Source organism: Chryseolinea sp. T2 (assembly GCF_037203685.1).
GTDB lineage: Bacteria > Bacteroidota > Bacteroidia > Cytophagales > Cyclobacteriaceae > Chryseolinea.
In genome coordinates this window covers 115,344-346,029 of sequence record NZ_JBBCAU010000006.1, presented here as the reverse complement: position 1 = coordinate 346,029, position 230,686 = coordinate 115,344, and the positions used below count along the sequence as shown (strand labels likewise).

The 230,686-nt window shown below is 47.4% G+C and carries 197 protein-coding genes and 1 other RNA gene (1 of these 198 running past the window's edge); 100 read left to right on the top strand and 98 right to left on the bottom strand.

Translation table 11 applies throughout. The features are described 5' to 3' along the window. The 3 genes from WBG78_RS20405 to WBG78_RS20395 form a co-directional block, all read right to left on the bottom strand. Positions 1-347, bottom strand: partial view of a M20/M25/M40 family metallo-hydrolase gene (locus WBG78_RS20405; protein WP_337328331.1) — the 5' portion only. 1,249 nt of this gene lie to the left of the window's left edge; 347 of the gene's 1,596 nt are visible here — the first part of the coding sequence; the start codon lies at positions 345-347; its stop codon lies beyond the left edge, outside the window. Positions 348-639: 292 nt separating this feature from the next. Continuing rightward, positions 640-1,395 (bottom strand): DUF4197 domain-containing protein, encoded by a 756-nt coding sequence (locus tag WBG78_RS20400; RefSeq protein ID WP_337328330.1) that lies wholly within the window; start codon positions 1,393-1,395, stop codon positions 640-642. Between the two features lie 113 nt (positions 1,396-1,508). Beyond that, positions 1,509-2,771 (bottom strand): lactate 2-monooxygenase, encoded by a 1,263-nt coding sequence (locus WBG78_RS20395; RefSeq protein ID WP_337328329.1) that lies wholly within the window; start codon positions 2,769-2,771, stop codon positions 1,509-1,511. 212 nt (positions 2,772-2,983) lie between these two features. Here WBG78_RS20395 and WBG78_RS20390 point away from each other — a divergent pair, with 212 nt between their 5' ends. From WBG78_RS20390 to WBG78_RS20340, 11 genes are all read left to right on the top strand, one after another. Beyond that, positions 2,984-4,228, top strand: a complete 1,245-nt coding sequence (locus WBG78_RS20390; RefSeq protein WP_337328328.1) for a competence/damage-inducible protein A — start codon at positions 2,984-2,986, stop codon at positions 4,226-4,228. 93 nt (positions 4,229-4,321) lie between these two features. Next, entirely contained in the window at positions 4,322-4,858 is a 537-nt protein-coding gene (locus WBG78_RS20385) for a hypothetical protein (protein WP_337328327.1), read from the top strand. A gap of 120 nt (positions 4,859-4,978) precedes the next feature. Continuing rightward, entirely contained in the window at positions 4,979-5,620 is a 642-nt protein-coding gene (locus WBG78_RS20380) for a hypothetical protein (protein WP_337328326.1), read from the top strand. Positions 5,621-5,680: 60 nt separating this feature from the next. Next, on the top strand, positions 5,681-6,142 hold the full coding sequence (locus WBG78_RS20375) for an MlaD family protein (protein ID WP_337328325.1): 462 nt from the start codon (positions 5,681-5,683) through the stop codon (positions 6,140-6,142). A gap of 15 nt (positions 6,143-6,157) precedes the next feature. Next, positions 6,158-6,793 (top strand): alpha/beta fold hydrolase, encoded by a 636-nt coding sequence (locus WBG78_RS20370; RefSeq protein ID WP_337328324.1) that lies wholly within the window; start codon positions 6,158-6,160, stop codon positions 6,791-6,793. A 191-nt stretch (positions 6,794-6,984) separates the two neighbouring features. After that, entirely contained in the window at positions 6,985-7,551 is a 567-nt protein-coding gene (locus tag WBG78_RS20365; protein ID WP_337328323.1) for an LA_2272 family surface repeat-containing protein, read from the top strand. Positions 7,552-7,701: 150 nt separating this feature from the next. After that, positions 7,702-8,214, top strand: coding sequence for a hypothetical protein (locus WBG78_RS20360; protein ID WP_337328322.1), 513 nt, complete (start codon positions 7,702-7,704; stop codon positions 8,212-8,214). 14 nt (positions 8,215-8,228) lie between these two features. Continuing rightward, the gene (locus WBG78_RS20355) at positions 8,229-8,585 is read left to right on the top strand and encodes a hypothetical protein (RefSeq protein ID WP_337328321.1); all 357 of its coding nucleotides are present in this window, start codon (positions 8,229-8,231) and stop codon (positions 8,583-8,585) included. Between the two features lie 140 nt (positions 8,586-8,725). Next, entirely contained in the window at positions 8,726-9,211 is a 486-nt protein-coding gene (locus WBG78_RS20350) for a GyrI-like domain-containing protein (RefSeq protein ID WP_337328320.1), read from the top strand. 153 nt (positions 9,212-9,364) lie between these two features. After that, positions 9,365-9,895 (top strand): DUF6933 domain-containing protein, encoded by a 531-nt coding sequence (locus WBG78_RS20345; protein ID WP_337328319.1) that lies wholly within the window; start codon positions 9,365-9,367, stop codon positions 9,893-9,895. A gap of 583 nt (positions 9,896-10,478) precedes the next feature. Then, positions 10,479-11,405, top strand: coding sequence for a hypothetical protein (locus WBG78_RS20340; RefSeq protein WP_337328318.1), 927 nt, complete (start codon positions 10,479-10,481; stop codon positions 11,403-11,405). Here the strand turns inward: WBG78_RS20340 and WBG78_RS20335 are convergent. Further along, the gene (locus WBG78_RS20335; protein WP_337328317.1) at positions 11,398-11,844 is read right to left on the bottom strand and encodes a hypothetical protein; all 447 of its coding nucleotides are present in this window, start codon (positions 11,842-11,844) and stop codon (positions 11,398-11,400) included. The two genes, WBG78_RS20340 and WBG78_RS20335, sit on opposite strands and share 8 nt — an antisense overlap. Positions 11,845-12,078: 234 nt before the next feature. On the opposite strand from WBG78_RS20335, the gene WBG78_RS20330 reads away from it, so the two are divergent. The 5 genes from WBG78_RS20330 to WBG78_RS20310 all read left to right on the top strand — a co-directional run bounded on the left by WBG78_RS20330 (position 12,079) and on the right by WBG78_RS20310 (position 17,301). Then, positions 12,079-12,819, top strand: coding sequence for an ABC transporter permease (locus WBG78_RS20330; RefSeq protein ID WP_337328316.1), 741 nt, complete (start codon positions 12,079-12,081; stop codon positions 12,817-12,819). Beyond that, a complete protein-coding gene (locus WBG78_RS20325; RefSeq protein WP_337328315.1) occupies positions 12,797-13,615 on the top strand; it encodes an ABC transporter permease in 819 nt (272 codons plus the stop codon). Before WBG78_RS20330 ends, WBG78_RS20325 begins: the two co-directional genes overlap by 23 nt. A 69-nt stretch (positions 13,616-13,684) precedes the next feature. Beyond that, positions 13,685-14,197 carry a hypothetical protein gene (locus WBG78_RS20320; protein WP_337328314.1) on the top strand — a complete coding sequence of 171 codons (513 nt, stop codon included), beginning with the start codon at positions 13,685-13,687 and terminating at the stop codon, positions 14,195-14,197. A gap of 128 nt (positions 14,198-14,325) precedes the next feature. Beyond that, positions 14,326-16,722 (top strand): ABC transporter permease, encoded by a 2,397-nt coding sequence (locus WBG78_RS20315; RefSeq protein WP_337328313.1) that lies wholly within the window; start codon positions 14,326-14,328, stop codon positions 16,720-16,722. A 189-nt stretch (positions 16,723-16,911) separates the two neighbouring features. Further along, a complete protein-coding gene (locus tag WBG78_RS20310) occupies positions 16,912-17,301 on the top strand; it encodes a tautomerase family protein (protein WP_337328312.1) in 390 nt (129 codons plus the stop codon). 72 nt (positions 17,302-17,373) lie between these two features. Here the strand turns inward: WBG78_RS20310 and WBG78_RS20305 are convergent, their stop codons facing one another. Continuing rightward, positions 17,374-18,417: a hypothetical protein gene (locus WBG78_RS20305; RefSeq protein ID WP_337328311.1), complete on the bottom strand. Its 1,044-nt coding sequence runs from the start codon at positions 18,415-18,417 to the stop codon at positions 17,374-17,376. A gap of 2 nt (positions 18,418-18,419) precedes the next feature. Then, entirely contained in the window at positions 18,420-18,668 is a 249-nt protein-coding gene (locus WBG78_RS20300) for a hypothetical protein (protein WP_337328310.1), read from the bottom strand. A 151-nt stretch (positions 18,669-18,819) separates the two neighbouring features. Here WBG78_RS20300 and WBG78_RS20295 point away from each other — a divergent pair, with 151 nt between their 5' ends. After that, positions 18,820-20,034, top strand: a complete 1,215-nt coding sequence (locus WBG78_RS20295; RefSeq protein WP_337328309.1) for an FG-GAP repeat domain-containing protein — start codon at positions 18,820-18,822, stop codon at positions 20,032-20,034. A gap of 35 nt (positions 20,035-20,069) precedes the next feature. On the opposite strand, the gene WBG78_RS20290 is transcribed toward WBG78_RS20295, so the two are convergent. From WBG78_RS20290 to WBG78_RS20280, 3 genes are all read right to left on the bottom strand, one after another. Continuing rightward, positions 20,070-20,837 (bottom strand): hypothetical protein, encoded by a 768-nt coding sequence (locus WBG78_RS20290; protein WP_337328308.1) that lies wholly within the window; start codon positions 20,835-20,837, stop codon positions 20,070-20,072. A gap of 213 nt (positions 20,838-21,050) precedes the next feature. Next, on the bottom strand, positions 21,051-21,368 hold the full coding sequence (locus tag WBG78_RS20285; RefSeq protein ID WP_337328307.1) for a hypothetical protein: 318 nt from the start codon (positions 21,366-21,368) through the stop codon (positions 21,051-21,053). A 780-nt stretch (positions 21,369-22,148) separates the two neighbouring features. Continuing rightward, positions 22,149-23,120: an AraC family transcriptional regulator gene (locus tag WBG78_RS20280; protein ID WP_337328306.1), complete on the bottom strand. Its 972-nt coding sequence runs from the start codon at positions 23,118-23,120 to the stop codon at positions 22,149-22,151. Between the two features lie 83 nt (positions 23,121-23,203). Here WBG78_RS20280 and WBG78_RS20275 point away from each other — a divergent pair, with 83 nt between their 5' ends. Beyond that, positions 23,204-23,902, top strand: coding sequence for a hypothetical protein (locus WBG78_RS20275; protein WP_337328305.1), 699 nt, complete (start codon positions 23,204-23,206; stop codon positions 23,900-23,902). A 90-nt stretch (positions 23,903-23,992) separates the two neighbouring features. On the opposite strand, the gene WBG78_RS20270 is transcribed toward WBG78_RS20275, so the two are convergent. Further along, positions 23,993-25,720, bottom strand: a complete 1,728-nt coding sequence (locus tag WBG78_RS20270; protein ID WP_337328304.1) for a tetratricopeptide repeat protein — start codon at positions 25,718-25,720, stop codon at positions 23,993-23,995. A 520-nt stretch (positions 25,721-26,240) separates the two neighbouring features. On the opposite strand from WBG78_RS20270, the gene WBG78_RS20265 reads away from it, so the two are divergent. The 3 genes from WBG78_RS20265 to WBG78_RS20255 all read left to right on the top strand — a co-directional run bounded on the left by WBG78_RS20265 (position 26,241) and on the right by WBG78_RS20255 (position 33,345). After that, on the top strand, positions 26,241-27,707 hold the full coding sequence (locus WBG78_RS20265) for a Gfo/Idh/MocA family protein (protein WP_337328303.1): 1,467 nt from the start codon (positions 26,241-26,243) through the stop codon (positions 27,705-27,707). Positions 27,708-27,807: 100 nt separating this feature from the next. Next, positions 27,808-30,396: a tetratricopeptide repeat protein gene (locus WBG78_RS20260; protein ID WP_337328302.1), complete on the top strand. Its 2,589-nt coding sequence runs from the start codon at positions 27,808-27,810 to the stop codon at positions 30,394-30,396. Positions 30,397-30,954: 558 nt separating this feature from the next. Continuing rightward, positions 30,955-33,345: an ABC transporter permease gene (locus WBG78_RS20255; RefSeq protein WP_337328301.1), complete on the top strand. Its 2,391-nt coding sequence runs from the start codon at positions 30,955-30,957 to the stop codon at positions 33,343-33,345. A 57-nt stretch (positions 33,346-33,402) separates the two neighbouring features. On the opposite strand, the gene WBG78_RS20250 is transcribed toward WBG78_RS20255, so the two are convergent. Next, a complete protein-coding gene (locus WBG78_RS20250; protein WP_337328300.1) occupies positions 33,403-33,972 on the bottom strand; it encodes a DinB family protein in 570 nt (189 codons plus the stop codon). 64 nt (positions 33,973-34,036) lie between these two features. Here WBG78_RS20250 and WBG78_RS20245 point away from each other — a divergent pair, with 64 nt between their 5' ends. After that, a complete protein-coding gene (locus WBG78_RS20245) occupies positions 34,037-36,148 on the top strand; it encodes a S9 family peptidase (RefSeq protein WP_337328299.1) in 2,112 nt (703 codons plus the stop codon). Positions 36,149-36,178: 30 nt separating this feature from the next. Here WBG78_RS20245 and WBG78_RS20240 read toward each other — a convergent pair whose 3' ends face one another. Continuing rightward, complete coding sequence (locus WBG78_RS20240; RefSeq protein WP_337328298.1) at positions 36,179-36,493, bottom strand: hypothetical protein; 315 nt, start codon at positions 36,491-36,493, stop codon at positions 36,179-36,181. Between the two features lie 137 nt (positions 36,494-36,630). Between WBG78_RS20240 and WBG78_RS20235 the strand changes: the two genes are divergently transcribed. After that, positions 36,631-37,302 (top strand): L-2-amino-thiazoline-4-carboxylic acid hydrolase, encoded by a 672-nt coding sequence (locus WBG78_RS20235; RefSeq protein ID WP_337328297.1) that lies wholly within the window; start codon positions 36,631-36,633, stop codon positions 37,300-37,302. A gap of 25 nt (positions 37,303-37,327) precedes the next feature. Here the strand turns inward: WBG78_RS20235 and WBG78_RS20230 are convergent, their stop codons facing one another. Beyond that, positions 37,328-39,958, bottom strand: coding sequence for an ABC transporter permease (locus tag WBG78_RS20230; RefSeq protein WP_337328296.1), 2,631 nt, complete (start codon positions 39,956-39,958; stop codon positions 37,328-37,330). A gap of 25 nt (positions 39,959-39,983) precedes the next feature. Between WBG78_RS20230 and WBG78_RS20225 the strand changes: the two genes are divergently transcribed. Then, complete coding sequence (locus WBG78_RS20225; RefSeq protein WP_337328295.1) at positions 39,984-40,424, top strand: VOC family protein; 441 nt, start codon at positions 39,984-39,986, stop codon at positions 40,422-40,424. 123 nt (positions 40,425-40,547) lie between these two features. Here WBG78_RS20225 and WBG78_RS20220 read toward each other — a convergent pair whose 3' ends face one another. Beyond that, positions 40,548-42,116 (bottom strand): carboxypeptidase-like regulatory domain-containing protein, encoded by a 1,569-nt coding sequence (locus WBG78_RS20220; RefSeq protein WP_337328294.1) that lies wholly within the window; start codon positions 42,114-42,116, stop codon positions 40,548-40,550. A 142-nt stretch (positions 42,117-42,258) separates the two neighbouring features. Here WBG78_RS20220 and WBG78_RS20215 point away from each other — a divergent pair, with 142 nt between their 5' ends. The 8 genes from WBG78_RS20215 to WBG78_RS20180 all read left to right on the top strand — a co-directional run bounded on the left by WBG78_RS20215 (position 42,259) and on the right by WBG78_RS20180 (position 47,478). Then, positions 42,259-42,636 carry a DUF1801 domain-containing protein gene (locus WBG78_RS20215; RefSeq protein ID WP_337328293.1) on the top strand — a complete coding sequence of 126 codons (378 nt, stop codon included), beginning with the start codon at positions 42,259-42,261 and terminating at the stop codon, positions 42,634-42,636. A 162-nt stretch (positions 42,637-42,798) separates the two neighbouring features. Further along, positions 42,799-43,551 (top strand): dienelactone hydrolase family protein, encoded by a 753-nt coding sequence (locus tag WBG78_RS20210; RefSeq protein WP_337328292.1) that lies wholly within the window; start codon positions 42,799-42,801, stop codon positions 43,549-43,551. 4 nt (positions 43,552-43,555) lie between these two features. After that, positions 43,556-43,972, top strand: coding sequence for a GNAT family N-acetyltransferase (locus WBG78_RS20205; protein WP_337328291.1), 417 nt, complete (start codon positions 43,556-43,558; stop codon positions 43,970-43,972). Positions 43,973-44,079: 107 nt separating this feature from the next. Then, positions 44,080-44,553 carry a hypothetical protein gene (locus tag WBG78_RS20200; RefSeq protein WP_337328290.1) on the top strand — a complete coding sequence of 158 codons (474 nt, stop codon included), beginning with the start codon at positions 44,080-44,082 and terminating at the stop codon, positions 44,551-44,553. 92 nt (positions 44,554-44,645) lie between these two features. Then, on the top strand, positions 44,646-45,560 hold the full coding sequence (locus tag WBG78_RS20195; protein ID WP_337328289.1) for a polysaccharide deacetylase family protein: 915 nt from the start codon (positions 44,646-44,648) through the stop codon (positions 45,558-45,560). A gap of 87 nt (positions 45,561-45,647) precedes the next feature. Next, on the top strand, positions 45,648-45,950 hold the full coding sequence (locus WBG78_RS20190) for a DUF1330 domain-containing protein (protein WP_337328288.1): 303 nt from the start codon (positions 45,648-45,650) through the stop codon (positions 45,948-45,950). Between the two features lie 51 nt (positions 45,951-46,001). Continuing rightward, positions 46,002-46,748: a cytochrome b/b6 domain-containing protein gene (locus tag WBG78_RS20185; RefSeq protein ID WP_337328287.1), complete on the top strand. Its 747-nt coding sequence runs from the start codon at positions 46,002-46,004 to the stop codon at positions 46,746-46,748. A 1-nt stretch (position 46,749) separates the two neighbouring features. Then, positions 46,750-47,478 carry a molybdopterin-dependent oxidoreductase gene (locus WBG78_RS20180; protein WP_337328286.1) on the top strand — a complete coding sequence of 243 codons (729 nt, stop codon included), beginning with the start codon at positions 46,750-46,752 and terminating at the stop codon, positions 47,476-47,478. Between the two features lie 4 nt (positions 47,479-47,482). On the opposite strand, the gene WBG78_RS20175 is transcribed toward WBG78_RS20180, so the two are convergent. Beyond that, positions 47,483-47,785 (bottom strand): putative quinol monooxygenase, encoded by a 303-nt coding sequence (locus WBG78_RS20175; RefSeq protein ID WP_337328285.1) that lies wholly within the window; start codon positions 47,783-47,785, stop codon positions 47,483-47,485. 127 nt (positions 47,786-47,912) lie between these two features. Here WBG78_RS20175 and WBG78_RS20170 point away from each other — a divergent pair, with 127 nt between their 5' ends. Beyond that, complete coding sequence (locus WBG78_RS20170) at positions 47,913-48,272, top strand: VOC family protein (RefSeq protein ID WP_337328284.1); 360 nt, start codon at positions 47,913-47,915, stop codon at positions 48,270-48,272. Between the two features lie 28 nt (positions 48,273-48,300). On the opposite strand, the gene WBG78_RS20165 is transcribed toward WBG78_RS20170, so the two are convergent. Further along, on the bottom strand, positions 48,301-48,504 hold the full coding sequence (locus tag WBG78_RS20165) for a hypothetical protein (RefSeq protein WP_337328283.1): 204 nt from the start codon (positions 48,502-48,504) through the stop codon (positions 48,301-48,303). A 160-nt stretch (positions 48,505-48,664) separates the two neighbouring features. Between WBG78_RS20165 and WBG78_RS20160 the strand changes: the two genes are divergently transcribed. The 11 genes from WBG78_RS20160 (at position 48,665) to WBG78_RS20110 (ending at position 62,476) form a co-directional block, all read left to right on the top strand. Next, positions 48,665-49,363: a hypothetical protein gene (locus WBG78_RS20160; protein WP_337328282.1), complete on the top strand. Its 699-nt coding sequence runs from the start codon at positions 48,665-48,667 to the stop codon at positions 49,361-49,363. A 254-nt stretch (positions 49,364-49,617) separates the two neighbouring features. Next, positions 49,618-50,403 carry an energy transducer TonB gene (locus WBG78_RS20155; RefSeq protein ID WP_337328281.1) on the top strand — a complete coding sequence of 262 codons (786 nt, stop codon included), beginning with the start codon at positions 49,618-49,620 and terminating at the stop codon, positions 50,401-50,403. Positions 50,404-50,649: 246 nt separating this feature from the next. Further along, positions 50,650-51,000, top strand: a complete 351-nt coding sequence (locus WBG78_RS20150; protein ID WP_337328280.1) for a hypothetical protein — start codon at positions 50,650-50,652, stop codon at positions 50,998-51,000. 70 nt (positions 51,001-51,070) lie between these two features. Then, the gene (locus tag WBG78_RS20145) at positions 51,071-51,748 is read left to right on the top strand and encodes a peptidylprolyl isomerase (protein ID WP_337328279.1); all 678 of its coding nucleotides are present in this window, start codon (positions 51,071-51,073) and stop codon (positions 51,746-51,748) included. A 545-nt stretch (positions 51,749-52,293) separates the two neighbouring features. Next, on the top strand, positions 52,294-52,791 hold the full coding sequence (locus tag WBG78_RS20140) for an SET domain-containing protein-lysine N-methyltransferase (protein ID WP_337328278.1): 498 nt from the start codon (positions 52,294-52,296) through the stop codon (positions 52,789-52,791). A 14-nt stretch (positions 52,792-52,805) separates the two neighbouring features. Then, on the top strand, positions 52,806-53,981 hold the full coding sequence (locus WBG78_RS20135; RefSeq protein ID WP_337328277.1) for a hypothetical protein: 1,176 nt from the start codon (positions 52,806-52,808) through the stop codon (positions 53,979-53,981). 6 nt (positions 53,982-53,987) lie between these two features. Then, complete coding sequence (locus WBG78_RS20130; RefSeq protein WP_337328276.1) at positions 53,988-55,409, top strand: SET domain-containing protein-lysine N-methyltransferase; 1,422 nt, start codon at positions 53,988-53,990, stop codon at positions 55,407-55,409. Positions 55,410-55,802: 393 nt separating this feature from the next. After that, positions 55,803-57,836 (top strand): beta strand repeat-containing protein, encoded by a 2,034-nt coding sequence (locus WBG78_RS20125; protein WP_337328275.1) that lies wholly within the window; start codon positions 55,803-55,805, stop codon positions 57,834-57,836. After that, complete coding sequence (locus WBG78_RS20120) at positions 57,833-58,999, top strand: gliding motility-associated C-terminal domain-containing protein (RefSeq protein ID WP_337328274.1); 1,167 nt, start codon at positions 57,833-57,835, stop codon at positions 58,997-58,999. The genes WBG78_RS20125 and WBG78_RS20120 overlap by 4 nt, the downstream gene beginning before the upstream one ends. Further along, complete coding sequence (locus tag WBG78_RS20115) at positions 58,996-60,036, top strand: PorP/SprF family type IX secretion system membrane protein (protein WP_337328273.1); 1,041 nt, start codon at positions 58,996-58,998, stop codon at positions 60,034-60,036. Before WBG78_RS20120 ends, WBG78_RS20115 begins: the two co-directional genes overlap by 4 nt. Before the next feature lie 7 nt (positions 60,037-60,043). Beyond that, positions 60,044-62,476 carry an OmpA family protein gene (locus WBG78_RS20110; RefSeq protein WP_337328272.1) on the top strand — a complete coding sequence of 811 codons (2,433 nt, stop codon included), beginning with the start codon at positions 60,044-60,046 and terminating at the stop codon, positions 62,474-62,476. 26 nt (positions 62,477-62,502) lie between these two features. On the opposite strand, the gene WBG78_RS20105 is transcribed toward WBG78_RS20110, so the two are convergent. Continuing rightward, positions 62,503-65,472, bottom strand: coding sequence for a CHAT domain-containing tetratricopeptide repeat protein (locus WBG78_RS20105; RefSeq protein ID WP_337328271.1), 2,970 nt, complete (start codon positions 65,470-65,472; stop codon positions 62,503-62,505). A gap of 335 nt (positions 65,473-65,807) precedes the next feature. Between WBG78_RS20105 and WBG78_RS20100 the strand changes: the two genes are divergently transcribed. Together WBG78_RS20100 and WBG78_RS20095 are read left to right on the top strand one after the other, a co-directional pair. Continuing rightward, complete coding sequence (locus tag WBG78_RS20100) at positions 65,808-68,096, top strand: PSD1 and planctomycete cytochrome C domain-containing protein (protein ID WP_337328476.1); 2,289 nt, start codon at positions 65,808-65,810, stop codon at positions 68,094-68,096. A 224-nt stretch (positions 68,097-68,320) separates the two neighbouring features. Continuing rightward, the gene (locus WBG78_RS20095; RefSeq protein ID WP_337328270.1) at positions 68,321-69,754 is read left to right on the top strand and encodes a DUF1501 domain-containing protein; all 1,434 of its coding nucleotides are present in this window, start codon (positions 68,321-68,323) and stop codon (positions 69,752-69,754) included. Here the strand turns inward: WBG78_RS20095 and WBG78_RS20090 are convergent. The 7 genes from WBG78_RS20090 to WBG78_RS20060 form a co-directional block, all read right to left on the bottom strand. Beyond that, entirely contained in the window at positions 69,751-72,006 is a 2,256-nt protein-coding gene (locus WBG78_RS20090) for an ABC transporter permease (protein WP_337328269.1), read from the bottom strand. The genes WBG78_RS20095 and WBG78_RS20090 overlap by 4 nt on opposite strands. 204 nt (positions 72,007-72,210) lie before the next feature. Next, positions 72,211-73,404 (bottom strand): N-acetylglucosamine-6-phosphate deacetylase, encoded by a 1,194-nt coding sequence (nagA, locus tag WBG78_RS20085; RefSeq protein WP_337328268.1) that lies wholly within the window; start codon positions 73,402-73,404, stop codon positions 72,211-72,213. 13 nt (positions 73,405-73,417) lie between these two features. Next, positions 73,418-74,755 (bottom strand): sugar MFS transporter, encoded by a 1,338-nt coding sequence (locus WBG78_RS20080; RefSeq protein ID WP_337328267.1) that lies wholly within the window; start codon positions 74,753-74,755, stop codon positions 73,418-73,420. Further along, a complete protein-coding gene (locus tag WBG78_RS20075) occupies positions 74,752-75,495 on the bottom strand; it encodes a glucosamine-6-phosphate deaminase (RefSeq protein WP_337328266.1) in 744 nt (247 codons plus the stop codon). Before WBG78_RS20075 ends, WBG78_RS20080 begins: the two co-directional genes overlap by 4 nt. 23 nt (positions 75,496-75,518) lie before the next feature. Then, entirely contained in the window at positions 75,519-76,910 is a 1,392-nt protein-coding gene (locus tag WBG78_RS20070; protein WP_337328265.1) for a Gfo/Idh/MocA family protein, read from the bottom strand. Positions 76,911-77,009: 99 nt separating this feature from the next. After that, the gene (locus WBG78_RS20065; RefSeq protein ID WP_337328264.1) at positions 77,010-78,359 is read right to left on the bottom strand and encodes an alpha/beta hydrolase family protein; all 1,350 of its coding nucleotides are present in this window, start codon (positions 78,357-78,359) and stop codon (positions 77,010-77,012) included. 53 nt (positions 78,360-78,412) lie between these two features. Then, positions 78,413-80,308, bottom strand: coding sequence for an alpha/beta hydrolase (locus WBG78_RS20060; RefSeq protein WP_337328263.1), 1,896 nt, complete (start codon positions 80,306-80,308; stop codon positions 78,413-78,415). Between the two features lie 302 nt (positions 80,309-80,610). Between WBG78_RS20060 and WBG78_RS20055 the strand changes: the two genes are divergently transcribed. After that, entirely contained in the window at positions 80,611-81,192 is a 582-nt protein-coding gene (locus WBG78_RS20055) for a dihydrofolate reductase family protein (RefSeq protein ID WP_337328262.1), read from the top strand. Here the strand turns inward: WBG78_RS20055 and WBG78_RS20050 are convergent. Together WBG78_RS20050 and WBG78_RS20045 are read right to left on the bottom strand one after the other, a co-directional pair. After that, complete coding sequence (locus WBG78_RS20050) at positions 81,176-81,658, bottom strand: DUF6644 family protein (RefSeq protein ID WP_337328261.1); 483 nt, start codon at positions 81,656-81,658, stop codon at positions 81,176-81,178. The genes WBG78_RS20055 and WBG78_RS20050 overlap by 17 nt on opposite strands. Position 81,659: 1 nt before the next feature. After that, positions 81,660-82,031 carry a DUF6152 family protein gene (locus WBG78_RS20045; RefSeq protein ID WP_337328260.1) on the bottom strand — a complete coding sequence of 124 codons (372 nt, stop codon included), beginning with the start codon at positions 82,029-82,031 and terminating at the stop codon, positions 81,660-81,662. Between the two features lie 21 nt (positions 82,032-82,052). Here WBG78_RS20045 and WBG78_RS20040 point away from each other — a divergent pair, with 21 nt between their 5' ends. From WBG78_RS20040 to WBG78_RS20025, 4 genes are all read left to right on the top strand, one after another. Further along, a complete protein-coding gene (locus WBG78_RS20040) occupies positions 82,053-82,385 on the top strand; it encodes a hypothetical protein (RefSeq protein ID WP_337328259.1) in 333 nt (110 codons plus the stop codon). 302 nt (positions 82,386-82,687) lie between these two features. Further along, positions 82,688-83,086: a nuclear transport factor 2 family protein gene (locus WBG78_RS20035; RefSeq protein ID WP_337328258.1), complete on the top strand. Its 399-nt coding sequence runs from the start codon at positions 82,688-82,690 to the stop codon at positions 83,084-83,086. 53 nt (positions 83,087-83,139) lie between these two features. After that, on the top strand, positions 83,140-84,207 hold the full coding sequence (locus tag WBG78_RS20030) for a nickel-binding protein (protein ID WP_337328257.1): 1,068 nt from the start codon (positions 83,140-83,142) through the stop codon (positions 84,205-84,207). 208 nt (positions 84,208-84,415) lie between these two features. Next, positions 84,416-85,825 carry an FAD-binding oxidoreductase gene (locus WBG78_RS20025; protein WP_337328256.1) on the top strand — a complete coding sequence of 470 codons (1,410 nt, stop codon included), beginning with the start codon at positions 84,416-84,418 and terminating at the stop codon, positions 85,823-85,825. Between the two features lie 23 nt (positions 85,826-85,848). Here WBG78_RS20025 and WBG78_RS20020 read toward each other — a convergent pair whose 3' ends face one another. Beyond that, positions 85,849-85,992, bottom strand: a complete 144-nt coding sequence (locus tag WBG78_RS20020; RefSeq protein WP_337328255.1) for a hypothetical protein — start codon at positions 85,990-85,992, stop codon at positions 85,849-85,851. A gap of 148 nt (positions 85,993-86,140) precedes the next feature. On the opposite strand from WBG78_RS20020, the gene WBG78_RS20015 reads away from it, so the two are divergent. Both WBG78_RS20015 and WBG78_RS20010 read left to right on the top strand, forming a co-directional pair. Beyond that, a complete protein-coding gene (locus WBG78_RS20015; protein WP_337328254.1) occupies positions 86,141-86,590 on the top strand; it encodes a hypothetical protein in 450 nt (149 codons plus the stop codon). 11 nt (positions 86,591-86,601) lie between these two features. Beyond that, complete coding sequence (locus WBG78_RS20010) at positions 86,602-87,555, top strand: glycosylase (protein WP_337328253.1); 954 nt, start codon at positions 86,602-86,604, stop codon at positions 87,553-87,555. A gap of 263 nt (positions 87,556-87,818) precedes the next feature. Here WBG78_RS20010 and WBG78_RS20005 read toward each other — a convergent pair whose 3' ends face one another. The 25 genes from WBG78_RS20005 to WBG78_RS19885 all read right to left on the bottom strand — a co-directional run bounded on the left by WBG78_RS20005 (position 87,819) and on the right by WBG78_RS19885 (position 110,265). Next, positions 87,819-88,253, bottom strand: a complete 435-nt coding sequence (locus tag WBG78_RS20005) for a CBS domain-containing protein (RefSeq protein WP_337328252.1) — start codon at positions 88,251-88,253, stop codon at positions 87,819-87,821. A 667-nt stretch (positions 88,254-88,920) separates the two neighbouring features. After that, positions 88,921-90,294: an NADH-quinone oxidoreductase subunit N gene (locus WBG78_RS20000; protein ID WP_337328251.1), complete on the bottom strand. Its 1,374-nt coding sequence runs from the start codon at positions 90,292-90,294 to the stop codon at positions 88,921-88,923. Between the two features lie 3 nt (positions 90,295-90,297). Beyond that, positions 90,298-91,767 (bottom strand): complex I subunit 4 family protein, encoded by a 1,470-nt coding sequence (locus tag WBG78_RS19995; RefSeq protein ID WP_337328250.1) that lies wholly within the window; start codon positions 91,765-91,767, stop codon positions 90,298-90,300. 145 nt (positions 91,768-91,912) lie between these two features. Beyond that, on the bottom strand, positions 91,913-93,817 hold the full coding sequence (gene nuoL, locus WBG78_RS19990) for an NADH-quinone oxidoreductase subunit L (RefSeq protein ID WP_337328249.1): 1,905 nt from the start codon (positions 93,815-93,817) through the stop codon (positions 91,913-91,915). Continuing rightward, complete coding sequence (gene nuoK / locus WBG78_RS19985) at positions 93,811-94,122, bottom strand: NADH-quinone oxidoreductase subunit NuoK (RefSeq protein WP_337328248.1); 312 nt, start codon at positions 94,120-94,122, stop codon at positions 93,811-93,813. Before nuoK ends, nuoL begins: the two co-directional genes overlap by 7 nt. A gap of 30 nt (positions 94,123-94,152) precedes the next feature. Then, positions 94,153-94,656, bottom strand: a complete 504-nt coding sequence (locus WBG78_RS19980) for an NADH-quinone oxidoreductase subunit J family protein (RefSeq protein ID WP_337328247.1) — start codon at positions 94,654-94,656, stop codon at positions 94,153-94,155. A gap of 12 nt (positions 94,657-94,668) precedes the next feature. Beyond that, complete coding sequence (locus tag WBG78_RS19975; RefSeq protein WP_337328246.1) at positions 94,669-95,232, bottom strand: NuoI/complex I 23 kDa subunit family protein; 564 nt, start codon at positions 95,230-95,232, stop codon at positions 94,669-94,671. Between the two features lie 45 nt (positions 95,233-95,277). Beyond that, the gene (gene nuoH, locus WBG78_RS19970; protein ID WP_337328245.1) at positions 95,278-96,321 is read right to left on the bottom strand and encodes an NADH-quinone oxidoreductase subunit NuoH; all 1,044 of its coding nucleotides are present in this window, start codon (positions 96,319-96,321) and stop codon (positions 95,278-95,280) included. Then, positions 96,318-97,322, bottom strand: coding sequence for a 2Fe-2S iron-sulfur cluster-binding protein (locus WBG78_RS19965; RefSeq protein ID WP_337328244.1), 1,005 nt, complete (start codon positions 97,320-97,322; stop codon positions 96,318-96,320). The genes nuoH and WBG78_RS19965 overlap by 4 nt, the downstream gene beginning before the upstream one ends. Before the next feature lie 27 nt (positions 97,323-97,349). Next, a complete protein-coding gene (nuoF, locus tag WBG78_RS19960; protein WP_337328243.1) occupies positions 97,350-98,705 on the bottom strand; it encodes an NADH-quinone oxidoreductase subunit NuoF in 1,356 nt (451 codons plus the stop codon). A gap of 31 nt (positions 98,706-98,736) precedes the next feature. After that, positions 98,737-99,270: an NADH-quinone oxidoreductase subunit NuoE gene (gene nuoE / locus WBG78_RS19955; RefSeq protein WP_337328242.1), complete on the bottom strand. Its 534-nt coding sequence runs from the start codon at positions 99,268-99,270 to the stop codon at positions 98,737-98,739. 118 nt (positions 99,271-99,388) lie between these two features. Further along, positions 99,389-100,597: an NADH dehydrogenase (quinone) subunit D gene (gene nuoD, locus WBG78_RS19950; RefSeq protein ID WP_337328241.1), complete on the bottom strand. Its 1,209-nt coding sequence runs from the start codon at positions 100,595-100,597 to the stop codon at positions 99,389-99,391. A gap of 9 nt (positions 100,598-100,606) precedes the next feature. After that, the gene (locus tag WBG78_RS19945; RefSeq protein WP_337328240.1) at positions 100,607-101,107 is read right to left on the bottom strand and encodes an NADH-quinone oxidoreductase subunit C; all 501 of its coding nucleotides are present in this window, start codon (positions 101,105-101,107) and stop codon (positions 100,607-100,609) included. Between the two features lie 48 nt (positions 101,108-101,155). Then, positions 101,156-101,716, bottom strand: a complete 561-nt coding sequence (locus WBG78_RS19940) for an NADH-quinone oxidoreductase subunit B (RefSeq protein WP_337328239.1) — start codon at positions 101,714-101,716, stop codon at positions 101,156-101,158. A 15-nt stretch (positions 101,717-101,731) separates the two neighbouring features. Further along, a complete protein-coding gene (locus WBG78_RS19935) occupies positions 101,732-102,103 on the bottom strand; it encodes an NADH-quinone oxidoreductase subunit A (RefSeq protein WP_337328238.1) in 372 nt (123 codons plus the stop codon). A 123-nt stretch (positions 102,104-102,226) separates the two neighbouring features. Further along, on the bottom strand, positions 102,227-102,625 hold the full coding sequence (locus WBG78_RS19930; protein ID WP_337328237.1) for an ExbD/TolR family protein: 399 nt from the start codon (positions 102,623-102,625) through the stop codon (positions 102,227-102,229). Next, positions 102,622-103,299 carry a MotA/TolQ/ExbB proton channel family protein gene (locus WBG78_RS19925; RefSeq protein WP_337328236.1) on the bottom strand — a complete coding sequence of 226 codons (678 nt, stop codon included), beginning with the start codon at positions 103,297-103,299 and terminating at the stop codon, positions 102,622-102,624. The genes WBG78_RS19930 and WBG78_RS19925 overlap by 4 nt, the downstream gene beginning before the upstream one ends. A gap of 224 nt (positions 103,300-103,523) precedes the next feature. Next, the gene (locus WBG78_RS19920; protein WP_337328235.1) at positions 103,524-105,173 is read right to left on the bottom strand and encodes a tetratricopeptide repeat protein; all 1,650 of its coding nucleotides are present in this window, start codon (positions 105,171-105,173) and stop codon (positions 103,524-103,526) included. Positions 105,174-105,357: 184 nt separating this feature from the next. Then, positions 105,358-106,302 (bottom strand): PstS family phosphate ABC transporter substrate-binding protein, encoded by a 945-nt coding sequence (locus WBG78_RS19915; RefSeq protein ID WP_337328234.1) that lies wholly within the window; start codon positions 106,300-106,302, stop codon positions 105,358-105,360. Further along, positions 106,299-106,472, bottom strand: a complete 174-nt coding sequence (locus WBG78_RS19910) for a hypothetical protein (protein WP_337328233.1) — start codon at positions 106,470-106,472, stop codon at positions 106,299-106,301. The genes WBG78_RS19915 and WBG78_RS19910 overlap by 4 nt, the downstream gene beginning before the upstream one ends. A gap of 95 nt (positions 106,473-106,567) precedes the next feature. After that, positions 106,568-107,365: an energy transducer TonB gene (locus WBG78_RS19905; protein WP_337328232.1), complete on the bottom strand. Its 798-nt coding sequence runs from the start codon at positions 107,363-107,365 to the stop codon at positions 106,568-106,570. After that, a complete protein-coding gene (locus tag WBG78_RS19900; protein WP_337328231.1) occupies positions 107,362-107,874 on the bottom strand; it encodes an ExbD/TolR family protein in 513 nt (170 codons plus the stop codon). Before WBG78_RS19900 ends, WBG78_RS19905 begins: the two co-directional genes overlap by 4 nt. A gap of 33 nt (positions 107,875-107,907) precedes the next feature. Then, positions 107,908-108,534 carry an ExbD/TolR family protein gene (locus tag WBG78_RS19895; protein WP_337328230.1) on the bottom strand — a complete coding sequence of 209 codons (627 nt, stop codon included), beginning with the start codon at positions 108,532-108,534 and terminating at the stop codon, positions 107,908-107,910. A 53-nt stretch (positions 108,535-108,587) separates the two neighbouring features. Beyond that, a complete protein-coding gene (locus WBG78_RS19890) occupies positions 108,588-109,430 on the bottom strand; it encodes a MotA/TolQ/ExbB proton channel family protein (RefSeq protein ID WP_337328229.1) in 843 nt (280 codons plus the stop codon). 382 nt (positions 109,431-109,812) lie between these two features. Next, on the bottom strand, positions 109,813-110,265 hold the full coding sequence (locus tag WBG78_RS19885; protein ID WP_337328228.1) for a hypothetical protein: 453 nt from the start codon (positions 110,263-110,265) through the stop codon (positions 109,813-109,815). Between the two features lie 227 nt (positions 110,266-110,492). On the opposite strand from WBG78_RS19885, the gene WBG78_RS19880 reads away from it, so the two are divergent. From WBG78_RS19880 to WBG78_RS19820, 13 genes are all read left to right on the top strand, one after another. Then, on the top strand, positions 110,493-110,843 hold the full coding sequence (locus WBG78_RS19880; RefSeq protein ID WP_337328227.1) for a hypothetical protein: 351 nt from the start codon (positions 110,493-110,495) through the stop codon (positions 110,841-110,843). A gap of 180 nt (positions 110,844-111,023) precedes the next feature. Next, on the top strand, positions 111,024-114,023 hold the full coding sequence (gene secDF / locus WBG78_RS19875; RefSeq protein WP_337328226.1) for a protein translocase subunit SecDF: 3,000 nt from the start codon (positions 111,024-111,026) through the stop codon (positions 114,021-114,023). A 161-nt stretch (positions 114,024-114,184) separates the two neighbouring features. Further along, a complete protein-coding gene (locus WBG78_RS19870) occupies positions 114,185-115,648 on the top strand; it encodes an amino acid permease (protein ID WP_337328225.1) in 1,464 nt (487 codons plus the stop codon). A 56-nt stretch (positions 115,649-115,704) separates the two neighbouring features. Further along, positions 115,705-117,792, top strand: coding sequence for a sodium-translocating pyrophosphatase (locus WBG78_RS19865; protein WP_337328224.1), 2,088 nt, complete (start codon positions 115,705-115,707; stop codon positions 117,790-117,792). A 179-nt stretch (positions 117,793-117,971) separates the two neighbouring features. Then, positions 117,972-119,219 carry an L-fucose:H+ symporter permease gene (fucP, locus tag WBG78_RS19860; protein ID WP_337328223.1) on the top strand — a complete coding sequence of 416 codons (1,248 nt, stop codon included), beginning with the start codon at positions 117,972-117,974 and terminating at the stop codon, positions 119,217-119,219. 270 nt (positions 119,220-119,489) lie between these two features. Then, complete coding sequence (locus tag WBG78_RS19855; RefSeq protein WP_337328222.1) at positions 119,490-122,978, top strand: ThuA domain-containing protein; 3,489 nt, start codon at positions 119,490-119,492, stop codon at positions 122,976-122,978. 87 nt (positions 122,979-123,065) lie between these two features. Further along, positions 123,066-123,404, top strand: coding sequence for a hypothetical protein (locus WBG78_RS19850; RefSeq protein ID WP_337328221.1), 339 nt, complete (start codon positions 123,066-123,068; stop codon positions 123,402-123,404). After that, the gene (locus WBG78_RS19845) at positions 123,370-124,929 is read left to right on the top strand and encodes a DUF885 domain-containing protein (RefSeq protein WP_337328475.1); all 1,560 of its coding nucleotides are present in this window, start codon (positions 123,370-123,372) and stop codon (positions 124,927-124,929) included. The genes WBG78_RS19850 and WBG78_RS19845 overlap by 35 nt, the downstream gene beginning before the upstream one ends. Before the next feature lie 116 nt (positions 124,930-125,045). Then, complete coding sequence (locus WBG78_RS19840; RefSeq protein WP_337328220.1) at positions 125,046-126,005, top strand: glycoside hydrolase family 43 protein; 960 nt, start codon at positions 125,046-125,048, stop codon at positions 126,003-126,005. 74 nt (positions 126,006-126,079) lie between these two features. Further along, a complete protein-coding gene (locus tag WBG78_RS19835) occupies positions 126,080-126,922 on the top strand; it encodes a sugar phosphate isomerase/epimerase family protein (protein WP_337328219.1) in 843 nt (280 codons plus the stop codon). A 599-nt stretch (positions 126,923-127,521) separates the two neighbouring features. Continuing rightward, on the top strand, positions 127,522-128,394 hold the full coding sequence (locus WBG78_RS19830; protein WP_337328218.1) for an inositol oxygenase family protein: 873 nt from the start codon (positions 127,522-127,524) through the stop codon (positions 128,392-128,394). Between the two features lie 15 nt (positions 128,395-128,409). Then, the gene (locus WBG78_RS19825; RefSeq protein WP_337328217.1) at positions 128,410-130,044 is read left to right on the top strand and encodes a sodium/sugar symporter; all 1,635 of its coding nucleotides are present in this window, start codon (positions 128,410-128,412) and stop codon (positions 130,042-130,044) included. Positions 130,045-130,103: 59 nt separating this feature from the next. After that, positions 130,104-132,560 carry a T9SS type A sorting domain-containing protein gene (locus WBG78_RS19820; RefSeq protein ID WP_337328216.1) on the top strand — a complete coding sequence of 819 codons (2,457 nt, stop codon included), beginning with the start codon at positions 130,104-130,106 and terminating at the stop codon, positions 132,558-132,560. Positions 132,561-132,584: 24 nt separating this feature from the next. Here the strand turns inward: WBG78_RS19820 and WBG78_RS19815 are convergent, their stop codons facing one another. Both WBG78_RS19815 and WBG78_RS19810 read right to left on the bottom strand, forming a co-directional pair. Continuing rightward, positions 132,585-133,505 (bottom strand): RraA family protein, encoded by a 921-nt coding sequence (locus WBG78_RS19815; protein ID WP_337328215.1) that lies wholly within the window; start codon positions 133,503-133,505, stop codon positions 132,585-132,587. A gap of 76 nt (positions 133,506-133,581) precedes the next feature. Beyond that, positions 133,582-134,892 (bottom strand): DUF6786 family protein, encoded by a 1,311-nt coding sequence (locus WBG78_RS19810; RefSeq protein ID WP_337328214.1) that lies wholly within the window; start codon positions 134,890-134,892, stop codon positions 133,582-133,584. Positions 134,893-135,054: 162 nt separating this feature from the next. Between WBG78_RS19810 and WBG78_RS19805 the strand changes: the two genes are divergently transcribed. The 4 genes from WBG78_RS19805 (at position 135,055) to WBG78_RS19790 (ending at position 142,814) form a co-directional block, all read left to right on the top strand. After that, on the top strand, positions 135,055-135,384 hold the full coding sequence (locus WBG78_RS19805; protein WP_337328213.1) for an MmcQ/YjbR family DNA-binding protein: 330 nt from the start codon (positions 135,055-135,057) through the stop codon (positions 135,382-135,384). 75 nt (positions 135,385-135,459) lie between these two features. Next, on the top strand, positions 135,460-136,038 hold the full coding sequence (locus WBG78_RS19800) for a gluconate 2-dehydrogenase subunit 3 family protein (protein ID WP_337328212.1): 579 nt from the start codon (positions 135,460-135,462) through the stop codon (positions 136,036-136,038). Next, positions 136,035-137,741, top strand: a complete 1,707-nt coding sequence (locus tag WBG78_RS19795; protein WP_337328211.1) for a GMC family oxidoreductase — start codon at positions 136,035-136,037, stop codon at positions 137,739-137,741. Before WBG78_RS19800 ends, WBG78_RS19795 begins: the two co-directional genes overlap by 4 nt. Before the next feature lie 309 nt (positions 137,742-138,050). Then, positions 138,051-142,814 (top strand): hypothetical protein, encoded by a 4,764-nt coding sequence (locus WBG78_RS19790; protein WP_337328210.1) that lies wholly within the window; start codon positions 138,051-138,053, stop codon positions 142,812-142,814. Positions 142,815-142,886: 72 nt separating this feature from the next. On the opposite strand, the gene WBG78_RS19785 is transcribed toward WBG78_RS19790, so the two are convergent. Continuing rightward, complete coding sequence (locus tag WBG78_RS19785; RefSeq protein ID WP_337328209.1) at positions 142,887-143,963, bottom strand: polysaccharide deacetylase family protein; 1,077 nt, start codon at positions 143,961-143,963, stop codon at positions 142,887-142,889. A gap of 104 nt (positions 143,964-144,067) precedes the next feature. On the opposite strand from WBG78_RS19785, the gene WBG78_RS19780 reads away from it, so the two are divergent. Then, complete coding sequence (locus WBG78_RS19780) at positions 144,068-145,252, top strand: carboxypeptidase-like regulatory domain-containing protein (protein WP_337328208.1); 1,185 nt, start codon at positions 144,068-144,070, stop codon at positions 145,250-145,252. A gap of 4 nt (positions 145,253-145,256) precedes the next feature. Here the strand turns inward: WBG78_RS19780 and WBG78_RS19775 are convergent, their stop codons facing one another. The 12 genes from WBG78_RS19775 to yihA all read right to left on the bottom strand — a co-directional run bounded on the left by WBG78_RS19775 (position 145,257) and on the right by yihA (position 156,191). Then, complete coding sequence (locus WBG78_RS19775) at positions 145,257-146,336, bottom strand: beta-ketoacyl synthase chain length factor (RefSeq protein ID WP_337328207.1); 1,080 nt, start codon at positions 146,334-146,336, stop codon at positions 145,257-145,259. Between the two features lies 1 nt (position 146,337). Further along, the gene (locus WBG78_RS19770; RefSeq protein WP_337328206.1) at positions 146,338-147,549 is read right to left on the bottom strand and encodes a beta-ketoacyl-[acyl-carrier-protein] synthase family protein; all 1,212 of its coding nucleotides are present in this window, start codon (positions 147,547-147,549) and stop codon (positions 146,338-146,340) included. Further along, entirely contained in the window at positions 147,546-147,818 is a 273-nt protein-coding gene (locus tag WBG78_RS19765; RefSeq protein WP_337328205.1) for a phosphopantetheine-binding protein, read from the bottom strand. Before WBG78_RS19765 ends, WBG78_RS19770 begins: the two co-directional genes overlap by 4 nt. 15 nt (positions 147,819-147,833) lie before the next feature. Beyond that, complete coding sequence (locus WBG78_RS19760) at positions 147,834-149,105, bottom strand: ABC transporter permease (RefSeq protein ID WP_337328204.1); 1,272 nt, start codon at positions 149,103-149,105, stop codon at positions 147,834-147,836. Next, on the bottom strand, positions 149,102-149,845 hold the full coding sequence (locus WBG78_RS19755) for an ABC transporter ATP-binding protein (RefSeq protein ID WP_337328203.1): 744 nt from the start codon (positions 149,843-149,845) through the stop codon (positions 149,102-149,104). Before WBG78_RS19755 ends, WBG78_RS19760 begins: the two co-directional genes overlap by 4 nt. After that, the gene (locus WBG78_RS19750) at positions 149,842-150,849 is read right to left on the bottom strand and encodes a BtrH N-terminal domain-containing protein (protein WP_337328202.1); all 1,008 of its coding nucleotides are present in this window, start codon (positions 150,847-150,849) and stop codon (positions 149,842-149,844) included. Before WBG78_RS19750 ends, WBG78_RS19755 begins: the two co-directional genes overlap by 4 nt. 99 nt (positions 150,850-150,948) lie before the next feature. After that, positions 150,949-151,362, bottom strand: a complete 414-nt coding sequence (locus tag WBG78_RS19745; RefSeq protein WP_337328201.1) for a hypothetical protein — start codon at positions 151,360-151,362, stop codon at positions 150,949-150,951. 47 nt (positions 151,363-151,409) lie between these two features. After that, on the bottom strand, positions 151,410-152,549 hold the full coding sequence (locus tag WBG78_RS19740; RefSeq protein ID WP_337328200.1) for a beta-ketoacyl-ACP synthase III: 1,140 nt from the start codon (positions 152,547-152,549) through the stop codon (positions 151,410-151,412). Positions 152,550-152,716: 167 nt separating this feature from the next. After that, positions 152,717-153,634: a dialkylrecorsinol condensing enzyme DarA gene (locus tag WBG78_RS19735; protein ID WP_337328199.1), complete on the bottom strand. Its 918-nt coding sequence runs from the start codon at positions 153,632-153,634 to the stop codon at positions 152,717-152,719. Positions 153,635-153,717: 83 nt separating this feature from the next. After that, entirely contained in the window at positions 153,718-154,962 is a 1,245-nt protein-coding gene (locus tag WBG78_RS19730; RefSeq protein ID WP_337328198.1) for an aspartate kinase, read from the bottom strand. Between the two features lie 17 nt (positions 154,963-154,979). Beyond that, entirely contained in the window at positions 154,980-155,519 is a 540-nt protein-coding gene (locus WBG78_RS19725; RefSeq protein ID WP_337328197.1) for a DUF5606 family protein, read from the bottom strand. Between the two features lie 51 nt (positions 155,520-155,570). Beyond that, positions 155,571-156,191: a ribosome biogenesis GTP-binding protein YihA/YsxC gene (gene yihA, locus WBG78_RS19720; RefSeq protein ID WP_337328196.1), complete on the bottom strand. Its 621-nt coding sequence runs from the start codon at positions 156,189-156,191 to the stop codon at positions 155,571-155,573. 261 nt (positions 156,192-156,452) lie between these two features. Here yihA and WBG78_RS19715 point away from each other — a divergent pair, with 261 nt between their 5' ends. The 4 genes from WBG78_RS19715 to WBG78_RS19700 all read left to right on the top strand — a co-directional run bounded on the left by WBG78_RS19715 (position 156,453) and on the right by WBG78_RS19700 (position 160,913). Then, positions 156,453-158,480, top strand: coding sequence for an OmpA family protein (locus tag WBG78_RS19715; RefSeq protein WP_337328195.1), 2,028 nt, complete (start codon positions 156,453-156,455; stop codon positions 158,478-158,480). 68 nt (positions 158,481-158,548) lie between these two features. Next, positions 158,549-159,271 (top strand): bifunctional demethylmenaquinone methyltransferase/2-methoxy-6-polyprenyl-1,4-benzoquinol methylase UbiE, encoded by a 723-nt coding sequence (gene ubiE, locus WBG78_RS19710; RefSeq protein WP_337328194.1) that lies wholly within the window; start codon positions 158,549-158,551, stop codon positions 159,269-159,271. Next, positions 159,220-159,966, top strand: coding sequence for a type IX secretion/gliding motility protein PorT/SprT (gene porT, locus WBG78_RS19705; protein WP_337328193.1), 747 nt, complete (start codon positions 159,220-159,222; stop codon positions 159,964-159,966). The genes ubiE and porT overlap by 52 nt, the downstream gene beginning before the upstream one ends. Positions 159,967-160,157: 191 nt before the next feature. Beyond that, on the top strand, positions 160,158-160,913 hold the full coding sequence (locus WBG78_RS19700) for an SDR family NAD(P)-dependent oxidoreductase (protein WP_337328192.1): 756 nt from the start codon (positions 160,158-160,160) through the stop codon (positions 160,911-160,913). Between the two features lie 63 nt (positions 160,914-160,976). Here the strand turns inward: WBG78_RS19700 and WBG78_RS19695 are convergent, their stop codons facing one another. Continuing rightward, entirely contained in the window at positions 160,977-162,599 is a 1,623-nt protein-coding gene (locus WBG78_RS19695; protein ID WP_337328191.1) for an arylsulfatase, read from the bottom strand. Positions 162,600-162,808: 209 nt separating this feature from the next. Between WBG78_RS19695 and WBG78_RS19690 the strand changes: the two genes are divergently transcribed. From WBG78_RS19690 to WBG78_RS19675, 4 genes are all read left to right on the top strand, one after another. Next, positions 162,809-163,507, top strand: coding sequence for a thioredoxin domain-containing protein (locus WBG78_RS19690; RefSeq protein ID WP_337328190.1), 699 nt, complete (start codon positions 162,809-162,811; stop codon positions 163,505-163,507). An 84-nt stretch (positions 163,508-163,591) separates the two neighbouring features. After that, on the top strand, positions 163,592-164,206 hold the full coding sequence (locus WBG78_RS19685) for an IMPACT family protein (RefSeq protein ID WP_337328189.1): 615 nt from the start codon (positions 163,592-163,594) through the stop codon (positions 164,204-164,206). A 152-nt stretch (positions 164,207-164,358) separates the two neighbouring features. After that, the gene (locus WBG78_RS19680) at positions 164,359-165,291 is read left to right on the top strand and encodes a sugar phosphate isomerase/epimerase family protein (RefSeq protein ID WP_337328188.1); all 933 of its coding nucleotides are present in this window, start codon (positions 164,359-164,361) and stop codon (positions 165,289-165,291) included. Positions 165,292-165,395: 104 nt separating this feature from the next. Continuing rightward, positions 165,396-167,726, top strand: a complete 2,331-nt coding sequence (locus WBG78_RS19675) for a glycoside hydrolase family 3 protein (RefSeq protein WP_337328187.1) — start codon at positions 165,396-165,398, stop codon at positions 167,724-167,726. Between the two features lie 184 nt (positions 167,727-167,910). On the opposite strand, the gene WBG78_RS19670 is transcribed toward WBG78_RS19675, so the two are convergent. The 11 genes from WBG78_RS19670 to cdd all read right to left on the bottom strand — a co-directional run bounded on the left by WBG78_RS19670 (position 167,911) and on the right by cdd (position 183,354). After that, complete coding sequence (locus WBG78_RS19670; protein WP_337328186.1) at positions 167,911-170,298, bottom strand: ABC transporter permease; 2,388 nt, start codon at positions 170,296-170,298, stop codon at positions 167,911-167,913. 609 nt (positions 170,299-170,907) lie between these two features. Continuing rightward, positions 170,908-171,327, bottom strand: coding sequence for a hypothetical protein (locus WBG78_RS19665; protein WP_337328185.1), 420 nt, complete (start codon positions 171,325-171,327; stop codon positions 170,908-170,910). Between the two features lie 15 nt (positions 171,328-171,342). Beyond that, complete coding sequence (locus WBG78_RS19660) at positions 171,343-172,242, bottom strand: hypothetical protein (RefSeq protein ID WP_337328184.1); 900 nt, start codon at positions 172,240-172,242, stop codon at positions 171,343-171,345. Positions 172,243-172,313: 71 nt separating this feature from the next. Continuing rightward, positions 172,314-175,397, bottom strand: coding sequence for an ATP-binding cassette domain-containing protein (locus WBG78_RS19655; protein ID WP_337328183.1), 3,084 nt, complete (start codon positions 175,395-175,397; stop codon positions 172,314-172,316). 115 nt (positions 175,398-175,512) lie between these two features. After that, entirely contained in the window at positions 175,513-175,875 is a 363-nt protein-coding gene (locus tag WBG78_RS19650; RefSeq protein ID WP_337328182.1) for a DUF1987 domain-containing protein, read from the bottom strand. 39 nt (positions 175,876-175,914) lie between these two features. Next, positions 175,915-176,463: a SiaB family protein kinase gene (locus WBG78_RS19645; RefSeq protein ID WP_337328181.1), complete on the bottom strand. Its 549-nt coding sequence runs from the start codon at positions 176,461-176,463 to the stop codon at positions 175,915-175,917. Between the two features lie 84 nt (positions 176,464-176,547). Next, complete coding sequence (locus tag WBG78_RS19640; protein ID WP_337328180.1) at positions 176,548-180,015, bottom strand: PAS domain S-box protein; 3,468 nt, start codon at positions 180,013-180,015, stop codon at positions 176,548-176,550. 17 nt (positions 180,016-180,032) lie between these two features. Then, positions 180,033-180,797, bottom strand: coding sequence for a GAF domain-containing protein (locus WBG78_RS19635; protein ID WP_337328179.1), 765 nt, complete (start codon positions 180,795-180,797; stop codon positions 180,033-180,035). Next, positions 180,794-181,387: a chemotaxis protein CheB gene (locus WBG78_RS19630; protein WP_337328178.1), complete on the bottom strand. Its 594-nt coding sequence runs from the start codon at positions 181,385-181,387 to the stop codon at positions 180,794-180,796. The genes WBG78_RS19635 and WBG78_RS19630 overlap by 4 nt, the downstream gene beginning before the upstream one ends. 18 nt (positions 181,388-181,405) lie before the next feature. Further along, complete coding sequence (locus WBG78_RS19625; protein WP_337328177.1) at positions 181,406-182,227, bottom strand: CheR family methyltransferase; 822 nt, start codon at positions 182,225-182,227, stop codon at positions 181,406-181,408. Between the two features lie 623 nt (positions 182,228-182,850). Continuing rightward, complete coding sequence (gene cdd / locus WBG78_RS19620; RefSeq protein WP_443092792.1) at positions 182,851-183,354, bottom strand: cytidine deaminase; 504 nt, start codon at positions 183,352-183,354, stop codon at positions 182,851-182,853. A gap of 93 nt (positions 183,355-183,447) precedes the next feature. Here cdd and WBG78_RS19615 point away from each other — a divergent pair, with 93 nt between their 5' ends. Beyond that, positions 183,448-184,776, top strand: coding sequence for a saccharopine dehydrogenase C-terminal domain-containing protein (locus WBG78_RS19615; RefSeq protein WP_337328175.1), 1,329 nt, complete (start codon positions 183,448-183,450; stop codon positions 184,774-184,776). Between the two features lie 106 nt (positions 184,777-184,882). Here the strand turns inward: WBG78_RS19615 and WBG78_RS19610 are convergent, their stop codons facing one another. The 8 genes from WBG78_RS19610 to aroQ form a co-directional block, all read right to left on the bottom strand. Further along, positions 184,883-185,956, bottom strand: a complete 1,074-nt coding sequence (locus WBG78_RS19610) for a 1-acyl-sn-glycerol-3-phosphate acyltransferase (RefSeq protein WP_337328174.1) — start codon at positions 185,954-185,956, stop codon at positions 184,883-184,885. A 1-nt stretch (position 185,957) separates the two neighbouring features. Continuing rightward, the gene (locus tag WBG78_RS19605; RefSeq protein ID WP_337328173.1) at positions 185,958-186,863 is read right to left on the bottom strand and encodes a bile acid:sodium symporter family protein; all 906 of its coding nucleotides are present in this window, start codon (positions 186,861-186,863) and stop codon (positions 185,958-185,960) included. A 33-nt stretch (positions 186,864-186,896) separates the two neighbouring features. Continuing rightward, complete coding sequence (gene rnhA / locus WBG78_RS19600) at positions 186,897-187,349, bottom strand: ribonuclease HI (protein ID WP_337328172.1); 453 nt, start codon at positions 187,347-187,349, stop codon at positions 186,897-186,899. Continuing rightward, positions 187,346-187,918: a MarC family protein gene (locus WBG78_RS19595; RefSeq protein ID WP_337328171.1), complete on the bottom strand. Its 573-nt coding sequence runs from the start codon at positions 187,916-187,918 to the stop codon at positions 187,346-187,348. Before WBG78_RS19595 ends, rnhA begins: the two co-directional genes overlap by 4 nt. An 88-nt stretch (positions 187,919-188,006) precedes the next feature. After that, positions 188,007-189,353, bottom strand: a complete 1,347-nt coding sequence (locus WBG78_RS19590) for a hypothetical protein (protein WP_337328170.1) — start codon at positions 189,351-189,353, stop codon at positions 188,007-188,009. 170 nt (positions 189,354-189,523) lie between these two features. After that, the gene (locus tag WBG78_RS19585; RefSeq protein ID WP_337328169.1) at positions 189,524-190,063 is read right to left on the bottom strand and encodes a hypothetical protein; all 540 of its coding nucleotides are present in this window, start codon (positions 190,061-190,063) and stop codon (positions 189,524-189,526) included. A gap of 244 nt (positions 190,064-190,307) precedes the next feature. Further along, positions 190,308-191,453 (bottom strand): aminotransferase class V-fold PLP-dependent enzyme, encoded by a 1,146-nt coding sequence (locus tag WBG78_RS19580; protein ID WP_337328168.1) that lies wholly within the window; start codon positions 191,451-191,453, stop codon positions 190,308-190,310. Between the two features lie 774 nt (positions 191,454-192,227). Beyond that, the gene (aroQ, locus tag WBG78_RS19575; protein ID WP_337328167.1) at positions 192,228-192,644 is read right to left on the bottom strand and encodes a type II 3-dehydroquinate dehydratase; all 417 of its coding nucleotides are present in this window, start codon (positions 192,642-192,644) and stop codon (positions 192,228-192,230) included. 152 nt (positions 192,645-192,796) lie between these two features. On the opposite strand from aroQ, the gene xerD reads away from it, so the two are divergent. From xerD to WBG78_RS19560, 3 genes are read left to right on the top strand one after another with little or no spacing between them, the layout of a single operon-like run. Further along, complete coding sequence (gene xerD, locus WBG78_RS19570) at positions 192,797-193,705, top strand: site-specific tyrosine recombinase XerD (protein ID WP_337328166.1); 909 nt, start codon at positions 192,797-192,799, stop codon at positions 193,703-193,705. A gap of 30 nt (positions 193,706-193,735) precedes the next feature. Next, complete coding sequence (locus tag WBG78_RS19565) at positions 193,736-194,302, top strand: DUF4136 domain-containing protein (protein ID WP_337328165.1); 567 nt, start codon at positions 193,736-193,738, stop codon at positions 194,300-194,302. Between the two features lie 2 nt (positions 194,303-194,304). Beyond that, positions 194,305-195,339 carry a quinone-dependent dihydroorotate dehydrogenase gene (locus tag WBG78_RS19560; RefSeq protein ID WP_337328164.1) on the top strand — a complete coding sequence of 345 codons (1,035 nt, stop codon included), beginning with the start codon at positions 194,305-194,307 and terminating at the stop codon, positions 195,337-195,339. Positions 195,340-195,354: 15 nt separating this feature from the next. Here the strand turns inward: WBG78_RS19560 and WBG78_RS19555 are convergent, their stop codons facing one another. The 4 genes from WBG78_RS19555 to WBG78_RS19540 form a co-directional block, all read right to left on the bottom strand. Then, positions 195,355-195,810: a lipocalin family protein gene (locus WBG78_RS19555; protein WP_337328163.1), complete on the bottom strand. Its 456-nt coding sequence runs from the start codon at positions 195,808-195,810 to the stop codon at positions 195,355-195,357. A 129-nt stretch (positions 195,811-195,939) separates the two neighbouring features. Continuing rightward, positions 195,940-196,659, bottom strand: coding sequence for a porin family protein (locus WBG78_RS19550; protein ID WP_337328162.1), 720 nt, complete (start codon positions 196,657-196,659; stop codon positions 195,940-195,942). A gap of 26 nt (positions 196,660-196,685) precedes the next feature. After that, positions 196,686-197,135 (bottom strand): hypothetical protein, encoded by a 450-nt coding sequence (locus WBG78_RS19545; RefSeq protein ID WP_337328161.1) that lies wholly within the window; start codon positions 197,133-197,135, stop codon positions 196,686-196,688. An 11-nt stretch (positions 197,136-197,146) separates the two neighbouring features. Then, positions 197,147-199,795: a T9SS type A sorting domain-containing protein gene (locus tag WBG78_RS19540; protein WP_337328160.1), complete on the bottom strand. Its 2,649-nt coding sequence runs from the start codon at positions 199,793-199,795 to the stop codon at positions 197,147-197,149. Between the two features lie 378 nt (positions 199,796-200,173). Here WBG78_RS19540 and WBG78_RS19535 point away from each other — a divergent pair, with 378 nt between their 5' ends. From WBG78_RS19535 to WBG78_RS19505, 7 genes are all read left to right on the top strand, one after another. Beyond that, positions 200,174-202,654, top strand: a complete 2,481-nt coding sequence (locus tag WBG78_RS19535; protein ID WP_337328159.1) for an FtsK/SpoIIIE family DNA translocase — start codon at positions 200,174-200,176, stop codon at positions 202,652-202,654. A gap of 32 nt (positions 202,655-202,686) precedes the next feature. Continuing rightward, positions 202,687-203,328 (top strand): LolA family protein, encoded by a 642-nt coding sequence (locus WBG78_RS19530; RefSeq protein WP_337328158.1) that lies wholly within the window; start codon positions 202,687-202,689, stop codon positions 203,326-203,328. Between the two features lie 29 nt (positions 203,329-203,357). Further along, positions 203,358-204,170, top strand: coding sequence for an orotidine-5'-phosphate decarboxylase (pyrF, locus tag WBG78_RS19525; protein ID WP_337328157.1), 813 nt, complete (start codon positions 203,358-203,360; stop codon positions 204,168-204,170). Positions 204,171-204,467: 297 nt separating this feature from the next. After that, the gene (locus WBG78_RS19520; protein ID WP_337328156.1) at positions 204,468-205,757 is read left to right on the top strand and encodes a DUF2851 family protein; all 1,290 of its coding nucleotides are present in this window, start codon (positions 204,468-204,470) and stop codon (positions 205,755-205,757) included. Beyond that, entirely contained in the window at positions 205,754-207,046 is a 1,293-nt protein-coding gene (locus WBG78_RS19515; RefSeq protein WP_337328155.1) for a hypothetical protein, read from the top strand. The genes WBG78_RS19520 and WBG78_RS19515 overlap by 4 nt, the downstream gene beginning before the upstream one ends. Positions 207,047-207,088: 42 nt before the next feature. Next, a complete protein-coding gene (locus WBG78_RS19510; protein WP_337328154.1) occupies positions 207,089-207,727 on the top strand; it encodes a NeuD/PglB/VioB family sugar acetyltransferase in 639 nt (212 codons plus the stop codon). A 9-nt stretch (positions 207,728-207,736) separates the two neighbouring features. Then, positions 207,737-208,600, top strand: coding sequence for a nucleoside phosphorylase (locus WBG78_RS19505; protein ID WP_337328153.1), 864 nt, complete (start codon positions 207,737-207,739; stop codon positions 208,598-208,600). A gap of 100 nt (positions 208,601-208,700) precedes the next feature. Here WBG78_RS19505 and WBG78_RS19500 read toward each other — a convergent pair whose 3' ends face one another. After that, on the bottom strand, positions 208,701-208,964 hold the full coding sequence (locus WBG78_RS19500) for a hypothetical protein (RefSeq protein WP_337328152.1): 264 nt from the start codon (positions 208,962-208,964) through the stop codon (positions 208,701-208,703). A 283-nt stretch (positions 208,965-209,247) separates the two neighbouring features. Here WBG78_RS19500 and WBG78_RS19495 point away from each other — a divergent pair, with 283 nt between their 5' ends. The 6 genes from WBG78_RS19495 (at position 209,248) to WBG78_RS19470 (ending at position 216,742) form a co-directional block, all read left to right on the top strand. Then, positions 209,248-210,486, top strand: a complete 1,239-nt coding sequence (locus WBG78_RS19495; RefSeq protein WP_337328151.1) for a M16 family metallopeptidase — start codon at positions 209,248-209,250, stop codon at positions 210,484-210,486. 209 nt (positions 210,487-210,695) lie between these two features. Next, a complete protein-coding gene (locus tag WBG78_RS19490) occupies positions 210,696-211,346 on the top strand; it encodes an O-methyltransferase (protein ID WP_337328150.1) in 651 nt (216 codons plus the stop codon). A 3-nt stretch (positions 211,347-211,349) separates the two neighbouring features. Further along, the gene (locus WBG78_RS19485) at positions 211,350-213,503 is read left to right on the top strand and encodes a LysM peptidoglycan-binding domain-containing protein (protein WP_337328149.1); all 2,154 of its coding nucleotides are present in this window, start codon (positions 211,350-211,352) and stop codon (positions 213,501-213,503) included. A 138-nt stretch (positions 213,504-213,641) separates the two neighbouring features. Next, positions 213,642-214,055, top strand: coding sequence for a response regulator (locus WBG78_RS19480; RefSeq protein ID WP_337328148.1), 414 nt, complete (start codon positions 213,642-213,644; stop codon positions 214,053-214,055). 68 nt (positions 214,056-214,123) lie between these two features. After that, complete coding sequence (locus WBG78_RS19475) at positions 214,124-215,041, top strand: DUF3078 domain-containing protein (protein ID WP_337328147.1); 918 nt, start codon at positions 214,124-214,126, stop codon at positions 215,039-215,041. Positions 215,042-215,212: 171 nt separating this feature from the next. Continuing rightward, positions 215,213-216,742, top strand: coding sequence for a helicase HerA-like domain-containing protein (locus WBG78_RS19470; protein WP_337328146.1), 1,530 nt, complete (start codon positions 215,213-215,215; stop codon positions 216,740-216,742). A gap of 425 nt (positions 216,743-217,167) precedes the next feature. Here the strand turns inward: WBG78_RS19470 and WBG78_RS19465 are convergent, their stop codons facing one another. Next, positions 217,168-217,692, bottom strand: a complete 525-nt coding sequence (locus WBG78_RS19465) for a hypothetical protein (protein WP_337328145.1) — start codon at positions 217,690-217,692, stop codon at positions 217,168-217,170. Between the two features lie 140 nt (positions 217,693-217,832). Beyond that, a complete protein-coding gene (gene dnaX, locus WBG78_RS19460) occupies positions 217,833-218,942 on the bottom strand; it encodes a DNA polymerase III subunit gamma/tau (RefSeq protein ID WP_337328144.1) in 1,110 nt (369 codons plus the stop codon). A gap of 365 nt (positions 218,943-219,307) precedes the next feature. Here dnaX and cls point away from each other — a divergent pair, with 365 nt between their 5' ends. After that, a complete protein-coding gene (gene cls, locus WBG78_RS19455) occupies positions 219,308-220,759 on the top strand; it encodes a cardiolipin synthase (RefSeq protein WP_337328143.1) in 1,452 nt (483 codons plus the stop codon). Between the two features lie 133 nt (positions 220,760-220,892). After that, positions 220,893-221,286: a transfer-messenger RNA gene (ssrA, locus tag WBG78_RS19450) on the top strand. Between the two features lie 534 nt (positions 221,287-221,820). Here ssrA and WBG78_RS19445 read toward each other — a convergent pair. Beyond that, complete coding sequence (locus WBG78_RS19445) at positions 221,821-222,459, bottom strand: response regulator transcription factor (protein ID WP_337328142.1); 639 nt, start codon at positions 222,457-222,459, stop codon at positions 221,821-221,823. Between the two features lie 205 nt (positions 222,460-222,664). Here WBG78_RS19445 and WBG78_RS19440 point away from each other — a divergent pair, with 205 nt between their 5' ends. Both WBG78_RS19440 and WBG78_RS19435 read left to right on the top strand, forming a co-directional pair. Further along, positions 222,665-224,113, top strand: a complete 1,449-nt coding sequence (locus WBG78_RS19440; protein WP_337328141.1) for a PKD domain-containing protein — start codon at positions 222,665-222,667, stop codon at positions 224,111-224,113. 102 nt (positions 224,114-224,215) lie between these two features. Continuing rightward, positions 224,216-226,180, top strand: coding sequence for a tetratricopeptide repeat-containing sensor histidine kinase (locus tag WBG78_RS19435; RefSeq protein WP_337328140.1), 1,965 nt, complete (start codon positions 224,216-224,218; stop codon positions 226,178-226,180). 106 nt (positions 226,181-226,286) lie between these two features. On the opposite strand, the gene WBG78_RS19430 is transcribed toward WBG78_RS19435, so the two are convergent. From WBG78_RS19430 to WBG78_RS19420, 3 genes are read right to left on the bottom strand one after another with little or no spacing between them, the layout of a single operon-like run. Next, positions 226,287-227,081: a LytR/AlgR family response regulator transcription factor gene (locus WBG78_RS19430; protein ID WP_337328139.1), complete on the bottom strand. Its 795-nt coding sequence runs from the start codon at positions 227,079-227,081 to the stop codon at positions 226,287-226,289. Beyond that, positions 227,078-228,148, bottom strand: a complete 1,071-nt coding sequence (locus WBG78_RS19425) for a sensor histidine kinase (RefSeq protein WP_337328138.1) — start codon at positions 228,146-228,148, stop codon at positions 227,078-227,080. The genes WBG78_RS19430 and WBG78_RS19425 overlap by 4 nt, the downstream gene beginning before the upstream one ends. A gap of 6 nt (positions 228,149-228,154) precedes the next feature. Next, complete coding sequence (locus WBG78_RS19420) at positions 228,155-230,572, bottom strand: outer membrane beta-barrel protein (protein ID WP_337328137.1); 2,418 nt, start codon at positions 230,570-230,572, stop codon at positions 228,155-228,157. Positions 230,573-230,686 lie beyond the last annotated feature (114 nt).

The window sequence follows — 230,686 nt, the reverse complement described above, 5'->3', positions numbered from 1 at the left end:
GATAACATGTCGATGTGAGTAGTGCCGCGTTCCCATCCGCGCCATTCGCCCCACTTTTCATTTCGAGCAGGAATGTTCCAGCTCGTATATTTTTGAACAGCCCAGTCGTTGGCTTCCTTCATTTTTGGAGATCCGACGAGGCGTGGGCCGATGCCGTCCATCAGCTCATGGCCAAGTGTTTGGAGTTGAGAGTTTTCGGTTGCCTCTTTGATGATAGCAGCGACAATAGGGTCGACAGGAGCCTTCGGAGCGGGCTCCTCCATTGGCCGCTGAGCCCACGATGTGCCCACAGCCACAATAACCGCACAGACGGCCAAAGCGCCGGGGCGGAGAAAACGATAATTCATAGTACAAAATTCAGGTTAATGAAGGGCCAAGGTAGAAATTGTGGGTGGGGGGAGGGTTACCGGCCAAGGAAGAATTAAGAATTAAGAATTAAGAGTTAAGAATTGCAGGGCCGATCCCGGGGGGATCGGCGGTCATTGCGATCGAAGAGGATGCATCAATTTGCGTGTCGGATATTATGCGCATTCCTTATTGAATTCGTCGTCGACACGCCGTGCTTCTCATCTTCCGTTGCTACAGATCGAAGATCCCTCCGGGATCTGAATGCAATCCCTGCGAGATCTGAATAGCGTTCTATTTCTGCGCAGCAAACACCTTCTTCAAAAGATCCGTAGTGCGGGCGAGTGGGTTCTCGCGGATGTTCTTTTCTTCTTTGGCAATCATAACAAACAATCCTTCGATCGCTTTGTCAGTGGCGTAGTCGTCGAGGTTTGGGTTCACATCTTCTGTGAGCGGAATCTTATTGTAGGTATTCACGATGTCAGAGTAATAGCGCGTGGCATCTACTTTCTGAAGTGAACTGTTGATCACGGGCTTGAACTTTGCTTTCAGTAGTCCTGACGTTGTACGCTTGAGATATTGTGTGGCAGCGTCATCATTCCCTTTCAGAATACTCCATGCATCCTGAATGGTCATCTGCCGGATCGCCTCGATGAAGATAGGCTTCGCCTCTTTTGCTGCATCTTCGGCACCGCGGTTAAGGGTCATTACAAATTTATCAACCTGATTTCCTAATCCTATCTGGCGCAGTTTGTCTTCAACCTTCTGAACTTCGGGAGGGAAAGGGATCTTGATCTCGGGATTCTTAAAGTATCCATCCACTGCCGAAGCGAGATCGGAACCAGTTGAAATGCCTTTGATGAGTGCTTCCTTTAGTCCATCTGCAACTTCTGCAGTTGACAATGGGGTTTCTGTACCCATTGACTTATTGATGTCTCCTAAGGTCTGATTGATCTGTGCGCTTGTGCACGCTTGCCATACGGGGATGGCTGCAACTGTAAGTGTGGCTACGAAAAAAGTGTGAAATCCGATTTTAGCAATGCTCTTCATATTCTAGTCTCCAATTCTATTTCTCTTCAAATCCATTCTCTCAATTCCAAAGCAACTACTGCAGAACAATTTGTTGTTCGTCGTCTGTTTGCTGTAACAAATCTCAAACCAGATTAGCGGGCGAGCATGTCGCGATTGATTTCTGCGATGCTTTTGCATCCTGACAGCGCCATCGTGAGTTCGAATTCGGCTATTAGATTTCGAATAACATCTTCGACACCCTTCTGGCCACCGATAGCAAGTCCGTAAACATATGGTCGTCCGATGCAAACGGCTTTTGCACCTGCGGCGAGGGCCTTAAAGATATCGGAACCGCTTCGGATTCCGCTGTCGATTAACACGGGAATTCGGCCGTTCACCGCCTCTGCAATGGGGGGCAACGCGTCGAGGGTGGCAATGGACCCGTCTACCTGGCGGCCGCCGTGATTGGAGACGATTATGCCATCCATTCCGTAGTCGATGGCTTTGCGTGCATCATCGGGATGGAGGACGCCTTTGAGCAAGATCTTTAGCCTGGTTATTGATCGCAGATAAGTTAGATCGTCCCAGTTGATGGCGGGATTTGAATAGGTGGCGATGAACTTCCGAACGGCTTTTAACGGTAGGCCTGAACGCAGTTTTGAAAGGAAGCCACTGCCCGGAAAATGATTGACCACGCTAATCAGCGCCTGCAGCGAAGCGAGGTTAACATTTTGCGATTCGGGAATATCAGTTTCGGGATCCTTGAGACTTTCAATGAAGGTCGGGTCCGACGTATACTGTGCGATTCCTTTGCCTTCAAGAAAGGGAAGATATCCAAGGTTAATATCACGCGGACGCCAACCGAGCAGCGTCGTATCCAGCGTAACGGCGATGGCTGAACAGCCACTGGCCTCGGCACGTTTTACAAAGCTTGTCACCAACTCGCGCGACTTGCTCCAATAGAGTTGAAACCATCTGACGGCATCGCCCATTTCACGTGCGCAGACTTCCATGGGAACGGAGGCCTGGTTCGAAAACATCATAGGTACCTGTAACGCTTTGGCTGCACGCGCAACGGCAAGGTCGCATTCGGGATGAACCAATTCCAGTACGCCGATGGGCGCGAGAAAAAGGGGTGTCGGATACGTGCCTCCAAACATGCTGATCTCCAATGAGCGGGTGGAAACGTCACGAAGAACGCGAGGTACGATTTGTACGCGATCGAAGGCAGCCCGATTAGAGGCCATGGTTAGTTCAGCACCTGCTCCACCTGCGATGTAAGCCAGTGCCTCGGGTGTCATGCGCGTGCGAGCCGCAGCCTCAACAGAAGCAAAGTCAGCCTTTATAGCAGGGCGCCTGCCAGCAAGACCTTCGAGATAGATCCTGCGTTGCAAGTCTTGTGCGGAGAACTCCATATCGCGTGATACTAAATGTAATGCATAACAATGAAATTGGGCAAGTAATGATTGCCTTTTGTTGTAACAGCGTTACAGTTGAAATGATAAGAAATATCTCTTCAAGTGACTACATTTGACCCTCATAGATCCAGGATTGGCATTCAAGCGTGCTGCTGATTGGCAACAGGAACAGATGCTGAAAATGCTGGAAGACGGAGGAGACTTTTTTAATGAGAACAATAACGGCTGAGTTGCTCACCATAGGCGATGAGCTCCTATACGGACAAATACTCGATACAAATTCACAATGGATGAGCGTCGCCCTGAGCGATGCAGGCATTAAGGTGGTTCGCAAGACAACAGTCGGCGACATCGAATCGGAGATCATGACGGCCTTTGCTGAAGCGGAGTCCAGAGTGGACATCGTTTTGATCACGGGTGGCCTCGGACCTACCAACGACGACCTTACAAAACCATGCCTGTCGCGTTATTTTAACTGTGAGCTGGCGATTCATGAAGAGGCATTGGCCGAGGTAACGGAATTCTTCAGGAGCCGCGGACGTGAACTAACGGAGGTAAATCGCCAGCAGGCGGCCCTTCCGGTATGTTGTACTAAGATCACGAATGCCATAGGCACTGCCCCTGGGATGTGGTTCGAACGCAATGGCAAAGTGTTCATGTCGATGCCCGGCGTTCCTCACGAGATGAAACGGATGATGACCGATATCGTCATTCCAAAACTGAAGACAACATTTGAGACACCCGTCATTCATCACAAAGTGATTCGCACAATTGGGATTGGTGAGTCGTTCCTTGCTGAGAAGATCAAAGACTGGGAGGACGGCCTGCCGCCTCATGTAAAGCTTGCCTACCTTCCGAGTCTTGGTGAAGTGAAACTCAGACTTACAAGTCTGGGTGCATCATTCGAAACTTTGAGAGATGAAGCTGAAGATCTGACTGCGAAGCTGCGCACACGCGTAAATCAGTTCATATACGGATACGGTGAAGATCCGATAGAAGTAGTGATCGGAAGAACGTTAAGTGAAAGAGGACTTACTATTTCTGTTGCTGAGAGTTGTACAGGCGGATACTTGTCACATCTGATCACCAGTGTGCCGGGAAGTTCATCTTACTTCCTGGGAAGCATCATTCCCTATGCTTACGATATTAAGATGCGCGAGCTCGGCGTACGACCTGAAACGCTGGAGAAGTTTGGTGCTGTAAGCGAAGAGACGATCTCCGAGATGGCCAATCTTGTGCGTGCGAGATTTAATACTTCTATCGGTGTGGCTACAAGCGGGATTGCAGGTCCTGGCGGAGCGACGCCTGAAAAGCCAGTCGGCACAGTGTGGATTGCTTACTCCGATAAGAACAAGCTGGTGACGCGTAAGTTGCAGTTAAGCACGGACCGCGCGCTGAATATCCGGATGGCATCGGTTGCTGTGCTGAACCTGATAAGGCAGAATGTGGGGTAGTGGCAGCTTTTTTCACTATTTTCACCCTTTCGTTTGCGTCGGATGCCCGAAACAAACGTTCACGCAGACACGCACACGTTTTAGGATTTGGCTATGAAGATCTCAGTACAACAGGATTGGTTAGGACGTTATAAATTCTTTACCGACGGCGGTGAGAATCCGTCCTTCTCCGGTGCTGGTGTGAGCCGGATTTTCAAGCGCGACTATGCGAGTATTTACGATGCCGAAGGCGAGACCATCATGGTGCTGAGGCATGGCACTCATTCACCCTGGAAACTTGATCAGTCATACTATCTGGTCGATGATTACAGAAGTAATCGTACTATCGAGGTGAAGTGTGTGAACTATAAAAAAGGCCACTGGGCGTTTGGCTTCAATGAGATCAACTATGAAGTTTTCTTTCACGGAACATCAAAGAAGTCATTGTATCGGAACGGGGAACAAGTTGCAAAATTTAGCAGAGTGAGGTCGCAGCACTTTATTGTCGCCAACGACGACGAGGATGTGCTGTTGCTCATCGCCTTGTTTATGGCGTTCAAAATGGGAGACTCCGCACCGGACGATGACATCATATTAGATGTTTTTGAAGACGCCAGAGCCGAAGACGTCAGGTGGCACCCTGTGAAGTGACACTCGGCGATTTTCCCTATGAACCCGCCGGCGACTTTGATAATTTGGATTTGGAGCAAGTTGAGAAAGTGTTTTGCACGGCACTTGAGACTTTAAACCATCACCAAACCAAACACCCCCATGGGATTTAACATTTCAGGATTAGTCATCAACAAAAATTACAAAGCAGATTTCGAAGCCCTTCAGAAAGAACTGGGCTGGAATCTGGAGAAGCAGGGTGAGATTTCATTCGAAGAAGCATCAGCCAACTGGAAAGACGACGGTATCTGCGACGCTTACTTCACCGACAATGGCACTCTCTTATTCATCAGCATGGACATGTGTGCAGAAGGTTTCGGGCTTAAGGATGCGAACACTCTAACCTTCGCGTTATCTGAAACTTCCATGGCATTTAATCTAAACTATTGTGAGAACGGTGTTGAGAAAAGATCGATCATGGCGGTTGAGGATAATCGCATGGCTGAGGAAGGTGATCCACTTGAAGTTGAAAGCAGGTCAGAGGATATTTCTGAGATTATCTGGAATCAAATGGACGTGGTTCTTGGTAAGAGTTTCTGGAGCATCGATCCAGGTGAGAAGGCCGAACGATATGTTTTTGTAAAGGAAAAAAAGCAGCAGCCGCCAGTGGCAAGCAACCAGGACAGGACGAGGGAGTTGCTTGAGAAGTCGCCGGCAATGCGGGCCGTTCTTGAGGAGGAGCTCCAAAAACGACAGGCGACAACAGCCCTGCCACAAAAGAAATGGTGGGAATTTTGGAAGTAGGTAGATAAACTCAATGTATCTTAGGAAAGTCTGTCGCTTGATCTTGCGGCCCTAAGAGAAATGAAAACTATCCTGTTGTTCGTTGGAGCATTTATTCTGATCGGGTGTAACGATTCAGAGTATTACAAAGTTTGTTTTTATGACGTTGCTTACCTGAAGAACTACGATAAGGTAATGTTGAATGGCCAGGAGATCGGCGAGGTTACGGACATTGTGCAGGATGATGAATGTAATAACCTGGCAACGATTTGGGTAGGCAGGCACATCAAACTTACCAAAGATTCAAAGTTTACGATAAAGGCCTCTCAGTGGCGTCCCACCTATGTTGATATCGCTCCTTCTGACAATGGCGAACTGATGAATACTAATGAGATTCACAACGGTAGCCTCGTATATGCCGATAAAGTTTTTCAGATCACTTCAAATGAACAGTTGGATAGCATTCGCAGACTTCCGGAATACAAACTCTTAGATACAATATTGAAAGTAGTGCAAAAGGTCGGGCCCGAATTGAGAAAATAATAGCGCTTCGCGGGCATGAAGGACATTTACTTACTTAGCGGACTCGGAGCAGACAAGAGAGTGTTTGACTTTATAGACTTCTCGGGATTCAACGTACATCATGTCAGTTGGATCGAACCGCTAAGTGATGAGACTATTCAGGAATATGCGAAGAGGCTGTTGACACAGATACTTACGCCGAAACCAGTCATAATTGGAATATCCTTTGGTGGGATGATAGCAACAGAAATAGCGAAGATTATCGATACAGAAAGGATAGTTTTAATTTCTTCTGCCGAAACCAAATCGGACATTCCCTTCGCTTACAAGGTCATTGGAACACTGCGTGTCTACAAAATCATACCAGTGAGTATGCTCAAGTCGGCAAACGCGTTTTCATATTGGCTTTTTGGAGTAAAGAGGAAGGAATATCAGGATTTGTTGAAACAGATACTTAAAGATACCGATACGAAGTTCTTAAAGTGGGCAGTGAATGTTATTCCCGGCTGGAATAATGAACGCAGGCTGAATAACGTGACGAGTATTCATGGTACTGCTGACAGAATTCTGCCGTTGCGCAGGGCAGATTATATTATTAATGATGGAGGTCATTTAATGGCTTTGGATAAGGCGGCAGAAATAAGCAGAATCCTGAGAGAAATATTGGCATGATCAATTCGTTACTGGTAAAGTTGGTTGTATGCAATTCATGCACGATGTGACGATTACCTGACCGTTGATTACCTGATCTTCTCACTATGCTTTTCTTTCAGTCAAAGGCGAGCTCAGAGCTGCAATTCATGTCCAAATTTTTGATTGTAGTGGTGATTATGCTTTTTTCTCATCAGGGCCTTTCGCAATCCATGAGAAAGCGAACCTTTACCTGGCTTCCTGCTCCGGATTCAAAAACTAACGGAGTAGCTGTGGGCCTCGTCCACAGCGGCATAAATGATGTTAGTGATTCCGCATCAACAGTTGTGAATGGTTTAACAGTCGAGTTGTTCGGTTTTGGAATCTTGCTTCCAATAGTGCCAGCAAGCCCGATATACGATGGTCCGGATAGCGTTTATCGTAATAAAGCAAAGATGGACTCCATCATCAGTCCATATAATCGGGCCAGATCTCAGCTAAATGGACTGGTTTTGTCAGGTACGGGACTCGTTAATCGTAACCTCGCTGTAAGGGGCGTCAATATTTCGGTCCTCAATACATTTACCGCAAAAACGAATGGACTTTCCGCATGCGTTCTGTGGAATGTTATAGGAGTCGTGAACGGCGTTAGCGTAGGGATCTTTAATTCAACTGTACAAACCAAAGGGCTTCAAATTGGCCTCTTTAATTCCACTACGAACCTCCGGGGAATTCAGCTAGGCTTGTTGAATGGGAACGGGAAAAGATGGATGCCTTTTGTCAATTGGAACTTCAGGTAAACCGGTGTTTATACTGCTGCACGCATTGGACTGGAGTTGGAAGCATTACAGACAGAGTCTAATGCATTGAAGACTTAAGTTCCGGCGTCGCCGGACCGTGACTATTTAGCCGGCATTGTATTATATTCATGTATCCTATAACAGCGATGTATGAAAGTCCCAATCAAACCATTCGCAATACTCTTTGCGATTTGCGTTTTGTGCTCAAATCAGCTTTGCGCTCAGCAATCCACCCGGGAAATTGAGGATGCGGCACGAGAACTTTATTCCAGGTTAACGTTTAACGATGGGAAATTTGCATACTCTTCAAAGCTTAAAGAATTCTGCGTAGAGGGAACACGGTTCATAGCAAATTTCGATTCATTAACCTCGGTCATGACCGTTGACCAGTTTATTAGCAACGTTCATAAGCGAATAAACGAGCAGGGTGTCACTGGTGTTGAGGAGAAGGAGATCTTCTCCAAAACGGATATATTCGGCGCCGTCGCACAGCGGTTAAGTACCTATGAAGTCCGTGTTCAATCTAAAGACAAGTCGACAACGCGACGAGGTGTGAACCTTATTCAATTCGTGAAAGTGCACGGAACCTGGAAAGTAAGTTCGATCATTTGGGATCGCGAGTCTGAGCGGCTCAAGATTCCTCCGTCATATCTTCCGAACTAAAGGCGCGCACATCGATGAGATTTCTTGCGATCTTATTTATGCTCAGTAGCCAGCTGCTGCCTGGTCAGGAACTGAAACGTGTCGTTACAACCTATCCAAACAAGGAAAACGTTATGGAAGTCTACTACGTGCTGAAAGGCGATAACGCCGTTAAGCAGGGAGAATATCTTTCTTTCTACGATCATGAACTGACGACGGACCAACTCAGGAAATTAAAAGGAATGGACCTTAGTAAGGAGTTGCTTGGGTTTAAAGAGAAAGGTCAGTATGCTATGAATAAAAGGACCGGCAAATGGATTACATACGATGCTCCTCACAAGAACAAATCGTTCACAGCTTACAATGCCAGGGCGGAGGAGGGTAGGACATAGGCTATGGTTGTGCCGAATCACTGTTCAATAGCCTCAAAGAGAAGCGGGAGATGGAAAAGAAATATGGTGTGGAGAGTGAGTGTAAGAACGGAGATGAAATTGCAGACGCCAACTTCAGGTTGGCAGAGTAGATACGACATATGGCTAAAGAGATTAATCCCAGAATAGAGACTTCACCGGAACGCAAACTGGTCGGTACGTTTATGGTCATGAGCTTAGCCAATTACAAAGTTGGCGAGCTTTGGAAGAGCTTCCGGCCCCGCAGAAGTGAAATAATCAGTACCGTATCGAACGACTTTATTTCGATGGTTTGTTATTCGCCTGAGCACTTTGTGAACTTCAAGCCTACAAATGAGTTCGAGAAATGGGCTGCTGTAGAAGTCTCCGGTTTTGATAATGTACCTGCAGGAATGGAAACGTTCGTTATACCGGCCGGGTTATACGCCGTGTTCCAATACAAAGGACTCAGCACCGACAACTCAATATTTCAATACATCTTCGGCACGTGGTTGCCCGCCTCAGGCTACAGCCTCGACAACCGCCCGCACTTCGAGGTTCTGGGCGGCAGATACAGGAACAATGATCCGGAGTCGGAGGAGGAAATTTGGATTCCAATTAAGAATTAAGAATTAAGAATGGGGTTCCGAAGTTTGGGTTAGATATTCTGCGACTCCTGACAAAAGAATGTAAGCGTTTCTGATTAATGTTTAAATCGGAAGTCGTGTTGGTATTTGCTAAAATGCGACGGGAGAACGAGTCGTACCTATGGACCAATAGCAATGACTATTTACTGTTCGAAAAAACTTGAAACTTACCTGGGCAATGTCAGTTCCGATTCACGGTCGATACCGACGACTGTGTTTGGTGATTTCAATGCGCATGTATTCAGGCTTAAAATAGGCGTATGTGTTCTTGTAACCAGTAATCGTACCTGTTTTTCGGTGGTGACGAGAAATCTTGATAAAGAGGAGCGACGAAACTTCGGTGATTTTTTCAGGGAACGGTTGATCCGTCAGCTGGACTTCGAACTCAAAATCAATGAACGTCAGGAGATCGATTTCAGGAGCGAGTTGTCGGACATCGTCATCTGCAGGACAAACAACGATCGAAGGGTTATGGGAGTAATGAACAATTTCATCGACTCGATGAAATACGACGACGCCGAGAAGTTGTGGAATGACATCCGTGTTTCGGAGCTTCTGAACAACTCGCCGGTAGGAGGTACCATCCCCGCGCCAAGAACAAGGTTTAAGGATTTTTTCATTCCCGTTCATGCGGTGCGCGATATGATGGATGCGACGGGATTCTGAAATACGATCGTTGCCGGGTTCCGCTTGACCAATAACCAGGTAGTTCCAAGGCTTTCCGCTCACGCCGTTCGTGACTTTGTTGTTTATTGCATTTGACATAAGGCGTTTCGTTTTAAAGATTTCACAATATCCCTGACATTGGTACGGCCGTTTATCAGATCATCAGCTGTTGCCTGATGCAAACATGCAACTTTTGCCAGACTCACCTTTCCAGTGGTTGCCAGTCGTTTCTAAACATTACCACCTTTTACATTTGCGACCCCCGCGGAGATATTGTTCTCATTGCCGGGAAGCTTTATGATATCCGCATCATACTTTCGTTAGATCGGCTGTATACTTTCTTCATACCCGCTTTAAGTTTTCTTCAGATGCGCTATAGGTATTCTTCAGATCCGCTATAGATTTTCTTTATATCGGCATTATATTTTCTTCATATCCGCTTTAGTTCCCGTCCAAGAGTTTTACTTATGTCCATGAGCGTAGCCGCATAGTTGCTCCATAGTAGGGAAACAACATGAAGATAAATCTGGATTTATAGTAGTAAATTTGGCACCATCCCCGGTGAAGAAGTGGAAAAGGCACTATGAGTATTTCGGAAGTTGGTCAGACGCGGGAGGCCAGGGCCTCTGTAAGACAAGTATTATTATCATTGGTAATCATGTTGGTAGCCGTCATCGCACATGGCCAGGAGCATGGTGCCAAGGGATTCTGTGAAACGAATTCATGCAACCTTCCTCCTGATGATGAGGTGCATTTCGATCCCTATCGCAACGGACATCTATGCGAAAACTACGATCCGAAACAAAACGATTTTAGCAAGGAATACCTCGCGCTGAGAACGAGGCATCAGACTCAGAATATTGTTAATACATTATCCGGGTTCGACTTCAGTCCCGTTTGGCTTTCGGTCGATGTACATCAGAATGGTATAATTGGACTTGACTATAAACGTATACGGATATTTATTAGTAAGGCCGTCAGAGACAGATCTGACAATTTGCTTTATCGTGTTGAAGGGAAGTCAAATGTAGGAGGCAACATCTGCGACTTTAAAGGCTACATCAGGATAATGCGGGCATATAATTTGACCAATGAAGGCAACACGGAGGGAAAGCCCACCGCCAACCTGTTTGCCGAGTACAAGTTCGATGAAGATATCAGGCAGAAGAACTCAGGTTCTTTCAGAGGGATTATGGAGTGCTTTTACACGCTTGAAAAGGAAACGATGACAGCATCTCTGGATGAAGGAATGTTCGAAGCGGATGGATACTTCAACAGAAGCTATGTCGGTACATGGACGAGCTACAACACGAAGATGGCTAAGAAATGCATCTGGGGTGATTACCGCCTTCCCTTCACGTTTGACTTCGATTGTGGTGATGGTGAGATGAGAGTATGCCAGAAGTATATGAATAACGGTTGGGTTACATACAACAATGGAGAAGAATATCTGATCGTTGGGGAAAAGGCAGAGTTGAAGGACAAGTGGTGGCTGCGACGGACTAATTGATTCTAAACTTACTTCTCACGTAGCCCTTGTATCCCACCCATTTCATTTTGTAGGGCACAGCATTCGGAGTCTCTATAATAGTTTTTATACGCTCGAATATTTTGGTATCCAATGAGTCGAAGGGTATTTCATATCGTTCTGTTGATGCATCATACATCACCATGTCAATGACTTTACTTTGCTCACTGTACTTGTAAAAATATTTTCTGGCTCCGCCGTCACCTGTATACATGATCTGAAAGTCGCGCCTGCCGTTGACGTAGTTGTCGACAAATAGATCAGTGCATCCACAATGATTCAACGTAACAGCCTTAACTTTCCAATAATCGCGGCGTGAGTCTGAGCTCTTGTATAACATTCTGGAGGTGTCGCAGGCGAACAGAGTAAAACAAATGGCCAGCGATAATACATGAAGTGTTTTGATCCTTATGATTTTCATATCGGCTAACGGGAACAATTTCTAATTCAATTGAACAGAGAAGCGGTGCGAACAGCGATATACTTGCTATACTGCAAATTGAGAATTTGTTCTTGATTTAAGGGCTACAATGCCATGTTTTAGTTCTCGGACGCCGGAAGCGGCAACGGGCCTTTTACTAATTGGCATCAATTGCTTAGATTACTATTCCAGAGGTGTTGATTTAACCGTTGAAAGCAATTGTTACCTGCAGTTATGTTAAAGAACTACTTTCTAATCGCCGTACGCAGCTTACTTAAGGATAAAGCCTACGCAGCCATAAACATTGCCGGACTTGTGACCGGGATATTTTGTGCCCTCGTTATTCTCCTGTATGCCAAATATGAACTTGGCTATGACAGATTTCATGTGAACCATCAACAAATTTATCGTGTCGCGGTTAACTATAAGACGAATTCTGGAATAGATGTTAAGACAGCCATGTCACCAAGCGCACTCGGACCAGAACTTAAGCGCAGTTTTAAAGGTGTGGAGAATGTTATTAGGCTTCTTCGTTATCAGGGAGCTGTAGTCCTTGAGAATAGTGAAAAGGAAGATGTCTACAATGAGAACAATATTTTCAGAACTGACCCTGGTTTGTTTGATGCGTTCACATATCCGATGCTTCTGGGTGATTCTAAAACAGCTCTCTCCAAGCCTTATTCAATAGTAATCTCAGAACGTCTTGCCGGCAAGTATTTTGGAACAAGAACGGTTCTTGGTAAGATAGTAAAGGTTGATGGCGAAAATTACACTGTTACGGGTGTTATGGAGGATGTTCCTGATAATTCCGACTTGAGGGCGGAAGGTTTTACGACATATGATTTTACTCTTATCGAGACGTGGAATGATTGTAATGTTTACACTTACGCGCAATTGGAAAGAGGAGCTAGTGTCGGCGAAAGCTCGAAAGGGCGAAAAAATAGAACTCGCCGTGAATACATTCTACGTAGATGAGTACTTTCAGGAAGTGTTGAAAATTCCTTTGGTCAGCGGGCGCCTCTTCCAGCCACAATTGAATAAGGCGGACTACGTAAATGCAATAGTAGTAAACGAGCGTTTTGTTCATCGTATGGGTTGGACTCCTGAAAGTGCCATCGGACAACGAATAGAGGTATTTAATAATCATTGGGACATTATCGGCGTGTGTAAGGACTTCCATTATCAATCTTTGAGCAACGAGATAGAGCCATTGTTTATGGCAATGGTGAACAAAGAATGGCCGCTGGATAAGAAGTTGCTCGTTCGGGTTCAGAGCAAGGACGATGTAGAGTTTGTAGAAGCAAAGTGGAAAGCCGCGACGCAGGCGCCGTTCGCCTTTACATTTCTGGATGACGATTTCAGCAAGTATTATGTCAATGAGGAGTCGCTCTCAAAGATGTCTTCATACTTTTCCGGAGTTTCTATTTTGCTTGCGGGTGTGGGGTTGATTGGACTGGCATCGTTGTTAACGTTACAAAGGACAAAAGAAATCGGGATAAGAAAAATTATGGGTGCTGCCAGTGCCACCATATTCTTTTTGCTGCTGAGAGACTTCCTTGTTTTCGCCAGCGTGGGGTACCTGATCAGCGTTCCGTTCACCTGGTCCTTTATGAATTCATGGCTTTCAGATTTTCCCTATCAGGTTGCTCTTGACGCCTGGTCTTTCCTGGTCCCTGCAGTAATGATTTTTTCAGTCACAGTATTGACAACAGGTTTCCAGATCCTCAGGGGAGCGGTTGCTAATCCGATTGATGCATTGCGCAGTGAATAGAATTGGCACCGCGCCGTTTCCGTTAGTGAAGTTTTAGGAAGTATGTTATATTCATAGATCCTGATCAACATGCGAATCACCATCCTCCTCCTCATCCTGTTCTTTGCCTCCTGTTCTAAGGAATCTGACGACCTCACCATCGGTGAACTGTATTTCAGCTCCTTGCGCATCGGCAACCTGTATGGTGCCGCCGACAGCACGATAAGAAACGCAGAATTGTACCTCGACACCGCGAGGCTCGAGACAGCAGACAGCTCCGATTCGGAGGCCATCCGCCTCTTCCGACGATTCAGGGACGAGGGGTTTATGTATAAGCCATTTGTTGACCTGCGTCGCAGCGACAGCACCTATGTGAAGCTGTACCTCGACTCGGCAGATTACGACAAGATCAAAGTTTACAAATGGAAATACCTGCTCGATAACAAGAAGAAGGTGATCATCCGGGGACGGACAAAATCACTTGGCAAATTGGCTGGTGATGAATTGTATTACTGCACCGAGTTTATCGAGGCGAAGCTGGTGGACGGTGCAACCTTTCCGAAGTCGGAAGGAAAGATCTGGCAGGTCGAGGACTACAACTGAGTGAATGTTCTTCAAAGCTCGGCAAATATTTTAGTGGGGCATAGGGGTACAGGGTGGTTCGGTTGTCATCGACTGGGAATGCAACCATTCCGGGCTTGCAAAGTCTCTTAAACCACAAACGCACGGCTATGATCGGACATCATCTAAAACTCTCCCTGCGCCTGCTGGCGCGCAACCGGTTCTATGCCTCAACCAGTATTCTCGGCTTAACCTTCGGTCTGACCATCGCGATACTCATATTGCTGTTTGTAAAGTTTGAGCTGAGCTTCGAACGATGGAATCCTCTTGCAGACAACATTGTGCGAATTACAATGGACTATCTGAACGGCGATATGGTGGTGGACCAGGACGCTGGAATGTATCATCCTGCAGGGCCAAGAATAAAGGCAGAGTTCAAGGGTGTGAAGGACTTCACGCGTGTTTACACGGTGAACAGTTCGAATGTTAAGGCCGGCACCGAATCGTTGCGCGAAAACAATCTCATCGCCGTTGATCCGTCCTTTCTGACTATGTTTAATTGTAATATCCTGGCCGGCAAAAAGGAAGGCGCGCTGAGTGGTACCTATGAGCTGTTGCTCACGAAGTCGACCGCGTTAAAGTATTTCGGAACCATCGATGCGTTGGGACAGTCTGTTTTGATTTCTGATTTTAACCAGCCGTTCAATGTAACTGGCATCCTTGCCGATCCTCCGGCCAATACACACCTCAAATACAACGCGCTGATATCTCAATCAACCATCGATGCCAAAGTTGGAAGCGACAGGTTGAATTGGGACAATAACAATGACTACACCTACATTCAGCTATCTGATGCCGATCAGTATCCATCTTTCGTCGAACAGATCAATGCATTAAATAAAAAACTTTATTCCGAAGGGCAGATTCCAAATGAAAGAATTATTGCGCAGCCAGTAACAGACATCCATCTGTATTCTCATAAGTCGTACGAGCTGGAACAGAACGGCGACGCAATTGCTGTTTACTTTTTAATGGGCGTAGGATTGCTGGTAATCATTATCGCCATCGTAAATCATATCAACCTGTCGACGGCGAAGTCACTCGAGAGAGCTAAGGAAGTTGCTGTGCGCAAGGTCATAGGTTCTTCCATCAATCAGATTCGTGCACAGTTCTTTTCCGAGTCGTTGCTGATAAATGTTGTCTCTGGCGTACTGGCCGTCGGCGTAGTTGTTGCTTCGTTGCCGTTGTTCAGAAATCTCGCGGGTTTGCCTGCCGATTTTCATTCATGGACGGACCCGACCTTCTATGGCATTGTCACCGCCGTAGTTGCTCTTACAACTTTGCTCTCCTGTATCTTCCCTTCGTTCATTCTGGCCAGCTTTCACCCAATGAAAGCATTAAGGGGAAAGTTTTCAAGGACGGAGGGTGGCGTCTATCTGCGGAAGGTTCTTGTAACAGTGCAATTCGGAATAACGATGTTCTTGTTGGTTCAGACTTATACGGCGAAGCAGCAGCTCGATTACATGAGAGCGAAAGATCTTGGCGTTGATGTGGAACAAACTGTGGTCGTGCGAACATCAGCGAGTGGTGAAGCATCGAACTACCAGGTGTTCAAGGACAAACTGCTCAGTCAGGGTTCCGTACAGTCCGTTTCGTTCTCTGGTTGCGTGCCCGGTCAGCCGACGAGTGAAATGGCATCCACAAATGTGGGTGTAACGCTGGTAGGTGGTGCAACGACGGACTCCTACAACTTTTACATCACGTGGCTGGATGCTGACTTCTTATCCACCATGAAGATCGATCTGGCAACCGGAAGGGATTTTGTTCCAACCGACAACGGTCGCGATAACATTTTGGTGAATGAAGAAGCCATCAGACTTTGGAACATTCGGGATGCAAAGGAAGCAATAGGTCAGAAGATCAATCTCTGGGGCAGCCAACGGACGATAATTGGAGTTGTCGATAACTTTCACCAGGCGAGTCCCAAGGATCCCTATCTTCCTATGATTTTCTTTCACCAGGAAGGAAGCAACAAGATGGCGAGCGTCAGGATCAATTCGGGCAACGTGACAAGCGACATCGATCTGATTCGAAAGACCTATGAAAGCGTCTTTCCCGGTACCGCGTTTGAATACTTCTTTCTTGACGAGCAGTTCGACAGGCAGTACAGGGCCGATGAGCAATTTGAAAAGGTCTTCGGCCTCCTCACAGTATTCGCATTGCTTATCTCAGCGCTGGGATTATTTGGACTGGTGTCCGTGGATGTGGCTAACAGGACCAAAGAGATTGGCGTCAGGAAGGTGCTGGGAGCAACATCACAGCAGATCATCGGTTTGATCTCGAAGGATTTTGTCGGGCTCGTGTTATTATCGGTGACGGCGTCGGCGGTTCTTACCTACTTCGTTGTGAAGCATTGGCTCGATCGGTATGCGTTCAGAATAGACCTCAGCGCGGCGCTGTTTATTCTTCCGGGTGTGGTGATAGTAGCCCTGTCGTTGCTGGCGATCGTCGTCCGTACTTTGAGGGTATCGCTGGAGAATCCGGTAAGATCGTTGAAAGAGGATTGAGATTACCGGTTGCTGTGCACGAACATAAACTAGTGTGAAGGAAAACAACATAGCCAGGAGTGTCCTTTTCAAACGTTTGGAAATTGCCCGCTAAACAGAGATGTTTGATGCGGGCAAATAGTTCTCTTATTGTTAAACGAGGGCTTCTCCCAGACTAGTCGGAGTCGTTTTCAAAGGCACACAAGCAACATGGGACAAGTTAAAGTATTCGGACTGAGAGAGCACCTGCATCCGATCAGAGAAGAGGTATCCAGAGTTATTCACGATTGCGTGGTTGATGCGTTCCAGTATCCGAGAGAAAAGAAGGCGCACCGTTTTATTTACATAGATCAGGACAGCTTCTTCTATTTCGAAGGCAGAACGAACAAGCACACGATCATAGAGATCAGCATCTTCGAGGGCAGGTCGGTTGGCGCCAAGAAGAATCTTCACAAACTTTTGTTTGAGCGCTTTGAGCGTGAGCTTGGTGTTTCGAACATGGACCTGGAGATCACAATCTTTGAGACGCCGATGGTCAATTGGGGTATCAGAGGGAAGAGCGGCGATGAGCTTGTGCTCAACTATAAGGTGAACGTATAATTACCTCTTTTGAGCTGATCGTTTGATATCGTCTGGTAGCTGATTCAGATTGTTCATGGACGAGCATTTGAATTATTCGGCTGTCTTGTTTGCAGATAAAGTGGTAAAAACAATCTGATCATCTTTTTCCCACACCGCCAATATTAAACCGTTCTTTAACTCACAAACCTCCAGTGCCGTGCCTTCTCCAACTTTTTGTTCGTGACCGTCTCCTTCTCTGATCAAAAGATCAGCCCCCTTTTGCCATGTAATGATTGAGCCGTTCATTCCTACATGTCGGCCATCGCTGATTCTCTGCTCCTGTTGTCCGGGCATTGAATAATAGACAACCCCATCTCTTTGCCACGCGGTACGAACGAGGTTATGATCGTCAATCGACAATCCGCCGCCGTCCATCGGGCAGCCCTGCAAAGACCAGGTACCGTTGCCGAGCTTTTGGGCATCGTTAAAAGAGATTCCACCATTTGATGATGTCGTTAAGTACAGATCGCGGGATCCTTTCAGCCAGTTCCGGAACATGATCGAAACCGTTTTACCCTTGACGCTTATCGATGGCTTGCAGCATTCACACACATGACTTTCAGGTGACTTGTATGCAAACTTGTTCGCCGACCATTTCGTGCCTGATAGTGATGAAAAACAAATGTTATTCTTTCGGCCTTCACGAAGATCCAGCCACACAGCGTAGAAATTGTCCTTATCATTCGAAGAGATGCTCATCAGTCCTTCAGGTGCTGAGCCATCGGCGTCGTTTATGAGCGACAACTTTTGCCACTTGCCTGTTTTATGATCCTGTCTGAAGGAGTGGATATTACCCTTCTTATCCATCGCCGTGACAACTGAGTAACTGGCAGAGGTTGCCAGTTGCGGCCCACGCGTCATTCCAAGATGCATTTCATTCACTTCGGCGACCAGCTGTGGTGTGCTGAATGATTTGCCATTATCTCCGGACGTTGAAAAGAAGATCTGATTTTCTTTTCCGTAGACAAGGCGTACCACGCCTTTTGCATCAACAGTAACCTGAGGCTGTTCGCCAGGTGCGAGAACATTTTGGGAAAGTACGGTTCCAATACATGTGCTTATGAGGGCGATGGCGAAGGCAATTTTGATTTTCATGATCAGTGGCCTGCGAAATGGAGATTTCTGGTTGAGCTCAGTTCATTGATCCTTTTCCGTATTTCCATCCAGATGCGAATGTGGATCATCGTCCGTTTAAACAGATTTGTCTCCGACGATAACATTGGCTTGTATTGGATCATCACCTCTTTTTTTATTTCGTCTGCTTTTCTATTGAATTCAGCAGTGCGCTCCCAGATTCCTTTTCCTCCGAAAATCAGGTTGCTCGGACGTTTTGTTTTTGGTGTCATAAGCTGCATAATTACGGTGTCGTACAATTTACTGTTTTGGGAGTAGATTTCGACGCGTAGTTTTACATTTCGGGATCGAAGCATTAATAAATTCTGATTTGCGTTGTTACGATAAAGGATCGGTATCTCACATTAACTTAATATGACCAGAATGTTCAGAAATGTAGTTGTTATAGGGTTGGGTAGTTGTCTGATGTGTGCAGTGCCATTTCAAGTCGAGGCTCAAAAGGACGAAACCAAATGGTTTAAAGACGTTACAGCTACGCACATCCCTATTGATGGACGGGAGCATGCACTTGACGTCGCCTTCCTGGATGTTGACGGCGATCGCGACCTGGATGCAATACTTGCGCTGGAATCCGAACCCAATCGTCTCTACCTGAATGATGGCAAAGGAAAGTTCACATGGAAGAAAGGTGCCTTTGCAGAGAGTAATCACGATTCAGAACACGTCCGCATCGCCGATTTCAACAATGACCACATTGCCGACGTTGTCTTTGTGGCGGAAGATGATCAAAACCATGAGTATTATTTAGGCAAAGGCGACGGTACGTTTGTTGATGTGAGCGACCGTCTTCCTGCAAAGAGTGAAGCCAATGGCCTGGACGTTGGCGATGTGAATGGCGATGGACTTCCCGATATCGTCGCCGGTAATTCGGGTTCCAAAGCACAGGACTTTCTATGGATCAACAATCCGGACAAGCCCGGTTATTTCATTGATGACACAACGGATGGCCTGCCTGCTGTCGAAGATCAAACCCAGGCCGTGAAACTCGCCGACTTAAATGGCGACGGTGCCCTGGACCTTGTCGTCGGTAATGAAGTGCCACCAAATCGTTTGTTCTTTAATGATGGTAAAGGAAAGTTTACCGAGCAGGCCGCGAAACTTGAATTGCTGGTCCCATTGCATACGCGCGACGTTCTGGTGTTTGATGCCAACCTGGACAAGCACCCGGATATACTTTTTGTTAATCTTACCAACAACGGTGGAGAATGGGACAAAGATCCTACAGCCAGGTTGCTGATCAACGATGGCAAAGGAAATTTTAAAGACGAGACGGCAAAACGAATTCCCGCGCAAAAGTTGTCCAGCTACTCAGGCACGATAGTCGATTTCAATCACGATGGTTACATGGACATTATTTTAAGTGCCGTTAAGACACCGCCCTTTGAAGCCGCACAGGTCCAGGCGCTTCAGAACGATGGCAAGGGTGTATTTACTAATGTGACGAGCAAGGTGATTCCGGAAGTTACTGTCGGCCGCGGATGGGGTATCGCTGTTGGAGATGTGAACGGCGATGGTGTGCGGGATCTGATGATTGGCGGCTGGGGATCGCAGGTGCGCCTGTTGCTTGGCAGGAAGTGAATGACCGGTTACCTCCTTAGCACCATTTCTTTGGCTTAAAAATATTCATATCTCATTACATAACTTGTGGCAGAACTCCATGTTGCTAATTCTGTAGATTCAATCATGATCAAGTTATAATTTGCGTCATAGGTCTTTCTTATTTCTCTTATTTTCTCGTTGTTACTTCCTCCATAAATCATGGTTTCCGTATTTAGCCCATTTGTGAAAATATGATTCGTTATACGATTCACTTCATTTTTTGATGAGTACCATGTCTCTTTGACCAATCTGTCTCCGTTGTATTCATAAACTGTATAATCCTGAAGTTCGTCTTTGCTATTATACTTTTCCGATTTTGTCAGCTTATCGTCTTTGTAGAAGTATGTGATGTATTCAAAGGAATTTATTTGAGGATACTCAATTAGTTGTTTCTCTTTCAGTCCATTTGTAGAATAAGTGTAGCTGTAATTAGTCAGATTTATGTATCCGGTTGGTGAACCACTGTTGGCGTTGAAATTGGACACAGTTGTTAGTTGTCCATGTGAATTGTATTCATACAGATCATACTTTACCGTGCCAACAACCTGGCCGTTGTTGTACAAAGGCGATGACACTTTACTGATTCTGCCCTGACTATCATATTCATATTCATCAACTATTGCTATTGGCTCTGCGTCATTCACCGACGAATACATTGAACTCCTCTTTAATTTAGCGTTGCCTTCGTATGTTGTAAAGTCCAGATCTTTGTCGTCAGTACAACCAAAAGCGATCAACAGGATTAAGGCAAACAGCCAGGACAACGATTTCTCTATTCTCACAATTTTATCCGTTTAATACTTTTAATGAACCCAAATCCTATTTGCTGGTATGTGCCATTGGCGTTGATATCAGGCGCGGCGGACACAACAAAATAGTCCTTTTTTTGACGCTGGGCACCAAAAGGTATCGTATTTGTTTGCGCCCCGGCTAAGCTTGTCGCTCAGAGGGCTGCATACTGGAGAGTGCATATATGTGGTGTTGTGCGCTGGGTTTTACTTTACGATAATCTCTCGTCCTTGTCCATTGGTCCAGCTTTGTCTCAAGGTGTAATCCGCTAATTCCTGCGTCGGGTACTCGCCGCTATACGACCAGATCTCCAAATAATCTATAAGCCCTTTGTTTACTGAAACCGATGCCTCTGCACCTACTTCCAGTGATGTAGACTCAATTTCAAGTCCGTTAATGAGAACATTATCTATTGCTAATTTGTGCTGTTCGATTCCAATTGAATGTTTAAAGCTCACGAACACACCAACTCCCGTGTATTCAAAGCTCTCCTCTGTCAGATATTCGATTTTATACTTCGCCATTCGACCCAAGTCATCCCCGTCCAGCAGCAGGTCAACTATGTGCGATATATATTTTGAACCAATCACTGTTCTATCTTCACTGTAAGTTTGCGTACAACTTTAATATATGCCGCGTTGGCGTTTCTTCTCCAAAATTAACAACAAACGTCAATGCGGAATATACGATGTTGTGTGCAGTGAAATATCAATATGATGCATGCCAAAGGTGGATTAAGAAAGCTAGTAGCAAAGGAATAAACCCCAACATTCTTAATCTAAAAAAATAGCACCATAAAGCAATTAATATTAGAAGATATGCCAAATCGGGATAATGTTCGTCAGGAGTTACACTTACAGTTTGTATAAACTCCAATGTGATCGCAATTCTGAGCATCCATTCGGTCCAAATGCTAGAATTAATACTTTTGACGTTTCTTATTAATCTATTGATCATGTCTCATTGCCCACAACGCCCAAATATACGCATTGCGTTTACTTCCCTTTTCTCAAGAATAGTCCTGCATCCAAAAGAGCACTCTCCATGAGCCGATGACCAAATTTTAACTGCGTCGATCCTGTTTCAACCAGTCAAACCTTAAATTCTATCCGAGCCTTCATTTAAAAACCAACGCCGGGTAGCGCTCAGTGTGGTACCCATCACTGCTCACGTAAATCTATCAACAATCGCTGTCTCATGAATCAAAGCTTATACAGTGGCTGCCGCGTTTATCCGGATATATCCGTTTTTCACCGGCTCTTCAAGTGCCAGGAACTATATCTCAAGTCCATCACAACGACCTGTCACGACCACTTCCTCATCGCCTTCCTCAACGCGCTGGAATCAGAATAGCCAAGCATTCTCGCCACTTCAGTGATCCCGAACTTATTGTTCTCCATCACCACCGTAGCCAGCTCACGCTTGAAACGCGCGGCGATTGCTCTGTATGTGGTCTCTTCGTCCTTTAGTTTGCGCTGAATGGTCCGCGGCGTCATGTTCATGTGCGCGGCCATTACTTCAACGGAAGGGCTATTGCCTTTGAAGTCAAGCAGGATAGCATGACCAATTTTATCGGTCAGTGTCTCCTGCGCGTTAATAGATTGAAGTTTCTTTTCCAGTATGTCGCTGAAGCGAACGTATAGCGACTTGTCATGACTTACTACAGGACTTAACAAGTCGCTTTTCCGGAACGTGGTCGCGTTGCGTTTTGAATTGAACTGTATCTCAGCGCGGAAGATGCGCTCATATTCTGTTCTTGATCGTGCCTCGAAGCTGAGCTCTACCCTTAATGGGTATATGGGGCGTGAAGATATAAGCCTGAATAAGGTTACCAGCCCCGACATGGCCAGCTCCAGCGACTGACGAACACTCTCAGGGTATTGCTGGATCCAGATCTCTGCAGGATGATAAGTGATCTCTACGCGATCACCGGATTCGACGACCTCGTACTTCATCATTGTGGAATGAAGATCGTTGAAGCGCGCCAGTGACAGGACTGCCTCAAGTAACGTCTGGCTGCTCTGCATCAGATATCCAATCATTCCCAATATTGCAGGACTCATCTTTTCTCCAAGGTATAATCCCAGGAACTGTTCACCAGTCTCGGCAAGTGCCACGTCCCAAACTTCAGCAGCAGGCTTGAACGGGACAAAGCGTTCGGAGTCGTGGAGGTCGTGCGGATCGATGTCGAGTGCAGCACACATGCGATGAATGTCACCGCCATAGGCAGAAGCCCCGTAGATAATGTCGCGAAGGATGGAGATCTGCGCCTGCATGTCGGAAATTAACCGGCTTTTGTCGCAAAATAACAAATATGTATCAGCGCACATTGCGTTTGATATGGCTAAAACATCAACACATGCAGCCTTTTACTATTAAAGATGGTCGGATCGCAGGAATGCTAACGATCCTGTCCGGAATTCTCGCTTTTGGAAGTATGCTCACAGGAATGATCGCAACGAACTTCGATTCAGAAGCATTCTCTAACCCCGTCCTCATACTTCGAATGGAAAGCGCCACGCCCGCGATGATCAAGTGGTTCATGCTGCTGGATATGTTCGGATACTATTTGCTGCTTTTACCCGCCATATTCTTCCTTCATCAGCGAACCGTCAACAGATCATCATGGACCTCGCTGATCACCTTCTCCGGATATGGTTATGTAATCATAGGAGCCATAGGTGCTGCCATGCTTGCCGCGGCGTGGCCTTCACTGATCACGAGTTTCCGGCAGGCCACGCCTGCAGACCAGCCGTTATATCAGGAGTTGTTTATTTTGTCGAACGAGCTCGTGGTAAAGGGTATCTGGAACATTCTTGAAATGTTCCTGGCAGGTACATGGTGGCTAGGACTTGCTTTGCTGATGCCGGGCGGCCGTTGGTTCAAAGGAACAACGCTTGCCCTGGGTGCCGCATGCATTCTCGACGGAACCGGCGAAATGTTTGGCCTTGCCACTCTCGCGGAAATCGGACTTAATATTTATCTGGTCCTCGCCATAGTCTGGGCCATATGGGCCGGCATCGTGATGATGCGCCCGGTATCTGTGCAAAAGCAATAGCACCAGAGATAACCGGTTCGTATGAACTCATAAAAAAAGCCCCCGATAAGGGGGCTCAAAAATTATCAATTATCAATTATCAATTGTCAATTAATTACACACCGCACTAGCCAGGTAAACTAAAGCATTCGGCGAATTCTGATCAATCCGGATGGCAATATTCTTCCTCTTCTCCGGATCAATAACGGATCCCTTCAAATCTACCTCTCCGTATTTCCATGCCTCTGCAAATTGCTTTTTAACTTCGTCGGCTTCGGCCGTCTTTCCCTGTCCCGTAAGACTCTCAGCCAAACCATTCAGCGCATATCCATTCTTTGCCCAGTACTTTAGATCTTCCCTGTAAATCTTTTCAGCCTGAGCATAGTCTTTTGATTCAAGCAGCACATTGCCCAGAATATGACGAACGGAGAAGAACCAGTCCGGAGGTTCATTGTAATTGAGACCGTCTTCAATCTTCATCGCCTCATTCAGCAGCGTGATTGCCTCTTTGTATTTCTTTTCTTTAACATTGATTTCCGCCTCGAGGACCTTAGCAGAGAGGTTGCAAACCTCAGTTACTTTGTTGATGCCCCAGATCATTTGTTCGGTAAGGGTGGAATCTTTGTTCAGCTCGTTTAATGACTTCAGTTCCTCCTTGGCCTGATCGAGTTTGCCTGTGTTGGCATAGGCCATACCTTTCGCATAATGCCAGATCACATTTGGATATACGAGGTCTGCGGTGGGCTGGGGTAGTGTGAGGATCTTTTCCCACTGCGCAAACTTAATCAGCACATGATTGGGGATCGTTAGATAGTGCTGCACCGTTGTTTCATATCCCGGTTCATGAAAGTATTTAGGATCAACCAGGCTAGCGGTTTTGTAAGCAGCTTCAATGGAGCGTGCGCCTCTTCCCTCGAACGTCGCCGTAGCGGCAAGGAAATGATAGTTATGCGGGTAATAAAGCTGAGGATAGAATCCCTGTGCTTTACACTCGGCGATGTAAATACTGTCGGCAACAACGGCATTCTCATTGGCGATCGATCCTTCATGATAATCACCGGTATTGATATAGATATGTGAAGGCATGTGTACAAGGTGACCGGCCGAGGGCACCAGTGTCTTTAATCTTTCTGCCATGGGAAGAGCCTTTTCAACATCGGCGCTTGCTTCTGTTGCATGGAGATAAAGGTGATTGGCCAGCGGATTCCTGGAATCTATTGAAATTACTTTTTCCAGAAGCGTAACCACCTCAGGTGTCCACTCTCTTGGCGCTCCGCCCTTGCCCGCATAGAAGTCCCAGGGATGGAGGTTCATTACTGCTTCGGCGTATAACGTGGCAACAAATGATTGATCGGGAAACTGCGTATAGGCCTCCTTCATCGCCGTGGTGAAGCCTTCCGCGTTGGTCTCAGGTGCATCCATAGGAAACTTTACCTGGATCGCTTTGATGAGCGCCTTCTCCCAGTCGCTTGCATGTTCACCGTGACGGGCAGCACTTGCTACGGCGCTCCTGATTTCATTTACGGCTCCCATATTATCGACCGAATTGAAATTCGGACCAAGTACGTAGGCAATTCCCCAGTAGCCCATAGCGAATGTGGAATCGAGTCGTATTGCTTCGCGGAAGGAGCGTTCGGCTTCTGCGAAATTAAATCCGTTGGCCATGATGACGCCTTGATTAAAGAACATTTGGGCATGCTTCGATTCCGTGGTTACGGGAACAGCATAGTCACCAATGTTTCTCAGAACGGGAGCTTCAAAGGTTGGCTGCGTCTCTTTGCACGCAGCGAGTAGGAGGGACGTTGTCAGGAGGATGACAGCAAACTTTTGTGGGTTCATATGTTAGGTTAATTCAAAGTCACCTTAATGCCTTTGCCCAACTACACAGACCTGCCCCACGGCATTACAACGTTTTGGCCATACGACATTTACACAACATCCACGGATGATTCCTCCGAACGCAACGGCCGGCCTTCAAACAAGGCCAGTTCCTGCCGGTTCTTCCCTATGACCAAAATGCGATTTGTAAGATAATATTTTTTGCGAATAACAAACGGCGCCTTTGTACGTGCGGTGATACACCCGCAACCGCTCACGGATTACAGGGATCTGCGCAAAACGCGAAACGCATCTCCCAAATTGCGTCAATGTTAGCAAGCGATGTTTGATATACGGCGAATAGGTCCATTTGCAATCGTATAACTGATGACATCTTCTTAATTTTATTTATATCTTCCGGGGATCATTTTTTAGCTACCACCAAAACACTACCTCATGAATGCTATTACACAGCGTTACCCTACGGAAGAAAATTTTGGCTGGCTATTCCATAGGCCCTGAACAAACAAAATATTAACAAATGAAAGAACGAGACAAATCAAAAAGCAATTCCTCCCGAAGAGATTTCATTAAGCAAAGTCTGGTGGCATCATCAGTGTTTATCGTACCCCGGCACGTACTGGGTGGCGTTGGATACACTGCTCCCAGCGATCAACTAGTAATCGCTGCCATCGGTGCAGGAGGAAAAGGATCGAGTGACATTCTGAACGCTTCCGTTAAAGGACGCGAAAAGGTTCTCGCTTTGTGTGATGTCGACTTCTCCGGTTCTGCGAAGAAGTCGGTGGAGAACTTCCCTAAGGCCAAGTTATATAATGACTACCGCGTCATGCTCGATCAGGAGAAAGACATCGATGCAGTGACCATCTCAACACCGGATCACGTGCACGCGCCTGCCGGAGTTTACGCGATGCAGCGTGGCAAGCACGTTTACATTCAGAAGCCGATGGCGAACAACATTCGCGAGACCCGTATCCTCACGGAGATGGCCCGTCAAAAGAAAGTGGTTACGCAAATGGGTAACCAGGGCGGTTCGAACCCTCTTCTGAAAATGGTACAGGGATGGGTTGATTCCGGCAAGCTGGGTAAGATATCCAAAGTACATATCTGGACGAATCGTCCGGTATGGCCGCAGGGATTTGCCATGCCTGCGCCCGATGAAAGCAAGAAGCCGAAAGATCTCTACTGGGATCTCTGGCTCGGTCCTGCTGAGTACAAGCCCTATACGCCGAACCTTCACCCCTTTAACTGGCGTGGATGGTGGGATTATGGAACAGGTGCTTTGGGCGATGTAGGCTGTCACCTGATCGACATTCCTTTCCGCACACTAGGACTCAAATATCCAACCGATGCTGAGTGCAGCGTAGCTTCAGTATACACGCAGATGTGGAACGCGGATTATCATCCGGAAGGATGTCCTCCGTCGTCGTTCATCACAATTCACTTCGCAGCAACAGCCAAGAGCCAGGCACCAATTGAGATGACCTGGAGCGATGGCGGTATTCGTCCTTCTCACCCTGAGATTATCCCAGCTGACAGTGATATCGGCGGTGCCAATAGCCAGAACGGTGTGCTCATCATCGGTGAAAAAGGTTTGATATCTACCAACATCAACGACAGCTCGCCGCTCATGCCAAAGCTTTATCTCAATGATGGCACTAAGGATTTTGGTCCGGACAACGGTCCGACTGATGAACCGGAATACGGTCACCAGAGAAGATGGGTCGATGCCTGCAAAGCCGGCTTTGGAAGCAAAGAGCACAAGGAGCTGACCTCTTCATTTGACTATGCTGGTCCGATGACAGAGACAGTGCTGATGGGTAACCTGGCGATTCGCAGTTACATGTTGAGAAAAGAAAATTCGAAGGGACAGCAGGAATTCTACGGAAGGAAGAAGCTTCTGTGGGACGGCGACAAGATGAAGATCACCAACTTCGAGGATGCCAATCAGTTTGTAGGAAGAACTTATCGCAAAGGCTGGGAAGTATAGCCCGCGGGATTCTTCTTAAAATCCGGTATATTAGGTTAACAAGGCGCAGGACATCCTGCGCCTTTGTTTGGCACTATCCCCTCAACCAGGCTGCACAGCTATGGCAGTTTTACCGGATTACGAATACGATGTTTTTATCAGCTACCGGCATAACGATAATCGCTCAGGTTGGGTAACACAGTTTGTCAGCGATTTACAGAACGAGTTAGCGGCTACTATTAAGGAAAGGGTGTCGATCTATTTCGACAGCAACCTCTACGACGGTCTTCTCGAGACCCATAATGTCGACAAGAGTCTCGAAGGCAAATTAAAATCCATCATATTTATTCCGATCATTTCGCACACGTACTGCGATCCTAAAAGCTTTGCCTGGCGTAATGAGTTTCAGGTGTTTTGCAGGCTGGCCAAAGATGACCGGCTCGGTCCGGACGTCAAACTGTTAAACAAGAATGTAGCGAGCAGAATATTGCCGGTTCAGATCCATGATCTGGATCTTAAGGACCGCTTGTTATATGAAAAGGAGAGCGGTACGGTGCTGCGGTCTGTAGAGTTCATCTTCAAGTCGCACGGTGTTAACCGGCCCCTTACCACATCCGACAATCGGACTGACAATCTGAACCGGACCTTCTATCGTGATCAGCTTAACAAGACGGCAAATGCAATTGAAGAGATCTTGGAAGCTTTGCTGCCGGATGAGGAACCTGTTCCGGTTCCGGCGTCCAGAGCTACCGTGGTAAGCCGACCCGATCGGGACGTATCATGGTTCTGGTCGGAACTCCTTCGGAGAAATGTCTTTCGGGCCGCGTTCGCTTATGTCGTCGTAGCATTGTTCCTGCATCAGATGCTGCTGCTGCTTACTCCGTTCCTGGAACTGGAAGAACGATTTACCAACTTTGCAACGGCAGGTCTGATGATCGGATTTCCCGTTGCCGCGCTGATCGCCTGGTTCTACGAAGTAAGCCCTCACGGATTCATCCGAACAAATTCTGAACAGGCCGCCACCAATCCGTTTCCATCGCATCGAAAGAAGCCCTTCACCTCTCTTCCGCTTGTATCATTCCTGGTATTGGCGCTGGTGTTTCAATATGGTTACTTCACTTATATAAAACCGGCGATCGCCCCACTGACCACGGATGCGGAAGGAAACGGGATCATTTCGATCGCGGTGTTGCCATTTGAAAATCGCAGCCGCGACTCCAGGGATAAATACATTGCCGACGGAATAACAGATGATATCATCAACCGGTTAACGATCATCCGGCAACTGCGGGTAACAAATCAGGGTAAGATCCAGCAGTACCAGGGAAAGGCGTTGCGCCTCGATGCCGTCGCGAGGAAACTGGATGTAACCATCCTTCTTACAGGAAGTGTAGAACGTCACGACAACCATGTCGCTATACGTGCGCAGCTCATCGACGAAACCAATACTTTTATCTGGGGCAATACATTTCAGCGTACTGCCGACAACATCACTGCAGTACAATCCGAGATCGCCCAGGTGATCGCCGATCAACTCAAACTGAAGCTCGATGACCGGGAGAAAAAACGTCTTCATGTTAAGGCAACGGAGAACCCCACGGCCTACGACTACTACCTGAAAGGCAGAAGCCTATACTATAAATACACGCCCGCGGCAAATGACTCCGCCATCCGTCAATTCAAAATGGCTATAGCACAAGATCCAAAGTATGCACGCGCCTGGGCGGGATTAGGGGATGCCTTTGCGCAAAAATACGGACGCTTCCTTCAGGAGTATGCCTGGACAGACTCGAGTTTTGTGGCAGCCTCGCGCGCAGTGGAGTTGGATTCTACTTTATCTGATGCCTACAAGGCAATGGGCGTCGTTTATAATTATCGCGAAGAGTATGACAAAGCTCTTCCGGTATTGTTGAAGGCAATTGAACTTAACCCATCCAACGAGAAGGCTGTTGGAAATCTTGGAACGACTTACTTATTAATGGGTGATTTGGCCAATGCCCTCAAATGGGAGAAGAAAGGGGTAGGCATGGATCCGGGCAACTGGATCTTCTATCAGATCATTGGTTGGATCTATCGTCTGCTTGATGATTTGCCCAGTGCCGAATCCTGGTTCAGGAAGTCACTGGATTTAAGCCCGGACCAGCACGACACATACGAACTCCTGGCCTATACATATGTATCGCAGGGGAGGGCAGACGAAGCACGCAAACTTATTCCACGCGTGCTGCAGATCGATTCAACGGACACACGTGTGCTCGAAGTGGCGGGATTAATGGCACACTTTGCCGGAGATACAAAGTCGGCTAAGAGGTTCTTTCAAAATTCGATAGAGAATAATTCCGATTATAAAGATGATCGGAGTACTGTAAGTCCCATCGGACTGGGGCAGATCCTCCTTGAAGAAGGCAATCGCGTGGATGCCGAAGTGTATCTTACCCGTGCGATGGAGAATAACATGCAGGAGATCGGCACTGGTTCTAAGAGCTTTGATCTGCCGTTCTATGTGGCCAGCGTGTATGCCATCCGTGGTAACCGTGAACAGGCACTGACCTGGTTGCAAAAGGCAATTGACCTGAACTGGGTAGACCATGCGAAGGTGATTCACGGGCCATACTTTCAAATGTTTAAAGACGATCCTGAGCTTGTGCAGATGATGACAAAGATTCGCGCTAAGACCGACTCGATGCGAACGAAGGCGGCAGGGAATTGACGTTCGCTACCGGACCTCACCGACCGCTGGCGGGCGCGTAATTGACCTTGCGAATTGGTTTGAGAGGCTTCCTCAACAAAGTGTAAGAACATTCCGAACGGATTTCTTAAAAATTCTGCTCCCCATTATTTAATGCGCGATCTGCTTTCAAGGAATAGAAATGGCAACTCATTCAGACCTGCTCTTTGTGACATTATGTCACAGCGAATCTGAGCGTTCAAGACATCGGGGTTTTAACCGACCCTCAATGAACCCTTAATGAAAGGTCAATGAAACCTAGACTAACTTTTCGCAGGTATCAAGGGCTGTCGCGAACAGCCGTATGAGGCATGTCCTTTGCCATAATTTGAAGGAGCATAAGGCAACCCAAAACTGACTTAACGTCATGCCGAATTTCGCTGGCTTTGAAACTAACAACTGCCGCAACTCAAGACCAAACTCAGGACTCAGGACTAAAGACTCAGGACCAAAGAACCGGACTCTCCGCAGATGCGAGCACACTCCCGATCCATCCCGGCATGCTTGTTGGATTCCGGGTCGGCGTCAAACAGAACAGCCATGCTTTTCAACTTTTTTAGAGTCGCCATCCGCAACCTGCAGCGAAGCCGCGGATATGCTTCCATCAATGTCGCGGGATTATCTGTTGGGATGGCAGTGGTTATTCTCATCGGAATGTGGATGTACGATGAGTTGTCATTTAACACCAACCATCAGAACTACGACAGGATTGCTCAGGTGTACATGAACCAGACGGTGAATAGCCAGGTGAAGACAATTGCCGAGTGCCCGATGCCGGCGAGTCAGGCGCTGAAGACTACATACGGCAACTACTTCAAACGTGTAGTCACAGCGTGGTGGGAAAGCAATCACGTGTTGCAGGTTGGCGATAAAAAAACAATGCAGAATGGAACATTCATAGAGCCTGAAGGACTGGAGATGTTCAGCTATAAAATGAAGCTTGGTTCGCTGGAGAGTCTGAGTGATCAGTCGTCAATCGTTCTTTCTGAGTCAGCCGCCAAAGCGTTGTTTGGAGAAAGCGATCCCCTTAATCAATCGGTACGAATCGATAATTCCATTGACGTCAAAGTGACTGGAGTGTTTGAACAAATGCCTTACAACTCCCGCTTTTACAACACACAATTTCTTGGCAACTGGGACATGTGGGTGGCGCGTAACCCGTGGCTTGAGGCGGACACACACAGGTGGAATAAGACCATATCTTTGTTTGTTGAGTTGCAGCCAGGTGTGGACATCGAAGATGTAAACAATGTGATTGCAGACCTGAAGAAGAAAAATATTTCAGCAGAGGAGGCAGGCACAGAGAGTCCGGCATTATTTCTTGAGCCCATGAGCAGATGGCATCTGTTCTCTATCTTCCGAGATGGTAAATCTGTTGACGGCAGAATTCAGTTCGTTTGGTTGTTTGGACTCATCGGCGCTTTTGTTTTGATCCTTGCGTGTATCAATTTCATGAACCTGAGTACTGCGCAGTCGGAGCGACGTGCGAGAGAAGTTGGCATACGCAAGTCAATAGGTTCGAAGAGATCACAACTCATCGAGCAGTTTCTTGCAGAGTCATTCATCGTAGTGCTGTGTGCATTCTTCATTGCGCTGGCGATGGTTACCGCCTCATTGCCACTCTTCAATGAGCTTACGGATAAACGTATGAGCTGGCCCTGGACCAATCTGTACTTCTGGGTGGCAAGTGCGATATTTATTCTGATCACCAGTTTCATTTCCGGCAGTTATCCTGCGCTGTATCTTTCATCGTTTCAGCCTGTGAAAGTGCTGAAAGGAACTTTTAAAGCCGGAAGGTTTGCAGCAACTCCGCGCAAAGTGTTGGTGATTGTTCAGTTTACCGTCTCCATTGCGCTCGTCATTGGTACGGTGGTGGTATGGCAACAGATTCAGTACGCAAAGAGCCGACCGGTGGGCTATACGCGGGCCGGGCTTATCATGGTGCGAAAGACCCTTGACGATTTTTTTATCAACAACAATACACAGACGTTATTGAACGAGCTCAAAAGATCGTCGGCAGTTGAAGACATGGCCGAGTCATCCAATCCCGCCACTGAAGTTTGGTTTAGTTCTACTTCACTTGAATGGCGTGGTAAAGACCCGAATGTGCAGGGCGACTTCGTGACTATGGCCGTGACCCACGACTTTGGAAAGACCGTTGGCTGGAAATTCGTTCATGGTCGCGATTTTTCGCGCGTGCATTCCACGGATTCAACGGCAGTAGTTCTGAACGAAACAGCAGCCCGCCTTATGAATTTCGAGAGTCCACTCGATGAAGAGATCACATGGGATGGAAAAAAACGGAAGGTAATTGGTGTCATCAAAGACATGGTGATGACATCTCCTTACGATCCGGTAAAGCCAACGGCCTATAAGTTAAGTTACGATGAGGCTTACATGATTACGATGCGGATCAACCCTACAATGAGTACCAGCGAAGCACTATTGAAAATAGAAAAGGTATTTCAGACGGTCATACCATCGGCGATCTTCGACTACAAGTTCGTAGATGAAGAGTATGCACGCAAGTTTGCCAGCGAAGAGCGCGTAGGAAGACTTGCCAGTATCTTTGCAGTGCTCGCTATTTTCATCAGCTGCATGGGACTATTTGGTATGGCCTCGTTCATCGCAGAACAACGCCGAAAGGAAATTGGAATTCGAAAGATCCTGGGAGCATCCGTTTCCAATTTATGGACCATGCTGTCGCTTGAATTTGTGCAGATGGTTATCGTGGCCTGCGTGATAGGGATAGCCGGTGCATGGTTTTACCTGACGGAATGGTTGCAGCAATTCACTTATCGTGTAGGTGTGTCGGTTTGGGTGATTGTGTTGTCTGCTGCAGGTGCATTGATCATCACCATTGCAACGGTGAGCTTCCAGACGATACGCGCATCGATGAGTGATCCGGTGCGCTCACTGCGATCAGAATAAAAAATATTTCGACTCCTTGCTAGTCGACCGTTTTATTACCCGGATGTACACTATAGTTCAAACCCTCAATCCGAAATCAAATCGCTGATCGACGACCCTTCTGATGATGCCTATCTGCCCGCAGTGATACATGGTATGCTTGATGTTCCAGTCGATCGCTTCAAATTTAGTTTTTGCCACTGGATGTTTCAACGGTGTAGGCTCCAGCGGACTCTCCAAATCGGCATCTGTGAGCTGAGAAATAATTGCAAGCGATTTGTCCTGCATAATCCTGAGATGATTGAGCAACTGCTCAGGCGTGCTTTTGCCAATCGATCCTACTGGTGGTGCATCGGTATACAACTCTCCATAGACCTTCAAAGGAATAGATTGAAGTATGTCCATTTGATGCCCTCTGATCACCCATATGGAATGGAAGTAGTGACTAACCAACAGATGGCCCACCTGCCACGACAATGTTGAGTCGATTGTAGGAGGCATAATGTCCCATTTGTCTGTCGCCACGTTGTCAAGCATGCGGAATGTCCACTGATAGGCGCCTTCGGTTTGTGTCGTTAGTATTTGAATAGCCGTCATCGGTTGCAGTATGTTTTCATCAGCAAAAAATAAGAAAATGCCGGCACTCATCCATAGACGGCGCTTGGTTGTTTGTGCTCAATTCATAACTTACTCAACCTTAACCTGAACTCTTATGAGAATCCTTCTCATTGCTGCGATAGTGCTCACTGGCCAGGTCGCGTTATCGCAGACGACGTTTAGCCTCGAAGCTATCAAAAGCTATCCATTTCCGACGGAACTTGTGGCTTCACCACATGGATCGCGCATTGCCTGGGCAATGAATGAATCAGGTAAACGAAACATCTATGTTGCCGAGGGCCCTGACTTTCAATCAAGGAAGATCACAAATTATGATGAAGACGATGGGCAGGAAATCACCAGCCTGACAGTTTCTGATGATGGCAAGTGGGTGGTGTTTGTTCGTGGGGGCGACCACGGTGCCAACTGGGACGACGCCCTGCCTGTCAATCCTACCTTTGCAACCCAACCGAATAAGGTTCAGGTGATGAGCGTTCCATTTGCCGGCGGCGAAGTAAAATCGCTCGGTGAGGGCGACGAGCCGGTGGTTTCACCGCATAGCGACTACGTTACTTTTATCAAAGGGGGCCAGGCACAGATTGTTCCCATAGACGGTTCGTTTCCTTCAAAAAGTCTGTTCACGACCAGGGGCAGTGTAGGCAATCTTGAATGGTCGCCGGATGGTTCAAAACTGGTGTTTGTCACTTCCCGCGATGACCACGCGCTGATTGGAGTGTTCACCGGAGAAAACAAACCGATTCAATGGCTCGCACCCGACTTCTCGCGGGATGGATCACCGCGATGGTCACCGGACGGAAAGAGTATCGTTTTTATCAGAACACCGGGAGCAGGAGGTGCACCTGACTCGTTACTTCAAAGGCATCACAACCCATGGGCTATCTGGACCGCAGACGTGGCCTCTGGCAGTTCAGGAATGATCTGGCAGGCACCTGCAACGCTGGCTGGATCATATCCTTCTACCCATGGTGGTGCGAACCTTCATTGGGCAGCCAATGATCGCATCGTGTTTCTGTCTTACGAAGACGGCTGGCAGCATCTTTATTCTCTGCCTGCCTCGGGTGGTAAGCCAACGCTGCTCACACCCGGTAACTTTATGGCAGAGCATATCCGTTTGTCAGCCGATAGAAAATGGCTCGTGTTCAGCGCTAATACCGGTCCCGATGTTTTAGATGCTGATAGGCGTCACGTTGTGCGTGTTGCTGTTGATAAGGCGGGCATTGAAGTTCTTACTCCAGGCAGTGGTCTGGAATGGACGCCTGCCATTACAGGCGATGGCAAATCGCTGGCATTTCTTAGTGCCACCTCACAACGGCCACCGCTACCCGCCGTATTGGCGATCGATGGAAAGAAGACCATAAAGCTCATCGATGAGACACGCCTACCCGCATTAATATTTCCTAAGAATCTCGTGACGCCACGGAAAGTCACTTTTAAATCCTCCGATGGAATTACAGTGCATGCCGATGTGTTCGAACCGGCAAACATGAAAGGCAAAGGTCCTGCCGTACTTTATATTCACGGCGGGCCGCCTAGGCAAATGTTACTAGGATGGCATTACTCTGATTACTACACCAACGCTTATGCGCTCAATCAATATTTGTGCAGCCTTGGCTTCACTGTAATGTCTGTAAACTACCGCCTGGGCATTGGCTATGGTTTTAACTTTCATCAGCCGGCAAATGCAGGCATGCTCGGTGCTTCGGAATATCTTGACATTAAGGCAGCAGGGGAGTGGCTCGCGGCACAACCAAAGGTTGACGCATCGCGCATTGGCGTCTATGGTGGTTCCTATGGTGGATTCCTAACGGCAATGGCGCTGGCACGCGACTCGAAACTTTTCGCCACTGGTGTGGATGTTCATGGCGTGCATGACTTTGTCACTGCCAGAGGCAATGCGTTTAACACGACTAACCGTTATGAGAAGGTTCCGGATCTTGATAGGGCGATTGAAGTAGCATGGAAATCGTCACCCGTTGCCTACCTCGATACATGGTCGTCGCCGGTGCTCATCATACATGCTGATGATGACAGGAACGTTCGGTTCAATCAAAGCACCGACCTGGTAAGACGATTGACTAAGAAGGGAGTGGAAATGGAGACAATGGTGATCGTCGATGATACACACCATTGGATGAAACATGATAATGAAGTTAAACTTGACCGGGCTATAGCCGAATATCTGACAAAAAAGCTTCTTAAGAAGTAGTGGTGATGTTGAAAGTAAAGCGCACCCGCTCTACCCGGCCAGCTCCATAATCATGACCACAATAAATATGACATTGAATCCTGCCCACAGGCCGAGCGTGTGCCTCAGCCATCGCTTCCAGTAACTTTTTGCAGCAATCGGAATCAAAGCAATGAAGGCTGCGGGTATGGCGGACAGGAGGGGGCCAATAAAACAGAATCCAATAATACCGGTAATAATGTCAATTATACTTGGATGAGGTCCCTGCAGATAGACATACACGATCCAATAGCCGGCGTTGATCGTCATCAGCACGCTCAATACAATTGTGAAACGCTTTTTGCCTAGCGGAAAGATGTCGTCCATGATGTGTTAAGAGCGAAGCTGAATTCGGTTCGAAAAGGTCGAAATAATTGTGCTGATTAAATAAGTGACTGTCGATGGATGTGCCTTGCCCACCGGGAGTAGAAATATAAACAATCTTCCAGCTTTTTTAATGTAAATTGGATAGACCCGGCAAAGACAACTTTGCCGAAGGTTACCTGTTGAAGCGCAGCTACAAGAAATATTTCCTTCGGGCTATACAACGCAACTATCCCGACGCTTATCCGGCGATTGCCGCTGAAACGGAAAAGAACTATCGCTCCATTTCGGTCGACACACAATTCTCTTTTCACTCGGCAAATCCACTGGATCGGCGCCTCGACTTTTGCGCCTGTTTCCTTGCACTGATCAAAAAACTGGATGAACGCAATGAACCGTTTGATGTGATCCGGAATGTAAGCCTTGAGGTCGTGATGGACTACGTTGCTCCGAAAAATGCGATTCAGCGAAGTTTGAAGCGGCTCCCTGCAAAACTCATAGGCACACGACTATGGAACGTACTCATAAAGTCGTTGGCGGTTCGATTGGGAAAGAACGATAACCGGGAGGGTTTCATCGCGACGATAATCACTGCCAAAAAAGAGACCTACGGCCTCGGTTATGGCGTCGATATCATCGAATGTGGCGTGTGCAAATTGTTCAACAAACATGCCTTTGGAAAGTACACTTCCATCCTGTGTGAAGTCGACAAGCTCACCTCGGAATTTGCAGGCCTTGAATTGATACGAACAAGCACGATTGCCAACGGGGCGGCTAAGTGCGACTTTAGATATAGAAAGTCTGCCAGATAGCTCCCGTTGTTTTGGTGTGTTCCGGCTATTCATGCTTCAATGTCTCCGCCGGATTAACAGATGCTGTTCTGACGGTATGATAACTTACCGAAGCAAGCGCTACAAGAAGGCCTCCGAGCATGCATATCACGAACAGTTCCCATCCCAGTTCAATTGAAAATTTGAAGCCGGACAGCCATTGACTCATTGCATACCATGAGGCAGGCGCGGCGAGAGTGAAAGCAATCAATGATAACCACAGATACTGACGATTGAGAAGGAAGAATATGCTGCTGATACCGGCACCAAGTACTTTTCGAATGCCTATTTCTTTTGTACGATTGACTGCATTGATGCCGGCCAGGCCAAAGAGTCCCAGGCATGAAATTAGGATCGCGAACGCGGCTGCCAGGCTGGTGATCTTCATCCAGCGCGTATGCCTCTCGTATTGCCGTGCTACGTCTTCATCAATGAACGTGTAGTCAAAGGGTTTGCCTGGCGATAGTTCGTTCCATGCTTTCTGTACCGACTTCACGCGATCCGGCAGATTGCCCGCTTCGAGCTTGACCAGCATCGTTTCCAGGTGACCCGCATACCGGGTATCCATAGATAGCAACATCGGTTGAATAACTTCTGTGAGCGACTGAAAGTGATAGTCTTTCAAGACTCCAATTACTCGTGAGCCGAGTCCGACGGTATCTTCCTTCCAGTTGAGGTGTTCGTTCAAAGGATCACTCCATTTCATCTCTCTTACCAGTGCTTCGTTTACAAGTACTGCGTTGGTGTCGGAGGGAATGTTCGACGAGAAGTTCCTTCCCAACACCAGCTCGAGATTTAATGTTGGCACGTAATAAGAATCGACACCATATACGAATGTCGAATGCTGTTCGCCGTCGATCTTATATCCATATCGTGAGTAGCCGCGGTTGAAACTGGATGTTGTACCTGCTACGGAACCAACCGACGACTCATGTTGCAGACGCGTACGAAATCTTTCAACAGTTCTGTCAGCCTCTTTGTTCCAGCCGGTTTGCGTTCGCACGGCGATGATCTGCTCTTGATCGAAACCCAGCTCCTTTGTTGTCACATAGTTCATCTGCCGGTACATCACTACAGTACTAATGATGAGGAAGGCAGACATGGCAAACTGCAGTACAACAAGCGGCCGCGTAAAGCCGGTCTGAAGCTTTGACGTGAATCTGCCTTTCAAAACTGCTGCGGGACGAAATGCAGACAGAAATAGCGCAGGATAACTTCCTGCCAAAAGCCCAACGATCAACGTCAGGCCTATGCTTACGGATAACAATGAAAACGCGCGTCCGAACGTTATCGAAATGCCTTTGCCCGTAAATTCATTGAACGTCGGCAGAAAGAGAAACACCAGTCCAAATGCCACGACCATCGAGATCATTGCAAGTACTATAGATTCGAGTCCAAACTGATAAACCAGCTGAGACTTTTGTGCACCTACAACCTTACGCACACCGACTTCTGTCCTTCTCGAAACAGACGTAGTAAGGGCGAGGGAAACATAGTTGATGCACGCAATGAACAGAATCAATGCTGCGAGTCCACCGAGAATGATCGAGTATTGGGGATCACTAACTTTTGTCCATCCGATTTCTGTCTTAAGGTGGATGTCAGGCAATGCTGTGTAAACGAACTCCAGCAATTTTACATCATCAGGAACGTGAACTGAAGATTCCTTGCGCCACTTTTTAATTTGATTACCGAGGTGTTTGTCAACAAGCTTGTCGAGGTTTCGGTTGAACGTGCTCATGTCAGCGTTCGGAACCAGTTGTACAAAGGTCGGATTATTGTAGTTGTTCCATTCAGTAAGACGTCGGTCGTAACCCCATCGGTTTTGTGTCGGAACCAAAATGGAAAAGTCTATACTGGAGTTTGCCGGAGGGGCGTCTATCAGTCCGGTCACTATATAAGATTTTTCGCCCATGATGTCGATCACTACGGTTTTACCAATCGGATCTTCATTGCCGAAGTACTTGCTGGCAATTGCTGGAGTCAGGACTACCTCCAGAGGCGTATTAAAAATGGTGCCGGCGTTTCCGCTAAGCATAGAAAACGAGAACATCTTAAAAAAATCGCCGTCCGTGAATGCAATCTTTTCCGTAAAGGCTTTGTCTCCGAAGCGGAATATGTACTCTCCATCGGGATTGAAACGCGCTGCAAATTCCACCTCGGGAAAGTCTTCCTTTAGAGCCGGCTGCAACCCCATCTGCATCCATGCATGTCTGTCGAAAGGTTTGTCGGGGTTTCGGTCCCAGGTGTTAAAACTTTTTACTTCCATGCGGAAGATTCGATCCTTGTTTACGTGAAACTGATCGAAACTTCTTTCGTCCTCTATGTACAGATAGATCAATGCACAAAATGCAATTCCAACGCTTAGTCCGAATGCGTTGATAAAGGAGAACAACTTGCGTCTTAGGATATTTCGGAGCGCTACGGAAATGTAATTTCGAATCATAACGTTTGGATTGGCACTTATTGAAATATCGGAGAATGGCCAGCGGCGATCAAATCTATTGTAGCGACCCGTCGTGATGATGTAGTGAACGGGTAAAAACCCGGGATGAGAATCGGGAATCTTATTTCCACCCCTTTTTTTGACGCATTCGCCCCCGTTTTCATGATCAGCGAAATCTGATATTCGTGTCATCAATATCACTTAATAATATATAATCATGGCATACGTAAGCACATATCTCAATTTTGTCCGCGACACAGAAGCGGCGTTCAATTTTTACAAGTCAGTATTCGGCGGCGAGTTCGGCGGACAAGGCATCATGCGCATGGGCGACATTCCACCTCAGGAGGGCATGCCTCCTCTATCTGAGGGCGACAAGAAGCTGGTGATGCATGTGGAACTTACCATTACCGGCGGGCATAAACTGATGGGCACTGACTCACCTGAAAGCATGGGCTTCAAACTCGTGAAAGGAAACAATGTTAACATCAATGTTGGACCCGATACGCGCAAGGAAACGAAAAGACTTTTCGACGCACTCTCTAAAGGCGGAACTATAACGATGGAGCTACAGGACATGTTCTGGGGCGACTATTTTGGGAGCTGCGTAGACAAGTTTGGCATCAGCTGGATGTTCAATTGCTCCGAGAAAGGGTGAGAATTAAGAATTAAGAATTAAGAATTAAGAGTTAAGAGTTAAGAATTAAGAGTTAAGAATTAGCCGCCAGCCTGCGGCTGGTTGCTGGCACGACCGAAGGTCGTGATGGCTAATTCTTAACTCTTAATTCTTAATTTCCGTTTTTAGCGGTGTGTTCATCCAATACTTCGACGATGCGTCGTGGTTTTCAGTTCCTGGGATTGCATAAAGAGGCGTATTCTTGTTCATCTCCGGGTATTGTTTTGGTTTCGTATTGCTGTTTAACAGTTGCTGAACAAAGATCTCCCGATATTGAGTCGCGTCGATGTACGTTGGGATGTTGATTTCTCGTCCCGCAAGGTCAGTAATGCCATGAAAGTCGATCGTCATGGATTTCATCACTGACTCTTTCAGTTCTTTATCAAATTCAGACTTGTGCCTTGGCAATACAAGAACTTCCAGGTGATATTTGGGATTGCCTGCCTTCCCTTCCGTGAAGACAACCTTCCTGACATCTACACGCTTACCATTTATTCTGAAATCATAGTAGCCTGGTTCAAGCGCGCTCATCGTGGGTTCGTGACTGAACCGGACAATAAATCCAGCTGAGTCTGTTGACTGATGTGCTGATAAAACCCTGAAATCATTGGCGTTGCCCATCCTGAATGTGTTGTTAAATGATATGTAGTTCAGATACATTTTCTCGGCGCGCAATGCGTACTCTACGTTGACAGTATAGATCGGAACAGCCTTGTGTTCTTGCCATTCGTTGGTTGAATACTGCAGTTTGTGAATGCGATAGTTTTCCTTTTCAATGAACAACCTGCCGATGGCCTGGTGTTCGGTACCAGATACGCGATCGTTGGAAACGAAAGAAACAATATACAGTTCTCTCCCATCCTCAACTATGCGGCCCGCCATTGAGAAACGGTGATTGTAGAGAAAATCCCTATCGAATTTGTTGATGAAGGAGAAGCTGACGACTTCGTGATTCCTGATCGGGTCGTGCACCATCAGTGTGGCAAGTTCATTGCCGTGAAAGTTCTTTAGCGTGGCGTTAGGAATGAACTTGCGCTTTCGATTATCGTAGGGCTGTCGCGCAACGGTGTCGATCGTGAAGGCAGGATTCTGCCGGTATTCGATGAGTTGTACTCTGGTTTTTAACTGATCATCGGTTTCAAACCCGCCGTCGATTACCTGAACAAGGGCCTCGTTCAAATTAACGTACTGGTTGTCCTTCAGTTGATAGTCGCGGTAGTAAGCAATGTAGGCAAACGGTGAGGTCGGGTAATTATACGGGATCCGCTTTATGGCTCTTTCAACAATTCTGCTGCCGGTAAGTCGCTTATTGTTGGCGGCCCGTATTTCCACCGCCGTCAGTTCGACCGCGGAAGATTGCAGGCGGATGGTGTTTTGTTTTGAGGGATCGAGTCCGGCCATGGCTACGCGTCGAGTCCTGAACCCGATACAGCTGATCACCAGCGTATCCGTTAAGAATTCATGCTGTGCCGGAATCTGAAAACTTCCATCGGCATTTGTGATTACACCTGAGTTGTATTTGATCAGGCGCACGCTGGCAAACGGCACTCCCTCGTTCTTTTCATCGACAACACGCGCGGTAAGTGTCTCAGTAGGCTGTGCAAGTAGTGATGAACTGAAGCATATCAGTATCATCGAAAGGAATTGAAAAATCGTCGTCCGGGTGCGGGACATCACATTCATTTAAAACGAATTTAGGTCAAAAGGCGGCATTTGCCAGACCTTTTTGATGGACAGCCTGTCTGCTGTTATAAGGTGGCAAGGATTGGATTCATGTGAGCTAATGACTATCATCACAATTGCAAAACATTCCTATATGAAGAGGGACCTAGCCACAGAGGAATTCTTTTCGTCATATGGCGAAGATGTACTAGCCAGGGCGTTGACTATCCGCGGCTTGCTTTCAAAGTCCCTCCCTGACGTGATTGAACAACTGGACAGACCTGCTAAGATGGTGGCATACTGTTACGGACAGCGATATATCGATCTGGTATGCACCCTTGTCCCTTCAAAAAAAGGGCTAAAGCTCGGGTTCTATAAAGGCAACGAGTTGTCCGATCCCGACAAGTTGCTGGAGGGAAGCGGAAAGATATCGCGTTATGTTGAAATACATTCAAAAAATGATGCACGCTCCGACGCACTCAAGGCGCTCATCCAACAGGCATACGAAGCCTATCTTGACCGAACAAAGTAGTGTGCTTCAGCGGTAACAAGCCGGAGGAGAAAATTACTGCATGTTTAGATAGCACTGATTCCAGCGCGCTGCTTTCTCAGCTTTTAGAAATTTGAGAAAGTCGCTACATTGGTTGCATAAACGTCAACTCATCCATCTTAAACATTTCTTCTCCTTTCCGCTATGAACACTTATCGGCTCTCTCTGCTTTCACTGGCACTCAGTTGCATTGTTCTTACAGGGTTTTCTCAGGATCTCAAACCCTCTGTTTATTTTGACGGTCAGCAAAAGCTCAATGGACTGGTCACCAGTAACACTGGAAAAAACTTACCTGGTGTGTTAATCCTTCCTGCGTGGAAGGGCATTGATGAAGAGGCGAAAACTGCTGCCCTTAACCTTCAGAAGCAAGGTTATGTGGCGTTCATAGCTGACATTTATGGTGAGGGAAACATTCCGGCAGACAACGCCGCTGCAGCGAAAGCCGCAGGCTCGTACCGGAGTGACTATGCGGCATATCAAAAGCGCATTACACTCGCACTGGATCAGCTAAAGAAACAGGGGGCAAACACCAGCAAGATTGCCGTAATCGGTTATTGCTTCGGAGGCACCGGCGCATTGGAAGCCGCGCGTGGCAATCTTCCCGTCACAGGTGTTGTTTGCATTCACGGTGGGTTGGGTAAAGCAGCAGAGCGTCCGAATGGTCAGTTGAATACTCGTATACTGGTAGAAAATCCGGCAGAAGACAAAGGCGTTACACCAGAGGACATGTCGAAGCTCGTTGCTGAGATGAATGAGGGCAAAGCGGACTGGCAGATTGTGACTTATGCGTATTCGAAGCATACATTCACTGATCCGAAGTCACAAGACTACAATGAAGCAATGGCAAAGCGGGCATGGGACCACACGTTGCTTTTTCTGAAGGAAGTGTTGAAATGATAAGATGAAGATCATCATCGATCATAGACTGCCATCAGTTGAAGAGTACATTTCGCTCAGGCGTTCCGTTGAATGGCCGCTTTTCGACGAGGGAGCAGTAAGCAAAGCATTGGACAATACATTGTTTTCTGCTGTGGCAATGAATGAAAAAGGCGAGGCAATTGGCATGGGGCGTGTCATTGGCGACGATGTGGTTTACTTTCATATCCAGGATGTAATAGTGAGACCCGAATACCAGGGTCAGCGTGTGGGAAATGCTTTGATGACGGCATTGCTGAAATACGTTGACGGAAAGAGTATGGCGAACTCCAACATCGGTTTAATGTGCAGCAAGGGGCGGGAGCCTTTCTATAAAGAGTTTGGATTCATTGAACGACCCAGTGCTAAGTTTGGAAGCGGCATGATTAAAGTTGTGAGCTAGAGATCGCGTTAAGCGTCGGTGGTTCCAGATATTAGCAGGCTGACGTTGCAGAGGCGCTGTCCGGACCAGTTAATTTTATGTATACTTGAGCTCACGATCTTCTGTCAATGAAATCACTTCAGGCCTACACTTCACTTATTGAAAAGATCTTTTTAATAGGTCTGATTGTCGGAGTACTATTTATAATACTTCATATGGACCCGTTTGATGTGACGGTAACGTCTGTGTCGTTGTTCGGACTGGCTCTGGCATTTTTTCTCTCGGCATATAAGCCGGGAGAAATAAAAACAGATGATGGCAGATCCGCAGGGATGAAGGAAATGCTCGCCTTCGTTATCGTGCCTAAAGTCCTTTGGATCAGTTCATCAGTGTCGTTGGTAGGAATAGCGCTCCTTGTGCTTGGATCAGACAGCAGAGGATATCAGCAAATGCTTTTTATTGGTGGTAGCACACTCGCAGTTGCCATTTTGATTGCACTTTTTATTTCGGTTACAGAAAAAAACTCTGCCAGCGTTCTGAAGCCGGTATTGCTAAGAGCTGTTCCTGTGCTTCTGGCAGATCTTTATTTTTTTCTCGGCTAGCATTTACCCGGTTGTCCTTTCTTTCTATTTCCAGTTTGGAGAGTGATATCTGTCTATCTATCCCTTAACTTGGTATCCTGAAATAATAACAGATGATGATTATTCGAACCACGCTGATGTTCGCTTTTACCTTTGCTTGCGTAACGATAGTTGCTCAGCCAGTGATCAGCTTTACATTCGACGATGGTGTTACGGACGACATGCCTGGCTACCCGTTTGCTGAATGGAATGGCATGCTGCTCGATAACCTCGACAGGGCGAAAATCAGATCTGTGTTTTTTGTAACGGGAAACAACAAGAACGATGACCTGGGTCAGGCGTTGCTTCGCAGCTGGAGCAACCGTGGGCACCGGATAGGTAATCATACCTGGTCGCACCCGAACTACGGCAGTGCGGCAGTTACTTATGAAAAATTCAAAAAGGAATTTTTATCTACTGATTCAGTTATTAGTCAGTATCCCGGCTACATTCAGATGTTCAGATTTCCATATCTTAAGGAAGGAGACACTCGTGAGAAAATAGATTCTGCGCGCTCGTTGTTGAAGAAGAGCGGATATCGTAATGGTTATGTTACGATCGACGCTTCAGACTGGTATATCGCCTCGCGTTTAAGAATGCGCCTGCGAAAGAAGCCGAAAGCCAACGTTGATGGCTATCGGAAGTTTTACCTTGAACACTTGTACGAAAGAGCCATGTACTATGAGGACCTTGCTTTTAAGTTGACAGGTCGTAATATCAGCCATACTATGCTTCTTCATCATAACCTTGCCTCGGCTTTGTTCCTCGACGATTTGATTGACATGTTTAAATCGAAAGGGTGGAAAGTGATTTCAGCCGATGAAGCTTATCGCGATCCGATATTTGAAAAGCAGCCAGCAAACATTCCGGCGGGAGAAAGTCTCATATGGGCGCTTGCAAAAGAGTCGGGCAAGTTTGAAGCTGTACTTCGATATCCGGCAGAAGATTCGAAATACGAGGAAGCGCGGATGAATGCGCTTGGACTTTGAGTGTTCGATGGGTGGAACAACGAGTAGGAGGGTTCTATCGTATTCTGTTAAAGAGAAGGTTGTATCTGACTTAAAGAAAACAGCAACATGATTTACGTTACACAACTTGTTTATCTGGTTCCCGGGCAGGAAAAGGTCTTCGACGAATTTGAAGCAGTTGCTATACCCATTATCGCTAAATATCGCGGACGTCTGTTGTTTCGCGTGCGGCCGGATGACAAGGCATTCATTCAGCATATGGGAGAAAAGCCTTACGAGATTCATCTTGTTGAGTTCGACAGTGAGCAGGATCTGGAGAACTTCAAGAAGGACGAAGAACGAAAGAAGTTTGTACATCTAAAGGAAATGTCGATCAAAGAGTCGGTGATGATTCTTGGAAACAAACTATAGAGAGGGACATTCACGATTCATTTCGTATATTCAATTCGCCATCCCAAAAAAATGTCACACCCGGTACGGTCAAACTCCCGACATGCCCGATGGGTAAGAATTTCCCACGGTGTTATCACCGTGAGCTTTCTTAGTCTCGCCGTTACAGGTTTCTATATACTGATGGTGCATCCCCGGCTATATTGGGGCGAAGTTGGAAACGATCTTACGCCGGCATTCATAGAACTCCCCATCAGCCGCAATTACAAGCACAATGGCTGGGACGAAAAGTTTGCCTACTTCGATACTTCAGGGTCGCCTGTTAGTGCAAGCAGAACTTATGACATATTTAATGAGAATGGATGGGGCAGGAGCCTCCATTTTCTGTCGGCCTGGGTCCTTGTGATTACCGGCTCTATATATATAGGATCAGGACTGATCACACGCCATTTTGGTAAACGCATGCTGCCCTCAGCCGATTCCTTTTCTTTTCGAAACCTGTGGCGTGAATTCATTGACCATCTTCGGTCACCCCGGTCAATGGGTAATGGTACTCAGTATAATCTTTTGCAGCGGATAACTTATCTGGGAGTAATCTTCGTATGTATGCCTGTCGTGGTGATGACCGGATTGGCTATGTCGCCTGCAGTAGCGGCTGGTTTCCCCATTATCGTCAGCATGTGGGGTGGAACACAGTCTGCCAGAACCATTCACTTCTTTGCCTCAATAGCCGTGGAGTTGTTCCTGGTAGTACATCTGGTGATGATCATTATCACCGGATTCATACAGAATATGAAAGCAATTGTAATCGGGAAATGATATGAAAAAGTCGGCGATCATAACGAGGAGGCAGGCTTTAGTTACCGGTCTTGCAGGCATGGGAACCCTTTTGTTTCAGCAATGCTCAAGGCCGACACCACCCAATTATGGCAACATTCTTCGAATGGGTGACAACTTTACCTATATCGCACAGCGCACTTTGTTGCCCGGACAATCGCTTGCCAAAGAATATCGGTTCGCTGATATTTCCTCTATGCCTGCAACCGGCACGACGAACCCTGCAAAGTACAGCGAAGCATACGATCAGTTACAGCGAAATTCTTTTGCCGACTGGCAATTGAGAATCGAAGGAAGTGTTGACCGCCCTGGCTCCTTATCCCTTGACGACCTTAAAAAATTCATATCAAGAACGCAAATCACGAAGCATCATTGTGAAGAAGGCTGGACTGCAATAGCCGAATGGACAGGTGTTCCGTTATCGTCGGTGCTGCAACACGCGGGTATCAAAGCTTCGGGGCGGTTCGTGAACTTCCACTCATACGACGGATGGATCGATAGCATTGATCTTTATGATGCCTTTCATCCACAGACAATTCTGGCCTATGGTATGAACGGAAAATCGCTGACAGTTCCGCACGGCGCTCCAGTGAGACTCAGAATTGAAAAGCAGATCGGCTTCAAAAGCATGAAGTACATTCACAAGATCGAAGTCACCGATGAGTTCGTTGATCATGGCGACATTGGCTGGGCCTGGTACAATGGGATTTAGTTTACTATGCGACGCCGGTCATTCGATGAAGTTGCTGTGACTCCACCCACTTCGGTGCACCACTAGCCCGGAAGTTGGCCACAGCACTACCTTCCATGTGGGCCTTCCAGTCGGCCTCGGTCGTCCATCGCTCTACAAATATTAAGATGCGCGAGTCATCAAGAGATTGATTCAGTTCGTATAACTCGCATCCCTTTTCCATTCGTGTTTCAGCTACAAGCTTTTCCTGGGCAGCGCGAAGATCGTATTGATGTCCATCAATGGCGGTAATCACGGCGATAACAATCAGTTTTGAATCAGCGGACATAGTTGAGACGTATTTTTGATAATGCTTACTCTTTCAAAGCTATAAAGATTTAACAGACAGGGACTATCTGCAACGAGCCTTTCCTTGTTGTTACTTTTTGACGAGATTTATTCCTCAATCTGATAATATGCTTGGACTTCGCACAACAATCTATAAAGTACCCGATCTCAGCAAGGCTAAGGAATGGTACACGCGCGCATTTGACGTAAAACCTTACTTTGATGAGCCATTTTACGTGGGCTTTAATGTGGCCGGATATGAACTGGGACTACTACCCGAAGGCACCGGCAACTCGACGGCAGACAATGTCTTGTCGTACTGGGGCGTTAGTGATATTCAAAAGAGTTATGACAAGCTCATTTCACTTGGTGCTTCAGAGCATGAAAAGCCAACAAACGTAGGAGGTGAAATTGTAACTGCGACCGTCCGTGATCCCTGGGGCAATGTGATTGGATTGATTTTCAATCCGGAGTTTAAGCTTCCGTAGCAGAACCGGCCAGCAGAAAAAAAAACAATTATTTGGCGTTTACCTGGAATGCGCGTTCGCCGTTTTGTTCGACTTCCCTGATTGTCCGGAGTTGTTTTAATTCGGACAGCATGGTATTGAGGGCAGCTTCATTTTCTTTACCAAGATGGGAAACGAGCTCTGAATAAGTCTTTACGGAATTGGGGGCTTTTCTGAAATCAGTAATGAAATTGAGAATGTCGATCTTCTTCATAGGATAGGTCCATTTGAAACTGGAAACGGAAACATCCGTGCCAGGGTTACGTGTGTTCTGCCAACCTTAATATTGATTCGGCAGGCGGTCAGACGCCTAAATATATTAACTTTAGTGTTATTGGTACCGGTTGTTCATCATTCATTCAAAAACGTTTGCCATGATAAAGTCAATTGCTCGTTACATTCTTTTGATCGCGATTCCATACTCAGGATGGGCTCAGCACATGCCGGCCAACATGATGAATGCCGGCGCAGGGACGAACATCACAGACCATATGCTGATTATGGATTCGCGGAAGTCTGTGAACCCGCCGGATATAGTTATTGAGGGAAGTCCCTATTCATCTCCTGATTTTGCATCTGCATTCATTCGTGCCAAACGCGGTACCTTCAACGATGTGCCGGCACGCTACAATGCAGCGGACGATAATCTTGAGTATCAATTGAAGGGGACCACTTATGTTGTCATGCCAACCCCCAATATTATGCTGGTTAAGTTTGATACGTACAGTATGATCGTTGACAAGCTTGCGTCACGTGACAATAGCTATGCATTTTATATAAGACTCGACAGCGGAAAGGCGACACTGTTAATGAGGAAGCCTATTCAGTTCAAAGATGCAGTAGCTCCCAAGGCGATTGAAACGGAAGGCAAACCCGCACGCTACGTAGAAAAGCAAGTAGAATACTACATTAAGGTAGATAACGAGATCCCCCGGCCATTCAACAATCCCAAGAAGTTGGTGGCCATGCTTCCCGATCATCAACAGGAGCTGGAAAAATTTATCTCCGACAATAAGATTTCCAAGAACCCGCAAGAATTAACAAAACTCGTTGCCTACTACAATTCTTTGTAGGTTTAGCTAAGCCTTTTGCGGTATGCCAGTTTTCTCCGGCATACTCTCAATTAATCTCGTCGTCTTTGCCGGTGCTAAAAAAATCTTTGTGCCACCCGTGACTTTTCACGCTGCACACGATTTTACTATCAAATACACCAACTTTATCAGGCGCAGTGGAAGGCGTGACTTCCACCTTGAACCTTATTGACAAGGGATCACGACTTCCTGTTGCCTGGAATCTGGAGTATGACATTTACCTAAATCCAAGCAACATGAAAACAGGTTCAAATGAATCACGGTCCTGGGAAGACATTATCTTCGAGAACCGAAATCACGAGTATGGTGCTTATGCAGTTCGCAAAGCCTATCCATCAAATGTCAACAGAGCCACCACGGTAACTCTTGGGCTGGCTGCAGCAATCGCGGCGTATTCATTTGTGGCGACCAACAAACGATACATACCGAGTATGCCCGTTGATCCTCCGGTTATCGATCTCGGATCAGTGGTTGAAATAATTCCGATCAAAAAAATCGAACCACCTGCAACAAAGATTCAACAAACAAGAGGAGAACTTCCACCTGTTGCAACGGCTGAGCCTGTCAAGGAGGCAGTGATACCTGATGAGCCCCAGACCTTTCAGCCAGGAAGTGAAACAGGCACAGATGCTCAAACTGTCACCGGTGTACCCGGAGGGGAAATTCAAACTGTTGTGGAGGCACCCCCCGTTGAGATCGTCGACCCGATCTTCTTGAATCCCGAAGTAGGCGCGTCATACAAGGGAGGACTGGAAGCAATGGCGAGATTTGTATCAAGGAATCTACGCTATCCCGCTATAGCCAGAAGAATGGGAATTGAAGGAACCGTATACATTGGATTCATCGTGGGTAAGTCAGGTGAGATATTAGAAGCAACAGTAATCAAAGGTATACATGCATCATGCGACGCTGAGGCACTTCGGGTGGTGAATCTTATGAAAGATTGGAGTCCTGGAATGCAGGCTGGCGCTCCGGTAAAGGTGAGAATGGTACTTCCGATCAAGTTTACACTTCAGCAATGAGTTAGCGGTCAGTCAACAGTTAGCGGCAATTGTGGTCTGTTGATTTGGGGCGGGACTTTATCCGCCAGGTTCCAAATCAACAGATCAAAACATCTTCAAATATTACAAGAGCATTTTTTCCCAGATTGGTTATGAGTTTCTGGAAATGGATTGTAAACATTCATCATAACCTCATTTAACGCAATATGCACCGATTGCAATACGCGGCACGGCAATCGCAATGTGCACGATATAACTTTTTATTACATGAAGCTTACCACCCTTGCCGCGGCTATAGCCCTATGTCTGCCGGCAACAATCTCCAATGCAAAAGCACACAACCCTGTTTCAGTGCTCGCCGTACGAAATGATCTTTTTTACTTTAGAGTCGACCGTGCATTAAGAGGAGCCCTCGTTGAAGTTTATTCTTCATCCGGAGAGCTGATTTTTTCAGATACGGTCAGGCATAACAAAATGCTGATCGACTTCTTTGAGAATAACGAAGACGATTATACGATAAAGATCAAATCGAAATGCTCAGAAGTAAACTACCTCTATACAAAGTTTGATCCTGCCGGCATCGACGCCTTTAAACCGATAGTAAAACAGATACAGTAGCAGCAGATATCACAGCCAATACATCAATAAGCAACTCATTTGCTATATTTAGCGGCCAACCACTAAATATATGCTACGGCTTTGCCTGATCTTCATCCTGTTCATCACTTTGGGTGCTTGTAACAAGAAAGAACCTGTGGTCATTACACCACAAAATCTGCGGGAGGTTTTAACTGCATATGGCAAGGAGAATCCGGAAGATGAGGTGCTTATTGAGACATCCTTTGGAAACATCACTCTCAAACTCTATCCGGAGACACCGCTTCACAGAGCTAACTTTGTTAAGTTGATCAAGGACGGATACTATGAAGATGCTGACTTTTACCGGATCGTAGCGGAATTTATGATCCAGGGGGGCGATTTGAACAAGAAGCCTGGTTATAGAATCCCGGCAGAGTTCAATCCCAATTACATTCACAAGCGTGGGGCGTTATCTATGGCCAGAGTGGATGAGAACAATCCAGACAAAGAATCTTCGGGAGCGGAATTCTTTATTGTCCATGGCGAGCGATACATGCGTGAAGATGTGGAGATGGCCGCCCGCAACCAGGGACTTACACTTACACCCGAACAAGTCGATACCTATGTGTCAATAGGTGGTTATATCTCGCTCGATAAGCAGTATACAACATTTGGTGAGGTAACATCAGGCATGGATGTAGTGGATAAGATCGCTACGGTAAAGGTGTACAATGAGGATAAACCGCTAAAGAAGATACCCTTTAAGATCTCCGTTGTGACTCGTTAAGCATCTGCCCAAGGCTGATCTCTCCATCACGATCATCAAATACTAGCCTCACAGGCCGTTTGATTGGCTCAGGAATACCATTGAAGCGCTTCACATACCAACGGTGACGGCATCAATGAACAGATCGTTGCCTTCCCGGTACTTATCCAAAACTTGTGATTACTTCTTCAGTGATTCAACAGTTACTTTAAGTCAATTCAAAGATGAATGAATGCTATTAAGCATGATAACATCACTTGAAGTGATCTTCGAACGTGGATTTATGTATGTATTGAATGAATAAATGATCGATTAAGGTGCTTCATGCAAAAAAGTTTCATCATTTAACTAATTATTGGGTTCATAATTTGTAAAGAGTGAAATATATGCCGTAACTTTATAGTATAGATAACATAACACCACGTTATCAAGGTTGACAATGTTAGTTAAGGAGTCTCATAGTCTTAAAACGTTAAGATTCTAAGGATGAGTTGCCCGGGTCATTACTCCTTCCACCATCAACGGAACCATAGTCCAAAGTCACTTTCACCCTGCAACTTTTTAATATGAGCTATAACAGCAAAACCTCCTCCCTAACCTTTGTCATCGTTTCGGCCGAAATCGCCGAGATAAGAATTGACGCAAGACAGAACAGCCGTTCGCTGTATTCCCGTAAAACATTTGCTAAAGACGACGTCATCGCCCAGTTCGGTGCCAAGGAAACCTTTAGTGAACCAACCTACCTTACCGTTCAGGTGGGAGATAATGAACATATTGAGCTGCTTCCTGAGTACCTGGAGTGCATCAATCACAGCTGCGAGCCCAATTGCTTCTTCAATACCACCACTTTGGAGCTTGTGGCATTAAAAGAAATCGCAGAAGATGAGGAACTGACGTTCTTCTATCCATCGACAGAATGGGATATGGATCAGGCATTCAAGTGCACTTGTGGCAATAAGGGCTGCATTGGCATGGTTAAAGGTGCCCGTTACCTGTCTCCCGAAAACATCGCTAAGTACCGTTTCACCGACTTCATTGCCGGTAAGCTCAAATCGATCCTGTAGCAAGTTACGCTCCCATGTCGCGTACGTCTCTTCCTGATATTGCTTACATCCCGCTTCACGAGCCTGATCAATCGATGCGTTTTGCCACCATGCGTTTCATCGATCAAAAGGATTCGTTCATAGTTTGGGTACTGGCCCCCTATCTCGAAACAGACGACCCCAACCTCAAGTATTACTACGACTATACCCAAAGCATCGCCGAATACCAGAAAGTCTTTGATGAGATCGGCTGTGAATGGAAATGGGCCAATGTAATGATCAACACGATCGACGAGGTTATCGGGGGAATCCGCCCAGGTTCAGGCAATAAAACTCCGATTGTCATTAACCTCTGCGATGGCGATGAGCTCAATAATATCCCAGGAGTATCGGTCATTGCTGTACTTGAAAAGCACGACCTGATATTTACCGGCTCCGACGATTTCTTTTATCGTATCACTACGTCGAAGATCCCTATGAAGGAGGCCTTCGACTTATATCATGTTCCAACTCCCAGATGGGATGTGGTAGGCGCTGATACGGATGCAAAGGAGTTGTTTAGCTCGATTGGCGAGACCCTGATTGTAAAGCCTGCGATATCGGCCGGAAGTCTGGGATTATCCATAAGGAATGTTGTAAGCACCCCGGAAGCATTCAGAGACATCGTAAGTGATATGCAAAACGGCTATCGCGGATGGAAGCTGGATACGGGCGGCATATTCGTTGAAGAGTTTATTGCCGGTCGGGAGTTTACAGTATTACTTGTCGGTTCATCAACACATCCGGAATCTATTAGCTTTTACCCGGCAGTAGAGCGCGTGTTCCATGAATCGCTTCCCGATCGCGAGCAATTCCTGTCGTTCGACCGTCTTTGGGAGACCTATGATGCTGAAACTCCTTTCGAAGACAACGGCAGCCTCTACAACTACAAGGAAGTAGAAGGCGATTTCGTTGACGAGTTGAAAAGAATCAGCTTACTGGCCTTCAAAGCCGTTGGTGGAATGGGTTACGGAAGACTCGATATTCGTATGGATAAGCATACGGGTAAGTTATACGTGCTCGAGATCAATGCTCAATGTGGATTAAGTGAAGATGAGAACTATACTTCTATTGGCGCTATTTTGAGGTTTGCCAAAAAATCTTTTACTTATTTGATAATTGAAATTCTTCAAGATGGATTAACGCGTTATGGGGCAAAACATAGCGCTTGATAATAAATGAAAATCTGCGTACTTCAGCCTGATTATTCAACGACGGATGTAGACTATAAGAATTATGATCCCCCAAGGAACCTGAGTCACCTATTACCCAACGACCAGGTTGATCACATCTTCCTTAATAAGCTCACCACTTACAAGCAACTCAAAGCACTGAGCAAGCGTGGTTACGATATATTCGTTAACCTCTGTGAAGGATACCTGGAATGGGAAGTGCCGTCTATTGATGTTATCCAGACGATGGACCTGCTGAATCTGCCTTATACAGGTCCGAATACGACATTGTATGATCCGCCAAAGCCATTGATGAAGTACGTGGCTTACTGCGCCGGAGTGAAAACACCTGCGTCGGTTGAGATCAATTCCGTCTATCAGATCGAGGAAGTTGTAGATAAACTGAAGTTCCCTATGTTCGTGAAGCCTGCCAAGGCTGGCGATAGTTTGGGAATCGATGAACGTTCGCTGGTGAATAATGCCGATGAACTTGAAACCAAAATCCGTTCGGTGATGGAAGAGTACGAGGAGATCCTCGTCGAAGAGTACATCGATGGACGCGAATTCACGGTCCTGGTGGCTGCGAGCAAAGATGGCCGCAGCTGCAAGAGCTATAAGCCAATCGAGTATGTCTTTCCCGAAGGGCGCACCTTCAAGACTTATGCGCTGAAGACTTCAGAGCTACATCCTAACTGCAATGTGCCGGTGCACGATTACAAGATCGAGCGCAAATTGAAAACGGCATCCGAACAGGTTTTCACAGCCTTTGGTGGTGTAGGATACGCCCGTCTCGACTTCAGGATGGATAACAACAACGAGATTTACTTCCTTGAAATCAACTTCACCTGCTCTGCATTCTATGAAAATGGATATGAAGGTTCGGCTGATTACATCCTGAATAACGATCCTGCCGGCAAGTCAGGCTTCTTAAAGCAGATCATCAATGAAGGTATTGCCCGTCACAAGGCAAAGCAGAAAAAATATACACTGAAAGGAAGTCAGGTATCCGGATACGGAATCTTTGCCAATCAACGCATCCGTAAGAATGATGTCATCTTTTCGGGAGAAGGTCTGTCACAGCGGATTGTTTCAAAGCGCTTCGTTGAAGATAACTGGAACGACCGCCAAAAGCTGGACTTCCGTCACTATGCTTATCCCATCAGCAGCGAGGTATATATCCTTTGGGATGAGGACCCGGTGAACTGGGCGCCTCAGAATCATAGCTGCACACCGAATACTGCATACGATGGCCTGAACGTGATCGCTATACGCGACATCCGCGAGGGTGAGGAGCTTACAGTAGACTATGCGTTGTTCATCGACGAAAGCATGGAGCCGTTTGCCTGCCAGTGCGGAAGTGAGAACTGCCGTGAGATCGTGTTTGGGAACAAGGAGAATGCGATTCGTAGGGTGAGGGTGGAGCGATAGGATCTCCAATTGATAATTGATAATTTACAATTGATAATTATTGACGGCCCCTTTTTGGGGCCGTTGCGCTTTAATTTGCTTACCGATCGACTTAATTATTACATTCCATTCGTCGACGGAGAGTTCCACAATGGCCAACTATTGAATCTCCCTGTTAACATTAGGTGTTCCGTTGATTCAACTAGTCCCTTCAACATAAAAACGGGCCGGTAGGCCCACCGTAATTGTCAATTATCAATTGTCAATTATCAATTCTTTTCCCATTCTGGACCACCACTTTCCAATTCTGGCTACCCTAACCGCCTTTTAACCAGTACAATTACGTACCATCAGTTCAAATTCGCGTACCGCAACGTTGGGCCTTAAATTTGACTATTTGAGACGCCAATCTCTGTGAAACGCATTTTTGCGACCATATCCCTTTTGGTGTGCCTCAGCACCGCGTTCGCGCAAGACAAGAAGTCGGTGGTTATCGGCTCTTTGATCGACCGTCCCAACGCCTTATTGGTGATCAGCCCTCCCGGTGGTAATCAGGGCTTTTTGCTCCCTCAGCTAAGTTCATCACAGCGTCTCTCTATCAGTCCGGCGTCTCCTGTGGATGACGGGTTAATGGTATTCGACCTGACAGAAAAGTCCTTCTATTACTGGAACAATAGCGCATGGGTTAAAGGCCTTGGGGAAGCGGGCAGTCAATCGCTCGTTTACGACGCGGCAACGCAGCGGCTCACCATTTCGGGTAGCAATAACGTGGACCTGTCGACTTTGAAGGAAGTACCCGTTCAAACCGGCCAGGCCGGAAAATACCTCACAACAAATGGTACTACCCTGAGTTGGGCGAACATCGCTTCTCTTGGCGATATCACAGGAATCACTACTTCTGCCGGATCAGGTCTGACCGGTGGCAATACCTCCGGTGATATCAACCTTGCAGTTAATACAGATGGCACAACGGTATCGGTAAACGGTGGCAATCAATTACAGGTAAGCGATGGAGGTATCTCGACGAATAAGCTGGCAAACAACTCCGTAACATCAGCGAAGATCGTTGACGGAACGGTCACAGGCGCCGACCTCGCTGCCAACTCAGTAACATCGGCTAACATTCTCGATGGAACAGTATCGAACACCGACCTCGCCGTAAATTCCGTTAACTCATCCACGATCGTGGATGCTTCAGTTACTGGTGCAGACCTTGCAACGAATTCGGTTACAACAACGAACATCCTTGATGGTACGATATCAAGCGTTGACCTGGCACCCAACTCTGTCACCTCGTCGCATATTGTTGATGGGACAATTGCCAATGCAGATCTGGGTTTAAATTCAGTTACTACCAACAACATTGCCGATGGTACAGTAACTGCTGCAGACATTGCCGACGGCACCATCACTTCAGTTGATATTCTCGACGGCACGATTAACTCCATCGATATCGCAGATGGCAGTATCACAAGTGCCAAAATACTCGATGCAACTATCGGCAACGCCGACATTGCCAATAATGCGATAACATCAAATCAAATACAGGATGGAACTGTAGTGACCGCTGACCTCGCTTCAGGTGGTGCCTCAACTGTATTGACGACGAACAGTTCCGGTGTTGTTTCATGGGTCCCACAATCAACATTTGGGGACAGTCAAACACTCTCACTCACGGGTAATTCACTTTCTATTTCAAATGGCAATGCTGTCACTCTTACGACTGCGGGAGAAGTATCCGGTCCTATTGATGCAATGACTATAACACCAGGCGGTGCTAATCAGGTGTTGATGACCAACCTTACAGCAACTGATGCGCTGTGGGTCACTCCAGGCGGTGATGTTACCGGAAGCCCCGCTAACAGCACAGTTTGGCGAATCAGAAATAACCCAGTTGCGTCCACTGCCCCGGCCGTTGGTGATGCGCTCGTTTGGGATGGTACTGCATGGACACCTACGAGTGTCGCTGGCGGAAGCCCGACAACCCAGTTCTACTCACTCGATCCCAGTAGTTTCCAGGGCATGCAACCCGATGGAAACAAGGATGCTTCGCTGGGATTGATGGAAACTACTAATGGACAGTACGCTTTTGCTTTTGAGGATTCCAGGACGATTGTTGCGCCGGTAAATCTGCCTCATGGAGCAGTCATTCAGAATATCACCGTCTACTACGAAATCACGAATATTATCGGCGTCCTTACGCCCATCAACGTGAGGATGATTCAGAAGAACCTGGGTGGTGGTTTAAACATTGATGTGGGTGTTGTTGTTATCGCTCCGCTACTTAGCGTCGGCGTTACACAGCAATCGCAGTCGTTCAGCCACACAGTAGACAATTCTACAAGCTCGTACCGCCTGCTCATCAAATTTTCCCACCTGATCGATGCTGACGAGGCATCGGAGGCAACACAGAGGATATATGGTGTCAGAATACAATATCTGAAATGACACCTTTGCACCGATATCATCTATGGCTCTTGCTTACCGTTGGGATAGCAGCAAAGAGTCATGCACAGGTGCACAACTCTTCCAATCTATATGTTGGTAGCGACGTTGAGATACATGTAGAAGGATCTGTTTCAAATTCGGGATTTGTGCAGAACCAGGGCGAACTGCGGGTTACAGGTGACTGGCTAAACACCAACGTCTACCAGGGCCTTGGCCGTCTTACGTTAAATGGAAATACAACGCAACGCCTAAGTAACAACGGCAACAGCATTTATTCACTTCGCGTCAATACGACGGGAATTGTCGACTGGCAGGACAAGCTTGTTATTGACAATCGCCTGGACCTGACTTCAGGAAACATACGTATTGCTGACCCTAATTCGATAACCCTTGCAGCAACAGCCACAGTCGCCGGCGGATCGCCCAGCAGCTTTGTGGAAGGTCCCATGGTTGTTCGCGGAACGGGATACAAGTTTATGCCCATAGGTACCAATAGCGGGTATTATCCTGTTGAATTTCTTGATGTGTCGGGTATCGATCCCGTTGTGAAGGTGGAGGCGTTCGATCAGATGCCTGCGTTCAGACTTGAAGGTTATGGTCGCGTTACATCGAACGTTTACTGGCAGCAAACAGTTTTGAGTGGGACATTCTCGGGAAGTCCTGTTGCTCTTGGCTATGATTTGCCCTCTGATGCCGCAGATGGAGCATTGGCTGTGTATCAATCGCCGGCACAATCCGATGTCTTCACGGATGCAGGTAACTCTTCCATTTCAAATTCTAACGGAATAGAGAAAATCACCACTTCCGGAGCTGTTACCGGATCTTTGTTATTGATAGGCGAGCGCGTCGTAGTGGCGCCAGGCTCTGAAGCATTTTATTTTCCTTCTTCAATCTCTCCGGATGCTGCCGATCCAAACAATCGAACAGTGAAGGTGTTCGGTGAGCAGCTAACGGAAGATGGATTTCAATTTGTTGTGTTCAATCGCTGGGGTCAGCAGGTATTTGAATCGCGGTCGCTGGAGTACATGACGACTACCGGCTGGAGCGGTCAGCAGCAGGCAGGTGGCATTCTCGCATCGGGTGGTTATCCGTATATGCTGATGGGCAAATTCAAGAATGGAGAAACGTTGCGGCAAAAGGGAATGATATCTGTTGTGCGATGACGTTGCGTATAACGATAGCGTTGGTAGTAACTCTTCTGCTTATAACAGGCAGTGCCTTCGCGCAGATGCCGACATTCTCGCAGTACTATGCGTCAGCAATGTATCTCAGTCCGGCACTTACCGGTCTGGAGAAGGACGTGTACATGGGCATGAACTATCGCTCACAATGGTCGGGTGCTGGCATACCGTTTTCCACTTTTCAGTTCAGCTTTATATCGCCCGTTCTGAAGCCGGGCACGCGCACAAAGCACCTTGGCGGTTTGGGTGCCACGTTTTACAATGATGTGGCAGGACCCGGGAAGGAATTTAAGAACAACGCATTGATGGTGTCGGGAGCGTATAACTTCCACCTCACGCGCTTCGGTAATAATATTGTATCGGTTGGCCTGCAGGCCGGCGCGATGCAACAGCGCGTCAATGCCGATGATATGCGATGGGCAAGTCAGTATTCACCGGACATCGGCTACGACCCTTCCCGTCCAGGTGAAGCAGGCAGCATCAATAGTCAGGTAATTAATCCGTTGCTAAACACAGGCGTAATGTGGTCGTACACTACTCGTGGCCGGCTGTCTTCACGCAGTTTCTCAGCATTCAATGGCATTGTCGTTTCGAACCTGTTGCCGATGCGGAGCTATACCGGCGAACAGGAGCCTAACATGATGTTGCTGAAAATTCATGGAGGCATTTCTTCTTTGTGGAAACGCGTTCTTGAGATCTCGCCGAACTATATGGTCCAGTATCAAAACCACGCATACGAAGTCAATCTAGGAGCTTACTTTAGTTATTATCTGCAACCACCGTTTCTGGAAAACTCTCAGCGAACGAAAATATTGATTGGAGGCTGGTATCGTCTTCAGGACGCTGTGATCGTCTCAGCGGGAATCAGTACCCGCTCATGGAACTTTGGCTTCAGCTACGACAACAATGTTTCCTCGCTGACGCGCGCATTTGGATATGCAAATGCATACGAAGTGTCACTGGCATACAAAATCATTGTGAGCAAGGGATTCAAACGTTTTTCATCACCTCTAATTTAAAGATGGAATGAAAGGAGCGTCGCGAATTACCACGATCAGGATTGCATCAACTAAAGCGTTGTTATTAACATGCCTGATAGTGTTCAATGTGGCGGGTACCGTTACAGCGCAGGATGAACGCACTATCCGGGCACTGAAAGCGGAGGCGGATGAATATTACGACGGAGAACAATTTCACCTTGCTACGGAACGATATCGTGAAATCTCCAACCTTAATGCAGGTAACGCAGACGTTGTATATCGGCTTGCAGAGTGTTATAGAAGGACTTTCAATTACCCGGAGGCAGAGGCCTACTACCTGAAGACGCAATACAGCGCCGCGTCGCAGTATCCTCTGGCGCTATACTATTACGCACTTATGTTGAAACTCAACGGAAGTTTCGACGAGTCAATTCAGTATTTCACTGCATTCATAGGTCAACATCAGGATCGCGACTACAGGGATTTTGTCGAGCAGGCCATCATTGACCGCTCAGGTTGCCAGTCTGCGAAAGAGGCGCTCTCCTCATCTGCCAGCACGTATCCGATGGTGTCGCTTCCATTCAATTCGAAATTCAACGACTTCGCACCTGCCGTTCGCGACAGTCTCAACCTGGTAATCACCAGTAGCCGAATTCTGTCCAATCGTCAGTCTATCGATGAACGATTCGGGGAAGGATTCACCGATAACTACTACTTCCAGAAGGCTGGAGGCGTTTGGTCCGACAAGACACGCCAGTTGTTTAGTGTAACGAATACCAGGTTCAATGATGGTAGCGGTTGCTTTAACAGCAAGGGTGATAAGTACTACATGACGGTTTGTGGTGTAGGCGGACCCGCTTGTCGCATTTATGTTTCGGAATGGAAGAATAACCACTGGAACGAGCCCGTATTGTTGAATGATAATGTAAATTTCAAGGAGTTCGAATCGAGGCAGCCGGCAATTTCAAAAGGCGGCGACTCGCTTGTGTTTGCGTCGAACAGACCAGGCGGAGCTGGCGGATTTGATCTTTGGCTTTGTGTGAATTCTGGTGCCGATAATTGGGGTCCCGCGATGAACATGGGTACCAACTACAATACAAAGCTCAATGAAGTATCCCCATCATTCACGACGTTTCCCAATATCCTGTTCTTTGCTTCTGATGGCCACGAAGGGCTGGGTGGTCTGGATCTATATATGGCGAAACGGTTATCGACAGGAGAGACAATCCTGTACAACCTTGGATTGCCATTTAACTCAAATCGCGACGATGCGTTCCTGAACATCGAAGAGCACACTTTATACTGGAGCAGTAATCGCACAGAAGGACTGGGCGGCTTTGATGTGATGGCAGTCAAAATTCCGTCGATAGCATCATTTGTTTCCCGAATGAGCCTGAAGAACCGTAACGCCCGTCGGGATATCATGCTGCAAAAGCGCGTGGAAACCACAGAAGTGGCAACACTTCAGGCATCGCGTCTGGATGAGCGCATCGACTACGACAAATTATCGTCGGAGAAGCAACGCATCGTTGATTTGCTTGTCGAGCAGTACGTGGCTGGTAAGAAACCGAGCGCTGCTGACTTCGGTGTTCAGTCCGGCGACTTTGATCAGTTGGAACGCGTGGCACGGATACGTTATGCGCAAATGTTGGCGGGTACCAGCGGTTTCCGGAAGGTCCCGGTTACCCGAGGTGCCGGGTCAATCATTACGGCTATGGTATCCGACTCTACGACGCATAATCCTCTTTCTGATGTGCGTGTAGTTCTTATGGATGAATACGGACAACTGCTGAAAATTACTCATGCCAACGCCGAAGGCAGGGTACGTTTCACCGGTGTCGCAGAAGGAGTATATCTTCTGCGTGCGGACCGTTCTTCCCCAACCGAACGACTGGCAAAGATATCAGACATCAGCGTTTCAAAACCGGAAGTCCTGGCAAGTACGTCACGCCTGGAGAACATCTACTTTGACTTTGACCATTACAAGCTAAGGGCTGAAGCCAAACGGGCCCTCGATCAACTGGCAGATTATCTTGTACGCACACCTGGGGCACAATTGGAGTTGTTTGCATTTGCCGACGACGTTGGAACAACTCAATACAATCTGAAGCTATCTCAAAAGCGAGGCGAGTCTGTGGCTGCATATCTCCGGTCAAAAGGAGTCGATCAGACGAGTATTGCTGTCGTGGCAAAGGGCAAGCAAAGTGTACAGGAAGCAAGTGCTGTCTGGCAACGTCAGTACAACAGACGTGTTGAGCTGAATATGAACGGCTCTACGGGTAGTTTTTCTGACGGCAGCCGGACAGGAATTCTAAAGAAGGCAACGGACCTGAAAACGCTTTCGCAACAACTAGGCGTATCGACCTCTATATTGCGCGACCTGAATGGAATTGCTGATGATGGAGCATTAAAGGCCTACCAACCGATACGGCTACCCGCGGAGGCAGCTTCAAAGACTGCAGATCTGGTAATCTATTAGGATGAATCGCTTGCGAACGATGACGATCATTTGCCGATTAAGATGAACCCACCCCAGGCAGAAGGATCGCTATATTTCTTCCTGACATCGCGCTGCGCGTTCGCGAGAGCTTCATGAATATTGGAAGTCGTCATCAGATAGGTGTAGAACTGTGTCATGAGCTCACGCGTGATGTTGTCATCAACCTTCCATAAACTGATCATTACGTTCTTTGCTCCTGCCTGGAGAAATGATCGCTGCAATCCGTACACTCCCTCGCCGATTTCGATGTTGCCAAGCCCAGTCTCACATGCAGACAACACAACGAGTGAGGTACCCGCCAGGTCGAGGTTGGTTACTTCATAGGCGGTAAGAATGCCATCATCGCTGAATTCCGTTGTTTCCTGCTGCAGGCTCTTGTTTGCTCCGGCGAGCATCAGCCCGTTGTTAAAGGCAAGGTCCTTTTGAAACTCATTTCCCGGATTGATGTTCCTGACAGTAAAGTATCCATGTGTTGCGACGTGTAGAATGTCCGTTGCGCGTACAGCTTTCAGGTTCTGCTCGCTTGCCTGGTCGTTCATTTTCACCATTGTACTCCAACCTTTTCCTTTCAGCAATCCATCGATACTCTGAACCTCAGCACGGGTGCCTGGCAGCGGAAGATAGCGAACAGCGTTTCTGGTTTTAGCAGTTGCTGTTGCCGTGCCGTCGAAACTTGGATCACCGAAAAGTACCGCACGCTTTCCCTGCAGCAATTTTGTTTGCTGTCCAACATATTGTGCAGGACTTAACAAGTAATGTATTTCATGCCGGTCTGCTATAAACAAATTGGAACCCGGCTCGCGAATGGTGTTCAGGTTGATCTGATGATAAACGCCATCCGACGAAAAGTATACCTTCTTTTTGTCCCGAAGTGCTGTTGAAATGTCTTTCCAATAGACATTATATGAAAGTTCATCGGCGACTACATAGGTTAGCGCGTTCCGGTAATAGCTAAGGTTTCGGCCCTCCATGTTCCTTCCATCTTTCATCAGCACAAGTTTTGGATTGGCTTTCGTTTCCTGTGTGGTGATCAAAGCAGCGTAATAAACACTGTCGGTGAAGCCGAACATGGCTCGCATTCCGCTTTCCGTCAGGAGACGACGCAAATCATACTTGCGGTAACGGACAATTTCCACGAGCGCTTCGTCACCGGGCATGTGGCTTTGAACATCAGACCAAGCTGCTTGCTTGTCCTGAAGATTTGAGGCGACCGTTTCACTTGTTTTAAGGCTGATATTTTTTTGCAACGCATCGATCTCCTGTTCAAGCTGGGCAGTCGAAACGGAAGACTGCGATAGTTCTCCCAATGACAGTTGATATAAATAACCAAGCTGCTCCCTCTTCTGCCGCAGTAGATTGGCCTGACGTGCGAGAACGGTGTCCCTTTTTTGCTCAATGATGTCGCTGCGATGACGCTGCGTGAAGAACCGCAGTGATTTCAGAGTAACCTGGTTATTGAACACCTGAGTAAGTAATTCTGGATTTCGCGTGGAGGCGCGGAAGGCAATTGAATTGAAACGCTCAAAATCTTCCTTCATTCGTCGGTAAAATTGTACCTGCTCGCTTTCACTAAGATTGGGGAAAATGTACTTCACCTGGCGTAGCGCTAATTCCGACGCCTGCGAGAACAGAGGAAGAGCCTTGTTCTGCTCTCCCAATTCCCAGTATACAACGGCAAGGTTACCCGCAATGTCCGAAAGCTGCACCGAGGTCGGACCATATACCTTCTTGCGGATATTATATGCTTTCTCATAAAGCGTGGAAGCCTCTTTGAACTGGCCAAGCGTCGTCAGCAATACGGCCTGGTTATTCATGATCGTCGCAGCGAGGTCAGTTTCTGTCAGCTGATGTTTGTTCACAAGAAGCAAGGCCTTGTCAAATTGCTGTTTTGCTTTTGCAGCTTCGTGATTGGCGCGATATGCTGTACCAAGATTGTTGAGTACAGTCAGATATCCTGGGTTCGACTCGGAAACCGTTGTCACCATCTGTTGCTCGACCTGTTGATACTGAGCAATCGCTTCTTTTGTTTGGCCAAGACCCAAATGAATGCCCGCTATGTTGCTCTGGATCGTCAGCGAGTTTGCAGACTTGATCCCATAAACTTTTTGACAAAGGGGAAGTGCCTGCTGATAGTAGACAAGTGCTTTCTCGCGCAGCCCTAGTTTTTCATACAGTGAGGCCAGGTTATTTAACACTCCGATGAGCATGGCATCATCTACAGGCTTCCTGGAATTTAATTGACGCTGAGCATCGAGTAATTCTTTTTCGGCCTGATTCAGGTTGCCTGTTTCGAGATGATTAAGAGCTGTTTCCTGTAACCAGTGAAGGCGGAGGGCGTCCGCGCTGGTAACCAGCGGTCGCATCGCCTCAAGTACATGCATTGCCTCATTGTGACGACCGTCCTTACGTAAGAGACGGGCGCGTGTGATTTGCCATTCAGCACTGGTAGTCTGAACTCCAAACCTCTTATCGTTAAGTAATGCCAGTGCAGCGGCCGGCGTGTCAGTAGACTCGTAGAGTGCCGAAATTCCTTTTAAGGCTGGAACCACCAGTTCTTGCGCCGTGGTGGCATCGTTCAATACTTTGAGATATAGTTCCTCAGCCTCTTTGTAGTGTTGCTGCTCGAAATGGATGGAGGCGAGGTTAAGATAAGCTCGCTGCAAATCCGCAGCCTGTGGATCACCACCTTCGGACGCAATGGTTATTACCTTAGCAAGTGACTTCTCAGCATTTTTGTAGTCGCCAATTTTAGCATAGGCGAGACCCAGGTCGTTCAGTATTGTGAGATAGTTCTCATCATAGATACCAAGGTCGTACAGGGCTGCCTTTTCAGCCTTTACCAGGAATGGTATAGTTTTCGCCCACTGGTTTCCCCAGTAACGTTGCGCGCTATCGTATTGAACCTTCCAATCAGGAGTTTGCGCGTGCAGGACAGTGGCGGATATCCACAAAAAAACGACGAGACATCTTGTCATGCGAAGCTTAAAAAATGAGCACCCTGAAAACAACAAATTTAAGCATCAGTCCTCTCATGTCAGCACCGCTGGTGACACCATTATGTAGTCGGCAGTTTTTTGGTTTTTTTAATCGTTCAAATGCGGTAAATTATCAATGACTTTCCCCTCTGGTAAGCCCATTCTTTCAGCTGACCGCAGACATGATAAATATTATTCGAAAAAAGGCTAAACGGAAAGCACATCGGCTGGCATTGGTTGCAGTCTTGCTGTGCTGCCAGACACTTGCTTTTGGCGCCGACGTGCCTGCATCCACTCCTTTCTGGCTGTGGTCACTCCTGGGGCGATTACATCCAATGATCGTTCATTTCCCCATAAGCCTCATTCTGGTGGTGTTTCTCCTCGAAGCATTGCAGTGGGTGCGCAAAACTCTGGACATGCGCGCGGCGATAAGAGTTCTGCTTGTAGTGTCGGTGTTGTCGTCCATCGCAGCCGTTGTGTTCGGATTGCTTCTCGCGAATACAGAAACATATGGAAGCGATATTCTTCCTGTCCATCAATGGGCCGGTATTGCTACGATGATCCTTGCAATTGCCTGTTGGTGGGCGAGCCGTTCCTCGTCTGTTCAAGTATTCAGAACGTTGTTGATTCTTACCGTGGTATCGGTGATGGTAGCAGGTCACTATGGCGCTTCACTCACACACGGCGAGGACTATCTCAGTGGAGCCTTTCATCAGGAGGAGCCGGAGTCTGACGAACAGACCATGGCAATAGTTGCTACCTCCGGACCACTGAATGATGCTCAGGTGCAGGAACTCAATCTGCAGGTACGCACTATACTGGCACATGAATGCTTCAATTGCCACGGTCAGGCTAAGGTAAAGGGAGAACTTAGACTAGATACGAAGGACCACCTGTTCAAAGGCGGAAAGCATGGAGCGGTCGTCGTTCCCGGGAAACCTTCGGATAGCGAATTGATCAGGCGTGTAAAGCTTCCCCGCAATCACAAGGATGCGATGCCTGAAAAGGGGGATGGCTTATCTGCCGCACAGATTAAGCTCCTCGAGTTCTGGATTGAGAAAGGGGCACCATGGCCTGATGGACCATTGAAAAGTATTTACCGCGTTGCCGCGCTGGAGCCACGTATGCCTGATATTCCAGCCGTTGCAGGTAACAGAACAGCTCCCGTCGATCGCTTCGTTGATGCTTACTTCGCAAAAAACAGTATTGCCTGGCCGGCAATTGTAGATGATCACACTTACATTCGCCGTGTCTATCTCGATGCCGTTGGTTTGATCCCACCTGCAGACTCAATCGATGCCTTTGTAAAAGATTCACGTAAGGACAAGCGCGAGCGACTGGTGAAGTCACTCTTAAGCCGAAATGATGACTACGCCCGTCATTGGCTCACCTTCTGGAATGATGCACTCAGGAACGACTACTCAGGAACCGGCTATATCACCGGTGGCCGGTCGGACATCACGGCATGGCTATACACATCTCTTAAGGAAAACAAACCATATGATCAGTTTGTACGACAACTGATCAGTCCGTCGAAGAAATCGAAGGGATTTATTGAAGGGATCAAGTGGCGGGGTACGGTGAATGCAAGTCAACGCACTGAAATGCAGGCAGCACAAAATGTTTCGCAGGTATTCCTGGGTCTCAACCTGAAATGTGCCTCCTGTCACGACAGTTTCATCAGTGATTGGAAACTGGATGACGCATATGCATTTGCAAACATCTTTGCAGATACCACCCTCGAAATCAATCGATGTGATAAGCCTACTGGAAAATTTGCGGCCCGCAGGGTGATCTTTAAGGAGCTGGGCGAGATCAACGCGGAGGCCGTGACTTCGGAGAGATTGAAGCAGCTCGCAGATTTTCTTGTACAACCTAAAGACGGGCGCCTGGCCCGTACGTTGGTTAACCGCATGTGGGCACAACTCATGGGCCGCGGCCTTGTTGAACCCGTCGACGTTATGGACAACGAACCCTGGAGTCAGGACTTGCTCGACTGGCTGGCCAGCGACTTCGTTGCCACAGGCTATGATCTTCGCCAGCTATTGCAGAAGATCATGACGTCGGAAACGTATCAGCTTCCAACTGTACCGCTAGGCGGAGAATCTCTTCTCACAGCACAGGATTTTGTATTTAAAGGAATGGTTAAACGCCGTCTTACCGCAGAGCAGTTTTCCGATGCGGTAAGCAGCACGGTTGCTGCCATCTACCCGGACACGCTTGTTATGAAAAAATTATTGCCTGCATCTGCCTTTAGTGACGCTTTATACGCACGCGCGTCACTCGTTAAGAACGATCCATTCCTCACGGCACTTGGACGACCCAATCGCGAAACAGTTTCAACGAGCAGGAGCTCGCAGGCAAATCTGTTACAGGCACTTGAACTGACGAATGGTGAACAGTATAATGCGGCCATAAAACGCGGCGCGACCGAATGGCGAAATAAGTACGCTGATCCGGGAGAGATGGTCAATCAGCTATATCGCAACATGCTTGGTCGCATGCCTGACGATGCCGAACGAAAAGTTGCAAAGGAAGCGTTGGGCAACAGGCCAAGCGTGGAACAGATACAGGATCTGATTTGGGCAATGACGCTGCATCCGGAATTTCAGATTATCAACTAGATAGAAATTAAGAATTAAGAATTAAGAATTAAGAATTAAGAATTAAGAATGGGGCTCAGTGCGTTAGAAAAAAGTATGGAGAAGAAGAAATGGCAAATTAAACATGTTATTGCATTCTCTGGGAATGCTAAATCGACAACCAGGGTCGTGGATGGCAGCCAGCCGCAAGGCTGACAGCAAATTCTTAATTCTTAACTCTTAATTCTTAATTGAAAGGAGTGTATATGAAACTATCAAATATCAACCGCAGAGACTTTCTTCGTCGTTCCACTTCGGCGACGCTTGCCGCCTGGGCCATGGGGGCTCCGATCGCAAGTATGTTGAATGGTTGCAAAATCGGCGCCCCTCGTGCGTCTGCCGATACCGTTATACTCCTCTGGATGGCTGGTGGCATGGCTCATACGGAGACATTTGATCCAAAGCGATTCACCGCCTACGAGAAGGGTATGGAAGGCAATCGCGTACTAAGTACGTTCCGGTCACTCCCCACAGCGCTCGATGGCATCTCATTCTCTGAAGGTCTCCAGTCCATTGGTAAGATTATGGACAAGGGAACACTTATTCGTTCTTATGTGGCTGCAGACCTCGGACATATTTTGCATTCGCGTCATCAATACCACTGGCACACTTGTTATGAGCCGCCGCAGACCGTAGCGGCCCCACACATCGGTTCATGGATTGCCAAGGAACTGGGACCAAAAAATCCCGTGATACCGGCATTCATTGACATCGGTCAGCGATTTTCTGTCGGCGAGGCCGAAGAACTCAAAGCATTCCACACGGCTGGATTTCTTGGTAATGAGTTTGGACCTTTTTTTATTCCCGATCCGAGTCAGGGACTTGAGAGCGTGCGTCCTCCTGTTGGCATGGATAACAAGCGGTTTGAAGGACGTAACAAACTCTACAACGAGCTGATCAGTAAGAGTCCCGTGGCCGATGTTGCCAGCGACTATCAAAGGGAATCGTTGCGCCGGTCAATGGAGCAGGCTTATCGGCTTCTCAATTCTCCCGAAGCAAAAGCATTCGACTTAAGTCAGGAGCCAAAAGAAGTATACGACATATATAACACAGGACGGTTTGGCCTTGGTTGCCTCATGGCACGGCGCCTCACCGAGCAGGGTGCACGATTTATTAGCGTAACAACTGAATATGAACCGTTCATGGGCTTCGACACGCACGAGAATGGTCATACTCGCATGGAGGGCATGAAGAAGATGATCGACGCTCCTGTGGCGCAACTTATTAAGGAGCTGGATGAACGGGGACTGTTAGACCGAACGTTGGTTATCCTCGCCAGCGAGTTCAGCCGCGACATGATGGTGGAAGGCCGGCCGGACCTCAAGGTGCTGGAGCAGGTTAAACAGCCCGATATCCTCAACGATATGAAATTTTATGGAATGCATCGGCACTTCACTGATGGCTGTTCGATCCTGATGTTTGGCGGTGGAATACAACGCGGTTATGCATACGGCAAGACGGCTGATGAGCGCCCCTGCAAGACCATTGAAAAACCGATCAGGATTGATCAGGTTCACCAAACGATTTACCACGCACTGGGAGTTCCTCCTGAGACATCGTATGAAATTGAAGAGCGTCCGTTCTACACGACACCAGACGGAAAAGGTGAGGCAGTGATGGAGTTGCTGGGCAAGAGCTAACTCCTCCCTTTCAATGCCGTACTGAGGTTGCTTCGATTCAGGTTCAGAGCCTGGACGCCACACAGTGCAACGATCACTACCACGCAATAGCCGATTGGATACAGCGGATCTGCCCATGAAAATTTTGTTGCATAAACAAACGTTCTCAATAACTCCTTCAGCAGAATGTAAGCAAGGGGACCAGCGAACATTAATGCCAGCAACATTTCTTTGAGCAGATCAAGCGCAAGAATGCGCGTAACATCTATTGTCCCTGCGCCAAACAAATGATGCATGGCAATCGTCTTCAGTTTGTCACGAACGAGGCTTACTGAGAGTCCATAGATAGCGCACCCTGCCAGTAGTGCGGAGATCAGAGTGAGTATGTCAGATAACGCATTTAACTTGTCCTGGTAGCTTAGCCACGATTCAAAGTGTGGATTGAGAAAATGCGCGCCGCCACGGGAACCCTTTGCTGCCATCCGCCGCTCGATCCATTGAATGGTGCTACGGATATCTACTTCCAGCAATCGAAAGCATAACCAGTTGTAGTTACCGTTGGGTGCCAGTCTTATCTTGACAGGCTGCTCCGGCATATTGAATGCACTGCTAAGGTCTTTGGTCAATCCGATGACATTCTTATCAATGTTTTTCATGTTCATCATGGCCATTTGATTTACAACAGTAGCCGAGTCGTTGTCAGTCGGCTTAAACCACCGCCCCTTCTGCATTTCGAACTGAAAGAAGTCGATGAAGTTGTAGTCGACCTGAAGCAAAAAAATATCCGAATTCGCCTCCTTGCTTTTCAATTGACCCGGGAGCTGTGAAACGGCCATAGCATCAACAATGTTCGGATTTCGTTCAGGCCAGCCTCCCTTTATTCTATAAATGGCGCTGTCTGAAATATTAACAGGGCATGCGATGTAAACAACCTGATCGTTATTTTGTCCGGGCTCCTTCACAAGCGAATAATCGATTTGCCTCCTGACCACCAGCGACGATACAATGAGAAAAATGCTTACACCAAACTGAATGATTGAAATGGTTTGTTTGAATTTTGGAAAGGTGACGGTGTCACTGCTCAGCAGGCGAGTCGGTGAAGCACGAACAAATCGAATGATGATCAGTAAGGGTGAGACCACCACAGCGGAAATCATCATCAGTTCAATACCCAGAAACGCGGGATGTACGACCGTCATCATATGCAGGACATCGATATCAAGAAGTCCGCTGATATAGCGCCTCAATGCGAATACAATGATCACAGCAAGAAGCAGTGATAAACCCGTGAGAGTGACCGATTCATAGAGAAATTGAAACAACAGCTGACGTTGGCTGGTACCCGCAAGTTTCTTCACTGCGATCTCCTTTGCACGGTAGGGCAATGTGATGGTGGATAAGTTAACGAAGGTACATAGCGCGAGCAGGAAGATCAGTGAGACGATACAAATGAGAATGACCATGCTGTACATGTCCCCGTGGCGTGCCTCCTCGAAAACGACACGTGGTCCGAAGTAGATCTTCTTAACAGGCTGAATCAGGTATTCAATGTTGCCATTGCTGATTTTTGGCAATGATTTTTGGGTGATATTGTCTGGTGATAATCGCCCGTAAACATTGCTTTGATGGTGATCATAGTTCAGTACCGCAATAGCCGATGAGTCGTAGTGAATAAAGAAATCAAAGTCTGCATGCGTGTTGGTTGGCAAGTCATTGAATACGGCAACAACTAAGACGCTCACTGTGTCGCCGAATGTTGTCAACCGGATCGTCTCGCCTATTGGTGACTTATTGCCGAAATATTGCGTTGATCTCCTCCTGGAGATGATTGCCACATCATTTTTCTGATTGATAAACTTGTTGATATCCCCTGCTACACCTTCAAGAGAAAGGACTTCAATAATAGCAGGGTCGACAGTATGGATCTGCTGGTGATTAAAAGTTGCGGCAGATGAAAGGATGTTTAGTTCATTGAGTGCTTTCACCCGGGAGACAGTGGCATTTTGCAAGGCATTACGAACCTGAACCAATGCACGGCCATCTATAGCTGCCGACAACCTATTGCCGGAGTAATCCTTGTCGGTGTTGCGGGCAAGGATTCTGAATACGTTATCGGCGTCTTTATAGTGCGTGTCGTATTCAAATTCGTGAAGTGCAAAAAGTGCCACCAGTATTCCGGTGGCAAAAGCGATCGTAAGCGATACAACTTTGAGTATATAGACATCAGTGTTGCGCGAAGCGATTCGGACGAATAATCTTGATTGCAGCAACATTGACGAGGCTTAACTGATGAACACCTGAAGAACGTCCTCTCGCGTGGAAACCGGCAGTGTCGTTCGCGTGTATCTGAATCGTTAAAGCAATTTCGTGCCAGTGATAAAAGTGTCGTTTACAGAGGGAAAATCGAGGGTAGTTATCCCACAGCCGAACAAGCGCGTGCGGAAGTGGACGAACCAGGCCAGTTCACCAGGTGCAACCTAGTGTCCTGAGGCGGCGTCGTAGATAATACGACCTCCGACAATGGTCTTGCTGATGTTGATGTTTTCATCAAACACCACCACATCTGCATCCATGCCCTTTGATAGTGCTCCCTTTGTTGGAACATTCATGATTCGTGCCGGTGTCGCGGTGATCATAGTGATAGCATCTGCCAACGATACACCTGCTTGCCGGATCATTGTTCTCACCAGCCTGTCAGCGGTAGCAACACTGCCTGCAAATGAACTGCGATCGGGAAGTTTTGCAACTTCATCTTCAACGATAACGGGGAGCCCGTGAATGCGACTCCCCAGCATACTGGGACCAGGTGGCAAGCCCGCGGCGCGCATTGCATCCGTGATCAGCGCTGTCCGGGAAGGGCCTTTGATCTTTATAATTAGCTTTAGCAACGGAGCAGGCAAATGCACGCCGTCCGCGATGATCTCCACATCCATATCGTCAATGATAAACGCACTTTCGATCATGCCGGCATAACGGAAGGCATTGCGTCGCGTAACTCCGGACATGCCGCTGTAAAGATGCGTGGCCAGTGTGTAACCATGATCAAACGCCTCGATGACGTCCTCGTAAATCGCATCGGTGTGTGCCGCCGCAGGCAATACGTTATGAGCCAGCATGAAATCGCCAAACGGAAGTGCACCCTTTAGTTCAGGGGCTGCGCTCCATCGCCGGATGAATGGCGCTTTTCTGATAACGGCTTCATATTCGGCTGGATCAGGATCGCGGATATAACGGGGGTCCTGGGCGCCGCGCTGGGCCATGGCAAAGTAAGGGCCTTCAAGGTGCATCCCTATAAAACACGATCCATTGTCGTTTATTTTCAAAGACTGCTCATAGGCATTCAGAGTGGCATCAAGTTCGTCAGGACTAGCGGATAGCGTTGTAGGAAGCATCGCAGTAGTTCCATGGCGTGCGTGAAGGTTCGCGATAGCCAGAAAAGCTTCTACTGTTCCATCCATAAAGTCATGACCTGCTCCGCCATGAACATGGATGTCAATGAAACCTGGTGATACATATCGTTGCCCGGCATCAATTACCAGTGCTTCACTAAATGGTTCATCGCGCTCTCCGGTGCCGACAATCTTTCCATTCTCGATGAGCAGATATCCGTGTTCAATCTTTCCCGAGGGAAGGATCCGTTTTCCATTAGTGATCTTCAATCGTTGGCTCATGGCAGTTACGATATTATGCCCTCGACGACCAACGACGTAAACGATGTCCGTGGAAAGCGTAATACATCAGATAAAGATAACAGGGAAGCAGGACGATATAGGCACGGTTCACATCGTAAAGGTCGGCCATATAGCCATAGAACAAAGGAACAATCGCATTTCCGCAAAGGCCCATAATCATGACCGATGCACCTACTTTAGTGAACCGTCCGAGTCCGTCCAGTGCCAGGGGCCAGATGCCCGCCCATACGAGAGAGTTAGCAAGTCCGAGCAGTACAACGAACCATATCGATGCGTCGGTCTGATGACCGAACAAATTCACCGGGCCATGTATCATCAGGATGGCAATTGAAAACAACAGGCCAAGCGTTGTACAGGTTCGCAGTGCGTTTCGCTGACTGATGAATCTTGGAATCAATGCAATTCCAAGCATGTAACCCAGGATCGTTACAGCCAACGTATAAGATGGAAATGTTTTTGCCTCCAGCAAGTCAATTCCCATTGAAGTAGCATATCCGATGATCGTATCAATCGCGATCACCTGTGTTCCTACGTGCAGGAAGATGGCAAGGGCACCGAGCACAAGATGTGGAAATTGCATGATACTATGCTTTGAAGCATTTGCCTCGGCAACGGCGGAGCTTTCATGTTCGGTATTGATCTCAGGAAGAACTGAAAATCGGATCATGAGACCCAAAAGGAATAATGCCGCTCCAACGCAGGCGTAGGGGACAATGACCCGGCGTATGAATTCGTCCAGCGCAGCATCTTTTTCCGCTGCACTCATTGTCGCGAGGTTCTTAAATAATTCAGTGTCGGTTGCTTTCAGGATCACAGCAGCAAACAGAATTGGAGCGAGAATGCCGGCGCCTTTGTTGCAGATGCCCATGATGCTGATCCTCTGGGCAGCGCGATCCTGCGGTCCCAGCACAGTGATGTATGGATTCGCGGCAGTTTGCAAAATTGCCAACCCGATGCCTAATGTAAACAGTCCGAGAAGGAATATTGCATACATACGCAGTTGCGCAGCTGGAATGAATGTAAACGCCCCAAGCGCCATGATCCAGAAGCCGATCATCATTCCTTTCTTAAAGCCAACCCTCTTTAGCAGGTAAGCCGCCGGCAGAGCCATTATGAAATAGGATATGTAAAAGGCAAATGTTACAAGATAAGATTGAAAATTCGTGAGCTCGCAGGCAATCTTGAAGTAGGGGATAAGGATGGCATTCACCCACGACACAAAGCCGAAAATGAAAAACAATACTGCAATGATGAGAATGGATATCGTTGTGTCACGCCTCGACAACGACGAGACTTCAATCATGGGTGCTGCAGTCTTTACCTTGTTCATGAATTGCGTTGTAGCTGTGAGGCCGAAGCCTTGTCGAGGTAGATTGTACAGTTGGGATGTCGCTGAAGTATGCTGGCCGGATGCCGGTTGCTAACCGATTTGTCAAGACATTCGTGTACAGCTTTTGCCTTGCGTCCATCAGGCACTGAACAAATGATATTGCGCGACTTCATGATCTGTCGGATCGACATGCTGATGGCCTGCCGTGGAACTTCGTCCAACGACTTGAACCATCCTTCGCCATACTGCTGTGCCACACACTGATCGTCAAGCTGAACAACAATGTAGGGCTGCGGTATGTCAAAATCTGCGGGTGGGTCATTGAAGGCGAGGTGTCCATTTTCACCGATGCCGACCAACGCTACGTCTATCGGATGAGCAGCAATCATCATCCCCAGGCGTTCACACTCAGCAACGGCATCTCCTTCACCATCGATCAGATGGGCTGCACGTAAAGGGGGAACCTTTTCAAGGAATCTCTCGCGAAGATATTTCCGAAAGCTCGCTGGATGCTGATCGGAAAGTCCGATGTATTCATCAAGGTGAAACATGATCACTTTGTCCCAGGCAATGTCCTTGTCAGACATCAGCTCGCGCAACGTCTCAAACTGGCTGGTTCCTGTTGCCAGTATAATATGGGCCCGGCCACTTTTTGCTATTGCCTCTTTGATGAGGCGAGCGGCCTCCTTTCCGGCAGTATCGCCAAGTGCAGCAGGGTCAGGGTGTATCAGTATGTTCATAAACCAGTGGGCTTGGAAAAAGGCTATAGACGGACGCGCGTAGTTCCGCCCTTTAGCAACTGTACGTCTACGGGCGCATTACTTTTCCATGCGCCACGCGTAAAATCAGGAACATCGACCGACGCCGAACGATTAGCCACCGACTTTTCGCTCAACGGAGCAACTGCGCTCCAGGCGGCAGCGTCATAAACATCCATATCAACAGGAAGGCCATTACGCAAACAGTCAATGAGGCGCCAGTCCATCAGAAAGTCCATGCCACCATGACCTCCGATCTGCTTGGCCATCTCGCCAACTTTGGTAACGATCGGCGGCGCGTACTTCGCCTCCAGTTCCTTGAATTCTTCGTCGGTTACCCAACCTTCATGACCTTTTGAGATGCGTGGAGGCTCTGGATATTTGAGTGCCGTTCCTTTCGTGCCACTCACCAGGTGAATCCGCGAATAGGGACGCGGTGATGTCACGTCGTGCTGAACCATCATCGTCTTTCCATTCACGGTACGTATAGTGGTTGTATTCATGTTTCCGCGGAAAGACTTGCCTTCGTATTGTTTGTAGAACGAATCTGTGGCCGCAAGTTCTTTGGCTTTAGCACCCATCATGAAGTCGTTTGTAGAAACCGAAACGAGGTAGTCCATGCGGTCACCACGGTTCACATTTAACGCCTGGGCTATAGGACCAAGGCCGTGAGTAGGGTAGAGACTACCGTTGCGCAGGTTCTCCTTCAATCTCCACATATCGTAGTACTGCGTCTTGGAGAAATTGGCATCGAGCAACGCATGAATGTACGCTCCCTCTACATGTACGATCTCTCCAAAATATCCTTGTCGCGCCATGTTCAGCGTAAGCAGTTCAAAGAAGTCATAGCAACAGTTTTCGAGAATAACGCAATGCTTTTTCGTTTTCTCCGAGGTATTCACCATCTGCCAGCATTCGTCAATAGTTACCGCAGCAGGGACTTCAACAGCGGCATGCTTGCCGTGCTCCATGGCAAATACAGCCATCGGAGCATGGAGCTTCCAGGGCGTAGCGATGTAAATCAAATCGATGTCTTTCCGGTCGCAAACCTTCTTCCATTCTTCTGCACCGCCAGAATAGAGATCCGGTTTGTGAGGCGTCTTCTCCAGCAACTTCCTGGCGGCCTCAGCTTTCTCAGGGCGTATATCGCACAATGCCTTAATCTCAACACCGTCAATCTTGCTGATACGCTCCACTGCACCCGGACCGCGATTGCCGAGTCCGATGAAACCAATGCGTACGGTTTCAATCTTAGGCGCGGCATACCCACTCATGTTAAAAGCCTGGCCCTGTGGCGTGTGCTTTGTGCCTTTTGGTGATGCAATGGTTGCCTCTCCGGCCATTGTCATGCCGGCAATGGTGGAGATTTTAATGAAGTCCCTTCGATTAGTTTTCATTGGGTTAAGATAAGTGGAGATGACTTCTGAAAGTTAATCTTTATATGATCGGTACAATCGGTCAGGAAGAACAAAAGAGAAATGTGTTTGTGTGTTTTCTTATTTGAGCCACTTGTCGAACCATGCAAAAGCTTCCTGCTGCATCGCCTTGTCGAACTTGTGAGGACCTGGATAATAGGAACACTTGTATTTGTCTGAAGCTTTGGCCTTGGCATATACCTCACCAATGATGGCATCTGCACGCTTCATTTCATCAAGTGTGTAGAGAGGATCTTCGTTGTCGTTCAGCACCATCGTAGGTAATGGCGCACGAAGCGCGAGAATCTCAGGGAAGTCAAGCTCACGGGGAGTCATTGGAGTATAAGTCATCCACGTGTGCGTATAAGATTTGTTCAGGAGAAAATCTTTCCAGGTGGTCATGAAGCCAACGCAGATGGCACACTTGATGCGGTCCTCCAAACCTCCCATGTATACGGTGCGCATACCACCACCCGAGAGACCTGCACAGCCTATGCGATTCGCGTCCACATCTTTGCGGGCGCGCAACACATCGAGCGCTTTCTGGTCTTCTGCAAAATACACTGCAGGCCAGCTGGTGCCGGCACAGAAAAGTGACTTGGCCATGATGTGCTCATGTTGCCCAGCCCAGGCGTTGTACTTCTTAATGTTCTCCGGATTTTCCGGGTCATCATCATTAAGACCGTTCCTCAGGCGTTCGGGAACATCTGCAAGTAACACACGTCTGCTGCCAAATGGAAAGGCATCAGGTACCAGAACGGCATAGCCGCGCTTAGCCACCTCGTTGGCCCAGGCAGTTCCTTCATATGATTCCCTTTGATGATCGATGATAAATTGTGGCGGATTATCTGTCGTGCGCGTGATCTTTCGATAGCCGAGATATTTGTTGCCTGCGTGATCGTGAAGACCAAGGATTGCCGGTAGAGGCCCTTTTGCATCCGCAGGTTTTAGAAATATGCCGGCAGTTGGTGGACCATAGGGCAACTGCCATCGGAGTTCTTCTACGTGAAGTCCATCGTAGCTGTATTGCTTAACCACGGTTACTGACGGCGTACTCCCGATGTCGGTAATACCCATGCGCGCCTGCAGTGCCTTTCGCGCCATTGGACGCCAGGCGTCAATGGATTTGTATTGACTGTTTCTGAAAGAAAGACTGGGTAGCTTATCTCCCATGATACCTGCTGCCCATGGGCCATATGCCCCAATCACACTGATACCTCCGGCTGTCTGAGTCGTAGCCTCAGGTGAAAATCCCAGATCATTAACCATTAGGTTTGCAAAAGGGTCAGCGTCATGATGCATATCCCGTACGACATTATTTCCTTTAAACTTTTCCGATGAATCAGAGGCAACGCTATTGCTAAGCGCACCAAGCGAAAGTCCGGTAGCACCGGCCGCTTTTAGAAAGTTTCTTCGATTCTTTTTTATCATCTGTGTGAACCTGTTTTCTGAAGTTATAGCTGAAAAGAAATCCTGTTGCTGTATTAATGTTTTTCACGCTTGTCAACCTGGATCCGAACCCTGCCCCAATGCACAGTCCGTTTAATGGGCATGTATTCCTTCGTCTCGAAATTTCCTAGCAATTCCAACTCTGTGCCCGAAGGGCAATTATCATCCACCTTAGCAACACTGGCGAGAGTAAAGCCATCTGGCCATTTAGCGGGGACCATGATATCAAATTCCTCCTCCTGTTCGTGCCTGATAAATTTGGAATCGGCGTAAAGTTTGAGGGGATGGCCGTCAACATAAACTACAATACGCTCGCCTGCCTGAACAATCCCGTCACCGTTCCCATCGCCCCGCGCTTTGGTACTATCATTAATCGACCGGTTATCGTCGATCTCTACGGTAGTAAATTCGGGAACATCAAACATTACCGGAATGACAAGCTCACTATGCCTTGTCACGTTACCCGTAGTCAATGCAACGTGAAGCTTTACAAAAGGCGGAGCGGCATCTGCCGGAGGCTTCATGGAGCAGCGTATGCTGATGGCGTTGGATTTTGATATTCTGATTCCCTTCGACATCTTAATTCCAGGACCGGAAATCCTCAATGTGCTGTCAGGCGATGTGACAACTATCTTATAGTCGCCTTTGAGCCGGACTACGGCCTGATCAAACAATAGTAGCTGCAACTGATTATCTCCCGGACTAAGGAAACGCTGACCATTTTTCATCTCATAATCATAGGCCACTGCGCCGGCATGTTCATTGTCTTCGGGCGCTGAGATGCCTACCTCATAATCACCATCAAACACTAGCGCAAGCCGACCGTTACTGTCAGCCGAACCGTTCGATTGGGAGACCTTTCCTGTTTTCCTATTTACTTTGACGATGTTCAACCTGGCGTTGGGTGGATAGACTGGCGCGGTTGTAAGTTGTATCTCAACGGAATCGAGTGGCGGTCCGTCCGGTAGCCACTTCCTGGTCGCAATACCAAAGCCGCCCGGGCTAACATGCTTCAGATACGTAAACCCTGCGCGCTTTTTATTGGTCTTCACCTCATATCCGTAAATGGAAAATTCGTGGTAAAGATCGTAGTGCGACCATTCTGCAGGTGTAACAAAAGGTTCTTCAAATGCCTTGGCCACGAACGACATTGCTCTCTCAAACACGCGCGTTTCACCAGGCAGGTCAACAACGTGTCCTCCTTCAAACTGCCAGTATTCAAACGAAACTTTTCCGTCCCACGCCGCACCTTCAGCCACTTCCGTATTCAGATAAGTAAGCTCATCCGCTGTACTGTTATGAAAGCGCAGTTTCACCTCCCGCAAATTTTCGAACGCATAGCGCAGGGGATATAACGTGTGATTTTGCGGATATCCAACAAAGAATTCAGGACTTCCGGTCATACCCACCGCTGCTCTTACCATTTCAGGATACTTCCCCGCAAGAAAGTACGACATGAAACCACCCATCGAAAAGCCTATAATTCCCCGGTGCTGCTTGTCGGCTATTGTACGATAGGTTGAATCGATATGATGCGCAAGCTCCGGAAAGTAGTCTTTCATTTGCTCCTGGTAACGGACATCGTTATGACTGCCTATATTGTAAGGACGTGGTTCTTTTTCATCAACATTGCCATCCCACATCACAAGCATTACCTTGTATTTGTCAACGAGCCTTTGCAGAGAATCATAAGCGAGTTTCGCGTTGTCATCACTCTTGTAGCGGCCGCCCCAGCCATGAAAGAAGTAAATAACGGGGAACCGTGTCGTGTTGTCTTGCTGGTAGCTGCCGGGAAGATAAAGACGATAATATTTCCGGTGTCCGAAAGTCTTACTGAAGTGCGTCACATCCTGATATGGATGATGGTCCTCCGGCGAGCTGCAGGAAGTTAGAAACGTGCAGCATGCCAGTACAAACAGGATAGTGCGCATTGCGCTTGAGAATAGCAAACTGCAAAGCCATTTAGCGCGATCAGAATGTTTGGTGTGCGACACACTGGCTACTGGCATGATATTCTTTAGTAGTGATTCGGGTGGTATTGGTCAATATCAGAAATTTGTGCCAAATCCGGAAGCTGACAAATGGTTTCGGCCTCTTTTGTATCCTGACTGGAGAGCCGTTCTGCTATAGTAGTTTTACATTTTACATTTGATATTCTGCATTTTGCGGTTACGAACCCATTGTAAGCCGTAAATTCGGAACGCTTTATTCACTCAACAGTACAGTGCCTTCAGTGTCAAACATCAACCCATTCACCCTGACCATTCATATGGTCTCTAGCCTCGATGGCATCATTGCAAAACCTGATAACAGCGTGTCATGGTTTGAAACAACCGACGACTATGAAAAGGGCATTGTTGGCCAGGATGGGACAGATGTGCTGAAATCAATTGACTGCTATGTAATGGGTGCGCGCACTTATGAGCATGCGCTTGAGCTATCCAGGTCGTATGGATGGGCCTACGGTGATACACCAACCATTGTGCTCACACATCGTAACCTTCCTATATACGGTCCAACGATTGAAATGTATTCGGGAGATATTCGCGCATTTGTTAATGAACGACTCACACCCCGGTACAGGAATGTCTGGCTGGTCGGTGGTGCTATGCTTTCGAGGGAATTTATTCGGCTTGGACTTGCAGATGAGATCCGTCTTACTATTCTTCCTATCATACTTGGCAATGGCTTACTGTTTTTGGATCAGGTGGGCAGGGAGCAGGAGCTTCACGTTAAGGAAGTGACACCGTACAAGAATGGTATGATCGAGCTTTGGTATGGAGTAGGAAAGCGCCAGGTCACAAATAGGCAATAAACCTTCCGCAGCTGATCACCGATAACCAAAGTGTTATCGATATCAGTGCAGCTGCTCTGGCTGCCATTGGCGTTTGAGAATGAGACCAGCGATCCGCAGATCGGAAAGTAAACTGGTGAAAGAGTCCGGCATTGATAAGCGCAGTCAGGATCAGGACTAGCTTTAATCCGAATACCCAGTTGTGACTCAGGGCCTCCGCCTCTGACATAAACAAAAGAAATCCTGTCGGCGCTACTACTAACAAGCTCCATCGCGACCACGGCAACACGTAGTCAGCTACATCTTTCACAGAAATCTTCTTCGCGACACCAAGCAACCGAAGGTCGAAAAGAAATGCGCTGCCCACGAGTACGATAAACCCGATAATGTGAGCGGTTTCAATTATCGGAAACAACCATGGCGAGTCGCGAATAGAAATGGCCAGGGCGGTGTTCCCCAGCCATTCAAATACATTTAACTGCTGCATGCTAACGCAACTCGACGGTCTTGTCTTTTACTGTTATCCGTTCTGCCCTCATCTCGTCCTTTATTTTGATATGCGGATATCCTACAACGGTAACGGTACTGCCGACTTTAAGCATGTCTTTCGTTAGCCCACGACTCTCCATTCTCGACGGTGGTGCGAGTACCACTGTCCATTTCTTTCCTTCCGTCTCCAGCTTTATCATACCATGTGGATTCTCATAACCCATCTCCAGGATCTTTCCTGTAAATTTCAAAGTCTTGGTTTGATCATAGCTACTCCAGCCGTGATGCAGGGGAGCAAAAGAAAAAAGCAAAAGAACAACACAAACCAGAGCAACGACTTTTCCATTTTGATTCAGAGCATTTCGTGTCATGTTATTGTAATTTTGATTGTGATGATTACCTGTGTATTCAAAAAAGGCGACGAGTACACCTTGTTAAAGGTGATCGACAATCAAGTTAGGTCAATTATTCAAGGGACACAAACGTTCCGCTTAGCATCCGCCATCTCTGTATTTGCTGTCTATTTGTATCTGTCATCAGATTTGTACGGGATATTGAAGATGCGCCAGGTAAAAAAGGCAAAGGAGACGTCAATTACGCTGGCAGATGATGATGTGTTTAACGGATTGGTTATCGGCAAAACGAAGGAAGTGTTGTTCACGCTGAAGGGTGACAAAGTAACAGCCATGCCACTTTCATCGCTTAAGTCGTTCGACGTTAACTGATGCAGCTATGTCTCTCTCCTGATGATAAGCGACTTGTCAACGCTGTCTGATTTTGAAATGTCAATTCACCGTATTATCATCAGCCCTATTATAGATTTTAACCAGGTACTGACGAACGTCTGTTTTGCAGTCAACACCGTATACCCATACCGTTGAACAGAAAAACAGTTTGCATGGTGCGTATTTGTTTTTCGGAACGAGTGAGTGTCACTTTGGTCTAAGGAACAGTCGTTAGCAAGCGCATAGCATCGAATGAAGTTGTGCCTGCGTCCTGAGTATGAACAAGTACAAACACCTATCTCATGAATACAACACATCCCAACTTAGCGTTGATCAATCAATTCTTCCAGGCCTATGCTTCGAACGATCCTGAAGGCATAAGAAATGTACTGGCCGAGGATATCAAATGGCACATTCCGGGTAATCATCCGTTGAGTGGAACAAAGAAGGGAGTCGATGAGGTGCTCGGGTACTTCAAACAATTATCCAGGGGCGCGTTTCAGGCTGCGCCTATCGTCATGGGCGTGAATGATAATTTCGTAATCGACTGTCACCGAAACTGGAGCAACATTGACAATGGCGAGAACCTTAATAACATGTCGTGCCTGCTGTGGAAGATCGAGAACAACAGGATTGTCGAGGTGTACAATTTTCCTGAAGATCAGCACAAAGTGGATGCTTTCTTTTCGGCCCACTATTGAAAAAATGCTATCTTAGTATAGCCCAATCACTCATTTTGTGTATGCCACTTTTCATGGACTATCACAAAATTCAGAACATTACCGTCGAGGATGTTGTCAAAGCTCACATGGCCGACCTGGCCATTCAGGAGCAGTATGGCGTGCGGTATCTGCAATTCTGGATAAATGAAAAGGCAGGTACCGTCTTTTGCCTCACTGAAGGCCCGGATGCGCGTACTTGCGAAATGGTGCATCAGATGGCCCATGGAAATCTGGCCTGCTCCATCACGGAAGTTCAGACTGGAACATACCAACAGATCATGGGTGCAACACACACCGACGAAAATGGTATGACCAGGAACAGGGACGGTATCGACCTCGGTTATCGTACTATTTTGTTTGTCACCTTGCGCAGCTCTGGCCATTCCGAAACCTCATCTATTGACCCGCTTAATGCCGCACTGAAACAGGCATCGGACCTCGTCATCTCGCACCACGGAAGAATGGTCGAAACGCCGGTTGTTGATGGCTTCATTGCAGTTTTTAACGAGGCGGCAGATGCTGTAAATTGCAGTGACCATATCAGGGTTCGTCTTACACCGCTGACACGTGAAGGCGAAATCGCATTTCGCACCGGAATCTGCGCCGGCCAGCCAGTCACTGAAGACGGTGAATTCTTTACCAACACGATTAATCTTGCGCAGCGTTTGAATTGTATTGCAGATGATAATCAGATATTGATCTCGTCTCTTGCCAGGAAGCTTAGCGGTATGAGAATTCCGGGATCGCCACAACTTAAGTATCTCAATGATGCGGACGAACAGTTTGCCTCCGACTTGCTGATTACGACAGAGCGAAATCTTCCCAATAGCGACTATACGATCGATCGCTTATGCAAAGACCTTGGAATCAGCAGACCGCAACTTTATCGCAAAATAACGGCCCTTACCGGGCGTGCGCCAAACAACTTCCTTCGGGACCTCCGCCTTGACAAGGCAGCTTTACTTCTGCGACGAAGAGCCGGCAATATTTCCGAGGTCGCTCTTGAGGTCGGATTCAGCAACCCATCCTGGTTCTCCAAATGCTTCGCTGAACGATTCGGGTGTATTCCCTCCGAGATAGCCCACAGCCAAAACGTTTAGGTCCTGAACAGTTTGTGCTATTCTTTGAATAGTTAGTGGTGGAATCCATCGTTACGGATTTTCACATTTGATTTCACAGTAATTGACGACGTCATCGAGCGGACGAATTCTATGTGACCCGAACATCTTAAAAGATCCCGGATCCAAGATTCTTTCGCCGTGAATGTCGTGTCTCATCATTTCATCGAAAACCAATAAAGCAAAGCACATGGGAACTCTCGCTCTGGAAAACCCGACCATTCTGCATGTCGAAGAAACGGCCTGGCAAAGTTTTGCAAGTTCTATCCGCGGACAAATCATATTGCGCGGCGATCCAACTTACGATGACGAACGCAAAGTGTATAACGGGATGATCGATCGCAAGCCCGGAGCGATTGTTAAGTGCCGGGATGTCGCTGATGTGATGACCTGTGTCAATTTTTGCCGCGACAACCATCTTCTTGTGGCCATTCGCGGTGGCGGACATAATGGTGGTGGTCTTGGCATGTGCGATGATGGGATGGTAATTGACATGTCTCTCATGAGAGGCGTGCGCATTGACATGAAGTCAAATACGGTCAGGGCAGAAGGTGGAGCTTTGCTGGGCGATCTGGATCATGCTACCCAGGCATTTGGCAAGGCTGTGCCGAGCGGAATTTTCTCAACTACCGGCGTTGGCGGACTTACGCTTGGGGGAGGGATTGGTCATTTGTCGCGGGCATACGGCTTGTCAATCGACAGTTTACTTGAAGTTGATATCGTACTCGCTAACGGCAAGCTGGTAACGGCAAGTGAACAGGAAAATGCTGATCTGTTTTGGGGCATTCGCGGAGGTGGAGGCAACTTTGGTGTAGTGACTTCGTTCCTTTTCAGGATGCATAACGTAGAAGGCGTTTATGGAGGACCTATGCTTTGGGATGTGGCCGATTCGGAAGAGATGATGAAGTTCTATCGTGATTTCATACTGAATGCTCCCAATGAAGCGTACTGCTACTTTGCATTCCTCACTGTACCGCCTGTACCAATATTTCCCGCTGAATTGCACCTCAAACAAATGTGTGGTGTGGTTTGGTGTAATATCGGTGACGAGAAGCGCGCCAAGGAATTGGTAGATACTTTCCGCGATTACAAAAAGCCTGCACTTGACTATGTTGGTCCCATGCCTTTTAATGTTCTCCAGACGCTGTTCGATGCTCTAATTCCCAAGGGATTGCAATGGTATTGGAAGGCTGACTTCGTAAAGGATCTCACCGACGAATCAATTCAATTGAATTTTAAGTATGCAAAGCGAATGCCTACAACGCTTTCAACAATGCACATGTATCCGATAAATGGTGCCGCGCATAACCGAAGCAATGGCGACATGGCATTTGCTTACCGCCATGCAAACTGGGCACAAGTTATCGTTGGCGTTGATCCGGATCCTGCTAACAACGAAAAAATGATGACATGGTGCAGAGAATACTATGAGGCACTGCATCCATTCTCGTCCGGCGGGGCCTATGTGAATTTCATGATGGTTGAAGAGCAGGACAGAGTGAGAGCATCATACGGAGAAAACTATGACAAGCTTGCGCGGATAAAATCGAAATACGATCCGGATAACGTTTTTAGAGTAAATCAGAATATTCGCCTTTAACAGACACATCAGTCGCGATAACCCTAACCCGGTTGAATCAAAGACCTGCTGTTGATGTTAGAAGTAATCCCAGGAGCCAGGAGTTTCTTCCGTTTGTAAGGACGCATTGGAGGATATTCCTGGCTTGTGTACCCTTCATTTTCGACAATGTCGTGTATTCGCCTCATACCGGTAAGTTTTCAAGGGGATAACGCCGCCAGCAGCACCCTCCCGGCGTATCAAAATCCAATGGGAATTTGTTGTTAGTAATTTTTTTTTAATTTGGTTCGTATAGATCCGACGCCTGCTTCATCCGCGTCCTGATCTGATTGCTAAATGGAAAGAATCGTCCTTGAAAAGTTGTTCAGATCGGCTATCGTGATCGCCAGTGAGGAGCAGGCCGAGGAGGCTTTTCGTGTATTCTTTCGCGGCTTTGAATCTGATCGCCGCTTTGTTCCTTACCTCGTTGAATTAATCGAAGCAGACTGGCATAAACGACACGAAGATATTGCCAGTTGTTTACAGAAATCAAAGGACAACAGAGCAACACCAGCCTTACTGAGAACGGCAATAAGAAAGTTTGACTATCTGGACTATGACAATTCTTATGCACTTGCCCGAAAGTGCACGTGGGCATTGGCGGATATTGGAACACAGGAGTCACGTGCCGCCCTGGAGGTGATTTCCCGAAACGACGATGAGACTATAGCAGGTTATGCAATTCGGCGGTTGGAGCGATGGCAGCTCGAACACGATCGGAAAGGCGGCAATGAGGACTTAGGCTGAATCATTATCAAATGACATTAGGAAAACTTGAACCGCTGCACTCCTGGATATTAGTGCTTTTAATTTCGCTGGCAGGATGCGCGCGACCCGGCGAACCTTCAAACACTACAGGCATTGATTCAACAACTTCCAACCAGTTGGATTCAACCCTGCTGAAGTTTTATGCTTACAAGGGCAATCCAGTCTTTGCAGGTACTGGTACGAATACCTGGGACCACAAGATCCGTGAGCGCGGGTACATTTTGTTTGAAGACGGCACCTATCATCTTTGGTATACAGGATATAAAGACGACGACTCAGACCTGCATTTGGGTTATGCAACATCACCCGATGGAATAAACTGGACACGATATGCGCAAAACCCCATCGTGAACGAGGGATGGATTGAAGATATGATTGTGGTGAAGCGTGATTCTGTATACTATATGTTTGCCGAAGGACGGAATGACATAGCACATCTTCTTACATCTACGGACCGCGTCCACTGGAAGGAACAGGGATCGCTCGATATTCGCTATAAGGATGGAAAACCTTTATCACCTGGGCCATACGGTACCCCTACAGCATGGTATGAAAACAATATATGGTACCTGTTGTATGAACGCGGCGATCTTGGAATATGGCTCGCCACATCTGCTGACCTGAAGACCTGGACCAACGTGCAGGACGAGCCTGTATTAAAGAATGGACCTGAGGCGTATGATAAGTATGGCGTTGCCGTTAATCAGGTGGTCAAACGCAATGGTATTTACTACGCATATTATCACGCTACTGCAGTCGAAGATTGGGGAGAATGGAGCAGCTGTGTGGCAACGTCAACGGATAGGCTACACTGGACGAAGTATTCCGGCAATCCTCTTTTAAAAGAAAACAAGTCTAGTCCGATAACCGTTGATGACGGCAAGTCAGTCAGACTCTATTCCATGCACCCGGCTGTTGCTTTACATACTTCGTCAACTCAGTAATAACCGCACAACCTTCAGTTTGCAAAATTCCGGAGGTGTTTGTGGAACTGCGCATCCACAATGCATAGCCTTTATATCGTCTATGTATCGTCTTTGTGAGCCTTTTTAAGCCTTTGTGTCCTTTCAGAAAGAGGAGATGAAAGTGGAAATCCCGGTTCCCGAATTCAGGCCAGGATCTTTTAACTACGGCTTAGCCAAAGCAAGCTCACTCCAACCCGGCAGGGCAGAGGACAAGGAGAGGACGTTGGGAGAGCCTGAAAGGCTCAGGCCTGACCCGTGATGTATGTCTCCAGGTGGTGAATAATGACTTTCTGTTCATCGATGACGGACCGCACCACATCTCCAATTGAGATGATGCCGACCAGCAACCCATCGTCAACCACGGGAAGGTGACGGATCTTGCACGAAACCATAACCTGCATGCACTCCTCGATGGTGGTTTCTGAATCCACAGTAACGAGGTTAGAGGTCATGATGTCGCTGATTGGGGTTTCCTTCGAAGATTTGCCTTTCAGGATGATCTTTCGTGCGTAGTCGCGTTCTGTAAAGATGCCAACCAGCCGTCCTTCTTCCACGATTAGAAGCCCGCCAATATTCTTTTCGCACATAATTTCTATGGCTTCGTATACCATGACGGACGGCGCAACGGCAAAGATCGAATTGCCCTTGGTCTGTAAGATGTGTTTGACTTTTCCCATGCGTGAAACTTGTTGCAATCGATTGAAGATAAGGCTTTTCATCAAAAGATGCAACGAGAGCGTCGGGCAAACTGACATGCGGTTGATCAAAAAAAAATTCAGCAGCCTATCCAAATTGCCCCGTTTCCCCGGGTGTGTGCGCAACCACACGTTGGCTTGGCGTTTCCTCATGGAGCTGAAAAAAATGAACTGTTCGTTTAGCGCCGTGAGCGTCCTGAGCATAATTTCTGCTATGCCCGAATCGTAAAGGGAGTGTCTATCCGGCTAAGTCTGGGAAAGTGTGGTAAAAGTCTGGGTGGAGTGTGGAAAAGTGCGATGAGAGTGCGGCAAGAGACTGGGAAAGTGTGGGAAGAGAGCGTTGGGAGAGCGTAGTGAGAGCGGTAAAAGAGCGAAGCGGGAGCGTCACAGGAGCGGTGGAACAGCGTAAAAAGTCTTACCTCTGGTAAGTCTCTGGTAAGTCTCTGGCTGGTCGGACACTTACTCCAACCTGTTCGCTATACGCAACGACCGCAATCCTTGACTGTCTAGAGAAGTGTAGAGAAGTATAGAGCAGGTATAGAAAAGTATAGAGCGCATATAGAGAAAGTATAGAGCAGCTATAGAAGCACTATAGGAGATCTATAGAGAAAGACGAGCACGATTTAACACGTGTTAATCGTACAGTTGCTCAGCCCACCAGGCCGACAAACCGGTCAGCACAAATGGTCAGGATGAGGCTTATCGCGATAAGCGCAATCAATAATACGCGCGTTGAGGTGCCCAGCGACAACGGCTCAGCTGAGGGCTCCTGGAAGTACATCGCTATAATGATGCGGAAGTAGTAGTAGACGCCAATAAGAGAAGTAATGATCGCCAGGATTACAAGGCCTGTATAGCCTTGCTCGATAGCCATAGCAAAAATCATATACTTACCGAAGAATCCCGGAAGAGGAGGGATGGCAGCAAGCGACAGCAATGCAAATGTCATGGCTACTGCCAGGATCGGATTCCTCTTAAACAGGCCGTTGAAGTATTCTACCGTTGTAGACCGATTGTAGCTTCCAATAACATGAAGCACGGCAAAAGCAGTGAGTGACGCGCACGCATAAGCACAGAGATAATAGAAGATGGCATTGGCGCTCTCCGTTGCATTGGCAAGGAAGCCCAGCAGAATGTAACCCACATGACCCACGCTTGAGTAAGCAAGCATGCGCTTCACGTTTTGCTGATATACCGCCGTGATATTGGGTATGACCAGTGTCAGAATTGTTGTACCCTGAATCACTCTGGTTAAAGTGTGGTCAACTGATGAGAAGATAAAGAATACGCGATAGAAGGCGGCAAGTGCTGCGATCTTCACAACGGTCGACATAAACGCTGTGATAGACGTGGGAGCACCTTCATATACATCCGGGGCCCAGAAATGAAATGGCACAGCAGATATCTTGAAAGCTAATCCAATGAACATTAACAGTATACCCGCATAAAAGAACGTTGGAAGTCCTGCCGGATTGGCGTCGATGAACTCGGCAATCTTCGTGAGATGGAATGCGCCGGTCGCACCATAGATCAGAGCAATACCCATGAGGAGGAAGCCTGTTGCAAACGAACCCATGAGGAAGTATTTGAAGGCGGCCTCCGTAGAAAACAAACTCTCTTTCCGGCTGCCGGCAAGAACGTAAAGTGAAATCGACAGAATCTCAATGCCGAGGAACAGCATGGCCATGTTGTTGAATGACGCCATGATGACAGCGCCCGCTACGGTGAACAACACCAGCGCTGTTCTGTCGGTAATATGTGGTTGAAGTCGGAAGTAATCATTTGCGAGCCAGAACCAGAAGATAGTGGTTACCACGATGAGGCCACTGAACGCAAGAGAGAAATTATCGAACTGCAGCATCTCGCTGAAATGCATCGTCGAAGTGCCAAAGTCGATGAAGATGGTAGCCATGGCTGCCACCAGCCCAACAATCACAAAGGCAGTCAACCACTTTTTCAGATTGACGATCTCCGCGACGAGCGCTGCTATACCAAGACCACAGATGACAAATAGTGCGTTCATTTCTTACTTAACTGATGCTGACAAATTCGAGTACACTTTCAACAGGTTCGTAACGGCCGGCTCCGACAACTCAAGAAGAGGAGCCGGGTAGATACCGATCAATATGATCAGCACAACCACTGGATACAACACCCACTTCTCTTCAGTAGTGAGGTCTGCAAAACCAGCGGTCACGTTGTTCACCTCACCTGACATCGACTTCTGGAAAGTCCTCAACATGTAAACTGCGCCGAGGATGATGGTCAAACCAGCGATCGCGCCGAGTACGTATTGATATTGGAATATCGAGTTGATTAAAAGGAATTCACCGACGAATCCGCTTGTGAGCGGCAACGCCACGCTACCCAGCATGACGATCACGAACACGGTCGCGAATATTGGCGCCACGTTACGGATACCGCCGAGACTGTCCAGTGTGCGTGTCTTGGTGCGTTCAGCAACGACGTCAACGATGTAGAACATGCCGAACACCACGATACCGTGGCTCACCATTTGAATCATTGCTCCTTGCAAACCAACCACGCTAAGCGTGAACGTGCCGGCAGCGATAAGCCCAACGTGAGCGACAGAAGAATAGGCAATAAGTCTCTTGAAATCCTTTTGAACGATGGCGATGCATGAACCATAAACAATACCGATCACAGAGATGATGATCGCTGTAGGCCCCCAGGCGGCCACACCAGCAGGGACCATCGGTATCAGCCAACGGATCACACCGTAAATACCCATCTTCAGCATGATTCCTGATAACAGCATCGTTCCCTGTGTGGGCGCAACGGTATAGGTATCGGGCTGCCATGTATGAAAAGGAAACACTGGCATCTTGATGGCAAATGCTACGAACATCAGCCAGAACACGAACCCTTGCTCGCCTGGCGACAACGCCTGGCCTGCTTCATAAAGTGCTGCAAGCGCGAAAGTATGTTCCCCTGGTGTCGCGAGGTACAGGTAGACAAGTCCGATGAGCATGAACAAGCTTCCTGCGAGCGTATAAATGAAGAACTTCAATGTGATGCGACCACGGTCTTCACCGCCCCAGATGAGGCATATGAAGTAAATTGGAATAAGGGCGATTTCCCAGAAGAGATAGAACAACAGTCCGTCAAGAGCGACAAATACACCTACCAAAGCCATCTCCATCATCAGTACGAGGCCATAAAAGGTGTGTGGCTTCGCGAATTGCTTATTGCGCGTGGAGAGTATGATACCGGGAACCAGTAAAGTGGTAAGCAGTACAAGTACGAGCGATATGCCATCGATGCCTACGGCAAAGTTCAATCCTAAAGACTGGATCCATGGAACATCAAGCACGAATTGAAACAATTCATTCTTGCTGAACTGCGTGGTGATATAGAGGGTGGCCAACAGCTCGACAACCGAGGCCGCAAATGCGATCGTTTTGGCCTGCGCAGGTCTCACCAGGAATATAAATAGTGAAACAAGCAAAGGGAAAAATATGAGAAATACGGTCATGGCTTAATTAGTCCTTAGTCCTTAGTCTTTAGTCCTTAGTATCTGGTTACTAGTCTTTGAGTCATTAGCTTTCTCTGTTCCGTTATGTTCTATCCATACTAAACTACAATGGACCAACTCAGGACTCAGGACTAACGACTCAATACTACTTCATAAATACAGCTGACAGCACGAGCACAATGCCGATTACCATCATGAAGATGTAAAAGCCAATGCTTCCCGTTTGTAGTTTTCTCGCTGTCTTGCTTCCTTCTACCACTGCTTTGCCCGACGCGTTTACTAAACCGTCGATGCCCAGGGTTTCAACTACTTTATCAAATACGCTGGATATCCAGTACAAAGGTTTTACGACAATAGCATCGTAGATTTCATCCACGTAATACTTGTTGTATAAGGTGCGCTGCAAGCCGCTGCTGATTTGTCCTTCAGCTGCCGGCACATGTGCCTTGCTTACGTAGCGTGAATAAGCGAAACCGATAAATCCGAGCGTGAGTAGAACAATCACAGCCATTAACATGTATTCGGTACTATGGCTAAGGTGATGTGCCTCGATCAGGCCTTTGGACGGTTCAAAAACCGGCGCGAGGAAGTTGCTCAACCAATGCGATCCACCCAATGCTTCAGGGACACCCATGAAACCACCCACAACCGACAATCCGGCAAGCACAATCAACGGGGTGGTTATGCTTTTTGGAGATTCGTGAATGTGATGAATAGTATCGTGGCTTGCGCGCGTATTGCCGAAGAAAGTGAGGAACAACAGGCGGAACATATAGAAGGAGGTGAGCAGCGATGCGATTACGGCAACGGCCCAAACAACCTTGCTATGCGCAAAGGCACTGGCCAGGATCTCGTCCTTCGAGAAGAAACCGGCAAATGGTGGAATACCAGAGATCGCCAATACACCGATGAGGAACGTGGCATATGTCACGGGCAGATATTTCTTCAGTCCACCCATCTTGCGTATATCCTGCTCGTGGTGCATGGCATGAATCACGCTACCTGCTCCAAGGAACAACAGCGCCTTAAAGAAAGCGTGTGTTGCCATGTGAAAGATACCGCTCGTGAATGCGCCTAATCCTAAGGCAAGGAACATGAGTCCGAGCTGCGATACGGTCGAATAGGCGAGTACTTTCTTAATGTCGTTTTGTGTGAGAGCAATGGTTGCTGCGAAGAGAGCAGTGGCAAGACCGATAATCACGATCATTTCGAGTGTAGCGGACGACATTGCATACAACACGTTATTACGTGCAACCATGTACACACCTGCCGTCACCATCGTGGCCGCGTGGATGAGGGCAGATACGGGAGTAGGACCCGCCATAGCATCTGGCAACCACGTATACAAAGGAATCTGTGCGCTCTTACCCATTGCGCCAACAAACAGCAGCATAGTAATAAGTGTGACCGTACCGGCATCAACGGAAGATGCTTTAGGGAATACTTCGGTGTACTGAATGCTTCCAAAGTTTACAATGATCAGGATGATACCGAGCAACATGCCCAGGTCACCAATGCGGTTCATGATAAAGGCCTTGTTAGCGGCATCGTTGTAGGCCTGGTTCTTGAACCAGAATCCGATGAGCAGGTAGGAGCAGAGACCCACACCTTCCCAGCCGATAAACATGACCAGGTAGTTGGCGCCCATTACGAGCAGCAACATGAAGAACACGAACAGGTTCAGATAAGAGAAGAAGCGATTATATCCTTCATCGCCATGCATGTAACCCACCGAATATACGTGGATCAGAAATCCAACGCCGGTAATGATGAGCAGCATGAGTGACGACAGCGGATCGATGAGGAAGCTCATCGTTGCCGAAAAGCCGCCGGCGCTGATCCAGCGAAACAGAGTTACTTCAATTGAAGGAGTGCCACCAAGAAGCTGGACAAAGGCAAATACCGATAAGATAAAGGAGATCAACACCGATCCACAAGCAACAGTCGATGCAAAACCATGGCTTACCTTCTTCACGTTTAAAGCCACGATGAGAAATCCCAGCAATGGGAACAAAGGAATCAACAATGCCACTAATTGCGCGCCTACCATTTTAAACGATTCAATACGTTGATGTCTACTGTTTTTGTATTCCGGTGCATAAGCACGAGGATGGCCAATCCGACGCCCACTTCAGCAGCGGCAACGGCCATAATGAAAAAGACAAAGACTTGTCCCGCGCCATCATTGAGGTAGCTGGAGAATGCAACCATCACAAGGTTCACGGCATTCAGCATAAGCTCTATGCACATGAAGATGATGATTGCGTTGCGTCGATAAAGTACGCCCAGCACGCCGATGGTAAACAAAGCCGCGGCAAGCCAGATGTAGTAGTCTATGGGAATGTTGTTGATCATGTCGAACTATTTGAACCTATGGACAAGTTGCTACCGTTCTGCTGTTTCCGATTTCCCCACCATGATGGCACCGACCATAGCAGCCAGCAACAACACGGAAGTTATTTCAAATGGAAGCAGAAAATCATTGAACATTACCTTGCCCAGGCTTTTTACAGTACTAATGCTTATGTCGGCTGGTTGCTGTGTCATCATCAGTTCCGTGCCCTTCAGCGATCCAACCAAAACGATGATGAGTAGTCCCGAACAAATCGTAGCAGCCACTTTGAGCAGCGTGCTCTTGTGAGGCTCCGATTCCTTGTTGAGGTTAAGCATCATGATCACGTAAAGGAACAAGACCATGATCGCGCCTGCATACACTATGATGTGTACGATAAAAAGAAATTCAGCATTCAGCAGGAGGTAGTGTCCTCCAATGCAAAAGAAGGTGATGATGAGATAGAGAACGCTGTGAACAGGGTTCTTGGAGAAAACCACCATCAGCGCGCTGAAGATGGCAACAAATGAAAGAAAGTAAAATACGTTGAGCGTCACTGCGGTGGTCAATTACTTATTATGACTCAATCTTTTTTGCTGTTTGAAGGCGAGTACTTCAGCTGTTTGTCGTTTAGTGACATCCACGCGGTCATCAACCTTTTCTACAAGCTTATCTTTTCCGAAAATGAAACCGTCACGCGAATAGTCAGTGGGGAGAATGCGATCCGTAAGGAAGATAGCTTCTTTGGGACATGCCTCTTCACACAAACCACAGAAAATGCAGCGAAGCATGTTGATCTCGTACGTCGTTGCATACTTCTCTTCGCGATACAGTTTTTCTTCACCCTTTTTGCGCTCGCCGGAAGTCATTGTGATTGCTTCGGCAGGACAGGCCACAGCACAAAGCCCACAGGCTGTACATCTCTCCGCCCCTTTGTCGTCGCGCTTCAGTACGTGCTGCCCTCTCCATACTGCGCTGATCTCGCGCGTCGTTTCGGGATATTTTACAGTAGCCTTCCGTTGAAACAAATGCTTTATCGTGATAATGATACCACCGAATATGGCAGGGAGGTACATCCGCTCCGCCAGCGTCATTTCTTTCTTGACTACTAATTTCGATCGATTCGTTAGCATAGCTCTTTATGCAGGGCCGGCTTCTAGCCGAAACCCGGTGCGATATTAGTTACCGAAAAAGGTTAAGAACAGTCCTGTTACGAAAATGTTCACCACCGCCAGGGGGATGAGTATTTTCCAGCCCAGATTCATCAGCTGATCATAGCGGAAGCGTGGAATTGTCCAGCGGATCCACATGAAGAAGAAGATGAAGAAGGAGATCTTTCCAAATAATACTATAGTGCCAATGGTCGTGATGGCATTTGGAGACAATCCCAGATCATTCATGAAGGGGAAATTGTATCCACCAAAGTAAAGCGTCGACATTACTGCCGCCGACACGAACATGTTGATATATTCTGCAAACAGGTAAAAGCCGAGCTTCATACTGCTGTACTCCGTATGATATCCACCTACCAGTTCGGTCTCACATTCAGGAAGGTCGAAGGGTGTTCTGTTACACTCAGCAAATGCGCAGATCAGGAAGATGAGGAATCCAACGGGTTGGTAAACTACGTTCCAGAAGTTCCAGTCACCGCCAACGCCGCCCGCCTGATTCGCAGCAATTTCGCCGAGGCTCAATGTGCCGGTCATGATGATGAGTGCAATAATCGAGAGACCCATGGCAATCTCGTAGCTGATCATCTGTGCAGAGGCACGAATCGCGCCGAGCAACGAGAACTTGTTGTTGGAGGCCCAACCGCCGATCATAATTCCGTAAACACCGATCGAAACAACGCCAAATACGTAGAGGATACCAATGTTGAGATCCGCGATCTGAAGTGAGTATGCAGTTCCGTTAATGGTGATCGTACCGCCCCAGGGAATGATAACGCCAGCCATAAGTGCTGTGAGCATGGCAATACAAGGTCCGGCGATAAACAGAAACTTGTTCGATACTACCGGAATCATTTCCTCCTTCATGATGAATTTCAAACCATCAGCGAGGGGTTGGAAAATTCCGAAAGGACCCGCACGGTCCGGACCGATACGGTCTTGCAGAAATGCAGCTACTTTACGTTCTGCATAAGTTGAATACGCAGCAATAAAAAGAGTGAGTCCGAATATGGCTCCCGATAGCGATGCTTTATAGATAAAGAAATCGATCATGCTGCTGAGTCGTTAGATTGTTCAAGTTGCCGGCCTTTCTGGAAGACGATCTGACGGTCGATCTCACGCTTGAGCTTCTGGAGATCGATCTTCTCATAGTGATTCTGTGAAATCACGGAATGACGATCGATGTGACGGGGACCTTCAATTACCCAGTCGTTCATGTTCTTATGGTCGTAGCGGCATTCGTTACAGATGTATTCCTTCACTTCGCCGTATTGATCCTTGCGGGCAGATACACGCAATACATCATCGCCTTTTGTGAACAGTACCACCTTGCCGCAGCACTTATCGCAGTCACGATGTGCATCCACCGGGTTGGTAAACCACACGCGGCTTTTGAAACGGAATGTCTTATCAGTAAGCGCACCCACTGGACATACGTCAATCATATTGCCCGAGAAGTCGTTGTCCACTGCTTTCTCGATATATGTGCTGATCTCTGAAGCATCGCCACGATTCAAGACGCCGTGAACGCGCTCTTTGGTAAGCTGGTCAGCAACAAACGTGCAACGGTAGCAGAGGATGCAACGCGTCATGTGCAGTTTTATCTTATCGCCAATGTCGATCTTTTCGAATGTGCGGCGGTCTTCCTCGTAGCGTGTTTTCGCTGCACCATGCTCGTAAGCAAGATTCTGCAGGTCACATTCTCCTGCCTGATCGCAGATGGGGCAATCAAGCGGGTGATTGATGAGCAGGAATTCGACGACACCCTTACGCGCTTCAAGCACTTCAGGCGACGTGATGTTCTGCACCACCATGCCATCCATTACCGGAGTCCGGCACGAGGCAACGAGCTTCGGCATGGGACGAGGATCTTTAGCAGATCCCTGCGTTACTTTCACGAGACATACGCGGCACTTTCCTCCCGTATCTTTTAAAGTCGAGTAATAACACATCGCGGGAGGTACAAGCTCTCCGCCTATCTGACGTGCTGCATTAAGGATAGTTGTTCCATCCGGAACTTCAACCTCAACGCCATCTATCGTTACTTTTGCCATATTGCGCTATTGCTATACTTCGATGCTTCAGCGGGCCGTAGCCAGCGCCGCTTCCATCGGTTCTATTTCAAAGTGTTTGGGGTTCTTTACTTTTTCCGGGAACCTCACGTGATATTCAAACTCATCACGGAAATGACGTATCGCACTGGCTACAGGCCATGCAGCGGCATCTCCCAGAGGGCAGATCGTATTACCTTCTATCTTCTTGGCGACGTCAACCAGCAGATCGATGTCGTCCATGTGCCCATGACCATGCTCGATGCGATGAAGAACTTTCTCCATCCACCCTGTTCCTTCACGGCACGGACTGCATTGTCCGCAAGACTCATGGTGATAGAACCGGGTAAATGTCCACAGGTTCCTGACGATACAAGCTGTTTCATCCATCACGATGAAGCCACCTGATCCAAGCATCGTACCCGTAGCGAACCCACCGTCAGACAACGATTCATAGCTCATCAGGCGAGGCTCGCCCTTGGCTGTCTTCAATATCAGATTAGCAGGCAGGATCGGCACAGAAGAACCTCCGGCCACAACAGCCTTCAGCTTTCTTCCTTTCCAGATACCGCCGCAGTATTCGTCGGAATAAATAAATTCTTCTACTGGCAATCCCAGGTCGATTTCATAAACGCCGGGCTTGTTGATGTGACCGCTGGCAGAGATGAGTTTTGTTCCAGTGCTCTTGCCGATACCGATCTGGCTATACGCGTTGCCCGAATTATTGATGATCGGAACTACAGCACAGATCGTTTCCACGTTGTTTACCACGGTAGGGCTGGCATACAAGCCTGCAATAGCAGGGAAGGGTGGCTTTAACCTTGGGTTTCCACGCTTGCCTTCCAGCGATTCGAGCAATGCGGTCTCTTCGCCACATATGTAAGCACCGGCGCCAGGCTGAACATATAGTTCGAGTGAGTAGTCGGTGCCGAGAATGTTTTTACCAACAAATCCCGCCGCACGTGCCTCTTCAATGGCGCGTTCCAGTATGCGAATCACATACATGTATTCTCCGCGAACGTAGATATAGGAAGTCTTCGCGCCCAGCGCATAGCTGGAGGTGATCATACCTTCGATGAGCAGGTGAGGGATGCGCTCCATGAGATAGCGGTCCTTGAAAGTACCTGGCTCGCTTTCATCGGCATTGCATACCAGGTAGCGGGGCTTATCGGACTTTCTATCCAGGAAGCTCCATTTCATACCCGCGGGGAAGCCCGCACCACCACGACCGCGCACGCCTGAGGTTTTTACCTCTTCCGTGACCTGGTCAGGTGTCATGGTTTTCAACGCCTTCTCTACTGAAGCGTAACCGCCCTTGCTTCGATAAACGTCGAACGTTTCAATTCCGGGAACATTCTCATGTTCCAGTAATATTTTCTTTCCCATAGGATAAAACACACTTAGCGCCGGTGATCAATCACACGCGCGCACTTTTCATATAACTACTCCGTTGGCCGGAAGCACGAAGCTTGTCGACCAGCTCTTCAGCTTTTTCAGGGGTGAGGTTCTCGTAATATTCAGCGCCACACTGAAGCATGGGGGCCGTTCCACAGGAACCAAGGCACTCAACAGTTTTCAGGGTGAACATACCGTCTGCCGTTGTTTCGCCATTCTTTATGCCCAGCTTCTTTTCGAGGTGCTCAACGATATCGTCTGAACCGCGCAACCAGCATGGACCGGTCTGGCAAACTTCAATGAGACAATTACCAACGGGTTCAGTGTTGTACATAGAGTAGAACGTGGCTACCTCGTACACCTCAATCGGCTTGATGCTAAGCAATGATGCCACGTAATCCATCGTGGCAGGGCTAAGCCAACCGCCAAACTCCGATTGTGCCAGGTGCAACACGGGGAGCAGCGCTGACTTTTGCCGGCCTTCCGGGTAGCGTGCAATGATCCTGTTGACCAGCGCCAGGGTTTCAGTTGAGAATGTTGGCTTATCCGAGCTCATGTTCACTACTAATGTTTTCTTTCCTTCTATTTCGTTCGCCAGTTCTTTTGTCTCAGTCCTGGCTGTCGTCTGCTTTATTAACGCGGAGGCGTGGCTTAAAGCCGGCCTCACCCGTGGCCTATGCGTCGAGCTCGCCCGCGATTACATTCATGCTACTCATTGTCAGGATGGCATCCGAAAGCATCGATCCTTTGATGATTTCCGGATAGGCCTGATAGTAAATGAAGCATGGTCTGCGGAACTGAAGCCTGTATGGCGTTCTTCCGCCGTCGCTGATGAGATAGAATCCCAGCTCGCCGTTACCGCCCTCCACACAATGGTAAACCTCACCCTTCGGGATCTCGGTTTCGCCCATTACAATCTTGAAGTGGTAGATAAGTGCCTCCATATCGTTATACACTTCCTGCTTGGGAGGAAGGTAGAACTCGGGCACGTCGGCGTGGAAAGGACCCGCAGGCAGCTTGGCCATGGCCTGCTTGATAATGCTCAGACTTTGCCACATTTCTTCCTGGCGTACCATAAAGCGATCATAAACGTCGCCATTTGTGCCCACTGGAATGATAAAGTCAAAATCTTCGTATGATGAATACGGGCTCGCTACACGAACATCGTAATCGATGCCCGTAGCCCGCAGGTTGGGACCTGAGAAGCTGTAGCTCAATGCCCTTTCGGAATTAATTCCTCCGGCACCAATCGTCCGGTCCATAAAGATCCGGTTGCGCTTCAGCAGGTTTTCGAATTCTTTCAATACTTCAGGAAACTCCTTCAGGAACTTGTTGATCTTATCCCAGGCCTTTTGCGAGAAGTCACGCTCGAAGCCACCAATGCGTCCGATGTTCGTCGTGAGACGCGCCCCACAGATTTCCTCGTAGATTTCATATACAGCTTCGCGCTGCTGGAACATGTACACGAATCCTGTAAGCGCACCGGTATCAACACCGATAACAGCGTTACACACGAGGTGGTCAGTGATGCGGGCCAGCTCCATGATGATCACGCGCAGATATTGAACCCGCTTCGGTATTTCAGTGCCCAGCAACTTTTCAACCGTCATGTGCCAGCCGATGTTATTGATCGGCGACGAGCAATAATTAAGACGGTCCGTTATTGGCGTGATTTGATTGTAGGGCCTGCGCTCTGCAAGCTTTTCGAATGCGCGGTGGATATAGCCGATCGTCGGTTCTGCATTGACGATCACCTCACCGTCCATAGTGAGAACATTCTGAAAGATACCGTGCGTGGCAGGGTGGGTAGGGCCAAGGTTGAGCGTTGTATACTGCTTTTCTTCAGCTTCCGGTTTATCGATCAGTGATTCGTTTACGTTCATGGTCTTGAATTATCGTCCGAACATGTCGTCGTTTTTGTCGTCGCGGGTCTGGTCTTCGAGAGGGTACTCCTTGCGCATAGGGAAGATGATCATATCCTCCACATTCAGCACGCGCTTGAGGTTGGGATGGCCTTCGAATATGACTCCGTAAAAGTCGTACGTTTCACGCTCCAGCCAGTTTGCGCCGGCAAATATGGGCGTTATTGTTTCGGTGACAGGCTTTTCCTCAGGCAGATAGATCTTCAGTCGCAGGCGCTCGTTTGAATAGAGATTGTGGAGCTGATAAAAAACTGCGATCTGCTTCAGTTCGGGATAGTGAATACCGCCGAGGGTAGTGAGGTATTGGAAGCGGAGGTTGGGGTGATCGTACAGGAATCTGATGATTTCGACGATCTTCTCTTTTTTTAAAGTTACCGTTAGAAAGTTGTAAGGCGTTTCGACATGAAGAATCTCATCTTCATACTTCTCTTTCAATGTGGCGATTACTTTTTCCTGACTGGAGACTTCCATTTAGTGCTTCCCTTATTTAAATGAATGTGGCATTGTTACCCTCATCCATTATTCGATTCCATATTTGTTCAGCATAGCCTTGTACTCCGGCGACTCGCGGCGACGCAGCGATTCCGTTTCAACAAGGTGCTGAATCTTCATTACGCCGTCGATAATTTGTTCCGGCCTCGGAGGACATCCGGGCACATACACGTCGACAGGTATAATGCGATCGATACCCTGCAATACGCTATAGGTATCAAAAATTCCACCGCTGCAGGCACATGCTCCTACTGACAACACCCACCGGGGTTCTGCCATTTGCTCGTATACCTGACGCAGCACCGGGCCCATCTTCTTGGCAATGGTTCCCATCACCATAAGCAGGTCCGCCTGACGGGGTGAAAAGCTCAATCTTTCAGAGCCGAAACGTGCAAGATCATAATGGGCTCCCATGGTCGCCATGAACTCAATGCCGCAGCATGAGGTGGCAAAGGGGAGGGGCCATATGGAGTTCTTACGCGCCATGCCTACCACCTTCTCAAGGCTGGTAGCAAAAAATCCGGCGCCTTCAATGCCAGGCGGTTTTTCGCCTAATGTTACTCCCGATGTATTCGCTACAGTCTGCATAGATTCTCCTTTATATTATTCTTCCCAGTGAAGGGCACCCTTGCGTTTCAGGTAGAAAAAGCCCACCAGCAAAAGGCCCACGAAGACACTCATTTCTATAAAACCTGTACGTCCAAGGTCCTTGAAATTAACTGCCCAGGGATACATAAATATTACTTCCACATCGAACAACACAAACAATATGGCCACGAGGAAATACTTGATGTTGAACGGCGCACGCGCATTTCCTTTCGCCTCGATACCGCATTCAAACGTGTCATCTTTCACTTTCGACTTGCGCTTGGGACCGAATGCATGTGTCGCAATCATCGTCGTAGCTACAAATCCGAACGCCAGAACGAACATTATGGCGATCGGTGCATATTCGAGTAGTTGTGTATTTTCCATTCCTTGTTAGAACGCGCTAATTTCAGTTTTTCTTGGTGTAATCTCTATACGAAAACCAACATAATATTACGCATACGTTTGATTGCCGCTCACGTTTGCACCAGCTGATCGCTCCTGAAAATGCTAATCGGCTTTGCTGGTCGCTAATACCATTTTAATCTTATGGCGCGCACCTACCTGCATGACGTTTACCAGGTCCTGTACTGACAGTGTCGCCGCGGCGTGTAATACTACTGTGGGCTCCTTCAACCCTTCACATGCCTTAACCAATTCCTCGTCTAAATCGTTGACCGGAACAGGTCTTTTATTAATGTAATATTGTCTGTTTTCGGTAATTGTGACAACAATCGGCTGCTTGGACAAAGCCTGACTCGCGCTGGAACGCGGTAACAGAACCTTGATAACGTTTGGGTTGGTGATTGTTGAGATGATCAGAAAGAACAGAAGCAAAAAGAACATAATGTCGTTCAGTGACGACGTCGCTACCTCTGCCGCGAAATGATTTTTCCGCTTGATTTTCATTCTACAGGGCTTACGATGTAACGAATGAACTCCAATGAATCGCGTTGTACACGAAGTGTAAACTTAGAGATGAGCTGGTTCAGGATGTGATATGCCGCATAGGCACAAACACCCACGATCAGGCCCGCTCCACTGGTAACCATCTTTTCGTAAAGACCACCGGCGATAATACCGATGCTGATATTGTCTGTGAGGGAAATGCTGTAAAAGATGTTGATGATACCGGATATTGTACCGATAAAACCAAGCATGGGCGCCACGCCGGCGATGATGCCAAGGTAAGAGGTGTTCTTCTCCATTTCACCGACTTCGATGTTGGCGACAGACTCCATCATAGTTTCAATTTCTTTGATGGGTTTGCCGATGTATTGAAGTCCGGCGAGAAGAATTCTGCCTGTAGAAGTTTCATCCTTGTCGGCATAATGAAGTGCTCCGCGCACGTCACCGCCCTTGATCATGCGGATGATGTTGTCGAGAAAATCCTTCTGGCGTTTTGTTTTTTGACGCAGGTAGAGATACCGTTCAATGAAGATGTAGGTGGCAATGATCCAGAGAATAACAATTGGGATCATTACGGCGCCGCCCTTCATAACCAGGGTCAGAAGTGAGAGACCCTCCTGTGCTGAAGGCGTAACGGATACGGTGTCTTGAGCAATTTGAGCGAGTATGAGCATGTAATCGAAAAAATTGGAGTGTACAAAAAAACCTCCGCAATATTAGCAATTTTCCAATTACAGCTGCGATTCCTATTTTTGGGGCCATTTAAAGATGGCCAGGGCAGGAGCAACGTGCTTCAAAAGCGGTTGTTGAACTAATCAACGAACATGGGGAACCTTTAACAAAAACTCATGTTATTTCCGCCACGTTGCCCTGCTAGCCCCTGGACAGTCCTTTAATTCTATTTACCGGTAGATCCTTTTGGCTTCGGCGGCGGTGCCGTCAATGCCTTGATGGCTACAGTAGCTTTTTCATTCTTTGGATCGATCGCCAGTACCTTCTGATAAAAATCCTTCGCTGCAGAGTTTTGTCCCTTGAGGTAGCTGTAGTATCCCAGATACAGATAAGCCTCTGTCAGCATAGCGTTATCGTTCTTGCTCTTGCTGGCGGCCGTGCTAACCTTTTGAACAAGCTTCTCATAATAAGGCTTTGCCAAGCCATTTTCAGAAGTCGAATCCTGTGAAGCTTTGCTGCGCGCTGCCCACATGTCTACAACTGTCATGTTGGGCTGAAGTACACCGAGTGCAGCAAATGTCGAATCAGCTTTTACATAATCTTCAGCATAATACTGTGCACGCCCCAGGTTAAACAGGTCCTGAGAAGATGGTTTACGGTATTGAAACAGCTTTCTGTAGGAAGCCACCGACTCTGCATATTTCTTATTGGCAAAGTAAGTCTGTGCCATCGTCTCATGGATATTAGGCTGCTTATCTTCCATGGTCACACTCTTTTCGAATGCCTGCATGGCAAGAGAATCTTGTTTCAGTTTCAACAACACCTTACCATAGTAGTTGTAGTCAGCTGCCTCTATCGCTTCTGGTTTTTGCTTCGCCAGATATTGTTCGAAGGTGCTACGTGCTCCAACCGAATCCTTCGATTCATATTGTGACACACCGTAATACTTGAGGATCGTCGCGTTCGTACTGTCCTTTGATACTAGTTGCTTGAAGATGTCGTTTGCCTTTTTGAAGTCCTTTGCCATCAGATAGTAAAACGCCAGCTTAGACTGGTACTTCTCTGGTGACTCAGTCAAAGAGATAAACTTCTCATACGCCTTCACGGCATCTGTACCTTTCGACATTTGATAGTACAATTCGCCTTGCTCCTTGTATGCGAGCGCATAATTAGGGTCGATCGAAATGGCTTTTGAAAAAGATTCCTGAGCAGCATCGTAGTTCCTGGAGCGCAGATAAACTCTACCAACCTTGTAATGCGCAAGGGCATTCTTCTGGTCAAGGGCGGCAGCAGTTTCGTACGCTGACACGGCCTTTCCGCCGTCGTTCAGCTGAAGATATGCGTCACCCAGCAGAATAAATGTTTCAGGATTGTGGTCATCCTTTCCCTTTGCTGTTGTCAACAGTGTAACTGTTTCGGTGGCACGCTTGGGGTCAACCATGTAACCGCGCGCTACAGCTTGCATTACCTCTACATTCTTTGATTTCGTCATTGAAAGGGCCTTGTCGAAGTCAAGCTTCGCCTTGGCCGCATTTGCTTCGAGCATGGAGAGGTGACCCTTTCCAGCGATGTTTAGTGCATCCTTTGGATCAGCAGCTATACCCTTGTCAAAAGCTTGAAGTGCTTCCTGACGCTTATTCATCTTGAGCTGAAGCAAGCCCAGATTATAAAACACTGCAGGTGACGTTGGATATGTTGAAGCAGCCTTGGTAAGCACGTCAAGTGCTTTCTTGGATTGATCAATTTCTACGAGGTGCTTTGCCTCGGCAATTTCCGTTCCTTGCGCCACGGCAAATTCCGTTTGCCCGACCAGCAGGCTCGCCGCTACGAAACAGGCTAATCCGAATCTACTCTTCATCAGACTTCTTGTTTTCATGATTGTTTAGTTATCTACTAGTTGTTAAAGGTTGAATACTCTAGTCTTTAGTCCTTAGTCGTTAGTCCTGAGTTGTACATAGTACATAAAGTTGTGAGTACTTAAGTTTAGCTGTCGTATTGACTAGTTACTATCAATACTAATCACCAACTAAATACTCAGGACTCAGGACTAAATACTACTCCTATTCCGGACTAATACTTATCGGATCTCTATTAATCTCGACAATCCTTACAGGCATTGTTGCAGGTACCAGACCTGCTTTCAATACTACACGCTGACCTTTTTCGCCCGCAATGAAAGACATAAACCCACTTGCCAACCCACTCTTTGCTTCACGGCTGATCATGACCACGTCGCGCTTGAGCGGATAACGGCCCTGCGCGATATATGCCTGGTACGGTTGATAAGACCCCGAATCCTCAGAGATGCGAACAACCCTTACAGCATCCAGAAACTTATTTGCTGTAGAATCGTCGCGATCGCTGATCCAGCTAACATCTATCAAACCAAGTGCCTCCGGCTTCTTCGACACATAATCAATAACTTCGCTATTGCCCTTCAGTGCAAACCAGTTCTTCTGTAACGTGTCAAATCGAATTACAGAGTCCTTCAGATGGCGCAATATCCCGGAGTTTGGTTGGTCAAAGACAACTTCCATGCCAGCAGAGTTGCCTTTCTTTGGCGGATGGTTCCAGCCCCATGACTGGATCTCGCCGCTAAGTATTTTCTTCAGATCGCCCATTGAAATGGTCGTATCTCCATTGTTGTTGTTCACAATCAGGGCAATTGCGCTGGTTGCGACTTTTAATTGCCTTGGTTTGTATTGTTGTTTGGTGAGGATCTCCGCTTCTTCCGGAACAAGCTTTCGGCTTACGATGGTGGCCCGTGCGGAATCTTTCAGCATCAGGGCGATGGCTTCTTCCTCACTTGTGTAAATCACCCTGATGTGGGCGTTTGCGTAGATGCTTTCAAAGGCCGCAACCTCAGCTTCAATTAATGGCTTTAAAGCTTCGTCAACAGTGATCGTAATGTTTCCGGACGTGGGTGTGTCACTTGGTTTGCTGCTCTTGCCCGAACAGGCAGCGAGAAAAATGATACCGAGCAATACAATCAATAATCTGTTCATTGATAATTCTTGAAACTGTTATAGCCCCGATATGCGCCGTAAGCAATTAAGACAATGCCCAACGGTATAGTGTACTGAGTAGGGATGCGCAACGAACTGCCAGCCTTAATCAGCAATGCAATGCCAGCGCCGATATAAATGACAGCCATGGCCAACCCAAGATATTTCATGTTGGTTTTGAAAAATCGTCACGCCACAACCGATGTTTGATTGTAGCGTGACGATATGTATGATAACTTCTGAACGCTTGCAGTCGAACGACTGCTTAGGTAGCAAGCTTAAACTTAACAGGAAGAACAAAGCGTGACTTTACAGCCTTACCGTTTTGCTTACCTGGCTTCCAGGGAGGCATCATGCCTACCACACGGACAGCTTCCTTATCGCACTCTGCGCTGATACCTTTTACTATCTGAATGTCGCTGATCGCACCCGCTCTGTCTACAACAAAGCTTACGAATACAGATCCTTCAACACCCATACGACGAGCAATAGCAGGATACTTCACGTTTTTCTGAAGGAATTTCACAAGGGCTTCCATGCCACCAGGAAATTCCGCCTGCTGTTCAACTACTGTAAAGACCACGTCTTCGTCAACTTCTTCTTTAGCTACTTCTGCAACAGGTTCATCGAATACTACTTCGCCTGTACCTTCAACTGTTTCTGCGCCGACGTCGTTTTGCTTGATCTCTTCGATAGTTGGCATCTCTTCTTCTTCAACGATTTCCTTATCTGTTACCTTCGGAGGAAGGAACTTGATAACCGTCTTCACCGGCGGAGGAATGTTGATTTGCGGAGGAGGAGGAGTGTTCTGAATTGGCGGAGGAGGCGCCAGGTCCGTGTATTTCACGGTCTTGGTTTCCGTTACCACTTCTTCATCCTGACCTTTTAAGAACTCCGCGATGTAAGGAGAAGCGAATACCAACACGAACAAGCTAAAGGTAAAGACTGCTCCAAGTACAACGTGCTTGGAGTAGGACCTGCGCAGAAAATACGCGCCATACGCTTTGTTGCGGTCTTCGAAGACAATGTCTTCCCACTTCTTGTTGTCTACTGCTGCACTCATAAATTGGATTCTTTAACTAAATCTTCATCTGCAGTCGTGATTTTCACGAGTGCAAAACGTTTCATACTCGTAATAGTCATCTCGTCAAGAATGTCGACAAGATTCTTGTATTTCGACTCCTTACCAGGTTTGATCAGAATAATCATGCCAGGGATCTCTTTGTCCTTGCTGGTGAGAATCTTGCGAATGCCATCTTTTGAGAAATTCGTAAGCTCCACTTTGGGGTCAGTAATACCCACATACCAATAAATCTTATCCTGTGGGCCAAGAATAAGGGTCACAACTTTCTTCTCGTTTACTTCCGGCGGTTTATCGCCTTCTTTTTCTTTCTCAGGCATGGTCAATTCCATGGTCTGAGGCTTATTCAGGGTGGTTGTAAGAATGAAGAAGGTGAGAAGAAGGAACGCCAAGTCCACCATTGGTGTCATGTCAATCTTTGTAGACGACTTTTTGACACGGACTTTGCCATCCTTACTACCACCGCCACCGCCTTGTGAAATTTCTGCCATGTTTTTACTTGTTAATGGTTATTCACCAAGTTATTAGTGTGCGGGTTCCGCCGCTGCAGCGCCGGTGCCGGCTTGTTCCATGTTGGTAATCAGGTTGAAACGGTTAATCCTGTTGTCAACCAGAGTGTTCATTACCTTCTCAACTGTCGGATAGTCTGCATTTCCATCGCCCTTGATTGCGATACGCAATTGCGGGTTTGTTGTACGTGCGAAAATTACCCAATCCTTAAGTTGATTGTTGAGTGAATCTACTGGAATGCCAGGCTGATTCACCTCTTTCCTCTTTTCCGGGGGAAGGTTGATGAACTCCTGAAGGTTCCCGATAGGGAGCCCGAAGCTTGACATTACGCCAAAACGTGCAGCATCCTGTTCAGAGAACTGAATACCATAGCGTTCACCCACCTTCTTGAGTAACTCCTGACGGTGAAATTTTCCATCCATGCTGAAGAACACCCGCCCGTCGTTCGAAATAGTGAGGAGCAATATGTTCGTTTCAGGAATCTTAATTTCAGATGCTGACGATGGCGTGTTTACCGTGACGGGTTCGTCAGGTACAGCCGTGGCCGTGAGCATAAAGAATGTTACCAGCAAGAAGCCAAGGTCCACCATGGGAGTCATATCCAATGAAGGAGTAGTCCGGTGCATTTTTATCTTTCCCATATTCTGAACTTTGTCTTTATAGTCAAATCAGTTTCAATCAATGACTACGCGGATCAATGATGACCTTTCTGCGTAGCAGTGAAGTTTTGTACGATGCTATATCCAGCTTCGTCAATACCGTAAGTCAATTCGTCAATTCTGCTTGTAAAGAAGTTGTAGAAAATGATGGCCAGAGCTGAAGTACCGATACCAAGAGCTGTGTTGATCAAGGCTTCAGAGATACCGTTAGCAAGACCTACTGAGTCAGGAGCACCAGCTTGTGCAAGACCGGCAAACGCCTTGATCATACCCAATACTGTACCCAACAGACCAATAAGAGTTGCAATAGAAGCGATCGTCGCGAGGATAACGAGGTTCTTTTCGAGCATAGGCATCTCGAGAGAAGTAGTTTCTTCGATGTCCTTCTGAACCATAGCGATTTTTTTCTCAGGCTCGATAGTGTTGTTGTTTACGAGCTCAGTGTATTTGCTAAGACCAGCTTTCACAACGTTAGCTACTGAACCTTTTTGCTTGTCGCACTCAGCAATAGCCTGAGAGATGTTACCAGAAGATACGAGTGAACGGATGCGTTGCACAAATACCTTGATGTTGCCTTTGCCTTTAGCGCGGCTGATAGTGATAATACGTTCGATTGCAAAAGTGAGCGTCATCAGCAGGAGACCGATAGCCAGCGGTACCAGATAACCACCTTTATAGAAGATTCCGAAATAGTCGCCTTCCAGTGGGTGGTTTTCAGGGTCGCCACCAACGAAGTGCGAAGGATCTCCAAGCACAAATTTCCAAACGATAAATCCGATAATAAGCTCGATCAGGATGACCGATGCCGCGAAGCCGGATTTGAGGCTTTCGCCCAAGGATGAAGAAGAAGAAGCTGCTGATGAAGTTGAAGTTTTCATACTTGAAAGGTTGAATGTTAAGGTTTCTACTTGTTTTTGGTTAAAAGTACATTTTCAATTCGGATAAAACTACCCATTCAACTTGTCCTTGGACAAGCATTAAATGTAGGAGCGGTGAAAAAGTCACAGCACCTCAGATAATTTTTTTAATGTTAAGCATTTCGCGTCATTATTATTGGCCGTTGATCATCAATCGACAGTCCCAACAACGCAGAGACACTCATTATATATGTCATTGTGTTCCTGCTACACATTAAGCGGCACAGGAAACAGATAATTACTTTTGCTCTGGTGGAATGTGAAATTTAAATCAAATCCTCTTCTCTGCCAGCACCCGTGAAATCATTTGGAACGACATCAACGCAGATGCTGAACTCATCTACTAAGGAGCATTGATCGTCGTATTCGTATAAATTGTGTTATACAATTGTTGCGTGCCTGTTAAAATAACAACACCCGCATCCGCAACATGCGGAGACTTCAATATCGAATCAAGAGAGAAAATGAGGGAAGGCTGGGCTTGTGAGATTTGTTTGACAAAAGACGTGCACACTGCATCAAGTCCCCTAATCAGAATGAGATCGTTATTTGTCTCACTTACCGAACAGGCGCTGTTTGCATGGCTGTCTACTATCCGAACATCCGCAAATGAAAATGAGACGATAAAAGCCAACAACAAGGCATCGAGCAGAAGCCCGCCAATACGCCTGGTATTGTCTTTTTCTTTTCTCATAGGAAGCGCAATGTAAATCAAAATTTCTTTGAATGTAAATGAAAATTTTTCAGAAAAAGGGTGTTCCGGTATAAAATAGGTCAAATCCGGGAAGCGTCGCAATTATTGTAATGAGGCACACCAAAGGCTCCTATTGCATTGATCTCGCATTTTGGTGGCCGGATTTAATCCACTCATAAATCGAAAACAGATATTCATCAAACGCGACCCGGAAGGCAGTCTTGTTTTTGACAGACGAGTTTGCTGACGACTGGCGGTAATTGAGGCGGCAGATATCCGCAGGAAATAGCCACTTCCAAATGTGCTAAGATTTTGCTTAGCTTTGCGCCGTGTTTTTCAATAGTGCAGATAAGTCGAAGGTGGTGCGCGCGGGGTTGCTGAAGAGTGGCCTTTGTCTGTTGCTCATCATATTCTCCCTTGGCCAGAGCATGGCAGCGCACGACTGCACTGTGAAGGCAATCAAGAAGGTAAATGGCAAGGAGACCACTGTTTTTACCATTAAAAGCAGTGTATTGCCCACATCTTCACGTCTTGAAGTGATAAACCAGGAACTCCCCTGGATGGAAGAGATCCTCTTCCAGTTTGTATCTGACGAGCGACCTGTACCTCGCTTTTCCTGTATTGTCAGACGTTTCTACGTCGACTTGTTTCGGGTTATCCGACCCTCGAACGCCCCCTGACAAAGATCTGAGCTGCTCTAAAGTTTGCATCGCAGGCCTGGCTTGAGACAGATTTTCTCGTCATCCTTTCACGATAAGCAAACGCGCAGCAGCAACCGCCCCTTTCAATGCAAATTCGTCTGCATTGATTCCATTTTAATTTACAACCACCTATAACAACAATTTAAGGGTTTTCCCATCATGCAAAACAAGGGTTTCGTTATCGCACTCACGGTTATTCTTAGCCTTCTGTGCATTTATTTTCTCTCCTTTACGGTAGTATCGAGGAGAGTAGAAAGTGACGCTGTCACATTCGCAACTAATGCGGAAGGCATCGTCGATCTGAGTAAAAAGCAAGGATATCTTGATTCGCTTCGCGATAAGCCGGTGTACAACCTGCTCGGGGCTGAGTACACATACAAGCAGGTAAAGGACAATGAGCTTAATCTTGGCCTCGACTTGCAGGGTGGTATGCACGTAACGCTGGAGGTTTCACCAGCAGATATCATACGTGGTCTGGCAGGCAATCCATCGGATTCCGCATTCCAAAAGGCCATGAGAACTGCGCGTCAGGCAGCAAGGACGACAAATCGTCCTTTCAGCCAATTGTTCTTCGATGCGTATCAGAAGCAAAATCCGGATCGCAGTCTTGCATCGATCTTTACGCATGCCACAACTCGTGGAAAGATCACCAACAGCTCAAACAATCAGGAAGTTACAAAGATTGTTAATGAAGAAATCGATAAGGCCATCGACCGTTCATACACGATCCTCCAAAATCGTCTTGACAAGTTCGGTACGTCATCAGCAAACATCCAGCAATTACCCGGTACAGGCCGTATCCAGGTAGAGATCCCAGGTATTGATAATCCGGAACGCGTACGCAAACTCCTTCAGGGTGTTGCTCACCTCGAATTCTGGGACGTTACAGAGCCTCAGATTCTCAATACGCAGCTGATGGCCATTAACCAGCTATTGGTTAAAGAACAATTGGCTCAGCCTAAGGTGAAAGGCGAAACAGCACCTAAGAAGGATGCAGATTTGAAGTCACTCCTGAGCGACAGCACCGCTGCAAACACACAGGCCGACACAACAAAGACAACAGGAGGACTTGACTCGCTTCAGAACAATACGGTATCTCCTCTTTTCTCTCTCAGCAATCCTCCAGGTGCGTTCCGATATTCTTTAAGCGACACAGCTCGCATAAACAAAATATTCAAGCGCGAAGATGTACGCGGCATAATGCGCAATGTTCGTGTGTTCTGGGCCTACAAGTCAGACGTAGATCAGGTGAACAATTCTGCGTTGCAACTCTACTTTATCGACATGGGTCGTTCAGGCACCGCTAAACTTTCTGGTGATGTAATCAATGAAGCACGTCTTTCAAACGACGAGTATGCGCGCCCTGCGGTTAGCATGACGATGAACGTTACAGGTTCGCGTATTTGGGCAAAGATGACTCGCGACGCCAGCAGCAAGTCACCAGGCGGACGAATTGCCATCGTACTTGATAACTCAGTTTATTCTGCGCCTCACGTAAATGGTGAAATTCCAAATGGTAACTCGCAGATCTCTGGTAGCTTCACAATTGAAGAAGCAAAGGACCTTGCGAACATTCTGCAGGCTGGCTCATTACCTGCTCCTTGTACAATCGTAGAAGAGGCGATTATCGGCCCCACACTTGGACAGACAGCTCAGCAGGCCGGCATCGTTTCGTCCGTAGCCGGGTTGATATTGATCGTGTTGTTCATGGTTGTGTATTATTCACGCGGTGGATGGGTGGCTAACTTCGCCCTTCTCTTCAACATGTTCTTTATCCTGGGTATTCTTGCGCAGCCTTCATTTGGTACTGCCTTAACTCTGCCCGGTATTGCAGGTATCGTTCTTACCATGGGTATGGCCGTAGATGCGAACGTGCTTATCTATGAACGTGTGAAAGAAGAGATAGGGAAAGGTCGTTCAAACAAAGAGGCTGTACAGATCGGTTTCAAGCGGGCATTTGCTTCAATCTTTGACTCGAACCTGACTACACTGATCACGGGTATCTTCCTTCTGATATTTGGTCAGGGACCTATCAAAGGCTTCGCTGTAACGCTGATCATCGGTATTGTCACATCGTTCTTCACTGCTATCTATATCTCTCGTATTGTGATTGAATGGATGATGTCGCGTGCAAAAGGACCTGTCTCATTCGAGTCTGCAATTTCACGCGCAGTGAAACGTCGTAAATACTTCGACTTCCTTAAAACAGCTCCGATGGTTTCGAAGATTTCGTGGTCAGTTGTAGCAATCGGCTTCCTGCTCATTTTTGTGAAGCCGTTGAACATGGGCGTGGACTTCAAAGGTGGTCGCTCGTTCGTGGTAACTTTTGACAAGCCTATAGTAGCAACAGACATGAAGGTGTCGTTGAGCGAAAGCTTTGAAGGATCCAGCACTGAGGTGAAGAACTACGGTGGTAACAATGTGATGAAGGTGACTACCGCCTACCACATTGAAGACAACTCCGAGGAAGCTGACAAAATGGTGCGCGATGCGCTCATCGCAGGCGTTGAGAAGTTCAGCGGTGCTAAATTCGTTGACCGCGAAGGAGGCCAGGATGCCAACCATTTCACAATCTCAGGTACTTCAAAAGTAGGTGCGACTGTTGCAGACGATATTAAGAAGTCGGCGTGGAAAGCCAGCCTATTCTCCCTCATCGGTATCTTCATTTACATTTTGCTGCGCTTTAACAAGTGGCAGTATAGCTGGGGTGCGATCCTGGCCACCATCCACGACTCAATGTTTGTGTTTGCTGCATTCTCTATTGCAAACGTATTGGGTATTAGTTTCGAGATCGATCAGATCTTCGTAGCCTCTATCCTTACCGTTATTGGTTACTCAATCAACGATACGGTAATCATCTTCGACCGGATACGTGAGAACATGTCGTTGGGCTATACGACAGATAAGAAGCGCATTGTAAACGACGCGCTGAATGACACCCTTTCCAGAACGATTATCACTTCCGGAACAACGATCATTGCCGTGCTCGTGCTTTTGCTGTTTGGTGGTGAAGTTCTGCGGGGTTTCTCCTTTGCACTCTTTATCGGTGTTGTAGTTGGTACTTATTCGTCTATATTTATAGCAGGCCCAACTGTGCTTCGTTTCGACAATGAAAAGAAGCCGGAAAAAGTGCCTGCAAAAAAGGCGTCCGTAGCTTAATATAACTGCCTGAACCCGGCGTGAACAAACTCTGAACCTTGATGGGGAGCAGAGTTTGCTCACCTCGGGAGGCACAGGCTGTGTTCAAACTCTTTTGCAAACCCCACTAAGAAACTAAACCGGAGGTGTGCCGCATCTCCAACCGAGAACCTAACCTGAACATGGCAAATATCTGGATCAAGAAATCTATACCGTCGCTGGTAGCAGCTGAGGGTACGCATGGCAACAATCTTCGGCGCACACTGGGCCGATTCAATCTGATCATGTTGGGTATTGGTGGTATTGTCGGTGCCGGTATTTTCGTACTCACCGGACAGGCCGCCGCCACGTATGCCGGCCCTGCCATCGTTCTGTCATTTGTCTTTGCCGGCATTGCATGTGCGTTTGCCGCGCTTTGTTATTCTGAATTTGCATCAATGATTCCCATTGCCGGCAGCGCTTATACTTATGCGTATGCGACTCTGGGCGAATTCATTGCCTGGATCATTGGCTGGGATTTGATTCTCGAGTATTTGTTTGGAGGCGCAACGGTATCGGTAGGGTGGTCGAGCTATATGGTAAGCCTGCTCGCCAGTTTTAACATCACAGTACCTCCCGAGTTATGCAATGCACCATTTGCCTTTGATGCAACAACGCATCAATGGATGGGTACTGGAAGCATAATCAATCTGCCAGCGATGTTCATTGTTGCTTTCATTAGTTTAGTGCTCGCAATAGGAATCAAGGAGTCGGCTAGTTTTAACAACGTTATCGTGATCGTTAAAATAGTTGTAATCCTTCTCTTCATCGGTCTCGGGATATTCTTCATTTCAGCAGATCACTACGATCCGTTCATACCTCCGAATACTGGTGAATTCGGTCACTTTGGCTGGAGCGGTATTTTCAGGGCATCCGGAATTGTATTCTATGCTTACATCGGTTTCGATGCCGTGTCGACAGTAACCCAGGAGGTACGCAATCCTCAAAAAGATATGCCATGGGGAATTATTGGTTCCCTGATTGTGTGTACAGTCCTCTACGTTGCTGTCGGATTTGTGATGACTGGCATGGTTAAGTATGATCTGTTGAACACTGCGGCTCCTATTGCCGTAGCAGTAGATGCCGCGGGTGACACTATGCGCTGGTTGGCTGTTCCAATAAAGGTTGGCGCCATTGCAGGCCTTAGCTCAGTGATACTTGTTCAGTTCCTGGGGCAGACGCGTATCTTCTATTCAATGGCGAGTGATGGCTTGCTGCCAAAAGGATTCGCCAGCGTCCATCCAAAATTCCAGACGCCGTTTGTGACGACACTGATCACAGGATTCTTTGCTATGCTCGTTGGGGGTCTTTTCCCAATCCAGTTGTTAGGTGAATTGGTGTCCATAGGTACTCTGCTGGCCTTTGTAATCGTCTGTGCGGGGGTGCTGGTACTGCGTTATAGAAATCCTGAAATCCATCGTCCTTTCAAAACACCATTGTTTCCTTATGTGCCAATTCTGGGTATTGCAAGCTCGCTGGGTGTTATGGCCACTTTGCCAGGCGATACCTGGTTGCGGCTTATCGTATGGATGGGTATAGGCATAGTCATTTATTTCGCCTACGGCCGAAGAAAAAGCAAGCTGAATTCGTTGCCGAACACGTTGTAGTGTGTGCCGGTATCGATATATTCGCGGATAATCAAACCTTAAACTAATTAAGAAGTATGTCAAACGCTATGTTCGCTATGCTCATCATCGGCGTTTCCTTATTGTCGCTTGTGTTTGCGTTCGTAAGGTCGCGATGGATAGCAAAGCAGGATGCCGGGAACGAACAGATGCAGCGAATCGCCAAGTACATTGCTGAAGGCGCTCTGTCTTTTCTGAAAGCCGAGTATAAAGTGCTTTCCATCTTTGTTGTTGTAATCGCTGTGTTGCTCGCTATATCGGCCGACCCCGAAAAGTCGCACGCCGTCATCGGCCTTGCGTTTGTTATTGGGGCGGCGTTGTCGGCACTCGCAGGATTCATAGGAATGAAGGTTGCAACAAAAGCCAACGTGCGTACAACGAATGCGGCGCGCGTGAGCCTTGCAAAGACGTTTGATATCTCCTTCACCGGAGGCAGTGTCATGGGTATTTCCGTGGCGGCACTTGGCGTGTTAGGCCTCACGTTATTGTTCGTATTGTTTCAGAACTTCTTCAACGCTGACGGTACTCATATTCACAAAGTACTTGAGATCCTCACCGGCTTTTCGCTTGGTGCTGAATCAATAGCACTGTTTGCCCGTGTAGGCGGCGGTATCTTTACCAAAGCTGCCGACGTCGGCGCCGACCTGGTGGGCAAAGTTGAAGCCGGTATCCCTGAGGATGATCCTCGTAACCCTGCCGTTATTGCCGACAACGTTGGAGACAACGTAGGAGACGTGGCAGGCATGGGCGCCGACCTCTTCGGTTCGTATGTAAGTACAATCCTTGCAACGATGGTGCTAGGCGCTACCGTTTCCGTTAAAGACGAACTCGGTGGACTTTCACTCGTTATCCTGCCGATCGCACTGGCCGCTTTGGGCCTCGTCTTCTCCATCGTCGGATCCTTCTTCGTAAGAATATCTGAGAATGGTAATCCTCAGAGAGCATTGAACACCGGAAACTTCATCGCCATCGTCCTCACGATTGTAGCATCATCTTTCCTTATCAATTTCCTTTTGCCCGAGACGTTCTCCATAGGAAATTCAACTTACCCGTCATTCAACATCTTCATCGCTGTAATTATTGGACTCACGGTGGGATTTCTGATGAGTATTATCACAGAGTACTACTGCGCTATGGGTAAGAAGCCTGTTGAGTCAATCATTGCGCAATCCATGTCCGGACCTGCAACCAACGTGATCGCCGGTCTTAGTGTGGGCATGCTTTCAACTGTATTGCCTGTAATCGTGCTTGCGTTCGGTATCGTAGGTGCATATGAAGTGGCGGGTATCTATGGCGTTGCAATTGCCGCATCTGGCATGATGGCAACAACGGCCATACAACTTGCTATCGACGCATTTGGACCTATCGCCGATAACGCCGGCGGTATCGCTGAAATGGCAGCGCTTCCTAAAGAAGTTCGCGAACGTACCGATATCCTCGATTCGGTCGGCAATACAACTGCCGCCATAGGCAAAGGATTCGCCATTGCTTCTGCAGCTCTTACTTCGCTGTCGCTTTTCGCAGCATTCATGACTATCACCAACATCACCGTAATCGACATCTCTAATGCGCGTGTATTGGCTGGGTTGTTTATCGGTGGAATGATACCTTTCCTCTTCTCAGCGTTGGCGATTCAGGCCGTTGGCCGGGCCGCCAATTCAATGGTTGAAGAAGTGCGTCGCCAGTTCAAGTCAATCCCTGGTCTCCTCGAAGGAAAACCTGGAGTAGAACCCGACTATGAGAAATGTATCACCATCTCCACGAAAGCGGCAATCAATCAAATGATTTTGCCTGGCGCTATTGCCTTGCTTGCTCCCGTAATTATTGGTTTCACCGCCGGCCCTGAGGTACTCGGAGGAGCACTTGCAGGTATAACCGTATGCGGTGTGTTAATGGCTATCTTCCAGTCAAACGCTGGTGGCGCATGGGACAACGCGAAGAAGTCGTTCGAAAAAGGAGTTATTATAAATGGCGAGAAGTTCTTTAAAGGTTCAAATCCGCATAAGGCCACCGTTATTGGAGACACTGTGGGCGATCCTTTCAAGGATACGTCAGGTCCTTCTATGAACATTCTGATCAAGCTGACTTCAATTGTGTCGCTGATCATCGCAGGAATGATCTCTTAAGCTGCACGTTCATAAATACAACACTTGGAAGGGCCGGAATGGCCCTTCTTTTTTTTGCCCCATCCGGGAACATGTTCTGATCATCGTGACCTTTTACTCGTTGAATAATGCAAGCCCTTCAAACGTTTTAACTTGCAAAAAACGCTGCATTTTATACCTTGTGGTTATACTCACCACTCATGCGCAATAACAACACCCGGTTTGCTGTAGGACTTATCACGTCTCTTTTCTTCCTGTGGGGATTTGCCCTTAACCTGAATTCCATTCTTATCCCTCACCTTAAGAAGGCTTGCCAGCTGAGTGACTTCGAATCGGCACTTATTGACGCCGCATTTTACTTCGGTTACTTTGTTATCGCTATTCCTGCGGGTCGTTTCATGGAGCGTTATGGATACAAGTCTGGAATTTTGCTTGGACTACTTCTTTTTGCACTGGGAGCGTTCCTATTCTTTCCAGCCGCCGAATCGCGTACGTTCGGCTTCTTTCTTGGAGCCCTGTTCGTGATTGCCAGCGGTTGCACATTCCTTGAGACTGCCGCGAATCCGTACATCACTGTGTTAGGTGACCCCGTGGAAGCAACTCAGCGGATTAACTTTGCGCAATCGTTCAACGGTCTTGCTGCTATGCTTGCACCTCTCGTTGGCGGATGGGTGATACTATCAGGCAAGAACCTTACCGCTGCAGATGAATCAGCAATGTCCGCTGATGAACTCAATGCTTATCTTAACTTCGAAGCCTCGGCTGTAAAACTTCCTTATGTCCTGATTGGCGTGGTGGTACTGACCGTGGCTTACTTCTTCTGGAAAACAAAACTGCCAAACATTTCAGAGGAGTCATCTGCAGAATCAGCCGGTTCCATCTGGAAGGAAAAGAATTTGATTCTTGGAGTGGTAGCACAGTTTTTCTACGTTGGAGCGCAGGTTTGCGCAAGCAGCTTCTTTATTCGTTATTCATACTACGCCGCTGGTGTCGGCGAAAAAACGGCTGCAAATTATCTCGGCATTGCCCTCGGAGCATTTATGGCCGGCCGGTTCATCGGCACTTTCTTAATGACTTATGTGACAGCAGCTAGGCTACTGGCAATTTATAGCGCCATAAACATCATTCTGCTGCTGGCAGTAATTTCGCTGAAGGGTATGTTTTCCATTTATGCCCTTATCGGCGTTAATTTCTTCATGTCAATTATGTTCCCTACTATTTTCGCCCTCAGCATTCGTGGATTGGGCGCCAAAACGAAACAAGGTTCATCGCTGTTGATAATGTCGATCGTAGGAGGGGCAGTCTTTCCGGTGATCATGGGCCGGGTGTCCGACCTTTTCAACATTCAATTTTCCTACATAGTACCAGGTTTGTGCTTTTTTGTGATATTTTATTTCGCAATGAAGAACTCACACGTCAGAGGACTTGAACTTGGAAAGGCTCATTAGCGGGCTCACCACATTGATGGCCAATAACACACCGGAACGTGCGGCCGTGTTTCGTGTTTTCTGCCTCCTGACTGCCGCCATAAAAGTGTCCATTTACTGGTGTCAAATGAATGCGTACTTTGGACACATTGATTGGAAAATTTGACCTATCTTTGACGCAGTATTGAATGCTCTCATGCGGCATCGCCAAATCTGGACCTTGCTTCATCGCATTCCCGGCTCGCTTTCGTTTTCTGGATTTTTGATCCTCTTAAGGAACATCAAAACTGTATGAATAAACGCTACAAACGGTTGATATGGCCACTCGTGTGCCTCCTGATTATTTTGACATCGTCATGCTCCCAGAAACAAAACGAACCTCGCATACTGGTTTTTTCAAAGACTACAGTGTTTCGTCATGAGTCGATCGGAAAAGGTATCGAAGCATTAAAGAAGCTGGGTGACGAGCACCATTTTATTGTAGACACCACGGAAAATGCTGACCAGTTTAATGAGGAAAACCTAAGTCGCTACAACGCAGTCGTCTTCTTAAGTACGACCGGTGATGTACTGAATCAACAGCAGCAAAACGACTTCGAAAGATATATACAGGCAGGCGGTGGCTATGTGGGCATACATGCAGCGGCAGATACGGAATATGACTGGACGTGGTATGGCAAACTGGTGGGCGCTTACTTCGAAAGCCATCCCAGCAACCCCAATGTTAAGAGCGGAACTTTCTACACGGTCGACAAGAACCACATGGCCAGCGATTCACTGCCTGATCGCTTTGAAAGGACCGACGAGTTTTATAGTTATAAGAACATCAACCCTGGTATCAAGGTGCTGGTGAAAATAGATGAGAAGTCATACACTGGTGGAACCAATGGTGATGATCATCCAATGGCCTGGTATCACGACTACGAGGGTGGACGCGCATTCTATACAGCGATGGGGCACACCGACCAAACATATTCGGAGCCACTGTTTCTTCGCCATCTATGGGGCGGACTGAATTATGCGATGGGCGGGGAAAAACCAAAATCACTGGACTATAAGTTGGCGCATACACAACGTGTACCCGAGACAAATCGCTTTACGAAAGTCGTGCTCGAAGAACGACTGCAGGAACCGGTGGAGATCGCTGTACTTCCCGACTTGCGTGTATTGTTCGTGGAACGGAAAGGAAACGTGAAGATCTTTGACCCGAAAGAGGGTAAAAGCAAAGTGATCGCCACCATTCAGGTAAGCACAAAATACAAGACACAGGACGGCAATCAGCCAGAGGCGGAAGATGGACTGTTAGGGGTATCGTTGGATCCAAACTATAATCAGAATAGCTGGATTTATTTCTACTATTCTCCTGCTGGCGAAGAAGCTAAAAACGTTCTGGCCCGCTATGAGCTAAAAGGAGATGAACTGGTTGAGTCATCAAAGAAGATAATACTGGAAGTAGCTACACAACGGGAACAATGCTGCCATACCGGAGGATCAATAGCATTCGACGGCAAAGGTAATTTGTTTGTGTCTACCGGTGATAATACTAGTCCTCGTTCGACAGCTTATGCGCCAATGGATAATCGCCCCGGCAGGAGTCCATGGGATGCGCAGAAATCCTCAGCCAATACTAACGACCTTCGCGGGAAAGTCCTTCGGATCCATCCTGAGCCGGACGGCACTTATTCTGTCCCCGACGGAAATCTCTTTCCGAAAGGAACGGCAAACACCCGCCCCGAGATTTATACCATGGGTGCGCGAAATCCTTATCGCATCTCGGTAGATAAGGAAACCGGTTATCTCTATTGGGGAGATGTTGGACCAGATGCGGGTACCGACTCCGTTAGCCGCGGCCCGAGAGCTTATGACGAAATCAATCAGGCCCGGAAAGCCGGGTTTTACGGATGGCCATATTTTGTCGGCGACAATCAGGCCTACTACGAGCGGGATTTCAAGACCAATAAGTCCGGGGCGATATTTGATCCAAACAAACCTGTGAACAATTCACCCAACAATACGGGCCTTAAGGAATTGCCACCTGCACAGAAAGCTTTCATCTGGTATCCTTACGATGTATCCAAAGAATTCCCGCTTATGGGTAAAGGTGGACGTACTGCGATGGCAGGCCCTGTATATCATAAGAAAGATTTTGCAACAGCCGAGCGTGCCTTCCCTGAATATTACGATGGCAAACTTTTTATTTATGAATGGATGCGCGGATGGATCATGGCTGTGACCATGGATGCCGAAGGCAACTATGTATCAATGGAGCAGTTCATGCCAACGCACAAGTTCAGCAATCCAATGGATATGGAATTTGCACCTAATGGCGATTTGTACATGCTGGAATATGGCACAGGTTGGTTTCAGGCAAACGATGATGCCCGTCTTATTCGCATCGAGTATAACGGTGGTAATCGCAAACCTTCAATTCAAATGGCCGCAGACCGGACCAAAGGCGCTGTGCCAATGAAAGTAAATTTCACTTCGAAGGGCACGAAAGATTTTGATCGTGATGAACTCTCCTACAGCTGGGACATTCAGGATGACAAGGGTACTTCTGTAGCCACGCTGAAAGAGGCCGATCCGGCATACACATTTGAAAAGGCCGGCAACTATAAGGCTATACTCACAGTGGCCGACGCAAAAGGAGAGAAGTCAACTTCTGAAATCCAACTGGTTGCCGGAAATGAACCACCCGAACTTACCTTCGACATCAGTGAGGGTAACAAAACATTTTTCTTCCCTAATCAAACGTTCGATTACGAAGTGAAGGTAAGCGACAAGGAAGATGGTAGCCTCGAAAGCGGCGGCATCGCTGCAGACCAGGTAGCCGTAACTATTGACTACCTGAAGGAAGGATTCGATAAGATCGAAATCGCTCAGGGACACATAGGTGCTGACGAGGCAGCTCAGTTCGCAACGGGAAGGAAACTAATGGAACAGAGCGATTGCAAGGCCTGTCACATGATCGATAAGAAATCGATCGGACCGATGTACACAGACGTTGCACGGAAATACAAGAACGATCCTAAAGCCGTTGAATATCTTTCAAAGAAAGTTATCAATGGTGGTGGTGGAGTTTGGGGTGAAACCATGATGGCGGCCCATCCGCAATTGTCACAGGCAGACGCGGGCGAAATTATTCGGTATGTCCTGAGTTTAGGCGATGCGCCTGTAGTCAAGTCGTTGCCAGTGAAGGGAACGTATACTGTCAATATTCCGAAAGGTGTACCCGACCAGGGTGTTGTTATCATGCGCGCCTCTTATACCGATAGGGGGGCCAACGGAATAGCTCCTGCAACTACCGAGAAAGTAACATTGCTGAGAAGTGCATCTTTCTCTGCTGCCACTGCCACGAAAACTGAAGGCGTAACGCGATATAAGTTACCAAGTCCTCCAATTGAGCTTGTAATTGCCACGGGAGACAAATCGAACATTGGTTTTGACGCAGTTGACCTTTCCGGTATAGATCAGGCAATGATTATTGCTATGGCTCCGGTCGAACAGGTAAACTCAGCCGGAGGATTTATCGAAATACATATTGATTCACCCACTGGACCGATTATTGGACAGACCACACCAATCGTTCCAACTAAAGGTAAGCTGACACAACCACAGCCAACTATGGCCATGGCAAAATTGCAACCTACTTCCGGTATGCACGAAGTTTACTATGTTTTCAGAAATGAAAAAGCAGAAGGTGGAAGGATCCTGTTCATCGTTACCAATATAGTTTACATGAGCAGCCAGGCAGGCAAGGGAAGCGTCGCCTCGAGATAAAACGTCCGGCTTGCCGGTTAACAGCTGGCTGCCCGTTGATAATAATTTGTTCGCAGTTGGATTTTATTCTGTCGGAGCCCGGGGCTGGTGGCTCGCAAGAGCATCAGCCCTTTTTATTTGCTGGTTGACGTGATGATCTGGTCGCGAAATATTGTCTATCTTCAGCGACTCTCCGATTCGCCATCGCTATGGACGGCAATCGAACCTAACCTAACTCTGACCACCATGAGGCAATTTGCTCCATTGTTCATCGCTGTTTTGTTCTTTGCCGCCTGCCGGCCTGAAACAAAAGAGTCTTCTCCTAAGGACCAATCCGATTCTTTGTTTGTTATCCTCTCCGACGAATACATCGACGGCTACTTAAAAGCTCGTCCCCCGTACGGCAACATATCTGGGTATTCACACATACGATGGCCAGCTCAATGACCTCAGTAAGAAAGCCCTCGATGCCGAAGTTGCCCGCCTGAAGAGCTTTGATCAGAGAATGTCAGCGTTTGACACAGCTGGTCTCTCTGCCATTACAAAAATGGATTTCAATATCCTGTATAACTCTATCAGGCAGGAACTATTTAGCTTCGAAACCCTCAGGCTCTATCACACTAGCCCTATGGTCTATGCTAATCTGGATGTAAGCGGATATATCACCCGCGATTTTGCGCCGATTGAAGACAGGATGCTCTACGTTCACAATATGCAACTCGCTGCTCCTGCATTGTTTCAATGGGCGCATGAGAATCTCGATGATTCGCTTGCCCGCCCGCATATCGAAACGGCCATACAAATAGCGAAGGGTGGGGCCTCGTTCATGGAGAAGGAGCTCAAGGCTGCATTTGCAGGTGTCAAAAACGATTCGCTTCGAAAAGTTTTTGATGAAAGCAATAAGGTGGCCGTGAAAGGGCTTCGGGATTATGCCTCGTGGCTGGAAAAAGAAAAGATGCCGAAGGCACACAACCGCTTCGCTATTGGAAGAGACAACTACGTCAAAATGCTTCTATACAACGAGGGCATTACTACTTCGCCGGAGGAAATTCTCTCGAACTGTGAAAAACTTCTCAAAGCCGAACAGGAAAAGTTTGCGCAGGTGGCTAAGAAGATTGACCCTTCCAAAGGGAAGGCCATTGACGTTTTCAAAGAGTTACAAAAAGATCATTCCACTGCAGCAAACCTGATACCGGATGCACGGAAGAATGCAGAAAGCATCAGGCAATTCCTGATTGACAAAAAGATCATATCGATGCCTTCAGATGTTCGCGTTCTCATAAAGGAAACTCCGGAATTTGCCAGGGCCACAAGCACCGCTTCTATGGACACCCCCGGCCCGTTTGAGAAAGCGACGCAGGCTTATTATTACATCACTCCCGTGGATGTGAAGTGGTCGAAAAAGCAGCAGGAAGAATGGCTTTCGTTATTCAGCCGTTATGTCACCGATGTGATCACCATTCACGAAGCTTATCCCGGCCACTATACGCAATTTCTGCACCTCAATGCATCGAAGGCTACCCGCGTAGAGAAGATCTTTACGAGCTATGCGTTCGTGGAAGGGTGGGCGCACTATACAGAGCAAATGATGATTGAAGAGGGTTTTGGATCGTCGGATTCACTGACACAGGCAAAGTATCATCTTGCTCAATTGAATGAGTCTCTGCTTCGGCTATGCCGCATGTATGTCTCGCTGAAGATGCACCTTTCTAACATGACAGTAGAGGAGGGCACGAAATTCATTGAGGAAAATGCATACTACGAACATCAGGGGGCACACCATGAGGCCATGCGTGGCACTTACGATCCTGGGTATCTGTCTTACACGCTTGGCAAACAACAATTTCTGAAACTAAGAGAGGACTACAAAGCAAAAATGGGCGATCGGTTCTCATTACAGGAGTTTCACGACAAGGTACTGTCATTTGGAGGTCCGCCGGTGGAGATGGTGCGAGAGAGGATAATGAATTAAGAATTAAGAATTAAGAGTTAAGAATTCGCTATCACGACCTCCGGTCGTGCTGTGCAATCAGCTGTAAGGCTGTAGTTAATTCTTAATTCTTAGCTCTTAATTCTTAATTTTGTTCTATGCAAAAAATTCTTGTCTCTTTCCTTGTTTCTCTTTCACTCACTGGCTATGCGCAGAAGTCCGGTAACCCCGTTTTTAAAGGCTGGTATGCCGATCCTGAAGGCATCATTTATGGACAAAAGTATTGGATCTTCCCCACCTTTTCGGCGCCCTTCGATAAACAGGTGTTCTTCGATGCCTTTTCTTCACCTGACCTTGTGCACTGGACCAAACATTCCCGTATACTCGATACAACGGCAGTAAAATGGGCAAGGCGTGCGATGTGGGCCCCGTCTGTGATCCAGAAGGGCAACCAATATTTCTTCTTCTTCGGCGCCAACGACATTCAAAGCGATAAGGAGAAAGGCGGTATCGGGGTCGCGGTTGCCTCAAAGCCGGAAGGTCCGTATCGTGACTACCTGGGCAAACCCCTTGTCGACAAGTTTCACAACGGCGCCCAGCCGATCGACCAGTTTGTATTTCACGACAAAGACGGAAAGTATTATCTTATCTACGGAGGATGGCGGCATTGTAACATTGCGCAGTTGAAAGATGACTTTACCGGGTTTGTGCCTCACGCCGATGGCACAACCTTTAAGGAAATCACACCTGAGGGCTATGTGGAGGGACCGTTTATGTTTATCCGCGATAATAAGTATTACTTCATGTGGTCAGAAGGAGGATGGACCGGTCCGGATTATTGCGTTGCTTATGCCATTGCCGACTCTCCGTTTGGGCCGTTCAAGCGTATCGGGAAGATTCTCCAGCAGAATGCTACTATCGCGAACGGGGCAGGACATCATTCAGTGATAAAGTCGGGCAATGACTGGTATATTGTATACCATCGCAGACCTCTAACTGAAACCGACGGTAATTCGAGGGAAACGTGCATCGAGCGCATGTATTTCGATGAACAGGGACTGATCAAGCCTGTAGTGATCACAACTGAAGGAGTGGAAGCAAAGAAGATCGGAAAGTGAACTTGCTGGTCCGCCGTAACACAATCTATTGATCTTGATAATTGTTTAAGTTTATATTCTTACGCCAGTTAACTATGAAGAATTTACTGCTAGCCATAATGGTTGTTGCTGCGACAGCAGCATTGGGACAACAGTTCGGAAAGACCTTAAAAGAAACTCCGGGCATGGTATCATACACTTATCGAAAGAGTTTTCAAAAGGACGTAGCACTCACTCTGGATACGATCAAACGCCTCGGCATAACGAACATTGAATTTTCAAATCTGTTCGGAAGAACAGCGGAAGACATCAAAAAGATGCTCGACGAAAGAGGCATGAAGTGCACTTCGTTTGGCGTTAGTTATCCTGACCTGGTTGAAAAGACCAATGACGTGGCACGCAACGCTAAAGCGCTGGGAGCCACGTTTGTTCGCGTAGCCTGGATTCCGCACGAGGGTCCTTTTACAATTGACATAGCCAAAAAGGCGGTAAGTGATTTCAATACAGCCGGAATGCTTTTGAAAGAACAATACGGAATTGAATTCTGTTATCACAATCATGGCTACGAGTTTCAAGCCTATGAACAGGGCACGTACTACGATTATATTGTTACTCACACCGATCCTGAGTTTGTAAGTTTCGAGCTCGACATATTGTGGGCGTTTCATCCGGGAGCAGATCCAGCAGCATTATTGAAGAAGTATGGCCCGCGATTCAAACTGATGCACGTCAAGGATTTGAGAAAAGGAGTGAAGGGTGACTTCTCTGGTTCAACTTCACAGGAAAATGATGTAGCAGTTGGCACGGGACAGTTAAACATTCCCGAAATCATGAAGGCAGCAAAGCGCTCGGCCATTGTTAACTACTACATCGAAGATGAAAGCAGTTCAGTGAACGTGCAGGTGCCAAAAACGCTTGCCTACCTGAAGAAGTTGTGACTTCTATTTAATTCTTCCGCCTTAAATTTTCAGCACCCTGGCTGGTGGCTGCCTGTAGTTGGCCGGGCCGCCATGTGGAATAATATTCTTTGCTCCAATTTGGATAAGCGTAAAGGACACACGTGTCTTTTCGTGCTGACATTCTCCTATAGAAGGACTATAGTAGCACTATAGTTGGCCTATACTTTTAGACGACTCCTTCTATACTTTTCCATACCCTTCCTATATTTTTTCTATACCCGTCCTATACTTTCCCATACTTTGCCGATCCGTGTTTTCAACGCCTGGCCGTTTCTTTCTATACTACTGATTGTTCGTTTCGCAACTTTATAACTTGTTTCGATCCTCATTTATTCGTTTCCCACGTTCGTAAGCAAACTGCTTTATCGGATCCTGCGGCACTGAATCCAATCAAGTAGGGAAAGCATCTGCAGGCATCTTAGGCCTCCTTACGGCAAGTCTAAGAGCCGTTCAATTTCGCCTGTTGCGCGTGCCGGAACGAAAGAGTAAATCATAAGCAATCCGCGCCTTTGCAAAGCCGGGAATATTTGCCGACCTTCAGAAAACGATTTCTGAAATTTTAACAAATAATTGCTGCAATGAAGCCGAATCAGACTGTAAACCCGCTTGAAAGCCTTGATGAATGGGAAGACGACCTCCTTCGACGTTATCCGGATCCTGAGTCGATCGCGCAGGATAAAACCGTCGAGGAGTATCGCAACTACGACGACCCAAAGCGGGAGACGGTAAAGGAATTCTATCGCCTCAACCACACATTTCAAACCTATGATTTCGTGATGGCCAAGAGGGCGGAATTTCTCAGCTTCAACAAGAAGGAGATGAACATCTGGGGAGCCTTCGACTTCCTGAATCAACTTGTAGATGACTCCGACCCCGATACAGACCTCGACCAGATGCAGCACCTCCTGCAAACCTCAGAGGCTATACGCCGCGATGGACATCCCGATTGGATGGTGCTCGTTGGGCTTATGCACGACATGGGTAAAGTATTGTGCCTCTTCGGTGAACCTCAGTGGGCTGTAGTAGGAGATACGTTCCCGGTTGGATGCGCACATTCAGATAAAATTGTTTACCCTGAATTCTTCTCATCAAATCCCGACAGCACAAACCAGCAATTTAATTCTAAGTACGGAGTGTATGAACCGAACTGTGGATTGAAAAACGTAACGATGTCGTGGGGACACGATGAATATGTGTACCAGATGATGAAGGATTATATACCTGAGCCCGGCCTGTATATGCTCCGTTATCACTCGTTCTATGCACAGCATCGCGAGCATGCCTATGACCACCTTCTCGATAAGCACGATCAGGAGATGTTCAAGTGGGTAAATCTGTTTAATCCCTATGACCTGTATTCCAAGAATCCTACACCTCCGGACTGGAAACAACTGAAGCCTTATTACGAAGACCTGGTTGCTAAATACCTGCCTTCGACATTGAAGTTCTAAAAGGCGTCCGTTGGGATGAACGCACTCAGCCAGGCTGACTACATTGTTTTTTTGATATACTTCGCCATCGTCGCGACGTATGGTTATTATGTCTATCACCAGAAGCGAAAAGTAACTTCCGGTGATACGAAAGACTTTTTTCTGGCGGAAGGTTCTCTCACCTGGTGGGCTATTGGTGCATCTCTGATTGCATCCAACATTTCAGCTGAACATTTTATTGGCATGTCAGGCTCGGGGTTCGCCCTGGGCCTTGCTATATCCACTTACGAATGGATGGCCGCTGCGACACTGATCATCGTCGCCGTCTTCTTCGTACCTATTTACCTGAAGAATAAGATCTATACCATGCCGCAGTTTCTTGCACAGCGGTATGGTGAGACCGTGAGCGCAGTCATGGCCATCTTCTGGCTGCTCGTTTATGTTTTTGTAAACCTGACCTCGATCCTGTACCTCGGCGCACTGGCGATCAATTCAATAACTGGCATTGACTTCATCATTTGCATAGCAGGTCTCATCGTCTTTGCAGTTTTTGTCACGCTCGGAGGGATGAAGGTAATTGGCTATACCGATGTGATTCAGGTTGTCGTACTCATCATCGGAGGGCTGGTCACTACATATCTGGCCTTAACGCTGCTTTCTGAAAAATCGGGCCAGGAGGGAAGTATGCTTAGCGGCCTGTCACTACTCAAGGAAAGAGCTGATTCCCACTTTCACATGATCTTCAAACAGGGACATCCATACTACCAGGAGCTGCCGGGTCTTAGCGTGTTAATCGGAGGCATGTGGATCAACAATCTCAATTATTGGGGATGTAACCAGTACATTATTCAACGGGCCCTGGGTGCGGACCTCAAAACTGCTCAACATGGGATTCTCTTTGCCGCATTCATTAAGTTGCTTATACCCGTCATCGCAGTATTGCCAGGCATTGCCATGTACGTTCTGTATCAGGATGGACTTTTCCAAACTGAAATGGTCGACGCAGCGGGCAAACTCAAACCGGACCATGCCTATCCAACCCTGATGAACCTGCTACCCACAGGTTTGAAAGGTGTTGCCTTTGCTGCGCTTACCGCTGCCGTTGTAGCTTCACTCGCCGGCAAGGCCAACAGTATTTCAACAATCTTTTCACTCGACATCTACAAAAAGTATTTTGATACGGAAGCCAGCGAGCGAAAGCTCGTCCGTATAGGCCGATGGACAGTGCTCGTGTCGCTCGTCATTGGCGGACTGGTAGCCCCATCGTTAAAGGCACTCGACCAGGCATACCAGTTCATTCAGGAATATGTAGGATTTATTTCGCCCGGCGTACTAGCCATTTTCATGCTGGGCCTGTTCTGGCGCAGAACCACATCTGCCGCTGCATTGGCGGGAACACTGCTCACGATTCCGCTATCAACGATACTTAAATTTCTACCAGTGTGGACGAACGGAGCATTTCCTGATTATCCGTTTCTCGATAGGATGACAATCACGTTCGTTTTTATTGTTGTCGTAATGATTGTGATGAGCCTTTCAACCAAAGCCGAAGAACTTCAGAAACCTAAAATTGACGTTAGCCTTCAGTACTTCAAACTATCACCGGCGTTTCTGGCAGGCTCCGTCCTGATCATCGGAATTCTTGCCGGCCTGTATACCATTTTCTGGTAAACACGAAGAGCTAATCAATAACATTGGTCTTAATAGATATTCTTGTGCGCAATCGACATATGCCCAAACTTCAACTTCTCCTCAGCAGCCTTCTGATCTTTTCGGTAACAACTCTTCGAAGTCAGCAGCTGGATGCATCTTTTCACTCGCCCGTTGCGCTTCGGGCATGCTACGTCGGGGACATGATCGCTCAGCCAGATGGATACTTATTGGTAGGGGGAGAAATTGCCTATCATAGTAACAAGCCCGTCAACAACCTGATACGTATTGCTTCAGACGGCACGCTTGACGCTACATTCGTTTCAAAGATACCTCGCGGCTTTATTGTAAAGAACCTGGCGCTTCTGCCATCCGGTAATATTGCCGCATTATTGCGGACATCCTCAAATATTGGATACCAATCAAAACTCGTAGTCCTGAGCAGCAACGGATCTCTTATGGCTGAGTCCGAACTACTCGCATATACTGTTGCACTTGCTGTGTTACCCGATGGAAGAATACTAACTGGAAATAGGGACACAGGTTTAAAACGTTTCGATTCAGACCTGTCGGTTGATGACTCATTCAATGTACCGGTCAATGGAGATATTTTGGATATACAATTGCTTGGAGACAAGATCTATATGTCAGGCACGTTCAACACTGTTAATGGTGTCACGAAAAATGATATCGTGAAATTGAACTTTGACGGGACGATTGACAACTCATTTGATACTGGTTCCGGAACAAACGACAGGGTTGGTGCCATCACTGTGCTTCCCGACGGAAAAGTACTATTAGGCATGGGCTTCATTAATTCCTACCAGGGTGTGCAACGTCGGGGCTCGGTGCGCCTGAATCCGGACGGTTCACTCGACCAATCATTTGCCGTCTTTCAGGGATTTCATGGGCCCATCAGTCGCGTTAATGTTATCGGCGATCACCTTTACATTACAGCTTTTACTTATCTCAACGGCAAAACCGTCGATCAGTTGTTGAGATTTAATGAAGACGGAACGCTGGATGAAACATTCTCGCCGGTTCTTTTTAAGTCTACCATTTCATACGACATACTGGTAATCAATTCAGACGATGATTTGATTGTTTCGGGGCCATCACAACTTGGAAATGAATATGGATTTATCAAAGTCAGCCCGGATGGACAGATTCTGAGTTCATTCCAACCCAGAATCGCGAGACATGGCGATTTAAAGATTGGTGATAGAGCAGGAGATCATTTGTTGGTGGCCGGTGACTTCATCAGGATCGACAGTCTGAATACATATGGCATGGCCAAGCTTCATTTTGATGGTACTGTAGACGAAACATTTGCCATCGATCAGAACTACGGAGTAGTCGAACAGGTACGCCTGCTGGATAACGGCGACATCTTTGTAAGCACATTTCAGAATTTTTTCAAAGTAGACACCAATGGCGATGAAATTGAAAGCTTTCATTGGGAGGAGAAACCACCTCTCTACCAGGTCGTGAAGTTTGATTTATTAAAGGATGGAAAAGTCATTGTTGCCGATCCTAACACCCTGGCGCGCTTGAACAATGACGGCAGCTACGATGAATCCTTTGATCTTGGCCATACCAGTTCCAGTACAGCATTTGACTTTGATATGCAGGGGGATAATATCATCTACGGATTCATGGGGTTATATGACGAAGTGAAAATGCGAAGCTACCCGATCGTTCGGCGTGTCAAACCGGATGGCACCTACGATCCGACATTCAGCAATGATCGCCCCGAACTAAGTTCTGAGTCGGACTACATGCAGCTTGACTTTGTTAAGGTGCTCGACAACAATGAAATTCTTGCAGGCGGCGTGTTTTCCAAATATGCCGGAACAAGTGTTCCTCACTCTCTTGTAAAGCTATCGGCCGACGGTGTCTTCGATAAGAATTTTAACGACAATCAACTAAACGCGGCTGGACCTGCCAACTTCTTTGATGCATCCGCTGAACAGATAGGAGAAAAGATATATATCAAAACACCTTATATCATTTATTCAATTAACCTCGACGGTACTGTTAATGAATTTAATATTCCGGTAGATGTGGATAATATTGCTTCCATTGTGGCCATCCCTTCTGAAGATATTCCATCGGGACGGTCTGCATCGGCCGAGGATCAACTGATTGCGATTGGCTCGTTCTACAACACGAGTTCGGGATCGCACGGATCGATGGTACGCTTAAAGCTGGCCCGGACTGAACAGCCACAGGAGCCCGAAGAACCGCAGGAACCCGAAAACCCGGGAGAAGTAACGTCGGTCGCCGGGAACTATGAGTCGCTCGATGTCGAGTTATTTCCCAACCCTGCAACGGATCGCCTGCATGTCAGGTCCAATGACAATAGCGGAACTTTCTCCATCCACGTTTATGGCTCTACCGGTTCAAAGATTTTTGATCAGAGCTCTGACGCAGGGGCAACCATAGACCTCAGTGACCTCCCTCCCGGAATGTATGCAGTAAGAGTAGTCACTGCTACAGGAAAGTCCTCTGTATCGAAGTTTATCAAGCGACCATAGCGGGGTCGATGAAAATCCTGTTAATCACCAGGTGCGCTTGGCCAGAAACTCATCGAGCTGTTTGCGCGAGATCTGCCGCTCCTCTGGATGTTTGGTAAGCCATTGTATAAATGCCTCGCGCACTTCATTACTCCATTGGTTATCAATCTCCCCGGCAGAAAACTTGTTCTGCTGCATCATCTCTTTACCAAAGCGGTCCTTTGAGTCAATGAACTCGGCAATTCCAACTACACTTTCGGCGAGGTGAGCGGGAATAAACAGTACGCCTTCTTTGTCGGTAATCACGAGGTCGCCCGGCATCACGAATGTGCCGCCAATCCGTATTGGCGTGTTCAGCCCCATCAGCATAACCTCCTTTAGAAATGAAGGATGAAAGTCGCGAACAAATGCGTTGAAGCCTTTGATCTGGCTGAGGCCGTCGTGGTCCCTCACTGCACCATCCACAATAATACCGGTCCCGGTCTTGTTGAAGATTGCGCTCCCGAGATTATCACCGACAATAGTGCCATCCTTAATCTTTCCAAAATTATCCACCACAAGCACATCGCCGCGTTGAAGCGTAGCAATAGGCCAGGCGTTGGTATCTCCCTTTCTTCCGTCCTTCTTACCTTTTTCTTTTACTGCTACCAGCACATCGGGACGCGACGGCATGAACGATGCTGTTACCACACGACCGACAATACGAATCGAATCGTTCACCGACTTCCATCCACCTTCAAACTGATTGAAATATCCCTCATTCTGCAGAACAGTCCATGCTTCATCAATGCCAATCTTCTTTGCGCGATTGAGCAGATCGTCCGATACTTTGGGGCGACCATCGCTAAACCGTTCTCCTTTCCATGATTGACTTAAATAGGAAAGATCTTCCTTAGTCATCGTTTGCGCGTTAATGCTACCGATCGCCAGCATTGACAATAACAGGAGCGTGACATGTGTCTTCATGTGCGTGGGTGTATAGTGATGAAGTGCAAGAATACAACCTGCGTGTACTCCTGGCAAGGGATATTTTATGAAGCGGCTACCTGGCGAGCCCTCCCGTGATCCTGTCAATCGGAGCGCCAAGCAGCTTCTCACTTATGCGGCTAAGTTCTGCCTTGTCACCTTTCAGGTGGATGGTCCTGTGGAAATGTGTAAGCGACTCACCCGCCTTCAATGCTGCAGCCGGAGATGAACTTTCAATTTCATATAGTTTTCCCATCTGGGTTCCATTCACGGGACCATCGTTATAGCTGTTGATCGCATCACCGGTGAACGGATCCTTTTGTACTTCCCACTTGGAGTTCACGTATTCACCATCCTGATGTAGCGTGAACATGGCTATCGTGAGAACCCCATTGACGGCATCATAGCTTCCAACAAAAGGCTTTGCTCTCTTCGGCGACACGCCAATCTTGCTGCGATAGTTTCCATCTGCCTTAAAGAGAATGAGACCGTTACCAACAGCAAGCCGATCAGAAGGAACTTTTCCGAAGTAGTCGTCGGTAACAATTTTTCCCAATTGCTTTTCATTGCCATCAGCATAAGGGATTACAACGGTAGTGTTATCCGACGCATTCATCATGCTGAGAATCCACACGGACAACATGCCTGTCTTTTTCGTCCATGCGCCTTGCCCCGTATTCGTGATGATATTCTCTGTTTCAAAACCAACTTTTTCGATGCTTTCGGGGACGCTCACACCCAGGAGACTATCGAGCGCTCCAGGCGAAAGAAGACGAATGTTCCTGTTAACACGAAGTTCAAGAGCATTACCCGAATAGTTTTCAAAGTGCATGTCTTTCTCGAACTTTGCTTCGGATGGAGACGCATTCACCAGGCTGAAGCGCTCAGTGTCTATTTCTTTTGGCACCTGCCAGTTATCGTAGGTAAACGGAACTCCCTGCCTAAAGTATATGGAGAACTGGCCCCCCTCGGGACCAAGCCAGAAGCGCTCTTCTCCACCGAAAGCATGCATGTGCGGCATTGAATCACCGGATGCTATGAGCTTGTGATTGACCCACCCAAAACTCTGACCGATATCACCACTCGCCGTACTGGTCATCACGCGAGCCTGATATCCGGGAAGGATAATGATCTTCGCTTTACCGTTGCGGTCTGATAATTCGACCAGATCAGGATGATAGCCCCGAAGTTCCTGTAGGTCGTATCCGTAGCTTCCGGGTATGTATGTTTTGGTTGTCACGGTGTCAGTTGATGGGGTTGATTGTTCGGGTTGTTTATTACGACATGAAATTAATAATGATGTGGCGATCACACCTGCGTAGGCGATTCGCTTAATACCGATACGCGTAGTGCAGACAATGGAAAGCGCTCCTTTGAGACGAGGCATAGTGTTGTTGATTTCAAGCGAATGTAAGTGAAAATGGGCACGGTTTCTATAACTGATAAGGAAGAACAAGTCAAAACCATTCTTCCTTTACCTGGCACACAACACGTCGCACGTCCCGGTCTCGTTCTGAAATCTGGTTCCGTTTTGTTATTTTAACTTCCAATGACGACCGCTGCATTCAGAAAACTTGCATTGGCTTTTCCTTCAACAGAGGAGCATCCACACTTTGAACGTGCGGCGTTTAAGGTGACGGGCAAACGTATTTTCGCCACCATGCTTGAGTCAGATTCGCTTGTGAACATGGTACTTACCACTGATGCTCAACATGATTTTTGTGCGGTAACCGAATACATATATCCGGTGCCCAACAAGTGGGGGCAAAAAGGCTGGACAACATTTGAAATCAAACATCTCGATGCAGATGTCATTCAACAGGCGTTAAGTTCCGCTTACAGCGAAGTGATGCAGCCCAAACCAAAAAGGAAGCGATAAGCCTTTCTGCCCGTTCGCGGTATTATTATTTTTTTACCTTTACACGCCCTCAATAGGTCTAATTCTTCATACGACATGATTAACAGGAGAAATGCATTAAAACAGCTTGGTCTGCTCACCGCTGGTGTTGCATTGCTGCCAGGCTGCGTCAAGGATGCGCCGAAAACAGCTTCGATCACCTTGAAAAACATTCATGTGAGCGGAAGCCAGGAGGCCACTTTGGCAGAGATAGCCGAAACATTGATTCCGACAACTGACATTCCCGGAGCAAAGGCAATGAATGCTCATCAATTCGTTTTGAGAATGATCGATGACTGTCAGCCGCAAGAAACACAAAAGGATTTCGAGAAAGGATTTGCCGAATTTGAAGAGGCAGTTGAAAAGAAACATGGAAAGTCATTCGAGGAGCTGACTCCTGCTGACAGGAAATCATTTCTCACAGAAATAGATGCAACGGCCAAAGCGGAGCGCGAAAAGGATAACCTCAGTTCTGTTTCGAAATTTTATTCTTTGGTGCGTCGCTACACGATTCAGGGATTCACTTCGTCAGAATATGTACTCACGAATGTATTTCATTATAACATGATCCCCGGAAAATTTGTGGGATGTGTGCCTATTCAAGATAAGAACGACGTTAAAACCGTAATGGGATGAACTTTCAGGGAAGCGAAAAAGCAAATACATACGAAGCTATCGTTATCGGCTCAGGTATAAGTGGTGGATGGGCTGCAAAGGAACTCGGCGATAAGGGCGTGAAGACCCTCGTGCTGGAGCGCGGGCGAAACGTCGAGCACCTGAAAGATTATCCGACAACCAATATGAAGCCCTGGGAATTCGAGCATCGCGGTCAGATGCCCGAAGAGATTGTGAAGGCCAATCCAGTGGTAAGTAAATGTTACGCGTTTCGCGAGGATGCCGCCCATTTCTTCGTGAAGGACAATGATCATCCCTATGTACAGGACAAGCCATTCGACTGGATCCGTGGCTACCAGGTTGGAGGAAAGTCGTTGCTATGGGCGCGTCAGACGCAACGTTGGAGCGACTTCGATTTTACGGGCCCTGCCCGTGATGGCTTCGCCGTCGACTGGCCCATCCGTTATTCGGATATGGCCCCATGGTATAGCCATGTCGAAAAGTTTGCGGGCATTTCTGGTAACCGCGACGGTCTGGCTACACTACCGGACGGCGAATTCCTTCCTCCTCATGAGATGACCTGCGTGGAAAAGTTCTTTCAGGGCAAGGTATCGGAATTGTATAAAGATCGTCACGTGATCATTGGACGTGCAGCACACATCACTGAGGCACAACCAATTCATCAGCAACAAGGAAGGGCAACGTGTCAGTACAGAAATCTCTGTCAGCGCGGTTGTCCGTTCGGAGGATACTTCAGCAGCAACTCTTCTACCATACCCTGGGCGTTGCGAAGTGGTAACGTAACACTTCGACCTGACTCTGTTGTACATTCTATCATTTACGACGAGAAAAAAGGTAAAGCCACAGGCGTTCGCGTCATAGATGCGAACACAAAAGAGGCCGTTGAATACTACGCTGACATCATATTCCTGAACGCAGCTGCATTAAATAGCAACCTGGTATTGTTGAATTCCACTTCTTCACGTTTCCCCAATGGATTGGGTAACGATAGTGGTGTATTAGGCAAGTATGTTGCATTCCATAACTATCGCGCACGCATATCGGCACAGTACGAAGGATTGCTCGACTCTACCAAGTTTGGCAATCGTCCGAATGGCTGTTATATTCCGAGGTTCCGGAACGTACACAAACAAGAAACTGATTTCCTCCGCGGTTACGCAGCTGGGTTCAGCGGCTTCCGTTATCCGGATACAAATCGTGATGGAGTAGGCGAGGACCTTAAGGCAAATCTGCTGAAGCCAACGCTCGGCATATGGGGCGTCGGTTCTCACATCATGGGTGAAACGATTCCTAAAGAGACAAACTTCGTATCGTTAAGCAAAGACAAGAAAGATGCGTGGGGTATGCCACTTCTGCAGGTGAACGTTGATTACGATGACAACGATGAGAAAATGACGAAGGACTTCATCGATCAGTTCACCGAAATGTATGAGAAGGCAGGCTTCACCAACATTCAGGCAAACGATTCAAAACAGGCGCCTGGCCTCGACATTCACGAAATGGGTGGCGTTCGAATGGGAAAAGATCCCAGGACATCGATGTTGAACAAATGGCACCAGCTTCACGCCTGCAAAAACGTGTTCGTGACCGATGGATCCAGCATGACTTCAACCAGCACACAAAATCCGTCTTTGACCTATATGGCGTTTGCGGCCCGTGCCGTTGACTATGCGGTAAAGGAAAAGAAGAAGGGCAACGTTTGATATCCACAGCCGAAAGGCAAAGCAGGATACCGCGCACGTTACTGAAGTCTGATCTGGCGTTGCGATGACTGCCGGAAACCATCGCGGATTTGTGAGTAGTTCCAGGGAACCGAGAAGGGTTTTGACCGACTTCTACGTCCTAAAGAGAGGGGCCACCCATGGTCCCTCTGAAATTGTCAATTGTCAATTCTCAATTTTTTTCCATCCTTTCAACGCCTTATAACACGTTTTTTCTTACATCTCCGTTAACTCAGCAGTATCATCTTGGCTAATCCAGGGTTTATTTCCGAATTTCGAGGTTTATACGCTGTGGAGCGCTTTTTCACATACTTTTTGGCCCTCCTGCTGTTGCCGGCTGCCCATTCGTTTGGCCAGCGATCGGCCAGCAACAACACCTTCGCGAGCTTTCCCGATAGTGTGAAATCCGTCCTTGATAAATCCCGCAATGGCGATGCCATGAAGGTAGGTAACGATTTTGCGGCGGCGTGGGGCTCACTTACTGCCGACAACCAGCAGACTGTGAGACATCAGCTGTGGGTGATGCGCAAAAAGAAGCTCCCTCTGCGACCGACCATTACGTCATATCTCGGGGCAGTGGCCGCTGGCCGTAGCGATGGACAGAAACTCCGGTCGTTCCTGACAGTCACAGACAAAACGCTGGCAAGTGAAGCACCTGCATCCATCGCCAGTTTCTTCAATATCACCCGGACCTTATTCGAACGTCACGCGCTTCACTACGAAAAAACGTTCAGGCTCTACACGAGCAGCGAAGACTATGTTTTCGATTATGTTGTGCCTGCTCAGATGTTCGATCTTAATGATACCTCTGCAACAGCGTCGACCGACGATCAAAACTATAATCAGTCACAAACTAATGATGTGGATCAGCCGATCGACACATCATTCCAGGTAGCTCCGCCGTTGTGGATGAGTCCTCCGCCACAGCCGATTGCCGAAGGACCTGTAGTCCGGTTCAACCGGGTCACCCTCACTTTGGTAACACCATACGATTCGGTCTTCCTGCGCAACGCGAAAGGAACTGTATCTGCAAGATCAAACCTATTTATTGGCGATGAGGGATCATTCGATTGGACCTCTGCCGGCCTTGGTCCCGACCTGGTCAACTGTAATCTTGTTGCCTACAACTTCAGTTTAAAGAAGCCGGAGTTTAAGGCCGACCTTGCCAAACTCAGTTATTCGGGAAAAACACCAGGTGTAATACCGGGAACATTTGAGTTTCGCTCCGTTGCACGGCGCGATTCTGCACTGTCTACGTATCCCCGATTTAAGTCTTTTCAGAATGATCTGGCCATACAGGGAATTGGCGATGAGAACGTCAAATACAAGGGAGGCTTTTCGCTCTTTGGAAGCAAAGTCGGAAGTGCCAATGTTACAGGTGATCCTTCAACAATCGAGATCTACCACAACGGGCAGAAGAAACTGGTGGCACGATCAGCTGTATTCCAGTTTGGTGATTCCACAATCGTAGCGACACGGTCGAGTGTAAACATTCCGATCGAAACCGATTCTATCACACACCCTGCTGTACGATTCAAGTATTATTTTGGTAAGGACAGTCTTCAGAAGGTGGTGCTTCAGAAAGACAAGGGGCTGATGAAACATACTCCGTACTCAGCTACATTTTTCAACATCGATATGTCAGCAGATGTAATCCGATGGGATATGTTCACCGACAGCCTTGATTTTCAAATTGACGGAGGCAGGAACACAGTTCCGCTCATAGTTGAATCATTTGACTTTTATGATGCCGAAGATTACCGCCTGCTCAGCGGAAAGGGTTTCAGATTTCATCCACTCGCGCTCGCTGCGAACTATGCTATTCGCAACAATGTTCGCGAGTTCTACACCGGAGACCTTGCCCAGTTCGGAAAGCAGGACCCGCGCGAAGTGAAGATGGCAGTAGAATTTCTGGCAGAAAAAGGGCTTGTCGATTACAATCCCCGGACAGACGTTGTGCATATCAAAGATCGAGCGATATCAATGTACAAATCCTTCAAGGGTGATGCTGATTATGATAACCTTAAGATACATTCAGTTATCGACAGTCTGCCGAACGCCACTCTGAATTTCAATAAGCATTACATGCTGGTACGTGGAGTTGATGAATTCAAAGTTAGCGATTCCCTGAACGTCCGCATCCAGCCCGACAGTGGTATCATCAAACTCTTAAAGAACCGCGACTTTGAATTCGACGGCACCATTAATGCCGGTAACTTTGAAATCAGCGGAAAAGGTTTTCGCATGAATTATGACAGCTTCCTCATCAAGCTGTCACATATTGATTCAATTAACTTTTATGTAACAGAAACGAATGCGCGCGGCCTGTCCACGAAGCGCAAGGTGAACAACTCCATGGTGCCGAGTGACTCTGCTGAAGTGTCTGCCGGTGGCCTGAAAGCCGGACAGTCCGGTATGCTGTACATCGCGAAGGCAAACAACAAGTCAGGTAAGGCGAAGAGCGGTCAGTTCCCCAGGCTTGATGCTTCATCAGGTGGTGTGATCTATTTCGACAGGCCTGAAGTATTGGGAGGCGTATACGACCGATCGATATATTTCAAAGCCGATCCATTTGCCATGGATAGTTTGAATAATACTGATAAGGCCTCCGTTAGCCTGGGCGGCACATTCAACTCCAGCAATATGTTCCCTTCGTTCCAGGAGAAACTGAAGACGCAACCGGATAAATCACTCGGCTTTGATCACGTCATTCCAAATAGTGGTTATAAACTTTACAACGGCGACGGAAAGATGACGGGAGAACTTTCCATGAACAGTCGCGGTCTTCGTGGTAATGGTACGATCAACTACCTCGCTGCTTCAGTAACGGCCAATGATATGGTCTTCTATCCTGACTCTGTACTGGCAACTGGTCTCGAAGCCGGTATCACAGCGAAGCAACTCGGCGCCGTCAGATTCCCGGATGCGACGCTTACAGATTTCGAGATGAAATGGTATCCGAAGAGGGACCAGATGAAGATCAAGAACGTGAAGTCTCCTTTTAATTTTTATGAAGGGACAGCCCAGATGCAAGGAACCGTGACGGTATCGAAAGATGGCGTTGGTGGTGCAGGTAAGCTGGAGACACGCGGAACCGAATTGATATCGCGGTACATGCGCTTCAATACAAACGACTTTGAAGCGGCGCATGCGCGTCTGAAAGTAAAGAGTGATGACCCCGAGAAGCCACTCCTCCAGGGAACAAACGTGAAGATCAAATTCAATCTTGAACAGAACTACGCCGACATCAGCCCCGAAGTTGCAGGTGCAGCAGCAACCACGTTCCCATTTGCGCAGTTCAAGACCAGTATTCCTGAGATGCGTTGGGATCTGAACGAACAAAAGATCGCTATGAAGCGTCCCGAGAATGTTCCTCTCGAAGATTCTTACTTCTACACGACCCGCAAGGAACTCGATTCATTGCACTTCAATGCCGAAAGTGCTGAATATGATTTGAAGAAACAGGAGTTGAAAGTAAGTGGTATCCCTTACATCATCGTGGCCGATGCGAAGATTACTCCGGAGAACAATGAAGTACTCATTCTCGAAAATGCGAAGATCGGTACTCTGAAAAATACAACGATCATTCTGGATACACTGAATGGTTATCACCGTCTTACTAATGGCGTGGTAGACATCATTTCGCGTAAGGAGTTCACCGGACACGCAACCTATCAGTACGTGAACTTCCTGAACGATACTTTTGCCATCAAGATGACGGACTTCCGTCTCGAACCGATTTCGGATGCCGAACAGACACGTCGTTCATCCAAGCGAAAGAACTCGGCAGCAAAGATGCAGACGGTTGCTACGGGCTCTGTCGGAGCCGAAGCAAACCTTGTATTGGGTGCAAGCATGTTTTACAAGGGTGACATGATCATGTACGCCACACGACCCGCGTTGCAACTTGATGGCTATGTGAAACTGGATATCAAAAACATCAAAGACTATAACACATGGATCAAATACGATCAGACCGGTGACGAGACCGACGTCGTGATTGATTACAACAATGCGATTTCCGAAGAAGGGCAGAAGCTGAGCGCAGGTTTACATGCGAATGCCAACGACAACAACCTCTACATTACCTTCATGAGTCCAAAGAAGTCGGATGACGATGAGGACTTCTTTGTGCCCGATGGCAAACTTTCTTACGACACAGCCACCCATGAGTTCAAGATTGAAGACATGGAGAAGGCAGCAGGGAATAAATTGTCTGGCAAACTGTTCGCCTACAAGGATGAAACAAGGCAGGTGCGATTTGAAGGTCCTGTTAACCTCTTCCAGGGAACAAAGGATTTTAACGTGACGGCCTCCGCATTGGGCCAGGGCAATCTCGAGACGAATGAGATCAGGATGAATTCTTTCCTGATGATGGAAAATTCTGTTCCACTGCCGGCCTATGAGATCATGGCGAAACAGATTATGGAAGTGATCAAGGCCGAAGGCGCCGACGAGGGACTTGGCGATCAGACCGAACTGTTATATAAGATTGCTGACTTCCTTGGAGAAAAAACAGTTAAAGAATTCGAACAGAAGAGTTTGCAGGGTTACGTGTCACTCGGAACGTATCCACAATTAGCAAAACCGTTGGTGTTCTCGAATGTTAACCTTAAATGGTCAGAGAAGAACAAGGCATTTTATAGTGAAGGAAAGCTCGGCGTCTCAAACATTCTGCGCAACGATATCAACGGTGCGTTTGAAGGGTTCATGGAAATAAAGAAGAGCGAAGATGGAGTGCCTGTATTCCATGTCTTCTTTAAGGCGTCTCCGGAGGCATGGTATTATTTCGGGCTGGAAGACAATCGCCTGCTTGTACAGTCTTCCAACAGCGAATTCAACGCTATTGTCTCCAAGAAGACCAATGCTGGCAAGTCTAAGATCGGTGAGATTGCTTTTGTTCCAGGCAGCGATGAAGAAACGCTTGCCTTCATCAACCGCTTCCGCAAGCAATACTTCGACAACGATGTGCCCTATTCTCTAAGCGAACCTTCCTCAATTATCAAGAAGGCAGATACCGAAGAGAAGAAGAAGGCAGATGATGATGGATTCTAGAAATCGTGGTCGAAATCGATCACGATTTTCGATCACTAATCTATAAACAACAAAGTTGACGCTACGGATTTATCAAAGCGCACTTCTTCGCTTCATCACTTCTCTCCAGGTTGTCAGTATGATTTTATTATCACTGAGAAATTTTTTGAACGCCGGATCAGTCATCGCCAGCAAGTCTGCTTTTCGGGTGAGGCCTGATGAAGAGATCTCGATGAACTTAGGTGATGGCTCAGTGCAATGCATGATGACCATCGTGAGTCCGGGTTTAAGCGCTTTGATAGAAGTAATGTAATTGGCTGTGGCTTCCTTCCGAAGCGCGGCCTCATCATATTTTGTTTTGAACTTCTCATACTTCCAGTTGTAGCTGATGTTATGCAGATCGTCCAAAACAGGAAGCCCCGCACTCCATAATGTCTTACCTAGTTCCGCCATTTGTTTTCCAAATGCCTCGGCCTGAGGGTTGCCATCGTGCTTGAGATCTTCGATGATTGCCGTGTTATGTCCTCCTGGGATCATCACAGGTATCTTGTTCTCCATTCCAAGCCGTACGTATTGCTTGATATAGTCGGGAGAACCGAACAATGTTCCCATGTGGGAGTCGAGATGCGTTGGCTCAAATCCCATCCCTCTTGCACGCTCAAGCTGGGCCTTAATTTCTGTGTAAACTTCATCAGCGCTGGCATGTTGCACCACTTCGGCAACGGAGCCCCACAGCGCACCCTGATTGTCGACAAGGCCGGGAACTGCGGGCTTGCCGGACAACGGCCCCCAACGATAAAAGTCCCATTCGGACGTTAATGTAAGATGAAGACCCGCGTCGGTCTGAGGATGCTGCTTGAGGTAATTCACGAAGCCCGGAACCCAGGGACAGGGCATCATGACGCTTACCGAGTTAGCGACGCCGTCGGTCATCGCCTTGATAGCACCTTCATTCGAATCAAGCGACATTCCCGCATCGTCAACATGCAGAATCAGCACGCGGGCATCTTTCGGATACCCCAGCTTTTCAGCCCATGTCTGGGCATTGACTTTTGGGACAAAAGACAATTGAAATACAATCAGGAGAAAAAGACATGCCCTGACGATCACTCGACGATCAGCTTTAGAGACAGGGGCGAATTTCTTCAAAATGAAATGGGAAACGGTCATAGGAGTTAGATGATATAGGCTAAATTACAAAATAGCTGAAGTTTGAAAAGACAATGCGTAATGAAAGCCTATTGAACCCTTGCCATCGCACAAAGATCCTTCTAATGCTCCTGCTGCTCGCTCTGAGAGTAGGTGCACAGGAAAGTTATATCACTGTTCGCGGGAGATTAATTGATGAGGCGAATAAGGAGCCGATACCGTATGCCTCAATTCAGGTTTTGGGAGGCTCCACAAGCACGACGTCCAACGACGATGGAAGGTTCATTTTTCATGTACCGACTGCGTTCGGCGATAGGAAGATTCGCGTATCTGCACTCGGCTATGACCATTATGAGGCTACCGCTGCATCGATGACAACCGGCGATCTGACAATTTCTCTGAAGCCAGGCGTGACTGTACTTAGCGAAGTCACAATTAATGCGAAAAAGGAACTTACAGCAAAGGAAATCGTGAAGACAGCAGTGTCTAAGATCCCTTCCAATTATCCGATGAAACCATTCGTTATCGAGGGATTCTTTCGTGACATGCAAAAGGAAAATGATAAGCCGGTCGAATTGCTCGAGGCCGCGCTGCGATTCAATTATAAAGATTACAATCCTGGATATGAAGGCGTCGAAATCCTGGAAGTAAGGAGAAGCATAAATAAGAGACATCCAATCAACGGTACGTACGACCGGCAAAATTCTATCATTGACCTGATGGAGGACAATTATGTGAAGCAGCGCTTTGGGCCAATACAAATGAAAGGATGGAAGTTTAATACGGATAGTGTCCTGACGTATAACAGCCGGACTGTTTATAAGATCTCAGGGTCAAAAGGCGAGAGTGCGTCCACAGAGATGTTCATCGATAGCGAGACGTTTGCAATTCTGAAGCTGGAGTTTAAAAATCAAATGGTTGATGGCCAATATTACCGCAGGTACCTTAATCTTCCTGACCCGTATGGATTGCAGGAAACTTCTTTCAGGATGGTATTTGAATTTCAGCAGATTGACCATCTCATGTATCTTAAGTATCAGCGTGAGGAGGATACCTATAACCTGTTCAACAAGACCACACAGGAAATATTGTTGAGGCAGGCATTTGTAAAAGAGCTGTTTGTAAACAATGTGATCGTTGACCCAGGGTCAATGATAACTTCAAAGTCGATGAACTTCAATAAAAGTGTGGAAGGACAGGCACCTCCCTACAATGAAGAGTTCTGGAAGTATTACAATGCTCCCCTCGAAACGTTGAAAGAAAGTAAGATAATTGAGGAATTGGCGGGAACGTCCCTGTTGCAAAAGTAGTGTGCTAAGATTTGGGGCGGTCGAGTAGAAAAAAGTTATAATTCCGATCGAGGTAATGATTAACGATCAATACTTTTTTGATTCTACCCGGTGTTCTGCTTGGTGGGGTCATAATGGAAGCGGGTACCGATTGTGATTTTACAATGTTTGCCCCCAACCACAGAGCGAATCCATCGGCGGTGCAATATTCTCCGGTAAGATGCTTGAAACGGGCCTGCGGGATGGACGAGAGAGTTCCTTCTGCAAGTGCCCTAAGATTTTGATCACGATCTACGTCGCCGGAGAATCCTGCAATCCAAAGATCTAGCTCTGCGAGCGATGTATTGTGGGAGGAAAGGAAAGACTCAAGTTCATTTTTCAATTCATCAGCCGAAGGTTGAAACAAACCATAGTGTCCCGTTAGCCGGCAAATTGTTTGCGCTGTTTGTATCCCTGAGAGCAGAAAGAACGCGGCTCCTTCTCCCTGAAGAGAACCCTGCGTCTGATGCTCGAATAACTTCAGGCTATCAATCTGTTCCTTCTTGAAATGGCCGTCGCGTGCTACCGATTTGTATTGAACACTCACAGCCTCATCATAAGCGCCGACAAGCAGGTTCAGCTCGGCCGCATCCCGAATCTGAATGATAGCGTCGTCGAGTGCGCTTCCAAGCGCATATCCCTTACTGACATACGTATTGTTGTAACCCGTGCAATGAAGTGATAGTCCCACGATACCAGCCAGAGCGTTGTACGTTCCCTGCATGAAATGTGTAGGAGTGAGCTGACGCTCCTTACGCTCAATAATCTCACGAAGAAATCTTTCTGTGTCTTCAAGGAAACCGTAGCCCGTTGCTGTGATGATACCATCAGGTGCAGTGACACCCGAGTTTCGCAGACAGATGATGGAAGTTGTAAGTCCCACACGTAGCATGCGGCCAAGGCGTCGGAGTTGTGCGGCAGGCAGATAAGCTTTGAAGTCGGGTGTTACGCAGGTAAGAACATTACTAGTATAATTCACAGGATCATTAAGAGCAAAGCCATCGAATGTTCGCTGAGGCGAAATACAGGCGGTGCCATTGATGTATATGTGAGCTTTCCCCTGCATGCTATACAGCAGATATTAGTAAGGAAGACGTGTTTCCACCAAAACCAAAAGAGTTCGACAGGACATTTCTGATTGACATATTCCTTTCGAGCTTAGTTACCGGCCGAATACCCAACTCTGGAATTGGAGTATTAAAGTTCAGGCTGGGCCAAACCATTCCATGCTGCAACGCAAGTATAGAATAAACTGCCTCTATGCTGCCGGCTGCGGCAAGCGTATGACCAGTGTAGGGTTTGGTTGAATTAAACGGCGGGAGATTATCAGCAAACAGGCGCTTCAACCCGGTGCCTTCAGACAAGTCATTATTTTCAGTAGCCGTACCGTGAGCATTGACATAGTTGACATCAGCTGCGTCAACGCCTCCATGTGAAAGGGCAAGTCTCATGGCTTTTAATGCACCGGTGCCGTCTGGCGATGAGGCTGTTGGATGATAGGCGTCGTTGGCATTTCCTGCTCCGGCCAAAACTGCGAGCGGCTTTTTTTTCAGCCGTTCGACGCGCGCTTCCGACTCCAATACGAGGTAAGCAGCACCCTCCCCAAGATTCAGCCCGCGGCGTGTAGCGTCAAATGGCCGGCAATGTTCGTTGTCCAGGATCATCAGCGCATTGAAACCGTTAATAGTAAACTTTGAGAGCGCTTCGCTGCCACCGCATAAGGCACACTCGAGTCTGCCGCTGCGGATAAGTGCCGCTCCCTGCATGATGGCGTTTGCAGCCGACGAGCAGGCCGTACTTAGGGTAGCCACATAGTTGTGAATCCCTACCTGGCTTGCGAGACGTTCACTGTGATCGCCTGGAATTGCTGTATCAGCAAACTGTTCGAAGTCGCCGTGACGCTCCAGGTCGAGTATGTTGAAAAAGTCGTGCTCAAATTCGCGTATCCCGCCCGTTGTGGTCGAGGAGAGCAGACCGGATTTAGTGAGATCCTGCGCGGACAGCCCCGCATGGTGCACCGCTTCACGAAGTGCAGTGAGTCCCAGCAAAGTGGTTCTCGTCAGACCCGAACCTGTACCTCCCGACAATCTTCGGAGTTCTTCGTCAGTGATCTTTATCTCACAGCAACGGAGGTCGTGGCTATGTGCCGTTTTCAGTATGTCGATGTCACCATAGCCATGGCGTTGGTCGACGAGGGATTGAAGATTCTCTTCAGCGTTTTTTCCAATCGAGGTGATGATGCCGTAACCTGTGATAAACACACGTCCGCTTTTGCTCATGCCTGCGGCCGGTTAGCGTGGATGTATTCCGCCATCGTCCGGATGCTTTGAAATATTTGACGACCCTCTTTGGGATCTTTGAGCTTAATGCCATAATTCCTGTCCAGGAGCACGACTAATTCAAGCGAATCTATAGAGTCGAGTCCCAAACCTTCGCCAAACAATGGCGTGTTCTCATTAAAGTCGGGTGGGAGTACTTCATCAAGATTAAGTTGCTTGATCAGCTCCTGCTTCAGTTCCTGTTTTAATTCGTCTAGCGTTTGCGGCATGAATCTTTGATTTGGCTATGAGACAGTCCGGGAATTATGGATGAACACACTGGCCATCAGGGTCACGAGAGCAAATCCCAGCAATCGAAGGATATTTGGCAAAATCGTACCCAGTGAGGCCTGTCGTAAAAATAAGTCATTAAAGGATTCCAGCCCCCAACTCATTGGGGAAAATCGGCTGATCGTCTGCAAAATCTCCGGCATCACGTAGATGGGAACCCAGACGCCTCCAATAGCGGAAAGGATAACCACAGAAATCGATCCGAACGATAATGCTTGCTGGGCCGTTCTGAAATAAACAGCAATAAGGGTGCCGTAGCCCGTTGCGGCCATGGCCACGCAACATGCGGTCAACAATATCAGAGCACTGCTTCCGCCGAGTACGAGCTGATTCAATCCCAACAGAGGCATAACGAAAATTCCGATGCAGATCATCATTACGAATTGCAACAGGCAAACGAAGAAATAGAAGAAGAACTTTCCTGTAATTACTGCAAATTGAGATCCTGCAATCAACCGAAGGCGAAGCATGCTACCATCTTCCCGTTCGTTGATAAAGTTACCGGCAAGCGGATATAAAATAAAGAACATGGCAAACATCGTCCATGCTGGAACGTTGTGCTGAACAGAATTTAGCATTAGGCCCGCGAACTTATTTGTGGCAGCATAGCTCTGATCAACCGTTGCGATTTGCGAAAGATCAAACTTGATTTTCCTGGCGCTGTCCTTTCCTTCAGAGAGCTGATCCTGAAGTTCGTCAAGCAGCCAGGTTGTTTGCACGTTCGCAATGATCTTCTCGATGCCACTCGCCAGTGACTGCCGGTAGTTGGCTTTAATGGCAGGATCGACAAGGACCTTTAGCCGTATCGTTGGCACATCGGCATTATCGCTGGTATCGGCATCCATACCGAAGTTCGCGAAAACCCGGGCAATCAGCTGGCGAGTCTTGCGCCGGAGAGTAGCACTGACCTGTGGTTCCAGAATGATCGCGGCCTTGTACTCACCGTCATGCACTTTTTGTCTCGCAATCAATGAATCGCGCTCTTCAACAAGATTGACCTGGCCTGTAGCCTGAAAAGACTTTCTGATTTTGTTGCCGAGTGAATCGGCGTCCATGTCGACCAGCAAAACATCAAGCTTCAGTTCCTGGTAGTCTCTGAAAGGAGCGTCCTGAACAAGTGCCATGACGATCACCAGCGCGAGAGGCATTATAAAAATGAGAGCCATTCCGCCGGGATCCCGGATGAGCAGAAGAAATTCCTTGTATATGGTGGACAGGATCTTCAATCTCTGATATTTTTTCCGGTGAGTTTAAGGAAGAGCTGTTCAAGTGTTGAACAGTCCTGGTGATGCTCCATCAGCGACTGACGCGTTCCAGCCATAATGAGTTTACCTTCATCAACGATCGCAATATGCGAACAGATGCGTTCGGCCTCCTCGAGCACATGCGATGAATAGATGATAGAGGTTCCCGATTCCTTCAACTTCTCAAGAAAGGAGAGGATCATGTTTCGCGACTGTACGTCTACCCCGGCCGTTGGCTCGTCCAGAATTACAAGACGGGGTTCGTGTAATAGGGCAGCAATGAGGTTTAGCCGGCGCTTCATACCGCCAGAAAATGTGTGTACCTGCTTGTTTGCTTTTTCGGTCAGACCAAATGTATCCAGCAGCTGGTCTGTACGGCGCGAAAGTTCATGACCGTTGAGTCCATACATTCTGCTGAAGTAATTGAGATTTTCTTTTGCAGTCAATGTCGGAAACAGGGCTATCTCCTGAGGAGCTACGCCGATCTTTTTACGCACGTCGTTCGCGTGTGTGGCGACATCCATGCCAAGAACATTGACCGTACCGCTATCTGGTCGTGTCAATCCGCACAGCATCATTACCGTGGTTGACTTGCCAGCACCGTTAGGCCCAAGCAATCCGAACACTGCGCCCTCCGGTATGTTAAGCGAAAGATCCGAAACTGCCGGTCTGCCTGTCTTGACGTATGTCTTGGTTATGTTCCCGAGCTGAACGACGTTCATTTATTACGGCTCTCTTCGAACAGTTCTGAGAATATTTCCTGTTCTCTTTTTGATACTGATGAAAGCATGTCGCCCAGTTCGGCGAATGTGCGCGTATCGGACTTACGATTCTTGCAGACCCGACCAGCGTAGTAGGCAAAATCACGAAGCTGATCGCCGCTCTTGGTCAGCTGTTGGGAAAGCTGAAACAGTTTGTCGTTCTTCAGCCGCGCAGCGACATTGTCAAGAAAGGCGGCCTGAATAAAACGGAAGCCTGCACCTCCGGTTCCGATCTCTTCCTGCATGCGTATGACGTTGCCAAGCCATTGAATTGCTTTACGGTTGCCAATCCGTTCCGGCCACTTGCGCAGACGTCCGGCGAGATAGTTCATACCTTTCGCACCGATCAACGGTACGGGTATGGTTGTCATGTCTTTTCCGGTTTGTCTGATACCTTTCCAGATCGCCTGATTGATATCAAATTCGCCAGGAAGTTTTACCGGATAATACATCCGTCCGCTTGGCTCCGGCATGCCCTTGGCAAAACGCGCACGCACGAGATCTTCATACGAGATCTCAGTTGTGTATTCCATCACTGGGTCGCTAACCAGATAGCTGCCATTCTGTTTTCCGAATACAATGATGTTGTGTGCATTGAAATGAAAACGGTAAGCCGCAGGGAGATAATTCAAATAGAAAACTGAAGTAAGCATGCCCACAGGCTGGCCTTCATCCAGTTTCCTGTCGAGTGCTTCCATCGCTGCTTTTGAAGTGCGGAATTTTTTTGTCTCTATTGAAATGCCAATGCGCTCCGAAAATCTCTTGAATACCTGACCAGGCCATATGCGATATGCAGTGGCGGGTATTCCATTAACGCGGATAAATGGCAGGTATGCGAAGAACAAACCGGAACCAATTCCAAACACCATAGGTTCGTCGAAATCCATTCCATGGAATCTCAACAGGTTTGAAACTACTCCACTTTCGCAGTGCGCAGATTGTTTATGCGTGAAATCGACTTTCATTAGCTAACCTTCGTTGATTGTTTGATCGTAATGCCACCAGGCAATCGGAATATGTAAAGTGAAAGGTTAATGACAAGGGTGGATACACTTCACCTGTCTTCATCCTTTCTTCAGCCTTTCAATGTTTGTTAATTCGTCGACGGTGATGCGGAATGCATAAGCATACTTTTCAAGTTGACGCTGGCTTAATCGTTTAAAAAAGTAGGGCTTGCAGTGCAGACGCACCATCAATCCAATAGTCCCCACATAGCTGGCGACCATTGAATAGTTCATGATGTTCTTTCTGATAAAAAACAGCAATGGGCTTGCTTTTCCCTCTATGACGAGATCAAGAGCATCTTTCACGTCGTCATTAACCACATCCCATGCTTGTTGCATGGCAACGGTTTCCGGCTCCCAGCCAATGCTGTTCACTTTTACGTAGTGCCCGTTCTTGTCAGTGGCGTAATAAAGTTTCGCCAGCTTGCCTTCGTTAAGGTTCTCCTTGTCCTGAGGGACCTGTTCCTGGTTCATAGGGTAAAATATTTATCCAACCGGGAGGCACAGGCCTCGACCGTGAATTAAACTACCGTTAATAATACGTAGCCGTAGTTAAAGCGTGCGCTCTCCGGAATCATCATCAACAGCTTGTCACCTACTTTCAGTCGGCCCGAGTGGAAAAGTTCTTCCAACATTAAATATGGCGAAGCTGCGCCCACATTTCCAACCCAGGAAAGATTTGTAAACCATCGCGACTGGGGAACGTCCATGCCAAGATCCGCGAGACCTTTCTCAATTCTTGAAGCGAAATACTGCGACGACAAGTGAGGGAGGAAGTACGTGATTGTGCTGAGGTCGAGGTTTTTCTCTTTGATAATGTCCCTAAGCAGTTCGCCGCCCTTTTTTACAATATTCTCACCGAGCAGTTTGGTGTCCTGCTTGATAGCAAATACAGATTGAGCCGCCCATTGAGGTTGGTCCATATCGTTCCAGCCGGTAAAGTTGCCGTCTTTGTCGAAGACAGCACCAGCGTACATACAAGGGGGAAGCTGATTGGCAAATGAGCGCTGTTCAAGCCAATCGATTCTCAAAGAGATGCCGTTTTCATTAGGCTTTGATTCGAGTAAGGCTGCACTCGCTCCATCGGAAAGCATAAACCGCAGAAAATCTTTCTCAAATGCAATGATGCCGTCGCCTTCCAATTGCTTTACTTTCTCTGCTTCTTCTTTAAAGAATCTCGCGAGCATCTGTCTTGAGAAGCGTTCTGATCCGGCACAAACAGCGTTGTCGGCTGCACCTGCCAGAACAGAAAGGTATCCAAACTTTAAGGCCTGTATACCGGCACTACACGCGCCCGTAGCTGAGTTTATTTCAACTTCATGAGCACCCAGGGCACCATGAACCATCGCGGCATGTGCAGGAAGCAATTGGTCTGGCGACGTGGTGCCACATGAAAGGACATCGACGTCACTCATCTTGAACTTTTCATCGAACAGCTTTTCAATTGCTAGTTTTGTCAATTGAGCATTCGTGTGCGTAGTGTTTCCGGCACGATCGAGTGCGTAAAAGCGTTTCTTGATCTGATTATTTCTGAGGATAAGCGGTTTCGCCTTGGACGACTGATTATTAATCAGTCCAAGGATGTTCTCCATCTCCTCATTAGCAACAGGTTCATTAGGTAAAAAACTGGCCAGTCTCGTAATATAAACACTCCTGTTCATCCTCTTCCTCCGTTTTTTGGGCTATTTCAGTGAGTTTAAAGTTTCAAAGCCCGAAAGTACTTTTTTCCCGAAACAATTAAAACTATTTAGCTGTGCGTGCCTCCGTGAAGCCGCTCTGCAGTTGTAAGATTTTCAACGACTTCTAATGTTTAACAAGTGCGGAACGCTTAACGCAACGACGTTTGTCTGTAATAGGAAACCTCGTCACTCAGCTGTCTCCGGTTTGTCATCAACATAATCTTAGAAAGAGTCCAAAGCAAAGGCGACAGTACGAAGATCGCTGGCAGTAACACCCAAAGAAATGTGTATACCCGGATCTTTCTTCCCGTTGAATGTAGGCTCCCTCCGGAGGCGATAAATCGCGACCACACGGAGAATCCCTTCTGGCCCCGTTTCTCGAGCAACACTAAACTAGGTTTCACTTCGATAGCACCCTGACGCAGGAGGTCGTTCTGAAGATTCGAATATTCATTGCGTTCAAGTGCCTGTGTAATTGTCACCCCAAATTTTCCTGCTTCACGAATGTCAGCCTCTGAAACACCGGCAGGAGGGAAAAAAAGAAATGCCCCCTTCTTACCTGTAAGAAGCCATCGCAAAATTGTTATTAAGCTTATCAGATTACCTGATCGATCCACCAATGCTATATGCCCTCGTAAGTGTGCTTTCGCATCAATCAATCTCCTCTTTACCTTTTCCTGAGCACCAAGCCACATATTTCGGCAACCAAGTATGGTAACAACATTTTTGTTGCTAAGAATTCTTTTGCCTTCGTCGCTCTGTAAGAAAGATCCAATCGGTCTCGATGGAGAAAGAAACCAGGGCTGATAGCCCAACACAATCAAGTCGTATGGCTCAAAGGCTGCAGGCGTTAATGGTTTTAAATCAAGTGGTTTCTGCTGGAAAGTTTCCGGGAACGCGTTGAAGAAGGTGTATGCACTCCAGGGAAACGGATACTTTTCCAAAGGTTGAATCACTTCGAATTTTACATCATGACCTGCGGCAACAAGGGGAGCTGCCAGGGATTGAAGTATGGACAACTGTTGACCCGACTGTGAATAGTAGAGCATGAGGACGCGTTTCTTCATGGGGTAATTTTAGAGTGCAAAATTAACTGAAAATTGAGAACTGAAATTTCCATTAGCCGGGCAGTATGATTACTCACGACTGTTCAGCTTTTGCGGACTAAGACCTGTAACGTAGACCGCGACGACTGTTCCAGCAATACGCCTGGAAGTTTTCTGAACTTCTCAAATGTTTGAGTGTCGTAGTTCTTAACGGTAATCAAGGTCAGCCCCATGTTGTAGTAAACTTCAAAAGAGGGCTGTAATCTTGCGATGAGCCTGGTTAGTTTGCTCTCGCGAAAATCGATGCAGAAAGAAAATGAAATGGCAGAATTCTGCATGACATTGATTCGGATATCCAGGTCCATCAGCGTGGCAAATATTTCCCGAAGCTGATCCTCAGAAATGAAGGTGTAGTCTGTGACCTTACAAGAGATCAGACATTGATTCTCTTTCCATACTATTAAGGGAGGCAGTCGCTCGACAACGCATTCATGGATTTTCGTCCCTGGCAACGATGGATCCTCAAAGTTCTTTACGAACAATGGAATGAGTTTGTTTGCCAGCGGCTTAATAGTCTTGGGATGTATAACTGATGCCCCGTAATAGGTCATCTCTGCCGCCTCTTTGTATGGTAGCTCTTCGAAGATAATAGGATTGGGGTATTTTCGGGGATCAGCATTCATCACTCCCGCTACATCCTTCCAGATGGTGAGTGATTCTGCGCCTAATGAGGACGTGAAAATGGCAGCAGTATAATCTGAGCCTTCGCGCCCCAATGTCGTTGTGAGGCCGCCAGGGGTGCGCCCGATGAATCCCTGTGTGATGATCACATTAGATTCCATTTTGGCGCGCAGCGTCGCGATCTTGCTGCTTGTCTTTTTCCAGTCAACTTTACCTTCCCGGAAAGTACTGTCAGTCGCTACATAGTCTCGTGCGTCTATCCATTCCGTGGCAGCGTGCCGGCTTTTGAGATAATGGAATACAATGATTGAAGACAGGATCTCTCCATAGCAAACCACCTGGTCATAAATCTGATCTGTATCTCCGGCCTTTCCCAGTTCCCCAACCATTTTGTCGATCGAGCGGGATATTTCCTGAATGACCTCGTTTGGGTCTGGAAACAAACTTACAACGGTGTCGGTATGGTACTTTACAAGTGACTCAAGCGTCCCTGAATAATCCTGCTTTGTAGCGGCAAGGTGGCAGATGCGTTCAAGCATATCGGTCGTTTTTCCCATTGCGGACACGACCACAAGCAGTTGCTTCGGTGCAGCCAGCACAATTGAGACCACATTCCGGATGCCTTCCGGACTCTTTAGGGATGCACCACCGAACTTGAATACTCTCATTCCCGCCTGCGCAGTAATTACTTCTCTGATTGTTTCTTTGAGGTCTTTGTGCCCTCTTTCTTTTCTGCCTTAGGTTTCTTTTCCGCCTTGACTTCTTTTTCTTCTTCAGCAATCGCTACTTCTGGTTCAGCTTCAGTTGACTTCACGGCTTCTTCTTTCTTTTCTTCAAAAATGGCAGGTACGTACTTTAACAGGACTGCATACCAGCGAACGAGCTTCTTGATGTCGCTTACATAGACACGGGTCTCGTCATATTCTGGCAATACAGACTTGATGAACGCCTTCAGTTCTGAAGGATCAGCATTCGCATCAACGCCTGTATCCGCTCCGTATTCGCTATGGATCTTCCTGAGGATCGCCTCCAGTGGCACAGTGCCTTCCTTGGTTGTTGTATAGATCGAAATTTCGTGCAGCAGCGATAAACGATGGCTGGTAGTCGCTACCAGCTTGGTCTTTTGTTCATCGAGTGATTCGAGAATAACACCCGACTTTGTAGGCGATACAATCCTGAATAGTCCGCCCTTTCCCGATACTGTTGCAATTTCTGATAATGTCATGATCACGTTTCTTTAGAAGGGGGCAAAGCTAAAAAATTGAGATTGAAAACTCTATTTATTTCCTGCGTCCGGCCCGTTGCTGTCCTTCATTGCGCCATCCATAAATTCAAGCAATTCATCACGGCCAAAGGCCTTTTCTGAGCTTGTAAGAAACAGTGGAGGCAGTTCTTCCCACCGTGTCAGCAACGCCTTCTTATACTGGGCAAGGTTCTTTTGAAGTTCATTGGCTTTGAGCTTATCAACCTTTGTGAAAACGAGTGCCACGGGAATCTCCTTACTACCTGCCCATTCAATGAACGTCAGGTCGATGTTTTGTGGAGGCAGGCGTGAATCGAGCAGAATGAAGAGACAATACAGGTTTTCGCGTTTCATCACATAGTCCTCGATCATCTTCCCAAACCCTTGCCGGGTGCTCTTGCTGACGTTGGCATAACCGTACCCGGGCAGATCGACCAGGTACCAGGTTTCATTGATGAGGAAGTGATTGATAGTTTGGGTTTTACCTGGCGTTACGGAGGTCTTTGCGAGTTTCCGCACGTTGGTCAGCATATTAATGAGTGAGGACTTGCCAACATTAGAGCGCCCTATGAAAGCGAACTCGGCTTTATCTGGCGCAGGGCACTTCGCCACGTCTGAAAAACTGGAAATGAACGTAGCGGATGTGACCTTCATGGTTAAAGTAAAGATTGAAGCCTAAAATACTAAGTTTGTAAAACGCCGACCCCTTATGTAATCGTTTTTATGCCGCAATTATCGGCTATTTTCATTTTTTGTGGCTAAATTAGAGGATATTTTACCGTACCTTTACCGCTAAAACTTATTTTTCGACAAATGTCCAGTATCCGTAGTGTACTGATTTTTTTAACTCTCTTTTTAGCCGTCTTAACCCCCTCGTTCAGCCAGCAAGATCCAAAGGAAACCGCCAGGCAGTACATGGAACAGGCAGAGCTTATCATGAGCGAAACCAAGGCGATGGATGATGCCCGAGAACTGATGACCACGGCGGCCAATCTGGATACGACGTACATCAAAGCCAATTTTGAGGCCGGACAGATGCATCTTCGAACGGTGGGAAAAGACAGGGCCGTAACTTACCTGTTACGCGTATACCGTCAGGATCCTGCCTATCGGTTCGACCTTGAATACTGGATCGGTCGAAGCTATCAATATGGCGAAAACTTCGAGAAGGCCCTGCAGTTCTATACGCTTTACAAAGAGAAGCTGGCCAAGAAAGCAAGCTATCAGGGTAGGGACAAGATCGATCTGGCTACCGTAGACCGCGCCATCTTTGAGTGCGAGAACGGTAAGGAGTTCGTATCTCATCCAGGCAATTATTCGATCGTCAATATTGGCCGCGAGATCAACTCGGAATTTGAAGATTACGCCCCGGTGTTGAACGAGGCGGAAGACGAGATCGTATTTACAACTCGTCGCCGTGAGGACAACCTGAACCAAAACGTGTTCGACGATAACAAGCCATACGAGGATATTTTCACAGCAAAGAAAAAGGCCGGTGCCTGGAGTTATGCCAAGAACATTGGCCCTGTTGTAAACAATCCATATCACGATTCAAACGTAGCGTTGTCAGCCGACGGTAACACCCTGTTCCTTTTCAAAGATGAAGGGGGTGGTGATATCTTTTATTGTATCCGTGAAACGGGAGGTGAATTTGGTGCACCCATGCCTATGCCCGGTATCATCAACTCAAGTTTTGAAGAGAAGTCGGTGTCTCTTTCACCCGACGAAAAGACTTTATATTTCTCCAGTAACAGACCTGGAGGCTTCGGTGGCCTTGACATCTACCGTGCCACTAAAGACTCCAAAGGTGAATGGACGAACGTACGCAACCTGGGGCCTAAGATAAATACCGAAATGGACGACGACGGTCCATTCATCGACTACGATGGTGTAACCCTCTACTTCAGTAGCAAGGGGCGTAAGGGAATGGGCGGATTCGATGTGTTCAAGACAACATTCGATCCTAAGACCAATGAATTCAGCGAACCTGTAAACCTTGGTTATCCAATAAACACGCCTGACGATGACATTTACATCGTGTTTTCGAAGGACGGTAAGCGCGCTTATTATTCTTCGGTTCGGGAGGATGGCATCGGATACACAGATATCTATATGATCACCATTCCGGAAGGTATTAAGAACGTTGATCCGACTACTGGCCCTGCCGTTGTGGCGAAGCCCGACAGTACAGCGTCTACCCCGGTAGTTGTAGTGCCGGTCGACGTAACTCCGACCGATCCTAATCCAAACGTGAACACTCCGGAAGTAACGCCGAAGAAACCTACGAAGGATCCTGAGCCGAAGAAGAGTATACAGCCTTTGAAGTATGTGGTGAAGGTTGTCGACTCAGAGAATCAGGCCCCTTTGGATGCCAAGGTTAAATTAAGTGGTGCCAAGGATAATGTCGTTGTGGCTGTAACACAACAGGAGCCTGGCGTCTATGTTTTCAGCGTAACGAGCAACAAACCCAAAGACTACCGACTGTCAGTCGAGGTCCCGGGATATGCCTTCATCAACCAGGTGTACCGCATCGAGGCGGCAACAACAGACGAAAAGACTGTCAACAGAACTGTGACGATGCGCAAGCTCACGCCTGGTGTTGTTTCAATTCTGCGCAATCTGTACTTCGATTTCGATAAGGCTACGTTCAAAACAGAATCTTATACAGAACTCAACAAGCTCGAAAACATGATGGCACAGAATCCCACGATGTCAATCGAGATTGCAGGCCACACCGATGCAGTTGGAACGAAGGAGTATAATCAGAACCTTTCTGTTCGTCGTGCAACGGCTGTAAAGAACTTCCTGGTGAAGAAGGGCATTGATCAGCGCCGCGTTAAAGCAGTGGGTTACGGTAAAAGCCGACCATTGGCCAGCAATGATGATGAGCAGGATGGTCGTGAACTAAACCGAAGGGTAGAATTTAAAGTGCTCCAGCGATAGCAACGTAGGACGGGTTTGCGTTGGCGATTGAAGGATTTTCAACAACTTTGCACCGCAAACCGAAGACGATGGCAGTTGTTCCTTATCAGCAGGAGAGTGGCTCAAAAAAAGAGCAGGTGGCGCGGATGTTCAACAACATCAGTGGGCGTTACGATTTTCTGAATCATTTCTTAAGCCTGGGCATTGACCGCGGGTGGCGTCGCAAGGCCATCAATATTTTGAGTCCCCTCAAGCCTCAGTTTATTTTGGATGTGGCTACCGGAACAGGCGACTTTGCCGTCCAGGCCACCTCACTTAAACCGCAAAAAGTTGTTGGCGTGGATATTTCAGAGGGCATGTTGGACGTTGGTAAGAAGAAAATCGATGCCAAAGGCTTGAACAATGTGGTGTCTTTGCAGTACGGTGATTCCGAAAGTTTACCGTTCGGCGACAATTCATTCGATGCCATAACTGTAGGATTCGGCGTGCGCAACTTTGAAGACCTGCGACAAGGCCTGAGCGAAATGTATCGGGTGCTGAAGCCAGGAGGAAAAGCGGTGATACTGGAGTTCTCGCGACCGAAGTCGTTTCCGTTCAAGCAGGTATATAACTTTTACTTTAGTTTCATTCTACCAAGAATTGGCAAGATGGTTTCGAAGGATGATTCGGCTTACACTTACCTACCAAAGTCGGTCGAAGCGTTTCCGGATGGCGAAGACTTTCTTCGCATCTTGCAGGATGTTGGATTTAAACAGAACCAATGCAGGTCTCTTACATTTGGAGTAAGTTCCATTTATATCGGTACAAAGTAGTAGTCGCCTCTTTGCTGTTGGCATTGTGCTGCCTCGCCCAGGTTTCTACGGTGCAGGCTCAGCAGAAGCGGTGGGTGCAAAGGAACAATCCGAACTATGATAGCAAGAAGCTTACCTATGGCTTCCTCATTGCCTTGCATAGTTCGACTTTTAAAACGAAGTACTCCGACGCATTTGTAACACAACAATTCGATACTGTATACTCGGTAAATCCCATGTGGACGTCGGGATTTACATTGGGATTCATCGTTAATCATCGGGTGACCGACTATCTTGATGTTCGCCTTACGCCACAGGTTGCATTTTATGAGAACAAAGTTCGTTACCTGTACACTAACGAAACCTTTAAGGATGCAACAGTTGAAAGCACAATCGTCGAATTCCCAGTATTGTTAAAATACAAATCGGAGCGTCGTGGTAATATCCGCATGTATATGGTTGGGGGACTGAAGCCTGCAATACAGGCTTCTGGCAAGAAGCAACAGGCTAAGGAGGAACTGGAAATTAAGTCGGCAAATCTGAGCATCGAAGCGGGGTTTGGTTTCGATCTATACTATCCGTTGTTCAAGTTTTCACCTGAAGTACGATTTTCGCACGGCATGCTCGACATGTTAGGAAACCGTACCAACTCATATGGCCAGCCGCTCAGTCGTGTGAGTACGAACATGGTTACAGTCTATTTCTTATTTCAGTAGGCAAAGAGGTTGTGTGTCTGATAAGAGTTCTGTACTCTTGCCATGCTAGTCTGTCGAAGCGTCGGTGACGAACTTTTGTATGCAAAGGTGTTCGGGCCGGGGAACAAGCAATCAATCCATGCGGAACGGTTAATTTCACGATAGATTAGACATCGTTCTACAAAGCACATCAAACATCTCACGTAACAGATATGGCAAAGCGAACAGCGTTCATCACCGGAGCAACATCGGGTATTGGCGAAGCAACGGCACGGTTACTGGCAAAGTCAGAGTTCAGGCTGATTATCTGCGGTCGTCGCGACGATCGTCTCAAAGCATTAGCCGACGAACTGTCAAAGCAAACAGAAGTAACAACGCTTTCATTTGATGTGCGCAATCAGCCAGAGGTTGCCTCTGCCATTTCATCCTTGCCAGCTCAATGGAAAGATATTGACGTTCTGATCAACAATGCAGGTAACGCCCATGGCATGGATCCTATTCAGAAAGGCAGTCTGACAGATTGGGATGCAATGATTGATATTAATGTGAAGGGACTGCTGTACGTATCAAAAGAAATCATTCCTGGTATGACCGAGCGTAAGCGGGGACACATTATTAATCTCGGATCGATAGCGGGCAAGGAAGTATACCCCAATGGTAATGTCTATTGCGCGAGCAAGTATGCAGTTGATGCGCTGACCCAGGGCATGCGGCTAGACCTTAACGCCTTTGGTATAAAGGTCACATCGATCAATCCCGGCCTGGTCGACACAGAGTTTTCATCGGTACGCTTCAAAGGCGATACGGCCCGCGCGGCAAATGTTTATAAGGGAATGACTCCCTTGAAAGGCGAAGACATCGCGGACATAATTCTTTATACACTCCAGGTGCCTGCTCACGTAGTGCTTGCAGACATCACCGTATTCCCAACGGCACAGGCCAGCGCTGCAGTTGTGAAGCGTGATTGACGGGCGGAACCGTCATTGGCGAACATTGGAGTGTGCTTCAACGACAAAACCGTGCTGGTTTGGTCACTGACCTGGTATTACCATTGCCTGCGCAGGTTTAATTTTATCATAGTCTACCACGCCATTGGCTTCAGCCCATTTGAAATAATCACCGGAAAGCTCGTTGACAATTTCAGGACGTTGCTGCGCAAGATCTTTAGTTTCTCCTCGATCGTTGCCAAGATCATACAACTCCCAATGATAGGACGGATATGTCGACACAAGTTTCCAGTTGCCTTTGTGAACTGCGCGATTACCGGCTCTCTCCCAGAAGATTCCTTCTGGGCGATGGACTTCCTCTGCTGTACCCGTTATGACAGGTATCAGACTCTTGCCTGGAAGACTGTTTGATTTATGACCTTTGTAGGTCGTCGGGTACTGCGCGCCTGCAACTTCATAAAACGTAGGAGCAAGGTCAATCAGGTGACCAGTACCCTTAACCAATTTTCCTGTGGCAGCATGTCCGGGCCACCAGGCAATAAACGGAGAACTGAAACCACCTTCGTGCATATTGTTTTTGTATTGACGTAGTGGTGTGTTCGACACGTAGGCCCAGGGTTGTTCCTGATAGTCATAAGACCCTGCAGTACCAATCGGTCCAGTGTTTCGCGTTGGCTTTCTTTGGTTATTGGAGAACCCACCTTGCGCACCGTTGTCGGAGATAAAGACGATAAGCGTGTTCTTGTCCTTTTGCAAGTCTTTGAGCTTGCTTAGCAGCCTTCCAATGTTTTGATCAACCCTGTCCAGCATCGCTGCGTAAACTTCCATTTTGGCTTTCCACAACTGCTTCTGGTCGTAGGTTAGATTGTTCCATAGAGGCACATCTTTGTCACGCGCGGCAATTGACTGACCTGGAGCCAATATGCCAAGCTCCCTTTGTCGTTTAAGCCGTTCATTACGTAAGGAGTCCCAGCCGATATCATAACGTCCGCGATATTTTGCAATGTCCTCTGCACGGGCTTGTAAGGGCCAGTGTGGGGCATTGAATGCGAGATATAAAAAGAATGGTTTAGCTGTCTTGTTTTGTTCGTCCAGAAAGCCGAGTGCATTGTCGGTGATTTTATCTGTTAAGTACTCACCAGGATTAAGTTTTTCCTTCTTATTGTTCCTGATCAATACAACAGGATCTGCCTTGCCGTATTCACCAATGTCAAAGTAGTTGCTGGCACCTGGAATGAATCCATAGAACTGTTCGAATCCACGCTGATTGGGCCATGAAAGGCTGTCCTTGCCAAGGTGTGACTTACCAGACATGAGTGTTGAGTAACCGTTTTGCTGCAGTACCTCCGCTACGGTCAATGATTCCCGATTCAAAAAGCCCTGATAGGGAGGAAGTCCAAGGTTAACATCAAAGTAACCCATGCCCGCCTTGTGCGGATATTGACCCGTGATTAATGATGCTCTTGTTGGAGCGCAGATGGAATTGTTATAGAACTCTCTGAATCGCGTTCCTTCACTGGCGAGTTTGTCGAGGTTAGGCGTGCTGATTTCGGACCCATAAGCACCGATATCAGAGTAGCCCATATCATCTACCATAATGAGGATGATATTCGGTTTGGTCGCTGTGCGTTTCTGACCAGCAACCGGCAGCGATATAAAGGCACCGATAAACAATGCCAATAAAAGGACGTGACGAAAAGAGAGCATAAAGTTAGGTATGCGTTTTAATGGGATGTGTTGACGTCGTTAAGTGAGATCTGTTTTTGGAATTCCTACAAAAGATACAGTGAACCCTTGTGCGAAATAAATAAATATCTACCACTTCCATAGACTTTAACAGTTTTATTCTACCTTTGAATCAACCGACCACCAATTTCGGTAACTCTTTATTTGTTTAATTCTAAACACAACAGAATATGGTGCGTCGTGTCGTCTTTGCTTTTGCCATCGCGCTTTTGGCCCTTACATCATTTGCTCAATCGGCTAAGCCGTCGCTCACTTTAGATGAGTTCAAACAAAAATTACAAAGCGCTAAGGATCCGCAGATCCTCGACGTGCGATCACCTGAAGAATTTGCGGAGAACCACTTAAAAGGTGCAGTCAACTTTTATGTTCCCGACGATGAAAGCCTTGCCCAGTCCATTGGAAATATCAGCACGGACAAACCAGTTTTTCTGTATTCGATTAACAATGGCAGAAGCACAACAGTCTCCGCCAAACTCTTAGCTGCAGGATTTAAGGAAGTATACGCATTGCCTGGTGGATTAGCGCACTGGATTGGTAACGGTAACCCAATAGAAACCAAAGCTGGCTCAGGACTAACTGTTGCAGAATTCGAAAAATTGATACCCTCGCAGGAAGTTGTACTGGTCGAAGTTGGATCAAAGCATTGCGGGGGATGCAAAAAGCTGGCTCCGGTTGTAGAAGCTATCTCTCACGAACAGGGTGTAAAAGTCATTAATATTGAATTGTACGACAACAGGCAGCTCGCCAAGGAACTCAATATTGAGTCGGTGCCTACATTGATTCTTTACAAGGGAAAGAATGCTGTATGGAGAAAATCCGGCGCCATGACTAAGAATGAAATAGTGGATGCGCTCGACAACTCCCTGTGAGCTGTGCGTCCTCAAACCTTCGGTAATCTATTAAGTTCTAATCGTAAATAAAGTTATTACATTAACGTCCTGGACCCATCCAGGATGCCGAGTTATTCCTATCGCACGATAAAGTCGCCTTCTCAGGGATCATTCAAGGAAAAGGGAAGTCGCTTTCTTTCCTTTGCCTATCCGGTTGACACTGATGGTGCCATACAAATACATCTTGATCAAATCAGGCGCGAGTATTTTGATGCCAGGCATCACTGTTATGCCTGGATGCTTGGCCCCGAAAAGAAACAATTCAAAGCGGTGGACGATGGTGAGCCAGGCCATTCTGCTGGCGATCCCATTCTTGGTCAAATCCGCTCGCATGATCTCACGCAAATTCTCATTGTTGTAGTCCGATACTTTGGCGGCATCAAGCTTGGTGTCGGAGGACTGATTAAGGCGTATCGCGAGGCCGCCGCAGACGCAATCAGGAATGCTTCAATTATTGAAGAAGAAGTAGTTGTAAATGGAACACTCACTTATCCATTTGATAAAACGTCTGACGTGATGCGGATGATAAAGGACTTTCAGGTGCAGTTGATTGAGCAGTCCTACAATACCAATTGTGTTCTAACGATCGGAGTGCCTCTCCGGAACCAACTTCTTTTGCTTGACCGTATTAGTCAGCTGAACATCCCCAAACACTGCGTCGAATTCGTGAAGCACTAATTAATCCCGGATTCCTTCAACATATTTAATGTGGAATGGGCACCTAGCTCAGTCCTGACGTTAGTTGACACGATGACCGTTGACGGCTTGTCTTTGTGTACATGGTACGCATTGAAAATTTCCCTATTTTGGGGAGACAAAAACTTATGAACATGATCAACAGAAGGAATTTCATCAGGAATACAGGCATGCTGACCTTTGGGGCCGGGCTGCTTTCTCAAACGTCATTTGCGACTGCCTCGCCCGCAGGCGCTGCTGCCTTATCCCGTCCGATAGGTCTGCAACTATTCACGTTGATGGGAATCATTGACAAGGATGTCGATGGAACGTTAAAGAAGCTCTCTGAATTAGGATATACTGAACTGGAGTCTGCCTTTAGCATGAAGGGTGGCTTTTACGGCCTTGGTGCAAAGGAATTTGCGGCGAAGGCGGGCAGTTTTGGAATGAACTGGCGGGCACACCATGTCCTTGGTGCACCTTTCAAACTCCCTGCAGGTGCAAAGATGCCTACAGGCGCTGATGGTAAGCCAATAACTATTCCTCCAATGAAAAATCTGAAGGAGAACATGCAGGAGATCGTCGACAGCGTATCCGGTGGAGGAATTAAGTACCTGGTATGCGCAAGTATACCGATAGGAACTACTGATGAAATTAGTTCATCAATTGAAACGCTTAACAAAACTTATGAGAGCTGTAAGAAGGCCGGCCTTGGCCTTTTATATCATAACCATGATGCCGAGTTCAAAGCGGTCGATGGCAAAGTTCCCTATGCCAGGTTCTTCACAGAACTCAATCCCGGGATTAAGTTTGAGTTGGACCTGGCCTGGGTTACCAAAGCAGGCCTTGATCCCGTATCTCTATTCAAGCTCTACCCGGGAAGATTCCCGACCTGGCACGTTAAAGATATCGACGCAGAGTTTAAGACGCTGCTGCCTGTTGGAAAAGGTGTTGTAGACTTTAAACGTCTCTTTGCTAATGCCGACATTGCTGGTCTCGAATACCCATTTGTAGAACACGATCAACCGGCCGATGCGTTTGCCAGCTTGTCTACCAGCATTGCTTATCTGAAACAAATTCTCGCGTAAGTCAAAAGCAAGCAAAATCAATTTGTTTGCCTTGCTAATAGCGATGCTAGAGTTCTTTGTCAGCATCGCTATAGCGAAAGGACGAACGTCAAATATCCATAACTATGAAAATCACGATACAGCTATTCGCCGCCGGTGCAGTCGCGACTCTGATGTCCTGTGGTCCGAAATGGCAGGAGTCAGGTACTGGCAATCTAAAGACTGTTACTAATGAAGGCGGACGGACATTGGGTTACTCCGCGAGTTCTGGTGTGAAGATCCTTACTATCGACCGTCTTGGCTTCAAAGACCTTAACAGAAATGGTCAACTGGATCCATATGAAGACTGGCGCCTTACGGCAGATGAACGTGCCCAGGACCTTGCTTCTAAGCTCAGTATTGAACAGATCGCCGGGCTCATGTTATATAGCCGCCACCAGATGATTCCAGCAGGGAGTATGGGATTTATGGCCGGTACCTATGGAGGTAAGCCATTCAAAGAAAGCGGAGCGCAGCCCTCTGATCTCAGTGATCAGCAAAAAGAGTTTCTCACCAAGGACAACGTGCGCCATGTTTTAATTACCAGTGTCGAAAGTCCGGAGGTTGCTGCGGTATGGAATAATAATGCGCAATCTCTGGCGGAGGGAATCGGCATGGGTATTCCGATCAACAACAGCTCGGATCCGCGCCATGGTACAATTGCCAATGCAGAGTTCAACGCTGGGGCTGGAGGCCGGATATCCATGTGGCCTGGATCTTTAGGGTTAGCCGCTACTTTTGATCCTGCGATGGTACAGGAGTTCGGACGAATTGCATCTATCGAATACCGGGCACTTGGTATCAGCACTGCTCTTTCACCTCAAATAGATATGGCAAGTGAGCCCCGTTGGAATCGTGCCAGCGGAACATTTGGTGAGCATCCATATCTGGCTGCTGACATGGCTCGTGCTTATGTTGATGGTTTTCAAACATCGGCAGATGATAAGGAACTTGCCGATGGTTGGGGCTATCAGAGCGTAAATGCTATGGTGAAACACTGGCCAGGTGGAGGTGCAGGTGAAGCAGGACGCGACGCGCACTATGCGTTTGGTAAATTCGCTGTTTATCCCGGAAACAATTTCGCGCAGCATATGATCCCCTTTACAGAGGGTGCATTCAAGCTCGCAGGCAAGACATCCATGGCCTCTGCTGTGATGCCATACTATACGATATCGTTTGATCAGGATGTGAAGAATAAAGAGAACGTTGCCAACAACTACAACTCATATATCATCAATGACCTGCTCCGGGAGAAGTATCACTACGACGGAGTGGTTTGCACGGATTGGTCGGTTACAGGAGATGAAGTTGCACTTGATCAATTCATTGGGGGCAAGCCCTGGGGCGTTGAAAAACTTACCCTTGCAGAACGTCATTATAAAATCCTTATGGCTGGCGTCGATCAATTTGGAGGCAACAACGCGGCTGCGCCTGTGGTTGAAGCTTATCAGCTGGGGGTAAAGGAACACGGTGAACAATGGATGCGAAAGCGTATGGAACAATCAGCAGTGAGATTGCTGAAGAACATATTCCGGACCGGCCTGTTCGAAAACCCTTATCTGGATCCTGAAGAATCAAAGCGCACGGTGGGTAGTCCAGAGTTCATGAAGTCGGGTTACGAGACACAGCTGAAGTCAGTGGTCATGTTGAAAAACAAGAGCGTCTTACCGTTGTCAAAGGGTAGGAAGGTTTATATCCCTAAACAGTATCGGCCCGCCGGCAGGAACTTTCTTGGAATGCCGACGCCCGAGAAGAATGACCATCCGGCAAGCATCAAGATCGTAGAGAAATATTTCCAGGTGGTTGATGATCCGTCGCAGGCGGATGCTGCATTGGTATTTATCGAAAGCCCCAATTCCGGTAACGGCTATAACACTGAGGATGTGAAAAAGGGAGGCAACGGTTACTTGCCTATCTCGGTGCAGTATGGTGAATATACAGCGCGCGATGCCCGTCAAACTAGTATTGCAGGTGGCGATCCATTGGAATCTTTTACCAACCGCGGCTACAAAGACAAGAAAGTTAAAGCAATAAACTATACTGACCTCGCCATGGTAAACGGCACTAAGAAGCTGATGAATGGAAAGCCGGTTATCGTCGCGATCAACGCATCGAACCCAATGGTGCTGTCGGAATTTGAACCACAGGCAAATGCTATTCTGATGCATTTTGGTGTTCAGGATCAGGCGTTGCTGGATATCATTTCCGGAGCGTCGGAGCCTTCTGCCTTATTGCCCATGCAGATGCCGGCCAATATGGCTACCGTTGAAAAGCAATTTGAAGATGTTCCGCTTGATATGGATTGCTATGTTGACGCTGAAGGTCACAAGTATGACTTTGCTTTCGGAATGAACTGGAAGGGCGTCATTGCTGACGAACGCGTAACGAAGTATAAATTGCCGGTCGCAGGCAAATAGTTAATGTCCATTTCGCACTCTTAAAACTTTAAGCTGCTCTGGTTGTCTGGCTTATCCGGTCATCAGAGCAGCTGATTTCTGATCATCTAAGCAGTTTGATTTTGGCAATGCGACTTCCTGCTCTCAATTAAAGCTTTGAGCTGCATTGATTCCCTGACTGAACGACTCTTCATCAGATTAGTTTCTACTCTGACTTTAGGCTCTTGACCGGATTCATCATGGCAGCCTTTATTGATTGGTAGCTTACCGTTACTAAAGCCACGCCAAGCGCAGCGACCACCGACGCGGCGATCGTTTCCCATGATATATCAACGTGGTATGGATATTTTGAAAGCCATTGAGTCATCATATAATAGCCCAGTGGTACAGCTGCAAGGCAGGAGATGCTAACCAGCATGACGAACCCTGATGAAAGACGTCCCCATAATTGCACTACGGTCGCGCCTAAAACTTTACGAATACCAATCTCTTTCGTGTGCTGCTCCGCCATAAACGATGCAAGCCCCACAAGCCCCAGGCAACTGATGAACACCGCCAGGATAGTAAATACATAGGCCAGTTTGCCAACGCGCTCTTCAGTTGAAAACTTCTTGCCGTATTCGATATTTGAGAACTGGTAAACGAAAGGAACGGAAGGTGCATACTTCTTTAAAACAGACTCGATGGCTGCCAGTGATTCGGTCGCGCTTCTTGCTGGATTGAGTTTTAGATTAATCCAGTTCGCTGATTCGGCTTTGGCGTCCATGCCGTAAATGTTTGGTCTTACTTCACGGTACGGTGATTCTATGATGAGGTCTTTGACAATACCGATTACATGGAATTTTTCCTTGCCTCGGGTGATTTCCATCCCGATAGGATTTTTCACACCCATAAAATCTACCGCAGCCTCATTGAGGATTAATGCCATTGAATCCGTTGCAAACTCCAATGAAAAGTCCCGACCTTCCTTTATCTCCCACCCAATGGTAGCCCCGTAGTCCTCTGTGACGGCGATTACACCGAAGTCCGATGATTGCAGCTCCGGATCCTTACCTGCCCACGTAAACGAATTGCTGTTGTTGTAAATCTCCGTTAGCGGGCTCGATGATTCACTTGCCTCGATAACTGCTCCTGTGCGCTTTATCTCCTCGTTGAAGGCTTCAAACTTACCTATGAAGTCGGGTGACATCACGGGCATTGCCAGCAATCCGTCACGTTCGTATCCAATGGGTCTGTTTTTCGAATATTGTATCTGGTCGTAGATGATCAATGAACTGAACAGCAATATGATCGAGACAGTGAATTGGAATACAACCAAAACCTGACGGGGTAGCGACCCGTGCCTGCCGGTCTTTAATGAACTTTTTAAAGCCTGGACGGGGCGGAACGAGGAAAGAAAGAATGCCGGATAAAATCCTGACAGCAAACTTGTGAGAAGAACAAAGCCAAGACTCACCAACCAGAACACCGAACTATCCCACGGAATCTCTATACGTTTATCGGCCAGACTATTGAACCACGGAAGCGTGATTTGTGCCGCCCCAACTGCCAGTACAAATGCCAGGAGTACTACGAGGATGCTCTCACTAAGAAATTGTTGAATGAGTTGTACACGAAGCGAGCCGATAGTCATTCGGATTCCGACTTCCTTTGATCGCTTCGCAGACCGGGCTGTTGCAAGGTTGATGAAATTGATGCAGGCCAACAGAAGTACGGCAACGCCAATTACAAAGAACATCCATACAAATTCTATCTCACCACCTGTCTTCACGCCGTTCTCCCAGTTCGACCACAGGTGCCATTCACTCATCGGATGCAGAATGACCTTAGGTTTAAATGTATTGTCCTTGGAATGAACCGCACGTACTGGCGCAACCTTCTCCGAAACTCTTGTCAAATCGGCGCCCGGTGCCAGAAGCGCAAACATTTGAAAGGAGTTGTTATCCCACCGATCGCTTGCCCGCTTCATCCATTCTTCTGTCATGACTTGCAATTCCCAGCTGGACAGAAACAATAGTTCGTTGAAGCTTGAGTTGGCAGGAATGTCTTCATAAACACCTGTAACCTTAACATCCCACTTGCCGTCAATACGAACTGATTGATTTACAGGATCGACGTTTCCGAAAAGTGCTTTAGCAGCCGATAGCGACAGCAGTATCGACTTTGGATCATCGAGGGCACGACGTGTTCCACTTATCATCTTAAGTGAAATCATTTCCGGGAAGTCGGTCTGCACGAAGTTGCCGGATTGCGAAATGCTTTGCTGGTTCCAGGTCAGAATGTGCTGGTCGGTCCACGTTGACATTGAGATAGCACTAAAGTCACTGCCGTAGTCTTGACGCATTGCTCCCTCTAACGGTCGGGGTAGAGCATATCCGGTAATTACTTTTCCATCCACGGTCTGCTGCTGCATGACCTGTACCAGCCGCGCGTAATGCTCGTGGTTCCTGTCGTACGACAGTTCGTTCCATACCCACATGCCGATGAGCATGGAAATGGTCATAGCAACGGCCAGCCCTCCAATGTTGATAGCAGAATAACCCTGGTTGCGCAATAGGTTTCTCCAGGCGATTGTCAGGTAACTTTTATACATGGTGATCTGAATTCTATTAAATGACTGGCTGATGGACGCTCAATTCACAGCTGAGGCAAACCGATAATTTAGAGCAGAATTGCGGATAGTAGGGAAATTTTCGTGCCAGGCCAGATAATTTGCTTAGCGGCTTGTATTTAGCCTGTTTTTGGGGTAGAAGCTGGTCAGATCCGGATATTTCGTCCGATATCGCACAGTTGTGATCTGCGGTTAGCCCCGTATGTTATCAAAGTTAACCGCAGCTTAAAACCTCCAGGGTGTTGGGGTGGGTGGCAATATTACATAAGTATAATAGGGATCAGATACAGGTTTGATACGAGTCTGATACGGGTCTGATACGGATGTGATACGGGTCTGATACGGATGTGATACGGGTCTGATACGGGTCTGATACGGATGAGATTCGGTTCTGACACGGATGTGATATGAGTTTGATTGGGATCTAATACGACTCTGTCCACGGGTTGCATTGGGAACCGTATGGACCCCTTCACAAACCTGATACCCGAATTCTGATCAAAGTCGAAAAATGCAAAGAGGGACCAAGCTTGCCTTGTCCCTCTTCAGTATTATGTGCCCGGGCAGTTTTGCTGTCCGGTTGAATGGTTACTATCTCTTAAAGCCTAATGCGCTACCGCCACAATATCCTGTTGATCCATCAAATGTATACTGGATGTAGTAGATACCTGTTGTGTTGCATGGATAAGCTATCGCAGAGATAAACTGACCATTGACTTTGCTTGAGGCCACTTTGTTACGGTTTGAATCGTACAGTGACACAACAATTCCGTCAGTTGGTTGTGTAGCCGCGCAGATGTTAATCATGTACTGAGTACCCTTCGTGAATACGTATGAATATTCAACGTAGTCCTTACCGCCCTTTTCAATCTTGTAGCTTTTCAGAAAGTTGAAACCGGCCGCAAGCTTGGGAATACACTGGTTGCTCAAGGCATCAGCGTTGCACTGCCCAACCACCTCCATTGCGCTGAAAATTATAACGGACAGAACAGTTAGAAATAACTTTTTCATAGGTTCCAAATATTCTTAGCTTATTACCTTGTTTCTGATTCCTGAAGTGATCGACTTAATCGTGTTCACATCTTCGGGAGTGATTTCGATCGTGCTCGAGCTGTTGTCTTTAATCACCATAACTCCATCAACGATTTCAAACGTCGATTCCTTGTACGTATAAGACACCTTTACCTTATCGAAGGCTTTCTTCAATTCTTCAACATCGGTAAGCAATGCTGCCATGTTGGGATCGGTATCCTTATAGAAGGAGAGGAGGAGCATGATATTTTCAAGAATGATCTTCTGCTCGCCGATTGTCTCCTGCAATTCTTTGTTCGTTGGGTTGGCGGCTGCCACTTCACACAGGATGTGCAATGCCTCCAACCATCCACCGGTCAGAAACAGTACGCTCAGGTTAGAACGATCCTGCGTCTGAAGGTAGTGGTTAATGCTGTTAAAGTTCTGCGTTGTGATGAGCAATAACGAGTCCAGATTCTTGCTGTTTGTAGCAAGGCGTCCGATGGTCTCGATATCGAAGAACTGACCGATGTTCAGGCCGTCTGCCAGGCTTTTTATTGACCCCATGTACTTCACACCATCATTGTTTTGTTCGTAGATGTTGGTGTATCCAAGGTCTGTGCCATATACGCCGAGGTTCAGCGCTTTTTTGTAGTTGCTATTGTATTTGGAAGTGTTGTCAGGCGAGTTCAAATAACTTCCATTGTATTTCTTGCCAGACTCCTTGAGCAACACGGAAATCTCAAGAGGAGCAGGAATACGCTGGAGAACGTCCCCGATTACGCCCTCAGAAATGGACGGGCCTCCGGTTTTAGCTGAGTCGAGGCCCTCCAGGAAGGCTTGCTCATCGGTCTTTTTTTCGGAGCCGCAGGCGGTCATTAAGGCCACCAACACACCGAGTACTACGATTCTCATAGCTATAAAATTATTCGTTTACAAATTTATAAAATCAGCAATCCATGGCAAAAACGCACACATGCGAGATGTCACTTTTTGGTTTGATCAGCTTTAGGTAGCGCTACTGTAACTGGTAATCCGGCAAACGAATTAATCAGCCGTCGGAGTACCTCAAAATACAGGGTAACATACAAGATGACCGTCATAAGCCAAATGACCAGGTTATTGAACAGGTACGTATTCACCATAGCGCCGAACAGGTTCTTACGGGGAGCAAAGAAGTGCGCCCTATAGTCAAGTGCATTGCTCGGAAGGGGATCGAGGAAGATAGGGTTGATCTGCTGATACAGTGCACCCTCATACTCAATGATCCGGTCCTTTTCGGAGACATTCTTAACCAGGTCAGACAGGCTTTCATTGAAGTAGCGATTCTTATGATCGTTTAGGCTATAGCCGCCTTCTTTTTCATTCTTAAGCACTGCAGCATCTTTTGCTGACACCGCCCGGTTGTAGGCCTCCTGATAAAACTTCTTGTATCCGGCAAAGTAGTTTTCCAGCTTGGTGTTGAATTCGGGTGTGAAGGTCTGAATCGTCCAGTCTTTGGCGAGGTCCTGTTCGAGACCTTTCTTGAAGAAGTCACGACGGATCGCATCCTGCATGATTCCCAGATCTTTCGTGATAAGGGCTTTTACTGAATCACTCTTCTCATCCAGATTATCGGCAATGTACTTGCGCTTGCGATCAAGCTCGGCAACCAGGTATGCGGAGCGGAAATCCGCCTGGCTCTCGAACTGTTCATTGGTAAAGTATGGCTTCTCGTATGAGTTGTTCTTGAACTGATCAACGGCAAGAGCTTCATAAGCCCAACGCGACGCCATGAGGTCGGCTACAATGGGCACTTTACCTTTCGTGCTGATCAGGTCATTCAATTTGTCGAAGCTGAACAGCAGACCGCTGAGGATCATCTGAGGTATGAGCAGCAGCGGAATCATGACATAAACCGTAACCGCAGAGTTAAACGCTGAGGATATGTTCAGACCAAGTACGTTGGCAAAGCATGATACAGTGAACAGGACGAACCAGAACGGAATAAGCATTCGCCACTCAATCTCGAGGATGAGATCGCCCACAACCACAAACGTAAGGGTCTGTAAGGCAGACATTGAAAAGAGAATGATAAGCTTCGACATCAGATAACTGTTCCAGCTCAGATTGAGGAACGATTCACGTCGAAGTATCTTTCGGTCGCGGATAATCTCTTCAGCGCTAACAGTAAGTCCCATGAAGAGAGCAACGATAATGCTCATCAACAGGTACGCCGGGAAGTTGTCATTGAATCTGAACATGTACTCCTTGCCACCCGGTGCACTGCGGTACTTTATGATCACCGCCAGGATTACCGCGAGGAGGGGAGCCTCCAGGAGATTAATCAACAGATATTGCTTATTGCTGAGCTTTGACAGCGTGTCGCGAGTTACAAAGATCAGTGTTTGCTTAAGCTTGTTGGGAAGGTTCAGCGACTGAGGCGGCGCTTCCTGCACATCTTCAACCCGATTCAATTTGAATCGTTCTTTAAACATATCGAACCACTGCGGAGGTGTGATCTTCCGCTTGTTGGTTGGCTGTCCGTATTCGTCGACAACCTTGGCTTCGATGATGTTGAATATTTGTTCCGGGTTCACATTACCGCAGGTCTCACATTGGCCGCGGTTGCTGTCAACCTGGTGTGTTGATTTCTTGAAATAGGTGACTGCTTCAACGGGAGGGCCATAGTAGGCCGGATAACCACCGGTATCCATGATCACCATCTTGTCGAACATCTTGTAGATGTCGGACGAGGGTTGGTGAATGACTACGAAGATGAGCTTTCCTTTAAGGGAAAGTTCTTTGAGCAAGTCGATTACGTTTTCTGAGTCGCGTGAGGACAGACCGGATGTGGGCTCATCGAGAAACATGATGGCCGGTTCGCGGATAAGTTCCAATGCGATATTCAGACGCTTCCGCTGACCACCTGAGATGGTCTTGTCTAACGGGTTTCCTACACGCAGATCTTTACGCTGATCCAGTCCAAGGTTCTCCAGCACGTCCATGACGCGCTTTTGAAGCTGCTCTTCCGTGAAATCCGCGAAGCAGAGTTTGGCGTTGTAGTATAGATTTTCGTAAACAGTAAGTTCCTCAATGAGCAAATCGTCCTGTGATACGTAGCCGATCACGCCATGGATTTGTTCCTTTTGAGCGTTGATGTCGAAACCGTTTACCAGTATTTTCCCTTTGGTCGGTTGAACAAGCCCCGCCATCACATTTAGCAACGTCGTCTTACCGGCACCGCTGGCGCCCATGATACCAATGAGCTTACCCGGGCCCTCTGAAATCTTAACGTTTCGAAGTCCTATGGCGCCGGTAGGGAATTTCAATTCCTCGATGTCGACGTTGAAGGACAGTTTCGTCGTCTTCAGTTCTTCATTGAAGTTGGCAACGAGGTCGCTGTAGTAAAGCGCGTCGCCGGCCTGGGTTTTGATCGTGCTCCCGTGTGAAAAGAGGTAGACACGATTTGGCTGCATGGGGAAACCATTCAGCACATTCGATTCTTCACCCAGATATTTGGTGAAGTACATATCGACACCACGTACGCGCATGAAGACGAGGTGACCGCCGATATGGCCATGTACATGCTTATTGCGGCGACCTTCTATGCTGGTGCCGCGATCGAGGATCAGGATGTCCTCATAGTCCAGTGTCGTCGGATCTTCCGATATGACAAAGTTCTCGATCAGTGTATACTCATACTGAACGATGTTAAACACATTCGACGCCGTATTGATGATTTCCATACGCTGCGGCGTGAAGTTCTTGTCTGTGCCGACAAGTTCCAGCAGCTTGATCAATACGACTACCTTTTGCTTCTGTGTAAGCGTCTTATTGATCTTCTTACAGATCCCTAAGGTCTTAACAGAATCTTTAACTGAAGTTAATTTTTGTTTGCCTGCTTCCTCCTCTTTTCCGTACTCAGAGAATTGGTCATAAAGATCCAAATACTCTTTAATGGAGTCTTGATCCAGTTCAGTCTGGAAAAAGTTGATAACGAACTGGCGCTCACGTTCGGTAACACCACCATCCTGTTTCGTTATTATGGCAAAAAGTTGTGTGAGCGCCTTGAGTATTTCTTCACTCATATAACGATAGTAAGCATTAAAGCCTCAAAAAATATCGGTCGTTGTTGGCCAACGTATCGCATAACGCGCACGGGAAAACACTTCCGATAAGGTAAAAAATGGATCTAGTTTTAACTTAGTATGTCTTAAACTCGAACGGGATCTCAACCAGTTCAGAGAACTCCTGACCTGCTTCTTCCATGTCTTCATCGTCTTCGTGGAAGTACCAGAGGATTTTCATGCCTTTGATATCTTCGAGAGCTGACAATACATCAAGGATAAGCTTTGATGATGCCGTATTAAAGTATTCAAGCTTGAAAACGAACTCTGTTGAAGGATTTGCGCCTTCGCCATACTTGCCGATCCACTCCAGTACAGGACGATAGAATTCAGCTGAGTCTTCGGGAAGTGAGCGACCAGATATTTCAAAAATGCCGTTCTTTTTATCGAGAATTATCTTCGGGGTGTCTTCAGTACCCTCAAGATTTAAAATTTCCATGATTAGATCTTATTTAGTTAATGCAAAGGTTCTGTTATATTATTCGCCTTCTCTGGGTACGTTAACCTTGAGGCAGAAGAAGCAATACTCGTTATTCATTTCCGGAAATTCAAACTCAAGTTTTCCACCGGACTTTCTTGCCATGTCAACGAAACCAAGGCCAGCACCACCCTTTTCGGAGATGGTAGTGTTCTTGATGATTTCCTTGTACAATTCTTTCAGTCCGTCTTTGTCCAGACCGTTGATGTGGTCAAGCGATTTCTGGAGCTTGGGAACATTCGTTTTCTGAACGGGGTTGCCGGACATGATGCTGTACCGGTTTGCCTCTTTTCCGATTAGAAAGATCGCAGCGTGACTGCGAGTCTGGCCATCGACCAGCTCGTCGCTATGCTTCACGATGTTTTGGAGCGCCTCCACCATTACATTGAACACCTTGCGCTTGATGCTCGAGTCTTCACCTGAGGAGTCAAGATTCCGCTCGGCCATGGACAGAATTGACTTAGTGCTCTCCTGGGTGAAGTCACCCTGGTACACCAGAATCAGATTCTGCGACATCATCGTGCGGTGCAGATCATAAATGAAATTCATGCTTAAAAAAATTAAAATTTAATGGATGTGGTTCACTAAGTTAATTGTTTTTGTGGTTTGACCTTTACGATTCTTTACCGAGGTTTAAAATTTGATACCTATCAGCAATACGTCGTCAGTCTGTTTTGTCTCACCGCGCCAGCTTTCCCATTCGTTGTCGAATACGGTAATCGCATCGCGCATCTCTGATTTGTGTACACGTTCAATAATCTCGCGCACACGCTTCGGACCGAACTTGCGGCCTTCGGTTCCACCGAACTGGTCGGGGAATCCATCAGAGCTGAAGTATATGGAATCACCTGCCTCAAGCTTAAACTTGGTGTTGGTGAAGTTTGTCTGGTTCTTGAAGATACCTCCGCCGATAGGGAACTTGTTACCTTTCACTTCATCCATCACTCCCTGCTTCATCACATAGAGTGGACGATGGGCACCGGCGTATTCAACTTCACGCTTCGCTGTATTGATCTTACAAAGCGCGATGTCCATACCGTCTTTGGTTGTTGCATCTTCATCCTGACGCAACGTGGTGGTTACACCTTCGTCCAGGAGATCGAGGATCTTACCCGGTTCAGTGATCTTACGGCTTCGAACGATGTCGTTCAGAAGGAAGTACCCGATGAGTGACAAGAGTGCACCTGGTACGCCGTGACCTGTACAGTCTACCGCCGCAATAAAGATTTCGTCTTTGATCTGGACGAACCATGGGAAGTCACCGCTTACCACATCGCGTGGTTTGTAGAGGATGAAGGAATCCGGAAGTGCCTTGCCAATAACCCTTGAGTTTGGCAGAATGGCGTTCTGAATACGCTTCGCGTAGTTGATGGATTCCGTGATCTTCTTGTTCTTATTCTGGATCTCGAGCTCGATCATCTTACGATCCGTGATGTCGTGAGATACCACGAGTACTGATTCGAGCTTGTTGGTTTCGTCAAATTCAGGGATGGCGTTGATGTGCATTACGCGCTTACCCATTTCTGAGGAGAAGTCGAATTCAGCCGAGGCTTTTTCGTTCGTAACATTTACTTCTTCCACGATCTTCAACCATCCGTCGAGGATTGACTGATCGAGGTCTGCTTCCTTCACCTTCTTGTTCATGAAGAATGAAGGCTGCTTACCCGTATAGTCTTCGATAACGGGGTTGATATACGAAATCGATTCACCTTCGAGACGCGTGATAAGATCGAGCGAGTTTTCAGACAGCGCCTGCATCTTGCTTCGCATTCTTTGTTCCTGCTCGGCGCGACGGCGTTCCGTGATATCCCGTGAGTTGAGTATGAATCCGTGGATGGCCTGGTTCGACATTACGTTCGTACCGGTGGTTTCGATCCACATGAAGCTTCCGTCTTTGGCACGGTACTCGTACTGAACGGTAACCTTTTCTTCAGGACTCGCCTTCATCTTGCGGAACAACTCCTTGAAGACATCGCGATGGTCGGCGTGTACTTTCTCAATGTCGCTCTTACCGATCATTTCCTTCTGGCCGTATCCAAGGATGGATTCAACGGAAGGAGATATGTAACGGATGGTCTCGTCTGCTTCGTAGATCGTTATAACTTCCGAAGCGTTTTCGAGCAACAGCTGCATCCGCTTTTGGGTGCGATTTACTTCTTCTATTTGTTCTTCGAGTTTCTGATTCGAGCGTTGTAACTCTTCCTGGGTAGCCTGCATTTCTTCGGCATTCTGACGAAGAACTTCCTGCTTCTCCTTAAGCTCATTACTCATCTCCTGCGATTCAGCAAGGAGCTTGCGCGTCCGCTCGTTAACCTTGATGTTGAAGATCGTACGGGCAAGGATCAATGATAATTCCTGAACAAACTTCACCTGTGAAGCATCGAACTTCTTGAAGCCTGCGAATTCAAGCACACCGTAAACCTCTTCGTTTGTAATGAGAGGCACGATAAGAATGCATCGCGGACGCTGGTCACCCAGGATACCTGAGGTTACTGAAACATAATCGTCCGGGATCTCGGTACGGAGAACTGTGTCTTTTTCAGAGGCAGACTGACCTACGAGGCCTTCTGCGAATCTGAATTTCGCCTTCAGATATTTCTTGCGTGAATAAGCATAGCTTGCACGCATCTCGATAACGGGACGGCTGGCGTCGTCGTCATTTACAATGTAGAACGCACCTTGAATTGCTCCGATCTTTTCGATAATGAATTTGATCACATCGTCGCCCAATGAATCTATTGAGTCGTGCATACGAAGAATCTCGCTGATCTCGGCAACACCTCTTACGATCCAGTTGCGCTCTTTGTCGCGACGTTCGTTCTCGATCAGGTTATTGCGCATGTTGATCAGTGACATACCGAGGATGTCATTATCACTAGCCGGTTTGAAAGCAGTGTCATACTTTCCTTCACCGATGCGTTGCGCGAAGTTCGCATTGTTTTTAAGGGACAACACCAACTCATCTACTTTTGTACCCATCTGACCGAACTCGTCGTTAGTCTTGTCATCTGATGGTTCAGGAAGCACACCTTGTGCCACCAGGCCAAGAGTTGACTTCATGGAGTAAAGAGGTCTGGTGATCGAACGCGAGAACATCATTGCCAGCAATGTAGCGAGGGCGAGTACGCAAATGCCTGCGTAGACGAAGATGCCCATGATTTCGCTGGAGTCGCCATAGGCTTCATCAGCGTCGATCTTTGCTATAAGGGCGATGTTTGTGTTACCGATCTTTCTGCCGACCTGTAATGTCCGTTGTCCACGATAGTCTGTGGCCTCTGGTGGAGTTGCGTTATTTTCAAACAAGGGAGCAAACGCAGCGACTGCTTTGTCGGTCGGTTCACGCAATTGGATTGCTGCAGTTGTATCATTCTTAAAAGGGCTGATCAGGGCAACTTTCCTTGACATCGGGTCCTGACGAGCGAGAATGACTTCGCCGGTTACTCCAAGACCCTGGTAGTTCTTCAGAACTTTGTAAGGAGAAGCCAGGTTGAGCTTTACGATAACAAGCTGCTTTACACCCGCTGTGTCCTTGATGGCACCTGCGGCATACGTAAAGTAACTCTTCGATTTCTTGTCCCGCAGAACAGATGAAAAATAGACTCCGTTCTTTGCGCGGTCAAACGTTACTCCATCGGGATCAATGAAATTGCCACTGGCAGTAGGATCTGTGGACGCAACGATAGCGCCGGTTGGAGAGGTTACTGTGATTTCATCTACACCCAGGAGATACTTTTCCTTAGTAAGCGCTCTGGCGAGTACCTGATCTGTTGATGCAGATGTAAGCACTGTGTCGCCTTCACCTGGCGGTGGGCCCATCATAGCCATCAGGTCTGCGCCATCAGAAGCGGGCGAGGAAGCACCGCTTCCTTTGAGCTCGTCTGAGCTTTGCAATACGTGAATAGCAATCGATGCACGCTCGAAGAAGGTGTTGAAGTAAGCGGCGCGGTTATCGGCAATCACACCCAGCGTTGCTGCGTACTTGTCTTGTGTGTTTTTCCGATGATAATCATAGCTGAAAAAACTGATCGCGGCGATCGCAGCAAGCGACACCGCCATTATCAGCAGCGTGAGTTTTGTACTAATATTTATGCTCTTCATCATAGTAATCTGATGCCTGGCTATTTCTGTTTCTTAATCTTATCGGAGATCAGCTTGCCGGCTTCCTCCACGAAGTTTTTCTGGTCTTCTGAAATCCTGGTAAACGAGGCCAACTCGATGACGCCGTCGACAGTACCGTTCTTTCTGATCGGGACAATGAGGAGGAACTTTGGATACGCGCTGCCTAAGCCCGACACGATCTTTATGTAACCTTCAGGAATGTCGTCGACAAACAATGTGTTGCCGGTCGATACGGCTTGTCCTAAAAGTCCTTCACCAAATTCAAATGATATTTCGGCACTTTCGCCAAGACCCAGAGCGTAACCGCTTTCGAGGAAGATTCGACGCTTGCCATCTACTTCTTTGGGCAAATAAAGAGCGCCCTGACCTGCTTCAAGTTCTTTTGCGATAGCGTGGAGTGACTTCTCAAGAATTTCTTTCTGAGTTCCGCCGCTGTTCAGGATCGATACTATTCCGGAAAGGCTAATAGTAGTCGCACTGGTTTGCTCACCTTCCTGATTAGCTGCATTTGCTTCGAGTTCGCGGTCCTTGAATACGATCAGCTCGTTGCGATATCGCAGTGCCATGATAAGGGCAGCGCCTCCGATGAGAAACGTTATCGCGAGAGCAATGTAAACCGGGCTGAACGCGGCACCGTATCCACTGCTCAAACGCAACTCATAGGGCAGCGAATAGATGTAGTAGAGCGACACGCCTATGCCCAGGATAAAGAGCGAGGCGAGCAGTAACGATAGCTTGTATCGATCGCTAAAAATGCCTGTCATCTGTATTGTTTGTCTAGTTCCTTTAATACTTCTACGATCTCATCAATCCTTAACACGTGATCGATTTGTGTAACCGCCAGGGCCGCCTTAGGCATGGTGTCGATCATGCACTCGCTCGGTTCCTGTACGATAGTGGTGCCGCCGCGCTCATGGATGTGTTTCATCCCGATAGCGCCGTCCTTGTTCGCTCCCGACAACAAAATACCCAGCAGCTTCTCCTTATAAACAAAGGCGCAGGAGCTCAGCGTGATATCGATAGCGGGTCGCGAATTGTTCACCATTTCTTCTGTTGATAAAGCGAAGTTGTTTCCCAATTCAACCGACATATGATAGTTTGCCGGAGCGAGGTATACACTTCCCTTTTTTATTGCTTCTTTATCGTTCGGTTCAGTTACCTGTACTACACTCTTTATTGACAGCGCCTCTACGAATCCGTTCCTCACGTGCTTCAATCGATGAAGCGCCATGATTATGGGCAACGGGAATCCCTTTGGCAACTGCGACAATATCTTCACCACTCCCTGGAAGCTGCCTGCCGACCCACCGATAACAACGGCCTTATAGCTGTTATTTAGGTTGATTTTTTTCATTGTCGATCAACGGCTTCCTTAGTCCTTAATTTTCTTATAGATCTTCTCTTCATTATTCACCACTATAAAGCGGTTGGCATAATCGCACCAGATCAAGGACTCTTTTGATCCGATGGCGAGATATCCATATTTAAACAAGCTCTCGTGGAACTTCTTTAATACTTCGTTTTGCAGTGCCTGGTTGAAATAGATCATTACGTTCCGGCACAATACCAAATCAAATTTGTTGAAGATGTCGCCCGTTACCAGGTCATGTCGGCGGAAGGACACATTCGACAACAACTCTTTGTTGAAGACTGCCTGACCGTTCTCTTCTCTATAATAGTCTTTGAAGCTGCGCGTACCCTGGAACCTGATGTAGTTCTTTTCATTCAGCTCCATATTCTTAATCGGGTAGACTCCACTCTTAGCCCGCTCGAGAATATTAACGTCCAGGTCGGTTGCAATTACCGTTACCTCGTGGTGAATGCCCATCTCCTTAAGCATGATCGCCATAGAGAGGACTTCTTCACCAGAAGAACATCCGGCATGCCATATCTTAAATTGTTTATGGTTAAGCATGATGGCAGGAATGACTTCTTCGCGCATGATCCGCCAGAAGCTTGGATCGCGAAACATTTCAGTGACGTTCACAGTGAGTTCATCGAGGAACTCATTAATGAACTGTGGACTTTCATTGAGCTTTTTTAACAGGGACTCGACATTCAGTTTCTTCAGCTCCATGATACGGAGTACGCGTCGCTTAAACGACGACATAGCGTAGTTCCGAAAGTCATAGTGATACTTCTGAAAGATAAGCTCCGAAATCCGTTTAAGGTCGGCGATATCGATATCCAGCATGATGGTCTTTTAAAAGCAATTCAAAATTAGTGTGTTCAATAAACTGCGATGCGAATTTCAATGACAAACCTTACATACGTTGTAAATGCATTCCGGTCCCTGACATTAGGCTGCTTCGTCATATACAGTCGTTACCGTGCTCGTCCTGCTTTTGGTCACAAATTATTCGTATAGGAATCATACAAACATATGACTTTACCTGGGTAAAGTCTTTGTTTTTGGGTGTGTTGGCGCATTTGTTGCGTTGCACGGGCTCCTATAAGATAGTTGTGTATCGTTCAATACGACACGGCTCCATTCCTCTTTCAATCATGAACGACGTGTGAAAGTTTGATCACGCGCGACGTCACATGTCCTCTGTCCGGGGGTAAGTCAGACGCGGGATTCTGGATCTTTCCGCAAATTCATGTCTTTCTGTACGGGGGCTTGCCTCGTTCGGTCGATACGTTTTAAGTAGGGACCCGGGTGCGGTTAAAAAAATCAGGTTTTCAGGCCCGAAATGCACGGTAAACAGATCAACTGTCAGTTGCCCATCAGGCTACTGACGCAAAAAATCCTGTACCAAGTAACCTAAAATCGGAACACCCCCAAAGGCCCCTGACAATAGGAGGGCTTCAAATGCGTTAAGGCTCGCTGAGATTGGATTTATTGAAACTGAACGGCAGCAGGGAGGCGGCCGAACGGGCCTGCAGCCAGCTGCCTGGTCTTTCCAGCATGATCACCTGAAACGGCTTTCCCTGCCGATGCTCGAACTCCAGCATCACCTGACGGCATGATCCACAACTAGTTGCGGGGGAGAAGTCCTTCGCACCGTCCCTTCTGGCAACCACCGCCATCTTCCGAATGGGTTCCCCCGGATACTGTGACGCAGCAGTAAAAAGTGCCACCCTTTCAGCACACATTCCCGCCGGATATGCCGCATTTTCCTGGTTGGTGCCAGTTACGATCACGCCATTATCCAGTAGCAGAGCCGCCGCTACATGAAACGCAGAGTATGGAGCATAGGCATTGGCAAGTGCGGCCTCTGCATTTGCTATCAGCATCTGGTCATCTGCATGCGGCTGGTAGTTGGTCGTGAAGTCAGTCATTTCGAAAGATAAGTTATTTGTTGATCGCTCAGCCTGCATTATTGATACTAACATCGGAAGGCCAAGCATTTGGCAGGGTCAGTAGCCTGAAATAAAATTATCTATATTGTCAATAACAACGAACGCAACATAATGTCTGGTATCCTGATACTGGGTGCAGGAAGATCATCTTCATCACTTATCTCGTATTTGCAGCAACAAGCCATCCGTAGACAGTGGCAGTTTACTGTAGGTGACTACTCCCTGGAAGCTGCAACGGAAAGACTTGCCCCTTCGGGTTACGGTACGGCTATGCGCTTTGATATTCAGGACGAGGCAATAAGTGCTGCTGCAATTGCGAAGGCGGAGGTTGTTGTTTCATTGATGCCAGCTCATCTGCATCTGCTCGTGGCGCAGCATTGCCTTCGGCAGGGTAAGCATTTGTTGACGGCAAGTTACATCACGCCTGAGATGAGCGCCCTCGATGCTGAGGCACGCGACAGGAATTTGCTTTTCCTGAATGAATGCGGACTTGATCCTGGTATCGATCACATGAGCGCGATGCAGTTAATTGACAGCATACGCGATCGGGGCGGGAAGTTGCTGTCGTTCGAATCGTTTACCGGTGGATTAATCGCGCCCCACACTGCACCTGATAATCCGTGGCGTTACAAGTTCACCTGGAATCCCAGGAATGTTGTGATGGCCGGGCAAAGCACAGCAAAGTATCTGCTGGATGGCCGTTATCAATATATACCGTATCATCAATTGTTCCGGCGCATTACGCCTGTTACAGTCGAGGGCGTCGCGTACGAGGGCTATGCGAATCGGGATTCATTAAAGTATCGTGAAGTTTATGGATTGAATGATATCCGGACGATGCTGCGAGGTACTCTTCGTTACCAGGGCTTCTGCAGTGCATGGAACGTCCTGGTTCAGTTGGGATGCTGTGATGATTCTTACGAAATGGAACTCGTGGATACGATGACGCATCGGCAGTTTATGGAGTCATTCGTCACACATCAGCATCGTTCGATAGAGGAAGCTATTTGCGACACGCTAAGGCTTCAGTCAGCAGGTGAAGAGATGAAGAGATTAACATGGAGTGGTTTGTTTAGCAACGACCTGGTTGGTTTGAAGTCGGGGAGTCCGGCAAGGATTCTTGAGCATATCCTTTTGAAGAAGTGGACCCTCGATCGCGATGATAAAGACTTCGTGGTAATGTGGCATCGGTTTGTCTATGAACATCAGGGAAGAAAACATACAGTACACGCCCACCTTACATCTACGGGATCGAATGCTATCGAAACGGCAATGGCACGGACTGTCGGGTTGCCTTTAGGAATAGCGGCCAGTCTTTTAATGGAGGGAAAGATTAAGACACGGGGAGTGGCTATTCCAGTGTCCCGCGACATATACGTTCCGGTACTTCAGGAATTAAAGGCACTCGGCATAGAGCTCGTTGAAGAAGAAGTTGTGTAATGCCCGGTACTCTTCACCCCCGTCAAAACGTTTCAACAACGCAATCACTTGTTGATATGCCAACTGATTTCTCAGGTGATAGCCAATTGCTCATGAGATGCCAGTCTCAGCGCTTCAGTGAGTCTGCAGCGATGATTCCCGACACTGGTAAGATCAGAGCCGCTAACAGCGTTGCGGGTAGAGATCCCGTTATAGCATAGCAGACGATGAGAATTATCAGATAATACACCGGTACGAGGAACATACCCAGGGCGTATTTTAGCGAGCCGATAAACTGCGGGTCCTTAACCTTCTTCCGGATAAATCGCTTGATAAATGAATAGGGCAGGAGGTTCAACAGCCATCCCAGCCACACAAGTGGATTGAGTAATTTCAGCCAGCGAGGTACGCCCGACTTCACTGTTGGTTTGGCACCACCCGGAAATTCATTCACAATTCGCTGATCACTTTTTATCTGCGCAAGCATGTCGGTGTGGTACTCGCGGTTCTTTTTCAGAAACCTGTACTTTTCCTCATATTCATCGGCTCCAATCTGGACCGACAGAGAGACCAGTGCTTGTTCAGTGATCTCAACGATGCGCTCCAGTTTTTCGCGCTCGTTAAGATTGGAGTGGTCGATACTATTTACATCAATAGGATCGCCGAAGTTCACCAGAACGCGTGAGCGAAATGAATGGTGGTCTTCATAGTGAACACCTACTGGAATAATATTGAGAGGAATGTTTTCGTATTGATGCTGAAATTTTAGCGCCATGCGGGCAAAGCCCTTCTGAAGTTCACCGCGGGCATAAGGGTCATTGTGATTTCCTTCTGCGAATATGATAATGTCTTCGCCGCCGGCGAGCATATCGAGCCATTCCTGAATGATGGCGTCGTTGTTCTTTAAAGTGCTAAAGCCGTCGCGCATGCGAAAAACAGGTTTGATCTTCACTGCCGTGAGCAGCGTGGTGACGAAGCCTTTCTTAAACACACTTGCCCGTGCGATAGACCAGGGATTTCTGCGCTGACTGCAGATCACCAGAACTGCATCCAGAAAAGCGTTCTGATGCGTAGGGACAAAGATGATTGGCCCTTTCACTTCGACTGCCTTTGCGTTGTTGATCTGCCACTGCTTGAAATAGAAATTCAGTGCTGCCGTGCACCAGATCTTCATTCCTCTGAAAAATAGGGTATCGCTCATTCTACGTTGCTTGTGAAAGGGGCCTTCTCCTCATAATCAGGGCAAATGTAAATCCACTTATCAGGTGCCAGATGCCCCACCATGCTGCCACGAGTGCCATAGGACCATTGCCGTCAAAAAATGTAAATATAAGGATCAATCCAAGTCCGGCATTCTGAATACCAGTTTCGATCGCCACAGATCGATTAACTGCCTCGGTATTTCCCAGGCGTGCGCTCAGCCAGTAAGCGCAGACAAGACCAAGTCCGTTATGTACAAGTACAATCCAGAAGATGGACAGGATGTGGTTGGTGAACACGTCGAGGTTTCTTAGCAGTCCGCCTACAATAAATCCAATAAGAATGATCATTGAAATGTAGCGTAGCCAGCGGGACACTAAGGCTGTTGCCTTAGGCAGGTAATGAGAGAAGGTCATTCCTGCGATCAGCGGAATGAGCAGTATTAAAACCATGTTCGCCAACAATTCAAGGAAGCTTATATCCATTGATTGCACTCGAATGAGCAGCGAAGGGACCAACGATGCCCAGAAGAAAAAGCTCAGTGGTGTAAGCAGGAAACAAAATACCGACGTAAAGGCGGACAGTGTTACCGATAGCGCAAGATTTCCCCGCGACAGCATGGAGAAGAAATTGGAAGCGTTTCCGCCAGGACAGGACGCCACTAAAATCATTCCGAGCGCTGTATCTTTTGGCGGCTGAATAATGTAAATCAAAATCACCGTGATGATCGGGAGCAGAAGGTACTGACTGAACAATCCGGTGAACAATGCCTTCCGGTCGTGACGAAGTTGTCTGAAGTGCTCAAGCTTGATATCAAGCGCAACGCCAAACATGATCAGCGCAAGGCAGGCATTCAGGACTACAATGCTTCCCTCGGAAAAATCAATATCAATAGGTTGCGTTTCCAAATGGCGGGCTATAGGGGTATTAATTATACGCAACTATTTTTGAGACTCATAACCTACGTCGGCAGGAAGATCGTATCCCTGAGATGCGCGAACGGCGAGCTGATCACATCTTTCATTTTCAGGATGACCTGCGTGACCACGAATCCAGACATATTTAGGATTGAGACGGGCATGCAACGGGAGATATCGCAACCACAGATCCTTGTTTGCTTTGTCTTTGAAGTTTTTGGTTTGCCATCCCCATACCCACTTTTTCTCAATGGCATCAACTACGTATTTCGAATCGGAGTAAACAGTAATTGCTATTCCTGGTTTTGTTATTGCTTCCAGGCCAGTGATAACAGCAAGCAGTTCCATGCGATTGTTGGTGGTGAGCCGATATCCGGCTGACAATTCCTTTACTGCATCCTTGTATTTCAGGACGACACCATAACCTCCAGGGCCTGGATTTCCAGAAGCTGCACCATCTGTATAGATCCGTATCATGTGATCAGCAGATTTGACTTTAAAATCTTCACGGCAATTGCCAGTAGTATTACTCCGAACACCCGCCGAAGCACTGCAAAGCCTGACTTTCCGATCTTGCGTTCCAGCCATGAAGACGAACGCAGCACGGCATATATCAAGATCAGGTTAACGAGAACGCCGATGAGAATATTGGGCACAGCATAGACCGAACGAATTGACAGTATCGTTGTAAGTGTACCGGCACCGGCAATCAATGGAAATGCAAGTGGCACTATGGAGCCGGTTCCATGGGCATCCGGATCGTCCTTAATAAGGGTGATGCCCAGTATCATTTCGAGCGCTACGATGAACATGACGATTGCGCCTGCCAATGCAAACGAGGCAACGTCCAGACCGAATAAATTCAGAATTGACTGGCCGAGATAAAGAAAGCCCACCATTAATCCCGCAGAAATAAGGGTGGCTTTTTCTGCTTCGATCCGTCCTTCGCGCTTGCGAATGATAATGATGAACGGAATCGATCCCAGGATATCGATTACGGAAAAGAGGATCAGTGAAACAGAAAAGATCTCCTTAAGGTCAAGCATATTCGCGCAAATCTAAAATAAAAATGCCGGACTTTTGAGCCCGGCATCGGATGCCCGACCACGTCTTTCGACGGCTAAAAGATGCTGGCTAAAAGAAAATCTGATACTGCAGTACCACCTGGCCTTTATTTGTCGACTTCACCAGGTCGTTGCCTGATGTTTCATATACCGTTCGGCTTTGATAGTCGAGTGATATTTTGCTGTTGTTCCCCTTGATGAGCCAATTTACTCCCACATCGATGACGTTCATCTGATCGCTAAGGCGATCGTAGTTGGCCGTCATCAGAGAGGCATAGGGCATCAGCGTGCCGACGTCTCCCAGAAGATCTTTTTTTAGCAGGTATCCGATTTGGGCATATATAACCTTTCCGGTTCCAAACATCGGAAAGGCGTTGCCCTGACTTCCACTGTAGGGTCCGTTGACAATTCCGTTTGCCGGATTCATAATGCCATTGTAGCGAAGATAGTTTGGGCCATAATCGAAATCGAAATATCCGGCATATGCCGAGAGTGCTGTTCCCTTCTCGACACTTACAGGCGCATCATAAAACAATGCAACTGACCAGATGTTCATGTTGTGATAGTTAATGGTCGTTCCATTATCAGGAGACGTCCACAACGCGGCTTTCTGTGTAATGAAGCCTGCTTCAAGATTGAATACTTTCTTCTTTCCAAGATAACTGCCGGCCATGTAAGGCGTGACATGAGACTCTTTGTCAAAGAAGTTATACATAAAGAAGCCCTGGTACTGTTTGTGATGACCTGTTTGTGAAAAGGTTGCTGAAGGGCCAATGGGAGGAGGAGTAGCACCGTTCGTTGTAATAGGGAAAGGATCGCTTAGCACAACGCGGTAATCAAACTTACCCAACTGGCCGCGCGCATAGATACTTAGCTTGCGGGAGAATTCGTCTGTCTGATCCACTGTAGCCTGAGCAAATACGGGCACATCCATGGTCATAATTGTACTAACGCTGGGCTGACTGAAACGCGACAAACCATTCGCGATAGTAAGGCCGCCACCAAGCTTGAGCCAATCATTGTCTTTCCAAACCTTGTATTCGCCGAGGGCATCGTGGAAGAACGCTACGAGCTTTCTGTTGCCTGCGTTCTGTGCCAGAAAGTTGAAATTGTTCAGACCGAATTGTGTGTAAAAGAAGACATGGTCAGTCAACTGGCCATAGAATTGTAAGCGAGTCCGTCGCAATCCAATATCAAATGTATTAGCTGCGGGCTCATTCATTACTGTGGTGCCCGGATTGCTATCGTTGTATCGAAGCCAGACCTGGTTGAGGAAAGTTACCTTCAGATAGTGACTGCCGTCCTCGTTTAGTTTGAGGCGCATTTCTTCAATGTCTTTCTTTGGCACTACCTCCTGCGCGTATAGGCCTAGTGTTGCTAATACTGCCAATGCACACGTAATGACGTACTTTTTCATTTCTGCCGATCTTTTTTTGACGGACTTATTAACGGAAACAAAGTAGAGTAACAATCCGGTATGAAGTTACCCGTCTGTATAAATTACATACTGTCAGGTGGAAAACGAAGGATTGTGTACAGCGATGTAATAACTGAACAGTAACGAGCGATTTTCAGGAAAGAAGAGTGCTAGTTCACAGTCACGAAGTCATTGTGCCAAACACCATTCGTGAACACAGTAGTCAAATCGTCTCCTTTTGCAGTTCCGACGATCCCCCGAACATCCAGTTGTCCTTTTGCGACCTTTTCGTTTATAAAATGAAATTCCATCAGGTGCCTGCATTGCATGATCACATATTGTTCCAGCAAGGCACGAGTGCGGAATTGGAAGTTAATGACTTTGCTGTCATCAGGCAATAGTGGGGTTTTGAACTGAAGTCCTGCGCGTACGCTGTGCAGCGAGCTGCTGAACAACAAAGCTGACTTTGTTGATTCATCAGAGACGCCCAGAAAGATGAGTTGGGTGCAGTTACTCTTCTCTAAGGCCATCGATAGCCGCGCTTTCTCCCGGACATCATAACGACGAATCAAATTGTCAGATAAGAAGAATGCAGAGAGGTCATCGGAGATTACCTGGTGGTTATTCCCAGCCGGCTTGCGGTTCGTGATGATCATTGCCCTTTGGATTCCGATCATTGCTTTGAGATTGACGAGACTGTTCAAGGGCATGTTAATTGCCTTTATATTTCATCCTGGAGATAAAATGAAATGGTTCGAATAGTTTGAGGATATCTTATGAACAATTCGGAGTGGGCATACAAAGTTGAGAATTATTTCCAAGCTCAACCTCGGCCTGTAATATTTTAGTAAGAATTACTTATTCGTCTGTCCGGTTGCCCGCTAACATTCGCGCGCACGACTTGACAGTGCGGTAATTGGACGGTCATTAGTCCAGTGCAGCGTGCCCGGAGATTCAATACTTCTTGAGGAAGCGCATTAGTTCGGAAATCTCATCCTTCTTCAATGCAGGGAAATTGGCGATTCTGAAGGTGCTCTCTTTCCATTGTCCGTAGCCCTCGCCAAGCAACAGCCCCTTTTCCCTGGCATCAGACTTGAGTCGTTTGATGAGTTCGGGATCGCCGCTTACAGGGAGCACGGTAAAAGAATGAACGGACTGGTTCTTTACGAGGTGCCGGATAGATTTTGCCCGCGACAAAAAGTCCATCCATCGTTCGTATCGGGTATAGAGCTTGTCGTGTACCTTTTGGATCTTCTTTGAGTCTTTGAGTACGCGCATCAGCAGGTAAATACCAAGGACATTCGGCGTATAAGAAGTCTGCCAACTATCCATCATTTTCTTCATGAAAGTGATGCTATTGTAGTGTGCAGTTTCATTGATTTCAAGCGCTCTCGCTATCGCTCTTGGGGAGCAAATCATTATGCCCAGGCCTGCCGGTAGTCCAAAACATTTTTGAACAGAACCGAACCAGACATCTGCATTTTCGAATGACAAAGTAATGCCACCGATCGAACTCGTAGCATCAACGGCAATGATAGCATCCGGATTCACTTTTCGAATCAGCGCGAGAGCATTGTCTGTGACCTGGGTGCCATTTGAAGTTTCGTTTTGTGTAAGGCACAAAACATCACGCAACAAGTGATCCGGCACTTTTGTTTCAGTTGCCTGTTCTATATCAAACGACCATGGTTCAGCGTTTCGGATGCGCGAAGTATAATCAAACCATTTTTGACCAAAGGCGCCGTTGAATATGTGTGTGCTCCCGGACTGTACCAATGACTGAGCGATGATCTCCCAGCATTCAGTCGCTGACGACGTAAAGAAGACCGTGTAGTTGTCAGGCACACCCAGCTTGGCTTTCAGCAGGCCGATAACCTCTTTTGACAATTCCACGAAGGCAGGACTCCGGTGATTGGCACTGAGGATTCCGGATGTGGCGGCATCCTGAACATACTGCGGTATTTCGTCGTGAATTCGGGAAGGACCTGGGTAAAATGAAATCATATTGTTGTATCGTATATACGTCGCGTTGTGTCGGAAACGGTAATGGTCAGGAATTCCCCGAAGAAGTTTACCGGTGTTTTTGCTCAATGTTTTCATTGAGCAAAAATGTCAACTATTCCGGCTGAACAGCTTTCCCGTTCACTACGCCGATAAGATCGCTGAAAGTATTGTACAACGCGATGGGCGATGTAAAAAAAGATGTACATTTGTTTATCCTATGAACAGAAGATCACAGAATATTTCGCAGACCAGCTTGGTGGTTATCGTCATATTACTGTGTTCAATCGTTTGTTCTGCGACCGATGTGTTTGGCCACGTTATTCCTGCACAGAATGCCCGCATCGTTAAAAAAGAAGTGCAAACAACGCAGCTGAGCACCCAGTTGGCCGAGAGCTCGGAGTCAGAAACCAAGACAGAGACGGAAGCAAGGCACAATACTCCGCTTTTTGTTATTCAAACATTCATTCAGCCAGTTCGTTTTGACAATATTGGGCACACCAGCCCAAGACTGCAGTACATTTCAAAACTAGGAAATGCGAGAGGGCTCGTTCCTCTTTATATTGTCGAAAGGTCAATTCGTATTTGATCGCTATTAGCAGGTGCATAAGCCTGCAGGTTCTTGTCATTGGCTATTGCCAGGCGATCTTTTTGCTCAATCAACTATGTGTATCAATAAGGACCTTTTCGCGAGCACGTGATAGTTAAAACTGTGAATGCTCAGAAATTAAAATAAGATCTGAACCAATAATAAGAAATGCCCAGGCGGCCATTTTAAAGAACTTCAGTTTCGGTGGGGACGTGGTGATAATGTGGGTTGTTGCCTGTCCCCTCGAAGCTGTTAATAGCGATGTAGCAAAAACACAGGAGTGCTTAGTTTAAGAGGTAATTGATAGCCATCGCGTACCCTTCCATTCCAAATCCTGTCAGCATGCCTGCACATTTACTGGTGATAAGGCTGGTGTGCCTGAATGTTTCCCGTGCATGAATATTGCTGATGTGAACTTCGACAACACGTGTTTTTATAGCGCCGATCGCGTCGTGTATGGCAACCGATGTATGCGTATAGGCTCCCGCGTTAATGACAATTCCGTCAAACGAGAACCCGACTTCGTGAAGCTTATTGACAAGCTCACCCTCCACGTTGCTTTGATAGTAATGTAGTTCGGTATCCGGAAAACGCTTCTTTAGCTCCTCAAAGAATTCGTCGAATGACTGGCTTCCATATATTGAGGTTTCTCGTTTCCCCAGGAGGTTCAGGTTGGGGCCATTGATAATTTGAATTTTCATTAGAGCCGGTTTGATGCGTATCGCAAGTTAACATTTTAGACAAAGTGTTTGAATATACCTTCGCACGCGCGCCTGGAGAGCATCATGGTGTGGGATGATGACTGGAACTTTTAGATGGAATCAAATCATCAATTTTCACAATATTTGTCTCTGTGAACTGGGAGCTGCATAGTAAACATTTCGGTCATTATCTTAAGCTGGAGCGGTCGCTGGCGGAAAACTCGATTGAGGCTTATTTGCGCGATGTGAAGCTTCTTCACCAGTTCATGGCTGAGCATCATGCAGGAGTGTCGCCGCTCACTGTTTCTACGCAGCAGCTTCGGGAATTTATCGAGCACATCAATAACCTCGGGATGAGTGCCTATAGTCAGGCACGAATTCTTTCCGGCCTGAAGGCTTTTTATAAGTACCTGATAACAGAGGATCTTATTCAGTCGGATCCAACGGCGCTTCTTGAGGGGCCACATCTTGGAAGAAAACTACCGGATACGCTGAGTTACCCCGAGATAGAGCAATTGTTGGGTGCGATCGACGTATCAACGCCAGAAGGGGCGCGCAATCGCGCAATGATCGAAGTGTTGTACAGCTCCGGGCTGCGGGTTAGTGAGCTGGTAGACCTGAGGTTGGGAAACATCTACACCGATATTGGTTTTCTGAGAGTCATTGGAAAAGGAAACAAAGAGCGACTCGTGCCTATCGGGAGGGATGCTTTAAAGTATCTTGCAATTTATCTGAATGAAGTCCGGGGCCGGGCTCCGCACAAACCGGCACAGAAGGGCCACGAGTCATTTGCATTCCTCAACCGTAATGGACGAAAGTTGACACGGGTGATGATATTCACCATCATCAAAGGACTCGCATTGCAAATAGGATTGAAAAAGAGTGTTAGTCCACACACCTTTCGTCATTCTTTTGCCACTCACCTGATTGAGGGGGGAGCAGATCTGCGGGCGGTGCAGGAGATGCTTGGTCACGAATCCATTACAACGACAGAGATCTACACGCATCTGGACAGGGACTACCTAAGACAGGTTATACAGGAGTTTCATCCACGGTCTTAATCTCAGCATTTTCTTTTGTACCTTTCTGACATGAAACGATGGATGTTCTGCCTCGCCTTCGTGACGACAGCCCTATTGGCGCAAGCGCAGACAATAAAAACCCGCACAGAAGCAAACGTTGATCTTACTCGTTACGAGACATTTACAGTATTGAAGGGTGAATCTGTCACCCCTAAGGATCAAAAGCGTGCAAGCGATCAGGCTCTCTTTGATGCAGTGAAGAACGGGGTTCGGAGAGAACTGGAAGACCGGGGATATAAGTTTGTTGATGATTCAACTGCTCAAATGCACGTTAGCTATGTGGCAGGGGCCTTCGATTTCACCGACGCTGGTAATGTTGGTCCTCTTGGTCAAACTCCTGCCAGTGATCCTTCTGAACTAAATCAATCCAGGTCCTGGAGCAAAACTTCGCGGGAAGGGATGCTGGTAATTGATATCGCTGATGGCGCAACCAAGAAGGCGCTTTGGAAGGCGGAAACAGAGAATTTGTCACTGGACCGTGCGGACCTTGCGCGTGTTCTGGATGGCGCTATCTATAAGGCATTCAAGAAATTTCCGAGCAGAGTGGAGGGCAAAAAAAAGAAAAAGAAGAAGTAGCCATGTATAAGTCGCTTCTTCGCCCGCTTTTTTTCAGCATTGACCCAGAAAAGATCCATCACCGCGTACTGGACATGCTGCGTATATCGGCAGCGTTACCCGGGCTGACTGCAATAACTTCTTCCATATTCCGATTCAAGCATAAATCCCTTGAGCGTACACTCTTTGGTATACGTTTTGAAAATCCTGTGGGACTTGCAGCCGGATTAGATAAAGATGCACGAGTGATCGATGAAATGGCTGCCTTTGGATTTGGCTTCATTGAAATCGGAACGCTTACTCCCAAACCACAACCGGGTAATGAGAGGCCGCGACTGTTCCGACTTCCACAGGATGGAGCATTGATCAATCGCATGGGGTTCAACAATGAAGGAGTGGATGCAGCTGTTTCAAGACTAAAGAAGCGCAAGTCGAGCGTGATCGTAGGAGGAAACATCGGCAAGAACAAGACTACATCAAATGAAGATGCGCTTAAGGATTACGTGACTTGTTTTCATGCACTTGATCCTTATGTCGATTACTTCGTTATTAATGTGAGCTCGCCCAACACGCCAGGACTAAGGGAGCTCCAGGAGAAGGAGCCACTTGAGAAGCTGCTGTCAACAATCAAATCGATGAGTCTAAAATCTGCTTCGCCTAAGCCCGTGCTTTTAAAGATTGCACCGGACCTGACATGGCATCAGCTGGACGATGTGGTTGAGATTCTATTGACTACAAAAACGGACGGCGTGATTGCAACAAACACTACTATCTCACGCGCCGATCTGAAAACGGATACCAATCGGATTCAGCAGATCGGTAACGGTGGTTTGAGCGGTGCTCCACTAGCCGCGCGTTCCACAGAAGTGATTCGCTATTTGAGGGAGAAGCTTGGCGAAGCTTATCCGATTATTGGTGTTGGAGGGATAATGACGCCACAGGATGCTTTGGACAAACTGAAGGCCGGCGCTAACCTTATTCAACTGTACACAGGCTTCATTTATGAAGGGCCCGGCCTCGTGAATCGAATCAACAAGGCTATCGTTGAACAAGGCTAGCGCGCAGCCAACACATTATTGTCTGTCGAAATAAAGGGTCGCCTTTATATCGGCAAGAAATTCCATACCAGTTTCTTCGTCATAGATAAAGGTTTCCTTTTCAATATGGATCTTTAATCTTGAGCTATTGAGTTCCTGGATTATATAAGTACCACTCATGTCTCCGTCATCATCAAGCTCATCAACTGAAAGGATAAGTTTGTTTCCGTTTTGAGCCCAGGTTCCCTCAGTGATTTCACCATCTTCACGGAAAATCACTGTACCGTCGGATTTAAATTCTGCTCTGCCTTCAAAGTTATCGTCGTTTTGATTGATAGGAGCAGGGATGCCCTCGACTTTGGCAGTCGCTTCAATCTTGTCACCTTTCCAGTTGCCCAGAATAGAGGCTGACTTCTCATCGTCGTCGTTACAAGAGGAAATAGTGAACAAGGCGCTGACAAAAGCCAGCGAGTAAATCATTCGGTTACGCATAAAAGCTGTTTTTTGGAGTTTGTGAGTGATTAATACGTCACATTCACCGAAGGGTTTCTTCGAAATTTTGTAACCTTTTGTTAGTTAACATAGGTTAACTCCAAGCACGTATCGGGAGGGGAGATGCTCTTACATCCCCAGTGGCTTCATGTAACTGATACCGATAATGAACGCCCTGTTGTTGTTGGTGGTGTTGTCGTTGATGCGATTTTGCAAATCGATGAGTCCGAGCTCGTATCGCAGGTCGAGCGAAAGGCTCGCATTCTTAAGGATGTATTCGATCCGGCCGCCAATGTTTGGACCGAAGTCAAAACGCTTGGCATCATTGTCATCGAAATCAAAACTCTCGGATTCACTGCCGCGCAGATAGCCTTCGGTTTGATATTTTCCGCTCAGCCAGTAAGCGGCGTATATCCCCGCGTTGGCGTGAAGCTTGAAGTTGCGCATTCCGGGAATGATGAAAGCATAGTCGGCCATGATCGGAATCTCGAGGTACTGTGCGCGTAGCCGGTCAGTGATGGTATTGCAGACCTTATGAAAATATCCTTTCTGGATATACTGCAGCTCTGCACCCAGGCCGAAGTTCGCTGATATCTGTTTGTATGCGATGCCACCGAAGGTGTAGCCAATGTTGGTGGCCTCTTTCCATGGCGTCTTCGTCTTGTAGTTTGAAAATGTTGGTCCTGCCTTGAGTCCGAGATACCAGATCTGCGCATCAGCGCTTTGTGCGGCCATCGTTGTGAGGAGGAGCAATGAAATTAGTGTTCTGCAGGCAACGCGGAAGAAACGGGACCGGGTGGCCGGTATGGATGCCGTTGCATGAATCGGATATATGCTAAACGTTTTCATTGGGCAGAGTAGATTTCGTCTTTTGCTTAGAAAGGTTCCAGGATAAATTCGTATTCGTCGCGACCGGTTTTTTCTTCAGCCAGATCGGTGATGAGGATCATCTGACGCGGTGTGAGGTGGTCGATCACGTAGTTCTCTTGTGAGCTTTGTTGAGGGTGAAGGGCAAGCACCGTGTTGTTGTTGATCAGTTCCCACTCGCCATTATCCTGACGGCCGCTTGGATTGGTTCGATCGAAGTCAGCAATCAATGCAGTATTCGGCGCAGGCATGTGAAGCGTCAGCCGGTATTTGCTGATGTCCAGTGAGGCATCTTTAACACCATTTACTCTTACCTCAACCAAACGCCATCCACCCGCTAATGTGCAGAGTTTACTGGGGCAATCCGGTATATCATTTCCGCAGGAGGCGCCCGTAATGGCGAGGGCAGCAAGAATGAGTTTGGTCAATAGCGATCTTATCGGAGTATAATTGTTCATGTCAAAGTATTTCATCTCACCTTCATGACTTTTCTAACGTAACGTGTACCAGCCGACTCGACGATCAGGACGTATGTACCGGGACCATACTCTGAAAAAGACAACGTCCGGGCTGTAGTATTTCTTTCTGCGCGCAACACACGTCCCATAATGTCAGTCAGCGTAATATCCAGTGTTTGAGAAAGGGCCGGACCTTCTACCGTTATCTGAACTTCTGCAGGATTTGGATAAATGTTTATTGATGGTTCATGCTCGTTTTCGAGGGCAGTTACCGAATAGATGGCATCATCCGAGAATATTTCACAACCGAATTCAGTGACAGACACTGCGTACACGCCGTACTCGATTGGGCTCACTTCGAAACTTGAACTTGTGGCACCGGGTACTGCTTCGCCATAGGCATACCATTGAAGATCTCCCGAAGCGTTTGTTGAAAGTGTTGTGCCGTTTAGCACGATATCCGGCTTGCCGGGACAAAGGTCGTACTCTGCATAGTATGGCCTTTGCTCGCCACCAACGCGTTGAAAATTCCCGCCAACAAATAGCCGTGAGGTTGATACCGACAACGTATTTGTACTGTATCCGCCTTCGCCGTCGTCTTCTATGTCGGGCGTCCAGTCGTTAAGGGTTCCACTTTGCGTATTGAAGGACGCAAGTCCGGGTCTGAATTTAGTATCAATGGATCCAAAGTAACCTGCAACAAACAGGCTTGTGTTTTGCAGCGCGATGTCGTACGCGACGCCGTCGAGAGTTGGATTCCATGTGGTGGGTTTTCCAGTCGCAGCATCCAGGGCGGCAATGCCGTATGGCCGCGGCGTTCCACCGATACCGCCCTGAAAACTTCCAGTGACATAAACAGTCGAAGTATTTGCTCTCACGCGGAATACTTCACCTGATGCGTTAGGATCCCAGGTCAGGATATTTGCGTTTTCGGTGCTAATAGCCGCCACGTTGTTTCGGGTAACACTAAGGTTCAGAAGATTGAAGACCCCACCGGCGTAAAGAGTGGTTCCCAGAATGTCGATTGAGTTCACGTATTGATTGATGGTTTTGCCATCTCCAACAAGCGGGTTCCAGGAGGTGGCGGCACCTGTAGCGAGATCAACAGACGCAAGCCCGGGACGAATTGTCGCCATGGAGTTGACGGCATAAAACCTTCCGGCCACAAACAACTGATTGTCCTTGATCTTAATGCTGTTTACCACGGCAGTACGATCAGTGACGCTTAGACCATAGACCTTCGGGTCCCACGACAGCAAGGTTCCGGTTCGCAGGTCCAGGGCCGCAAGGTTTGAACGGCTGGTCTTGTTCACGCTGTTGAACTGACCACCAATGTAGACGATGTTATCTTTTACCGCGATCGTGTTGACATACCCGCCAATATCGATTTGAAATGGCCACAACGTATTCGTTGCTTCTTCAATCAGGACAAAGCCATTGCGAAAATTGTTGTCGACAGTTGAAAAGTATCCGCCAAGCCATATTCCGGACGAAGTAGCAACTACAATGTTCGGAGCGTTTTGTAGAGAGGGATCCCAATTGAGCAATGCTCCGGTTGAGCTATTTATCGCCGCAGCATTTTGACGCGCAGTGCCGTTTACCACATTGAAAGTTCCAACCAGATACAATGACGTTCCATCAATTGAAATCCTTCCGACGTAGTCCGTGCTTGTCAGGTTAAGATTGAGTGTGCTGACAGCAGCTGTAGCGACATTCAGCGAGGCTATATTATTGCGGGTAGCGCCATTCACGGTTGTAAATGATCCCGCGAGGTAGAGAATACCTCCGGCAACCTGAAGGTCGTTCACGAATGCTCCGCTGTTTAGTGTGATGACCGGGGCCGTGGCGAGTGTTGATGTGAGGTCGATGCGTGCGACTCCTGTTCTGGACGCCCCGCCCGCACTCGTAAAGTCGCCGGCAATGAAAACGCCCGTGCCATCCAGTGCGAGCCTCGCTACCCGTGCGTTGATGTTGGGTGACCAGGTCGTTAGTGAGCCTGTCGCAATATCAAATGCGGCCAGCCGTGTCCTGACAGTTGCGCCCATCAGAGTGAAGGAACCACCGACAATCAATGTGGTGCCGGATATTTCAATGTCTTCGACAGAGCTGTTTGGATTGGGGGTCCATGCGCTCAGAGCACCCGTTGTTGTGTTGAATGAAACAAGATTGTTTCGAAGCTGCCCGGCAATTTGATTGAAATAACCACCGACGTATAGGGTGGTTCCGTTGAGCTTCAGTACCGACGGTGCGTTATCGGGATTTGGTTTCCATGAACGATCGACAGTCTTATCACTCCGGATGTGAACGAGATTACTTACGCTGACGGTGTCCACCATGTCAAAGTATCCGCCGATATACCAACCGCCCGTGCCATCGCTAACAACGTCTGTAGCCTGGCCGTTTATTTTAGGTAGTGACTCGTCGATGTCTTTGCCGGTAGCCACGTCGGTATAGATTGCCCCGCCGGAATATTTGCCCAGCGACGAGAAGCCACCAGAGAGTAAAGTGTAGCCATTTGAATGCTCGACGCGAGAGACATTGTTATCTGTGACCCAGGCGTCGGAACGGTGCGCTTCCGACTGCGCGAAAAGGACCTGAACAGATGAAATCAATAGCACAAAAATTCCAACGGACTTGCCGTGCCGAGTAAAATCGCTCATGCAGGAAAAAAGTTAAATCCAGTCTGAAAGTAGAAAAAATCGTTGCGATCGCCCAAACTTTTTTCTGGTACGGCCTCATTTGATATTTATAAAGATGAAGGATGAATTGAAAGATCGAAAAACAGAAGGTCACTGCTCGGGTATTATTTACTCCGGGATGTTGAGTTTTGGTCGTACCGATTCCGTGAGAGACCAGAACTGCAATGCCAAATCCTCATACCAGAACCGATATAGTTGTATGAAGAAGGATTGATCTTTCACAACTTCCTGCATACTGACCATAAGCTGACGACGTTCATACTATCATCCGCTGTCAGTTATCCTTGACAACAGTAAATCGAACCAACTTTTTTAATTAGTTTTGCGGGATTAAGAAGAATGGCACAGAATACTTACAAGTCGAATACATTCAAGAAGCCAGAGAAGGAGAAGGAGAAGAAGAGCAGGAGTTCATCGAAGAGTAAGTCCAGATTTTCAGTGGGATTCATGAAGGACCCAAGGCTGAAACTGGTTACAGGCTTTTTCTTCATGTTGCTTTCTTTATTTCTCATGCTGTCGTTTCTGTCTTTTCTGTTCACAGGACAGGCTGACCAGAGCGTGATTGAAGCGCGTGATATCAGTATGATTGATTCCGGGCGAGAGGCGCAAAACTGGCTCGGTTACTATGGCGCGCTTACATCCCACTATTTTATTTTCCGATGGTTTGGTATCGCAGCATTCTTCATACCGCCGTTGCTTTTTCTTGTTGGTTACAAGATAGTTTTCAACCGTGAGCTCATAAGAATCTTCTCATTCACCATCCTGACAATATTTTCCGGACTATGGTTGAGCCTGTTATTGGGATACATGACCATGATCAACGATGGCATCAGTGAATGGAGCTTTTTGGGGGGCGGTCTCGGCTATCAGCTTTCGGTTGTGAGTGACGGAATGTTTGGATGGGGTACGTTCCTCATTCTGATCATGTCGCTTTTCATATTCATCATTTTTTTCTTCAACGTCACGAGCATTCCGTTGATGATCAAAGATCCAAAACCCATGGGCAACGATGCCATCCTGGATCCTGTTGATGAAGATGAAGAAGGTCTGCTCGCAACCTATAACGACGAGAAAGACAACTGGCCCTCTGATCAGGTACTGAATGAAACTCCGGTAGTGAGCGTTGCAGAGCCTGTCGTTGTTCCTCCGGCGAGTGAAATCAGCCTTGACGTGCAGAAATCGATCAGCAGGCCGGAGCCTCGCCTTGAACCAAAGAAAGAGAAGACAGAACCACTTTTCGTTGTTGAGGAGACGGTTGAAACAGAGAAGCTGGCGGAGCAACTGGTGCAGGAGCAGGGATTGTATGATCCAACACTTGAGCTTGCAGGGTTCAAGTTTCCTCCATTGGAGCTGCTGAATGAATATGATGCGGGTAAGGCAGGGGTTACTCAGGACGAGCTTAATCAGAACAAGGACAAAATCGTAGCGACCCTTGTCAATTTTAAGATCGGGATCCAAAGCATTAAGGCGACTATAGGTCCAACGGTAACGTTATACGAAATCGTGCCTGATGCAGGTATCAAGATTTCCAGGATCAAGAACCTGGAAGACGACATTGCACTGAGTCTTGCGGCTCTCGGTATCCGTATCATTGCTCCTATCCCTGGAAAGGGCACAATCGGTATAGAGGTGCCTAACAAGAATCGTGAGATGGTGAGCATACGGTCAGTATTCGGATCTTCCGGATTTGCAAAGGCCGACAAAGAACTTCCTGTTGCTCTGGGGAAGACCATTTCGAACGAGGTACTGGTAATCGATTTGGCCAAGATGCCGCACTTGCTGGTAGCGGGGGCGACGGGACAAGGAAAGTCGGTTGGGTTAAATGTGATACTTACATCATTGATCTATAAGCGTCATCCGGCCACACTGAAGTTTGTGCTTGTGGATCCGAAGAAGGTGGAGATGTCGGTGTACAGTAAGCTCGAGCGTCATTATCTCGCGAAGCTACCTAACAGTGAGGAGGCCATTATCACCGATACGCGTAAGGTGGTTCATACGCTGAACTCGCTCTGTATCGAGATGGAGAATCGTTACGAAATCCTCAAGGATGCAGGAGCCCGGAACCTGAAGGAATACAATACCAAGTTTATATCACGCAGACTTAATCCAAAGGAAGGCCATCGCTTTCTTCCATACATCGTGCTGGTGATCGATGAGTTGGCCGATCTGATGATGACAGCGGGTAAGGAGGTCGAAACCCCAATAGCACGTCTGGCTCAGCTCGCCCGCGCCATCGGTATTCACCTGGTGGTAGCTACGCAGCGGCCTTCGGTTAACGTTATCACCGGTGTGATTAAGGCTAATTTCCCGGCTCGTTTGAGCTTCCGGGTTACTTCGAAGGTGGACTCGCGGACTATTCTGGATTCGGGAGGTGCCGATCAGCTGGTTGGCCAGGGCGATATGCTTTTGTCTTCCGGATCGGATGTTATTCGCCTTCAGTGTCCCTTTGTTGATACACCAGAGATCGAAAAGGTTTGCGAATTCATTGGTTCGCAACGGGCTTACGATTCGGCTTATCTCTTACCGGAGTTTGAGGGTGATGAGGAGACAGGACCAGCCAGTGTCGATCTTTCCGAGCGGGATGCGCTGTTTGAGGACGCTGCAAAGCTTATAGTTGCCCATCAGCAGGGGAGTACTTCTCTGATTCAGCGCAAGCTTAAACTCGGATATAACCGGGCGGGCCGCCTGATTGACCAGCTGGAAGCTGCGGGAATTGTGGGAGCGTTTGAGGGCAGCAAGGCACGGGAAGTTTTGATCAAGGATGAATATAGTTTGGAACAATTATTGACTTCATTGAAAGAAAAACACAGCCAGGCATAAATTTGCATTACCATTTTAGCTCTGTCACGATAATGAAAAACCTTATTTTCGCCTGCGCGGCACTCCTGTTTACGATTGCGGCGTCGGCTCAATACGATCCCAAGGCCCTTGAGATCCTGGACGCGATGAGTAAGAAGTACAAGTCCATCCCAGCCTTCGAAGCAAACATTTCATGCAACCTCACCAACGACGTCGACAAAATCAACGAGGAGTTTAAGGGCAAGATTACCGTGAAGGGCGACAAGTTCAGAATGACACTGCCTGAGCAGGAAGTTATCAACAATGGTGTGACGATCTGGACCTACTTACCGGAAGCCAAGGAAGTAAACATTGACAACTACGATCCTACCTCTGAAGATGTAAACCCGTCTAAGATACACGAGATCTACAAAAAGAACTTTAAGTATCTGTATCTGCAGGACCGGGTAGAAGCGGGGGTAATGTGTGAAGAGATTGACCTGGTGCCCGAGAAGAAAGAGACTCAGTATTTCAAGATCAAGATGCTGATCAACAAAAAGGAGAAGACCATTCAAAGCTTCACACTTTTTGACAAGGGTGGCAACCGTTATAAGTACACGATTTCAAAGTTCACACCGAACGCCAAGATAGAGGATGGTGTATTCACCTTCGATCCAAAGAAATATCCAGGTGTCGAGGTGATAGATCTTCGCTAAGTGACGAAAGGCCTCCTTTCATCCGTTATATGACCCGCGAACAGCTCTTTCAACAGATCAAGCGCAAAGGTAGCTACCTCTGCGTTGGACTGGACACCGATATTCATAAGATTCCCAAACATCTTCTTTCTACTGACGATCCCCTGTTCGAATTCAACAGGCAGATCATCGATGCCACTCACGAGTATTGTATTGCATACAAGCCCAACCTGGCATTCTATGAGGCAATGGGGCCAAAGGGATGGGAGTCTTTACAAAAAACGGTTGAATACATACCAAAAAACATTTTCACTATAGCGGACGCCAAACGGGGTGACATCGGCAATACGGCATCACTATACGCACAGGCATTCTTTGACTATTTGAACTTTGATGCCATTACTGTCGCTCCATACATGGGGGCCGATTCAGTAATTCCCTTTCTTTATAAAGACAAATGGGCGATACTTCTTGCTCATACATCTAACGCAGGTAGCGCCGATTTTCAGCTCTTCGAATCATCTGATGGACGTAAATTGTACGAGGAGGTCATCACGAAGTCTCAGCAATGGGGTACACCTGATCAATTGATGTATGTTGTAGGTGCAACCAGGGCAGATCGGATGCAGGAGATCAGGGCGCTGGCGCCTGTGAATTTCTTTCTTGTTCCGGGTGTTGGGGCCCAAGGCGGAGATCTTGCTCAGGTATCGAAAGCGGGACTAAATAAGCAATGCGGTCTTATCGTTAATTCATCGCGGGCAATTATTTACGCATCCGGCGAAAAGGATTTTGCTGAAAAGGCCGCGATCGAAGCTTCTAACGTTCGCAATGAAATGGAATCATTGCTGTCGGCTTTTGCTTAAGCAAACAGCTGGCCTACGGCTATCTTAAAGCTAGAGTAATCCTATCGGCCGCTCAAAAACCAGCGAATCACCAGACGACATACAAAAAGCCTGGCCGAAGTCACTATAAGGTCACTGTAATGTCACTATAAGTTCACTATAAGGTTGGGGATTGGTACAGGCAGACTTCAAACATCATGTCGCTGGTATTCACAACAGAATTCCTGACTATTTGTTCCTGCAGGATTTCAATGTCAGATTACTGCCTTACTTAGCAAAACATCGGCCACGAATATGGTCTGATGAAACCCGTTGTGCGTGACTGAAGCATTTCTCCACTACATCTGGCAATTTCAATATTTCGATAAGTCTTCTCTTGTAACAACAGAAGGGGACCCTGTCGCAGTCTTTAGCACGGGTTTCCGAAACGCACATTCAGGTCCTGACTTTTTTCAGGCACGCGTAAAACTTGGAGACATTGAATGGATCGGAAGCGTTGAGATTCACATTTTTTCATCCGGTTGGATTGATCACCGGCATAATACAGATCCTGCATATGACAGCGTGGTACTTCATGTTGTATGGAAGAATGATCTTCATGTTACCCGTACCGATGGGTCCTTTATCCCAACCGTTGAACTTGGACCGCGGATCAACGATTCGCTCGTGCTTCAGTATGCCCGATTAATGCGAAACCCGGAACTCGTTGCCTGTTCGGGGCTTTTGACCAATGTTCGCGACATTGTTAAATATGCGATGCTCGACAATGCTTTGGCCGAACGTCTGGAACTTAAGTCTGCTTCTGTGCTACGTCGCCTTGCGCGAAACAACAATGACTGGGAGGAGACTGCCTATCAGACAATCATGAAGAATTATGGATTTATGGTTAATGGAGAACCTTTCCTTCAGCTTGCACAGGCAATACCATTCAAAGTTCTGATGCGTCATGGCGACAAAGCTGAGCAGATAGAGGCGTTGCTGTTCGGGCAGGCTGGCTTCCTGCAGGATGACGTGCGGGTTGATGAATACTATGCGACACTCCGACGGGAGTATTCGGTGCTTGCAAGCAAGTACCAGCTTCATGATCAACGAGTGAATAAGCATCAATGGCGTTTTCTAAGATTACGACCAGCAAACTTTCCAACCCTTCGGCTGGCACAATGCGCGGCATTGCTGCATCAGCGGAGAAACTTCTTCTCGCACCTGATCGACTGCCGTTCAGCACAGGATCTTCGTGATTTTTTTAGCGTTGTGCAGACCGACTACTGGCTTAAACACTACCATTTCTTCAAAGTGCAAAGGCACGATGTCAGTCAATTGGGCGATGCGAGTATCGATAACATTATCATCAATTCAGTAATCCCGATTCTTGTTGCTTATGGAAAATCCAGGAGCGAAGATTTACATGTAGAGCGTGCCGTCACTATCTTGCAGGCGGTTCATCCTGAATCCAACATGATTACACGTCATTGGAAACAACTTGGGTTCACTGTTAAGAGTGCATTCGATTCACAGGCACTCGTGCAACTCAATAATGGATATTGTCTCCGCCGCCGATGTCTGGATTGCAAGATTGGAGCATCAATCGTTAATCCAAGTGTAACGTGACGTTCCTCCTCGCTTTTGTAAATCTGTTCATCATAGGGGCAGTTGCCCATAAGATGTGGCGTCGACAACCGATACCTGCAAAGTTTGTGTTCTGGCCCGCATTACTTATGAAGCTCGGTGCAGGCGTTTGCCTCGGTGTTATTTACATGTACTATTATCAAGGCATCGGCGATACAGTATTGTATTTTGAAGACTCCAGCAGAATATCAGAGCTCGCACGACGAGGTCTGATGTCTTATATTGAATACCTCTGGAGAAGCAACCTGGAGCTGGGATTAGTCAGTGATGCGGCTGGCCAGCCGCGGTCGATTTACCTGCTCAAGGTCGCGAGCGTGTTTAATCTTCTTTCGCAGGATAACTATTGGATTACGGCAACCTGGTTCTCATTTGTTTCATTTGTGACATCGTGGTATCTCGTGACCCAGGTTGCGCGCACTGTGCCATCAGCGTACTGGCCCTCCGTTGTGGGGTTTCTTTTTTTTCCGACGGCAGTTTTCTGGAGTTCTGGCCTTATCAAGGAATCGCTTGCAATGGCTGGAATATACTTGCTGAGTGGATGTTTTATCAGAAGTTGGTTTTCTCTGCGGATCCGTGTGTGGGAAATGGTGGCGATGCCAATTGCCTTGTGGTTAGTATGGAGCCTTAAGTATTATTTCCTTGGGGCTTTGGCGCCTGTCGCAGTCGCTTCATTGGTCGTTCATAAGCTATATCGAAGGGGATTTTCAGGTCGGGGATTGCCCGCTAAAATCTTTACATGGTTTGTTGTCATGATTGTGCCGCTGGTTGTGGTTTCTTCACTACATCCAAATTTCTATCCGCACGTAATCATGGAGGTGATTGTCGACAACTATAAGGTCTTTCATGAATTGTCGAAACCCGATGATCTCATCTACTACAACAACCTGCAACCGACTCCTGGCTCGCTGCTTGTGAATTCTCCGAAGGCCATATTTTCTGGCCTGTTCCGGCCATTGCTTTGGGAAGGCAACTCTGACCTCCAGGTACTGGCCGCCATTGAAAACACTTTGCTGTTATTGCTTACGATCGCTGCGGCTCTGAACCTGCCGGCGTTGTGGAAATCCCGTTTTCGTCTTCTGATCGTAACCGTAATCGTTTATTCTCTTGCACTGGCCGCCTTCCTGGCCCTGTCGACGCCTAACTTTGGAACTCTTTCAAGATATAAGGTGGGTTTCCTTTCTTTTTTGGTGACCGTATTGCTCCTGCAAAATCCATTAATTATCAGAGTGTTACGGTTCTTGCAAAGATATCGTGGCAACCTTGCCAGATAGCTGGTCGAAATTCTACCTTTGCCGCACATTTGTACACTTGCCATGGAGAATCCTGTCATCATTTTTGGAGCAAACTATCTGGGTCGGCAGGCCAAAGACATCCTCGAAGACAATGGAAACGACATCTACTGTTTCCTTGACGATAACAAAAGCCTTCACAATGTGGTGATTGACGAAATCACTGTCATGGGCAGCACCGACGACGATGGTTATCTGAAACTGATTGGAAAGAAGTGTGACGCAGTGATTGCGATTGACGATAACAAAGTCAGAAAGAGTCTCGTGAGCATGCTTCAGGAACGCAGGCATGCGCAGCCTGTAAACGTCATCTCCAAGAATGGCTTCATTGCCAAGTCGGCTTCAATAGGGCACGGCAATTTTATTGATCATCGCGTTACTTTGAGTGCTGGGGCGTCCATCGGCAACCATTGTATTCTTCAGGCGGGTGTGATCGTCGGACCTGAAGCGAAACTTGGTGACTTCGTGCAGGTAGGAGCGGGAAGTGTAGTTAATGCCGGCTGCGAAATTGCCGACGAAGTTTTTATTGGGACAGGTGTGACTGTTGTTGGCGGCATCAGTATTGGTAAAGGCGCGCGGGTAGGTGCTGGCTCGGTTGTCATTGCACCCGTAAAGGCAGGGGATACCGTATTTGGTAATCCGGCACAAACTGTTAAATCCTGAGTGCATACTATGGCCAGGCTTTCAGAGGCGGATCTCATACTCAATCCGGATGGCAGTGTATATCACCTCAATCTGCTGCCTAAACACATCAGCGAAACGATCATTACGGTCGGCGATCCTGCACGAGTTTATCGTGTCAGCCAATACTTCGACGACATTGAATTTGAAATGAACAAGCGTGAATTCATCACGCATGTTGGTAAATACAAAGGCAAGCGCGTTACTGTTATCAGTACCGGAATGGGTACGGATAACATTGAGATCTTCTTCACGGAACTCGATGCTTTGATCAATGTTGATTTGAAGACGCGCGAAGTACGGAGTAAGAAGCGGAAACTAAAGGTCATCCGTATAGGCACTTCTGCATCACTGCAGGAACACATTCCTTTAGATTCACACCTCGTGACGGAATATGCAGTAGGCTTTGATAGTTTGATGAACTACTATGATTTGCCCATGGATTCGCTGGAGCAAAGTGTAGGGAAAGACATCCAAAAGAAAACCGGTGTGCCCATCACCCCATACGTTGTAAGAGGGTCATCCATTCTTCGCGCTCAATATGCTGGCGACATGGTGGCGGGCAATACCATTACTGCTCCAGGGTTTTATGCGCCACAAGGCCGGGAGATTAGGATACCGTTGAAGTATCCAACGCTTGCGTCGGATCTTACTAATTATTGTCACAAGCAAAGTGATTTCAAAATCACCAACTTCGAGATGGAAACGGCTGGCTATTATGCGATGGCCCGATTATTAGGGCATGAGGTATTGAGCATGAATGCCATCATAGCCAACCGGCCTAAACAGCAATTCTCCAAGGACCCAAACAAGGTCGTTGACGGGTTGATAAAAAAGGTGTTGAGCCGGATCTGATCTGCAGATCCGGGAGGGTTAGTCAAACTCTGGCTGCTGACTAAAAACGATCAGCGATTCGTCAGGAAACGAAAGTGTTTCAGTAGAGTCTCCTCATGCATTACACTTTCGTGGAGCTGTCCATTCGCATAATGTGCTTGGCAGCGTTATAGGGCTCATTGTTATAGAAGCCTGAAAGGACACGGTGGGCGATCTGTTCAATGATCAATTCGTCGTCCGTTTTTCCTTGTTTTCCCTGCCAGAAAATGCGATGCGGATGCTTTTTCATGTCTTCAATGTACCCCTTGGCACGGCTGTACTGCTCATCTGTAAAGGTGATGGTGAAGCAGGTTTTGACTTTCTGAGTGGTATCCATATTGTTCATGACGGTATTCGTTTTGGACGTTTAGGTGGTCATCTCTATTTCTGTGCCACAAAAACCGCAATAATTATAGCCAAAATGGGTGCAACTTCGCAACCGTTTGCCCGCAATCGGTCATTTGTGTTCGTCCGTGCGACACTTGTGTTCAAACTTTGAAAAAAGCCCCGGGGAGCCTTAAAAAAGGCCCTTTTCATTTGCAGAATTAGTTCTGGAAAAGTCCTTTTTGTTTGATTTTTTTCTCACGATTTTCACTACCCCAGCACTAACATGTTATCAGGAAATCCGAATGAAAAACAATGCAATATTCACTCTCTCTAATGGCATAAGGGTCGTGTACCAGCACGTGCCCTCTACCAATATTGTTCACTGTGGACTCTTCCTTGGTGTAGGCAGCCGCGATGAGACAACTGTTAATCAGGGTATCGCGCATTTCTGGGAGCACATGGCATTCAAAGGCACAAGGAGGCGAACATCACTTGACATAATCAAGAGTCTCGATTCGATAGGTGGCGAACTCAATGCCTTTACCGATAAAGAGAAGATCGTATTCTATGCTTCGGCACGCGACCGATATTTCGAACGTGCAGTTGATGTGCTCACTGATATAACCTTTCAATCCACTTTCCCTACGAAAGAGTTGGAGAAGGAGCGCGGCGTGATACTTGAGGAAATGGCGATGTATGATGATAGCCCTGACGATTCTATACAAGACGAGCTCGAAGCCGTGGTGTTTAGCAACCATCCGATGGGCATGAACATACTCGGGAACGAGAATACGGTTCGCGCATTCAGAAAACGCGACTTCGTATCGTTCTTTTCGGCACATGCCGACAATCGTAAGATAGTGTTCAGCGTAGTCGGGAATATTACTCTCGATGCAGTTGAACGTATGGCGGTCAAGTATCTTGAATCGAAACCAGTTCTTCGTTCTCATGCCCGAAGAAAGAAGTTCAATGACTATCAACAACAGGAGAAGATATTACAAAGAGGTGCCAAGCAATCGCGATGTGCGATAGGCCGTGATGCCTATCCTTTGGAGCATGCGAGTCGCGTACCCTTCTATCTGTTGAATAACATCTTTGGAGGACCAGGGATGAACTCCAGACTTAACCTGTCGGTACGCGAGAAGCATGGCCTTGTCTATTCAATCGACTCGCATTACCACGCCTATAGCGACACTGGAATGTTCGCGATATATTTCGGTACGGAGCCAAGTCAGGTGAAGAAGTGCATGAAGCTCATACGTCGTGAAATGGATAAACTTTGTACAAAGCGTTTGAGTCCTACGGAGCTTGCTTCTGCCAAGGATCAGATCAAAGGCCAGCTGGCACTGTCGGAGGAGAACAACCTCGGCATAATGTTAATGATGGGGCGTGCTGTTCTGGAACAGGACCGCGTGCCCGCATTAGAAGAGTTGTTTGAAAAGATCGATGCTGTAACAGCGCGGAGCATGCAGAAGGCTGCCAATGAAATGTTTGACGAAGACAAGCTCAGCTACCTGTACATGGAGCCAATGACGAAGTGAATTGTTTAATTGATATGTAATGGAAAGGCCTCTTTTGGGAGGCTTTTTTTTTGTGCAGAATTGTATGCAAGGGTGGGAAAAAATTAACCGCAAAATGTCAAACTTTGAATGTAAAATGTAAAAGTTGGTTTGACCTATTGAGCTTTGGATGGTGGATAACCCGGTAATTCTTAATATTTATTGATTGCCCTTTTATCTTTGTCTCAACTATGGAGATAATTAATCCCGACGCTCAGCGTTATGCTGAAGATCATACGACGGCAGAGAGTCCGTTGCTGGCGAAGATCAATCGCGATACACATGCAAAGGTACTGCAGCCTAACATGTTGTCGGGGCATCTGCAGGGCAGGTTGCTTTCGATGATCAGTCATATGATCAGACCGGACATTGTCCTCGAGATCGGAACGTTCACTGGCTATTCGGCAATTTGTCTTTCGGAGGGATTGTCGCCCGGCGGAAAACTGATTACGATAGACAAGAATGAGGAGCTGGAGTCGCGTGTGAGGGAATATTTTGAAGAGGCCGGCCTGACGTCGCGGGTGCAGTACATGATTGGAAACGCTTTGTCGCTGATTCCTACGATTGATGAGACGTTTGATATCGTGTTCATCGACGCCGACAAGTCGAACTACGGGAAGTATTTCGATCTGGTAATCGACAAGCTGCGTGTAGGCGGGGTGATAATCGTCGACAATGTTCTTCGTAAGGGAAAGGTTTTATCAGAGAAAATGGAACGAGAGGGAGTGGTGATGGATGCATTTAACAAAAAGATCAGGTCAGATTCGCGAGTTGAAGAAGTACTTCTTCCCATCAGAGATGGGATTTTAATCATAAGAAAATTATCTTTGCAGAACTTTTAGCTTATGAGACTAACGCTGGCGCTATTTTTTGTTGCCCTTACGGCAGCAGCGCAGACTCCGGAAGTACCACACAAGATGGAATTCGCGGGCATGACGCTCACGATCCGTGACGATGCACGACGCGAAATTCAAAAAGACGTCAATGCGCTGACGCAATCACCACGTCATCATATGATCAAGGTGGAGCGGGCGCGTACGTATTTTCCCTTAATCGAGAAAGTGTTTGCCGAAGAGCAGGTTCCCGACGACTTTAAGTATCTCGTATTGCAGGAAAGTGCTCTGATCGCTGATGCTGTGTCAGTGTCGAATGCTGTTGGCTTCTGGCAGTTTAAGGATTTCACAGCGGTTGAGATGGGCCTGCGTGTTGATAAGGTGATTGATGAACGTCTTAATATAATTTCGTCGACACGTGCGGCGGGTCGATACATCAAGAAGAACAATACATTCTTTGACAATTGGGTTTACGCACTGCAGGCCTATCAAATGGGAGCAGGTGGTGTGATGCGCAGTGTAAGCAAGGATCAGCATGGCAAGAAGAGTATGGAGATTACTTCAAACACGTACTGGTATGTGAAGAAGTTTCTTGCACACAAGATTGCCTTCGAAGCAACGGTCGGAGCACCCGGCCAGATTAAAGTTGTTCCTTTTGTGAACAGCGCAGATAAGGATCTGAAAGATCTCGCCCGCGAGGTATCTGTCGACGAGCTTGAGCTGATGAATTACAATAAGTGGGCGAAGAGAGGGACTATTCCTGGCGACAGGCAATATACCGTGCTCATCCCAATGAAGGGTGACGGCGTGCCTCCGGAGCTGCCTTCACAGCCTGTGGCGTCAACGGTTGCCGTACCTGCTACTACAACAGCTGCCAAGACTGCAACGGTATCGGCACTGAAAGGGCGTACAAAGATAAATGGCATCTCTGCCATCCGGCCTGAGCCAAATGAAACCGCTGCGGCACTGGCAACACGCGCTGGAGTGGAGCTTAATGACTTTGTAAAGTGGAATGATATCTCCAGCCGGGATCAGCTTCAGCAGGATACTTATTACTTACTGGGAAAGAAACGGGCCCGTGCGTCTGTTAACTATCATACGGCATTGGCAGGGGATGATCTTTGGAAAGTTAGCCAGCGATACGGAGTTCAGCTTCGGAAGCTCAAGCGCTACAACAGAATGTCGGGCAACGATGAATTGACTGCAGGAACTACCGTGTGGCTATCATCAATGAAGCCTAAGAACGCGCCGGCTACTTCGGTGGCAAAGGGCCCGGTTGCTCAGGTTGAAGATGAGAACAGTTTTGCATGGACAGTTGATCCTGCCTCAACAAGTGGAGCAGTAGCGGCGGGAGTTGCAACGGGGACGGCAGTGAAAGGCGGATCAAACGAGCAGAAGCTGGCGAATTCAAAAATGGATAATGCTCCAGCTGAAAAAACGACAAGTTCATCTGCCCAGGTTGCGACACTAGAGGAGACTGCAGTCACTGAAGGTTTAGCAGAGCAGAAGGGCCTTGAAGAAGATCAAACACCTAACGCAACTTCTACAGGCGAGCCAGAGACGAGCACCACGAGTACCACGGGCAGTGGGACTTTGGCGGGCGATGCTCCGAGCAGCACTACACAGCGTGTTGATACTCCAGGTACGGCTCCCACAGTAACAAAGGAGACCACGACGGTCGCGACAACCGGATCAGTGGCTGGGGCAACCACGGCAGGAGCGCCGCTCATCCCTCCCGGATCTGAGCAAAATACAGTTGTTACAACAACAGTGACCCCCCTGAATTCCGTGGAGGAGGCGAAGACTTCGCCGGGCCCGATGACAAAAGGGAAGGAAACGCACACGGTAAAAACCGGGGAGACGCTCTATGGAATTTCGCATGAATATGGAGTGGCGGTGATGGATCTGGTTGAATGGAATGGGCTTGTTTTGCAGGAGGGAATCAAACCTGGCCAGGTATTAAAGCTTCGATCGCCTGAGGACCAGGCCACTGCGAGTGTGGCAGTCGCCAATGAGACTACAATTGAGCACATCGTTCGATCGACAGATACCCTGTATAGCGTGGCCCGTAAGTACAACGTAACCATTAAGGAGCTGATGGACTGGAATCACAAGAAGGATTTCAACCTTGCGATAGGGGAGAAACTAATCGTGAAGGGTCGCTGACGTCTCGAATTCGGCTTTTTGCCCAAAATTATTGCATCACGGGGGTGATTTTTGTTTTTTGCATGCAGGATTTTGCGGCAAAAGAATATTTTTGTGGCTTAGTGTGCGCTGTTGCAAGCGTACTTTCATCACTTATTAATGCAAACTGATACAAAAGCAATAGACCTCGTCATGCTTGTGGATGATAATGACACTGATAATTTTATCAGTAAGCGGATCATCGAAATCACAAAGTTCGCGAAGCGCGTGGAGGTTAAGGGTTCTGGTAAGGCGGCGTTGGATTATCTTCGGGAGAACCAAAATGACTCCGACAATTTGCCCAGTCTTATTTTTCTCGACATCAACATGCCTATCGTCGATGGGTTCGTGTTTCTCTATGAGTTCGAGAAGTTCAATGAGATCGTGCGTAACAAGTGCAAGGTGATCATCCTGTCGAGCTCTGACAACAAGCGTGACATTGACAAAATCGTCAACAACAACCACGTTATCAAATTTATTACCAAGCCATTAACTGAGGTGGCGCTTGACGAGATCAAGCTGAACAACATTTAACTTTCATTGTTAGGTTTTTTGACCGTATTTTCGTTCAAACATATATCGTTTGTCGAAAACCTAGCAACATGAAAAAGATCCTCAACCTCTTAGCTATTGCTTTGATCGTGCTGCCCATGATGGCGCAGGCACAGATCGTCAAACCTGACACACTTACTCACTGGAAGAAGAAACTGCTGTTTAACTTTAATATAAATCAGGCAGCCTTTTCTGACAACTGGACCGGTGGGGGTACCAACTCGCTTGGATTGAATGCGCGCATCAACTATTTATTGAACTACGCGCATGGAAAGAACTCCTGGGACAACCAGATTGACCTCCTGTATGGCTTCGTGAATAACTCGGGACAGGGATTCAGGAAGACGTTAGACCGTATCTTCATCGATACCAAGTACGGCTATAAGATCGGTAAGCACTGGTCGGTATTTACGTCGCTTAATTTTCTCTCACAGTTTGCACCTGGTTATCGGTATGATAAGGATGCGAATGGGGTCGAGCAGGCAGTGCTGATTTCAGATTTTCTTGCACCGGGGTACATCACTTCAGCGTGGGGTCTTGAATATAAGCCCGTTGATTTCTTCAGCGTACGTCTGGCGCCATTTGCGCCCAGACTCACCGTTGTACAGGACCCTGAACGCTTTGTACCCGCTGTGGATCCGGTAAAACCTTATGGTGTCACTCCTCCCGACGAAACAAGATGGGAGTGGCTGGCCTTCCAGTTGCAGGCCGACTTTAACAAGGACATAGCCGAGAACATTAACCTGAAGTGGCGCTACCTCATGTACGCCAACTATGAAACGCTTGAGCTGAAAACCATTGACCACCGCCTCGAACTTATGTTGAATGCAAAGGTGAACCGGTTTATTACTGTCGGACTTGGTGGCATCCTGGTATACGACTACGACCAGGACCCAGGGGCGCAGGTGAGTCAGGTGTTTAACTTTGGCTTTGCCTACACATTCCAGAATTTTGAGGAACCGAAATAAAATTAAGAATTAAGAATTAAGAGTTAAGAATTAGCAGGCGGCCTTCGGCCGTTGAATGCCACGACCGAAGGTCGTGACCTTGCGGCGTAGCCGGCGGCTAATTCTTAACTCTTAATTCTTAATTCTTAATTTCTCATTTTCCAGCACAAACCATAACCCCCTCTTCACTCTATGAGTAAGGAAGCGTTCATTGAGGCGATAAACAAATCGTATTCTACCAGTCTGCCTACCATTTATTTGGGGGCGGGCGTGTATCAGGGGGAGATTGTGGCTGACGCGAAAGTCAATTTGCCGCTGCGCATGATGAATCGTCATGGATTGGTAACGGGGGCGACAGGGTCCGGAAAAACCAGAACCCTTCAGCTCATGGCTGAACAGCTTTCCGCTGCCGGTGTTTCCGTTTTTATGCCTGACATGAAGGGCGATCTCTCAGGGATGGCCAAACAGGGAACTGCGAACGACAAGATCAATGAACGCGCTGTGGCCCTGGGAATATCGTTCAGGCCAGCAGCGTTTCCTGTTGAGCTTTACTCATTAAGTGGGAAGGTCGGGGCTCAGATGAGGGCAACAGTAACGGAGTTTGGTCCGGTCTTGCTGGGAAAAATCCTTGAACTGAATGATACGCAGACGGGAGTTCTAAACATTCTTTTCAAGTATGCCGACGACAAGAAGTTGCCGGTCGTTGATTTCAACGATCTGAAGAAGTTGCTGAACTATCTAACGGAGGGGCCGGGCGCAGCAGAGATTAAGGGTGACTATGGCAAGATATCTCCGGCAACATCATCGACTATTCTCAGAAAGATTGTCTCATTGGAACAGCAGGGTGTTGACAGGATATTCGGTGAGCCATCGTTCGACATTGAAGATCTCTTTCAGAAGGTTGATGGCCAGGGTGTGATCAGCATTCTCAATGTATCGGATGTTCAGAATCAACCCGCGATCTTTTCGACATTCATGCTCTCACTGCTTGCTGAGATCTATCAGACTATGCCCGAAGCAGGAGATCTCGATAAGCCGAAGCTCGTGTTCTTTATTGATGAGGCGCACCTTTTATTTAATGATGCTCCCAAGGCGTTCATGGACCAGATCGAGCAGGTCATCAGACTTATTCGCTCTAAAGGTGTGGGCGTTTTCTTCTGCACGCAGATCACGCAGGATGTATCGCCAGCCATTCTTGCCCAACTCGGTAACCGGGTTCAGCATGTGATCCGGGCCTTCACACCGAATGATGTGAAAGCATTGAAAGAGACAGTGAAGACTTTTCCCCGCTCCGAATTTTATGACATGGAGCAGCAATTCACTCAGCTGGGTACTGGGCAGGCCTTCATCACGGTACTCAATGAAAAAGGGATCCCTACCGCTACCGTTGTAACGCATCTGTCGCCTCCATGTTCACTGATGGGTCCATTGCCCGAGGGTGAGTATCAGCAACAGCTAAACGCATCGGATGCTTATCGGAAATACAAAGACTCGGAAGATCCGCAGAGTGCATTCGAGATCCTGACGGAGCGAATGAAAAACGACGCCGCGCGTGCTGAGGATCAGAAGGAAGTAAAGCGTACGACGAAAGGAAAGCAGGAGAAATCTACATTCGAGGAGGTAATTAATTCGCCGGTAGCCAAACAGATGGGGCGGGAGTTGGTGAGAGGAGTTTTTGGTGTGCTATTTGGAACGGGGAGGAGGAGGAAGGGACTTTTTTAATTGATAATTGACAATTGATAATTGATAATTAGAACCGGCTTCGGCGACCGTATTTTTATGCAATCGGCCGGGACTGGGGAAGTGTGGGAAAAGTGCGGCAGGAGATTGGGAAAGTCCGGTAAGAGAGCGTTGGTAGAGCGTAGCGAGTGCGTTGTGAGTGCGTTGTTAGAGCGATGAAAGTGCGTTGTTAGAGCGAAGAAACAGCGTCGGGAGAGCGGTGAAACAGCGGTAATACCAGGGAAAAGTCTTACCTCTGGTAAGTCTCTGGTAAGTCTCTGATAAGTCGGCCGCTGTTTGCAGACGTGGACGTTTACTAAAATTGAAATCCTTGAATCGGATCAGAGGCTCGTCGGAATAGGAAAGTACACAGAAATCAGGCCTGGCCATTATCTGAAAAGTGGCAGCGACAGCGATGTAACCGATACTTAAAAATCCGTATCTAATCCCAACCGATCCTTGAACTCTTTCAGGATGGGTATCTTGCCCTGCAGGTATTCGAACTTGTCGCGAGGGGTGTAGATCATCTTCTTTTCATCAGCTGCGCGAATGACTCCGGTAACCTGGATAAGATCGTTCTTTAGCTTTGTACGCAGGAACCCGATCAGGTCGGCTTTAAATCCATTCAGCATCGTTTCCTGTACAGGACTAAGCAGATGAAGTTCAATCCGCGTTCCGGAAAGATCGAAGGGCTGAGACAACAAATGATATTCGGCCTGAAGCGCACGTCTGGTGACGGCGAATTCTTCCCAGGCCGCATGCAGCATCTCAAGGGTGAAAGGTTCTGTGTGTTCCGGGCCAGCTGCCTGCGCTGCTACAGCAGCTTCTTTCTTAGGTTCGATTTTCAGAAGGGAACCGACATTGATTGTCGTTCGTGGCGTAGCACGTACCGGCTTTTTTTCTTCTGCCTGTGGGGCAACAGTTGGTGTGGGCGCGGGGCCAGACGCGTTCACAGGACCGGACGAGTTTGCAACGGGTTGGCTGGCTGCTTGTTTGGAAGGCTGACCGCTGTCAGGAATAGTTCGTTGTTCTCCAGCGTTGGCAGGAGCATCAGCGGCACCGTTGGCGGTTGTATTACCCGGGTCGCCGGATGTTACACTAATTTTTTTTTTAACGACACTTCCGCGTGTCCCAGAGAATCGGCCTGAACGACGGCATTAACGTGGGCCATCTTCATCATTGCAAGCTCCACGGATAAACGAGGGTTCTTGCTGGTCTTGTAGTTGATGTCGCACTGACTGGCAATATTCAACCAGCTCAGCAGCAGCGATGGTGAAGTAGCTCGGGCCTGTACCGCGTATTTCTTACGGACAGAATCAGGAACCTCCATTAGATTGGTTGTGCGGGCATCCTGAGACACCAGGAGATTTCGCAAGTGTTCTGCAAGACCGACGATGAAATTGTGCCCGTCGAAACCCTTGCGAAGGATCTCATCAAAGATCACCAGTGGCTGCGTGTGATTTTCAGTGAGCAACGTATCCACTACCTGAAAGTAATAGTCGTAGTCAAGGATGTGGAGGTTGTTCAGTGTAGACTTGAACGTGACGCCCTTTCCTGACGAATACGTTACCATCAGGTCAAATATCGACAGGGCATCGCGCAACGCGCCATCTGCCTTTTGAGCAATCAGGTGCAACGCTTCATCTTCAGCCGGAATGGCTTCACGGCTTGCGATCTTTTTCAGGTGATTCGCAATGTCGCTGATCTGGATCCTGTTGAAATCGAATATCTGGCAGCGCGACAGAATGGTGGGAATCACCTTGTGCTTTTCCGTTGTAGCCAGAATGAAAATGGCGTAGGAGGGCGGTTCTTCCAACGTCTTCAGAAAGGCGTTGAAGGCCGCATTCGAAAGCATGTGCACCTCGTCGATGATATACACCTTGTATTTACCGAACTGAGGTGGATAACGAACCTGATCGATCAGGTTGCGGATGTCTTCGACTGAGTTGTTTGAGGCAGCATCGAGTTCGAAGATGTTGAGGGCATTGGTTTCCGTCTTTTCTTCGAATCCGTTGATCAGCCGCGCGACGATGCGGGCGCATGTTGTTTTACCCACCCCACGAGGACCGCAAAACAGCAGTGCCTGCGCGAGTTTGTTGTTGTCGATGGCGTTCTTGAGCGTTGTTGTAATGTGCTCCTGGCCCACCACCTCATCAAAACCCGACGGCCGGTACTTCCTCGCAGAAACAACAAAATTCTCCATCGGGTGCAAGATAAAATGCCCGGCACAATTCGCAATGTTTCCAAAGGCTATGATCCGTTATTCACGATCATTTATTAACACATACTTGCTTCTGTTTCGGTTGAAAAGGAGGATTGTGACAAGCTAGTTTACAGGAGTTTAAGAAGTCATCCGATCAGTTAAAAGGTCGGCGGGTAAACAGGTAAGAAAATCTGGATTTTTTCAAGAAGAATGCGGATTCGCTATTTAAGTATTGATATTTGGACTCTATCATCAGAACAGGTGCCCCTTCATGAGGTTAACCACACAGGTAGTAAAATGGGATGCAATCGTTCCTGGCTGGAATCGATCATTTATTTTGTAATAATGCAAAGCCAATTTTGAAGATGGTCTGGCAACCCTTACTGGAAGTTCTGTATGTACTCTTGTTGACTGCTGTATGCGGAAGAATCATCTACGACACAAACAACACAGCAAAGACATTAGCGTATCTGCTGCTTGTAGTCTTTGTTCCTGTAGGCGGAATGGTATTTTATTTCTTTTTCGGCATCAACTATCGCAAAAGGACCCTATATAACAAGAAGATCGTCGATGACTATGATCTGTGGCAGCGCGTAAAAAAGGAGATGTATGAAAGATCAGTCGTGGCCTATCAGCAGGCGACTGATGCTGATCGACCCGATAAAAGACTCGTCCGATATCTGGTAAAGGAGATGAGTCCGCTCACGGCAGGCAACGCAGTTACTTTATTAACCAACGGCGAAGAGAAATTTCCCGCCGTGTTAAATGCCCTTGAGGCGGCACGTGAGCACATTCACATTGAGTACTATATCTATGAAAATGACAACATCGGCAGAGCCATCAAAGAGGTACTCATCCGGAAAGCGGGTGAAGGGGTAAAGATCCGGTTCATCTATGATGATTTTGGAAGCCGTTCAATACGCCACAGTATAGCCAAACAGTTGCGTGCTGCCGGTGTCGAAACGTTCCCATTCTTCAGGATCACATTTATGGCGCTAGCAAGTCGTCTCAACTACAGAAATCATCGGAAGATCATTATTGTTGACGGAGAGAAGGGTTTCGTTGGGGGGATAAATGTGAGTGATCGCTATATTAACAACGGGGGGCAACGAGGTAGCTACTGGCGGGATACGCACCTGATGATCGAAGGACCGGGAGTGGCTTATCTTCAATACCTGTTTATCGGGGACTGGAATTTTTGTTCCGGACAAAAGATACAGAACGTCAGGCAATATTTTCCCGACTATAAACTTGTTGAAAGGCCCGGCGACAAAGTCGTGCAGATTGCTGCGAGCGGACCTGATTCAGCTCATCCAACGATACTTTACTCACTTCTGTTTGCCCTCCATCAGGCAGAAGATGAGATACTGATCACAACGCCTTATCTCATCCCTGACCAAAGTATAATGGACGCGATTGTCGTCGCAGCGCTGGGTGGTGTCACCGTAAAGGTTCTTGTACCGGCAATTACCGACTCCAAACTCGTTGGTTGGGCTGCACGTTCTTACTACGAATCATTGCTCTCAGCAGGGGTTAAGTTATATGCATATCAGAAGGGCTTCATCCATGCAAAGACTATGGTTGTTGATCGGAAGCTGGCCATTGTGGGGACGGCCAACATGGATTATCGCAGCTTCGACCTCAACTTCGAAGTGAATGCACTCGTTTATGATACTTCGCTTGCGACGAGTCTGGCCACCGTTTTCGAAAACGACCTAAATGACGCCACCGAGATTGATCCAACGGAGTGGGTGAGACGCTCGATTTCCAGCAGGCTGCCGGAGAAGATTGCCCGGCTTGTTTCGCCACTTTTGTAGCCTTGTTGCGCTGAAGATTGTATGAGGGAGGCAGGCATAACTCCGCATGAACTTTTTTAGCCGTATATTTGTAAGATATCGTGCATTGAAAGTGCCGATTTATGGCTCCAGCCAGGACGTGGCTGAAGTTACCGGGGCCGACCGGTTTTGACAGGATGTATAAAAACGTAAGTAAGCATGCAGGCTCATGGGATGAGAGCCTTGAAAGATAGTTCCACAACATACTTGGCGAGTCTAACTACGCCATGGCTGCTTAATTTATCCGATAGGATAAGTTAGCCTCGTCCCGATTAGATTCGGGAAAGCCATCATCGCACAACGTTGTCATTTTGCAGGCGTTGAATCGCGGTGTCGTAATGCAGAATTGCGTCGCGTGATGTTGCTAAGCGCGACTAAGACCAGTAACTAAGGTCCGGTTTAGGCTGTCGTTTGCCTTGCCGTTCCCTACAATTTAAATACGACTAAGCATGTAGAAGGTACGGTGTTATCTTCTCTGGACGAGAGTTCGATTCTCTCCGGCTCCACCGATCCATTTGGTGATATGTTGATCCCGCCTTTGGCTGGACAGGTTTGTTGATTGGTCTGGCTGCCGAGGGCAGCGGATATGTAAGTTAATCAGATAGCTGCTCCGGTTATTGGATCATTTGCTTGATCAATTCAATAGGAAGAACCTTGAGCCTGGACTTTGTCCGGGCTTTTTGTTTACGGAGGTTTTGAGTTTTGGGCTCTTGTGGACAAGCCCTTTTGTGATGAACGCCGATGTAACAATACCCCCCGAGGCTAACTGGAAAATGAATGTATTATAACAATGAGTTCGTTGGGTTCGAAGTTTTCATACCGTTCTGTCCATAATAAAACTGACAAATCCTTCGCGATACTTGTCGTTCGCTGGAATTCTGACCACACCGACAACTGCTGTTCTGTCTTCGAACCGAACGAACTATTGGTTCTCAAACTGCAATCCCAAGGTTTGTCAATAGGCCAAATATTCCAGATGAACAGGTGGATACGATCAATAAGAACGACAAGCAAAAGAGAGAAGATTGGCGTATGCCTTAGAATCACACCAGGCCACGCTTGATCGCCTCTTTAACAAGACTAACAGCATTTTTGGCGCCCAATTTCTGCGACAGGTTCGATCGGTGCGTTTCAACGGTGCGCAGGCTAAGGAATAATTTATCAGCAATTTCCTGGTTGGTATTCTCTTCTCCAATGAGCTTCAGTACTTCGCGTTCACGTTTGGTCAGTGGTATTTCGTACATCGACCTGCGTTCACCCGTGAGTGATTCATCAAGGATTTGTTTCTGCAGGAACTCGTCAACATAACGTTCTCCGCGGCTTACTGAAGTGACTGCGTCAATGAGAACGTCTCTTGCAGCGTTTTTTAACAGGTAACCCAGCGCACCTTTCCGCAGCATTTGTTTCACAAAGTGAGTGTCATCAAAGCTACTGAAAGCCAGTATTCGAACTGAATTGTCTGTTTTCAATATTCTGGTACATAGCTCTATGCCGTTGATCTCCGGCATCTGAATGTCAACGAGGGCAACGTCCACTTCATGATTTTGCAAATGCGACAGAAGCTCGTCTTGTTGAGTTGTTGCGAGTACGATCGAAATGCCCGGGTAGCCATTGAACATGGCTTGCAGACCATCTAATACTACCTGGTGGTCATCAATGATCGCTAATCTAATCGAATTCATTAATGGAGTTTTTTATGCCTTCAGTACGGATCTCCGTACAACTACGGAGTTTCATAAACGGGTAGAAGTGCGGATTTCCAGCCAATGACCTAACCATACTTTTGCATCACCTAATTGATCACCAAACCTATCGAGCCATTGAGAAGTGGCGCGTCACCTCTCGGTCTGGGCTCGGAATGAAACATCTAAGTTTTAAAAATTGTTTATGCAAATCCTGAAAAAATCAATCGTACTAGTTCTTTTTATTGGTTTTGTGATGAGCTCATGCTCAGATGACCCAGAACCCTCCCCAATCACGCTCGATGCCAACGCTGGGCCAGACCAAAGGGTGAATATTGGCAAAACTGTTACCCTGGATGGCACCGCCTCCAAAGGTAATCAAAATAGCACTTTCACGTATTTGTGGACGGTGGTTAGAAAGCCGCTTCAAAGTGAAGCAATATTAGTGTCAAGTGATCAGGCGCGTCCGGTATTATCGCCCGATATGCCTGGAGAATATGAGATTGAGTTAACCATTACCGATGAAACCGGTGTCGACAAGGATCGGGTTCTGGTTACCGTAGAACATAATCCAACTGTGTTAACGCACATTACCACGGCTACCGTACTGGAGGATGTTATCGTTAATTCCGCCCTGGCTGACTATTGGGTGAATGAAGATCTGGCCGTAGATGCATCTCTTACGATCAAACCGGGCGTCGTCATCGGGTTTGCTGAAGATGCCATGCTGGCGGTGAACACGGACGGATCGATAGTTGCTTTGGGCCAAAGCTCCAATAAAGTAACCTTCACTGGCAAGATAAACCAGAAAGGCTACTGGCGGGGTATCATCATCTACTCCAACAACAGCAGTAACAAAATGCTTAATGTTGATATCCTAAACGCGGGAAGCAAAATTATGCTCAGTAACGTTTCCGCTGCTCTTACGTTGACGCAAGATGCTCGCCTTGACATTCAGCAGACAAAAATCTCTGACAGCAAGGGATATGGAATCAATTTCATGGCAGGGTCAATTATCACCGGATTTTCGATGAACAAGTTTGACAATAACGACGAAGCGCCTGTTTTGATGACAGCCAATCACGCAGCGAGAATGGATCGCGAATCTTCTTTTTCAAATGGCAACGGTCGTAACGCAATTGAAATCACCTATTCGGCTTTAACCGGAAATGGCGAAGTGACGTGGACAGACTTTAGCGATAAAACCCCATATCGCTTCCTGAGTACTGTTTCCATCAATGCAGGCCTGAAGCTTAACCCAGGTGTGATTATCGAAGTTGCTCCCGACAATTACGTTGATATCGATGGAGGGTACATCAATGCGATCGGCACAACTGACAAGAAGATTGTGTTTACAGGCGTAGACAAAACAGCCAGCTCATGGACAGGTATTATACTCTATTCACGCAGCAATATGAATGTGATGAAGCATGTAAAAATACAGTATGCTGGAAACAAGGTCCTTCTGTCAGATATTCAAACCAGTATCGCGCTCACCGGTACGGCCAGTTTGTTGATGGAGGAATCTGAGATCAGCAATAGTGGGGGGTATGCACTGACATTGGTTGATGAGGGCGCCACCATAAACAGCAATTTCAAGACAGTCAATACGTTTGCCAACAATGTGCTGGAACCTGTTTTCTATAATTATTGATTTGCGGGTTGATTAATGGGTAAGGGTGCTCTTTTCGGGCACCTTTTTTCATTCTCAAATGAGTTACATTGCTGGTTCATGTTCTCTTAAGTCAGTCCAGGTATGTCGCAGAATGTTCAGTTTGCTTTCTTTTTGGCCCTCGTAAGTGCATTTCCTCCTGGCAGGATTTTGGCGCAACAAAATGTCTTATTATCTGACAGTGTGCAGGTAATTGCTCTGCTCGACTCGGCTTATGCACTTGAGTTGGTTGATAGCGATGTAGCGTTGCAGCTGTATCGCGAGGCCAGCCGGCTGGGTCAGGCCAGCGGTTATGTACTTGGGCAGGCCAAAGCCATACACTACAGCGGCATCGTTCATTCTGAACACGGGCGGTATGATCAAGCCTCGAAAGCCTATTACGATGCACTTGATCTTTACCGAAAAATAAGAAACACAAAAGGTGTAGGCGCTTGCTATGTAAATATCGGGAACCTTCACAAATATCAGGGCAGACTGGACAGCGCGCTGGTCTATTACCAACATGCGCTGAGTACGTTGGAGTCTACCTCGCATAAACAAGCACTTGCAAAACTCTATGCGAACACGGGCAATGTATTTCAGGGGTTGAAGCAATACGAAAAAGCATTGGACTACAATAGAAAATCTGAGACACTCGCTCGGCAAATACGTGATTCGTCCAGTTGGTGTGCCGCCCTTGTCAACCAGGGCACGGTGTGGAACGAGATGAAGCAGTATGAGAAAGCAATGGATTTTCATATGCGTGCCTTTCAATTGGCCAGTAAAATTGATGATGTGTATTGCCTCCAACTGGCTTCGATTAATCTGGCGGACTTATATAAAACACAAGGTGATTTTAGCAGCGCGATTTCTTATGGATTGAAAAGCGTTCGATACGCACAACAGATCAACGCACCATTTGATGTGGCAGATATTAAAAAGCGTGTTGGTGATTTATACCAGGGCGAAAAGAAGTATGATTTGGCCAAAGCTTATTATAGCGAAGCATTCGACGACGCACGGCAGATAGGGGCAAAAGAAATCGTCGAGAGCGCCGCGCGGGCATTGCACCAACTCTATGCCGCACAAGGCGATTACAAGAACGCATATCATTTTCAGTCGTTGTCTGGGTTATATGGCGATAGTATTCTGGGCGAAAAGCAAATGAAAACTATCCACGAACTCGACATCAGGTACCAATCGGAAAAAAAGGATAAGGAACTTGCCCACAGTGAACTTCAATTGCAAGAGAGCAGACAACAAACCATCTACATCGCAGCCGTCGCCACGATTGCCTTGCTTTTTGCTGGATTGTTATTTGTGAATTATCGTAACAAGAAAAAACTTCATATGCAACGTCTCCAGCTTGCGGAACGGGAAAAGGAAAAGCACGTTGTAGAAGCCATGATGCAGGGTGAAGAAAAGGAACGCATGCGCGTGGCACGCAGTCTTCATGATGAAGTGGCCGGAATCCTGGCGGCCGTTAAGATGAATCTGGATGCTCCAGCCATACACGCGCACGTAATCAATCACCATCCCGAATATGCAAAAGCCATGTCGTTGCTTGATGAAGCTTCGGTAACCGTAAGAGGAATGGCCCACAACCTGCTACCTGACATTCTGATCCACCATGGCCTTGATCGCGCCTTGCAACGCTATTGTCAGGTAATGGGAGGGAAGAACCTGGTTACAATTCAATACGATTCATGGGGTAATGCCACACGCTATGACCCGCAATTCGAACTTGCGATTTATCGGATCGTGCAAGAGCTACTCAATAATATCATCAGGCATGCACACGCCACGGAAGCACTGGTACAAGTTAGCTACGACAATGAAACGCTTTCCATAACCGTGGAAGACAACGGTGTGGGAATGGAGTTATTGGGAAACACTACGTTGCAAACGCAGGGGAATGCTTTGACAAGTCTTTATACACGCGTTAAATACCTTTACGGAAAGATGGACATCTCCACTGAACCCGGGGCAGGTACGAGCATACACCTCGAGTTTTATACTTTTCAGTTTAGGGAGCAGGGCATGAAAACTCAATCTCACAAAGAGCCGTAGCCGCGGTAAGGAACGGAGAACAGGGGTGGTCCACTAAAACGCAAAGGCACCAGATGCGCAAGAATCGTCTTTTCACGCTATCAGATCACATTAACGGATCGCTTGTTCAGCGAATGCCTAAATGTTTTTGAACATCATCACGATATGATTTACTAACCGGAATTTCTTTTTTGTTTATCAACCTGATAGTCATACCGCGAGAACCAGTTTCTACGGTGCTAACCTGATCAATGTTAACGATGAACGATTTATGCGTTCTGATAAAACTCCTCACAGGTAAAAGTTGTTCCATGGCTTTCATGCTCTCGCGTATGACGGCGAGCTTGTCGCCATAGTAAACGCGAATGACGTAATCGTCGGCTTCGACATGGCTGATTTCCTTCCATGGAATGAAAAGAACTTTGCCTCCCGTTTTTACGATAAGCTTGTCGGATTCAGTTCTGGAGTAGCTGCTATCGAAAAGTTTGTCATTGTTATCCAATGCAGTCGATGCGATTAGGTTGCGCAACGCCTCCATCCTTTTGGCGCTTTCTTTATTCCGAACGATTTCCTTTGCACGTTCCAGGCTTCTAAAGAACCGCTCATCGCTAAATGGCTTTAGTAAATAGTCGAGTGCAAAATTTTCAAACGCCTGAATTGCGTATTGATCGTAAGCTGTGATGAAGATAATCTGTGGGATATGTTCTTTAATGTTGTTTATTACGTCAAACCCATTTACACCGGGCATTTGAATGTCAAGTAGAAGGATGTCGGGTTTATGTTCGTTTATCGCCTGGATCGCTTCCAAACCATTTGAACAGGCTTGAAGAATCTCAATGGAGTGATCCGGTGCAAGTAAGGTTGTTAATCCCTCACGTGCCGCAGGTTCATCGTCCGTTATGATAACCTTAAACTTATTCATGATTTTATTTCAATCTTTGAAATAACCCATCCGTTTTCTTCGCTGAGACTATGCTCAGCATTTTTTCCGAAAGAAATACGCAAGCGCTCCTTAACATTCTTCAACCCGATTCCTTCCCTGATATTGGATTTCAGTCTACCTGTATTTTTAATCTGGATACAAAGGGTCGTGTCTGCGATAGCCGCATGAACATGAAATGATTGCCTTTCCGAAAGGCTGTCCATTAGCCCATGTTTGAATGCATTTTCAATCAATGGTTGAAGGATCAAGGCAGGTACTTTGCTCTCGCCGGCGGTGGCATCAACAGTTAGTTTCACTTCCAGGCGATCAGCAAAACGCATCCGTTCAATGTTCAACAATTGTTCGCACAGTTTTATTTCCTCACGGAGTGGTACCAGATCATGGTTCCGGTTTTGCAATGATGAACGAAAGAGATCAGCTACCATCGCGAGCATGTTGTTTGCCTCGGTAGAGCGGCCTGTGCGGATCATCATCGCGATCGTATTGAATGTGTTGAAAAGAAAATGTGGATTCACCTGCATGCGGAGCATTTGCATTTGTGCCTGTGTGAGCTCCTCTCTGAGTTTCGATTCACGCTGCAACTGCGACTGATGCTGCTGAAAGAACCTCCAGGCACTGAATCCAACAAGCATAACCACGCTAACGACCCAAGTAATCAGAGGTGATAACAGCAGTGATCGCTGGATACGGGTTGACCATTCGTCGGGACTAAAATTCAAATGTGATGGCGTGAAGAGGATCAGCAAAGAGAATAGTATGGTCGATAACAAGCTGATGGCAATCGCAATGACGATCGAGTAGAGAAACCATGTGCCAAAAGAGCCGGGCGGCCTGCTACTTAAACGCCGGAAGACAGGAACGGTAATCAATGTCAGGCTTACGTGTAAGGCTTCGAGTGATGCTGTATAGGCTGGCCAGTTCAGCGTTGCCTGATCAAAGAGGTTCGTGAAATAGCGATGAAGGATAAAGACAAGGGCACTTACCTGCCAAAACAGAAAACTGGCTGTCCAGCTATTCTTGCGGAATGTATCAAAAGACAGATTCAATTGCTCTTAATTGGTGTTTACACGTCGTTGTTCTTCGTCTTGAGCAATCCGTCTGTGCGTAGACTTGCCTGACATTCCAAAATTATAGGCAAAGTTAAGTCTAACGATACGCGTTTCAAAACGATTGTCCATAACCAGATCAAGTCCCGGGTATTCGAGGTTATTGATCATTTGCGTGGTGCTAAACATGTCGTTCGCGCTCAGTCTTAGCGTTGCCTTTTTTTTCATGAACGTCTTTTGTAAACCCAAATTTAAGGTTCCGTATGCCCGGGTCTGAAACAAGCCTGAAACATTCGGTGCATTGTATATGGCTACGATCTCCCCGGTAAGGCCCCAGGGGAGCAGTATTGTCTGAATGATATTCACCAGACCGCTGAATGCCGCAATGGTCGCAGTGTTGTCGCGGAATTGTGTGGAGTATTGATTAAAAAACGCGTTGATACTAACGTTCGCGGTCCATTTCGGAGACAGCGTTATCGGCGCTACAACAGAAAGGTTATAATTGTAACAGTGATCGAAATTTAAGCGTGTGGCATATCCGGAGGTGTTGTCGGAGTCAAGCAAGATCAGAAAAGCCATGTATTGACTTGTATTGCTATAGCCTAGATTCACCGTATAAGTTTTTGCAAATGTTTGTGAGAATTGAACCGCATGGGTGAACTGCGGAAGTAAGTTCGGATTGCCGCGCTGTCCGCTAAAGGGATCGATATAGAATACGAATGGATACAAGTCGTTGTATGCCGGCCGATCTATCCGATAACTGTAAGACAGGCCAATCCGGTAGCTCTCAGTAACATTTTTGAAAGTATTAAAGGTTGGGAAAATCTTGAAGTAGTTTCTCGAAATGGATTGACCCTTCAAGACTGAAACTCCGTCGTATGAAGTGCTCTCGGCGCGCAGACCCAATTGCGTTTGAAAACCAGCGACACTACTTTTTAGATTTGCGTAGGCCGCCGTGATTATTTCTGTATAGTCGAAGTCATTACTTCTTGCCGTGTCCAGCGTAAATTTACCCGACTGGTTGTTTCGATATGTGACGTCGCTGCGTGTTTTTACCTCACTGACTTTCATGCCAATCTCGAATGTTGTTTTAGTATTGACCGGAAACGTATAATCAAGTCGTGCAGCAATAACGTTAAACGCGGTGGGTTGTGTGCTGGTGATATTATATTGATCGGCAGCAAGTACGTCTTGTTTTTCTACGGAAATATCATCTCCAAGATCAAATGAATAGATGGAGTAGTCTGCGTCGAACGTAAGTTCCTGTCCTTGTTTCTTGAAAAGGTGCTTGAAGCCAAGCGCGGCGGTTTGGTATCGCCAGTTGTAATATTGCAGATCGGAAACAGTGAACGTCGAGTCAGGCTCGCCACTTTCCGAGCTGCCAATGTTCGTAACTGTCAGTGCATCGCTATCCCGGTTGTTGACACTGCCTGTAGTGGAGATCGTGATGGAATTTTTTTCGTTCCACTGCCATTCAGTGCCGAAGTGCCAGGAGCGCGTAGTAAGGCGTTGGACCCTTTTCGTGTATAGATCGAAGTATGTTGGCGCCCCGTTCGGATAGGAACTTCTATCCATAGTCACGTCGGAGAATCTTTTGTTGAAATTGTAGTTAGCGGATAAAAAGTATACCCATTTTTTGGTGCGATAGTTCAAGTTTACATCCGCGGGAATTTTTGGGTATCGGCCAATTCCTATTCCCATTTGTGCGGAGCCATTGAATCCCGTCAGCATTTTTTTTTTGCTCTTGATATTGATCACACCGGAACTTCCCGCAGCATCAAATCGCGCACCTGGATTGGTAATGATCTCTATCGACGCAATGTTGCTGGCATTCATGGACCTTAGTAGGGCAGCGAGCTCTGAAGGCTGAAGGTAAGTTACTTTATCGTCCAGAAGGATGGTAATCCCAGATTTCCCATTCAAACTGATTTGGTCATTTTGATCAACGGAAACCCCTGGCGCCTGGACCAGCAACTCAATGGCACTACCTGAAGAGCCGATCACTGTATTCGATACATTCAAAATAAGTTTTCCATCCTCCTGCACAACGGTTGGTCGCTGCCCCTGTATTGTCACTTCCTTTAGCAACTTTGTTTTTTCGGAAAGAACGATCGGTTCGATAGTAATGGATTTCGTACCGAGTGCAATCGCGCAGCCCTTGAATGTCTCATAGCCCACAAATTGAACCTGCACGTAGTACCGGCCGGGTAATACTTCAGTAAACTGAAATTCACCCTTTTCGCCGGACGTAGTACCCTGGAGTAATGTTGAATCGGACACATGTTTCAGCAGTACTGTTGCAAAAGATACCACATCATTTTTCGCATCTATGACGTGCCCCTCGATCGTCAACCTGGATTGTGCACAAAGACACGTACTGAGGAGAGCTAACATTAGACCAAGACAAGACAATAGTTTGCGCATGTTGTGTTATTATTGAAAACATCGCAATCCTATAATTTATCTAAAGGCGAAACCGAAAAATGCAGTGAACGTCTGGAACTATGCAGGATAACTGCCATCATTGAAATCAAAGTG

What these genes read in the sequence shown, in the direction of transcription:
- WBG78_RS19545 (WP_337328161.1), bottom strand. Translation starts at nt 197,135, where the DNA reads ATGAACAATTATACTCCGATAAGATCGCTATTGACCAAACTCATTCTT.
- fucP (WP_337328223.1), top strand. Translation starts at nt 117,972, where the DNA reads ATGCGCAATAACAACACCCGGTTTGCTGTAGGACTTATCACGTCTCTT.
- WBG78_RS19650 (WP_337328182.1), bottom strand. Translation starts at nt 175,875, where the DNA reads ATGGAAATTTTAAATCTTGAGGGTACTGAAGACACCCCGAAGATAATT.
- WBG78_RS20195 (WP_337328289.1), top strand. Translation starts at nt 44,646, where the DNA reads ATGATGATTATTCGAACCACGCTGATGTTCGCTTTTACCTTTGCTTGC.
- WBG78_RS19585 (WP_337328169.1), bottom strand. Translation starts at nt 190,063, where the DNA reads ATGCCCTTGAACAGTCTCGTCAATCTCAAAGCAATGATCGGAATCCAA.
- WBG78_RS20335 (WP_337328317.1), bottom strand. Translation starts at nt 11,844, where the DNA reads ATGAAAATCATAAGGATCAAAACACTTCATGTATTATCGCTGGCCATT.
- WBG78_RS20375 (WP_337328325.1), top strand. Translation starts at nt 5,681, where the DNA reads ATGAAAACTATCCTGTTGTTCGTTGGAGCATTTATTCTGATCGGGTGT.
- WBG78_RS19840 (WP_337328220.1), top strand. Translation starts at nt 125,046, where the DNA reads ATGCAAAAAATTCTTGTCTCTTTCCTTGTTTCTCTTTCACTCACTGGC.
- WBG78_RS19495 (WP_337328151.1), top strand. Translation starts at nt 209,248, where the DNA reads ATGAAAAACAATGCAATATTCACTCTCTCTAATGGCATAAGGGTCGTG.
- WBG78_RS20320 (WP_337328314.1), top strand. Translation starts at nt 13,685, where the DNA reads ATGCGAATCACCATCCTCCTCCTCATCCTGTTCTTTGCCTCCTGTTCT.
- WBG78_RS19480 (WP_337328148.1), top strand. Translation starts at nt 213,642, where the DNA reads ATGCAAACTGATACAAAAGCAATAGACCTCGTCATGCTTGTGGATGAT.
- WBG78_RS19590 (WP_337328170.1), bottom strand. Translation starts at nt 189,353, where the DNA reads ATGAAAAAGTACGTCATTACGTGTGCATTGGCAGTATTAGCAACACTA.
- WBG78_RS19740 (WP_337328200.1), bottom strand. Translation starts at nt 152,549, where the DNA reads ATGAACAGGAGTGTTTATATTACGAGACTGGCCAGTTTTTTACCTAAT.
- WBG78_RS19915 (WP_337328234.1), bottom strand. Translation starts at nt 106,302, where the DNA reads ATGAACAGATTATTGATTGTATTGCTCGGTATCATTTTTCTCGCTGCC.
- WBG78_RS19810 (WP_337328214.1), bottom strand. Translation starts at nt 134,892, where the DNA reads ATGCCTCGTCTCAAAGGAGCGCTTTCCATTGTCTGCACTACGCGTATC.
- WBG78_RS19535 (WP_337328159.1), top strand. Translation starts at nt 200,174, where the DNA reads ATGGCACAGAATACTTACAAGTCGAATACATTCAAGAAGCCAGAGAAG.
- WBG78_RS20350 (WP_337328320.1), top strand. Translation starts at nt 8,726, where the DNA reads ATGGCTAAAGAGATTAATCCCAGAATAGAGACTTCACCGGAACGCAAA.
- nuoF (WP_337328243.1), bottom strand. Translation starts at nt 98,705, where the DNA reads ATGGGAAAGAAAATATTACTGGAACATGAGAATGTTCCCGGAATTGAA.
- WBG78_RS19890 (WP_337328229.1), bottom strand. Translation starts at nt 109,430, where the DNA reads ATGAAAACTTCAACTTCATCAGCAGCTTCTTCTTCTTCATCCTTGGGC.
- WBG78_RS20225 (WP_337328295.1), top strand. Translation starts at nt 39,984, where the DNA reads ATGGCATACGTAAGCACATATCTCAATTTTGTCCGCGACACAGAAGCG.
- WBG78_RS19945 (WP_337328240.1), bottom strand. Translation starts at nt 101,107, where the DNA reads ATGGAAGTCTCCAGTCAGGAAAAAGTAATCGCCACATTGAAAGAGAAG.
- WBG78_RS20390 (WP_337328328.1), top strand. Translation starts at nt 2,984, where the DNA reads ATGAGAACAATAACGGCTGAGTTGCTCACCATAGGCGATGAGCTCCTA.
- cls (WP_337328143.1), top strand. Translation starts at nt 219,308, where the DNA reads ATGGTCTGGCAACCCTTACTGGAAGTTCTGTATGTACTCTTGTTGACT.
- WBG78_RS19555 (WP_337328163.1), bottom strand. Translation starts at nt 195,810, where the DNA reads ATGCGTAACCGAATGATTTACTCGCTGGCTTTTGTCAGCGCCTTGTTC.
- WBG78_RS20280 (WP_337328306.1), bottom strand. Translation starts at nt 23,120, where the DNA reads ATGCAGGCGCAGATCTCCATCCTTCGCGACATTATCTACGGGGCTTCT.
- WBG78_RS19905 (WP_337328232.1), bottom strand. Translation starts at nt 107,365, where the DNA reads ATGAGTGCAGCAGTAGACAACAAGAAGTGGGAAGACATTGTCTTCGAA.
- WBG78_RS20040 (WP_337328259.1), top strand. Translation starts at nt 82,053, where the DNA reads ATGATTACCTGTGTATTCAAAAAAGGCGACGAGTACACCTTGTTAAAG.
- nuoD (WP_337328241.1), bottom strand. Translation starts at nt 100,597, where the DNA reads ATGAACGTAAACGAATCACTGATCGATAAACCGGAAGCTGAAGAAAAG.
- WBG78_RS20030 (WP_337328257.1), top strand. Translation starts at nt 83,140, where the DNA reads ATGGACTATCACAAAATTCAGAACATTACCGTCGAGGATGTTGTCAAA.
- WBG78_RS20220 (WP_337328294.1), bottom strand. Translation starts at nt 42,116, where the DNA reads ATGTCCCGCACCCGGACGACGATTTTTCAATTCCTTTCGATGATACTG.
- porT (WP_337328193.1), top strand. Translation starts at nt 159,220, where the DNA reads ATGCAGGTCTCTTACATTTGGAGTAAGTTCCATTTATATCGGTACAAA.
- WBG78_RS19640 (WP_337328180.1), bottom strand. Translation starts at nt 180,015, where the DNA reads ATGATGAAGAGCATAAATATTAGTACAAAACTCACGCTGCTGATAATG.
- nagA (WP_337328268.1), bottom strand. Translation starts at nt 73,404, where the DNA reads ATGAGCCAACGATTGAAGATCACTAATGGAAAACGGATCCTTCCCTCG.
- WBG78_RS19660 (WP_337328184.1), bottom strand. Translation starts at nt 172,242, where the DNA reads ATGAGAATCGTAGTACTCGGTGTGTTGGTGGCCTTAATGACCGCCTGC.
- WBG78_RS20400 (WP_337328330.1), bottom strand. Translation starts at nt 1,395, where the DNA reads ATGAAGAGCATTGCTAAAATCGGATTTCACACTTTTTTCGTAGCCACA.
- WBG78_RS19965 (WP_337328244.1), bottom strand. Translation starts at nt 97,322, where the DNA reads ATGGCAAAAGTAACGATAGATGGCGTTGAGGTTGAAGTTCCGGATGGA.
- WBG78_RS19670 (WP_337328186.1), bottom strand. Translation starts at nt 170,298, where the DNA reads ATGTATAAAAGTTACCTGACAATCGCCTGGAGAAACCTATTGCGCAAC.
- WBG78_RS19440 (WP_337328141.1), top strand. Translation starts at nt 222,665, where the DNA reads ATGCAAATCCTGAAAAAATCAATCGTACTAGTTCTTTTTATTGGTTTT.
- WBG78_RS20155 (WP_337328281.1), top strand. Translation starts at nt 49,618, where the DNA reads ATGAAAACAGGTTCAAATGAATCACGGTCCTGGGAAGACATTATCTTC.
- WBG78_RS20365 (WP_337328323.1), top strand. Translation starts at nt 6,985, where the DNA reads ATGAGAAAGCGAACCTTTACCTGGCTTCCTGCTCCGGATTCAAAAACT.
- WBG78_RS20310 (WP_337328312.1), top strand. Translation starts at nt 16,912, where the DNA reads ATGGGACAAGTTAAAGTATTCGGACTGAGAGAGCACCTGCATCCGATC.
- WBG78_RS19745 (WP_337328201.1), bottom strand. Translation starts at nt 151,362, where the DNA reads ATGAACCAGGAACAGGTCCCTCAGGACAAGGAGAACCTTAACGAAGGC.
- WBG78_RS19755 (WP_337328203.1), bottom strand. Translation starts at nt 149,845, where the DNA reads ATGAACGTCGTTCAGCTCGGGAACATAACCAAGACATACGTCAAGACA.
- WBG78_RS19470 (WP_337328146.1), top strand. Translation starts at nt 215,213, where the DNA reads ATGAGTAAGGAAGCGTTCATTGAGGCGATAAACAAATCGTATTCTACC.
- WBG78_RS20240 (WP_337328298.1), bottom strand. Translation starts at nt 36,493, where the DNA reads ATGGACGACATCTTTCCGCTAGGCAAAAAGCGTTTCACAATTGTATTG.
- WBG78_RS20015 (WP_337328254.1), top strand. Translation starts at nt 86,141, where the DNA reads ATGGAAAGAATCGTCCTTGAAAAGTTGTTCAGATCGGCTATCGTGATC.
- WBG78_RS19820 (WP_337328216.1), top strand. Translation starts at nt 130,104, where the DNA reads ATGCCCAAACTTCAACTTCTCCTCAGCAGCCTTCTGATCTTTTCGGTA.
- cdd (WP_443092792.1), bottom strand. Translation starts at nt 183,354, where the DNA reads ATGCAGGCTGAGCGATCAACAAATAACTTATCTTTCGAAATGACTGAC.
- WBG78_RS19775 (WP_337328207.1), bottom strand. Translation starts at nt 146,336, where the DNA reads ATGCAGGGGAAAGCTCACATATACATCAATGGCACCGCCTGTATTTCG.
- WBG78_RS19930 (WP_337328237.1), bottom strand. Translation starts at nt 102,625, where the DNA reads ATGAAAATCAAGCGGAAAAATCATTTCGCGGCAGAGGTAGCGACGTCG.
- WBG78_RS20165 (WP_337328283.1), bottom strand. Translation starts at nt 48,504, where the DNA reads ATGAAGAAGATCGACATTCTCAATTTCATTACTGATTTCAGAAAAGCC.
- WBG78_RS19865 (WP_337328224.1), top strand. Translation starts at nt 115,705, where the DNA reads ATGTCAAACGCTATGTTCGCTATGCTCATCATCGGCGTTTCCTTATTG.
- WBG78_RS20130 (WP_337328276.1), top strand. Translation starts at nt 53,988, where the DNA reads ATGAAAATCTGCGTACTTCAGCCTGATTATTCAACGACGGATGTAGAC.
- WBG78_RS20025 (WP_337328256.1), top strand. Translation starts at nt 84,416, where the DNA reads ATGGGAACTCTCGCTCTGGAAAACCCGACCATTCTGCATGTCGAAGAA.
- WBG78_RS19550 (WP_337328162.1), bottom strand. Translation starts at nt 196,659, where the DNA reads ATGAAAACGTTTAGCATATATCCGATTCATGCAACGGCATCCATACCG.
- WBG78_RS19765 (WP_337328205.1), bottom strand. Translation starts at nt 147,818, where the DNA reads ATGCCGCAAACGCTAGACGAATTAAAACAGGAACTGAAGCAGGAGCTG.
- WBG78_RS19750 (WP_337328202.1), bottom strand. Translation starts at nt 150,849, where the DNA reads ATGAAAGTCGATTTCACGCATAAACAATCTGCGCACTGCGAAAGTGGA.
- WBG78_RS20090 (WP_337328269.1), bottom strand. Translation starts at nt 72,006, where the DNA reads ATGTTGCTGCAATCAAGATTATTCGTCCGAATCGCTTCGCGCAACACT.
- WBG78_RS20045 (WP_337328260.1), bottom strand. Translation starts at nt 82,031, where the DNA reads ATGACACGAAATGCTCTGAATCAAAATGGAAAAGTCGTTGCTCTGGTT.
- WBG78_RS19420 (WP_337328137.1), bottom strand. Translation starts at nt 230,572, where the DNA reads ATGCGCAAACTATTGTCTTGTCTTGGTCTAATGTTAGCTCTCCTCAGT.
- WBG78_RS19730 (WP_337328198.1), bottom strand. Translation starts at nt 154,962, where the DNA reads ATGAGAGTATTCAAGTTCGGTGGTGCATCCCTAAAGAGTCCGGAAGGC.
- WBG78_RS20265 (WP_337328303.1), top strand. Translation starts at nt 26,241, where the DNA reads ATGAAAGAACGAGACAAATCAAAAAGCAATTCCTCCCGAAGAGATTTC.
- aroQ (WP_337328167.1), bottom strand. Translation starts at nt 192,644, where the DNA reads ATGAAAATTCAAATTATCAATGGCCCCAACCTGAACCTCCTGGGGAAA.
- WBG78_RS20075 (WP_337328266.1), bottom strand. Translation starts at nt 75,495, where the DNA reads ATGAACATACTGATACACCCTGACCCTGCTGCACTTGGCGATACTGCC.
- WBG78_RS20380 (WP_337328326.1), top strand. Translation starts at nt 4,979, where the DNA reads ATGGGATTTAACATTTCAGGATTAGTCATCAACAAAAATTACAAAGCA.
- WBG78_RS20260 (WP_337328302.1), top strand. Translation starts at nt 27,808, where the DNA reads ATGGCAGTTTTACCGGATTACGAATACGATGTTTTTATCAGCTACCGG.
- WBG78_RS19925 (WP_337328236.1), bottom strand. Translation starts at nt 103,299, where the DNA reads ATGCTCATACTCGCTCAAATTGCTCAAGACACCGTATCCGTTACGCCT.
- WBG78_RS20340 (WP_337328318.1), top strand. Translation starts at nt 10,479, where the DNA reads ATGAGTATTTCGGAAGTTGGTCAGACGCGGGAGGCCAGGGCCTCTGTA.
- WBG78_RS20355 (WP_337328321.1), top strand. Translation starts at nt 8,229, where the DNA reads ATGAGATTTCTTGCGATCTTATTTATGCTCAGTAGCCAGCTGCTGCCT.
- nuoL (WP_337328249.1), bottom strand. Translation starts at nt 93,817, where the DNA reads ATGGTAGGCGCGCAATTAGTGGCATTGTTGATTCCTTTGTTCCCATTG.
- WBG78_RS19475 (WP_337328147.1), top strand. Translation starts at nt 214,124, where the DNA reads ATGAAAAAGATCCTCAACCTCTTAGCTATTGCTTTGATCGTGCTGCCC.
- pyrF (WP_337328157.1), top strand. Translation starts at nt 203,358, where the DNA reads ATGACCCGCGAACAGCTCTTTCAACAGATCAAGCGCAAAGGTAGCTAC.
- WBG78_RS20140 (WP_337328278.1), top strand. Translation starts at nt 52,294, where the DNA reads ATGAGCTATAACAGCAAAACCTCCTCCCTAACCTTTGTCATCGTTTCG.
- WBG78_RS19630 (WP_337328178.1), bottom strand. Translation starts at nt 181,387, where the DNA reads ATGAAAAAAATCAACCTAAATAACAGCTATAAGGCCGTTGTTATCGGT.
- WBG78_RS20005 (WP_337328252.1), bottom strand. Translation starts at nt 88,253, where the DNA reads ATGGGAAAAGTCAAACACATCTTACAGACCAAGGGCAATTCGATCTTT.
- WBG78_RS19855 (WP_337328222.1), top strand. Translation starts at nt 119,490, where the DNA reads ATGAATAAACGCTACAAACGGTTGATATGGCCACTCGTGTGCCTCCTG.
- WBG78_RS20070 (WP_337328265.1), bottom strand. Translation starts at nt 76,910, where the DNA reads ATGAAAACTAATCGAAGGGACTTCATTAAAATCTCCACCATTGCCGGC.
- WBG78_RS20210 (WP_337328292.1), top strand. Translation starts at nt 42,799, where the DNA reads ATGAACACTTATCGGCTCTCTCTGCTTTCACTGGCACTCAGTTGCATT.
- WBG78_RS20120 (WP_337328274.1), top strand. Translation starts at nt 57,833, where the DNA reads ATGACACCTTTGCACCGATATCATCTATGGCTCTTGCTTACCGTTGGG.
- WBG78_RS20095 (WP_337328270.1), top strand. Translation starts at nt 68,321, where the DNA reads ATGAAACTATCAAATATCAACCGCAGAGACTTTCTTCGTCGTTCCACT.
- WBG78_RS20345 (WP_337328319.1), top strand. Translation starts at nt 9,365, where the DNA reads ATGACTATTTACTGTTCGAAAAAACTTGAAACTTACCTGGGCAATGTC.
- WBG78_RS19490 (WP_337328150.1), top strand. Translation starts at nt 210,696, where the DNA reads ATGGAGATAATTAATCCCGACGCTCAGCGTTATGCTGAAGATCATACG.
- nuoK (WP_337328248.1), bottom strand. Translation starts at nt 94,122, where the DNA reads ATGATCAACAACATTCCCATAGACTACTACATCTGGCTTGCCGCGGCT.
- WBG78_RS20250 (WP_337328300.1), bottom strand. Translation starts at nt 33,972, where the DNA reads ATGAGTGCCGGCATTTTCTTATTTTTTGCTGATGAAAACATACTGCAA.
- WBG78_RS19595 (WP_337328171.1), bottom strand. Translation starts at nt 187,918, where the DNA reads ATGCTTGACCTTAAGGAGATCTTTTCTGTTTCACTGATCCTCTTTTCC.
- WBG78_RS20060 (WP_337328263.1), bottom strand. Translation starts at nt 80,308, where the DNA reads ATGCGCACTATCCTGTTTGTACTGGCATGCTGCACGTTTCTAACTTCC.
- WBG78_RS19700 (WP_337328192.1), top strand. Translation starts at nt 160,158, where the DNA reads ATGGCAAAGCGAACAGCGTTCATCACCGGAGCAACATCGGGTATTGGC.
- WBG78_RS20295 (WP_337328309.1), top strand. Translation starts at nt 18,820, where the DNA reads ATGTTCAGAAATGTAGTTGTTATAGGGTTGGGTAGTTGTCTGATGTGT.
- WBG78_RS20180 (WP_337328286.1), top strand. Translation starts at nt 46,750, where the DNA reads ATGAAAAAGTCGGCGATCATAACGAGGAGGCAGGCTTTAGTTACCGGT.
- WBG78_RS19725 (WP_337328197.1), bottom strand. Translation starts at nt 155,519, where the DNA reads ATGACATTATCAGAAATTGCAACAGTATCGGGAAAGGGCGGACTATTC.
- WBG78_RS20175 (WP_337328285.1), bottom strand. Translation starts at nt 47,785, where the DNA reads ATGTCCGCTGATTCAAAACTGATTGTTATCGCCGTGATTACCGCCATT.
- WBG78_RS19695 (WP_337328191.1), bottom strand. Translation starts at nt 162,599, where the DNA reads ATGCTCTCTTTTCGTCACGTCCTTTTATTGGCATTGTTTATCGGTGCC.
- WBG78_RS19615 (WP_337328175.1), top strand. Translation starts at nt 183,448, where the DNA reads ATGTCTGGTATCCTGATACTGGGTGCAGGAAGATCATCTTCATCACTT.
- WBG78_RS20050 (WP_337328261.1), bottom strand. Translation starts at nt 81,658, where the DNA reads ATGCAGCAGTTAAATGTATTTGAATGGCTGGGGAACACCGCCCTGGCC.
- nuoE (WP_337328242.1), bottom strand. Translation starts at nt 99,270, where the DNA reads ATGAGCTCGGATAAGCCAACATTCTCAACTGAAACCCTGGCGCTGGTC.
- WBG78_RS19920 (WP_337328235.1), bottom strand. Translation starts at nt 105,173, where the DNA reads ATGAAAACAAGAAGTCTGATGAAGAGTAGATTCGGATTAGCCTGTTTC.
- WBG78_RS19900 (WP_337328231.1), bottom strand. Translation starts at nt 107,874, where the DNA reads ATGGCAGAAATTTCACAAGGCGGTGGCGGTGGTAGTAAGGATGGCAAA.
- WBG78_RS19540 (WP_337328160.1), bottom strand. Translation starts at nt 199,795, where the DNA reads ATGAGCGATTTTACTCGGCACGGCAAGTCCGTTGGAATTTTTGTGCTA.
- WBG78_RS19645 (WP_337328181.1), bottom strand. Translation starts at nt 176,463, where the DNA reads ATGAATTTCATTTATGATCTGCACCGCACGATGATGTCGCAGAATCTG.
- WBG78_RS20205 (WP_337328291.1), top strand. Translation starts at nt 43,556, where the DNA reads ATGAAGATCATCATCGATCATAGACTGCCATCAGTTGAAGAGTACATT.
- WBG78_RS20245 (WP_337328299.1), top strand. Translation starts at nt 34,037, where the DNA reads ATGAGAATCCTTCTCATTGCTGCGATAGTGCTCACTGGCCAGGTCGCG.
- WBG78_RS19665 (WP_337328185.1), bottom strand. Translation starts at nt 171,327, where the DNA reads ATGAAAAAGTTATTTCTAACTGTTCTGTCCGTTATAATTTTCAGCGCA.
- WBG78_RS19715 (WP_337328195.1), top strand. Translation starts at nt 156,453, where the DNA reads ATGGAACAGGCAGAGCTTATCATGAGCGAAACCAAGGCGATGGATGAT.
- WBG78_RS20080 (WP_337328267.1), bottom strand. Translation starts at nt 74,755, where the DNA reads ATGAACAAGGTAAAGACTGCAGCACCCATGATTGAAGTCTCGTCGTTG.
- WBG78_RS19625 (WP_337328177.1), bottom strand. Translation starts at nt 182,227, where the DNA reads ATGCTGGATATCGATATCGCCGACCTTAAACGGATTTCGGAGCTTATC.
- WBG78_RS20215 (WP_337328293.1), top strand. Translation starts at nt 42,259, where the DNA reads ATGAAGAGGGACCTAGCCACAGAGGAATTCTTTTCGTCATATGGCGAA.
- WBG78_RS20285 (WP_337328307.1), bottom strand. Translation starts at nt 21,368, where the DNA reads ATGGCGAAGTATAAAATCGAATATCTGACAGAGGAGAGCTTTGAATAC.
- WBG78_RS20395 (WP_337328329.1), bottom strand. Translation starts at nt 2,771, where the DNA reads ATGGAGTTCTCCGCACAAGACTTGCAACGCAGGATCTATCTCGAAGGT.
- WBG78_RS19835 (WP_337328219.1), top strand. Translation starts at nt 126,080, where the DNA reads ATGAAGAATTTACTGCTAGCCATAATGGTTGTTGCTGCGACAGCAGCA.
- WBG78_RS20110 (WP_337328272.1), top strand. Translation starts at nt 60,044, where the DNA reads ATGAAAGGAGCGTCGCGAATTACCACGATCAGGATTGCATCAACTAAA.
- WBG78_RS20300 (WP_337328310.1), bottom strand. Translation starts at nt 18,668, where the DNA reads ATGACACCAAAAACAAAACGTCCGAGCAACCTGATTTTCGGAGGAAAA.
- WBG78_RS20145 (WP_337328279.1), top strand. Translation starts at nt 51,071, where the DNA reads ATGCTACGGCTTTGCCTGATCTTCATCCTGTTCATCACTTTGGGTGCT.
- WBG78_RS19445 (WP_337328142.1), bottom strand. Translation starts at nt 222,459, where the DNA reads ATGAATTCGATTAGATTAGCGATCATTGATGACCACCAGGTAGTATTA.
- ubiE (WP_337328194.1), top strand. Translation starts at nt 158,549, where the DNA reads ATGGCAGTTGTTCCTTATCAGCAGGAGAGTGGCTCAAAAAAAGAGCAG.
- WBG78_RS20230 (WP_337328296.1), bottom strand. Translation starts at nt 39,958, where the DNA reads ATGACACGAATATCAGATTTCGCTGATCATGAAAACGGGGGCGAATGC.
- WBG78_RS19800 (WP_337328212.1), top strand. Translation starts at nt 135,460, where the DNA reads ATGATTAACAGGAGAAATGCATTAAAACAGCTTGGTCTGCTCACCGCT.
- WBG78_RS19805 (WP_337328213.1), top strand. Translation starts at nt 135,055, where the DNA reads ATGACGACCGCTGCATTCAGAAAACTTGCATTGGCTTTTCCTTCAACA.
- WBG78_RS19770 (WP_337328206.1), bottom strand. Translation starts at nt 147,549, where the DNA reads ATGAGCAAAAGCGGACGTGTGTTTATCACAGGTTACGGCATCATCACC.
- WBG78_RS19910 (WP_337328233.1), bottom strand. Translation starts at nt 106,472, where the DNA reads ATGAAATATCTTGGGTTGGCCATGGCTGTCATTTATATCGGCGCTGGC.
- WBG78_RS19430 (WP_337328139.1), bottom strand. Translation starts at nt 227,081, where the DNA reads ATGAATAAGTTTAAGGTTATCATAACGGACGATGAACCTGCGGCACGT.
- WBG78_RS20100 (WP_337328476.1), top strand. Translation starts at nt 65,808, where the DNA reads ATGATCGTTCATTTCCCCATAAGCCTCATTCTGGTGGTGTTTCTCCTC.
- WBG78_RS19995 (WP_337328250.1), bottom strand. Translation starts at nt 91,767, where the DNA reads ATGACCGTATTTCTCATATTTTTCCCTTTGCTTGTTTCACTATTTATA.
- WBG78_RS20330 (WP_337328316.1), top strand. Translation starts at nt 12,079, where the DNA reads ATGTTAAAGAACTACTTTCTAATCGCCGTACGCAGCTTACTTAAGGAT.
- WBG78_RS19830 (WP_337328218.1), top strand. Translation starts at nt 127,522, where the DNA reads ATGAAGCCGAATCAGACTGTAAACCCGCTTGAAAGCCTTGATGAATGG.
- WBG78_RS19530 (WP_337328158.1), top strand. Translation starts at nt 202,687, where the DNA reads ATGAAAAACCTTATTTTCGCCTGCGCGGCACTCCTGTTTACGATTGCG.
- yihA (WP_337328196.1), bottom strand. Translation starts at nt 156,191, where the DNA reads ATGAAGGTCACATCCGCTACGTTCATTTCCAGTTTTTCAGACGTGGCG.
- secDF (WP_337328226.1), top strand. Translation starts at nt 111,024, where the DNA reads ATGCAAAACAAGGGTTTCGTTATCGCACTCACGGTTATTCTTAGCCTT.
- WBG78_RS19560 (WP_337328164.1), top strand. Translation starts at nt 194,305, where the DNA reads ATGTATAAGTCGCTTCTTCGCCCGCTTTTTTTCAGCATTGACCCAGAA.
- WBG78_RS20275 (WP_337328305.1), top strand. Translation starts at nt 23,204, where the DNA reads ATGCAGCCTTTTACTATTAAAGATGGTCGGATCGCAGGAATGCTAACG.
- WBG78_RS20020 (WP_337328255.1), bottom strand. Translation starts at nt 85,992, where the DNA reads ATGAGGCGAATACACGACATTGTCGAAAATGAAGGGTACACAAGCCAG.
- WBG78_RS20000 (WP_337328251.1), bottom strand. Translation starts at nt 90,294, where the DNA reads ATGAACGCACTATTTGTCATCTGTGGTCTTGGTATAGCAGCGCTCGTC.
- nuoH (WP_337328245.1), bottom strand. Translation starts at nt 96,321, where the DNA reads ATGATCGATTTCTTTATCTATAAAGCATCGCTATCGGGAGCCATATTC.
- WBG78_RS20170 (WP_337328284.1), top strand. Translation starts at nt 47,913, where the DNA reads ATGCTTGGACTTCGCACAACAATCTATAAAGTACCCGATCTCAGCAAG.
- WBG78_RS20035 (WP_337328258.1), top strand. Translation starts at nt 82,688, where the DNA reads ATGAATACAACACATCCCAACTTAGCGTTGATCAATCAATTCTTCCAG.
- WBG78_RS19815 (WP_337328215.1), bottom strand. Translation starts at nt 133,505, where the DNA reads ATGAAGACACATGTCACGCTCCTGTTATTGTCAATGCTGGCGATCGGT.
- WBG78_RS19680 (WP_337328188.1), top strand. Translation starts at nt 164,359, where the DNA reads ATGATCAACAGAAGGAATTTCATCAGGAATACAGGCATGCTGACCTTT.
- WBG78_RS20150 (WP_337328280.1), top strand. Translation starts at nt 50,650, where the DNA reads ATGAAGCTTACCACCCTTGCCGCGGCTATAGCCCTATGTCTGCCGGCA.
- WBG78_RS20385 (WP_337328327.1), top strand. Translation starts at nt 4,322, where the DNA reads ATGAAGATCTCAGTACAACAGGATTGGTTAGGACGTTATAAATTCTTT.
- WBG78_RS19735 (WP_337328199.1), bottom strand. Translation starts at nt 153,634, where the DNA reads ATGAAGAAACGCGTCCTCATGCTCTACTATTCACAGTCGGGTCAACAG.
- WBG78_RS19500 (WP_337328152.1), bottom strand. Translation starts at nt 208,964, where the DNA reads ATGAACAATATGGATACCACTCAGAAAGTCAAAACCTGCTTCACCATC.
- WBG78_RS19610 (WP_337328174.1), bottom strand. Translation starts at nt 185,956, where the DNA reads ATGAGCGATACCCTATTTTTCAGAGGAATGAAGATCTGGTGCACGGCA.
- WBG78_RS19975 (WP_337328246.1), bottom strand. Translation starts at nt 95,232, where the DNA reads ATGCTAACGAATCGATCGAAATTAGTAGTCAAGAAAGAAATGACGCTG.
- WBG78_RS20270 (WP_337328304.1), bottom strand. Translation starts at nt 25,720, where the DNA reads ATGAACCCACAAAAGTTTGCTGTCATCCTCCTGACAACGTCCCTCCTA.
- WBG78_RS19780 (WP_337328208.1), top strand. Translation starts at nt 144,068, where the DNA reads ATGCTCCTGCTGCTCGCTCTGAGAGTAGGTGCACAGGAAAGTTATATC.
- WBG78_RS19510 (WP_337328154.1), top strand. Translation starts at nt 207,089, where the DNA reads ATGGAGAATCCTGTCATCATTTTTGGAGCAAACTATCTGGGTCGGCAG.
- WBG78_RS20135 (WP_337328277.1), top strand. Translation starts at nt 52,806, where the DNA reads ATGTCGCGTACGTCTCTTCCTGATATTGCTTACATCCCGCTTCACGAG.
- WBG78_RS20185 (WP_337328287.1), top strand. Translation starts at nt 46,002, where the DNA reads ATGTCACACCCGGTACGGTCAAACTCCCGACATGCCCGATGGGTAAGA.
- WBG78_RS20370 (WP_337328324.1), top strand. Translation starts at nt 6,158, where the DNA reads ATGAAGGACATTTACTTACTTAGCGGACTCGGAGCAGACAAGAGAGTG.
- WBG78_RS20315 (WP_337328313.1), top strand. Translation starts at nt 14,326, where the DNA reads ATGATCGGACATCATCTAAAACTCTCCCTGCGCCTGCTGGCGCGCAAC.
- WBG78_RS19935 (WP_337328238.1), bottom strand. Translation starts at nt 102,103, where the DNA reads ATGGAAAATACACAACTACTCGAATATGCACCGATCGCCATAATGTTC.
- WBG78_RS19565 (WP_337328165.1), top strand. Translation starts at nt 193,736, where the DNA reads ATGAAACGATGGATGTTCTGCCTCGCCTTCGTGACGACAGCCCTATTG.
- WBG78_RS19675 (WP_337328187.1), top strand. Translation starts at nt 165,396, where the DNA reads ATGAAAATCACGATACAGCTATTCGCCGCCGGTGCAGTCGCGACTCTG.
- WBG78_RS19795 (WP_337328211.1), top strand. Translation starts at nt 136,035, where the DNA reads ATGAACTTTCAGGGAAGCGAAAAAGCAAATACATACGAAGCTATCGTT.
- WBG78_RS19690 (WP_337328190.1), top strand. Translation starts at nt 162,809, where the DNA reads ATGGTGCGTCGTGTCGTCTTTGCTTTTGCCATCGCGCTTTTGGCCCTT.
- WBG78_RS20160 (WP_337328282.1), top strand. Translation starts at nt 48,665, where the DNA reads ATGATAAAGTCAATTGCTCGTTACATTCTTTTGATCGCGATTCCATAC.
- WBG78_RS19655 (WP_337328183.1), bottom strand. Translation starts at nt 175,397, where the DNA reads ATGAGTGAAGAAATACTCAAGGCGCTCACACAACTTTTTGCCATAATA.
- WBG78_RS19870 (WP_337328225.1), top strand. Translation starts at nt 114,185, where the DNA reads ATGGCAAATATCTGGATCAAGAAATCTATACCGTCGCTGGTAGCAGCT.
- WBG78_RS19505 (WP_337328153.1), top strand. Translation starts at nt 207,737, where the DNA reads ATGGCCAGGCTTTCAGAGGCGGATCTCATACTCAATCCGGATGGCAGT.
- WBG78_RS20200 (WP_337328290.1), top strand. Translation starts at nt 44,080, where the DNA reads ATGAAATCACTTCAGGCCTACACTTCACTTATTGAAAAGATCTTTTTA.
- WBG78_RS19435 (WP_337328140.1), top strand. Translation starts at nt 224,216, where the DNA reads ATGTCGCAGAATGTTCAGTTTGCTTTCTTTTTGGCCCTCGTAAGTGCA.
- WBG78_RS19485 (WP_337328149.1), top strand. Translation starts at nt 211,350, where the DNA reads ATGAGACTAACGCTGGCGCTATTTTTTGTTGCCCTTACGGCAGCAGCG.
- WBG78_RS20010 (WP_337328253.1), top strand. Translation starts at nt 86,602, where the DNA reads ATGACATTAGGAAAACTTGAACCGCTGCACTCCTGGATATTAGTGCTT.
- WBG78_RS20360 (WP_337328322.1), top strand. Translation starts at nt 7,702, where the DNA reads ATGAAAGTCCCAATCAAACCATTCGCAATACTCTTTGCGATTTGCGTT.
- WBG78_RS20190 (WP_337328288.1), top strand. Translation starts at nt 45,648, where the DNA reads ATGATTTACGTTACACAACTTGTTTATCTGGTTCCCGGGCAGGAAAAG.
- WBG78_RS20105 (WP_337328271.1), bottom strand. Translation starts at nt 65,472, where the DNA reads ATGACAAGATGTCTCGTCGTTTTTTTGTGGATATCCGCCACTGTCCTG.
- WBG78_RS19940 (WP_337328239.1), bottom strand. Translation starts at nt 101,716, where the DNA reads ATGCAGACTGTAGCGAATACATCGGGAGTAACATTAGGCGAAAAACCG.
- WBG78_RS19685 (WP_337328189.1), top strand. Translation starts at nt 163,592, where the DNA reads ATGCCGAGTTATTCCTATCGCACGATAAAGTCGCCTTCTCAGGGATCA.
- WBG78_RS20115 (WP_337328273.1), top strand. Translation starts at nt 58,996, where the DNA reads ATGACGTTGCGTATAACGATAGCGTTGGTAGTAACTCTTCTGCTTATA.
- WBG78_RS19580 (WP_337328168.1), bottom strand. Translation starts at nt 191,453, where the DNA reads ATGAAAACATTGAGCAAAAACACCGGTAAACTTCTTCGGGGAATTCCT.
- WBG78_RS19635 (WP_337328179.1), bottom strand. Translation starts at nt 180,797, where the DNA reads ATGACAGGCATTTTTAGCGATCGATACAAGCTATCGTTACTGCTCGCC.
- rnhA (WP_337328172.1), bottom strand. Translation starts at nt 187,349, where the DNA reads ATGATACGGATCTATACAGATGGTGCAGCTTCTGGAAATCCAGGCCCT.
- dnaX (WP_337328144.1), bottom strand. Translation starts at nt 218,942, where the DNA reads ATGGAGAATTTTGTTGTTTCTGCGAGGAAGTACCGGCCGTCGGGTTTT.
- WBG78_RS20255 (WP_337328301.1), top strand. Translation starts at nt 30,955, where the DNA reads ATGCTTTTCAACTTTTTTAGAGTCGCCATCCGCAACCTGCAGCGAAGC.
- WBG78_RS19785 (WP_337328209.1), bottom strand. Translation starts at nt 143,963, where the DNA reads ATGACCGTTTCCCATTTCATTTTGAAGAAATTCGCCCCTGTCTCTAAA.
- WBG78_RS19895 (WP_337328230.1), bottom strand. Translation starts at nt 108,534, where the DNA reads ATGGGAAAGATAAAAATGCACCGGACTACTCCTTCATTGGATATGACT.
- WBG78_RS20065 (WP_337328264.1), bottom strand. Translation starts at nt 78,359, where the DNA reads ATGATAAAAAAGAATCGAAGAAACTTTCTAAAAGCGGCCGGTGCTACC.
- WBG78_RS20305 (WP_337328311.1), bottom strand. Translation starts at nt 18,417, where the DNA reads ATGAAAATCAAAATTGCCTTCGCCATCGCCCTCATAAGCACATGTATT.
- WBG78_RS19825 (WP_337328217.1), top strand. Translation starts at nt 128,410, where the DNA reads ATGAACGCACTCAGCCAGGCTGACTACATTGTTTTTTTGATATACTTC.